Origin of the sequence: Comamonas sp. Z3, assembly GCF_008121565.1 — a bacterium.
Lineage (GTDB): Bacteria > Pseudomonadota > Gammaproteobacteria > Burkholderiales > Burkholderiaceae_C > Comamonas > Comamonas brasiliensis.
In genome coordinates this window covers 529,272-701,617 of record NZ_VOQU01000004.1, presented here as the reverse complement: position 1 = coordinate 701,617, position 172,346 = coordinate 529,272, and the positions used below count along the sequence as shown (strand labels likewise).

Below are 172,346 nucleotides of genomic sequence, written 5' to 3'. Positions count from 1 at the left end.
CCCATCCCGAACAGGACAGTGAAACGACTTTGCGCCGATGATAGTGCGGGTTCCCGTGTGAAAGTAGGTCATCGTCAGGCTCTTACAGTGAAAACCCCGTAGTCGCAAGATTACGGGGTTTTTTATTGGGTGCTTCAAAACGAGGAGCGCCTGTCGCATGCTGTCAAAGTATTGCAGCTTCAAAAATACCGGAAATCCATAAAAAGAGAGCGCTAGGCGCTCTCTTTTTTCATTCGGCGACGGGGATCTGGTGCGTATCAGTAGGGCGCTGCCTGGCCATGCACGAACACCCTCAGCTCGCCGTTCTGGAAGGGGACCCATTGCTCGTTTTGGGTCAGAGGGGCGGTGACGATGATGGCTACCTTGTCCTGGGGCGTGGTTTCGCGGGAGAAGTCCACGCTGAGATCTTCGTCGGACAGCTGTGCCTGGGTGAAGGGGTGGCGGCGCTCGACATAGCAGAGGTGGGTCGTGGCATGGGCCCAGAGCGCTTCGCCGTTGGAGAGCAGGAAGTTGAACGTGCCGTGCGGTGCGATCTTGGCGGCCAGCTCGCGCAGGGTGTGGGTCAGCTCTTCGATGCTGGGCACACCGGCATGGGACTTCCACAGCTCCTGCATGATCCAGCAGAAGGCCCGCTCGCTGTCCGTGTTGCCAATGGGCTGGAAGTGGGCGTGCAGCTTGGGGATGAAGTTCTTGAGGTCGCCGTTGTGCGCGAAGACCCAGTTGCGTCCCCAGAGCTCGCGCACGAAGGGGTGGCAGTTCTGCAGGCTGACCACGCCTTGGGTGGCCTTGCGGATATGGGCGATGACGTTGGTGCTCTTGATCGGGTATTCGCGGATGAGCTTGGCGATCTGGGAGTCGATGGCGCGTTCGTGATCGACGAAGTGGCGCAGGCCCTTGTCTTCGAAGAAGGCGATGCCCCAGCCGTCGGTGTGGTCGCCGGTATTGCCTGCACGCTGTGTGAAGCCTGAGAAGCTAAAGCGCACATCGGTGGGCGTGTTGCAGTTCATTCCAAGCAGCTGGCACATGGCTTCGTCATATCTTTCAAGCAAAAAAGCTTTATAGCCTAAGAATCTATGGATGATTTCGTCAATGATGGTGCTGTATGGCAGAGATCGTCAACCGCTGCCAAGCCTGCATGAAAAAAGCAGCCGAAGCTGCTTTGCGCAAGAGGGCTGCGACAGCCTATTCGCGGTCCAGCCAGAGCTTGCCGCCGGTGGCCCAGTCGTGACGCTTGATGTCGGTGATGATGATGTCCACCGATTCGGGCGAGCCGCCCAGCACTTCAACGCTGACGCGGGTGATTTCTTCGACCAGCTTGCGCTTTTGTTCGACGGTACGGCCTTCCATCATTTCGACATGGTAGGTGGGCATGTGCAGGTTTCCTTGCTGGCTTGAGGTTGAGAAAGGCCCATCATAAGGGCGTGCGGTTCGGGCTCGGTCCGGCCGGACTCAGCTCTGCTCCGACCAGAGCTTGCCACCGGTGGCCCAGTTGTGGCGAGGTACGTCGGTGATGATGATGTCCACGGACTCGGGGGCGCTACCCAGCACCTCGGTGGTCACGCGGGTGATTTCTTCGGCCAGCTTGCGCTTTTGTTCAACGCTGCGGCCTTCAAACAGTTCAATGCGATAGGTGGGCATCAAGGTCTCCTAGCTGTGGTGGAATGCCCGAGGTGCAAGGCGGTGAGCGCAGGATCAGGCAGGGGTGGAATCGTCGGCAACCGGCCGCGCACAGGCTGGGCAGATGCAGGCCTTGCCGCGTGCCTCGGCGGGCAGCCGCTCCAGCGCATCCCGGGAAACCGGGGTCTGCATGCACCAGCAGCTGTGCGGCGGCAGGCCGGCGCTGATGGCGCACTGGTTGGGCTGGCCGCACAGAGGGCAGCGGCTGGCGTCTACGAGAGGATCGATGGGCATGGCCGCAGTGTAGAAGCCATACCGCACCGGGAGTGGCGAGGTCAAGAAAAATGCACTCGATGTGCGGACATGGAGTGCATTTTGATAGCAGCTTGCACACTTGAATCAACGGATCCAGATAGGAAAAACTTTCAAATCCATTGATATCAAGCGCAAGCCACTCCTTATTCAGGAGCGGTCCGGGCTTACCCGGCCATAACCGGCCATCAAGCGCCGGCCTTGACCTTCAGACGCCAGGCGTGCAGCAGAGGCTCGGTGTAGCCGGAAGGCTGTTCCTTGCCCTTGAACACCAGGTCCAGAGCGGCTTGGTAGGCCGCGCCATCGGGATTGGCCACCAGGCTCTTGTAGGCGGCGTCGCCGGCATTTTGCTCGTCCACGATCTTGGCCATGCGGGCATAGCTGTCGCGCACCATGGCTTCGGTGACGATGCCGTGCTGCAGCCAGTTGGCGATGTGCTGGCTGGAGATGCGCAGCGTGGCGCGGTCTTCCATCAGGCCCACGTTGTGGATGTCGGGCACCTTGGAGCAGCCCACGCCCTGGTCGATCCAGCGCACCACATAGCCCAGGATGCCTTGCACGTTGTTGTCCACTTCCTGCTGCTTTTCCGCATCGCTCCAGTTGGGGTTGGTGGACACGGGCACTTGCAGGATGGCGTTCAGCAGCTCGTCGCACTCGGCGTCGGCGTTGGGGCTTTCCAGACCCTTTTGCACGTCGGCCACATTGATCTGGTGATAGTGCAGGGCGTGCAGGGTGGCGCCGGTGGGCGAGGGCACCCAGGCGGTGTTGGCACCAGCCTTGGGCTGGGCAATCTTCTGCTCCAGCATGGCCTTCATCAGGTCGGGCATGGCCCACATGCCCTTGCCGATCTGGGCGCGGCCGCGCAGGCCCATGTTCAGGCCGACCAGCACGTTGTTCTTTTCATAGGCGGGCAGCCAGGCGCAGGTCTTCATGTCGGCCTTGCGGACCATGGGGCCGGCATACATGGCAGTGTGCATTTCATCGCCGGTGCGGTCCAGGAAGCCGGTGTTGATGAAGGCAACGCGTGCCGGGGCGGCTGCAATGGCGGCCTTCAGATTGGTCGAGGTGCGGCGCTCTTCGTCCATGATGCCGAGCTTGACGGTGTTCTCGGGCAGGCCCAGAACCTGCTCCACGCGGCCGAACAGCTCGTTGGCAAAAGCAGCTTCGGCGGGGCCGTGCATCTTGGGCTTGACGATGTAGACGCTGCCGGTGCGGCTGTTCTTGATGCCGCCCACGCCGTTGCCCTTGATGTCGTGGATGGCGATGGCGGTGGTCACCAGCGCGTCCATGATGCCTTCGGGGATTTCCTTGTGCTCGGGGCCCCACAGTACGGCGGGGTTGGTCATCAGGTGGCCCACGTTGCGCACGAACATCAGCGAGCGGCCGTGCAGCTTCACGGGCTTGCCATCGGCGCCGGTGTATTCGCGGTCGGGGTTCAGACCACGGGTCACGACCTTGCCACCCTTTTCAAAGGACTCGGTCAGCGTGCCCTTCAAGATGCCCAGCCAGTTGGCGTAGCCGTTGACCTTGTCTTCGGCATCCACGGCGGCCACGGAGTCTTCCAGATCCAGAATAGTGGACAGGGCGGCTTCGACCACCACATCGGCCACGCCGGCAGCATCGGTGCTGCCGATGGGGGTGGACTTGTTGACGATGATGTCGATGTGGATGCCGTTGTTCTTGAGCAGCACCGACTTGGGAGCCGCAGCATCGCCCTGATAGCCGATGAACTTGGCTTCGTCCTTCAGGCCGGTCTTGCTGCCGTCCTTCAGGGACACGACCAGCTTGCCGCCTTCGACGGCGTAGCCGGTGGAATCCTTGTGCGAGCCCGAGGCCAGAGGCACGGCCTGATCCAGGAAGTTGCGTGCGAACTCGATGACCTTGGCGCCGCGCACGGGGTTGTAGCCCTTGCCCTTCTCAGCACCGCCAGCTTCGCTGATGGCGTCCGTGCCATACAGCGCGTCGTACAGCGAGCCCCAGCGGGCGTTGGCGGCGTTCAGGGCGTAGCGGGCGTTCAGGATGGGCACCACCAGCTGGGGGCCGGCCTGGATGGCCAGTTCGGCATCCACGTTTTCGGTCGTGGCCTTGGCGTCCTTGGGGGACTCGACCAGATAGCCGATGGTCGTCAGAAACTTGCGGTAGGCCACCATGTCGGTGATGGGGCCGGGGTTGGCCTTGTGCCAGGTATCGAGCTCCGTCTGCAGGCGATCGCGCTCGGCCAACAGGGCTGCGTTCTTGGGCGCCAGATCGGCCACGATGGCGTCGAAGCCCTTCCAGTAGGTGTCCTGGTCAACGCCCGTGCCAGGCAGCACTTGCGTGTTCACAAAGTTGTACAGCTCGGTGGCGACTTGCAGGCCGTGGACTTGGGTGCGATCAGTCATTGGAAACCTCTGGTTGATGTCTCTGGATTCAGGAGTCGTTGCCCATCACGGGCAGCATGTGGGGAGACTTTATTTGAATTCTTTGAGTACATAAATAGCCTAAATAGTTCAAAACTCATGATGTTTTTATATGGAGTCTGCGGGATTTATGCGTTTTATGCACCGCAGCCGCCAGCCTTCGTCAGTTCTGAGCGGTCTGTGCAACGACTTCAGCGACGGCCGCCTCGGCACGCGCCGAAAGCGCTGCGGGATCTCTCCTGAAGCGATAGCTGTGATCGCTCGCCTGGTCTGGCTCAGCAGTGGATTGGGCGGTTTTTTCGGGTGCCCTTTTTCATCTTGAAGTGAGTGCATGCCATCAAATGACAGGGTTTTGTCTGTCATAAGTGGATGTCCGCGCTCAGAAATGATTCGTTAAGCTTGAAACAAATTGAGCATCTTCCGATATCGGCCAGCCAATCTTTACCAAGGAGCTCCTGATGGCGAATCTGAACGAAAGCCTGCAAGACCTGATGACCCTGGATGGCGCCATGTGCGCTGCAGTGGTGGATTACAACAGCGGCATGCTGCTCGGCAGCATCGGCTCGGGCGTGGACCTGGAACTGGCCGCTGCGGGCAATACCGAGGTGGTGCGCGCCAAGATGAAGACCATGCAGTCCCTGGGCCTGAACGACAGCATCGAAGACATTCTCATCACCCTGGGCAAGCAGTATCACATCCTGCGCCCGGCCGAGAAGATCAACGGCATCTTCATCTACTACGTGCTGGACAACGGCCGCGCCAACCTGGCCCTGGCCAGGCGCAAGGTGTCGGACGTGGAGTCCAGGTTCGTGATGTGATTCAGCTGCTCTGAAGACGCGCAACGGGCCTGCGGGCCCGTTCTTGTTTTGCGGTCCGAGCCGGCCTGCTCAGGCGGCTATCAGCGGAGCGCGGAACTGGTAGCCCACCTTCTGCTGTGACTGCAGCGGCACGGCCACGGGGGTTGCCTTTTCGATGCGGCGGCGCAGCCGGTAGATGGTGGCGTGCAGGCTGTTGTCGGATTCGGCTGCGCTGGTATGGGCCAGCAGGCTGCGAATGTGGTCCCGGCTGACGGTGTCGCCCCGGGCCTGCAAAAAACACTCCATCAGTATCAGATCGGTGACTCCCAGTTCCACGCTCTGGCCGTCGGGCGCGGTCAGCAGGCTGCGGCGGCTGTCCAGCTTCCAGGCTGTGGCCGTGCGTGCCGTGGTCATGATGCGCCGGTGCACGGCGCGCACGGCCAGTTCCACTTGCTCGAAGGTCACGGGCTTGGTCAGATACATATCTGCACCGGCGTAGATGACCTCGGCAAACACCTCCGGTCCCAGGCGTCCCGAGACGATGAGCACGCCGGCCTGGGTGCGCTTGCGGATGATGCGCAGCAGCTCGGTGCCGGCCACGCCGGGCAGCATCAGATCCAGCACATAGAAGTCGAAGCGATAGGGCGCGTCGTCGGCCAGCAGGTCGCTGCTGTCGCCGTATGCCGTGACATTCACCCCCTGGCTGCGCAAGTGCTGAGCCAGGAATTCGCGGTAATCGGTGTCGTCGTCGACCAGGGCAAGAGTGGCAGGCAGCATGGGCGGCGGACCTTATTCGGCAAGACCTTGGGGAATGACCAGACGCATGACCGTGCCATGCGGACTGTGCGGCAGAGCTTGCACTGTACCCTGGTGCAACTGCAGGACCGAGCGCACGATGAACAGGCCCAGGCCGGCCCCATGGCGGCTGTGGCTGTGATGACCGCGCGCGCCTTTTTCGAACAGGTGTGCAAGCAGTTCCTCGGGGATGCCCGGGCCCTGGTCGATGACTTCCAGGATCAGCGCCAGCGGTTCGTCGGACTCGGAGATGCGCAGCTGCACCGGGCTGTCTGCGGGCGCATAGGCCAGGGCGTTGTTGAGCAGATTGCGAATCGTCAGCCGCATCAGAGCCGGGTGCAGCTGCACGGTGCGGGGCGTGGTCAGCCATTGCATCTCGATGCGCGGGCGCAGGTCGGCCGCAATATCGTGCAGCACCAGCTTGATCAGCGTGGGCAGATCGGTTTCGCTGGAGGCGCCGGCCTTGCCTCCGGCCGCCAAGATTGTGCCGGCGGCCAGGGTGTTGTCCAGCGTGCCCATCACCTGCTGCAGCACATGCTCGGCGCGCAGCAAAGCCCTGGTGGCCGGCGCGGCATCGGCCAGATGCAGGTCTTCTATGGCCTTGAGCGTGGCCTGCATGGCGGCCGAGGCATTGTTCAGCGGCTGGCGGATTTCGTGCGACAGCAGCTGCAGCATCTCGTTGTGCTCGCTCAGCATGGCCGTGCGCAAGTCCAGCAGGGTGCGCAGCCGGTCCAGCTCGCCGGCGTCCTGGCGGTGGCTGCGCAGCTGTTCGTGCAAGGCCTGCAACTGCTCGCGCTGGCGGGCCATGACTTCGCCGCGCGCATATTCGCGGTCGATGTCGCTGAGCTGCATCAGCACCTCATGCCGGCCCTGGGCATCGGCGGCTCCCGGCGTGAGCTGTATGCGGCGGTGGCGCTGCGCACCGAAGTCGCCGCTGCGGGTGTCGTCGTATTCCTGGCGCAGCCCCCGGGCGGCGGCGGCGAAGCGCTGGCCATGGGTGTGCCAGATGCTGGCGGGCAGCAGGCGCTGCAGCGGCTGGCCGACAGGGCTTGCGCCCTCGTCCACCTCCAGCCATTGGCACCAGGCGGGAGTGGCCATGAGCAGCACTCCCTCGGCATTCCAGAGCGCGCAGCCCTGGCCGGAGCGGCCCAGCAGATCGGCCAGTTGGGCGGCAGAAACGGGTGAAAAGCTCATGAAGGCAGGCGGCAGCGGATTTGTAAATGTGTTTTGCAAATCATAGGTTTAACGCCTGACGGTGCCCACAAGCTCATGGCGCTGGCGAATAAGCGATATTCCTGCCTCAGGGAAAACGGTAAATTTTGATATAAACATATATAAACATCAAAGATTCACTGGCAACTTGTGACTTCTAAGTAAGATATATCGCACTGAAGTCACATGCGGGACAGGCATGCGGCGTTGATTAATGACTTTTATAGTGATAGCAGTCAGCGCTCTTGTTTAAAGAACTTTCGATAAAAACATTTGAGAAATCAAGACTGCTTGTGCGGTATGTGCTCTTGTATTAATAGTGCACCCTACCGCAGCAGGAGACAACACGGAACAGACAGGAGCAGCGGTCATGGACAAACTCAAGGCATTTGAGTCTTTTGTATCGGTAGCGACCAGGGGCAGCTTGACGGCTGCCGCCAAGGCCGAAGGTGTGGCGCCCGCCATCATGGGGCGCCGTCTGGATGCTCTGGAAGAGCATCTGGGGGTCAAGCTCATGGTGCGCACCACGCGCCGCATATCGCTGACCCATGAAGGCAGTGCCTTCCTGGAAGATTGCCAGCGCCTGCTCTCCGATGTGTGCAATGCAGAGGCCAGTGTGTCGGCCGGCGGCGTCAAGGCCACGGGCCATCTGCGCATCACGGCGCCTGCCGGTTTCGGCCGCCGCCATGTGGCGCCGCTGGTGCCGCGTTTTCGCGACTTGCACCCCGATGTCACCATCTCGCTGAACCTCAGCGACCGCGTGGTCGACCTGGCGGGCGAGGGCTTCGATTGCGCGGTGCGCGTGGGCGATCTGCCGGACTCGGCCCTGGTCAGCGTGCGCATCGCCGACAACCGCCGCCTGTGCGTGGCCACGCCCGGCTATCTGGAGCGCCGCGGCACGCCCAAGCATCCCAGCGAACTGACCCAGCATGACTGCCTGACGCTGTCGTCCGACGCCTCGCAGACGCGGGGCTGGGCCTTCCGCATCCCGCATCCCGAAAGCGGCACCAGCGAGGTCGTGCACTTCAAGCCGGGCGGCCCGCTGGACTGCTCCGACGGTCAGGTGTTGCACGACTGGTGCCTGGGCGGCTGGGGCATTGCCTGGCGCAGTACCTGGGAGGTGGAGGCCGAGATCGCCGCCGGTCGCCTCGTGCCCGTGCTGGAAGAGTTTGCGGCGCCGCCCAACGGCATCTTCGTGGTCTTCCCCCAGCGCAAGCACATGCCGCTGCGCGTGCGCATGTGGATCGACTATCTCAAGCACCACTACAACCAGCCGGACTTCTTTCGTCTCGGCGTGGATCTCTGAGCGGGCCTGAAACGGTAGACAATGGACCGGCCGCCGTGGCCCGATCCGGGCCGCTGAACCCGTCCTTTTTGCTACGATGAAGCCATGACCTTTGAAGCTGTTCTTGCCAGCGCCCATCTGCTGGCGATCCTGACCCTGGTGGTGTTTCTGACCAGCCAGGCCGCCCTGTGCCGTGTGGAGTGGATGAATGTCGCGGTGGTGCAGCGTCTGGCCAGACTGGACATGATTTACGGCATTGCCGCCATCGTCCTGCTGCTGACCGGTATTGCGCGCCTGCTCTGGGGCGTCAAGGGCATGGGAGCCTATACGGCCTCGCCGCTGTTCCATCTCAAGATGACGCTGTTCGTCATCGCCTTTTTGCTCTCGCTCAAGCCCACGCTGACCTTCCGCCGCTGGAAGAGGACGCTGGATGCGAGCGGTCAGCTGCCGGCGCCCGATGAGATCAAGCAGACCCGCAAGTGGGTGATGTGGCAGGGCCATGTGGTGCCGGTGATCGCCGTGGTTGCCATCTTCTGGGCGCGCGGCATGTAGTCTGCGCCAGCCCCTGCAAAAGGCAAAGGCCGCTGCAAAGCGGCCTTTTTCACGTCTGCTGCATTCAGAATGTGCCGCGCAGCGTCAGCATCACATTGCGCGGATCGCCATAGTGGCTGCTGTTGACCAGGTTGCCGATCGAGGTGTAGTAGCGCTTGTCGAACATGTTGTTGAAGTTCAACGAGGCCTGCCACTGCCGGTTGATCTGATAGCGCACATAGCTGCTCCACACGGCACGCCCGGGCGCAGTGATGTCCACCGTGCCGATCTTGCGGTAGGAGGCGCTCTGGGTGTTCACGCCACCGCCTAGTGTGAAGGCACTCCAGGCGCCGGGCAGCTGGTAGGTGGTCCACAGGCGCAGCATGTGCTTGGGCGTGTAGGTATTGAAGTCCAGGCCCTGGTTGTTGATGTCGCGCTCGTAGGTGTTGCGGTTGAAGGTATAGCCGGCAAACAGGTTCCAGCCGCGGCTGAGTTCGCCGCTGATCTCGGCGTCCAAGCCCTGGCTGCGTACGCGGCCGTCGTCGCTGTAGCAGTAGTAACCGTCGCGGCAGTTCGGGCCCGAGGACAGATCTTCGGTGGCGCGGTTTTTCTGATCCACGCGATACAGGGCAAAGGCCGTGTTGGCACGGCCGCCCAGGATTTCGCCCTTGAGGCCGACCTCGTAGGTGGCGCCCTGGATGGGCTTGAGGTTCTGGCCCGCAGCGTTCAGCGACCACTGGGGATTGAAGATATTGGCATAGCTGGCGTAGGCCGACCAGCTGGGGTTGATTGCATAGATCAGGCCTGCAAACGGCATGAAGCGGTGGTTGTCCTGCAGGGTGGACGAAGGGGTGGCGGTGCCCAGTGTGGTGACGGTCGTGTCCCAGATGGTCTTGTAGGAGGCCGCACGACCTCCCACCACCAGCTTGAGCGGGTCGCTCAGTTGCAGGCGCAGCGCTCCATAGGCGCCCAGCTGGCGGGTGGTGGCCAGGCGGTTCTCGGTGTTGGCGTAGCGAATCTCGGCATCGCTGGGCTCGGCCCGGTAGGGGTTGGGCGCGAACACGTCGATGGGGGTGAACGGGGTCTTGGAGCTGTAGTCGGTGTTGAGGCGCGTGTGGTTGTAGCTGGCGCCGAGCACCAGCTCGTGCCGGCGGCCGAAAGCCGTGAATTCGCCGGTCAGGTTGGCATCGATGCCCGAGGCTTTCTGGCTGGCATCGGTGATATTGGCCACGGTGCCGCCCAGCCCGGTGGCCGGGTTGACGGCGCGCTGTGAGGAGGCGTACTTGAGATAGACATCTTCCTGCACCTGGATGGCCGAGACCTTGGCGCGCCAATGATCGTTGAACTGGTGCGTCAGGTCGGCATAAAGAGTGCGGGTGCTATTGTCCTGGCGGTTCCAGTTGGCGCCCAGGTAGGTGGAGCGCGGCAGGGCGATGTCGCGCCCGTCGCTGTAGCGCGGCAGGCCCGAGATGAAGGGCCTGCCCTTGAAGGACTCGTAGCTGGCGCCGATGCTGACCTTGGTCTGGGGCGAGAGGTCGTACTCCAGCGTGCCGTACAGCGTGTTGTTGCGGCGGTTCACGTAGTCGATGAAGGAATGCTCGTCCTCCATGTCCAGCACGACCCGGCCGCGCAGCGTGCCTTCGGCATTCAGCGCGCGGCTGCCATCGACTTGGGCCGCATAGCGATCCCAGGAGCCGGCCTTGGCCGTGACGCTGACGCCGCCCTCTTTCAGCGGGCGCTTGCGTGCCAGGTTGACGGCGCCGCTGGGATCGCCGCCGCCCTGCAGCAGCCCGGCCGAGCCGCGCAGAATCTCGGCACGGTCATAGATGGCGGTGCTGCCGCCGTAATTGCTGGAGCGCCCGTACAGGCGCTGCACATTGACCCCGTCGTACTGCAGGGTGGCGATGTCGAAGCCGCGCGAGTAGATGTATTTGCCGCCCTGCGGGCTTTGCAGCAGGGTGATGCCCGTGGTGCTGGCCAGGGCGTCGTAGACCGAGGTGGCGTTCTGCTCGTCCATGAGCTGGCGCGTGACCACGCTGATGGACTGCGGAATGTCCTTCATGGCCTGTTCGCCCTTGCCGATGGTGACGGCGCGGCTGGTGTAGGAGCCCGTCTGTTCCGTGGTGGCATGGCGTTCTGCCTGCGCGGTCACGCGCACTTCCGCCAGGGTCGCGCCACTGCCTTGCTGCGGCTCGGCGGCGGATGCCGGTTTGCCGGCTGGCGCTGCACGCAGACTCCAGTTGCCGCCGGCGGTGTGCACCAGCTCCAGCCCGCAGCCGGCCAGGGCGGCGCGCGCGGCCTGCTCCGCGGTGTAGCTGCCGAGCAGGGCAGGGGCCGTGTGGCCGCGCACCAGCTCGGCATCCAGGCTGAGTTGCTGGCCGCTATCGGCCGCGATGCGTGCGAGGGTACTGCCCAGGGGCTGGGCCGGCATATCGTAGTGGCGTTGTGCGGTCGGGGATGGGGTCTGGGCCTGGGCACTCATGGCGCAGGCCAGGGCCAGGGCGCTCAGGTGCAGGGAACGGTGGTGCAGCATGCATTGCTTTCGACAAGAGAAACCGGGCGCTCGATCAGGAGCTATCCATGGCTTGTCGAGCCGCGGAGAAAAAGTGTTCAATTTTTTGGCAAGCTGTAACGAGGCAACCGCTGTCTCGAAGGTTTGCTGCCGTTTGAGCGGCTTCGCCATCGGGCGATGCGGTTCAGGCTGGCACTACTCGATCATCACCAGTGCACCACCGGAGTAGCTGCGCAGCCGGATGGGCAGGGTCTCGGCGAGTGCCGCCAGGGCGCGGTCGGTGTCTTCCAGGGAATAGGTGCCGTAGACCTGAAGCGCGGCGGCATGCGCCGAGACCCGAATCCATCCGCGACGATAGGCGCGCAGTGCCTGCACGACCTCGCCCAGCGGCAGGTCATGTGCCTCCAGCATGCCCTGCTGCCAGGCCGCCATGCTGCTGGGCGCGCTGGCATCGGCCCAGATGCCCTGGGTATCGAAGCGGGCGCTATGCCCTTCGGCCAGCACTTGCTGCGCGCCGCCTGCGGTCGTGATGCGCACGCTGTGCTCCAGCATGCCGACGCTGCTGAACTGCGGATTCAGGCGTACGCTGAAACGCGTGCCCAGTGCGCGTATCTGTCCATGCATGGTTTGCACCACAAAAGCGGGTCCGCCCGGTGTCTGCGGTGCAGCTCTGGCCACCAGTGCCCCCTGACGCAGAATGACGCGCCGCTGGCCCGCGTCGAATGCCAGATCGGCGGCCGAGCGCGCATCCAGTGTCACCGTGCTGCCATCGGGCAGGGTGAATTCACGGCGCTGTCCGGTGTTGGTGCGCAGGCTGGCACTCCATTGTGCGAGAGGCGTCTGGCGGTCCAGCAACCAGCCGCAGCCGGCTGTTATGCCGCCCAGGGCAAGGGCACCGCGCAGGATCTGGCGGCGCCGGCGCGTGCCGGCCTCGGCGCTGGCCAGGGTCTGACCCAGCAGTTGGCCCACGTGCTCGGGGCCCGAGCTGCGCAAGGGCTGCAGCAGAGTCTGCAGCGGTGCCTGCAACTGCTGCCAGGCCGCCCTGTGGGCGGGGGCGGCTTCCAGCCATTGTTCAAAGCCCTGGCGTTGCTCCTGGTTCATCTGGCCCGAATGCAGGCAGACCAGCCACTCGATGGCGGCCTCGGTGGCCGGATTGAGCGACGGGCTCATGCCTGGCCTGCCCTGGCCGGTGCCAGACCGGCCTGCTGATGAAGCTGGGCGATCGCGATGCGGCGAAATGCTTCGGTCATATGACGGCGCACGGTGCTGTGCGAGATGTCCAGCTGCTCGGCAATGGCGTGATAGGTCAGGCCGTCGAGCTGGCTCAGCAAAAAGGTCTGGCGGGCCTTGAGGCTCAGGCCGTCGAGCGCATGGGCAATCGTGTCCAGCGTCTCCAGCAGCAGTGCCCGTTCCTCGGGTGAAGGGGCCAGCTCCGGCGGGCTCTCGCTCATGGCCTGCAGATGGGCCTGCTCCAGCTCACGCCGCCGCCACAGCGTGAACAGCAGGCGCTTGGCGATCGTGGTCAGAAAGGCGCGCGGTTCATCGATGGGCACCGGGTTGGGCGCTGCGACCACGCGCAAGAAGGTCTCGGAAGCCACATCCTGTGCCTCTGCCGTATTGCGCAGCCTGGCCTTCAGTCTTGACAGCAACCAGGCGTGATGGCCGGTAAACAGCTGTTGCGCCTGCTGCATGGGGTCGAGAGAGGGGCGGGGCGTGGGCATGGGCTGCATTCTAGTTTTAAATGAGAATGATTGCCATTTGATGGGCCGCTTGGTGTTGCTGGCAGGGCATGGGCAGGCAAGCCGCCTTGCACCTCCTGTCTGCTGCTGACGGCAGGGGCGATGCGGGGCGTGAACCGGCCCTGGAACAGGGGTGTGGCGCCAGCGATTCGGCAGGACTTGAATCCGGCACGTAAAATCCCGCGATGCTCTCCGTCAAACAGGAATTGCTCGCAGCCCTGGCTGCTGAGCTCGAAACACTCTCGCCCGGCGCCGGCGCACGCGCTGCGTTTGAAAACCCCAAAGTGGCAGCCCATGGCGACTTCGCCTGCACGGCGGCCATGCAGCTGGCCAAGCCTCTGAAGGCCAACCCCCGCGCCCTGGGCGAGCAGCTCAAGACCGCGCTGGAGGCTACTGCCGCCTTCCAGCAATGGGTGGATGCGATTGAAATTGCAGGCCCGGGCTTTCTCAATATCCGCCTCAAGCCTGCTGCCAAGCAGGAGGTGGTGCGCGAGGTGCTGGCGCAGGCCGAGAAGTTCGGCTACCAGGCCGATCGCGGTGAGAACATCCTCGTCGAGTTCGTTTCCGCCAACCCCACCGGCCCTCTGCATGTGGGCCATGGCCGCCAGGCAGCGATCGGCGATGCGATCAGCAACCTGTATTCCAGCCAGGGCTGGAAAGTTCACCGCGAGTTCTATTACAACGACGCGGGCGTGCAGATCGACACCCTGACCAAGAGCACCCAGCTGCGCGCCAAGGGCTTCAAGCCCGGTGACGAATGCTGGCCCACCGACAGCGACAACCCGCTGGCCAAGAATTTCTACAACGGTGACTACATTGCCGACATCGCCAAGGCCTTCCTGAACAAGGAAACCATCAAGGCCGATGACCGCGAGTTCACTGCCAATGGCGATGTCGAGGATTACGACAATATTCGCCAGTTCGCCGTGGCCTACCTGCGCAATGAACAGGACAAGGACCTGCAGGCGTTCAACCTGAAGTTCGACGAGTATTACCTGGAGTCCAGCCTCTATGAAAACGGTCATGTCGAGGCAACGGTCAACCGCCTGATCGCCAACGGCAAGACCTATGAGCAGGACGGCGCGCTGTGGCTCAGGTCCACCGACTACGGCGACGACAAAGACCGTGTGATGCGCAAGACCGACGGTGGCTACACCTACTTTGTCCCCGATGTGGCCTATCACATCCAGAAGTTCAAGCGCGGCTTCACCAAGGTGGTGAATATCCAGGGCACGGACCACCATGGCACCATTGCCCGCGTGCGCGCCGGCCTGCAGGCTGCCGATGTAGGCATCCCCGAGGGCTATCCCGACTACGTGCTGCACACCATGGTGCGCGTGGTGCGCAACGGCGAAGAGGTCAAGATCAGCAAGCGCGCCGGCTCCTACGTCACGCTGCGCGATCTGATCGAGTGGACCAGCAAGGACGCGGTGCGTTTCTTCCTGCTCTCGCGCAAGCCCGACACCGAGTACACCTTCGACGTGGATCTGGCCGTGGCCCAGAACAACGACAACCCCGTGTACTACGTGCAGTACGCCCATGCGCGTATCCAGTCCGTGCTGCGCGCCTGGCAGGAAGCCGGCGGCGCTGGCGTGCCCGCGCTCAAGGATGTGGATCTGTCCGCACTGGAAGGCCCGCAGGCCCAGGCCCTGATGCTGCTGCTGGCCAAGTACCCCGAGATGCTGACCGCGGCTGCCGAAGGCAACGCGCCGCACGACGTGACCTTCTACCTGCGCGATCTGGCCTCCAGCTATCACAGCTACTACGATGCCGAGCGCATTCTGGTGGACGACGAGAAGGTCAAGCTCGCACGTCTGGCCCTGGTCGCCGCCACGGCCCAGGTATTGCACAATGGTCTGGCGGTGCTGGGCGTGAGCGCGCCCGAGCGCATGTAATCCCGGTTTCCTGGCCATCGCTCCCCTGCCGGTTGTGCAGCGGGGGCGATGGATCTGAGAGCGGAACAATCGAAGCAGAAAGCGTTAAGCGACTGATATGAAGAACCAGCAACGCGGTGGAACCATCCTGGGGCTTATCTTTGGCATGGTCATCGGTCTGGCTGCGGCACTGGCCGTGGCCATCTATGTGACCAAGGTACCGGTGCCCTTCCTCAACAAGGGTGGCAACAACACTCAGCGCGATGCGGCTGAGGCCGAGCGCAACAAGAACTGGGACCCCAACGCACCGTTGCAAAGCCGCCAGCCCGCACCTGCGCCGGTGACACCGCCCGTCCCGCCCAGCGAAGTGACGGTGACGCCGCCCACGCCTGCCGTGCAGCCCACCGCAACCGGCGGAGTCACCACGCCGCCGGCACCATCCACGCCGGACAAGACGGCCAAGCCCGGATCGGGCGATCCGCTGGGCGATCTGGTCAAGGAGCGCTCCGCAGCGGCCGACAAGGCAGAAAAGGCGCGCGCCGACAAGGAAAAGGCGGCGGCCCAGGCAGCATCGTCCTCGGACTCGGCATTCAACTACTTTGTGCAGGCAGGCGCTTTCCGCGGCCAGAGCGAAGCGGAAGCGCAGCGTGCCAAGCTGGCCATGCTGGGCTGGGAGTCGCGCATCAGCGAGCGTGAGCAAAACGGCATCACCGTTTTCCGTGTGCGCGTGGGGCCGTTCAGCAAGCGTGACGACGCCGAGCAGCTCAAGGGCAAGCTCGACGGCGCGGGCGTGGACTCGACCCTGGTGCGTGCGGCGCGATAATCGGCCCTGCGAGGCGTTGTGCAGCCTCTCTCTGTGGAGCCCTCAGGCCGCGGCCCGAGGCGTCCCGGACAGCGGGTGCGAGATTTAGGACTTTGCTGAACTTTTTGGGGCCGTTGGGCTCTGATACTGCAGACCTGATACAGGAGTTTGTTTAGATGAAACGTCGCGAATTCTCTCTGGCTGCCTCGGCAGCTGCCGCCGGTGCCCTGACTCTGGGCACCTCCTCCAGCTGGGCCCAGGGTGCCGCGCCCAGGGAAGGCAAGGACTACATCAAGCTGGGCAAGCCCGCCAGCGTGAGCGCGCCGGCCGGCAAGGTCGAGGTGGTGGAGTTCTTCTGGTACAGCTGCCCGCATTGCAATGCCTTCGAGCCCCAGTTCGAAGCCTGGGCCAAGACCCAGCCCGCCGATGTGGTGGTGCGCCAGGTGCCCGTGGCCTTCAATGCCTCTTTCGTGCCACAGCAAAAGCTGTACTACGCCCTGGAAGGCATGAACCTGCTGCCCCAGCTGAATGCCAAGGTGTTCCGTACCATTCACGTGGACCGCAACCCGCTCAAGAACGATGAGGCCATCTTTGACTGGATCGGCAAGCAGGGCGTGGATCTGGCCAAGTTCAAGGAGGTCTACAACTCCTTCACCGTGGCCAATCAGGCGCGCAAGGCCACCCAGCTGCAAAACGAGTATGACGTGGAAGGCGTGCCCGCCATGGGCGTGGCCGGCCGCTACTACACGGATGGCACCAAGGCCGGCAATATGGACAATGTGCTGCGCGTGGTCAATGCGCTGATCGCCTCCAGCCGCAAGGCCTGACGCTTGATTTCAGGCGCCAACGACGTTTGATGCCCCGCAAGCCCGCCGTAGCGCGGGCTTTTTTGTGGGTGGTTTTTACGCAAGTTGCAAAAAGGGAATGACTACAATGGATGCAAGAAACGTGCCTTCCATGAAAAAAACACTCCTACCTCTTGCGCTGGCCTGCGCCCTGGCAGCAGCGACCGGCATGGTCCATGCCGAAAAGGCCGACAGCGCCAAGCCCATGAATATCGAGGCGGATGCGCTTCGTCACGACGAGCTGCAGCAGACCAGCGTCTTCACCGGCAATGTGGTGATGACCAAGGGCTCCATCGTGCTGCGCGGCGCCCAGCTTGATGTGCGTCAGGATGCCGAGGGCTATCAGTACGGGGTGATCAAGGCCGAACCCGGCAAGCGTGCCTTCTTCCGTCAGAAGCGCGACACCCTGGCCGGCCAGCCCGAAGAGTTCATCGAAGGCGAAGGCGAAGTCATCGAATACGACGGCAAGGCCGATATCGTCAAGTTCATCCGCCGTGGCGAGATGCGCCGCTACCGTGGTGGCCAGCTCAGCGACCAGGTCACGGGCTCCATCATCGTCTACAACAACATCACCGACGTCTATACCGTCGATGGTCAGAAGACCAGCGGCGGCCTGCCTAGCTCCTCCGTGGGCCAGGGCGGTCGCGTGCGCGCCATCATGGCGCCCAAGGACGGTACGCCGGGCGCACAGCCCAAGCTCGCCACACCTGCCACCCAGCTGCGCCCGAGCATGACGCTGGGCGGCGAGAAAGCCGACGAGAAGAAATGAGCGAGCCGACCTTCTCCAGCAGCCGCAGCGGCGAGTCCGACAGCCGCCTGGAGGCCAAGCATCTGGCCAAGTCCTATGGCAGCCGCAAGGTGGTCAAGGATGTATCGCTGTCCGTGCAAAAAGGCGAGGTGGTCGGTCTGCTCGGCCCCAACGGTGCGGGCAAGACCACATCGTTCTACATGATCGTGGGCTTGGTACGCAGCGATGGCGGCGAGATCTTCATCGACGGCCAGCCGGTGGGCGGCATGCCGATTCACCAGCGCTCGCGCCTGGGCCTGTCCTATCTGCCCCAGGAAGCCTCCATCTTTCGCAAGCTCAGCGTGGAAGACAATGTGCGCGCCGTGCTGGAGCTGCAAAAGGACGAGCAGGGCAAGGCGCTGACGCAGGGCGAGATCGAAAAGCGCCTCACGGGCCTGCTGCAGGAGCTGCGCGTCGAGCATCTGCGCCAGTCGCCGGCGCTGGCGCTGTCCGGCGGTGAACGCCGGCGCGTGGAAATCGCACGTGCCCTGGCCACGCAGCCGCGCTTCATCCTGCTTGACGAGCCGTTTGCCGGTATCGACCCGATTGCGGTGATCGAGATCCAGCGCATCATCGGCTTCCTCAAGGAGCGCGGCATCGGCGTGCTGATTACCGACCACAATGTGCGCGAGACGCTGGGCATCTGCGACCACGCTTTCATCATCAGCGACGGCCATGTGCTGGCCGAAGGCACGCCCGAGGAGATCGTGGAGAACGCCGATGTGCGCCGCGTCTATCTGGGCGAACATTTCAGAATGTGATGACCCCCACGCTCCCTCACTTTGTATGGTCGCTGCCCCCAGAAGGGGCCCTGGCCGTCTGCGCCGGGGTTTGCCCTGGGGCAGCCCGGCGGCAAACCCATAGCACTGCGCGCGTTTGCAATGATTGTCTGGGAGCCGCGCCTCGATGAAGCCAGGTCTCTCGCTACGCGTTTCGCAGCATTTATCACTGACGCCGCAGCTGCAGCAATCCATTCAGCTGCTGCAGCTCTCCACTCTGGAGCTGGCGCAGGAAGTCGAGCAGATGCTGGTCGACAACCCTTTTCTGGAGCGTGCGGGCGATGAGGCCGAAACTGCGGGAGATGCTCCTTTAGATGTAGCTAGTAGCGCCAGTGAATACAGTACTTCAGATAGTATTCATGCTGAAAAAGAAGCATCGCAAGCGCAATTAGCTACTGAAACAGTAGCGGAAGCACCGAGCCCCGAAACCCCGGAAACCCTGAACTGGGAGGCCGACGGCATGGACGGCCAGGACGGCGAATGGGGCGGCGAATCCAGCAGCGAGTGGGATACGCCCTCGGCCAGCAGCTCCACGCGCAACCGCGATGGCGATGACGAAACCGATGCCATCGATCTGGCGCGCGAGCACCAGAGCCTGACCGACTTTCTCCATCGTCAGGCGCTGAGCCTGCATCTGGGCGCGGCAGACACGGCGGCGCTGCGCTTTCTCATCGAGTCGCTCAGCGACGACGGCTATCTCGAGGATTCCCTGCAGGAGCTGGCGCAGAGCCTGGCCGGCGACGATCTGGAAGAGCGCGAGGAGCTGGAGCAGCACTTTGCCATTGCGCTGAAGCTGCTGCAAAGCCTGGAGCCGGTGGGCGTGGGCGCGCGCGATCTGGCCGAGTGCCTGCAGCTGCAGCTGCGCGACCTGATCCGCACGGCCGAGGACGAGGGCACGACCGAGGCGCATATGAACCGGCTGCTGCTGGCGCAGGCCATCTGCGCGCAGCCCATGGACTTGCTGGCGCGGCGCGATCTGCGCAAGCTCACCAGCCTGTGCGGCGCGCGCGAGGAACAGCTGCGCGAGGCCATGGCCCTGATCGCCAGGCTGGAGCCGCGTCCGGGGCGCCGCTTTGTCGACGTGGAGCGCCATATCGTGGTGCCCGATGTCATCGTGCGCCCGGTGCGGGCCGGCTCGGGCAGGGCAGACTTTTCCGTGCAGCTCAACCCCGAGGTCATGCCGCGTCTGCGCGTGCACGACATCTATGCCGGAGTGCTGCGTCGCCACAAGAACAGCGACGGTCATGCGGCGCTGCAGCAGCAGCTGCAGGAGGCGCGCTGGTTCATCAAGAACATCCAGCAGCGCTTCGACACCATCTTGCGTGTTTCCGAAGCCATCGTGGAGCGGCAGAAGAACTTCTTTGTGCATGGCGAGCTGGCCATGCGCCCGCTCGTACTGCGCGATATCGCCGACACGCTGGGCCTGCACGAGTCCACCATCAGCCGCGTGACCACGGCCAAGTACATGGCCACGCCCCAAGGTACTTTCGAGCTCAAGTATTTCTTCGGTTCGGGCCTGGGCACGGAAACCGGCGGCAGTGCCTCCAGCACGGCCGTACGTGCGCTGATCAAACAGTTTGTCGATGCCGAAGATGCCAGAAAGCCGCTGTCGGACGCCAAGCTGGCCGACATGCTCAGGGAGCAGGGCATTGAGTGTGCGCGCCGCACTGTCGCCAAATACCGCGAGCAGCTCAAGATACCGACGACCACGCTGCGCAAGGCGCTCTAAGACTTAGTGCGGCAGCAGCAGGCGGTTGTTGCGTGCCGGGTTGCGCCGGAGCGTAAGAGGCGCAGCATTCGGATCAGGGCTGACACTGCGCTTGCGGGCTGTGGCAGCAAAAGGCTGAGCGGGGCACAAGCCCGTGCTGATATGGTTCATGGCGGCAGCCAGCATGCCTTCCTGCGGGTCACCCAGTGCATGGTCTAAATCATCGGGCACGCTGCAACCGGGCACATAGCGCTGTGTTGGACCATTGCCCGGTGTAAAACCGTCGGCGTAGTCGCCAAAGCCTTTGGCGTTGATACCGGCAAACTCGATAGGGAAGTAACTGATGCCGCAGTTGTCCTTGGCCGTAAAACCATAAGGCTTGCCGCAGGTCGTGCCTCCAATCAGGATGACTTCCACATCCACACCGCGCAGGCCATTGATCAGTGCCTCACTGGCCGAGCACGTGCCCGATTGCGCTAGGACATACACCCGCTTCAGGTTGAGTGTGGGCAAGGGCTGAATATTGCTGCATTCGTTGTTGATGGGAAAGCAGGAGCTGCCATAAAACGGCGTCACCTGCGTTTCTGCGCTGCGGCGTGCGTTGTATTGCAGCGTCTCGAAAGTCTTGCCAGCCGTTTGCGTGCTGCCCGCAATCATGGTTGCCAGCTCTGCAGCGATGAACAGAAAACCACCGCCGTTGTAGCGCAGATCCAGCACTAAATCGCTCACGTTCTGGTTGCGCAGATTGGAAATGGCGGTGACCAGCTGACCTTCGGCGGGCAGCACATGGTCATTGAAGACGATGTAGCCAGCACGCGCACCGCTGTTTAGCGTGAGCACTCGCGATTGCGGCACCGGGGTGTTGGTGATATTGGTGCTGGTCAGACTTTGCACGGGCAGTTGTGCGCCGCCGCGCTGCAGGATGAAGTTGTGCGTGACGCCCAATATCTCAGGGAACAATCCGGCATTGAGCACATCCACCCCATCGGCATCGGGCGCATCGGCGGAGACGTCATCGATCGAGACCAGGGTGTCGCCACGCTTAAAACCCGCCACATCGGCTGGGCTGCCGGGCTCGATATAGGCGATGCGCAGGCCCCGTGGCGGTGTGGGGCTGGCCATTCGCCACTCGATGCCGTGACTGGGCGCAGTGGCGTTTTCGGAGACCGATTGCCATAGCTGCGTGGGATACATAAAGCTGAACTGGTCGCGCCGGGCACCGGATTCGGTAATGGCAGGCGTCAGCAGTGCATCAAAGTAATTGCTCAGGTCGGTGTAGTAGTAGCCGCTGCTGAAGCTGGCTGCGCCAGGGTCTACAGCTGGGACCTCTTCGCGCCACAGATAGGCTTCATCAAAGTAGGTGCGCAGCCAGCGCTTTTCCGTGTCCAGCGTAGCGTTGCGTAGCAGGGTATCGGCCAGGATGTTGTCGGGAGAGCATTGCTGGGCAAAGCTGCTGGATGTCTCGGCCGGGTTTGGGGGCGGGCCAGTGTTGTCTGGGTTGCTGCTGCCTGGGCTATCGGTAACAGGACTGTCATTCACGCCCCCGCCGCAACCTGCAAGCAGGCTCAGGCACACTACGCCACACAGGGCAACGCCACAGATTGAACTCGACATCGAAAGCTCCCTCGGCTGGATGTGGAATGCCAATCCCATCCGATATTTTAGAAACGGTGCCGCGAATTATTACCACCAAATGCCGAAAGTCACTATGCGCAGGTCAAGCCAAAAGGCGTGTCGTGATTTGTCTGCCGCTGTATCTGATTTCCGTGACCGGAGGTGGTTTATGGCTTGGATAGTCCTATCTATCCTCTCGAAGGATTGCGTTGGGCAACAAAAAAGCCGCTGTGCAATGCATCAGCGGCTTTTTTGATGGGGCGGCCTAGTTTGGTATCAGCCACCAGATAAACCAGACCAGCACGCCGATCATCAGTCCGAACTTGAGGATCTTGTAGAAGGTCGGATTCCAGTCGCGGAAGGCGCGGCGGTACTTGCCCGCATAGAACGAGATCTTGAACAGCTTGCTGATCATGCCGCGCGGATCGCCTTCGTTGTTGGGCGAGCTGGCGGCGGCCACCACGTTCTTGCCCAGCCAGTGATTGAGCCATTGCGCAAAGCCATTGGTCATGGGGCGTTCCACATCGCAGAACAGCACGATGCGGTTGCCTTCCGAGCGGTTCTCGGCCCAGTGCATATAGGTCTCGTCGAAGATCACGCCTTCGCCTTCGCGCCAGCTATAGGGCTTGCCGTCGACCTCGATCATGCAGCGGTCGTCATTGGGGGCCAGCACGGCCAGGTGATAGCGCAGCGAGCCCGCATAGGGGTCGCGGTGCAGATTGAGCTTGGCGCCGGGCGGCAGCTCGGCAAACATGGCGGCCTTGACGCTGGGAATCGATTTCACCAGGGCCGTGGTCTTGGGGCACAGCTCCATGGCCGAAGGGTGGGCATCGCCGTACCACTTGAGGTAGAAGCGCTTCCAGCCGGTCTTGAAGAAGGAGTTGAAGCCTGCGTCATCGTTGTTGGCGGCGGCCTTGATCTGCATGTTCTTTTGCAGATTGACGGCTTCCTCGCGGATTTCACGCCAGTTGGCCTGCAGCGGTGCCAGTTCGGGGAAGGTGCTGGTGGGCAGATAGGGCGTGCGCGGCACCTTGCTGAACATCAGCATGAAGACATTGAACGGCGCCGTGAACGTGGAGTGGTCAAACAATTGCTTGACCACCTTGTGGCGCACCTTGCCGCGCAGATGCATATACAGCCCGCAGCCAAAGAAGAGCAGCACCAGTGCCAGAACGATAATTTTTGCCATAAGGATCAATTTTACCGGGGGCACCCCGGCTGCCACCATGGGGGCAGGTCAAACAGAACCAGGGTAGGGGAATATCAAAAGCCATAGCTGCCGGCACTTGGCTGTCAGGCGCGGCAGCAGGTCCGAATCGATATTCAGGGCAGGGCCAGCACGGCGCAGTTGCACAGATCCGCGCTCTCGAAGGCCGTTTTGTCGCCGGCTTTGAGCCCGGGAACGGGGAACAGGCGCACCGTCAGCGGCTTGTTGAGGCGAAAAGCCATGGTGCCCGTATCGCGCATGACGGCGGCGATCTGCTCGGCGCTGCTGTCGCCCGGCACGGGCACGGTATCGAGGCCGATGCCGCAGACGCTGCTGTAGGTCAGCAGGGCGCGGATATCGAACTCCTCGTCGAGGCTGGCCTGGGCCAGTCCCTGGTCCTCGGTCACGGCCAGCATCAGGCCGCTGAAGCCGATCTGCGTCACGCCGCTGACCGATTTGAAGACGCGGGTCAGCAGGGCCGAGGCTTCCACCGTGCCGCTGGCACCGAAATATGGCACGCCCAACAGTTGGTAGACATCGGCCATGGAGGCGCAGGACTTGGACGGCGCGGCCGAGGTGTCCATGCCCGCGATGTGCCAGCCCTCGGCCAGCGTCACGCCGTCGGCGCAGCGCTGTATGGCGCCGGCGTGCTCGTTCAGGGTCTGGCTCAGGCGCTCGAAGGCGAGCCTGAACCACGCGGCGTGATCGAGTTGCAGGCGCTGCTGCTGCAGCGCCTTCAATTCAGCCACCATAAGGTCTGGCGTTTCCAGACCCAGCACCAGGGCGCCGTGGTGCTGGCCGCGGTGGTAGCTGGCCGGGAAATAGGGGATGCCGGGTGCGCAGTTGAAGTTGACCGTGAAGTTGAAGTTGCCTTCGCCGCGTGGCGTGGTGCGCGCGATTTGCTGGATGGCCTGCACGCTGTGGGCCAGCAAGCCGGTTTGCAGGAAGCCATGTTCATCCAGATCGATGTTCACACAGGCGTTGCACAGGTCGCCATAGGCGGCAATCAGCTGCGGCAGCAGGGCCACTTCCTGAGCATTGCGCGCTTCGCCCACGGCAAAGCGGATGCGGCGTTTGCCGGTGTTGATGGTCTTGAGCGTTTCGGCAATGTGCTGCAGGCCGGCGAGGGCGCTGTCGATGCGGCAGACGTCCAGGTATTCGCCGAACGGGTTGCTCACAATGCGGATGGACTGTACCTGGTAGCCCAGCGCCTCGATGGCATCGGCCACGGCATCGCATTGCTGCTTGGCCTGGGTCAGGCCGGCCTGCCACTGTGCCTTATCGGCGCTCAGGTTGACGAAGGCGGTGACGGTGCGCACGCGCACCAGCGGGTTGAAGCTGATATTCATAGCAGTATCCGTAGGCAGGAGAATGGCTGGCGGCCATTTTGCATCTGAAATCTGAATATGCCGATCACAGCAGGCGTGTGCCCAGTGGCACCTCCTTGTCGGGCACGCACAGGGCCACGGCTCCCGTGGCATCGTGAAAACCGGTCACAAGACATTCGCTCATCAAGGGCCCAATCTGCTTCTTCGGAAAGTTGACCACGGCCACCACCAGCCGCCCTATCAGCTCCTCGGGCTGGTAATGCTCGGTGATCTGCGCGCTGGACTTGCGCTGGCCCAGCTCGGGCCCCAGGTCCACCAGCAGCTTGTAGGCGGGTTTGCGGGCCTCGGCAAAGACCTCGGCCTGCAGCACGCGGCCCACGCGCAGTTCCACCTTCATAAAGTCGTTCCAGCTGATTTCTTCCATGTCGTCATTGCTCCTCGGTCTGGCATCATGCCTGGGGCCCTGGATGCATCTGTAGAGCAACGCTTGTCGTGCGCGGGCACCGGAAAAGGCCTAGCGCGTATGCTTATGCCCTGTAAAGCGCACAACAGGCTCCCGTGAGCGTCCGGCGCCTGCGCCGTTGCTGGCGCGCACTGATTTCTATGAACCAACTGCATTTGTTTCTGCCCTGCGCCGCCGGCGTCGAGGGCTTTCTGGCCGACGAGGTCCACGCCATCACCGGCGCCAGCGGGCAGGATCTGCTCGTGGGCCGGGGCGGCGTCATGCTGCGCGGCATGTGGCGCGATGCCATGCTGCTCAATCTGCACAGCCGCCTGGCTCAGCGCGTGCTGATCGAGCTGTCCCACACCATGTACCGCAGCGAGAACGATCTGTACCGCGCCGCCAGCGAGGTGGCCTGGGAGATCTGGTTCACGCCCAAGGAAACCTTCAAGATCGAAGTCACTGCCCAGCACAGCCCGCTGACCAGCCTGAACTTCGCGGCGCTCAAGGTCAAGGACGCGATCGCCGACCGTTTTCGCGCCAAGCGCAACGGCGTGCGCCCCAGCGTGGAGACCCATCACCCCGATGTGCGCGTGCATCTGCACCTGACGACCGACGGCGCGACCATCTATATCGACACCTCGGGCGAGGCACTGTTCAAGCGCGGCTGGCGCGAAGACAAGGGCGATGCCCCGCTCAAGGAAACCCTGGCCGCAGCCATGATTGCAGCCTCGGGCTGGAACCCGCATGGCGACGATCCCCAGCCGCTGTACGACCCCTGCTGCGGCAGCGGTACCCTGGTGATCGAGGCCGCCCAGATCGCGCGCAGGATTCCGGCCGGCATTCTGCGTCGCTTTGCGTTCGAGAAGCTGATCCCATTCCAGCGCCATGTCTGGGAAGCCATGCTGGACGAGGCCGAGGCTGCCATCCTGCCCGAGTCTCCCGTGGGCATTTACGGCTCGGACATCGCCTTCCGCATGGTGGACTTTGCCCAGCGCAATGCCGAGCGCGCCGGCGTTGCCGATTCGGTCAGCCTGCGCGGCGGTGATGCGCTGCAGCGCATGCCGCCCAGCGAGCAGCCCGGCATGATGATCCTGAACCCGCCCTATGGCGAGCGTATTGCCGCGGCTGGCGCCTCCGGCCGCAATGCCGCAGAGCGCATGGGCCAGGTCGAACGCGCAGGCCGCGAAACCGCGCAGACCGAGGACGGCGGCGAATTCTTCAACCAGCTGGCCAGCCACTGGAAGAGGAACTACAGCGGCTGGAGCGCCTGGATGCTGACGCCCGACCTCAAGCTGCCCAGCAAGATGCGCCTCAAGGAGTCGCGCCGCACACCCATGTGGAACGGCCCCATCGAGTGCCGTCTGTTCCGCTTCGACATGATCAAGGGATCGACCAAGCCGCGCAAAGCCGCTGATGGCGATGCTCCGGAAGGCCGAGCCCAATGAAGATCGCGCCTCTGCGCTGGCCGGACTGCAACGCCGGCTACGACGGCCCCTTGCCGCGTCCCATGATTCTGGACACCAATGTGGTGCTGGACATGCTGATCTTTGACGACCCGGACATCCCCGTCATCCGCGATCTGGTCGCCCGTGGCGAGGTGCGCTGGATTGCCGATGAGGCCCAGCGCATCGAGCTGGGGCGCGTGCTGCACTACAGCCAGATTGCACCGCGCGTCAGCTACTATGGCAAGACGCCCGAAGGCGTGATGGCGGCGTTTGATGAGGCCGTTGAATACGTGCCTGAAGCACCCAAGATCCGCTTTACCTGCACCGATCCCGATGACCAGCATTTCCTTGATCTGGCCAGCCTGCACAAGGCCTTGCTGGTCAGCAAGGACAGGGCCGTGCTCAAGCAGCGCAAGCGCGTGGCAACGCACTATGGTGCGACGGTGGGCAATGTGGTGGTGATGGAAGAGGAAATCGCTGCGCTTGAGGCGTAGTCAGTCGAAAAACCGCATGCCCGCATAAGGCCGCAAGCGGCATTGCGCCAGGCGGCTTTCCAGCGAGCCGACATGGACTTCGAGCTGGTGGCCGTCCGGGTCCAGAAAGTAGAAGGAATCGCCTTCGCTGCGGTTGCTCTTCCACTCCCGGACACCGCATGACCTGGCATGCTCCACAAAGTGCGCGAAGTCCTGCTGAGCAAGGGTGAATGCGTAGTGGGTGTAGTCAGCGCTGCGGGCCTGGCTTCGCTGTTTGTCTGACGACAGGCACAGCCACAGATCGCCGAGTGCCAGATAGGCACCTTGATCCCACTGAGCGCGCAGACGCAAGCCCAGCACGCGGACATAGAAGTCCACGCTGAGTGGCAGGTCCGCGACGGCCAGAGTGAGGTGGTTCAGTCCTGAAAGCATGATGGCAATGGGTGGGCATGGCACATGCCGTCCAGTGTGTCATTGCCTTGCATCAGCGCTGTCCCTGAATGGCGCAGTCCTCGCGGGTCAGCAGGAGCTGCGCACCGCCTGTGTTGCGCCCCGGGGCATCCAGAAGTCCAGGACGCCGCTTCTGCCGGCATCGGGCCCGCGAAGTCCGTCGCTGTCCGTCAAACCTTGCACTGCCCCATGGAATCCGCAGGCATTGCCGGCCGGAGCCAACGAGACACCGGGCCATGGTTGTGGCGGCCGAACCACCCATGGCTGGCCTGGATTTGTGCATGCGGATTAGGATTCATGCCGCAGGGACGACCTTGCCGGGCCATGCTATGCATGGCCTGTATTCCTGCCGGGACGGCCTGGCCATTCGATCTTCAAAGAGGTTTTCTATGGCTTGGGTTTATCTGCTGGTGGCTGGCGTTCTGGAAGTGGTCTGGGCCTTCACCATGAAGCAGTCCCATGGTTTCACCAACCTCAAATACAGCGCCATCACCATCGTGGCCATGATCGCCAGCTTTGGCCTGTTGTCGGTGGCCATGCGCAGTCTGCCTCTGGGGACGGCGTATACGATCTGGACCGGTATCGGCGCCGTGGGTGCATTCCTGGTGGGCGTCACGGTGCTGGGCGAGCAGCTCAGCGCCATGCGCGTGGGAGCGGCTGTCCTGATCGTCAGCGGTCTGGTGCTGATGAAGCTGTCGGCGGAATGAATGCCCGGGCTTCGTCCCGGCCGGCGCTGCAGTTCCTTGTGAATGACGACGGGGGACGAACGCGTGGGGTGAAGCGCATGGCGCGACAATAGCGGGATGACATCCTCCACGACGCCCCTGCATCCCGGCGCAGCTTCGGCCCGCAAGGCCCAGCCCAAACTGACCACGCTGGACAAGACCCGCATTGACGACACGCGCATCAAGATCGTGCGCCCGCTGCTGACTCCGGCACTGCTGGAAGAGTGGCTGCCCGTGACCGAAGAGGCGCAGCAGCTGGTCGAAACCAGCCGTGCAGCCATCTCGCGCGTGTTGCATGGCCAGGATGACCGGCTGGTGGTGGTGGTCGGACCCTGCTCCATTCACGATCACGATCAGGCCATGGATTACGCGCGCCAGCTCAAGGTCCAGGCCGATGCGCTCAAGGACGATCTGCTGATCGTGATGCGGGTCTACTTCGAGAAGCCGCGCACCACAGTGGGCTGGAAGGGCTATATCAACGATCCGTACCGCGACGGCAGCTTTGCCGTCAACGAAGGGCTGGAGCTGGCACGCCGCCTGCTTCTCGATGTGCTGGCGCTGGGTCTACCTGCCGGCACGGAATTCCTGGATCTGCTGTCGCCTCAGTTCATCAGCGACCTGGTCAGCTGGGGCGCGATTGGCGCGCGGACCACGGAGAGCCAGAGCCATCGCCAGCTGGCCAGCGGTCTGAGCTGCCCCGTGGGCTTCAAGAACGGCACCGATGGCGGCGTGAAGGTGGCCAGCGATGCCATTTTGGCCGCCCAGTCTTCGCATGCGTTCATGGGCATGACCAAGATGGGCCAGAGCGCGATCTTCGAGACACGTGGCAATCAGGACTGCCACATCATCCTGCGCGGCGGCAAGGCTCCCAACTACGACGCAGCCCATGTCCAGGCTGCGTGCGAAGTGCTGGAAAAAGCCGGTCTGCACCCGCAGGTGATGATCGATTTCTCGCATGCCAACAGCAGCAAGCAGCATCGCCGCCAGATCGATGTATCGGCGGATGTGGCCCGGCAGATTGCCGGGGGCGACACGCGCATCACCGGCGTGATGATCGAAAGCCATATTCACGAAGGCCGTCAGGACATCGTGGAGGGTGAAGAGCTGCAATACGGCGTTTCGCTCACCGATGCCTGCATCAGCATGGAGCAGACCACCCCGGTGCTGGAGCAACTGGCCGCCGCCGTGCGCGCGCGTCGCCTCAAGACGGCCTGAGGCCGAAAGGACGAGGCTGGATGAACAAGAGGCGCCGCGGCGCCTCTTGTTCTTTGTTCTTTTCAGGCACCCGGCCTTCCGGATCTTGGGCCGGCCGCCCATGCTTTCAGAGATCCAGTGTCAGCCTGAGCATGTCCTTGTGCTGCACGCCGCGCTCCCACAGCGGGGTGGTGTAGTTCTGCAAAAAGAAGTCGCGCTCGATGTCGGTGACGCGAAAACCCAGGCGTTGATAGAACAGCAGCTGGTCGCCAAAGCTGCCGGTTCCCACATCCAGCTGCTGCACGCCGCGTTCACGCATTTCGCGGATGGCTCGTAGCAGCAGGGCCGAGCCTATGCCCTTGCTCTGCCAAGCCGTGGACACGGCCATATTCATCAGCTCCCATCGGTGAAGGCCGTCGCCCTCGGGGATCAGCACGCATACGCCGATCAAGGCCCCGAGGCCGCTGGGCGTGAACTGTTCCGTCTGGCGCGCTGCAAAGCAGGTGGAGCCGGGCAGATAGCGCTTGACGCGCTCGCGCGAGGGATCGGCCAGCAGCAGCAGATGCCAGGGCGCTTCTGCGGGGTTCATGGTGGTGATATGCCAGGCGGCGGGCGTGCTCGGGCCGGTCGGCGTGGAGGTCATGCGCGCGCTCCGCTGCGGTGGAAGGCGGGCGCGGCATATTGGCCGGGCTGGATGTCGGCATTCATCCGATGGGACGCAAGCCCGCCCATCTGCTGCAAACCACAATCTCGCGCCATTTCCACTTTCCGACTGCGGGAGTTGTGAGCCCGCCACAAATATTGTCAACAGGCCATAGCGTAGCAGTCGGCGGGCAAATTCGGTGACGTACTGGTGAAAAGTACAGCGTACCGCGGCAATTTTGATGCAGGAATCTCGCGAATATTGATCTGCACAGGCCTTGCAACTGCGTGGGCAAGCACTTCGAGTCAATGCACTGGCGAGTCTGACGACCTTTGCACAGGACGGGCTTTGCAAAAATGCAGATAGTGGTTTATACTTAGCGCCAAGGGTTAACCCTTAAGGTTAAACCCGCGAACGACAGCACATGAGATGCGTGTTGTCCATCGCTTGAAGTGCATCTCTTGATTTCATAGAAAGTTCATCATGCGCCAAGCTATCAACTCCCTGATCGAATTCATCCAAGAAGCTCGCGAGTTCCATCTGGATCTGGCCAACCAGTAATCACGCACTGGTTCGAGAAACAGCCGCCGCTCCAGGCGGCTTTTTTTCGTCCTGAAGGAAGTGTTCAGGCCGCCAGCAGACCCTGTTTCTCTATGAAGGTCACCACCTCGTCCAGACCTTCCAGCGTCTTGAGGTTGGTCATCACAAAGGGCTTGAGACCCTTGGGCGTGGTGCGCTGCTTGATGGTGTCGCTGCGCATGATGTCCAGATTGGCGCCGACATGGGGAGCCAGGTCGGTCTTGTTGATGACGAAGAGATCGCTCTTGGTGATGCCGGGGCCGCCCTTGCGCGGAATCTTCTCGCCTGCTGCCACGTCGATCACGTAGATGGTCAGATCCGACAGCTCGGGGCTGAAGGTGGCAGCCAGGTTGTCGCCACCCGATTCGATGAAGACGATGTCGGCATCGGGGAAGTCCTTGAGCATGCGGTCAATGGCCTCCAGGTTGATGGAGGCGTCCTCGCGGATCGCCGTATGCGGGCAGCCGCCGGTTTCCACACCCATGATGCGCTCGGCGGACAGGGCGCCGCTGATGGTCAGCAGGCGCTGGTCCTCCTTGGTGTAGATGTCGTTGGTGATGGCGACCAGGTCCCATTTGCCGCGCATGGCCTTGCAGAGCATCTCCAGAATCGTGGTCTTGCCCGAGCCCACGGGCCCGCCTATGCCCACGCGCAGCGGAGGCAGCTTCTTGGTTCGGTTGGGGATATGGTGCAGTGCGGTCGACATGGTGAGTTCTTTCGGGAATGAGAGGGTTGCGATCAGCGGGTCTTGCCATAGGCACGCTCCACCTTGGCAATGCGCAGCTCGAAGTGCTGGTACCAGGTGGTGTGACCTTTTTCCTGGGCGATCTGGTGCTCGGCGTTGTGCTTCCATTCATGGATGGCCTGCTCGCTTTCCCAGTAAGACACGGTGATGCCGAAGCCCTGGGCATCGCGGCTGCTTTCGGCGCCCAGATAGCCGGCCTGCAGGCTGGCCAGCTGTGCCATGCGATCGGCCATCTCGCCATAGCCTTGGTCCGCCGGGCTGCGCAAGGAAGTGAAGATGGCGGCGTAGTACGGTGGCCGGGGCGTGGCGGCAAACAGTGCAGACATGGCGGATGGAGGTTCAGCTACGGAAAAGTCGAGAATACTGGTGTTCATGCTGGGCCGAGAGAATGGCCAGCATGGGCGAGAAAGCCTGTCTTGCGTTGTCCGGCAACGCCAGCGCGTATTCGACGGCGGCGGGAATCTCTGAAGTCAGTCGCGCCAGGATGCGCTGGCCGGCGCTCTGGCCCAGGGGAACGGCCTTGATGGCGGCCTGAACCATGTTCTCGGCCCAGCCAAAGGCATAGGCCAGCAGCGCATCACGCGGCGTGGCACCGGTGCATTGGGCCGCCAACGAGAAGGCGACCGGGTAGCTCGCATCCTGCGCGGCCAGCCAGTGGACGGAGGCCAGCGGGATGGTGTCATCGGCATAGCGGTTTTTCAGCCACTCGGTCAGCGAGCGCCCCATCTGCTCGGTCTGCAGGCGCAGCTCGCTGGTTTCACGTGTGACTCTGACCCACTGGTTGAGGCTGGCAATGCGCGCCAGATCCGCGCTTTTCCACGCCGGCATGGCCTGCGCAATCACCGCCATGTCGCCGCGCGACTGGGTCAGATGCAACTGCTGCACCAGCCAGCCGGCGGCCTCTGCCTCCGTTGTGACCAGTGCTGCATTGATGGCCGCTTCTAGCCCTTCCGAATAGGAAAAACCGCCGATGGGCAGCGCCGGCGAGGCCAGCCACATCAGCTGCAGAAAGCTCTGCGCGCCAAGAGCCAGCAGTGGTTCAGTGGGCGTGGTCATGCGAGTGTCCATGGCCATGATGATGGTGGCTGTGGCCGTCATTGGTCACATGGCCGCCATAGGCGCCCCCTTCGGGTTCAAAGGGCAAATCGGCTTCGACTACCGTCATATGCATGCTGCGCAGCATATCGGCCAGCACATGGTCGGGTTCGATCTTCAAATGGTCGGGCTGCAGCTCGATCGGCACATGGCGGTTGCCCAGATGGTAGGCCGCGCGCATCAGGTCAAACGGCGTGCCATGCTCGGCGCAGGCCGTGATGTGCAGCACTTTTTGCGGTGCAGCCAGCACGCGGATCAGGCTGCCGTCTTCGGCCACCAAGACATCGCCGCCGCGCACGGCCTGGCCGCGTGGCAAAAAGACGGCCAGCTCGCGACCCTGGCTGTCGGTGGCAGCAAAGCGGCTCTTCTGACGCACGTCCCAGTCCAGTTCCACGGACGCAGAGCGTTTGAGGATGACGGCGGAAAGGCCCTGGCCCTGGAGCAGCAGTTTGTTGGCAGTCAGCATGGTGAATTCACAATGAAATAAAAGGACAGAACCAGATTGGCGCGCATGTTGCATGTGCTGCGCATACCAGTGCTTTTGACGGTTCGAGCAAGATGACAACTCTTTTGGAAACTTCGGCAGAAATGGCAGCCCCGACCTCTTTGCATGATGCGCCAGCGGACTGGCAGGGCTGTGGCGCAGCCTATGTGGCGGTGTATGGCACGTTGCGCGCCGGTGGCATCAACGATATTTCCAGGCTCCAGCCGGGCATCGCCTGTGTCGGCAGGACCCAGCTGACCGGCACCTTGCATGACCTGGGCTGGTACCCGGGCCTGAGCCTGCAAGGCACGCAGGCCGTGCTGGCCGAGGTCTACCCCATGGACCATGCACTGGAGCAGGCCATGGACCGCATCGAAGGCCTGTGGCCCGAAGACCTGGGCGAATACGCCAAGCGCATTCTGACCCTGCCCGTGATGCTGACCCAGGGCGGTCAGCAGTTCATCACCTTGCTGGTGTACGAGGCCTTGCCCGCCACCGTGAGCGCTGCGCCGCAGCTCGCCGTCAGCGACTGGCTGGCCTGGCTTGAGGGCAAGGGCATGCAGCATCCGGATACGGAGTTTCAGCTCAACACCGCTCAGAACAGAAAGTAGCGCTGTGCCATGGGCAGGCTGACCGCGGGCTCGCAGGTCAGCAGATCGCCATTGGCGCGCACGGCATAGGTCTGGGCATCCACCTCCATATGCGGCGCCAGATCGTTGTGGATCATGTGCTGCTTCTTCACAGTGCGTATGCCCTTGACCGCCGACAGGGTCTTGTGCAACCCGAAGCGCTGGCCGATACCGGCGGCAAGCCCTGCCTGGGAGACAAAGGTCAGCGAAGTTCTGGCAACCGCCCCGCCAAAGCTTGCAAACATGGGGCGGTAATGCACGGGCTGAGGCGTGGGAATGGAGGCATTCGGATCGCCCATGGCCGCCATGGCGATGCTGCCGCCCTTGAGGATGCAGAACGGCTTGACGCCAAAGAAGGCCGGCTTCCAGATCACGATATCCGCCCACTTGCCCACTTCGATGCTGCCCACCTCGTGGCTGATGCCATGGGCAATCGCGGGGTTGATGGTGTATTTGGCGATATAGCGCTTGACACGGAAGTTGTCGTTGCGCGCGCCGTCGCCGCTCAGGGCGCCGCGCTGCAGCTTCATCTTGTGCGCGGTCTGCCAGGTGCGCAGTATGACCTCGCCCACGCGGCCCATGGCCTGGCTGTCGGAGCTGAACATGCTGATCGCGCCGATGTCGTGCAGGATGTCCTCTGCCGCAATCGTTTCCTTGCGGATGCGGCTTTCGGCAAAGGCCAGGTCTTCGGCAATGCCGGCGTCCAGGTGGTGGCAGACCATGAGCATGTCCACATGCTCGTCCAGCGTGTTGATGGTGTAGGGGCGCGTGGGGTTGGTGGAGCTGGGCAGCACATTGGCCTCGCCCACCACTTTCAGAATGTCGGGCGCATGGCCACCGCCCGCACCTTCGGTGTGGAAGGTGTGAATGGTGCGGCCCTTGAATGCGGCCACGGTGTCCTCCACAAAGCCGGACTCGTTGAGCGTGTCGGTGTGGATGGCGACCTGGGTGTCGGTGTCCTCGGCCACATCCAGGCAGTTGCTGATCGCTGCCGGCGTGCTGCCCCAGTCCTCGTGCAGCTTGAGGCCGATGGCGCCGGCACTGATCTGCTCGTGCAGGCCGCCGGGCAGGCTGGCATTGCCCTTGCCCAGAAAACCCAGATTCATGGGGAAAGCGTCGGCGGCCTGCAGCATGCGTTCCATATGCCAGGGGCCTGGCGTGCAGGTGGTGGCGAAGGTGCCGGTGGCCGGGCCGGTGCCGCCGCCGATCATGGTGGTCACGCCGCTGGTCAGTGCTTCCTCGATCTGCTGTGGGGCAATGAAATGGATATGGGTGTCGATGCCGCCTGCGGTGACGATATGGCCTTCGCAGGAGATGATCTCCGTGCCCGGGCCGATGATGATGTTCACACCTGGCTGGGTGTCGGGGTTGCCGGCCTTGCCTATGGCCACGATACGGCCGTCCCTGAGGCCGATGTCGGCCTTGACGATGCCCCAGTGGTCCAGGATCAGTGCGTTGGTCAGCACGGTATCGACCGCACCGCCTGCGTCGGGGCCGGTTCCCGTCCCGTCGCGTGTGCGCTGGCTTTGCGCCATGCCGTCGCGGATGGTCTTGCCGCCGCCGAACTTCACTTCCTCACCATAGCCGCCAGCGGCCAGGGTGTAGTCTTTTTCGACCTCGACGATGAGCTCGGTGTCCGCCAGGCGCAGGCGGTCGCCCACGGTGGGGCCAAAGGTTTCTGCGTAGGCTCGTCGGTCCATGGTGGCCATTGAGGATTCTCCGATTCAGGTGTTCAGCGCAGGGGCTGCTGCTGGGCTGTGGTTGGCAGGGCGGCGGGGCTTGTGCCGAGCAGGTCGCGCAATGTGCCCAGTGCCAGGGCCAGCAGCAGTGCAGCGCAGCAGCGGTAGGTAAAACGGCTCCAGTGCGCGGCAGCGCGGCGGAAAAGCCGGTCCACCAAGGCTGCGCAGACAAAGCTCCAGAGCAGGGACGAAGTCATGAATCCCGCGAAGAAGACCCCGTAATCGCTGGCGCCGGGCTGGGTCACTCCCACTGCCCCGAGGGCGCTGCCCATGGCGGCCCAGTAGGCCAGGTTCTGCGGGTTGGTCAGCGACAGGGCCATGCCGCGGCGCAGGGCCTGCTTCTGCGTTGCGGCGGCGGTGGCCGAGACATCGAGCCGGTGTTCGGTACGCCCGGCCTTCCAGCTGTCCCAGGACAGCCAGAGCAGGTAGGCGGCGCCCGCCAGACCAACCGGCCAGCGCAAGGCGTCGACCTGCATGACCAGACCAATGCCGGCCAGGCCCAGCAAGGCCCAGCTCGCATCGCCCACCAGGGAGCCCAACTGCACCGCCAGCGCAGGGCGATAGCCCCCGCGCACACCTTGGCGCACGGTTTCTGCAAACACCGCGCCGGGCGCAGCATTGAACACCAGGCCCAGCACAAAAGCAGAAGCAAACAGCATCAGCATGGCCGGTCAGTCCCTGATATTTGCGGGTAATGCACCCTGGACCAGACCGCGAAAGCCATAGATCTGACGCTCGCCGCCGATCTCGACCAGCTCCACCGTGCGCTGCTGCCCTGGTTCGAAGCGCACGGCCATGCCGCTGGCAATATTCAGGCGCATGCCGTGGGCGGCGGCGCGGTCGAAATCCAGACCTGCATTGGTTTCGGCGAAGTGGTAGTGCGAGCCGACCTGAATCGGCCTGTCGCTGGCATTTTTCACCACCAGCGTGAGCGTGCGGCGGCCGGGGTTGAGTGCATGGCTGCCCTCGTCAAGAATCAGTTCGCCGGGGATCATCTTTCGTCTCCTTGCGCAAAGGCCTTGTGCTGCGCTGTGCCGGGGTGTTTCATGTCACGCCAGTTTCGTCAGCATGAAAGCGCCGAGCGCGGCGGTGGCTGCACCGCCGAACCGGGCCACCCACTGGTGGCGCTGCATGAGGGCATGACCGAGCACCATGCCTGCGATATGCAGTGTGGCCGAGCCCAGTGCAATGCCCACCAGCGCGCCGACGGCAGCCAGGCCGCTGTCTCCGGCCAGCTCAAAGCCGTGTGCAGCGCCATGGAAGAAGGCAAACACGGCAGCCAGGGAGGCGGCGGCGGCCCAGGGCATTCGTTGCTGAACCAGCACCAGCAGGCCCAGCACCAGCACGGATGCGGCAATCATGGGCTCCACGCCCGGCACCCACAGGCCGGCAAAGCCGGCCACGGCACCTGCCACCAGCAGGGCCACAAAGGCCGCAGGTGCACGCCAGGCCGTGCGCAGGCCGGGCATGGTCAGCGCGCTCCAGGCGCCCACGGCCAGCATGGCGGCCAGATGGTCTGCGCCGGTAAACGGGTGGGCAAAGGCATGGCCCAGGCTGTCGAGAAAGTGGTGATGGCCGCCTGCATCGGAGCCCATATGGGCGAGAGCGGACAGGGGCAGTGCAGTCGCAGCGGCGGCTGTGGTGGCAAGGAGCTTAGTGAATTTCATAGCTGTTTGCGCTTGAAGGGTAAGGGTTTGATGGCTAAAGGCCTGAATTCTCGGAGCCGAGTCAGGCGATGGGTTCGTGCACGGTGACGAGCTTGGTGCCATCGGGGAAGGTGGCCTCGATCTGGATGTCGGGAATCATCTCGGGGATGCCTTCCATCACATCGGCGCGGGTCAGCACGCTGCGGCCTTCGCTCATGAGCTGGGCCACGGTCTTGCCGTCACGTGCACCTTCCATCACAAAGGCGCTGATCAGTGCCACGGCCTCGGGGTAGTTGAGCTTGAGGCCGCGGGCCATGCGCCGCTCGGCCAGCAGGGCCGCAGTGAAGATCAGCAGCTTGTCTTTTTCGCGCGGTGTCAGTTCCATCGTCTTCAATCCCTCAGTCAGCTCGCGCAGCCGGTGGCACCGGCAGAACGCGCGCTGGGAGTTTCATGCCCTCTTATGTAGCAAGTGCTATGCCAATGGCAAGCCCTTGTTGCTGGTGGATGGCGGCTGGGTTGCTGTGATATTGCACCTTGTTGGTGCATTTGGTTTGCGGATATGCACCATGGCGTTCCCTGGATGCCGTGGCGGGCACTTCTTGGTGCATTGCGGGGCGATGACGGTGCAGTGCGTGGCACGGACCTTGCTTTTCTGGTGCATGTATCAAGGACTATTGAACAGAAAAGGCATGCCGCTTTTGCAGGCTGCAGCAAGGCAGGGCTTGCTGACCTGGGGATGTGTCTCCCTGTGTACGGGCGCAGTGTGGGCAAGGACGGTTCAGGACGGTGACAAGACATTGCCCGAGGTGCAGGTGAGCGCCATGGTCAAGGGGCAGGCACTGGATGAGGCGCAGCGCGCGTTTTCCGTCACCGAGTTCAGGCGCGACGAAATTCGCGAGCAGCCCAGACAGGAAGTGGAGTCGCTGTGGAGTCTGGTGCCCGGCATGCATGTCAATCACTACCAGCTCAGCGGGGTGGCCAACGGGCTGGTGATGCGCGGCTTTGGCGGCGGCGGCCATGGCGGCGATGTGGCCGCCACACTGGATGGCATCCCGCTCAACGAAGCCATGTCGCATGCCGATGGCTATTTCGATCTCAATGTGGTGGTGCCGCTGGAGCTGGATCAGCTCAATGTCTATCGCGGTCCCGTGTCGGTGATGCAGGGCAATTACAACCGCGCCGGATTGCTGGAGCTGCGCACGCGGCGCAGCGGCAGCTATACGGAGCTCGAAGTCAGCGCCGGTTCGCACGGCATGTTCGATGCCCAGGCCGCACTCGGGCGTGGGCTGGAGGGGGGCGATCAGCTCAATCTGGCGGCCCAGCATTCGCGCGGAGATGGAAACCGGCCCAGTTCGGGCTTTGAGCGCAGCACCATCAGCGCTACCTGGAAGCACCAGGTGCATGAAAAGCTCGATATCTCGCTGTCCGGTCGCTGGCACGAGGCGCGTGGCGACTCGCCCGGCTATCTGACCGAAGCCCAATGGCGGCAGAATCCCCAGGGCAAGGACAGCCGTGTGGTGGGTGATGGTGCCGACAAGCACTTTGGCACGCTGCGCCTGGATGCGCAGTACGCACTGGATGCCGATACCCGGCTGCTGGGCTTTGTCTACGGCACGCAGCAGGATTTTGTGCGCTGGTTCACCCGCCCGCGCAGCGCCACCTGGATGCAGCGCGAGGAGCGCTACGACCGCAGCGTGCTGGGAGCGGGGCTGAATGTCAGCGGCAAGTCCCGCCTGGCGGCGCGCGAGCTGAACTGGATGCTGGGCCTGGAGCAGGTGCGCGAGTCCACCGACTATGGCTACTGGGATGGATTGCTCGACCGCCGGCGCACCGGCCCTGCATTGAATGATCGCAATACACGGCTCGACAACACGGCGATCTACGGCCAGGCGGGCTGGCAGCCGACGGCCTGGTTGCAGACCACGGCGGCCCTGCGCTGGGACCACTTTGACGGCCGCTGCCGTCTGCTGGGCGAGGAGGCCGGTGGCGATGAATGCAATCGCATGCTGGGCCGCAGCCATGCCAGCCCCAAGCTGGGAGCATTGGCGCAGCTCAATGCCCGCACGGCCGTGCGGGCCAGCTGGTCGCAAGGCTTTGCGCTGCCCAGCGACTTTGCCAAATACGCGCTGCGCAACAGCGACCTGCATGCCAATATCTTTCGTCAGAGCGAGCTGGGCGTGGAGTGGAAGCCATCGGGCCATTGGCTGATCGATGCATCGCTCTATCGCATCAGCTCCAGCCATGAAATACGCAACACAGCACCTGGCGAGTATGAAAACCTGGGAGCGACCGTACGCAGGGGCGCCGAGCTGCAGCTGCACTGGCTGCCCAGTCGCAACTGGCATGTGGAATGGGCTTATGGCCACAATCGCTCCGAAGTCACGCAGAACGCGAATGGCGCATTGCTGGGCCGGCGTGTGGTGGCCGTGCCCGAGTACACCAGCACCTTGCATGCACGTTGGATGCCGCGCAGCGATGTCACCGTGCATGGATTGCTGCGCCATGTGGGCCGCGCGCCCATCAACACCGGCAATACCGAATGGGCAGGCAGCTATCGCTGGCTGGACCTGGGCCTGCAATACCGCTTGCCCGCAAGCCTGGCGCGCAATGCCAGCCTGAGCCTGTGGCTGCGCAACGCCGCCAACACCCGCTATGCCAGTACCACCACCATGATTGCCGGCCAGCGTCTGGTCGCGCCCGGCGCGCCGCGCAGCGTGCAGCTGGGCCTGCAGTTTTCCTTGTGATTTTTCGGAGCTTCCATGTCTGTTTGCAGGACACGTCACCACATCATCGCCCGCATTCTGTGCACCACGGCCGCTGCCTGGCTGCTCTGCGCCCACCCGGCTTCTGCCCATAACGTCTGGCTGGAGCCCGATGCGCAGGGCGGCTATGTCATGCAGTTTGGCGGTCATGAAGGCCGGACAGAGGCCTTCGATCCGGCCAAGCTGCAGCGTGTACACGCCTATGACCTGCGCGGCCGTGAAGTGCCCAGCGCCGTGCAGAATATGCAGGGCGGCATACGCATCAAGCCCGATGCCAGGGCGGCGCTGATTGCTGTGGAACTCGATAACGGCTATTTCAGCAGTACGGGGAAAGAGGGCGCCATGCTGCCTTTGCCCATCGACCAGAACCCCGGTGCCGTGCGCGGCGTGCATGCACGCAAGTTCCACAAGACCGTGGTGCGCTGGGGGGCTGTCATGCAAAAGCCGCTGGGTCAGATGTTCGAGGTGGTGCCGCTGCAGGGGCAGTCTCCCCATGCCGGTCAGCCGTTCAGGCTGCAGGTGTTGCTGCATGGCAAGCCGCAGCCTGGCGTCAGACTGTCCTGGGGAGAGAACGGTTCTCCCACGATGACGGACGCGCAGGGTCAGGCGAGCATGACGCCAGCTGTCGGCAGCAATACGCTGCAGGCCATACTGCGTCAGCCTGTGCATGGCGATCCCAGGACCACCGAGAACAGCTACGAGTATCTGCTGCGCTTTGCCGTGCATTGATGAAGCCGCATTCCGTCAGTTCAAGATCCGTTTCACAGCCTGCTGCCATGACCGATTCCACGCCTGTTGCCCGCCGCACCCGAGAGCAGATTCTGCAAGCCATCCGCGATGCGGCGATTGCGGAGTTCAGCAGCCACGGCTTCAAGGGCGCATCCACGCAGGCGATTGCGGAAAGAGCCGGCCTGACCAAGCCCCAGCTGCATTACTACATCGAGAGCAAACAGGCCTTGTATGACGAGCTGCTCTATGCGCTGCTGGAGGCCTGGTCTGCGGCTTTTGCGTTCGATCCGGCACTCGACGATCCGGCGCAGATCATCGGCAACTATGTGCGGCGCAAGCTGGACTATGCGCTGGACAATCCGGCCCTGTCGCGCATCTTCACCAACGAGGTGCTGGGAGGGGGCTTGCGTCTGCATCAATACTGGCCTGTCGCGCTGAGTTCCACGGCGCAGAAGGTGGATCTGATCAACGCCTGGATCGCGCAGGGCCGCATGCGCAGCCTCGATGCACGCGTGCTGCTGATGCAGATCTGGGGCATGACCCAGCACTATGCGGACTATGCGGTGCAGGCCAGGGTCATGCTGGAGTGTGCCGACGACCAGCCGCTGGATCGCGAGCATATTGCCCGGGAGCTCACCACTTCCGTGCTGTTGAGCTGTGGTCTGGCACCAATTTGAAGACGGTCTGCGCAAGCCTGGTGCAGGTCGCCGGGCCGCAGGCGGCTAGCTCTCCCTGGCGTGTTCTGGCACACCGTTTGCTTAGATTTGACCAGTCGATCAAATCGGATGGTCAATCATGCCCAACACTGCCCCGGATACTCTGGAAACGCCCGTAGAACAAGGCTTTGAGCTGGTATTGCTGCGTCATGGATTGCGCTTGCCGGTGGAGCCCGCAGAGCGCATTACCGATGTGCTGCAACTGGCCGGTGTGGCCATAGAGACGGTGTGCGAGCAAGGCATTTGCGGCACTTGCGTCACGCGCTGGACGGCCGGTGATCCCGAACACCATGACCGCTGCCTGACCGATGAGGAGCGCAGCACGCATGTGGCTTTGTGCTGCGCACGCAATCGCGGCGCAGCTCTGACCCTGGATCTTTGAAGGGTCGACATGCGAGTGCTTGTGATCTTTTCCCATCCCGTGGAAACCAGCTATCAGGCCGCATTGCATGCCGAGGTGGTACAGCAGTTGCGCGGCGCCGGGCATGAGGTCGATGACTGCGACCTGTACGCGGAAGGCTTCAATCCCGTGATGTCCCGCGAGGAGCGCCTGGGCTATCACGAGGTGCCGCAGAACCGGCTGCCCGTGCAGCGCTATGTGGACCGCCTGCTGTGGGCCGAGGCAGTGGTCTTCTGCTTCCCGACCTGGTGTTTCGGTCTGCCGGCCATGCTCAAGGGGTTCTTCGATCGCGTGCTGATGCCCGGTGTGGCCTTCGACATCAGCGATCCGCAGCACGTCAAACCGGCGCTGACCCATCTCAAGCGCATTGCGGCGGTGGTGACTTATGGGCGTCCCCGCTGGACCGCGCTGTTCATGGGCGATCCTCCGCGCAAATGCATCACGCGCTATCTGCGCATTCTCACGGGCGGCAAGGCGCGTATCGACTATCACGCCTGCTACCACATGAACGTGGCCACGCCATCTCGGCTGCAGTCCTTCAAGGCCCATGTCGGCCGGGCCATGCGCCGCTTTGCCTAGGAGAGCTCTCCATGTCCTCACATCTGACTCTCTGCAATGCACGGCTGCCGCACTGGTTGCTCGCGGCCCTGGGACAGCGCAGCGAGATGCCGTTGTCGCGCCTGGAAATCGCCAACGGGCGCATTGCTGCCATAGCCGACGAAGCTCCTGGCCTGCCGCGCAGCTTTGGCTCCCAGGTATGGGATCTGCAAGGAGCGCTGGTGCTGCCGACCATGGTGGACGCACATCTGCATCTGGACAAGGCGTTCACGCTGGAGCGCATGGGACCCGTGAAGCCGGGCCTGCTGGCAGCGATAGAGGCGATGATGGAGGACAAGCAGAACTGGACGGCGGCCGATGTGCGCCGTCGTGCGGGCCAGGGCCTGCAATGGGCCTATGAAGCCGGTGTTTCGCATGCACGCAGCCATTGCGACTGGTGGGAGCCGGACTCGGTGCCCGTGGCCTGGGAAGTGCTGCGCGAGCTGGCGCAGGAATGGGCCGGGCGTGTGCTGCTCGAGCGCGTCAGCCTGATTCCCCTGCATCTGTATGAGGAGCGCGGTGTGGCGATGCGTCTGGCCAAGCAGGTGGCGCTCAGTGGCGCGGGGGCCTTGCTCGGCGGCTTTGTCCATTCCACCAACTGGAGCCCGCAGGCCTTGTGCAATCTGCTTGAGGCTGCGCAGCAGCACGGCCTGGACGTGGACCTGCATGTGGATGAGGAACTCAACCCCGCAGCCCAGGGACTGGCCACCACGGCCGCGCTGCTCAAGGAACTGCGCTTCGAAGGCCGTGTGGTCTGTGGCCATACCTGCGCGCTGGCGGCGCAACCGCTGGAGCAGGCGCTGCGCACGCTGGATGCCGTGGCCAGCACTCCCATCACCATGGTCAGCCTGCCGGTGACGAACCTGCTGCTGCAGGACGCGCAAACCGGTGTCACGCCGCGGCAGCGAGGCCTGACGCTGGTCAAGGAGGCCAGGGCGCGCGGCATACCGCTGATGATCTCCAGCGACAACGTGCAGGACCCCTTCTGCCCGCTGGGCAGTTTCGATCCGCTGGAGGCGCTCAGTACCGCAGTGGCGGCCGCGCAGCTGACTTCGGCCTTCGACGAGTGGAGCGACAGCGTCTGTCGCCGCGATTGGCTGGGTCATGGTGTCGGCCGTATGCCGCTGCAGCCAGGCTCGACAGCCGATCTGGTGATCCTTCCTCAGTCCGGCATCAGCGGCTTTCCATCCCGCAGCCACCGCCGTGTGGTGATGCGCGAGGGGCGCGTCAGCAACGGAGAGCCGCTGGCTGCCTGGTTCACAGCCTGCATTGAACGGAGCGTTGCATGAGCACAGATACCACAGGCATTGCCCAGCCCCTGGCACGTTATGCGGCCTGGCGGCGGGCGGGCGATCTGGTGTTCCTGTCGGGCGTGATCGCCGTGGACCCGGGGGCCAATCGCATCGTGCGTGGCTATGCCGACATTCCTGCTGAAGCGGCGGCGCTGATCGGGCGTACCGGTGAATTCAGCACCGATATCAAGGAGGGCCCCATCCTGGCACAGAGCTGGTGGGTGCTGGACCGCATTCGTCAGACGGTGGAGGCCGCCGGCGGCCAGATGTCGGATGTCTTCAAGCTGGTGCAGTACTTCCGCAATCTGGACCAGTTTCCGCAGTACAGCCGTGTACGCAAGCTGTTTTTTCCTGGCGAATCACCGGCTTCCACGGTGGTCGAGGTGACGGGCATGTTGCCCACGCCGGACATTCTGATCGAGGTGGAGGCCACGGCCTATCTGCCCTTGCGTTGACCCATTCATCACTCACCCCGGAGAACCCATGCTGCATGGATACACCCCTGCCGACCGCTTTCTGCCCTATCTGAGCTGGACCGAGGTTGCGGCCCTGCCGGACAAGGCCAATACCGTGATCGTGCTGCCTGTGGGCGCCATGGAGCAGCATGGCCCGCATCTGCCCTGCTCGGTGGACGCAACGATTGCGGCGGGCGTGGTCGGTGCCGCCATGGCGCAGCTGCCCGCTGCCGTGCCTGCATTCGCCATGGCCCCCATCGTCTATGGCAAGTCGGAGGAGCATCTGCACTTTCCCGGCACGGTGACCTTGAGCGGTGAAACCCTGCTGGCCACGATCAATGAAATCGGCGAGTCGGTATACCGCGCAGGCTTTCGCAAGCTGCTGTTTGTCAACGGTCACGGCGGCCAGCCACAGGTGCTGGAGATCGCGGCGCGCGAGCTGCGCCTGCGCCATGGCGACTTCATCGTGGTGCCGAGCTTTACCTGGCGCGTGCCGCATGTCGCAGGCCAGTATCTGTCGAACCTGGAGAAAAAGCTGGCCATGCATGCAGGTCATGCCGAGACCGCGCTGATGCTGGCGCTGGAGCCGCAGACCGTGCACATGGAGCGGGCGGTCATCAACTATCCGCCCGTGTTCCCCTCCAGCCTGCTGTCGCCCGACGGCCGTCCCGCCTGCGCCTGGACCGCACGGGACTTCGGACCCAGCGGCGTGATCGGTGATCCGACCCCCGCAACCGCCGAGCAGGGGCAGGAGATCCTGCAATCCCTGGCCCGCAGCTGGGCCGCCGCCATTGCCGAGCTGCACGAGCTGCAATGGGCCAGCCGCGACGAGGCCACCTGGGGCCGGGCCCAGCATCAGGGGCATGTGGAGCCTGCCCTGGCCTGACGCCTTTCCACGCCTTGCCTGTTTCAAACCTCCGGAGATCCGCCATGATGAAGACTGCCAAACTCCTCAAACCCCTGACCTGCGCGGCCATGCTGGCCTGCGGTCTGAGCGGCCTCGGCCATGCCGAGGAAAAATTCGTCTACATGACCAACTGGTATGCCCAGGCCGAGCATGGCGGCTTCTACCAGGCCGTGGCCACAGGGCTGTACAAAAGGCATGGCCTGGATGTCAGCATCAAGATGGGCGGCCCCCAGGTCAATATCACGCAGATGATGGCCGCCGGTCAGGCCGACTGTGTCATGGGCTCCAGCGATCTGCAGATGGTGCAGATGCGCGAGGGCGGTGTTCCCGTGACCACGGTGGCAGCGGTGTTCCAGAAGGATCCGCAGGTGCTGATCGCTCACGAGGACGTGAAGCGGTTCGAGGACCTCAAGGGCAAGACCATTCTGATCGCCGCCTCCGCGCAGCGCGGCTACTGGCCCTGGCTCAAGGCCAAATATGGTTTCACCGACTCCCAGACCCGGCCCTATACCTTCAATATCCAGCCGTTCCTGGTGGACAAGAACTCGGCCCAGCAAGGCTATCTGACTTCCGAGCCCTTTGCGATTCAGAAGGCCGGCGTCAAGGCGAACACGCTGATGTTCAGCGATCAGGGCTTCCCGGCCTATGCGACCACCATCTCCTGCATGGACAAGACGGTCAAGGAGCGCAGCAAGGCGGTGCAGGCCTTTGTCACCGCCTCCATGGAAGGCTGGAAGAGCTATCTGGCTGATCCCGCGCCGGCCAATGCCCTGATCAAGAAAGACAACCCCAACATGACCGACGAACAGCTGGCCTACAGCGTGGGCAAGCTCAAGGAAATGAATATGGTCGCCGGCGGAGATGCAGCCAAGCTGGGCATTGGCGTGATGACCGATGCGCGGGCCAAGGCCAGCTATGACTTCCTGGTCAGCGCCAAGCTGATCGATCCGGCCAAGGTCAAGCAGGCCGATGCCTACAACCTGAGCCTGATTCAGAACATCAAGGTCCTGCCCTGAGGGCATGGGCTGGCAGCAGCAGCGAAAGGCAACTATGAGCGGCTCTGATATTCCCGCAGCAGCAATTCCCGCAGCAGCAATTCCCGCAGTGGAGGTGCTGTCTGCAGAGAAAACCTATCCCGGTGGCACGCAGGCGCTGCTGCCCGTCGACCTGCGCATCGAAGAGGGGGAGTTCGTGACCTTGCTCGGCCCCTCGGGCTGCGGCAAGAGCACCTTGCTCAAGATGGTTGCGGGTCTGCTCGAGCCCAGCGACGGCAGACTGCTGCTCTGGCGCAAGCCGGTACCGCAGCTGCAGGCCGGCGGCAAGAAGATGGCGTTTGTCTTTCAGCAGCCCACGCTCATGCCCTGGTCCAGCGTGCATACCAATGTGCGGCTGCCGCTGGATCTGGCTGGTGTGCCGCGTGCAGAGGCCGATGCGCGCGTCGCGGAGGCACTGCAACTGGTGGGTCTGGCACGCTTTGCCAAGGCCCTGCCGCGCGAGTTGTCCGGAGGCATGCAGATGCGCGTCTCGATTGCCCGCGGCCTGGTGACCGAGCCCGATCTGCTGCTGATGGATGAGCCTTTCGGCGCGCTCGACGAGATCACGCGCCACAAGCTGGACGCGGAGTTGCTGGAGCTTTGGAGCAAGAAGAAGCTGACGGTGATCTTTGTCACCCACTCCCTCCACGAGGCCGTCTTTCTGTCCAGCCGGGTGGTGATGATGGCGGCCAGGCCGGGACGGGTGGTGGAGGAGTTTCGCATCGATGCCCCCTATCCTCGGCCTGCCGATTTCATGCTCGGCCCCGAGTTCGCCCGCCATGCGCAGCAGTTGCAATCGAGCCTGCTGCGCGCCAGTGCCATTGTGGAGGAGAGTCTGTCATGAGCGCCTTGCCCGCTTCCATTCCCGATGATGCGGCCAGGGCCGCCGACAGCAGGTCTGCCGCGACCGGCGCGCGTGCGGTGGCTGCCGCCAAGTCCGGCAAGGCGGCCACCCCCTGGCTGCTTCAGCCCAAGGTGCAGCGCGTGCTTTTGCCGGCGCTGGTGGGCCTTGTGCTGCTGCTGGTCTGGCAGGCCCTGGTGACGGGGCTGGAGTTGCCGCCTTATCTGGTGCCTTCGCCTCTGCTGATGCTGCAGACCCTGATGACGGACTGGGTGGCACTCGGCCTGTCCCTGTGGGTCACCGTCAAGATCACCTTGCTGGCCTTTGCCCTGGCCACCGTGGCGGGCGTCCTGATCAGCTTTGTATTCGTGCAGAGCAAGCTGATCGAGACGGCCTTGTTTCCCTATGCCGTGCTGCTGCAGGTGACGCCTATCGTGGCCGTGGCGCCGCTGATCATCATCTGGGTCAAGGACCCGGTGCTGTCCATGGTGATCTGTGCGGCGCTGGTGGCGCTGTTTCCCATCATCAGCAACACCACGCTGGGCCTGCGCAGTGTGGAGCCGGATCTGCTGGCCTACTTCAAGCTCAACCGGGCCACGCGCCTGCAGGTGCTGATGCGCTTGCGCATTCCCAGTGCCTTGCCCTATTTCTTCGGGGGGCTGCGCATCTCCAGCGGCCTGGCGTTGATAGGTGCCGTGGTGGCCGAGTTTGTTGCCGGAACCGGCGGGCAGGGGGCGGGTCTTGCCTACCAGATCCTGCAAGCGGGCTTTCAGCTCAACATCCCGCGCATGTTCGCCGCACTGCTGCTGATTTCGCTGACCGGCGTGGCGCTGTTCGTGCTCATGGCCTGGTGCACACGCCGGGCGCTGGGCGGCTGGCATGCCAGCGAATCCGGTAGCGACTAGCGCTTTACCCCTTTGCTCATTTCTGCTCCCGTCATGCCCGCACTGCGCGGCATATGGGCCGACTCACGCCTTGTTTTTTTGCGCCACGACCATGAACACCCATTCGATTGCCGAGAACAGCAGCCAGCTGGCCAGCGTCTTGCCTGCGCTGGACTGGATCACCGACTCCCTGAAAGTTTCGCGCCTGTCCCAGGATTTTTCCTGGTTCAGTCCGGTTCTGAAGCAGGCCCTGCAGGGCAAGCGCGGCGACATTGCGGTGCGTCCGCGCACCGAGGCCGAGATTGCCCAGGTCGTGGCCCATTGCGCGCGCCGGGGCGTTCCCATCACGCTGCGCGGCAGCGGCACCGGCAACTACGGCCAGAGCACGCCGCTGCACGGCGGCCTGATCCTGGATCTGAGCGGCTACAACAGCCTGTGCTGGGTGCGCGGCAGTGTGGGCCGGGCACAGGCCGGCATACGTCTGGCGGACTTTGACCAGCTGGCGCGCGAGCAGGGGCAGGAGCTGCGCTGGCTGCCGTCCACCTATCGCAGCGCCACCCTGGGCGGACTGTTCGGCGGAGGCTTCGGCGGTGCCGGCTCCATCACCTACGGGCCGCTCGCCTCTGCGGGCAATGTGCTGGCTGCGCGCGTGATGACGGTGGAGGCCGAGCCCCGCATTCTGGAACTGCGCGGTGCCGATGCCATGCGTCTGCACCATACCTATGGCACGACCGGCATCGTGCTCGAGCTCGAAGTGGCGCTGGCAGATGCTACGAACTGGACGGAATGCATTGCCACGTTCACGGGTTTTGACGAGGCGCTGGGCTTTGCGCAGCAGCTGGGCAATGCTCCTGGCATCCGCAAGAAGGAGCTGAGCCTGGTGGCGGCTCCGGTGCCGGCCTATTTCACCAGTCTGGCCGAGCATCTGCCCCCGGGCTGCCACGCGGTCATCGCGCTGGTGGCACCCGAAGCCGAGGAGGCCATGCAGCTATTGCTGGAGCGTCACGGCGGCACCCTCAGCTACTGCGAGCGCGGGCGCTGGTCTGCGCAGCCGGCTGCGGGCTACAAATCGCTGATCGAGTATTGCTGGAACCATACGACCCTGCATGCGCTGAAGCTGGACCGGGAGCTGACCTATCTGCAGACCGGCTACAACCCCGCAAGGTTTGGCGAGCAGCTCAAGGCCTTGCGCAGCGAGCTCGGTGACGAGGTCCTGTTCCATCTGGAGTTTCTGCGCACCAAGGAGGGACAGTTCAACTGCAGCGGGCTGGAGCTGGTGCGCTTCAGCTCGGCCGAGCGGCTCAACGCGATCATGGACATCTATCGCAAGCATGGCGTGCAGATCAACAATCCGCATGTCTACGTGGTGGAAGACGGCAAGGCCAACAACCAGCTCGATCCCGCGCTGTTGCAGACCAAGGCCGATTTCGACCCCCTGAATCTGCTCAATCCCGGAAAGCTGCGCAGCGCAGCGCTGCCGGCCTGCATCCCGACCGACTGAGGCGGTCATGCACTTCAATAGTGCCTGCGGCCCGGTGCGGTCTGCATCTGGTGCATGGGGCACTGCAATGGTGCTTGCTGACGGACGTTGCTGAGCGCAGGAAGACGCGTCCGGGCCGCATCTGACCCAAAAGAGGCAGCGGCGCCGATTCCGGCGGCTTTCAGGCCGTGCCGCGGGGGGGCTGGCACGGTAATTGCACTTCAGGTTCTGCGGTCAATGTGACCGAACAAAACCTCCTGGGAGTGCTGAAATGAATCGTCGCGGAACCCTCACAACACTGGCTGCATCCATGGCTCTGGGCCTGGGGTTGACTTCTCAGGTGCTGGCTGCAGACACCATCAAGGTCGGGGTGCTGCACAGCCTCTCGGGCACCATGGCGATCTCGGAGACCGTGCTCAAGGACACGGTGCTGATGGCCATCGACGACATCAACGCCAAGGGCGGCGTGATGGGCAAGAAGCTGGAGCCCGTGGTGGTGGACCCCGCCTCCAACTGGCCGCTGTTTGCCGAAAAAGCCAAACAGCTGATCACCCAGGACAAGGTGGCCGTGGTCTTCGGCTGCTGGACCAGCGTGTCGCGCAAATCCGTGCTGCCGGTGTTCGAGCAGAACAACGGTCTGCTGTTCTACCCCGTGCAGTACGAGGGCGAGGAACTCTCCAAGAACGTCTTCTACACCGGTGCCGCGCCCAACCAGCAGGCGATTCCCGCTGTCGAGTACCTGATGAGCAAGGAAGGCGGCGGTGCCAAGCGCTTTGTGCTGCTGGGCACGGACTATGTGTACCCACGCACCACCAACAAGATTCTGCGTGCCTTCCTCAAGTCCAAGGGCGTGAAGGATTCCGACATCATGGAAACCTACACTCCCTTCGGCCACAGCGACTACCAGACCATCGTGGCCGATGTGAAGAAGTTCTCCACCGGTGGCAAGACCGCCGTGATCTCGACCATCAACGGCGACTCCAACGTGCCCTTCTACAAGGAGCTGGGCAATGCCGGCCTCAAGGCCAAGGACGTGCCGGTGGTGGCCTTCAGCGTGGGTGAGGAAGAGCTGCGCGGCGTGGACACCAAGCCTCTGGTCGGTCACCTGGCGGCATGGAACTACTTCATGAGTGTGAAGAACCCGACCAACACGGCCTTCATCAAGCAGTGGGGCGATTACGCCAAGGCCAAGAACATCGCCGGCCACAAGGACAAGCCGCTGACCAACGACCCGATGGAAGCCACCTGGGTCGGCATCCACATGTGGAAGCAGGCCGTGGAAAAAGCCAAGAGCACGGATACCGACAAGGTGATTGCCGCCATGGCCGGCCAGACCTTTACAGCACCCAGCGGCTTCACCCTGAAGATGGACGAGAAGAATCACCATCTGCACAAGCCCGTGATGGTCGGCGAGATCAAGGCAGACGGCCAGTTCAGCGTGGTCTGGAAGACCAAGGGCCCGATCAAGGCCCAGCCCTGGAGCCCGTATATCGAAGGTAACGACAAGAAGAAGGACGAGCCCAACGGCAAGAGCTCCTGATTCGCTCCCTCGGACTGGAGAGGTCTGGTGGGCTCTCCAGTCCTGAAGAGATAGCTGCTTGCGCTTTATTGACAAGGGCTGCAGCGCTAGAAACCTGAAATTCCTATGAACATACTGCGCAAGTCATTGAGGCTGGCATTGGCCGCCGGGCTGGGCTCGTTGCTGAGCTTTGCCAGTCACGCACTGACGACCGAGCAGGCCTATGCCATGGCTGCGGCAGACGACTCCGAGCGGCGCGTGCTGGCGATCAATCAGGCCGTGCTGGCGCCGGATGCACAGACCGACGGCGGCCGCCTGTCGGCCTATCTGGGCGCGCTCGCCACCGATGAAGTGCGCGTGTCCCAGGGCAAGGTCTATGTGATGAGCGGCGACGCGGTCACCGACCCGGTGACCGGCCAGGCCGTCCAACTCCCGGCGGATGCCGAGGAGGTCGTCAGCAACAATTACCTGCGCTCGGTCATCGACACGGCGCAGGCCGCGCTGGCGTTGGGCAGCAGCGATGTGCAGGCGCGCCGCAAGGCTGCCGAGCAACTGGCCTCCGAGCCTGATGCCGGGCGGCTTCCGCTGATCGAAAAAGCGCTGGCCGCTGAACAGGACGGGCAGGTCAGAGCTCTGCTGGAGCGCAGCCAGGCTGCCAGCCTGCTGGGCAGCGACGCGGTGCAGCAGCGTCTGAAGGCGGTGGAGCAGCTGTCGCGCCAGCAGACGCCGGAGACGCAGCTGCTGTTGAACCAGCGCCTGTCCGAAGAGTCCGATCCCGGCGTGCAGAAAGCCATCAAGGCCGCGCTGGCCGGCATTGCCGAAGGCCTGGCCTGGGGCGACAGGCTGGGGGCGATTTTCAGCGGCATCAGCCTGGGCTCGGTGCTGTTGCTGGCGGCGCTGGGTCTGGCCATCACTTATGGCCTGATGGGCGTTATCAATATGGCGCACGGCGAGCTGATCATGATCGGTGCCTATGCGACCTATCTGGTGCAGGTCGCATTCCAGCGCTGGCTGCCCGAGTCCCTGTTCGGCTGGTATCTGGTGGTGGCCGTTCCCGTGGCCTTTCTGGCCTCGGCGTTGGTCGGTGCGGTGCTGGAGCGCGGCGTGATCCGCTTTCTCTACGGTCGCCCGCTGGAGACCCTGCTGGCCACCTTCGGCATCAGCCTGGTGCTGCAGCAAACCGTGCGCAGCCTTTTCGGGGCGCAGAACGTGGGTGTGGAAAACCCCGTCTGGATGAGCGGCGGGATTGCGCTGCTGCCCAATCTCACACTGCCCTGGAACCGCATCGCCATCATCGTCTTTGCGTTTGCCGTGCTGGCGGGCGTGGCCTTCATGATCGCCAGAACGCGGCTGGGCCTGTTCGTGCGCGGCGTGACGCAGAACCGCGCCATGGCCTCCTGTGTCGGCGTCAACACGGCACGCACCGACACCTATGCGTTTGCACTGGGCTCCGGTATCGCTGGTCTTGCCGGCTGCGCCCTGAGTCAGATCGGCAATGTGGGCCCGGATCTGGGGCAGAACTACATCGTGGACAGTTTCCTGGTGGTGGTGCTGGGCGGCGTGGGGCAGTTGGCTGGCACCGTCTACGCGGCTCTGGGCCTGGGCGTGCTCAGCAAGCTGCTGGAAGGCTGGACCGGGGCAGTGCTGGCCAAGATCGCCGTGCTGCTGTTCATCGTGGTCTTCATTCAAAAGCGTCCGCAAGGCATTTTTGCCCTGAAGGGCCGCAGTGCGGAAACATGAACTCCCTGAGTCGCTTCGCGCCCTCCCCCCTCAAGGGGGACGACAGCCTCGCTGCGGGGCGGCGCGGCCGGCGTAGGCCCTTGCTCGCTGTTCCTTGCGAAAGCTGGCTTTCTCAAACATTGCGTTCTGGACCGGAGCTATGAGCGTGTCAACTTCTTCATCCCCTGCATCCGCACCACCGCTGGTACTTCCTGCTCCCGAGTCCTTGCTCAGCGGCAAGGGCTGGACGGCATTTCTGCTGGCCCTGACCATGGTCTGCGCCGTGGCTCCCGCACTCAATCTGTGGGTGCCCGAGGACAGTGCGCTGCACCTGTCCGACTACATGCTGGGCCTGCTGGGCAAGTTCATGTGCTATGCCATCTGCGCGCTGGCGATTGACCTGATCTGGGGTTATACCGGCATCCTGAGCCTGGGCCACGGCCTGTTCTTCGCACTGGGCGGCTATGTGATGGGCATGTACCTGATGCGCGAGGCCGCAGGCCCCGATGCATTGCCTGCCTTCATGGGTTTTCTGGACTGGAAGGAGCTGCCCTGGCACTGGGCGCTGTCGGGCAGCTTTGCCGCCACCGTGCTGCTGGTGTTTCTGGTTCCGGGCCTGATCGGCGGGCTGTTCGGCTACTTCGCCTTTCGCTCGCGCATCAAGGGCGTGTATTTCTCCATCATCACCCAGGCCCTGACCTACGCCGCCATGCTGCTGTTCTTCCGCAACGAGACCGGTTTCGGCGGCAACAACGGCTTCACGGGCTTCAAGACCCTACTGGGTTTTTCCGTCAATTCGCAAGCCATGCATGTGCTGCTGTTCGCGCTGTCGGGGCTGGCGCTGCTGGGCTGCTTTCTGTTCTCGCGCTGGCTGGTGCGCAGCAAGTACGGCCGCGTGCTGCAGGCCGTGCGCGATGCCGAATCGCGCACCATGTTCTGCGGCTACAACCCGCTGCCCTACAAGCTGTCGATCTGGGTCATCTCGGCCATGATGTGCGGCCTGGCGGGCGCGCTCTATGTGCCCCAGGTGGGCATCATCAACCCCAGCGAGATGAGCGTGGGCAATTCCATCGAAATGGCGGTGTGGACGGCCGTGGGCGGACGTGCCTCGCTGGTCGGCCCCATCATCGGCGCGTTTGCCGTCAATGGCGGCAAGAGCTGGCTCACCGTGGCCGCACCCGAATACTGGCTGTACGTGCTGGGTGCGCTGTTCATCGTCGTGACGCTGTTCATGCCGGGAGGACTGATTCGCCTGCCGCAGCAGCTTCGTCAGTGGCGTGAGAAGCGCAAGGCCCAGGTCCGGGATCCGTTGAACCAGACTGCAGCCGCAGCTGCCAAAGCCGCTGCCGAGCCGGCTTCTGCCGATGCCCTCGAAGGAGTGCGCGCATGACCCCCGATCTGATGCAGGAAGGCGAGCAGCGCCTGGCTTCCTACCAGCAGCGCGAAGCCGCGCTGCGCACCGAATCCGGCGGCCGCAACGCCAGTCTGGCGCGCCCCGTGGTGGCCGGCGAAGTGGATGTGACCCACGGCCGCATCCTCTATCTCGAAGACGTGCATGTGAGCTTCGACGGCTTCAAGGCCATCAACGGTCTGAACCTCGATATCGCGCCCGGCGAACTGCGCTGCATCATCGGCCCCAATGGTGCGGGCAAGACCACGATGATGGACATCATCACCGGCAAGACCCGGCCCGACAGCGGCACGGTGTTCTTCGGCTCCACCATCGATCTGCTGCGCTACAAGGAACCCGAGATCGCCGCCATGGGCATTGGCCGCAAGTTCCAGAAGCCCACGGTGTTCGAGCAGCTCAGCGTGTTCGAGAACCTGGAGCTGGCGCTCAAGACCCACAAGGGCATTGCCTCCTCCATGCTGTTCAAGCTCAGCGGCGCGCAGAGGGATCGCATTGCCGAGGTACTGCACACCATTCATCTGGCAGGCAGCGTAACGCGCCAAGCCGGGCTGCTCAGTCACGGACAGAAGCAGTGGCTGGAGATCGGCATGCTGCTGGTGCAGGAGCCCAAGCTGCTGCTGCTCGACGAGCCTGTGGCCGGCATGACCGACGAGGAAACGGTGCGCACGGCCGAGCTGTTTCTGACGCTCAAGGGCAAGCATTCGCTGATGGTGGTGGAGCACGACATGAGCTTTATCGACACCATCAGCGAGAAGGTCACGGTGCTTTGCGATGGCTCGGTACTGGCCGAGGGAACGCTGGCCGAGGTGCAGGCTGACGAGCGCGTGATCGAGGTGTATCTTGGGAGGTAACCCCCTGAGGCACTTTGCCTGGGCGGCCCCGCGCCTTCCCCTCTCTCTACGCGCTTCGCGCTGAGGGAGGGGGACGACTGCTTCGGTGCGCGGCGGCGCTTCCTCGCTGTCTCTTTGATTGGGCAGCGCCAGTTTCAAACGTCATGCGCTCCGCAGATAGTCAAATTAGATAGCTGCTTGCGCTTTCTGTGTAAGCGTTAGAGGTTGAAAATGCTTAAAGTTCAGAACCTGCATCAGTACTACGGCGGCTCGCACATCCTGCGGGACGTGAATTTCACGGCCGAGATCGGCAAGGTCACGGTGCTGCTGGGCCGCAACGGCGTGGGCAAGACCACCTTGCTCAAAAGTCTGATGGGGCTGGTTCCCATCAGAAGCGGCGGCATTGAATGGCAGGGCCGCGATATCGCGCGCAGGACGCCCTATGAGCGCGCGCGCAGCGGCATCGGCTATGTGCCCCAGGGGCGCGAAATCTTCTCGCGCCTGTCGGTGGAAGACAATCTGCGTATGGGTCTGTCCTATTGTTCGGCAGGCACCCGGATTCCGGGCGAGCTGTACGAGCTGTTCCCCGTGCTGGGGCAGATGCTGCACCGCCGTGGCGGCGATCTCTCGGGCGGGCAGCAGCAGCAGCTGGCCATTGCGCGCGCGCTGGCGCCGCAGCCCAAGATCCTGATCCTGGATGAGCCCACCGAGGGCATACAGCCCAGCATCATCAAGGACATCGGCCGCGTGATCCGCATGCTGGCCAATCGCGGAGACATGGCCATCCTGCTGTGCGAGCAGTACTACGACTTCGCCGAGGAGCTGGCCGACCACTATGTGGTGATGGAGCGCGGCGAGGTGATCGCATCGGGCCCGGGCAGCGAGATGCAGGAGAAGAACGTGCGCTCGCTGGTGGCTATTTGAACAGCGGGCGAAGAAAAAAAGGTGCCGCAAGCGGCACCTCAAAGCCTCAGGCCATGCCCGGAGGACAACTCATTTCGTCAATATGCCGCGCCGTGCGCGGCCAGCACCGGATTGCCCTGTATGGCAGTGCTGGCACGGCCGTCCGCGCCCCGGGGGACTTCGCCCACCAGCGTGGTGCGGTAGAGCTGGCGATCGAACTCCAGCGCAAAAATATCCTGCGGTGCCACATGGGCCGTGGAGCGGTTGTCCCAGAAGGCCAGCGAACCGGGTTCCCACTTGAAGCGCACGGTGAACTCGCTGCTGACGGCGTGCTCCCAGAGCAGCTCCAGCAGCACGCGCGATTCGCGGGTGGAGAGTTCCACGATGGACTTGAGAAAGCCGGGGCTGATGTAGAGTACCTTCTCGCCGGTCTCGGGATGAATCGTGACCAGCGGGTGTTCGCTGATCAGGGTGTTGTCGCGCAGCAGATCCAGATATTCCTGCGATGCCGTGGCTCCCTGCGGGGCGCTGAAGCGGTGCTCACCACGCAGGCCCTGCAAAAAGGCCTGCAGCGGTTTGGAGAGCGCTTCGTAGGCAGCGGCCAGATTGGTCCATTGCGTGTCGCCGCCATAGGGCGGAATTGTCACGCCGCGCAGAATCGATGCGGCAGGCGGGTTGTGGGCTGCCGTCACATCGGCATGCCAGCCGGTCCAGGGGCGCTGTTCGGCCTGGCCGCTGTGGCGGTTGGCCTTGCGGTGCTTGGCAATCGAATACAGCTCGGGAAAGCCTTCGACATGACCGAAGACGGGGTGGCCGGGCGTCAGCTCGCCAAACTGGCGCGAAAAGGCAATCTGCTGCTCATGGCTGAGGTGCTGATCACGAAAGAAGATCACCTTCCAGCGCAGCAATGCCGAGCGGATGGTGTGCACTTCGGCGGCACTCAAGGCCTGCTTCAGATTGACGCCGCTGATCAGCGCGCCGATATGCGCCGACTGCGGCGTGATGCGGATATGCGGAGTGATGTTGCTTGCGGAGCTCAGGCGTTCGTCCAGATGCTGCAGCGGAGCGTGGGGAAGGGGCATGTTCATGGGATTTTTCCTGATGAGAGCGGTGCTTCAGCGGGCCTGGGCAATACGGGAGGCGCTGGGCGACAGCAGGCCGAGTGCGTTCAGCAGAGCATGGCTGCGCTCGACCTGTGCACTCAGGGCGCGGGCGGTTTCCTGCGGGCCGAGAAACACGGGCTCCCACTGGTTCAGCGTCACAAATTCCTTCCACTCCCGGGTTTCGGAAACCTTGCGCAGCGCATTCACCCAATACGCTTGTTGCGCGGTGCTGGCACCGGGCGCCGTCATCACGCCCTGAAACGAATCGCTGACATAGTCGATGCCCTGCTCCTTCCAGGTGGGCGACTGGGCGAACACGCCTTCAAGCCGCTTGTCGGCGGCAATCGCCAGCACGCGCACGCGGCCCGACTGCAGGTAGGGCAGCAGGTTCGGCGTGGTGGCCGAAACCACATCGAGATGGCCGCCGGCCAGTGCCACCATGGATTCGGCGGAGGACTTGTAGGGAACGATGCGCAGCTTCTGGATATTCACGCCGCCCTGCTGCAAGGGCTGGGCCACGCCCAGATGGATGTGATTGCCCAGCGTGGTGGCGATGCCGATGGAGTATTTCTCGGGGTCCTGGCGCAGCTGGGCGATCAGGTCCTGGGCATTGCGCAGCGGCGAATCCGCACGCACGACCACCGTGGTGAATTCGCGCAGCAAGGTCACCAGCGGCGTGCCTTTTTGCAGGTGTGCGGGCAGGGCGTTCTGCGCCAGGCTGTTGCCGTAGCTGGTGCTCAGCGTCATCAGCGTGTGGGCGTCGCCAGGGTGGCGGTGCAGGCTTTCCAGCGCGGCGATCGCATGCGCGCCGGACTTGTTGCTGACCACGAACTGCGGTGCATGGCCATCGCGTGCCAGCAGCTCGGTGAGCTTGCGGGCTGCCAGATCCAGCGCCGCGCCGGCCCCGCTGGGGACAATGAATTCCGTGGACTTGCTGGGCTTCCAGGCCTGTGCCGCTGCACCGCCGGATTGCGCGGCAGCAGGGCCAGTTGCCAGCGTGCAGCACAGCACCGCCATCGATGTCAGCCATGGGGCCAGAGTGCGATGCAGGCGGGAATGAGTTACGGTACTGGCCGACATGAATGCTCCTGAAATCAATCGCCATGCGCTTTGCGGGCTGGTGTGCTGAAGACTGTAGAAGCGCGCCAGCCTTGCAACAACGAATGAATTTTCATGAGTTAGTAAGCAAAAGAGCTGAGCTACCCGGGCCTGAGCGGCAGGCCTGCTTGAAGAGGCAAGAACGACAATGACCTGGCATGCGCAACTGGCGCTGAACTATTCCCTGCAGGCCGGCAAGACCTCGGTGCATTTCACGCACGATGGTCCGCTGCGCATCCTCAAAAGCCTGTATCCCGAGGGGCCGGCCATCTGCCACAACGTGCTGGTACACCCGCCGGGCGGGCTGGTGGGCGGTGATGTGCTGGACATAGATGTCCATGTCGCAGAAGGTGCGCATGCGCTGGTCACCACGCCCGGTGCCACGCGCTTTTACAAAAGCAACGGCAAGCAGGCCATGCAGCGCACCCGGCTGCGTCTGGACCCCGGCGCGAGGCTGGAGTGGCTGCCGCTGGAGGCGATCGCGTACAACGCCTGCGATGCCGTCAACCACCTGGAGTTCGAGCTTGCCGAAGACGCGCAGCTGCTGACCTGGGATGTGACGGCACTGGGCCTGCCGCTGGCCGCCCAGCCCTATGAGTCCGGCAGGTTCGAGCAGCACATCGAATGGCCGGGCCGTTTCCTGGAGCGCGGCGTGGTCAACGCGCAGGATGAGCTGCTGATCAACGGCGACCTGGGGCTGGCCGGGCATCGCTGCCTGGCAAGCCTGATTCTTGCCTGCGGCTCGCCGATTGCGCGCCATCGGCGCGAAGCCTTGCTGGAAGGCACGCAGGGGCTGCTTGCGGAGGCTGCCCCGGCAGTGTTGAGCGGAGTGACGGCTCCCAATGAAAACATGCTGATTCTGCGCAGTGCATCACCTGTGGTTGAGCCTGTGATGATGTTGTGGAAAACCGTGTGGAGTTCCTGGAGAAAAGAACTCTGGGGGCTGCAGGGAGGGACTCCCAGAATCTGGTCCATGTGATCGCTGTTGCGCGGGCCTCGGCGCCGTTTCAACGCACCAACTGTTTCCTGCATCGGGCCAGCTCGGCCTGGGCCCAGTTCAGGCGTTCGCGCAGCTGGGAGCAGGCCGCACCGGCGTTTTGCGGATCGCGTTCCGTGCAGTGCTCCTCGACCATGGATATCAGGGCGCGCGTGTGGCGGTTCTGCTCCAGGGTGCAGGCGCGCGTGCCCGCTTCGGCTCGCGTTCCGCCTTGCGAGCGTGTGCCGGGCGGCACGGCCGTCCAGCCCCGGTTGTACCAGGGCGAGAAGGAGGCTGAAGGCGTGATCTCTATGCCGCTCACGCGTCCCTCCAGGCCGGGAAATGTGGACAGCATGGCGGCGGCCACCAGGGCCGGGTCGCTCATGCGTCCCAGGGTGGTATCGCAGTCCATGACATCGGGATCCAGGCCCGGCGGCAGCAGTCTCAGCACGCCATAGATGCGGGTGGCGTCGGTCTCCAGCTCCTTGACGCTGCGCCCGTTCCGGCCCGGCACCAGGCCCATGCCGACCAGTTGGTACTGCGTGTCGCGCAGGGCGGTATCGGGGCCGGTGTGGATCTCGACCTCCCCCGAGGCCCGGCCCGCGAACATGAGCAGCCTGAAGGCATCCGTGGAGAACAGCGCCTGGATCTCCAGATGGCAACGGGCAGGCGCGGCGGGGCGCAGCACGCTTGACCAGTCCTTGGCAGCGTCGCGGTGGACCAGCATGGCGGTGCGCGGCAGCATCTCCACGGCTATCCGCTCCTTGCCCAGGCTTACGGTTGCCGGCACGCCGGCGTCAATCGAGCTGGCTGTAGGAAATTGCGCCAGTGCCTTGAAGCCATGCTGCATCGCGGACAGCCGGTCGCTGCTGACGATACCGCCTGTGGCGATCTCCAGTCGCCCGTTCTCGAAACGGTAGTGGCTGGGCACTTCGTCGGTTTCGGTGTAGCTGCCATGGCGGGTGGAGACCCGGTAGCGGATCTCGCGCCCGCCCATTTCCATGAAGGAACTCAGCGTCTCCAGCAAGGCCTGGCGTGTGGCGGCATCGTCCTGGCGCAGCGTGATCTCCACGCGTGTGGAGCCATAGCCCAGCAGTTTGCCGAACGCATGCTGCATGACGGCCTGGTTCGGAAAGGTGATGACCGCCCCCACCATGCCCGCCATGGCCGCCACGCCGCCCAGCAGCAGCGGCCAGGTCGAGCGCTCGTCAGCGCGAGCGCCAGTCATGGCGCTCCAGATGGCTTGAGCACCATGGCCCAGCCAATTGGTGAGAACGAAGGCGATGAGCGCCACAGCCGGTGCCCACACAAGAATCAGCAGTATTTGCAACAGGCCCATATGGGCATTGATTCTAGGCACAAGCCTATATGGCCTGGCGGCGGCCGCCGGCCAGGTGCTGCCCGCCCGGGACGCTACAGCGCCAGAACGATTCTGGACTCCGGCGTCCTGGCGCGCGAGCAGCAGCTCATCATCTTGGTGCAGGCCGTGCGCTCGGCACGGGTCAGCACCATGTCGCGATGATCGATATCGCCTTCGAGCACCGGCACCTCGCAGGAGCCGCACAGGCCTTCGCGGCAGTCGCACTCGATATCGATATTGGCGCTGCGCAGCGCATCGAGCAGGGTTTCATCGTTGCGCACCTGCAGCGTGATGCCGGATTCGCGCAACTCGACTTCAAAGCCGTGCTCCTGGTCCGGGTCCAGCGCGCCCAGGGTGCTGGAGAAATGCTCCACGCGCAGGCTGTCCTCGGGCCAGTGCTGGCTGGCCTGGGCAAGGCCGTCGAGCATGCGCTGCGGACCGCAGGCATAGATCTGTGCGCCGGGCCTGACCTGGGCCAGCAGCGCCTGGTAATCGGCTCGCTGGCCTTCTGCGCCCACATAGATCTGCAGACGCTCGCCATGCCGTGCCTGCAATGCAGTAAGCAGCGCCATGCGCTCGCGCTGACTGCAGCTGTAGTGAATTTCATAGGGAATGCCCAGGGCCTGGGCGCGCGCCGCCATGGCCGCAACCGGCGTGATGCCTATGCCGCCGGCGACGAGAATCAGCTGCTGCGCGCTTTCGTCGAGCTTGAAGTGGTTGCGCGGGCCGCGCATCTGCACCTTCATGCCGGCCTGCAGCGCCCCATGTATCCAGGCCGAACCGCCACGGCTGTGCTCCTCGCGCAGCACGGCGATCTCGTAGGTGTCCGCCTGCTGCGGATCACCGCATAGCGAGTACTGGCGCGAGATGCCCGTGTCGCCGCAGTGCAGGTCGATATGCGAGCCCGGGGTCCAGCGCGGCAGGTCGCGCCCGTCGGGCGCCTTGAGGCGCACGCGCAGCACGTCCTGCGCAATCAGCTCGGTGCTTTGCACCAGCATGCTGCGGCTGACGCCGCCCTGCGAGGATTCGCCGATGCGCACGGGCTGCTGCTCGGCCAGCACGGCGGGATTGCCGCGTTCGGGGTTGCGGCTCACGTCCCATTGCACCCACAGATGTTCGGGGCCGCGGAACGAGGTGTTGGGCACATAGGTGAAGCGTTGCTCGGCCAGCTGCATGTGAGGCAGGCGGCGCGTGAATTCCTCAAGGAAGATCTGCATTTCCATGCGCGCCAGATTCTTGCCCATGCACTGGTGGGAGCCGTAGCCGAAGGTCAGGTGATCGCTGGCATTGTCGCGGTGGATGTCGAACAGGTCGGCATCGACAAAATGCTGCTCGTCGTGGTTGGCCGAAGAGGTAACGATGAGCAGCTTGCTGCCGGCCGGAATGGCCTGGCCGCCGATCACCACATCCTTGGTGGCCAGGCGCCGCCAGGCGGCCACCGAGCCGTTGTGACGCAGGCATTCCTCCACGGCGTTGGGGATCAGCGAGGGATCGGCGCAGATTTCCTGCCAGACCTTGGGGTGCTGCAGCAGCAGCTTGACGGCATTGGCCGTGGCGTTGGCCGTGGTCTCGTGGGCGGCGACGAGGCCGGCCATCATCATGGAGTGCAGATAGGAATCGGTGACGACTTCGGGCAGCTCCTTTTGCTTGCGGATGCCGTATTGCATCCAGCCCTCGGCGTCGGGATCGGCACGCATCTTGTCGAGAATCCGGCCCGCGTGCTGCCAGAAGTTGCCCACGGCATGAGCCACGGCAAGCTGCTCCTCGGCCCGGGGTCGTCCCCAGGTGTTGACGGTGTGGGCAATGCTGTACTGGCGCAGCGTGTCCATATCGTCTGCGGGCACGCCCAGAAAATGCATGGCCACCGTCAGCGGTACTTCCCACAGCATCTGATCGACGAGATCGGCACGGCCGTCGTCGATGAAACGGTCCACATATTCGCGGGCCAGCCGGCGCACCATGGGCTCGTGGTGCTTGAGCTCCTCGGGCGTGAAGGGCTGCATCAGCGCGCGTCGGCGCGGCATGTGGGCGGGCTCGTCCTCGTTGACCAGGGTGCGGTTCAGCGCAAAGCCATAGCTGGCGAGCACGGCATTGGCCTCATCGCCTGTCGGCGTGATCTTCTCCAGTGCGATCGAGGGGCTGAAGGTCAGGTTGTCGCGGAAGATGGCCTTGATGTCGTCGAAGCGCGTGACCACCCAGTAGCCCAGCTGCGGGCTGTAGAACACCGGCTCCTGTTCGCGTGCCCAGCGCACATATTCGGGCGGGTCCTGCTGGTAGCCGTCGGCAAAGGGGTCGAAGCTGGCGGCCCCGTGGCTGATGGGGCAGCCCGTAGGGCCGCTCTGGCCGGTGGGCTTGCCGAACTGGCTGTGATCGATGGGGCAACGGCTGGGGGTGGAAATGGTCATGGCTATCTCATGGGGTGGCAGGTAGATGGGGCAACCATCTATAGGGCATGCAGAGACGGCCTGCCGCCAGCCTCTGCGTTTGCAAAGCTTGCGCTACGAAAATAGTTCCTGGTCGGCAAAACTGGCGCGCTCGCAAAAGAGAGACCGCGAGCAAGAGTCGCCTCGCAGCTGGGGCTGCCCCAGCGAGGGCTGCCCCAGCGAGGCTGTCGTCCCCCATTGGGGGAAGGCGCGACGCGACTCAGGGGGCAGTCTCAGTCCAGCGTGATGTTCAGATCCTTGATGAGCTTTTGCCAGCGTGCGCTTTCGCTGTGGATCAGTGTCTGGAACTGCTCGGGCGTGTTGCCCACCGGCTCCACGCCAAAGTCGATGAGCTTTTGCTTGACCGCAGGCTCGTTGATGGCGGCGACCACCTGCTTGTTCAGCGCGGTGACGACCGTGGCCGGTGTCTTGGCCGGGGCCACCATGCCGACCAGGGCCGCGGCCTGCACGCCGGGCAGGCCCAGCTCGGCAAAGGTGGGCACATCGGGCAGCTGGGGCAGGCGCGTGGCATTGGCCACGGCCAGGGGGCGCACCTTGCCGCCCTTGATGAAGCCGGCGCCGGCGGCCAGGTCCACCATCATCACGGGAATCTGACCGCCCGCCACATCGGCCAGCGCCGGAGCCGCACCGCGATAGGGTGCATGGGCGAGCTTGAGGCCGGCCTCGGACTTCAGCAGTTCCATGGCCAGATGATGGGGACTGCCCGCACCGGCGGAGCCGTAGTTCACACCCTCGGTGCTGGCCTTGGCGGCAGCAATGAACTCCTTGGCGGTCTTAGCCTTCTCGGCGGGGCCGGCCACCAGAATCATGGGAAAGCGACCCATGAGCGTGACGGGCATGAGGTCCTTGCCGGGGTTGTAGCTCAGGCTCTTGTAGAGCACGGGATTGAAGATCAGCGTGCCGTTGTCGGCAGACAGCACGGTATAGCCGTCGGCCGGTGCGCGCGCGGTCTCCGAGGCGCCGATGGCCGTGTTGCCGCCCGGGCGGTTGTCCACGACGATGGGTTGATGGGCCTGGGCGCCCCATGCCTGGCCTATGGTGCGGGCCAGGAAGTCCGAGCCGCCGCCCGCGGCGTAGGGCACGATCCAGCGCACGCTCTTGCTGGGGAACTTGTCCTGGGCCATGGCGGTGCCGGGGACTGCGGCCAGCCAGAGCATGCTGGTGGCAAGAACAGAGGCGGTGAAGAGGCGTTTTTTCATTGAGGGTGTCTCCTGGTCTGTGGTGTTGTTTGCCTGCGGGTTAACCAAGCTTCACTCCGCCTGCGATTCCGTTTTAATACAGAAATTGTTTTGCGTAATTTTTATACGCATTGCGTAAATTAAGCCCAAGGGATTTCCATGACTTGAGTCACGAATTTGAATCAGAATGCCGGTCCAAGCCCTGCCATCAATCGCTACAGACATGAAAAAAGACAAGAGGACTGCGGACGCCGTGCTGCCGACCACCGCTGCGCAAGCGCCGCGCGCCACAAAGCTGCGCCAGCCTGGTGCTGCCGCAGAAGCCGCGGACGGGCGCGAGCGTCGTCAGCGTGTGCAGGCCGCCGAGACCTGTCTGGCCGTGCTCAAGGCGCTGGCCGGCCTGGGCGGGCGTGCCAGCCTCACGGCCATCGGTGCTGCCGTCGATGAAAGCCCGGCCAAGGTGCATCGCTATCTGGCCAGTCTCATGGCCGAAGGCCTGGTGGAGCAGGACCGTGGCGGCACCCAGTACGCGCTCGGACGCGAGGCCATCCATATCGGCCTGGCCGCGATGCGCCAGAACGATCCGGTGCGCATGGCCGAGCCGGCCCTGCAGCAGCTGCGCGAGTCACTGCAGGTCACGAGCTTTGTGGCGGTGATGGGCAATATGGGGCCCACCATCGTGCGTTTCGAGGAGCCCAGCCTGCCCATTACCGTCAATGTGCGCGTGGGTTCGGTCATGTCCATGCTGTGGTCGGCCACGGGGCGCGCATTCTTTGCCTTCATGGAGCCGCAGCCCGAAGTCGAGGTGCTGCTGGCGCGTGAGCTGGATGCCGCCAGCCCGGAGCATCGCCGTCTGCTGCATGCCAGCAAGCCCCTGGAGCAACTGCGCAGCGAGATTCGCGCAGCCGGCTGTGCAGCGATCCGCGATCTGAATCTGCCCGGCATCAGTGCCGTGGCTGCGCCCTTGTTCGACTACAACGGCCATGTGGTGGCCGTGCTCTGCGCGCTGGGTGCCAGCGGCGGCTTCGACCCCGATCCGCAGGGCAGGATTGCCCAGGCCGTGTGCGAGCAGGCACGCGCCATCAGCGCTTCGCTGGGCTACCGAGCCTAGGCCTCGGTCAGCGTAGCCGGGGCGCCCAGGCGCCGGGAAAGCGCACGCGCCTGGGCCTGCAGCTTGCGGGCCGGCAGACCGGCGGGGTCCAGCGTCAGCGTGACGGAAGGGCCGATGGCGGCAATCGCCAGCACCAGCTGGCCGAAGCCGTCGAACACCGGCACCGCCAGTGCGCTCACGCCCGACAGCAACTGGTTCTCGACCACGCTCAGGTGGTTGCGGCGGATGGCTTGCAACTCCTGCGCAAACGCCGGCTCGTCCAGGCTATGGCCTTCGGCCTGCAGCAGCGGTGCGATGCGGGCCGGCTCGCCAAAGGCCGCAAAAATCTTGCCTGTGGCGGTATGGCGCAGCGAGGCCGGCGTGCCGTGGCGCATGGCCACATAGACGTGGGTCGGGCCTTCCTCGACGCGGATGATGGTCGGCCCCTGGCCGCTCCACATGGACACCGACACGGTGTAGCCCACCTCCTGCGCCAGAGCAGGCAGCTCGGCAATCGCCATGCGAACGGGGTCGGCCTGTTGCAGGCTGATCAGCCCCATCTGGATGGCCAGCGGACCCAGGCCGTAGTGGCCGCTGACGCGATCCTGCTCCATCAGCCCCAGCTTGCAAAAGCTCACCAGATAGGGGTGGGCCTTGGCGGCCGTCATCTCGGCCTCGCGCGCCAGATCCTTGAGCGCCATGCGCCGGCCCGTGCGCGCCAGCACCTTGAGCAGCTGGCCGCCTACCTCCACGCTCTGTATGCCGCGCGGTGCGCGTGTGGGCTCGTCGTCACAGGAGTCGAGTGGGAAGCGGGCGTCGGTCGAAGAGGTGTTGGCGTGAGGCATGACGGCATTGTGACGGGGGAACCGCGACTGAAAATCCTCCAGGGTTTTTCACTATGACAAATCAATTGTGCAATGTTGAATTTGTATCTAGCATTCAGAAATTCGATAAAGATGAATGCATTTGTTTAAAACAAAGAGACTGCAACGATGAGCACCAAGACCTTTGCCTCCGCCGCCGACCTCGAAGTCAAGAAGGTGAGCTTCGACAAGCTCTCCGAACATGCCTATGCCTATACGGCCGAGGGTGACCCCAACACCGGCATCATCATCGGCGACGATGCCGTGATGGTCATCGACACCCAGGCCACGCCCGTCATGGCCGAGGACGTGATCCGCCGCATCCGCGAGGTCACGGACAAGCCCATCAAATACGTCACGCTGTCGCATTACCACGCGGTGCGCGTGCTGGGTGCCTCGGCCTACGGCGCCGAGCACATCATTGCCAGCCAGGACACCTACGACCTCATCGTCGAGCGCGGCGAGCAGGACAAGGCCAGCGAGATCGGGCGCTTTCCGCGCCTGTTCCAGAACGTCGAGAGCGTGCCCGAGGGCATGACCTGGCCGACCATGACCTTCACCGGCAAGATGACGCTGTGGCTGGGCAAGCTCGAGGTGCAGATCCTGCAGCTGGGCCGTGGCCACACCAAGGGCGATACCGTGGTCTGGCTGCCACAGGAGAAGGTGCTGTTCAGCGGCGATCTGGTCGAGTTCGATGCCACGCCCTATGCCGGCGATGCCTATTTCCAGGACTGGCCGCAGACGCTGGATGCCATTGCCGCGCTCCAGCCCGAAAAGCTGGTGCCCGGCCGCGGTGCGGCACTGCAGAACGCGGCCGAAGTGCAGGCCGGCCTGGCGGGCACGCGCAATTTCATCAGCGACCTGTGGGCCGAGGTCAAGGCCGGCGCCGATGCGCGCCAGGACCTGCGCAAGGTCTACGAGGCAGCCTTTGCCAAGTTGCAGCCCAAATACGGCCATTGGGTGATCTTCAACCACTGCATGCCGTTCGACGTGACGCGCGCCTATGACGAGGCATCGGGCCATGCCGACCCGCGCATCTGGACCGCCGAGCGCGACCGCGAGATGTGGCTGGCGCTGGAAGGCTAGTCATCCCCGGGCCGCCCGGCTGGCAGTCTCCAGCACTTAGTGCGGCGGTCTACGGAAAATCTTTCAAAAATAGGAGCTGCTTTCGCTTTGAATACAAGGAATTCAAGTTGAAAAGATTTTGAATTCCCTGACTGACAAGCGGTAGTAGCTATCAAAAAAATAGAGTTTAGATCCGGCTGCGAAGAGCCGGAGGGGTGGCTTTTGCCCCAAAGAACAGATCCACGCTTTTCAAGGTTTGCGCACCGATGAACGCCATGTCCACCCCAGCCATTGCCCCTGAGGCCCTGCGCGGCAGCGCCGCCGACATTCAGTCCATCCAGATTCCCTATCGGCGACATGCGGACCAGGATGCCGATGCGCCGGCTCGCCACCCCGTGGTCGTCGTCGGCGCCGGGCCTGTGGGCCTGTCTCTGGCCATCGATCTGGCGCAGCGCGGCCAGCCGGTGGTGGTGCTCGACAACGACTGCAAGCTGTCCACAGGCTCGCGCGCCATCTGTTTTTCCAAGCGTACGCTGGAGATCTGGGATCGCCTGGGCGTGGGCCAGTCCATGGTGGACAAGGGCGTGTCCTGGAATCTGGGCAAGGTGTTTGCCAGGGATCGGTCGCTCTACCAGTTCGATCTGCTGCCCGAAGCCGGCCACGAGCGCCCGGCCTTCATCAATCTGCAGCAGTACTACGCCGAAGCCTATCTGGTCGAGCGCGCACTGCAGCTGCCGCTGATCGATCTGCGCTGGCACAACAAGGTCACGGCGCTGGCGCCGCGCGCCGATGGTGCGCTGCTGACAGTGGAAACGCCCGAGGGCGAGTATCGGATCGATGCCCAGTGGGTGCTGGCCTGCGACGGCTCGCGCTCGCCCTTGCGTGGCCTGCTGGGTCAGGAAAGCCATGGCCGCATCTTCCGCGACCGCTTTCTGATTGCCGATGTGAAGATGCATGCGGATTTCCCGACCGAGCGCTGGTTCTGGTTCGATCCGCCGTTTCATCCGGGTCAGAGCGTGCTGCTGCACCGCCAGCCCGACGATGTCTGGCGCATCGACTTCCAGCTGGGCTGGGAGGCCGATCCCGAGGAGGAGAAAAAGCCCGAGAACATCCTGCCGCGCATCCGCGCATTGCTGGGCAAGGATGCGGACTTCGAGCTCGAATGGGCCAGCGTCTACACCTTTGCCTGCCTGCGCATGGACCGCTTTGTCCACGGTCGCGTGGTCTTCGCGGGCGACAGCGCGCATGGCGTCTCGCCCTTTGGCGCACGCGGCGCCAACAGCGGCGTCCAGGATGCCGAAAACCTGGCCTGGAAGCTCGACCGCGTGCTGCGCGGCCAGGCCGATGCTGCGCTGATCTCGACCTACGGCGCCGAGCGCGAATACGCGGCCGACGAGAACATCCGCAACTCGACGCGCGCCACCGACTTCATCACGCCAAAGAGCGAGATCAGTCGTCTGTTTCGCGATGCGGCGCTGGAGCTGGCGCGCGAGCATGAGTTTGCGCGTCGCATCGTCAACAGCGGGCGTCTGTCGGTGCCGGCCACGCTGCATCATTCATCACTCAACACGCCGGACAGCGAGGTCTTCGAAGGCTCGCAACTGCCCGGCGCCGTGCTCAGCGATGCGCCCATGCGCCGCCCCGGCGACAGCCAGACCACATGGCTGCTGCGCGCCCTGGGCCCGGACTTCACGCTGCTGCATTTTGGCCCCACGCCGGCATGGGCACACGGACTTGGCGGCGTACTCAATCTCTCGATAGCCGCCGAGGGCGATGCAGGGGCCGCGCAAGCCGATCTGCTGGATGTGCAGGGTCTGGCCGCACAGCGTCTGGATGCGCGCACCGGCACCAGTTACCTGCTGCGCCCCGACCAGCATGTCTGCGCGCGCTGGCGTCGTCCCGACGAGGCTGCCGTGCGTGCTGCGTTGCTGCAAGCCAGCGGCGCCTTGCAATGAAATACCCCAGAGGATTCCCCTTTTTTAGGAGACTGCCATGCTGCTTTCCACCCACCCGAATCTGCAGGCCTGCGACGATTTCTATGAAGCCCTGATCGCCACGCATCAGGGCCTTGAAACCGCGCAAAGCCATGCCCTCAATGCCCGCCTGGTGCTGCTGCTGGCCAATCACATTGGCCATCAGAAGACCTTGCTGCATGCGCTCGAACTGGCCCGCGCCAGCGCAGGATTCGCTCCTGCCGGCGCGGACGCGGCCGAGCGCGGTGCCGTGACACCGGTTGCCCCGGTACACGCTGCCGTTTGAGAAGCAGCGCGCCGCCGCTCTGGCGGCAGCTGCGCCATCCCCTAAAGGCCCCGTCACCAAAATCTATTCCAGGGGCCATGAATCAAGGAGACAAGGATGATGCAACGCAAACAGTTTCTGGCCGCACTGGCCTGCTCGACGCTGGCCTGGGCTGCAGGGCCGGCCGCCATGGCCCAGGAAAAGCCTCTGGAGTGGGTCATCGGCTATGCCGCAGGCGGGGGCTCCGACGTGGTGGCCCGCGTGATTGCGGAATCCATGGGCCGCAATCTGGAGCGGCCCATCGTCATCAACAACAAGCCCGGTGCCGGCACCAATATCGCGGCCGAGTACAGCGCGCGCTCGCATGACTATGGCAACCTGATGTTCACGGCCGACTTCGCCACGCTGGCGGCCAACCCGTTTCTGTTCCGCAAGCTCAACTACAACGCCGAGAAAGACTTCAAGCCCGTGGGCATGCTGGTGCGCTTTCCCATGCTGCTGGTGGTCAACAACGATGTGCCGGTCAGCAATCTGACCGAGTTTGTCGCCTGGGCCAAGCAGCAGAAGGCTGGCGTGAGCTGGGGCTCGGCCGGACTGGGCAGCCCCCATCACCTGGTCGGTGAGTTGTTCCGCGAAGAAGTGGGCCTGGGCAATATGACCCATGTTCCCTATCGCGGTGCAGCGCCCGCAGTGCAGGATGTGATCGGCGGCCAGATTCCCGCCATGTGGGCCGACAGCGCAACCATTGTTCCCTTCCTCGGCGAGAAAAAGCTCAAGGCCATAGGCGTGGCCAGCCCGGCCCGCATCGATGTGCTGCCCAAGGTTGCCACCTTGCAGGAGCAAGGCCTCAAGGGCTTTGAAGGCTATGCCTGGCAGGGCATTGTCGTGCCCAAGGGCAGCTCGGCCGAGGTGGTCAAGAAGTTCAGCCAGTCGCTGCAGTTTGCACTGGCCGACACGCGCACCAAGGCTCGTCTGGCAGCCATGGGGGTCGAGCCCATGCCCGGCAGCTCCGAGCAGATGGAGAAATTCGTCAGCACCGAGCGCAGCAAATGGGGGCGCGTGATCACGACCAACAACATCAAGCTCGATTGAGATACGGACTCAATGAGTCGGAGCCTGGATGACGGACAGGCACGGGCGCTGCGGGATATGCGTTTTTGCAGATGCAGCGCCGTGCCAGCCGTGGCAGACTGCGGCCCATGTCCGAGCCCACTCTTCTCGTTGCCGACGATCACCCGCTGTTTCGCGCAGCGTTGATCCAGGTGCTGCACGACCGCTTCCCGCAATCCCGCATTGTGGAGGCGGCCAGCGCCCAGACCCTGGGCGCTGCGATGCAGGAGCACCCCGAGATCGAGCTGGTGCTGCTGGATCTGGCCATGCCCGGCGCACGGGGCTTTTCGTCGCTGCTGCATCTGCGTGGCGAATATGCGCAGGTGCCGGTGATCATCATCTCGTCCAACGACGATCCGCGCATCATCCGCCGCGCCCAGCAGTTCGGGGCGGCGGGCTTTATCTCCAAGTCTGCGGCTGCAGACGATATGAGTGCCGCGATTGACGACGTGCTCAACGGGGATATCAGCTTCCCGTCCATGGTGGCCGAGCGCTCCGAGGCCGATGCGGCCCTGGCCGCTCGTCTGGCCCAGCTCACGCCCCAGCAGTTTCGCGTGCTGCTGTGCATTGCCGACGGGCTGCTCAACAAGCAGATCGCGCACGAACTGGGTCTGGCCGAGAACACGGTCAAGGTCCATGTGACGGCGATCCTCAAGAAGCTCGAATGCTATTCACGCACTCAGGCGGCCGTGCTGGTCAAGAGCCTGGAAAACGATCACGAGGTTTGATTGCCCTGGTGCCTCAAGAGTCATCTGTCTTGATGGCTTGCTGCGCTTTGCTGGTCATGGATTGAGGCCTTCTTGACCTCATTTCTGTGCAGCTTGCAGCTGCATGCCGTCTTCGCAGTTCGATGGCTACAAGTGCGCGAAAAACTCCGGCGTCGCGTCCCAGCGATCGTGCATGCCATCGACATACGTGACGGGAATTCGCGAAAGCTCCTCCTCCGACAGCTCTTCCAGGCAACCGATATTGATGCCGTACATCTGGCCTATCGGCGTGTCGTGGCCCACACCAAAGACGCGGATGCCGCAGCGCCTGCAGAAGAAATGGTGGTTCTTTTGCGAGCCAAACACATAGAGGGTGAGTTCCTTCTCACCCGTAATAAGGCGGAAATTTTCGGGGCTGGCGATGGCGGGCCAGAACCGGCTGCGCCTGCAGATGGAGCAGTTGCAGCGATAGCTGGGCTGGCTCAGGTCCAGGCCGACTTCAACCTGAACCCGGCTGCAATGGCAGCTGGCACGATAGGACTTCAGCATCTGGCGACCCCCTGTGTTGAGACGGGCTGCCATCGTGATGTCAGCCTTGATCGAAGCTTAGATAGTTCAGATGCTCCTGGCTACGCCAGACCGCACACCATGCGTTGATATCGCTGCCGTGGGAGAAAAAGATCTCCCAGCGATGATCGACCTTGTCCTGAAAAACCCGTCTCGCCGCATTGATGAAGCGATGACAATGGACATGGAGCTGGCCTTCGGCATCTTGTGCATCGATCAGCCAGCGGAAATCCTCTTGCCAGTCGGCGTCGCACGATACGTCATGCACGGATTTCAGACGCAGCCTGCTGACCACATCGGGCCAATGAGCGAGATCGATCCGGCAGCGCACAGCCAGGCGGTCGTCAATGCCGCTGCCTCCGGCATAAAAGCCCAGCACATACTGCAAGTCTTCTGCTGCAGGCGCAAAGCCGATCAGATTGGCAATGAGCGACACGGGCTTTTCCACGCACATGTCTTTGCTGCTGTGTCGATGAGCCAGGCTGTCGTAGTCGCGCATGTCTTCTGCAACCGTCCAGGGAAGAGCAGGCATGCAGAGGCGAGTCTCCTCATGCAGCATGGGTTTGTCCTCCCAGGGAGGACAGAACGGCAGGAGCGATCAGCCTGTGCATGGGTTTGACGGGCAGCATGTAGAGGCGCCCCAGTGTGTTCTTGACATGCACAACGGTGGTGACGGTGATGATGGCTTCACGGGAGCTGATGTCGTTCTGGCGATGGATGCTGAGCACGACACTCAGGTGCTTGTCGTCGTCGCCGATCAGGGCTTCATCAAAGGTGTTCTCGAATACCGTGAAGATACCGACCCGATCGCCCAATCGGTAGCTGGCTGCTGTCTTGCCAGGCGTCAAGGCCGACAGGCTGCCCAGATCCTTGAGCCCCACCAGGCCGCCAGCCAGATTGCGCGCGCGCATACAGGCTTCTATCCAGCGCGGCGTTTTGCGCGCGGCGAGCAGGAAGTGGTCCAGCGCCGAAAGGGCGGTTGCGTCCGAGGCGATGCTCCAGGAGTCGTGAAAGCTGGCCCCGGCCAGTCGTTCGGCGATGCGGCTGCCGGGCGGAACAGCGGATTCAACGGGATGATGGTTCATGCGGTCTGGCCTGAGTGGCGTGAGCTGCGGGCCGGAAATACCGCAGAGGCTGCAGCAGCATATCGAAGAATCCGCCGCTCGGCTTGCGCAGCCACGGCGTGCAGAGGGGCGCTCTTCCTGAGTTCATAGCGAGAGTGCAATGCGCTGAAATCGCCGCCGCTGGAAACGACTTTGTTTCTCAGGTGCTGCCGCCTTCTCGTCCGCGCAAAAAGGTCTGGCTCATCAGCGCTCGCAGCGCCGGCGGTCTTACCGGTTTGGCGAGAAAGCCCCAGCCGCGTTCGGCTGCCTGGCGGCGCAGGGTGCTGTCACCTTCTGCGGTCAGCAGGATGACGGGAGGCTGCCGGCCCCAGCGTTCGCAGAGCTGGGCGTAGACATCGGGGCCGTAAAGCTGGCCCAGGTGCACATCGAGCAGCACCAGTTGCGGGGCATTGCCGGGCGCGGCATAGGCCAGGGCTTCGGGGGCGTTGGCGGCCAGCGGCACATCGCAGCCCCAGCGTTCCAGCAAGGCACAGGTGGCGTCGCGGGTGGCGGGATCGTCCTCCACATACCAGACAGTGCCGCCCTGCAGCGGGCTGTCCACGCGAGTGCTGGGAGAAGGCTCCTGGGAGACCGGTGTCAATGCTGCGGCCTGGCCCAGAGGAACCTTGACCCAGAAGACGCTTCCCTTGCCCAGGGTGGAGCGCAGGCCGATCTCATGGTCCAGCAATCTGCCCAGGCGCTCCACGATGGCCAGGCCCAGGCCGGTGCCGCGGTCGTCGGCATGGCCTTCGTCGAGGCGGCGGAACTCCTCGAAGATTTCCTTTTGCAGGCTCTGGGGAATGCCCGGCCCCTGGTCATGCACCTCGATACGCACCTGGTCGCCCTGGCGGCGACAGCCCACGACAATGCGGCCCTTGCGCGTGTAGCGGATGGCGTTGGAGACAAAGTTCTGCAGTATGCGACGCAGCAAGGCCTCATCGCTGCGCACGATCAGCCGGCTGGGCATGCAGTGCAGGCTCAGGCCCTCGTTCCCGGCCTGCAGCGCAAAATTGTTGTGCACCACTTCCAGCAAGGAACTGAGCGCGAAATCCCGCACACGGACTTCGAGCTGGCCCGATTCCATGCGCGAGATATCGAGCAGGCTGGTGAGGATGGCGTCCTGCGAGGCCAGGGCCTTGTCCACCCGCTGGGCCAGCTGGCGGCCCGCATCATCGTGCAGATAGGTGGGCAGCAGGCTGGTGAAGATGCGCGCCGCATTCAGCGGCTGCAGCAGGTCATGCACGGCCGAGGCAACAAAGCGGGTCTTGTAGCGATTGGCGCGCTCGGCTTCCTGTTTGGCCTTGGCCAGGTCCCGGGTGCGATCGGCAATGCGCTTTTCCAGCGTGTCGGCCAGATTGCGCAGCTCGCGCGCCGTGTTCTTGTAGCTGGTGATGTCGGCGTAGCTGGTGACAAAGCCGCCGTCGGGCAGGGGGTTGCCGCGGATCTCCAGCACCGTGCCGTCTCCCTTGGCGCTTTCGTGCAGATGGGGGCTGCCGCTGCGCAGGTGTTCCAGGCGGCGCTGTATGGCTTGCTCCACATTGCCCTTGCCCAGCAGGCCGCGCCTGGCGTTGTGGCGTATCAGGGCCTCGATGGGCTGGCCGACATGCATCAGCTCTGGCGGGTAGCGGAACAGCTCCACATAGCGCGAGTTCCAGGCCACCAGCCGCAGTTGCGGGTCCACCACCACCACGCCTTGCGGCAGATGCTGCAGGCTGCGCGAAAGTCCGGTATCGGCTTGCTTGGCGGCCTGGACAATGCCGTCCTGTGCGGTGCGCAGCTCCTGTGCATGCTGGTGCAGCACGGCCTCCAGTTCCTTGCGGCTGCGCTGTCTCAGGGCGGCCAGGCGCTGGCGCTGGCGGATATAGAGCACCAGCAGCGATGCGGCCAGCCACAGGCCGCCAGCGGCCACTGCCGCCCAGTGGCTGGCTGTCTGGCTATGGACGATGTCGTGCAGCAGGTGTAGCTGCCATTGGCTTTCGGGGAGCTCCATGCGCAGCCAGAGCATGGGGTCGACCAGTGGAGGCTGGCTGAAATGGGCCAGCATGCCGATGCCGGCAGGCTGGTGGCTGGTGCGGTAGCCGAGCGGCATCAGGGCCTGGCCCGCGTATTGGTGGGTTTCCCGCACCTCCCGCTCGTCGCTGGCGGACAGCGGCTCCAGCAGGCGGTAGCGCCATTCGTCGCGATTGGAAAGAAAGACCACGCCATGCTCGTCCGAGGCGAAGACGATGTCGGGCGACTGACTCCACTCGCCTTCGAGTTCCTGAAACAGGATCTTGATGGCGATGAGTCCAAGCACCGAGCCGTCTTCATCATGGATGGCCTGGGAAAGAAAGTAGCCGGGCAGCCCGGTGGTCATGCCTATGCCGTAGAAGCGGCCGCTGCCCTGGCTCAGCGCCTGGGTCACATAGGGGCGAAAGCTGTAGTCCTCGCCCACGTTGCTGTGCGAGTCGCGCCAGTTGCTGGCGGCCAGGGCCTTGCCGCTTTTGTCGATGAGAGTCAGCGTGGAGGCTCGGCTGGCGCCGTTGGCCTGCTCCAGCTTGTGGTTGAGCCTGTCTACCTCGGCGGCGCTGAGCGGGTGGCTGAGCGCGCTCTTGAGTTCGGCATCGAGTGCCAGCACCTCGGGCAGGGTGCGGTAGCGATCCACGCGCTGCACCATGGCCTGGGCATAGAGCGTGAGCTGGCGCTGCACGCTCTCGCTTTCATCATGCAAAGAGGTCTGCAGCGCGACGCGACTGGCCGCCCACATGCTCAGCAGCATGCCGCTGAGCACGATGACAAGGGTCAGAAAGAGTCGGTTTCGGGCAAGGTTTCGCGCAAGACGCATGACGAGGTTGGGTGATCAAGGAGCCCAGTGTGGCTGTGGAGCAGGTTCAGTGCGGATTCTGAGGCCTAGGGATTTCCCTAAGTTGGTGCATGCTCTCCCAGGGAGCGCGTACCGACCTAATACCAATGGGTTATCGGCACAAAAAGGGCGCAGGAGTACAAACGGCAGCAATTCGGCGCACCACGGTGGTGCGCCCGCAATTTTGGAGATGCAGCGTGCACACTCTGCCCACAGAATCCGCTCCGCGCGAGCACTTGCCGTTCTACCGTCAGCTCTACTTCCAGGTGGTGTTCGCCATCATCGTGGGCGTGCTGCTGGGGCACTTCGAACCCGCCTATGGCGAGGCTATGAAGCCCTTCGGCGATGCCTTCATCAAGCTCATCAAGATGATCATCGCGCCGGTGATCTTCCTGACCATCGTCACCGGCATTGCCAGCATGACGCACCTGAGCGCCGTGGGCCGTGTGTTCGGCAAGGCCATGGCGTACTTCCTGACCTTCTCCACACTGGCGCTGGTCGTGGGCCTGATCGTGGCCAATGTCATGCAGCCCGGTGCCGGCATGCACATCAACCCCGCCGATCTGGACCAGACGGCCGTCAAGGGCTATGTGGCGAAGTCGCACGAAATGACGCTGACCGGCTTCGTGATGGACATCATCCCCAAGACGCTGATCAGCCCGTTTGTGGGTGACAACATCCTGCAGGTGCTGCTGGTGGCGGTGCTGTTCGGCGTGTCCCTGGCCATGGTCGGCGAGGCCGGCAAGCCCGTGCTGAACTTCTTTGAAGCCCTGACCAAGCCCGTGTTCAAGCTGGTCAACATCGTGATGAAGTTCGCCCCCATCGGTGCGTTTGGCGCCATGGCCTTCACCATCGGCAAGTTCGGCCTGGGCTCGCTGGTCAACCTAGCCGAGCTGGTGCTGACCTTCTACATCACCTCGGCCCTGTTCGTGCTGGTGATCCTGGGGGCGGTGGCGCGCTTTTGCGGCTTCTCCGTGATCAAGCTGATCAAGTACCTCAAGGACGAGCTGCTGCTGGTGCTGGGTACATCGTCTTCCGAGTCGGCCCTGCCTTCGCTGATGCACAAGATGGAAAAGGCCGGCTGCAGCAAGTCCGTCGTCGGTCTGGTCGTGCCTACCGGCTACTCCTTCAACCTGGACGGCACCAATATCTACATGACGCTGGCTGCGCTGTTCATTGCCCAGGCGACCGATACCCATCTGACCCTGGGCCACCAGATCGCGCTGCTGCTGGTTGCCATGCTGTCGTCCAAGGGCGCGGCGGGCGTGACGGGTGCTGGCTTCATCACCCTGGCAGCGACCCTGGCCGTGGTGCCCGAGGTGCCCGTGGCCGGCATGGCACTGATTCTGGGTGTGGACCGCTTCATGTCCGAATGCCGTTCCCTGACCAACTTCATAGGTAACGCCGTCGCCACCGTGGTGGTTTCCAAGTGGGAAAACGCGCTGGATCACGAAAAGCTGGATGCGGCGCTGGCTGGCAAGGAAGCAAACGAGGCGGTGTCCGCTCACGCCTGAGCGAGCCCAGGCCCCATGAAAAAAGCCCCGACCATCAGGTCGGGGCTTTTTTCATGGGTTTCAGACTTCAGGCCCTGCCGGGGAAGGTGCTGGTAGCTATCGCTTTTATGGCATTCAAGCGGAGAGTGAGGTCGCTGTCAGCAAGTCATGGGCCGCCAGCACGCGCAAGGTGTCGCGCCCCAGGCGCTTGCTGCGGGGCAGAAAGCGCACCCAGCTCAGTTTGTTGACGGTGCGCTCCAGTACCTGGCGGGCCTCGGCGGGCAGTTGCTGCACAAACTGCTGCCAGGCCTTCCGGGCCGGCTCCAGCGCACCTGCCTGTTGCAGAAACAGCGCCGTGGACTGGGCGTAGTTGAGTGCATCGCGCGCTATGCAGACGGCTCGCGGCAAATGTGCGGCAGGGTCGTCTTCAAAGTCGATGAAGCCTATGACTCCGTCGGCGCAGACCACCATATTGCGCGCCACGGCCTGGCTCAGCACCTCGCCGCAGGCATGCGCCTGCTGTATGGCCTCCAGGCCTTTTAGCCAGAGCTCCAGTGTGGGCTGTGCGCCCCGAGCAATCGCTTCTTCGATGGCATTGCTCAGCGATGGAGCCTCTTCGCCCGGGCGCCCCAGGTGACGCATCACAAAGGCCTGATCGGTCGTAGCCAGCACCTGCGGCACGCGCAGCCCCTTGGCCTTGAAACTGCGCAGGCGGCGCACCTCGGTTTGCAGGGACTCGGTCCCGCCGGGGTTGGGCACGGGCTGCAGCACGGCGGCGCTGAACAGCCTGGCCAGCGTGCTCAGCAGCCAGTAGTTGAGGGCCGGGTTGCCCTTGTTGGCGTGCTTGACCCAAAGGGTTTCATGCGCGAGTTCATAGCGCATGATGCTGTGAGGCTGGTCCAGATGCTCGTGCAGAAATGCCTGGTAATCAATGGCGGTCTGCGCAGAGGGCATCTGCTCTGGGGCGGAAATATCCTGAGATGGCACGGCGTGGGGTCTGTCGGGCGCGGGGCTCTGGCTTCTCAGGTCCAGATGCCGTTGCGCTGGGGAAAAGCTTGCGATTGTGCCGCGTTGTCGGCACTGCCCGCAGCAGATGGGCGCAACACGGGCTCATGCAGAGGCTGAAAGCTCCGGGCCGTGGCCAGCGGCCAGTAGTTCTGGAAGACCTTGTGCTGGCGCTCCAGGCTCTTGAGCAGGCAGCCCGGCTCCACGCGCAGTATCAGATTGGACAGCAGGCTGACCTGGGTGTCGTCCAGCCGGCGCACGATGTGGTGGGCCGTGATCTCGTTGGGATGCCTGAGACCGGCGGCCTGCACCAGCTCCTGCAGCGCATGCAGGGTATTGCGATGAAAGTTGGCCACGCGTGTGGCCTTGTCGGGCACGACCAGCGCCTGCTGGCGCACGGCATCTTGCGTGGTGACGCCCGTGGGACAGGTGCCGGTGTGGCAGCTCTGGGCCTGGATGCAGCCCAGCGCCATCATGAAGCCGCGACCCGAGTTGCACCAGTCGGCCCCCAGGGCCATCATGCGCGCGATGTCGAAGGCCGTGATGACCTTGCCGGCCGCGCCGATCTTGATGCGCTGGCGCAGGTTCACGCCCAGCAAGGTGTTGTGCACCAGCAGCAGGCCTTCCTGCAGCGGCACGCCCACATGGTCGACGAATTCCACGGGAGCTGCACCCGTGCCGCCCTCGGCCCCGTCGACGACGATGAAGTCGGGCGTGATATTGGTTTCCAGCATGGCCTTGACCATGGCAAACCATTCCCAGGGATGACCGACACAGAACTTGAAGCCCGTGGGCTTGCCGCCTGAAAGACGACGCAGCCTGGCGATGAACTGCATCAGCTCCACAGGGGTGGAGAACGCGCTGTGGCTGGACGGTGAAATACAGTCCACGCCAATCGGTATGCCGCGTGCTGCTGCAATTTCGGGAGTGACCTTGGCGCCGGGAAGCATGCCGCCATGACCGGGCTTGGCGCCCTGGCTGAGCTTGATCTCTATCATCTTGACTTGCGGGTCGGTGGCGTTGGCAACGAATCTTTCTTCGCTGAACGTGCCGTCCGCATTGCGGCAGCCGAAGTAGCCCGAAGCCACCTCCCAGATCAGATCGCCGCCATGCATGCGGTGGTACTGGCTGATCGAGCCTTCGCCCGTATCGTGGATGAAGCCGCCCATCTTTGCGCCCTGGTTGAGCGCCTGGATGGCATTGCCCGAAAGCGCGCCAAAGCTCATGGCAGAGATATTGAAGACGCTGGCGTGATAGGGGCGGGTGCAGGGCTCCACCCCTTCGGCTGGTTGCTCCTGCGTGCCGCCAATCCAGAGACGAAAGTCATGCGAGCTGAGCTTGGTGGGTTGCAGGGAATGATTGACCCACTCATAGCCCTGCTGACTGACATCGAGCTGGGTGCCGAATGGCCGGTTGTCGACCTGGCCCTTGGCACGCTGATAGACCAGCGAGCGCTGGGCACGAGAGAAAGGCTGGGCCTCGGTATCGCCTTCGATGAAGTACTGGCGGATCTCGGGGCGTATGAATTCGAAGATGAAGCGCAAATGGCCCATGACGGGGTAGTTGCGCAAGATCGCATGCTGTTTCTGCAGCAGATCCCAGATGCCCAGCAGTACCAGCAGGGTCGACGCAATCAGCCACCCAAGTCCCTTGCCTGCCGTCGTCAGCATGTAGAGCGAGATAGCCAGCACGAGCGCAGAAATGAAGAGGGCGCCATAGCGCAGGGGCAGACTGTTGAAGAAGCGATGCACTGCAGATACTCCCATGGCAGGGGGTGTTGATGGCGGCCCGCTAAAATTCAGCCTGTACGGGGGCATCCGTCCTGGATGCTTTCTCCCCTTGATCCATCTCCCGGCCCTGCACTTCGATAGTTATGAAACGGTCCGGGCCATCATAAAAGCCTTTCCCTATGCAAGAACAAGCACCTAACTCCGCAGCAGAAGACGCGGCCCTCGCCGACATGCCCGAGGGCGCACTGAGCAATGATCAGCTCGAAGAGCTGGACGCGCTGCTCGACGAGCTGCGCACCCGTGGCGAGGAAATTCCCCAGTGGGAATTCTGTGACGGTTTCCTGACCGCTCTGGTCTGCACACGCCGCCCCATTGCCGCTGCCGAATACATGCCCATGCTGCTGGGCGATGGCGAAGCCCTGCAAGTGGCCGAAGGCCAGCCGCTGCCCAAGCTGGAAGCCTTCAAGGACGAGGCCCAGCAGGCACGCTTCATGGAGTTGTTCGAGCTGCGCCTGGCCGAAGTGCGCGAGCAGCTCGATGCCGACATCAAGTCGCTGGCCGATGACGCGGCCTTCCAGCCCGAGGCGCTGGACACGCGTGGCGCCATCGCCATCCTGCCCGAAGCCGAACAGGCCGAACTGGCCGGCGAAGAAGTGCCGTCGTTCTCGCAAGTGTGGGCACTGGGCTTTATGTTCGTGGTGGAAAACTGGGCCGACGAATGGGCGGCGCCCCGCGACAAGGACGCGGCCCAGTTGCTGGACGCGGCCATGGAGTTCATCGTCAACCTGACCGAAGACGACACGGACGAGCCGGCTCTGAACCTGTATGACGAAGCAGGCCCTGCCTCGACCAGCCAGGAGCGTGTGGATGCCTTTGGCGAAGCCATCTGGGCCGTGTATGACCTGTACCGTCTGTGGAAGAGCATGGGCCCACGCCAGGAAACCATCGTCAAGGGCGAGCAACCCGGCCGTAACGACCCTTGCCCCTGCGGTAGCGGCAAGAAGTTCAAGAAGTGCCACGGGGCTTGACCAGAGCGGCCCCCTGAGGCCCTTTGCAGGGCCGCAGCGTCCCCTGCAGTGCGGCCTTTGCTGGCTGCTTCCGGGTTTCGCTGCTGCGATGCAGAGGCTTTCTATAAAGCGTCTCGGTTGTGGCTCAAACATAAAGGCTGCGTGATATTTGCGCAGCCATTGGCGTGTAGTGTGAGTTAGTGGGATAGATGACGCATTTAGGTGAGCGCATACGCGCCCGGCGACAGGCGCTGGGTTTGAGTCAGGGTCGGCTGGCGCAGATGGCGGATGTCACTGCATCCGCCATTTCGCAGATCGAGTCGGGAGCCATTCGCACTCTCAAGAACGATACCCTGGCAAGACTGGCTATCGCCCTGCAGACCACGGCACTGGAGTTGATGGCCGGTCTGCATTCCGAAACCCTGTCTCTTCCAAATGATGAACAGCGCTTGCTCGACTGCTATAGAAAACTGCAGCCGCCGTTGCAGGACATCGCTCTCAAACTGATAAAAGCTCTGCAGTGATTCCCGAGTCGCTGTATTGAGCGATCTCTTTTGTTTCAAAAAGGCCTGTTAAATACAGGCCTTTTTGTTTTTTCATTTAAGAACAAGGGTTAACCCGATTATTAAATGTAGGATGATATCCAATAGCCTGTAGGAAATGAATGAAGATTGCGTAGATTGAACCGGAAGCCACACGTGAGGGATTCGTCGGAAAAATTACAGATGATCTCTTTAATCCTGTGAAGTGATTGTTTTTATTGGATTTTTTGGTGCGGGAGTGCTTGCTTACCTGACGGTTGAAATTGCTGAGAGCTATGCTGCATATTTGTTGATAGCTATTTCAAATATTTCAAGATGTTTCTTGCTTCGTAAGATGGACTCCGCGGTGGTCGAAAACAGCCACAGCGATCTACAAACCTGATTGTTGAAGGAGCTAGTCATGAAAGACCAAATCATCAAATTCTGGCGTGATGAAGAAGGTGCAACTGCGATTGAGTATGCGCTGATTGCTGGCCTGATTGCTGTTGGATTGGCGTTGGCGTTGACTAATCTGGGCAAGGAATTGTCAGACTTTTTCGGACGCATTGGAACAAAACTGAAGGGAATCACCATTGCATAAAGCAATGTGGGGATATCTTTTTATATTGTTCTTGGTTGCTTCTGGGATCTTCGATTTCAGACATAGGATGGTTCCCAACTGGTTGGTTTTCTGTGGTTTGATAACATCAATTTTCATTTTTGTTTTTGACCATGAAAATCAACCATTTGGGGTAAGTTGGCTCAATGGTTTGATTTCTTCGGTTTCAATATTTTTATTTTTCCTATTATTTTATTTTATGGGCCTCATGGGGGCGGGAGATGTGAAATTTTCTGCGGCTCTGGGGGCTTGGGTCGGCTGGGAGTTGCTGTTTTTGAGCTGGGCTTTGAGTTGTGCGTTTGCACTGGCTCATGGGCTGATTGTTCGAAGTGATCTGAGATATTTATTTTTCCCTGCAATAAAGTTGGAGGACGGTTCAACTGATAGGGGAAAGCGGTTTATCCCCTATGTGACTTATCTGTCGCTGGCAACAGTCATCGTGTTGGTGATGATCAAATAGCGTAAGCAGAAAGGAGGGGTATGTACTTGAGAAATCAAAAAGGTGCAGTGGCAATTGAATTTGCACTCCTCTTTCCTATTTTTTTCTTGATTTTCTATGCCATAGTTACTTATGGACTGATTTTTACTGCTCAGCAGACATTGACGTTGGCTGCCGCAGAAGGTGCCAGAGCCGCAGTGCGATATCCGGCTCAGGTTCCAGCCAACACCTCCTTAATCAGTGCGCGTAAGAGCGCCGCCTGTGCAATGACCAATGGTGCTTTGGAATGGTTGAGAAACATGGGTACCGGCTTGGGGGGAACCTCGTGCATTGACAGCCCGACGGGTGATGCGGCCGGTATCTATGTCTCATCAGGAGATTGCGTGGGGGGCTCAGTGGGGGCTGGAATTTCCTGCATCAATGTTCGTATTAACTACAACTATGCAGCTTCACCTTTGATTCCAAAGTTGTTGGGGCCTGTGCTGAGCTTGCCGACTCCAGACATATTGAGGGGCGGTGCAGTGGCTCAAGTAAGTTTGCTGGATTGATGAATTGAAAAGCTCTGTCAACGATGCAGGGTAATAAGAGGGGTGGTTATGGTGAATGTCGCAAAGATCGCGGTTGGGGTTCTGCTGGCGGTGGCATTGGCTCTGGGCATTTATGGGTGGATGCTCGCCAAAACACCGCCAGCATCAGACCCTCAGGCTCAAAACTCATCCAGCGACGTCAAGTCCAGTGCCAATGTGAGTGTGGTGATGGCAGCGCAGGCCATTCCAGCGGGGCAGGCGCTCAAGGTCGAGGATCTGCAGATCTCGCAGTTGCCGGCCCTACCCGATGGCGCCTACAGCGACATTCAGGCAGCTGTTGGCTCCGTACCTGCGGTGGACATACCCAAGGGCGCCCCCGTACTGCAAGGGCAAATGGTGACCGGACTGGCGCTCAAGTTGTCGGAGGGTGAGCGTGCAGTCGCGGTCAAGGTCGATGAAAGCATCGGCGCCGGCAATCGCATCAAGCCCGGCGACTTTGTTGATGTGTTCTTTGCGCTGCGCCGCGATGCCAATGAAATCGATCAGAGCCAGGCGCGTTTGCTGCTTTCGCGCAAGCGTGTGCTGGCCTATGGCGCGGCATCGGTGGAGGCGCTGACCTCGACGGACAAAGTCGATGGCAAGCAGGCCAATGGCTCCGACAGCGCGCGCACTGCTGTGCTTGCCGTGCCGGTGGCCGAGGTCAGTCAGTTGCTGCTGGGCGGCTCCAATGGCAGCCTGCTGCTGGCACTGCGCAACCCCACGGATATGACCGAGCCGGATAGGGAGAAGTTTGCTCCGCTGCCTGGAGTATTGGCCGTCGCCATGACCAAGGGATCTGTTGCCGCTCCGTTGGAAGGTGCTGACGCAGCGCAGGCCGGTGTGGCCATGAGCAGCCTGGCCGGCTCCGCAGGCACTTCGGCAGCGCGCACGACTGCGGCCAGGCCCATGACCGCTGGTGTCGCCAAGCCTGCCGTGCCGCGCACGCGCACCGCATCTGCAGATTCTTCCCTGCCCGTTGAATTCGTGCGTGGAGCCAACTCCCAAACCGTGCGGTACTGAGCTATGAATAACAAGACCTTTTGGATCTCGCCCCGCACCCCGTCAATGAAGCCGCTGTATCTGCTTTGCGGCCTATCCTTGGGTGCCGTCACTGTCCCGGCCCTTGCGCAGCAAGTGCCCAATGCAGGCGAAAGCAGAGCGCAGCAAGCGACAGCAGCCAGAGAAATCAAGCTCGTGATGGGCGCGCAGCATGAGCTGGACCTGCCCGGCGGTGTGGAGCGCATTGCCATCGGCGACGACACGATCGCCGCTGTGCATATCAAGCGTGCGGGCAAGGGGGCTGCTGCCAAGATCTTGCTGAGCCCGCTCAAGCCCGGCAACACATCGTTCATGGTCTGGCCACGCGGTGAAGCGCAGGCGCAGAGCTATATGCTCAATGTGCAGCAACGCGTGGAACTGCGCACGGCCAAGGCCTCCAGCCTGATAGAGCAGCAGTTTGCCGGTGAGCTGGCGAACGCGCAGTCCGCCGACAAGGCCAAGACCGTCGATCTCTCCAGCGTCCAGCTCAAGAGCAATGTGGTGCAGGTCGATGTCAAGGTGGTCGAGTTCAACAAGACCCAGATGAAAAAGGTCGGCCTCAATCTATTCAGCACGTCCCCCAATAGCTCGGGCTTCAGCTTTGGCATTTTTGGACGTGGTTCTTATGGCATCAGCGGGGGGAGTTCCACGACGGGCGCAACCGCCAATCCCTTGACTCAGGCCTTCAACTTGCTGATGCAATTCGACAAGGCCGGAATCGGTGTCAATATCGGCATGCTCGAAGGCAATAATCTGGCGCGGGTGCTGGCGGCTCCGACCCTGGTGGCCTTGTCCGGCCAAAGCGCCAACTTTCTGTCGGGCGGAGAAGTGCCGGTTCCCGTGCCTGCGGGCACGGGCATGGTGGCCATTCAGTACAAGCCCTACGGCATTGGCTTGACGGTCTCCCCTACGGTGTTGTCCAACGATCGCATCGTGCTCAAGGTGGCGCCGGAAGCCAGTGAACTGGACTACGCCAACACCATTGTCCTGAACAGTGCGACCGTCCCCTCGATTACCACGCGTCGTGCAGATACCACGGTGGAGCTTGGCGACGGCGAAAGCTTTGTGATTGGCGGCCTGGTCAGCCGCAACACCACATCAGGCACCGACAAAGTTCCTTTGCTGGGCGATATCCCGATTCTGGGCGTGCTGTTCAAGCGTCAGGAGTTTCAGCAAAAGGAGAGCGAGCTGGCGATTGTGGTGACGCCGCGCCTTGTCAAACCGCTGGCCCGCGATGTGAATGTGGAGCCGTTGCTGCCCGGGCGCACCGAGCAGCGTGATCCTGCGGTGTGGGGTCCATGGGTGGCGGGTGGTCTCTCGTCCAGCGTGGCGCCGGGCTTCTCGCGCTGAGTGCCAGAGTCGAGACATGAATATGCGCATGGACTCATCCCAGCTCAATACCACGCAGCCAGGGGCTGTGCGTGGCAATGCACGCGTGGTGCTGGTGACGCAGTCTTCGTCACACGCTTTCTGGCTGGCGAGTGCTTTGGGCAGCGATGCGGAAGTGATACCGGTGGCGGGCGATCTGGCAACGCTTCACGCTGCGATTTCGGCGCCAGGGCTTGGCGTGGTGGTGGTGGATTTCTCGGCTCCCATGACGGAGGCTGCCATCGCCCTGGTCAGCGACCTGCGCGCCAGTTTCCCCGGGGTGGTGATCATGGGATCCGGCTCTGCTGCCGAGCCCGCTTCCATGCGTGCGGCCCTGCGCTGTGGCGTGGCTGAATTCATTGACTGGGATGCGACCGAAGCCGAGGCCAATGCGGCCATCAGGCATCAGCTGCATGCACGCAATCTGCAGCCTGCCGCAGTGGCACTTGCGCCAGAGACCAAAGGTTTTGCCCTGCCTTTGTTGGGGGCCCGTGTCGGTATGGGAGTAACCACGCTGGCGGTGCATCTGGCCGCGATGTTTCAGGAAATGCATGGCCATGGCGTGGGCAGCGTCAAAAACAAAAAGCAGCCAGTTCGGCCCTTCGGCGCTAGCCAGTTACCGCAGGAGGAGGCTGCGAATGCAGCTTTGCTGGATCTGGGTTTGCCAGCGCGCGATGGTTTGCTGTATCTGGGCATCGCGGGTGACTTCAACTTTGTGGATGCGGTTCAGAACACGCGCCGTCTGGATGCGACGCTGATCAACTCGGCGTTTGCCAAGCACTCCACGGGCACGGTGACCCTGGCCTGGCCATCCGATCTGGGCATGCTGCGCGATGTCAGCCCCGCAGCTGCAGCGGGCGTGGTCAGCACGCTCAAGAGCCTGCTTGGGGTGCAGGTGATCGATATGGGCGGCATGGTGCAGGCGGATTTTCTGGCGCCTTTGCTTCGCGAAAGCGGTCAGGGATGGGTGGTCTGCGATCAGTCTTTGGGCGGCATAGTGTCCACCGCACAGCTGCTCAAGGAGCTGGACGCCAAGGGTGTGGAGCGCAGCACCCTCAAGCTGGTTCTCAACCGCTTCAATCCCCAAGCCGGCCTGCCCGCCAAAGAGGTCGCGCAGCGCCTTGGCCTGGAGCTGCTGCACGTGATTCCGGACCGGTCCACGGCTTTGCTCAGTGCTGCCAGCTGCGGTCAGCTGTTGTCGCAAGCGCAGCGCGGCGATCCCTATGTAACCTGCATCAGAAGCATGGTACGTGTATTGCAGGGTGAAGCAATGATGGCTGACAAGGCTGTGGCGGTACCAGTGGCGGGCGTTCTGGGTCAATGGGCCAAGCGATTGAGGAGAGGCGAATGAGCATGGACATTGTTTTCGCCGAAAAAAGCAGTCATTTTTCGGACTCCAAGCAGCTGCTGCTGATCAAGAACGTCGCACACGAGCATTTGCTCACGCGTGTGGAGGAACTGGGTGCGGTGTTTGCCAAATGGTCCGCCAGCCGTGTGCGCCAGTTTGTGCACCAGGAGCTGGAGCAGTTTGTGCGCCAGCAGCGCTTTCCCGTCAACGACGAGGAAGTGCAATGGATTGCGCAGGCCCTGAACAAGGAGCTGTCGGGGCTGGGGCCGCTGGATGACCTGATGGCTGACCCAGAGGTTGAGGACATTCTGATCAACGGCTATCAGCGTGTCTTTGTCTCGCGAAAGGGCATTTTGCAGCAGGAGGCGCTGCACTTCACCGACAACGCCCATGTGCTGCGCATCGTGCGCCGCATCATCTCCCCGCTGGGCCGGCGCCTTGATGAATCCACGCCCATGGTCGATGCGCGCTTGCCGGACGGCGGCCGTATCAATGTGGTGATAGAGCCGCTGTCGCTGGACGGGCCGGCGGTTTCGATACGCAAGTTTCGCAATGATCCGCTGCGGGTTCAGGATCTGGTCGATTTCGGCACCATGGACGAAGGCATGGCGCGCCTGCTGGAGCTGGCGGTGCGTGAGCGCTGCAATATTCTCATCAGCGGCGGCACCAGCTGCGGCAAGACCTCCATGCTCAATGCGATTGCGGGCTTCATCCCCGGCAATGAGCGGGTGGTGACGATTGAAGATACGGCCGAGCTGACGCTGCCTCATCCGCATGTGGTGCGCATGGAAAGCCGTCCTGGCGGCTTTGAGGGGGCGGGAGTGGTCTCCATTCGGGACCTACTGCGCAACAGCTTGCGCATGCGCCCGGATCGCATTGTGGTGGGCGAGGTGCGCGGCGCGGAAGTGCTGGAGATGCTACAGGCCATGAATACCGGTCACGACGGCTCCATGGCCACGATTCACGCCAGCTCTCCTCGGGAGTGTCTGCACCGCATGGAGATGCTTGCGGGCTTTGCGGGCTTTCAGGGCAGCGAGGTCAGCCTGCGCCGCCAGATTGCCAATGCACTCGATTTCATCGTGCAGATAAGCCGCCTGCCCAATGGCAAGCGGCGCATCACATCGATCACCGAAGTCACGGGCATCATCGATAGCGTGATTGCCACCCAGGAGCTCTATCGGCACGAGTTGCTGCCGCAACCCGACGGTGAGGATCTGGAGCGGTGGACCACGCTGGGCATGGTGCCGCATACGCCCAAGCTGGCGCGCTATCGCGCGGTGCTGCAGCATGCGGGAAATAATGGTGGCAACCTTGCGGGGCTGCGTCATGGCTAGCCATGCATTCTTACTCATGAGTCTGGCGCTGCTGATCGCTGCAGCCGCCATGGCGCTGTGGATGCTTGTCGGGCGGCAGCAGAAGACGCACCGTATGACCAGGCATCTGGAGCAGAGCTTGGAAAAAAGTGCGGCGGCAGCGGCCGGATTTACCGCCAAGGATGCAGCGGCATCCGCTTTTGATAACTCTGTGGCAGATGCGCTGCTGGGCAAAGAGAAGAAGGCAGGCTGGCCGGTTCCCGCGATTTTGCTGGGTACGGCCAGCGCCCGGCTTTTCTATGGTGGTCTGGCATTGATTGTCGCGGCGTTTCTGGCCATAGCCTTTGGCGCTGGCTGGCTCGCCGGTGGCGCAGTGCTGGTGGTGCTGGGGATTGGCTTCTTCTTTCTGCTCTATGCGCGTGCGCTTAAGTACCGCGCTAGGCTCACGCAGCAACTGCCTGGCTTTCTTGATAACACGGTGCGCTTGGTGACGATTGGCAACTCCGTTCAGGCTGCCTTCCAGATGGCAGCGGCAACCACCAAAGACCCTTTGCAGTCGGTCATGGAAAAAGCCGCCAGTCTGGCCCGTGCAGGCATGGATCTGGAGAATGCGGTGGCTCATGTGGCCAGGCAGACTAGGTTGGACGAGCTGCATTTGCTGGCAGCCATCTTGCGCATCAGTGTGCGCTATGGCGGTCGGGTCGATCTGCTGCTGGAGCGTGTGGCCCACTTCATGCGTGACCGCGAACAGGCCGAGCAGGACTTGTCTGCCATGACGGCAGAAACGCGCATGTCGGCCTGGGTTCTGAGTCTGCTGCCGGTAGCGGTGTGCTGTCTGATCATTGCAGTCAACGCTGGCTATTTTCTGAATATGTGGAATGACGCCAGTGGCCGCAACATCATCTGGGTTGCGGCTGCGTTGCAGGTCTTTGGTGTGCTGCTGCTCTACCGCATGGCCAAGCTCGACGAGGGGGCCGACTGATGGAGACATCCCGTGTTTTGCTGATGCTGAGCATTGCGCTGCTTGCTGTGGCTGCGTTGATCGGTGCTGCTGTGATTGCCTATGCGCATCAGCGCCGAGAGCGCAGCAGCCGGGTGGTCCAGGATGCACTGAGCCGCAGCGGTGCTGCTGCGGCGAATGCGGCGACAGTGCCTTCCAGGCCCGCAGATCTGCTGCGTTCGCTCAATGGCGATGGCGAGCTGCCTGCACACTGGCTCAATACCTCGTTTGGCAAGGCATTGGTTGCGCAGGAAGACCGCATTTTGCTGAGCAAATGCGGCTGGAGATCGACTCGTGCGCAGCTGCAATATCTGATAGCGCGCTGCGTGGTTTCCATCATGTTCGCGCTGCTTGCGTTCTTTGTTTTTTCGGGCAGCAAGCAATTTCTGCTTTATTTGTTTGCCGCCTTCACCATCGGCTTTTTGCTTCCCAAATGGGTGTTGCGCAGCGTGGCTCGCCGCCGCAGGGCCAGCGTTGCCCGCGAGCTGCCCTTGCTCGTCGATTTGCTGGGCTTGCTGCAAGGCACGGGCATGAGTCTGGATCAGACCCTGCAGGTCATTGGCTCTGACTTCGGCAATGTCATGCCCGTACTCGCGAAGGAAATACAGCTGGCCAGCCAGCAGTACAGCCGGGGCAGCACACGCGAGCGCTCCTTTGGGCGCATGAGCGAGATCTATCAGAACGAGAACCTGGCCAATCTGACATCACTGATGATTCAGATTGACAGATACGGCGGAGCCGTGCAGGAGCCGCTGCGCATTTTTGGCGAGCGGCTGCGTGAGCAGCGCAAGGCCAAGATGAAGGAGATGATAGGAAAGATCTCAGTCAAGATGACAGGCGTCATGGTCGTGACGCTGCTGCCGGCCCTGATCATCATTACAGCCGGACCGGGATTCCTGGCCGTGATCCGGGCATTGGGAGGGATGACAATATGAGAAACAACAAGCAATACATGATATTGCCTTTGGCGGTTGCTACGATGGCCATGCTGTCGGGCTGCTCCAGCATGGGCAATCTGCTGGGGCAGAGCCAGCCCGTGCTGTCGCCCGCGGCCAAGGCTGCGGCAGACAGGCCGCTGGAGAAGGAGGCGGTGGTCGACACGCAGGATACCTACCTCTCTCTGGTCAAGCAGATGCAGTCCAAGTCGCTCTGGTATGCCTCCATCGCGCACCTGGATGCACTGGACAAGCAATGGGGCGCTTCCAGCGATTCGCGGCTGCTGCGCGCCGATGCCTTGCGTCAGGTGGGGCAGCTCAGTGCGGCCATCCCCATCTACCAGGGCCTGCTGGGCAGTGCCAAGGATGGGGCCGCACGCTACGGCCTGGGCCGTGTGGCAGCAGAGCAGGGCGACTTTCGCAGTGCCGCACAGCAGATGGAGCAGGCGCGCATGAGCAACCCTGTGGATTCGCGCCTGTTGACCGATCTGGGCTATGCCTATCTGCGTGCGCATGATCTGAACGCAGCGCGCATTCCGCTGATGCAGGCGGCGCAGCTCAACCCCGAGGATGCACAGGCCAATGTCAATCTGAGCCTGTTCATGATGGTCAGCGGCCAGAGCGCGCAGGCTGAAGAATTCATGCGCCAGCGCAAGCTGGACGCACAGACCCAGCAACTGGTCAAGGAGCAGGCGGGAGAGTGGTTGAGGACAGCAAGCCTGGCAGCAGCAAAGCCTGCCGCAGCTGCGACCGGAAAGGTCATCAACCTCTCCCGTCCGGAAGTGAAGACCGCCCCCGAGGCCGTCGCCAGCTCCGGGAAATCCGCCGAAGTGCCGGAGCCTGCTGCAGTGCAGGAGGTACCCGCCGCAAAAAAGCCCGTACCGGAGCCTGAAGCAGCAAAGGCTCCGTTAGCGGTAGTCAAGGCTGCGGAGTCTGTGCCATCTCGTACCGCTCCGTTGCCGCTGCCCCAAACTCAGCCCTTGGTGGCGCGGAGTGTGGAGCGGGCGCCCAGCGGTGGTCAGTGGATGGTCTCTGGCGGCAGCTTTGATGCAGGAAGGCCGCGTCACCCCGGTCAGGGGGCGAGCCAGTTTGTGCCGGCCGCTCCGCAGACCTATGCCTATGCGCCGCCTGTGCCTGTGCAGGCAATAGCTGCTCCTGTCGATGTAGCGGCTAGCGCTCCATTGGAAATGATTTCAGAGTCAAAGCTGCCTGAATTAGCCGTAGATAAAGCGCAGCAAGCTCCTGTATCAATAGCAAAAGTGGCACCGCCGCTGGGGGCGGCCGTGGCGACGGCTTCTCGGTCCGCGAAGCAGGAGACGCCCAAGCCTGCACAGCCTCTGCTTACCGAGGCGATGCCCGCAAAACTGCAGCAGACGCCGCCGGCACCGGCTTCGCAAGCCGAGCCTGTGGTGCAGCCCGTGATCGCGCGCCAGCCTGTGCGCCCGACAAGATCGATGCCGGAGGCTGCGGTGGTGATGGCTGCGGCACATCCTGCCGCCGTTCGCCAGGCCGTTGAATCCGGTGGCAAACAGGCGGTGCAAGCCATGCTGCCCCAGCGCGCGGCGGCGGGCGGCTTGTTTTTCGAGACACCCGATGAAGATGCCGGCAGCAAGCCTGCAGCTTCTGCCAAGAAGAGTGCGCCCGAGCGTGCCTGGCCCTGAACCTTCAAGGAGTCCCCATGAATACGCAGACAGCATTCACCCAACGGGCGCGCGCATTCACCCTGGCGTTGATGGCACTGGGAACTGCCTCGGTCGCCATGGCGCAGGCCGGCAGCAGTACCGGCTCCGGCACGGGCGTGACCAATATGAGTGCGCCCCGAAGTGCGGCAGCGATGCCCGCAGCACCTGCACAGGCAGCAGTGACGCAGACTCCGGCTCCCGGCAATGCCACCCTGACACCGCCCGCAAGCAATCGGGTGGGCGACGCCACCAGCTATCTGCTGGCATTGCAGGCCAGCGGCCAGTACGCATCGCGCAATGCCTATCCCGTGACAAGCGATGTGGCCCAGCGTACCTATCAGCGCTATCTCGAGAGTTTTACCTACAAGATTCCGGAGAGCTCTGAAACGCAGGTGGGTAGTACAACCAGCGGCAGTCGCTAGCCGTCAACAGAGGCTCTCTGCATGCAGTCTTTTGCCAAAGGTCTGGCCCCTGCTCCCATGCGTCGCCAGTCGGGCTCGGTGGCGACGCTGGGAGCACTATGGCTGATGATTGCCGTGATCTGCCTGGCAACCATCGATATCGGCAATGTGTTCTGGCAGAAGCGCGAGCTGCAGAAGATGGCGGATCTGGCGGCGCTGGCCGGGGCCAGTGGCACGCCTCGCAGCGGAGCATGTCAGTCGGTGGCGGCAGATAGCATTCCAAGAAACGGGGGCATTGCATCGGAATTGGTGAGCACTGCGGAGGGGCGTTGGGAAGTCAGAACCGGATTGACGTCAGAGCAGTATTTCGTCGCAGGGCAGGGGCCGTTGAATGCCTGCAAGGTGCAAGTGGCCAGAGTGGTCCCCTACTTGTTTCTCTTCGGATCGGACTTGAATGCGGGGGGGCGACAAGTAACGGCTTCTGCAACGGCTTTTCGCGCACCACGTCTCGCGCGACTTTCTGTGCGGTCTACCTTGCTAGATCTGGATACCACAAAGTCGGATTTGTTGGACGCCGTGATTGGAGGAATGCTGGGAGGCAGCATCAAGCTGGGTGCCGTTGGTTGGAAGGGCATCGCGGGTGCCGATATCAATCTGCTCAAATTTCTGGATGCGTTGAAAATTCGTGGTTCACTGAATGTGGGCAGCTACGATGAAGTCGTTAACGCGAAAGTCTCTCTCGGCAATTTCATGCTGGCCATGGCCGATGTCTTGCCGCAGCAAGGAAATGCCGCGGCGATAACGGCCTTGAAAGTATTGGCCGCCGGAGTCGGGCAGATCCAATTGGCATTGGCAGATGTTTTGAAACTGGGAACGGGACTGGGAACGGAGGCATTGCGTACGGACCTGAACGTGCTGGACATGGTCACCTTACTGGCCCAGTTTGCCAATAGCAAAAGTGCGGCGAAAGTCGGCGTCAATCTGGATCTGGGACTGGTTCATACTGGTGTGAATCTCAAGGTCATAGAGCCGGCGCAGAGTGCGATTGGAGATCCTGACAGAGATGTCATCCAGGCCAAGACATCCCAAATAGACCTCGTGGTTGGATTGGGCCTGAACTTGGTGCTGGTGGGGGTGAATCTTTCCCTGGATGTGAAGCTGGCCCAGGGTGGTGCCCGTGTCACGGGTTACCAGTGCAGCAGTGCTGGAAAGTCTTTGACTGTCCTTGGGCAGACCGGAGTGGGAACCGTTGCACTGAAGGGTGAGGCGACTCTGCTGCTTTCGTTGATCAAAATTCCAGTCGTGATCTCACTACCCTTGCTGTCGCAGCCCCAACAGTTGCTGTTCAATAGTCCGCCGCCGCCTAGGCTGGATAAGCCTGCAGTCTGGTTGAGCATGGTGCAAACCAATTTGGTGGGAGCCTTGTTCACTGCGCTGGAAAGTCAGCTCGGTCCACTTGGTACGCTGCTGGCGGCAGTTCTGTCTCCACTGACGTATGCGCTCGACTTGATACTGAACTTGCTGTTGAGCCTTTTGGGTTTGAGCCTTGCGCAAACAGATATCGGGGCTCAACTCAATTGTGACACCAATGTGGAGTTGGTTTACTGACCGGGCATCAGCCGTCTTGCCAAGTCTTGTAGAGCTAGACAGGTGGTGACCTCGCGGATTTTCTGGCGAGAGCCATGGAGTGCAAGTCTCTGAGCATGGGATGTATCCGCGGTGCTCCACCCCACCCACACCGTTCCCACAGGCTTTTCGGCAGAGCCTCCGCTCGGGCCGGCAACCCCCGTCACGGCAATGCTGACCTGGGCGCGTGAGTGACGCATGGCGCCCTCGGCCATGGCGCGCACGACTTCTTCGCTGACGGCGCCGTGCTTGGCGATCAGCTCGGCGGGCACGCCCAGCATCTCGGTCTTGGCCTCGTTGGAGTAGGTCACGAAACCACGCTCGAACCATTGGCTGGAGCCCGCGAGATCGGTGCAGGCAGCGGCAATCATGCCGCCGGTGCAGCTTTCGGCGGTGGCCAGCATCCAGCCTTTTTCGGTCAGCCTGGCGGCCAGTTGCTGCACCAGTTCTTCGATGCTGCTTGCTTGTGTGCTCATCGTCTCCTCCATGGCTTGCACCGTCAGAAGAAATGTCGCCAAAGGGCGACCACCAACAGGGTGCAGAAAGCGGCTACCAGGTCATCCCACATGATTCCCCAGCCGCCGCGCAGGCCGAAGCCTTTGAACAGGCGGTCCGCCCATTTGACGGGCTGGGGCTTGACGGCATCGAAAAAGCGGAACATCGCAAAGCAGGTCAGCTGCCCCCAGAAGCCCATGGGCATGCACAGCCACAGAACAATCCACATGGCGACCACTTCGTCCCAGACGATATGGCCGGGGTCGGCCACGCGCATATGCTTTGCGGTGACGGTGCAGGCCCACCAGCCTACGGGAATGCTGGCGGCAATCAGCCAGCCGATCTGTGCCGGGCTCAGCCACAGTGCCAGCACCAGATAGGCCAGCCAGGCCCACAGGCTGCCCACCGTGCCGGGCGCGACGCGGGGCAGGCCGGAGCCAAAGCCCAGAGCAATCAGATGGGCCGGGTGTTGCAGCATGAACTTCACGCTGGGGTGGGCGATTCCCGCCGCACTCATGCTGGGGCGTGCTTTGTTATTGATAGCTGCTTGCGCAATACCCACATGCGCTGCGGCGCTGTTTGATGAATCGTCCGTCATAGCGTGATGATAAGCGCAGGCTTATTGCAGGCCGGTGATGGGCTGGTTTTCGGGAAAGCGGATCTGGTGCGTGGCCTGGAACTGGGCCGTGCTGCGGGCGGCCAGATTCTGCTCCCAGGCAACCATGCCGTTTTGCGCATTCCAGCTGGTGGTGGCGGGCTGCGGGTTGTACTGCGACTGCACCTTGATCTGCTCATTGCGCGAAACAGGAGCCGAGTCCAGCACCTGGAGCGCAATGGGCTGGTTGTGGCGGTTTTCCACGGCATAGTTGCGCACGATGCTGCGCTCGGTCTTGCTGCCGGCCCAGCCGCCGCTGCCGGTATGGCTTTGCGCAGGCAGGCGGCGCACCACCACGTTGTCATCGCGGCCAAAAGACAGTCCTTGCGCCAGCGCCTGGGCGTTGCCAAAGTCCAGTCTGCCATTGCCAACCAGTGCCTCGTCGCGCAGCAGCGCCACCGGGCCTGCCGGCCAGATGCCTGGCGGAGCCTGCAGCGTGGCAATCAGATAGGCCGCCTCTTCCATGGCCGGCGCGGTGCGGGTCAGCAAGCTGGTGGCCAGATTTTCCTGACCTAGCGACAGCGTGATGCGCTCGGCGCTGGAGGGCACGCTGATCTTGTACGGCACGATGAATTGCGTGCTGTAGGCCGTGTTGATGCTGGAGACATCGAGCACCGGCAAGTCCGGTGCCGCTGCCTCTTCGCGCATCGCCCTGGCTCCGCCGCGCGCCATCATGGCGACGGGGGCGGGTGCCGGTGCGGCGGGGGGCAGTGGCTGAGCGATATCCACCGTCCAGGGGCGTGGCATGACTCCCTGGGTGCTGCGGCCGGGCTGGCCGGTGGACAGGCGCAGGCGCACATTGCTCCAGTCTTCGCCACTGGCCTGCACGACCAGGGCCTGGCGCTCCAGCTGCACCTGCTGTCTGGCGGTGTTCAGCTGTGCACGGTAGCTGGGCTGCCAGCTGGGGCCGCGCACCTGATAGCTCAGGCGCACATTGGCCGCGCGTGCGCTGGCCAGCTGCACGCTGACTTTCATGACCTGAGACTGCTCGGAGCCCGTGCGGTCGCGCTCCTGGCGCAGAGGCTGCAGCTGTGCCAGCAGGTCCTGTTTCTGGCGCTGAATCTGGTGGGCCCGCAGGCTGTTGTCGCGGCTGGTCTGGCGCAGTACCTGGCTGGTGCCTGCGATCTGCGCGGGGCTGATTCTGGCTTCGTCGCCAGGCTTGCTCATGCCCTGCAGAAAGTCGCCCACCAGCCTGGCGGCGCTTTCTTCGGCCTCGATGTTCGCGAGCTGATCCTCAAGGCTGCGAATCTGCTGATCCAGCGGGCTGGTGCATTCCTTGGCAGCCATCTGCCTGGACTGCATCAGGGTCTTGATCTCTCCCACGCGCACGCCTTCGTCGCCGCTGATCTGCAGGCTTTGCGTGTCCACGCTGGCGGGCAGGCATTCAAAGCTGAGCAGGCGGGTCTGGGCTTCGATGCGTGCCTCGCGCTGTACGGCAGCGATGCCGGGATAGAGCGTGACTTCGGTGATGGGCGCGCGATTGCCCGAGACACTGAGGCTGCCGGCGTCGGCCAGGGCGAGCCCGGGCAAAGCAGCTGCGACACAGACCATGGACACAGGCAGAAGACGGTTTGAACGCATTGGCAGCTCTTGTGGGCAGTGGACAGGGACATGACTTGTGCAAAACGGACTCAGGTAAGACGACTGCCTCAGCAGGCCGGCCCCTGATGCATTCCTGTTTGCGTAAGTCCTAAGGGTTTGAGCTTAACCCAGGCGGTTTCCTATCCCTTTGCTGGCGCCTCTTGCGTCCGGACCGCGCTCCTTGCGTTCATCCGCCGAAGTGGTCGAAGGACTTCCAGCGGTTTTGCAGCAGCGCACCGTCCGCACCGATCACGCGCAGGCCTGGCTCGGCATCGATACGGCCTATGCGATGCACCGGCGTGCCGCTGGCAGCGCCTGCTGCCAGCACGTCGGCATGCCGGGCGGCGGGGGCGGTAAAGCACAGCTCGTAGTCATCGCCGCCGGCCAGCGTGCATTGCTGCTGCAGTCTTGCATCCAGTTGCCATGCACTGCCTGACGCGTAGGCGGCAGCTGCCATCAGGGGCGTGACGCAGCGGCTGTCTACCGTGGCGCCGACGCTTGACAGCTCCAGAATATGGCCGAGATCGCCGAGCAGGCCGTCGCTGACATCCAGCGCGCTGCTGGCAAGGCCGCGCAGCGCCAGGCCCAGGGCCACACGCGGCGTCGGTGCTTCCAGCCGCTGGCGGGCCTGCAGCAGCAGCTCGGCAGGCAATTGCACGCGGCCCAGCATGGCCTCCAGTGCCAGGCGAGCATCGCCCAGAGTGCCGCTGACCCAGATCTCATCCCCGGCCCTGGCGCCGCTGCGCAGCAAGGCCTGGCCGGCAGGGACTTCGCCGAACACGGTGATGCAGATATTGAGCGGGCCGCCCGTGGTGTCGCCTCCGATGAGTTCGCAGTCATGGGCATCGGCCAGGGTCAGCAGGCCGGCCGCAAATTCGCTGATCCAGTCTTCGTCGGCACCGGGCAGGGACAGGGCCAGCGTGAACGCCAGAGGCCTGGCACCGCTGGCGGCCAGATCGCTGAGGTTCACGGCCAGAGCCTTGTGGCCCAGCAGGCGCGGGTTCACATCGGCAAAGAAGTGGCGGCCCTCGACCAGCATGTCGCTGGAGATGGCCAGCTGCATGCCGGGGGCCGGGGCCAGCAGCGCGCAATCGTCGCCCACGCCAAGGGCGGCGCGACGCACGGGGCGCTGGAAATAGCGGCGGATCAGATCGAATTCACCCATGAGGTCTCTGGCCGCCCGCAATGCTGCGGCCTGGTGGGCCGCTGGTCAGCGGCGGTTGAAGGTCAAGGCCAGAAAAAGCTCAGCGGCCTGCGCCAGAAGCGCTGGCGTATGGCCTTGTAGATGCGCGAGCGGTCCACGCCGCTGACGTTGTGGGCACGCAGTGCGACGCGGAAGGCCAGGTAAAAGCTCACCCCCACGTTCAGCGCCGCATTGAAGGGCAGCATGGCCACGGCCCACCACAGCAGGTCGTCATGCAGCACCTCCCAGCCCAGCGATGCCACGGCCACGCCGATCTGGCCCGTGGACAGGGTGACGTGGCGCACTTCCAGTCCCAGACCGAAAAAGGCCGCAAATGCAGGCACCAGCCCCAGCATGAAACCCAGCGAGATATTGGATGCCAGGCTGGAGACATTCTTGCGCAGGAAGCGCGCCCAGCGATCTGCGCGAGCCGTGCCCAGAAAGCGGGTGATGCCAGGGTTGTAGCGAATCACCGAGTCGATATTGCGCAGCACAAACCAGTTTTCGGCACCGCCGGCAATCAGGCTGCTGACAAACAGCAGCACGCCGGTAAAGGCGGCGAAGAGCACGGACGGCCCCAGCAGGCTCAGCGAGTCCAGCACCTGGCGCGCATGCGGGGTGCTGAGCGCCTGATGACCGACCAGATAGGCATAGCCCAGCGACAGCAGCAGTGCCCCGGGGAAGACGATGAGCACGTTGCCCAGAATGGCGGCCACCTGGGAGCGCACCAGATGGGCGACTTCGTCGACGAACTCCAGGATGGAGTCATCGCTTTGAATGTCCTTGAGCTTGGCCGCCATGGCCGGCGCCGTCATGGCCGGCTGCTTGGTGGCCACCGTGAAATGCAGCATCTGGATCAGCACAAAGCTGATGGCGTAGTTGAAGCCCGCAGCCAGTCCCGCCCAGAAGACCGACAGGCCCAGCGCATACAGCGCAAACTTGGCCAGCGTGGTGAAGGCCATCACCAGGCCGCCGCCCGCGGCCTTGGCCACCATCTTGCGGTACTCACTGCCGTCACGGGTGATGTAGTGCTCGCCGGTTTCGGCGCTGCGCTCGGCCACCTTGGCGGCCAGCAGGGATGAGTTGGTGGACATCAGCGCGCGCACGCTGCGCCGCTCTATGCCCACGGCCACCAGGTTGGACAGCAGCTCTGACGTCTCGTAGGCGCGGTCTTCGGCCAGCAGGCAATCGAGCAGGCGGCGAATGCGCAGAATGCGCGCACGCACCTGGCGCAGGCGGAAGATCAGTCCGACGGAAATGCCTTCGGCCTCGACATAGGAGTACACCGACGATACGGCGGCGCGGCAAGCCTCAAGCCGCTCGCGCAACTGCGCTGCAGCGGCGTCGCGCCTGTCGGTGGTGCGCAGCGGCAGCATGACTTCCACGCGCAGGTTTTCCACATCGTGGATCAGCGCATGAAACGGCTTTTCCTCGCGTGCCTGCTCGCTCATGCGCAGACGCAGCTCGGGGGCAAACCCCGTGGAGAGAATCTGGCCCGCGCAATAGGTGATGGCGTCCAGCAGATTGCGCTCCCAGAAGCTCACGCCTTCGTCCTGCTGCTGCGGGGTCAGCAAGGTGGTGATGCGGGCCATGAGCTGGCTGTCCAGCGCATGCAGCCAGCGGGCGTCGAAGCGGTCGGGAAAGACCAGCATGAACAGCTCGGAGGCGTCCTCGGTCTCGGGCGTGCTGGGCAGCAGCTTGTAGCGCAGGCGCTCGGCCACTTCGCTGGCCATGGCAGTGCGCGGGGCAAAGCCGAAATCGGCCAGCAGGGCGGTGATGTCCACCGTCTCCATCAGCGTCTGGCTCCAGCGGCGCAGCCGGGCCAGGGCTTCGGGGTCGGCCTCGAAGGCCTCCACGACCTGTTTCACGCGCTGCACGGCGCCTTCGACAGAGGGCTCGGCCGCGCGAATCCATTCAGCCAGATAAATCAGCCACAAATGGCGTTGTGCAAGGCCTGCATCGGGGTCCAGGGAGGCCAGCAGGCCGGGCAGATCAAGAGTGCTTTTCTTCATGCAAATGTGGGGCAGGCCTCAGTGCAGAACGCGCTTCTCGGGCATGGGCATGGGGTCGCCGGACTCGTTCATCTGCAATACGAAGAGCGGAATCTCGCATTCGAAGGTCTCGCCCTCGTGATTCACGCAGAGATAGCTTCCCCGCATGGTGCCCGTGGGCGTACGCAGCTGGCAGCCGCTGCTGTACTCGAAGGACTCACCAGGCTGCAGCAACGGCTGCCGGCCCACCACGCCCAGGCCTTTGACCTCTTCGACATGGCCCAGCTCGTTGGTGATGATCCAGTGCCGCGCAATCAGCTGCGCCGGCACCTCACCCGTGTTGGTGACGGTAATGGTGTAGGAAAACACATAGACGCCGGCGGCCGGGGCGGATTGCTCGGGCAGGTAGGCGGGCTGGACTTGGACCAGAAACTCATTCATCGGCATGAGCTAATGGTAACTGCGACAATGGCAATCCATGAGCCCCACCTACCGTATTGCCCCCTCCATCCTGTCAGCCGACTTCGCCCGTCTGGGTGAAGAAGTGCGTAATGTCATTGCGGCCGGCGCCGACTGGATCCACTTTGACGTGATGGACAACCATTACGTGCCGAATCTGACCTTCGGCCCCATGATCTGTCAGGCTTTGAAGCCTCATTCGGTGACACCCGATGGCAAGCCTGTGCCCATCGACGTGCATCTGATGGTGCAGCCCGTGGACGATCTCGCCACGGCCTTTGCCAAGGCAGGTGCGGACTACATCAGCTTCCACCCCGATGCGTCGCAGCATGTGCACCGCAGCATCCAGAACATCAAAAGCCATGGCTGCAAGGCCGGTCTGGTGTTCAACCCTGCCACGCCGCTGGACGTGCTGGACTGGGTGATCGAGGACATCGACCTGATCCTCTTGATGAGCGTGAACCCCGGCTTCGGCGGCCAGAGCTTTATTGATAGCACGCTGCGTAAGGTGGAAGCCGCTCGCAAGCGTATCGAAGCCAGTGGCAAGGATATCCGCCTGGAAGTGGATGGCGGCATCAAGGAAGCCAATATCCGCGCCGTGGCCGATGCCGGTGCCGATACCTTTGTGGCTGGCAGCGCCATCTTCGGCAAGCCGGATTACAAGGCGGTCATCGACACCATGCGCAAGAATCTGGCCTGACTCCCGCTTAAGGCGCTGCGACCCGCAGCTCCTTCGCACCGAGGCGGCGAGGCCGCCCAGGCCTGGTTTCCTGCCCTGACTTTGGCTGCGCTCGATACACGAGCGCGGTTTTTGGAGTCGGGGTATGAAAGTTTTAGTGTTTTTGGCTGCAAGCCCAATATTGAAAAGCGCATGCAGCTATTGAATTGATAGTTGTATGAAGCTGAATCTGCCTGCTCCCGCAGCCGCCCTGGAACTGGATGCCGTCATGGTCGACCTCGATGGCACCATGGTGAACACGCTGGGTGACTTTGCCGAAGCGCTCAACCGCATGCTGACCGATCTGCAATTGCCGGCCATCAAGCCGCAGATCATCGAGAACATGGTGGGAAAGGGCAGCGAGCATCTGATCCGCTCCGTGCTGGCGCATGTGCAGGCGCCGGACATCGATGCCCTGTATCCCCGGGCCTGGCAGCGTTATGAGCACCATTACCTGGCCATCAACGGCCAGTTTGCCGATGTCTATCCGGGCGTGGCCGAAGGTCTGCAGGCACTCCAGTCCCTGGGGCTGCGCATGGCCTGTCTGACCAACAAGCCTTTGTCCTTTGCCCAGCCCCTGCTGGCCGCCAAGGGGCTGGACGGCTTCTTCGACTGCGTGTTCGGCGGCGACTCCTTCGCGCGCAAAAAGCCCGACCCCATGCCGCTGGTCGAGACCTGCAAGGCTCTGGGCAGCGAACCTGCGCGCACGCTGATGGTGGGTGACTCCAGCAACGATGCCCAGGCCGCCCATGCCGCAGGCTGCCCCGTGGTGCTGATGACCTATGGCTACAACCACGGCGAGCCCATCACGGCGGTCGAGGCCAGGGCCCACCTGGATTCCCTGGCGCAACTTGCAGTGTGATGCTGTCTGTTGGTCTGCATATCTGGCAAGAAAGAGTGCGGATAAGCATATTTGCTAGAGTCATTGGCTTTGTTTGAACCAATGCCGGCTCGTGCATCGCCTTGCAGCCGGCAGAGAACGAAGGGGGACTCACGCCACATGCACGGACTGCACCTGACTGCCGACCTTTACCAATGCGCAGGCTGCGAGCGCTACATGCTCGATGCCGATGCCATCGCCGGGCTTTGCCGCGAACAGACTGCGGCCTCGGGGCTGACCCTGGTGGATGACACCTGGGTGAAGTTCCCGCCCTATGAAGGCCAGCCCGGCGGGGTGACGGGTACGGTGCTGCTGGCGGAGTCCCATCTGGCCATACATACCTGGCCCGAGACGGGCAGTGTCACCATCGACGTCTATGTGTGCAATTTTTCCGCCGACAACTCGGGCAAGGCCCGCAGGCTGATGGAAGGCGTGATCGACGCTTTCGCGCCCCGAAAGGTGTTGCGCCAGCAATTGATGCGCGGCGACATCGGCATGGCGCAGCCGGCCGACCACGACGTGGACCCTGCACCCGGGCCCGAATCCGGCTGGGCCATGGAGCAGCTCACGCCCCATGCGCGCTTTGGTTACCGCGCCACGGCGCTGCAGACGCAGCAGACCCCGTATCAGAAGCTGGATCTATTGCAGACGCCGCAGTTCGGCAAGGTGCTGCGTCTGGATGATTGCTTCATGACCTCCGAGGGCGAGGAGTTTTTCTATCACGAGGCGCTGGTGCATCCGGCCGCCATGGCCCACCCCGCGCCGCGCAAGGCCTTGATTCTGGGAGGCGGCGATGGCGGGGCCGCGGAGGAGCTGCTCAAGCATCCGAGCATCGAGCGCGTGGTGCTGGCCGAGCTGGACGAGGCCGTGGTGCAGTTCTCGCGTCAGCATCTGCAAGCCGTGCATCGCGGCGCGCTCGATGATGTCCGTGTCGAGGTCTGCATAGGCGACGGTCTGGCCCTGATGGAGGCAACCGATGAGCGCTTCGATCTGGCGCTGATGGATCTGACCGATCCAGACACCCCGGCCAGCGCTCTGTATGCGCCTGACTCGCTGGCATGCATGAAGCGTGTGCTGGCGCCGGGTGGCGCGCTGGTGCTGCATCTGGGCAGTCCCGTCTTCCACGGCCCGCAGGTGGCTGAACTGGTGCGCAGCCTGCGTCAGCAGTTTGCCGTGGTGCGCTGCTACGGCCTCTACATTCCGCTTTACGGTGCTTACTGGGGGCTGGCCGTGGCCTCCGATGAGCTCGATCCGCTGGAGCCGAAGGCGCAGCAGCTGGCCGAACGCCTCAGGCAGCGCAAGGTGCGGGATCTGCAGTATTACAACGAACAGGTGCACGGTGCGCTGTTTGCGCTGCCCAACTATTACCGCGAGCTGCTCAAGTGAGTCAGCCGGCCTCGCCCAGCAGCGCTTTCTTGAGCTGCTGATCGGCGGGCCTGGGGCCCAGCCAGATGCCCAGCAGGGCGTTGAAGAATTCGGGCTCCTTGAAGGCCTCGCCCTGTGGCTGGCCCTTGACGGTCACGATGGTGCCCTGGCCGGGCAGCCAGTCCACCATGAAGGTCTCGCCTGCAAGCAGCTTTTTGTGCTGGGTGAAGATCTCGCTCATGCGCATCACCCCTGGAATCAGCTTGGAGAAGGCTGCCCGCTCCATATTGTCTTCCATGCCGCGTGAGAACAGCTTGCCCAGCTCGGCCGAGTCGATATCGCGCAGCATGGTCACGCTGATGCGCTTGGGACCGGGCAGGGCCGCAATTTCCTGCAGGCTGCGCGCCGGCTTTTCCAGATACAGACCGGCGGTATAGACCTTGAAAACGGCCTTGTAGCGGGTGCCCGCGCCGTTGAGCTCCAGCTTCGTGCCCTGGGACTGCAAGCTGGGTGCGTAGTTCACACCATGCAGCTTGACGGGTTCAGTCGGGCGCTCCTGAGCATGGAGGGCAAAGCTGGCAAGCGCTGCAGCCAGCAGCAAAGCCTGTGGCCAACGTAAGCTGGGCATGAATGTCTCCTCGTGTTGGTTGTTCCTGGCCGCTCTGCAGGTGGCCTTGAATTGCGAACGGTCGTGCATATTTGTGTCTGCCAGATTTCATCGCAATAAGGACTGTCCCCAGCATGGAAGTCATTGCATGGCATAGAAGCGCCATTGTTTGCGCGTCGGCGCTATGCGCTACACTGTCCGCATCATGTTCATTCATCGCACGTTCAATGCAGGTTGTGGAGACCGGGGAGCCTGGCCCTGGCGTAAGCCTGCACATCTGAACTGCTGAAGCACCCGGCACGAGCCCGGCGTGCACCCCGCGGCCCCATGCGTTGCATACTTCGGGCCAATTGGAATGAACCGGCGCATCCTCTCTTCAAACGCGTCATCTGCTTCGCAATCAAACTTGTGCAGATGCACCATGCGCCATGACTCCCGGAGCTTCTCCCGTGATCACGGAACTGGAATTCAAATCGCTTGCGGCCCAAGGCTATAACCGCATCCCGCTGCTGATCGAGGCCTTTGCCGACCTCGAAACTCCGCTGTCCCTCTATCTCAAGCTTGCCCATGCCAATGGCGACGGCAAGTACAGCTTTCTGCTGGAATCCGTCGTCGGCGGCGAGCGCTTCGGCCGCTACAGCTTCATCGGCCTGCCAGCACGCAGCTTTGTGCGCGCCTCGGGCTTCGGTGACCAGGCCAGGACCGAGGTCGTGACCGATGGCAAGGTGGTGGAGACTGCCGGCGGCAATCCGCTGGACTTCATCGCGGCCTATCAGCAGCGCTTCAAGGTGGCCGTCACGCCGGGCATGCCGCGTTTTTGCGGCGGTCTGGCCGGCTATTTCGGCTATGACGCCGTGCGCTATATCGAGAAAAAGCTGGAGAACAGCTGTCCGCCCGACAGCCTGGGCACGCCCGACATCATGCTGCTGCAGTGCGAAGAGGTCGCCGTCATCGACAACCTCTCGGGCAAGCTCTACCTCATCGTCTACGCCAACCCCGGCGAGGCCGAAGCCTATACCCGCGCCAAGAAGCGCCTGCGCCAGCTCAAGGACCAGCTGCGCTATTCGGTCAGCGCGCCGCAGATCCGTGCCGGCGAGAGCTATCCCGCAGAGCGCAGCTTCGACAAGCAGGACTATCTGGACGCCGTGCAAAAGGCCAAGGAGCTGATTGCGGCGGGCGACTTCATGCAGGTGCAGGTAGGCCAGCGCATTCACAAGCGTTTCACGGCCTCGCCGCTGTCGCTGTACCGCGCGCTGCGCTCGCTCAACCCCAGCCCCTATATGTACTTCTACCATTTCGGAGATTTCCATGTGGTGGGGGCCAGCCCGGAGATTCTGGTGCGCCAGGAGCGCACGCCCGACGGCCAGAAGGTCACGATTCGCCCCCTGGCCGGCACCCGTCCGCGCGGCAATACGGTGGAGGCCGACAAGGCCACCGAGCAGGAACTGATCGCCGACCCCAAGGAGCGTGCCGAGCATGTGATGCTGATCGATCTGGCACGCAACGATATCGGCCGCATTGCCAGGACCGGCAGCGTCAAGGTGACCGAGGCCTTTGCCGTGGAGCGCTACAGCCATGTCATGCATATCGTGAGCAATGTGGAAGGCATCTTGCAGGATGGCATGGACAATATGGATGTCTTCAAGGCCACCTTCCCCGCCGGCACATTGACGGGGGCTCCCAAGGTGCATGCCATGGAAGTCATCGACCGGCTCGAACCCAGCAAGCGCGGCATCTACGGCGGTGCCTGCGGCTATCTGAGCTTTGCCGGCGACATGGATCTGGCGATTGCGATCCGTACCGGCGTCATCAAGGACAACGTGCTCTATGTGCAGGCCGCTGCCGGCGTGGTGGCCGACTCCGTGCCCGAGCTGGAATGGAGAGAGACCGAGCACAAGGCCCGCGCCCTGCTGCGCGCCGCAGAACTGGTTGAGGAAGGTCTGGAATGAAAAACGACTACTCCCTGAGGCGCTGCGCACCTTCTCCCTTGAAGGGGGACGACGGCCTTTGCTGGGGCAGCCCACGCTGCGGGGCGGCCCTTGCTGGCCCTCTCCTGCAAGGCGATGCAACAGTTTCAAGTGCAGTGACTGACCTGCCACGCGATGGAGAAATGCAATGAATCGTTCCATTGAGAAGGTGCAGCACTGCACCACCATGGAAGATGTGCGCCGCAACGTGAATGCGCTCGACGATGTGCTGGTGCCGCTGCTGGTCACGCGCATCGGCTATATGCAGCAGGCAGCGCGCATCAAGGGTGATGCAAGCCAGGTGCGCGATGAGGCGCGCATCGAAGCCATCGTCAGCCGCGTGCGTGAGCGCACGGCGCAGGAGGGCGGCCAGCCCGATGTGATGGAGACCGTCTATCGTGCGCTGATGGAAGCCTGCATCGACTACGAACACCAGGAATTTGCGCGTCTGCGTGAACCCAAGAAATCAGGGGAGTAAGACCATGAAACTGCTGATGGTCGATAACTACGACAGCTTTACCTACAACATCGTCCAGTACTTTGGCGAGCTGGGCGCGCAGGTGACCGTGGTGCGCAATGACGAAACCACGGTGGCCGAAGTCGAGGCGCTGATCGCGCGCGAAGGCATCGAGCGGTTGGTGATCTCGCCCGGCCCCTGCTCGCCCAACGAGGCGGGCATCTCGGTGGCGGCGATCAAGCATTTCGCGGGCAAGCTGCCGATTCTGGGTGTCTGCCTGGGGCACCAGAGCATTGGCGCGGCCTTTGGCGGCGACATCATCCGGGCTGGCCAGCAGATGCATGGCAAGACCAGCGTGATCAGCACCGACCAGATGGGCGTGTTTGCCGACCTGCCCAGACAGTTCACGGTCAACCGCTATCACTCTCTGGTCATAGACCGGAACACGCTGCCCGAGTGCCTTGAAATCACGGCGACCAGCGAAGATGGTGAAATCCAGGGGGTGCGCCATCGCGAACTGGCCATCGAGGGCGTGCAGTTCCACCCCGAGAGCATTCTGACCGAGCATGGCCATGCCATGCTGAAGAACTTTCTCGAGCAGAAATAACCGCTGATTTATTGATAGCTGCCAGCGCTTGTCACTGCTTGATTTCAGAATAAAAACAATAGGAAATCAAGTTTTGGTATGCGCAAGCAGCTCCTAAAAGCATAGTGAGGTATTGCAATGATCACTCCCCAGGAAGCGCTGCAGCGAACCATCGAGCATCGTGAAATCTTCCATGACGAAATGCTGCATCTGATGCGCATGATCATGCGCGGCGAGCTCTCGCCGGTGATGACGGCCTCCATCATCACCGGCCTGCGCGTGAAGAAGGAAACCATTGGCGAGATCTCGGCTGCGGCCGAGGTGATGCGCGAGTTCTCCAACAAGGTGAACGTGCACGACAAGAGGAATCTGGTCGATATCGTCGGCACCGGCGGCGATGGCGCCAACACTTTCAACATCTCCACCTGCTCTATCTTTGTGATTGCGGCGGCGGGCGGCAAGGTGAGCAAGCATGGCGGGCGCAGCGTCAGCAGCAAGTCGGGCAGCGCCGATGCCATGGAGGCGCTGGGCGTCAACATCAACCTCAACCCGTCACGAATAGCCGATTGCATACGCGATGTGGGCATAGGCTTCATGTTTGCGCCCAACCATCATCCGGCCATGAAGAACGTGGCCCCCGTGCGCAAGGAACTGGGCGTGCGCACCATCTTCAACATCCTGGGCCCGCTTACCAACCCGGCATCCGCGCCCAATATCCTGATGGGCGTGTTCCACGAAGACCTGGTCGGCATTCAGGTGCGTGCCCTGCAGCGCCTGGGCGCCGAGCATGCGCTGGTCGTCTACGGCCGCGATGGTCTGGATGAGATCAGCCTGGGCGCGGGCACGCTGGTCGGCGAGCTCAAGGACGGCGTGGTGCGCGAATATGAAGTCCATCCCGAGGACTTTGGCCTGCGCATGGCGGGTACGCGCTCGCTCAAGGTCGAGAACCCCGAAGAGTCCAAGGCCATGCTGATGGGCGTGCTGCAGGGGGACCAAGGCCCGGCACGCGATATCGTCTGTCTCAACTCCGGCGCTGCCCTGTATGCGGCCAATGTGGCCGGCTCGATCGAAGAGGGCCTAGAGCGTGCGCAGAAGGCCATCGATAGCGGCGCGGCACTGGCCAAGCTCCAGGAGCTGGTGGCCTATTCGCAAAAGCTCGGCCAGGCAGCAGCATGAGCCTGCTGGATGCGCCCATCTGGAGCGATGCCGGCACCTGGGTCGTGCTGGGCGTCTGCCTGCTGTTCATCGTGGTGGGCATAGGCATGCACCGCGTCATCATGAAGGTATTGCGCGTCCCGGCAGATGCCGCCACCAACAAGGAAAACCATGTCTGACATTCTGAAGAAAATCTGCGACGTCAAGGTCCAGGAAGTTGCCGCTGCCAAGAAGGCCGTGCCGTTTGCCGAGATGCGCCGCGATGCGGAAAGCCGTGTCTCCACGCGCGATTTCGTAGGCGCCATCCGTGCCAAGATCGCCAAGGGACAGGCCGGCGTGATCGCCGAAGTCAAGAAGGCCAGCCCCAGCAAGGGCGTGATTCGGGCCGATTTCGATCCTGCCGATATCGCCCAGAGCTATATGGTGGGCGACGGCAAGATCAGTGCTGCCTGCCTGTCGGTGCTGACCGATCGCCAGTTCTTCCAGGGGCAACCAGACTATCTCAAGCAGGCCCGCGCGAGCACGCTGCTGCCGGTGCTGCGCAAGGACTTCATGGTTGACCCCTATCAGATCTACGAATCGCGGGTGATGGGCGCCGACTGCGTGCTCTTGATCGCCGCCTGCCTGGACGATGCGCAGATGACCGAGATGGAGCAGATTGCGCACAGTCTGGACATGGATGTGCTGGTGGAAGTGCATGACGCCGAGGAACTGCAGCGTGCACTCAAGCTCAAGACGCCGCTGGTGGGCATCAACAACCGCAATCTGCGCAGCTTCGAGGTCGATATCCAGACCACGATTGTGCTCAAGAAGGATGTGCCCGCCGATCGCCTGCTGGTGACCGAGTCCGGCATCCTGAGCCGGGACGACGTGAAGACCCTGCGTGAGGCAGGCGTTGATGCCTTCCTGGTGGGAGAGGCCTTTATGCGTGCCCGCGAGCCGGGTGAGGCCCTGGCCCAGCTGTTTCAGTAAGCGGCAGGCGGCTGCGCAGGTTCAGCGCAGCACCTGCACGTCGGCATCCAGAAAATAGCCGGCGCCGCGCTTGGTCTTGAGCAGCGTGGGCGAGCGACCCGACGTTTCGACCTTGCGGCGCAGGCGCAGCATCTGTACGTCGATGGCACGGTCGAAGACCGTGTCTTCGGCCTGCGTCATGTCCATGATCTGTTCACGGCTCATGATTTGCTTGGGGCGCTTGAGCAGGGCCAGCAGCAGTGCGAACTCGCTCTTTGTGAGCCCCACTTCGTGCCCGGTGGCGCTGATCAGGCTGCGCGTGCGCAGGCGCAACTCCCAGCCGGCAAACCTGAAACCCTGGGGGTTGAGGCTGAAGGCCGGGCGGGCACAGGAGAAGAAGGCCTGCGCGGCAGAGACTGGCAAGTGACTGGCAGAAGACGTGTGCATGAAAACTCCCTGTGAGCCCGAGCTGCCGAGCGGTCAGCTGTGTTGGAGTCGATTTTTTGCAAAATGTCAGAATGTGTCACTCACTGAAATCAGGTATTTTGGGTCCCCGATAGCAGCCAAGCCTGCAGGAACTCCTTCGGGACGGTCGTGGAAGTTGAGAAAATCAAGGCATGAACCTCACCAGCCAGAGCACAGTTGCTAACACCGCAGCGCCTACCCAGTTGACGAGTGCAGATCCGCAGGACTGGCCAGTCTCGTCAGGTTGGCAAACCGTTGTCGACACCTTTTTTGCGGGAAATACCGGCCAGAAGCTGCTGCAGTTCCTGCAGCAAAGGCTGGATGCCGGTGCGGTGATCTTTCCCCCCAAGCCTCTGAGGGCGCTGGAGCTGACCGCATCGCAGGATGTGCGGGTCGTGATCCTAGGGCAGGACCCCTATCACGGCCGCGGGCAGGCCGAGGGGCTGGCATTCTCGGTCGCCCCGGGGGTGCGTGTTCCGCCCTCGCTGCAGAACATCTTCAAGGAAATGCAGCGCGAACTGGGGACGCCGTTTCCGGCTTTTCCCCAGCCCGGCGGCAGTCTGGTGGGCTGGGCCCAGCACGGCGTACTGCTGCTCAACACCAGTCTGACGGTGGAAGAGGGGCAGGCCGCAAGCCATGCCAAAAAGGGCTGGGAAGAGCTGACCGACGCCATCATTCGCCAAGTGGCCGAGCAGGGGCGGCCCACGGTCTTCATGCTCTGGGGCTCGCACGCCCAGTCCAAGCGGGTGTTCATTCCCCAGGATAGAGGCCATCTGGTGCTGATGAGCAACCACCCTTCGCCGCTATCGGCCCTGAGGCCGCCCGTGCCCTTTATCGGTAACGGACACTTCGGCAAGGCCAGGGAATTCAGGCTCAGGCACGGCTATTGAGAGGCTCGCTCAGCGGGGGGCTCAGCGTTTTTCCCGGATACCCAGCCAGACACCCATCAGGCCGCTGAGCGTCACCACCGCCATGCCGATCAGCGATGTGCTGTCGGGAAGCTGTCCAAAAAACAGCCAGCCCATCAGCATGGCGAAGCCGATCTGGCTGTAGAGAAACGGGGCGACAGTCGCAGGCGTGGCGTGGGTGTATGCCTGCAGCAGCATCAGGTGGCCGATGCCGCTGCAAAGCCCCATCACGGCCGCTGCCGCGTAGATCTGCCAGTGATCGATGGGCTGCCATACCAGGCCGACCAGCGGCGTGGTCAGCAGTATCGGCAGCCAGGTGGAGTAAAGCTGGGTGGTCGGAGGCGAGTCCAGGCGCGACAGACGGCTTCCCAGTACCTGGTAGGTGGTGCCGGATATCAGCAGACCCACGGGCCACAGGGCGGCCAGACCCAGGGCCTGGCCGTCATTTTCCGGCCGCACAATGGCAATCACGGCCAGCAGACCGATCACCAGCAGTGACCAGCGTGCAGGGCTGACCTGTTCCTTGAAGAAGAGTGCCGATGCGACCACGATGAACAGCGGGGCTGCAGACCAGATGGCCGTGAAATTGGCCAGGGGCATGTTCTGTATGCAGAAAAAGGCGCAGACCGTGGTCAACAGCCCTGAGATCGCGCGCAGCAGCTGAAACTTCAGGTTCCGGGTTTTCAGTGCCGACAGGCCATGCCGGGGCAAAACCAGCAAGCTGGTGACAAAGGCCTGGGCCATGAAGCGCAGCCACAGCACCATGAGCACCGGCAGCAGCTTGCCGCTGAACTTGGTGGCGCTATCCAGAACTGCAAACAGCGCACAGGCGAATATGGTGAGCAGAACACCGCGAATGGCAGACTGCGCTGACGTGGAAAGTGTGGGAGAGAGCCAGCGGGGTAGCATGTCCGTTGCGATTTGCGACAAAGAAGCGAGAAATTCTAGGGGGGTGAGGCGTCCGGCCTGCGTTGCGGCGCCCAAAAAAATGCCCGCACTGTCTCGGGTGCGGGCAGGGGGGGCGGTGGGGGCTTACCAGGGAATGGCGTTACGAATACGCGCAATTTTCTCGGCCTGCTCGGGCGAGGACTCTTTGGCGGTGCGAAGCGCCTGCCGGATGAAGACAAACAGCAGCAGCAGGAAACCGGTGCCCACGGCCGCACCAATGGCCAGCATGGGCTTCTTGGGCTTGATGGAGCGCTCGGGCAGGGTTGGCATCTGGATCACGTCGTCGTTGTCCAGACCGCCGAGGCGACGCTCCATGTCCAGAATCCCCTTCTGGCGGTTGCTGTTGGCGGTCAGCAGTTCGCCATAGAGGCGGCTGGTGGCTTCGGTGACACTTTTGCCGGAGGAGAGATTGGCGGAAGTTTCATGCTCAAGCTTGAGCGACTCCTCCAGGCGTGTCTTCTCGGAAGCCAGTTGCACTTCGAGCTGCTTTTTTTCCAGACCGCGTGGCTTGCTCAGGGGAAACAGGGTGTCCAGCAGTGCCTGGTTGAGCTTTTGAGCCGCTTCGGGCGACTTGGCCTGTGTTGCAATATTCAGCAGCTTGTCCTGCTTGCCGACATTGACCGTGATGCGCTTGCTGAGCTTTTTATAGATCTCTTCCTTGGTCAGGCCATCGTCCAGGCCCGCCACGGGAGCAATCTGGTGCAGCACGTCTGCGGACATGGCCAGGCTGGCGGCCATGGGGCGGTAAAGCTGGAGCCGGCACGCTCCACCTGAACCGATGCGCTGCTTTCGTAGGTCTTGGGGATCACCAGACCGATGCCGTAGGCTGCGATGCCCGCCAGCAGCGGACCGAAAATCAGAATCTTCCAGTTTTCCGCGAGAGTGACCAACAGATCCAGCAGATCCAACTCTTCATCTTGTGGGGTTTGAACTTCCATTGATTTTTTTAAATGACTAAATAAATAAGCACTTTGACAAAACGATGAAATCTACCACTAAGAAAAGATTGGACCCAGTGTTTCTGTAACGCCTTATGCCAGGATCCGTCGCAGCGGCTCCAATATGTTGCAGATCAGCGCTGGCGCTCCAGCAGCATGGAGTCGCCATAGCTGAAGAAGCGGTAGTGCTGGGCAATCGCATGCTGGTACATGGCCATGATGTGCTCGTAGCCCGCAAAGGCGCTGACCAGCATCATCAGCGTGCTTTTGGGCAGATGGAAGTTGGTGATCAGCATGTCCACCACCTGGTACTGAAAGCCCGGGGTGATGAAGATGCTGGTGTCGCCGGTGATATTGCCGTACTTGGCCCAGGACTCCAGCGTGCGCACCGTGGTGGTTCCCACGGCAATGATGCGACCGCCGCGCTGGCGGCAGCGCTCCATGGCGGCCAATGTGGGCAGGGGAATGTCGTACCACTCGCTGTGCATGGTGTGGTCGGCAAGGTTTTCGGTCTTCACGGGCTGGAAGGTACCGGCACCCACATGCAGGGTGACGCTGGCGCGCTCCACGCCCTTGGCTTGCAGGGCGGCGAGCACCGTCTCATCGAAATGCAGGGCTGCGGTGGGTGCGGCCACGGCGCCGGGGTGGGCAGCGAACACGGTCTGGTAGCGCTCGCTGTCTTCCTTTTCATCAGGATCATGCTCGGCGTTCTGCTGGCGCTCGATATAGGGTGGCAGCGGCAGGTGGCCGAACTGCTCCAGCAATTCATAGGGCGACTCGCCCTGGCTGCCCTTGAAGGAAAGATGGAACAGCGGCCCGTTCTCGTCCGGCCAGCGGCCCAGCAGCGTGGCTTCGAAACCGCCATTCCTGAGGCCGCCGCAAAGATGGATCTTGGCACCGGGCAAGGGCTTCTTGCTCACGCGCATGTGGGCCACGACTTCGTTGTTCTGCAGCACGCGCTCGACCAGCAGTTCGATCTTGCCGCCGCTGGCTTTTTCGCCGAAGACGCGTGCCTTGATGACCTTGGTGTCGTTGAAGACCAGCAGGTCGCCGGGCTGCAGCAGATCGGGCAGTTCGCGGAAGATGCGGTCGGTGGCGGGAAGGCTGCGGCCATCAAGCAGGCGCGAGGCGCTGCGAACGGCGGTGGGATGCTGGGCAATCAGGGATTCGGGCAGGTCGAAGTCGAAATCGCTGAGTGTGAATTCACGGGTGCTGGAAGACATGCGGTGCTTGAGGGCCGTACGAGGCCCGTTCCAAGTTCAATCAAACAAGTGGGCGATTGTCGCAAATCGCCATTAGGGCTGCCGGCTTCAGGGCTGAGCAGCAGCTGGGTTCCAGAGCTCGTTGAGATTCCTGAAGGGCCAGTCGGCAGGGTCTTCGCGCCCGACAATGCTGTCGTTGGCATGTGGGCAGGCCAGGTCGAGAATCTCGGGCGTGATGCGGCGCTGCTGGCTGAGGCAGTAAAAGCGCCGTACCTTCGGAGTCAGCAGGCAGTTCGGCGAGACATCCAGCACCACGGCAAGATGCTGAGACTGCAGCCGCACCAGCGAGCCCAGCGGGTAGATGCCCACTGTCTGGACAAACTGCTCGAAGATGGCCTTGTCGAAGTGGTGGGGCGCCCATTGCGCCATGCGCTGCAGCGCGATGGCCGGGTGCCAGCCCTGCTTGTAGGGGCGATCCGAGGTGATCGCGTCATAGACATCGCAGACGGCCGTCATGCGCGCCATCAGACTGATGTCGTCCTGCTTCAGGCCGTCGGGATAGCCCGTGCCGTCGACTTTTTCGTGGTGATGCAGGCAGGCATCGGTGACGGCATCATCCAGACCCTGAGGCAGCAGGAGTTCGTAGCCCCAGCGAGGGTGGGACCTCATGATGACCCATTCCTCGGCATCCAGCGCCCCTGGCTTGTTGAGCACGTCCAGAGGCACTTTGCTCTTGCCGATGTCGTGCAGCAGGCCCGCGACGCCCGCCAGATGCACCTGGTGTTCGTCCAGGCCCATGCGGCGCGCCAGACCTATCATCAGGGCGCATACCGCGATGCTGTGCATATAGGAGTAGTTGTCCGCAGTTTTCAGGCGCGCCAGGCTGATCAGAGCATGGGGGTTGCGCTTGATCGACTCCGCCATCTCGTCGACCAGTTGGCCTGAGGCTGGCAGGTCCAGCGGACGGCCCAGGCGAACGTCCCTGAACATGGTCTTCAGCACATCGCGCGCCTGCCCGATGATCTGGCGGGCCTGCTGCAACTCCACGCTGGTTCTGGTGAGCCGTGCAGGCGAGCTCGGCGCCGCTTCATCGTCTGGCGCCTCGCAGACCTCGGCCGGCGTGATGTCGGGAGCGATGTCGGCGCCTCTGCCGGTGTCTATCCACACCTGGCGGATGGTGGTGGCAAGCAGGCGTTCCAGGTCCCTGGGCTGTTCGAGCAGGAGGCTGGCACGCAAAAAGGGATGTTCCATCCACGAGCCACAGAACTCGTGCACGAACATTCCTGGGCGGAGGTGCTCGACATCAACTCGCTTCAACATGGAATTCTACTGAAACACAAAGTAACAAGCTGGGAATGGTAGCGATTTTGCATTTCTTGCGCTGGCGGGCAGTTGTTTGCAAACCTGAATATGCTGTATATAAATACATTGCTTTCCCTGTTACGGGGAGTGTAGCCAAGGAGTCCTATTTGTCTGTGTCAAAAAAGCCTGTTGCCGAGCCTAAGTCTGCTGCCAAGCGCGCTGGCACTCGCGCTGGCACTCGTGAAAAAAAGGCGGGCACGGATCGGGATGCCGCTCCCAAAAAGACCCTCAGCCCTGCGCAGCAGGCCCTATTGAAGATGGGGCTGACACGCGATATCGACCTGGCTCTGCACCTGCCGCTGCGCTATGAGGACGAAACCCGCATCGTGCCGCTGAAGAACGCGCGCGATGGCGAGACGGTGCAGATCGAAGCCACGGTCACGCACAGCGAGGTGCAACTGCGTCCGCGACGCATGCTCAAGGTCACCGTGGATGATGGCAGCAGCACCTGTGTGCTGACCTTCTTCAGTTTCTACCCGTCGCAGCAAAAGACCATGGCGCCGGGCGCGCGCCTGCGCATCCGCGGCGAAGTCAAGGGCGGTTTCTGGGGACGGCAGATGATGCACCCCGCGTTCCGGGTGGCAGGCGGAGAGCTGCCCACGGCGCTGACTCCGGTCTATCCCGCCAGCGCAAGCCTGCCCCAGGCCTATCTGCGCCGGGCCATTGCTTCGGCGCTGCTGCGTGCCGACCTGTCCGAGACCTTGCCTCCGGAGCAGTCGCCTCCCATTGCGCAGTTCTATGGTCAGGATGGGCTTCAGCCCGCATATGACTTGCGCAATGCGCTCACTTTTCTGCATCACCCAACGCCCGATGTGGCACTGGTCACGCTGGAGGACCATTCCCATCCTGCCTGGCAAAGGCTCAAGGCCGAAGAGCTGCTGGCCCAGCAACTGTCCCAGTACGAGGCCAAGCGCGAGCGCGCCCGCTTGCGCGCGCCCGTGCTCAGGCCGCAGGCCGGGATGGCGGATCTGACCCAGCAGTTTCTAGCGCAGCTGCCGTTTGGCCTGACGGGGGCGCAGCAGCGCGTGGTGGGCGAGATTCGGGCCGATATGGAGCGCCGCATTCCCATGCACCGTTTGCTGCAGGGCGATGTGGGCTCTGGCAAGACGGTGGTGGCGGCCTTGTCTGCCGTGGCCTGTATCGAGGCCGGCTGGCAGTGCGCATTGATGGCGCCCACCGAGATTCTGGCCGAGCAGCATTTTGGCAAGCTGGTCGGCTGGCTGGAGCCGATTCTGGCGCCGCTGGGCAAAAAGGTCGCCTGGCTGGCGGGTGCCCAGAAAAAGAAGGAGCGTGCCGCGATGCTGGCGCTGGTGGAAAGCGGCGAGGCGGCGCTGGTCGTGGGCACCCATGCCGTGATTCAGGAGCAGGTCCAGTTCAAGAACCTGGCCCTGGCCGTGATCGACGAGCAGCATCGCTTTGGCGTGGCCCAGCGTCTGGCGCTGCGGCAAAAGCTCGCAGCCACGGGCATGGAGCCGCATTTGCTGATGATGAGCGCCACGCCGATTCCGCGCACGCTGGCCATGAGCTATTACGCCGACCTCGATGTCTCCACCATCGACGAGCTGCCGCCCGGGCGCACGCCCATCGTCACCAAGCTGATCTCGGACAGCCGCAAGGATGAGGTGATCGAGCGCATCGGCGCCCAGGTCGCCAGCGGGCGCCAGGTCTACTGGGTCTGCCCGCTGATCGAGGAGAGCGAAGCGCTGGATCTGTCGAATGCCACGGCGACCCACGAATATTTGAGCGAAACGCTGCCCGGGGTCATGGTGGGCCTGCTGCACTCGCGCATGCCCACGGCCGAGAAAAAGGCTGTGATGGAGCTGTTTTCGGCCGGCGTCATGGGTGTGCTGGTGTCCACCACCGTGATTGAAGTCGGTGTGGACGTGCCCAATGCCTCGCTGATGGTCATCGAGCACTCGGAGCGCTTCGGCCTGTCTCAGCTGCACCAGCTGCGCGGCCGCGTGGGGCGCGGCGCCGCGGCTTCGGCCTGCGTGCTGCTGTATTCGGTCAATGACAACGGGCGCCTGTCCGATACCGGCAAGGAGCGCCTGCGGGCCATGGCCGAGACGAATGACGGTTTCGAGATCGCGAGGCGGGATCTGGAGATTCGCGGTCCGGGCGAGTTCCTCGGCGCGCGGCAGTCCGGCGCTCCCATGTTGCGCTTTGCCGATCTGGAGCAGGATGTGCTGCTGCTGGACTGGGCGCGCGAGTTGGCACCGCTTATGCTTGAGCAATTTCCTGCACTGGCGGCACGCCATGTCAGCCGCTGGCTGGGTGGCAAGGCCGAGTATCTGAAGGCCTGAAGTACTGAAAATTGCGTTTGTAGACGTAAATAGTTACGTTTTTGCAGGAATATATGTAATCTTTTGCCTTGGTAATATGTGATTGAATGCAAAAACAGGATGAATCAATGCTGTTATTGATGATCCGAAAGATCCACTCTCTATGACTCTTACCGAATTGAAGTACATCGTGGCCGTTGCGCGGGAGAAGCACTTTGGCCGCGCAGCCGAAGCCTGCTATGTGTCCCAGCCTACGCTGTCCGTGGCGATCAAGAAGCTGGAGGAAGAGCTGGATGTCAAGATTTTCGAGCGCAGTGCCGGCGAAGTCTCGGTCACCTCGCTGGGCGAGGAGATCGTGCGCCAGGCGCAAAGCGTGCTGGAGCAGGCCAACGAGATCAAGGAAATCGCCAAGCGCGGCAAGGACCCGCTGTCCGGCGTTCTGACCCTGGGCGTGATCTACACCATCGGCCCCTATCTGCTTCCCGATCTGGTGCGCAACTCCATCAATATGACGCCGCAGATGCCGCTGATGCTGCAGGAGAACTTCACAGTCAAGCTGCTGGAGATGCTGCGCACCGGCGAGATCGACTGCGCCATCATGGCCGAGCCCTTCCCGGATACCGGCCTGGCACTGGCGCCGCTTTACGACGAGCCCTTCATGGCCGCCGTGCCCAGCACCCACCCGCTGGCGCAGAAGAAGAGCCTGTCCACCACGGATCTCAAGAACGAGACCATGCTGCTGCTGGGCGCGGGTCACTGCTTCCGCGACCATGTGCTCGAGGTCTGCCCCGAATTCGCGCGCTATGCCAGCAACTCCGAGGGCATTCGCCGCACCTTCGAAGGCTCCTCGCTGGAAACCATCAAATACATGGTGGCCGCCGGCATGGGCGTGACCCTGGTGCCGCGACTGTCCGTGCCCGAGGATGCGCTGGCTCCCATTGAGCGCCGTCGCCGCGCCGATGAGCCTCATATCCGCTATCTTCCGATTCATGAGGAAGACGGCATTGCGCCGCCCACCCGCCGTGTGGTGCTGGCCTGGCGGCGCAGCTTCACGCGCTACGAGGCGATTGCCGCATTGCGCAATGCCGTCTACGCCTGCCCGCTGCCGGGAGTGCAGCGTCTGTCGCAGTAAGCGTGGCTTCAGCGGCGCTAAGAGGGTGGGAGTCCGGATTCGTTAAACCCGAAAGGTGAGTGCATGACCAAGCAAGGCAAGGACAAATCGCAGAAAACAAAGTCGGACGGCGCGCCGCAGGTGCCCGCCGGCATCCACATCGGCATCAGCGACGAGGACCGCGCCGCCATCGCCAAGGGGCTGTCGGCGCTGCTCGCCGACACCTATACGCTGTACCTGACCACGCACAACTTCCACTGGAATGTCACCGGACCCATGTTCAACACGCTGCACACCATGTTCATGGCGCAGTACACCGAGCTGTGGAATGCCGTCGATCCCGTGGCAGAGCGCATCCGCGCACTGGGCCACCATGCGCCTGGCTCCTATGCCCAGTTCGGCAAGCTCACCAGCCTGCCCGACGCACCGGCCCAGCCGCCCAAGGCCCTGGAGATGGTGCGCATCCTGGTGCAGGGTCACGAGGCCGTGGCGCGCACGGCTCGCCAGCTGTTTCCCCGTGCCGACAAGGCCGGCGACGAGCCTACGGCCGATCTGCTGACCCAGCGTCTGGCCGTGCACGAGCAGACGGCCTGGATGCTGCGCTCCCTGCTCGAAGAGTGAGCCGCGCCGCGGCAGTTGCCCGGCCCGGCCATACTTTCAGTTTCGCTTAAGCCCTGGCGGGTTAGCCTCTGGAGGCCCGTCAGGGCTTTCGCTTTTTGATGCAGAAAGGAACGTGCGTGCTTGCTGTGGTGGAACCCTTGGTCTTGCTGGTGCAGTGGGTGGACGGACATGCCATCTGGATGTTGCTGCTGCTGTTGCTGGCTGCGGCCTGCATGCTGCGCTGGCGTGCACAGGGCCGGGCCGCGTGGCTGTGGCAGGATCGCCGCGCGGATCCCAGGCCTGGCGGCAACTGGCTGCTGGCGGTGGCAGGGCTGGCTGCCATTGCTCTGGCCCTGCTGATCATCGGCGTGCAGCAGTCACAGTCCCTTCAGCCGCAGCAGGGGCTGATGGCCCTGGACCTGAAGCTGCAGAACGCGGTGAGCGCAGGCCTGCCGCCCAGTCTGCAGCCCCTGGTGCGGGGCTGGACCATGCTCGGGGATTTGCGCGTCATGGGGCTGCTGGGCCTGGTCGTGGGCCTGTGGCTGCTGTGGCGACGCCAGGGCCTGCAACTGCTGGGCTGGGTGGTCGCCGTGGCCGGCACGGGACTGTGGGTGCGCTTCCTCAAGGCAACCATGCAGCGCGAGCGTCCGCTGGACGGTCTGGTGCATGAGGCCGGCTTCAGCTTTCCCAGCGGTCATAGCGCAGGCACGGCCGCGATTTTCGGCATGCTGGCCTGGTTGGTCGCTCGTCGACTGCCGCCGCGCTGGCGGGCCTGGGTCTTTGCGGCGGCAGTGCTGCTGGCCCTGAGCACGGGCTTGAGCCGCGTGTTGCTGTCCGTGCACCATGCCAGCGATGTGCTGGCGGGTCTGTGCCTGGGTCTGGGCTGGACGGCTCTGGTGCTCTGGCTGACAGACCGTGTCGAGCATGGGGGTGGCGCCCTGCGGGCGGTGCAGGCCGAGGCACAATTGCCCCTGCGCTGACCGCGGCCTGGGGGCCCGGTCGTGATCTCCTGCCTTCCGGAACTCCTCTCATGTCCGCCTCCATTCCTGCTTCGCCGCGCTCCAAGCTGTCGCTGTATCTGGATCTGATCCGCTTCAACCGCCCCGCAGGCTGGCTTGTGCTGGTCTGGCCCACGCTGGTGGCACTGTGGGTGGCCGGTCAGGGCTTTCCGGGCTGGCATCTGCTGGTGGTCTTTGTGCTGGGCACGGTGCTGATGCGCAGCGCGGGCTGCACCATCAACGATATTGCCGACCGCGACTTCGACAGGCATGTGAAACGCACCACCCGGCGTCCCATCACCAGCGGCCAGATTTCGGTCAGGGAAGCGGCCATGGTCGGCCTGGTGCTCACGCTGGTGGCCTTCGGCCTGGTGCTGTCGACGCGCTGGGAGGCCGTGGCCTGGTCGGTGCCTGCCGTGTTGTTCACGATTCTCTATCCGTTCACCAAGCGCTTTTTTGCCATGCCGCAGGCCTTTCTGGGCATTGCCTTCAATTTCGGCATCGTGATTGCGTTTGCGGCGGTGACGGGCGAAGTCAATGCCACGGCCTGGACGCTGTGGCTGGCCAATATGTTTCTGGTGCTGGCCTATGACACGGAATACGCCATGGTGGACCGCGATGACGATCTCAAGATCGGCATGAAGACCTCGGCCATCACCCTGGGCCGTTTCGATGTCACAGCCATCATGCTGTTCTTTGTCCTGTGCTGGGGCCTGATCGCCTGGGTGCTGGCTCCCTATCAGCTGGGCTGGCCCTTCTGGCTGGGCATGGGCGTCGCAGCGGCCCAGATCGTCTGGCATTTCAGCCTGATCAAGAACCGCACGCGCGAAGGCTGCTTTGTCGCCTTCAGCAAGAGTCACTGGATTGGCGCTGCCATCTTTGCGGGCGTGGCGCTAGGGTATGCGTTGAAATAGTCCTGTTTTGATAGCTTGAATCGCTTGTTTGGCAAGCGATAGATGCCTGAATGACTCAAAAAAACCGGCCGAGGCCGGTTTTTTATTTGCCGAACTCGGCGGCCAGTTCCTGTGCGCGGATCTGGGCCTTGCGCATGGCTTCGATGAAATGCTCGGGCAGCTTCTGCTCCTGCATATGCGTGATGGCTGCATAGGTGGTGCCGCCTTTGCTGGTCACGCGCTGGCGCAGCACTTCGGCGCTCTCGCTGGAGCGTGCCGCCAGTTCCGATCCACCCGCAAACGTGGCCACGGCCAGCTTGTAGCTTTGCTCGGCGCTGAGGCCCATGTCGACGCCGGCCTGGGTCATGGCTTCGAGGAACAGGAATACATAGGCCGGGCCGGAGCCGGAGATGGCCGTCACGGCATCCAGATGCGCTTCCTGGTCCACCCAGCTGAGTTCGCCGGTGCTGCCGATCACGGTCTCGATCAGGGCCTTGCCCTGGGCATCGACCTCGGGGCGGGCGAACAGGCCCGTCATCCCCTTGCCGACCAGGGCCGGGGTATTGGGCATGGCACGCACGATGCGGCGGGTGCCGGTCCAGGCCGCAATGCTGTCGGTGGTGATGCCGGCAGCTACGCTCAGGTGCAGGGCGTTGCGGGTGTGGGCGGCAACGGGAGCGGCCGCCTCCTTGAAGCTCTGGGGCTTGACGGCCCAGACCACCAGCTGGGCGCTTTGCAGGGCCTCGGTGGCGGCGGGCAGGGCGTCGATGCCGAAGCTGGTCTTGATCGCAGCACGCGTGGCTTCAAAAGGCTCGACCACGGTGATGCTGCTGGCCGGAACGCCCTGGCGGATCAGGCCGCCGATGATGGCGCTGGCCATATTGCCGCCGCCGATAAAGGCGATGGGAGGGAAGACGGAGGTCGAGTGGTCGGTCTGGCTCATGATGGTTCGATTCGCTTTGCAATGCAGCAAGTGGGCAAGCCTGTATTCGGATTCCAGGTGCAAAGCGGCACTATAAACCTGTGCCGCAGTGGCCGGGCTCCTCGCTCAGGGCGATCAACTGGGTGACTTCGGCGGGATTGAAGTTGTTGTCGCTGACCAGCAGCAGCACGCGCCGGCCATCGGGCAGCGGCGGCCCCCAAGTCATGCCCTCCAGGTTGTCCACGGAGCGCAGGCCGGCATCGGCCAGATCCAGCAGCAATTCCTTGTTTGCAGGCCGGTAGCTGCCTGGCTGCAGCTGGGCTTGGCCCAGCGTGTCACTGCTGGCGTCGGCACGGGTGCTGATGCGGTAGATGCGGGCACCGAAGCGCAGCGGCGGCGCAAAGGAGCGCTCCAACACCAGCAGATGCTCTGCGTCGTCGGCCAGCACGGCGCTGACGCCGTTGATGGCGCCGCGTTGCAGCCAGATGTCGGCAGGCATGGCATCGGGCTGGTAGGCCAGCTGGCGTCGGGGCTGTTGCGTGCCCATGTCATAGGCGGTGATGCGCACCGGGCCGCCCGCTCGGCCGGGTGCGGGCAGGGGGCCGTCTTGTCTGAGCGCCGCTTCCATGGCCAGCCAGAGCGTCTCGCCATCCTGACTCAGCGCCAGACCTTCGAGCGTGAGGTTGCTGCGTGGCCCCTCGGACTTGCGGGTCGGCTGGCGCAGCTCGGGCGGCAGCGGCCACTCACGCTGCCAGCGCCCGTCCGTGCCCGATTGCAGCAGCTGCGGGCCGAATCCGCGTGCGAAGTCGCCCTCGCTGCTCCAGATCAGGGACTGCCCTCCCGGCAGCACGCGCAGGGCTTCCGCGTCGGGCGTCGCGATGCCGGGCAGGGGCTGGCGGCGGCTGGCATAGGGGGCCTGGGAGGGGCTGAGCAGCGGCCGCGCATCGTGCAGCCTGACCTGATGCAGGCCGCGGGCGTCGTAGTCGATACGGGCCGTGTAAAAGCGCGCCGGCCCATGGGCTAAGCGGTCGTCGCTGACCAGGAAATACAGATGGCTGCCCGCGTCGTAGTCGATCGAGGACAGGCCGCCCACGGTCGTGCCGGCAAACAGCTGCTCGTGCGGCCAGCGGATCTCGCCGAGCAGAGACCAGGGCCGGGCCTGGGGCGTGCTGCAGATGCGGTGGGGTGCGAGCGACGCCGTCGTGCAGGCGGCAAGGCTGGCGCAGATCAACAAGAGGCCCCAAAGCCAGCGCGGTCGTGGATTGTTCACATTTGTGCCTTGTACTTTTCGCCGATCGCTTTCTAAGATGCCCAGCGGTACGGTTCCATGCCGCGTGGTGCGGCACGGACAACGCTCATCGGAAATAGGGAGCAATCATGGCATCCAATGTCAAAAAATGGTCGGCGGAGTTTCTGGGTACTTTCTGGTTGACCTTTGGCGGTTGCGGCAGCGCGGTGCTGGCAGCTGCCTTTCCCGAAGTGGGTATCGGCCTGCTGGGCGTGTCTTTTGCCTTCGGTCTGACGGTGCTGACGGGGGCCTATGCCTTCGGTCCGGTCTCAGGCGGCCACTTCAATCCGGCGGTCTCCGTCGGTCTGGCAGTGGCCGGGCGCTTTCGCTTTGCCGAGCTGCCCGGCTACATCATTGCCCAGGTCCTGGGCGCCATCGTGGCGGCAGCCCTGCTGTACTTCATTGCCAGCGGAAAGGCTGGTGCCCATGTGACCGATCTGGCCACCAATGGCTATGGCGAGCATTCTCCGGGCAAGTTCAATATGGCGGCGGCGCTGGTGACCGAAGTCGTGCTGACCGCCGTGTTTCTGCTGGTAATCCTGGGCTCCACCACCAAGAAGGCCGCCGTGGGCTTTGCGGGCATGAGCATCGGCCTGTGCCTGACGCTGATCCACCTGATCTCCATTCCCGTGACCAATACCTCGGTCAACCCTGCCCGCAGCACCGGCCCGGCGCTGTTCGGTCCTGCCATTGCGCTGGAGCAGCTATGGCTGTTCTGGCTGGCTCCCATCGTGGGCGCCATCATCGGCGCCGTGATCCACAAGGCGCTGCTGGGTGACGAAGACTGAGCGCTGCGACTGTTGTGCCCCAGTGGAAAAGGGATGCCTTGGCATCCCTTTTCTGATGGTTCTTTGAGGGGCGGGCGCTTGCCAGCCAGCGGCTTTACTGCGCCGTGGTCTGGCGCACGGCCTGTTCCCAGCGCTGCATCAGCTCGTCGGCGCGGTCCTTGCCCAGCGTGGGCAGGAAGCGGCGCTCGGCCTTCCACAAGGCCGACAGCTCCTCGGTGCTCTGATAGACGCCGCTGGACAGGCCGGCCAGATAGGCCGCACCCAGAGCCGTGGTTTCCACGCAGGCCGGGCGCACCACGGGAATGCCAAGCAGGTCGGCCTGGAACTGCATCAGCAGATTGTTCACACAGGCGCCGCCGTCCACACGCAGCTCGCTGACCGGCGTGCCGCCCGTGGCCACGGCGTCACGGCTCATGGCGCCGAGCAGGGCCGCACTTTGGTAGGCAATGGATTCCAGGGCCGCACGCGCGATATGGGCCATTGTCGTGCCGCGTGTCAGTCCGGTGATGGTGCCGCGCGCATCGGGTTTCCAGTAGGGGGCGCCCAGGCCGGTAAAGGCCGGCACCAGCATCACGCCGCCGCTGTCGGGCACGCTTTCGGCCAGTTGCTGCACCTGGCCGCTGTGCTCGATGGCCTGCAGTCCGTCGCGCAGCCACTGCACCACCGCTCCGCCGACAAAGACGCTGCCTTCCAGCGCAAACTGGGGCTGGCTGCTCGCCTGGGCGGCCGATGTGGTCAGCAGACCGTTGCTAGAGGTCTGGAAACTGCTGCCCGTATGCATGAGCATGAAGCAACCCGTGCCGTAGGTGTTCTTGGCCATGCCTGCGTCGAAGCAGGCCTGGCCGAACAGCGCGCTTTGCTGGTCGCCGGCCACGCCGCCGATATTGATGGAGCCGCCCAGCACCTCGTCCGCCGTCTGGCCGAAATCGGCGGCCGAGGGCAGGACTTCGGGCATCAGGCCCGCAGGAATGTCGAGCAGGGCCAGCAGATCGGTATCCCACTGGTTGCTGTGCACATTGAAGAGCATGGTGCGGCTGGCGTTGCTCACATCGGTGACATGGCGCTTGCCGCCCGTCAGCTGCCAGATCAGCCAGCAATCCACCGTGCCGAAGGCCAGCTCGCCGGCTTGCGCTGCGGCGCGTGCGCCGGGCACATGGTCCAGCAGCCACTTGAGCTTGGTGCCTGAAAAATAGGCGTCGATGCGCAGGCCGGTTTTCTGCAGAATGGTGTCGCTATGACCGGCTTCGCGCAGCTGCACGCAGGTGGGTTCGGCGCGGCGGTCCTGCCAGACGATGCCGTGGTGGATGGGAGCGCCGGTCTTGCGGCTCCAGACGATGGTGGTCTCGCGCTGGTTGGTAATGCCCACCGAGCGGATATCGGTGGCCTTGAGGCCCGCCTTGGCCAGCGCCTCCTTGGCGGTGGTCAGCTGGGTGCGCCAGATCTCGCGCGGGTCATGCTCCACCCAGCCCGGCTGCGGGTAGATCTGCGGCAGCTCCAGCTGGGCCGATGCCACGATGCGGCCTTGCGTGTCGAAGACGATGGAGCGGGAGCTGGAGGTGCCCTGGTCCAGGGCGAGCAGATAGGTTGTCATGGGTTGTCCGTGATTCAGAGGGGGAGCACAAAGCGCGCCATTTCGGCCTGTTCGCTCCAGCCCTGGCGGGAATAGAAGCCGCGCACATAGGAAGGGCGCTCGCGGTTGTTGACCAGCCAGATGCGCAGGCAGTGGCGCTCGCGCGCAGCCTGCGTGGCCGCATCCAGCAGCTGCTGGCCCAGGCCGGCACCGCGTGCTGCTTCGGCGACAAACAGCTCGCTGACATAGGCCTCCCAGCCCTGCTGCACGGCGACCGGCAGCCAGTGCACGGCGCAGTAGCCGTGAATGCGGTGCTGGCCATCTTGCGCCACCAGCATCAGGGAGCGCTCCGGCCCGGCCTGCAGCTCGTCCAGCAGTGCCTGCACGGCCTCGGTGTTCTGGGCGGCGGAATGGGTTTCATAGGCCTTGAACCAGCCTATGTCGTGCAGCAGCCCGGCAATGCCTGCTGCATCCCCGGGGAGCGCGGAGCGGATCAGATAGGGGGCTGCGTTCATTGGGCGATGGTGCATTGCACCTCGGCATCGCGCAACAGGGCATCGAAGGGGGCGGAGGGCGGCACGTCGGTGAACAGGCGGTCGATCTGGTTCAGGCGGGCCAGCTCCACCATGGCCTGGCGGCTGAACTTGCTGTGGTCGGCCGCCAGCCAGACTTCGCGCGACTGGCCGATGATGGTCTGGGCCACCTTGACCTCGCGCAGATCGAAGTCGCGCAGGCTGCCGTCCGATTCGATGGCCGAGATGCCGATCACCGCAATGTCCACCTTGAACTGGCGCATGAAGTCCACGGCAGCCTCGCCCACGATGCCGCGGTCGCGGGTGCGCACCACGCCGCCCGCGACGATGACCTCGCAATCGGCATTGCTGCTGAGGATGGCGGCGACATTGAGATTGTTGGTGATGACGCGCAGCCCCTTGTGATGCAGCAGGGCCTGGGCCACTGCCTCGGTGGTGGTGCCGATGTTGAGAATCAGCGAGCAGCCGTTGGGAATGGCCTCGGCAATGGCACGCGCAATGCGCATCTTGCCTTCGGCATGCAATACCTGGCGCTGGGTATGGGCCAGATTCTCCACGGTGGCGCTGGGTACGCGCACGCCGCCATGAAAGCGCACCAGCAAGCCGGCATCGGCCAGCTTCTGGATGTCGCGGCGCACGGTCTGCAGCGTGACCCCGAGGATTTCGGCCAGTTGCTCTACCGAGGTGGATTGGCGGGCGCGGACTTCTTCGACAAGCTGCAACTGGCGTGGATTGCTGTTCATGACTGGTGACTGGTTATATAGGTGCTATTGGCGCATGGACGCGCTGCAGGCCAATAGCTCTACAGGCGAGAGCGCCAGCCGCAGCGGGCAGTGCAGGGATTGTGAGCGAATCCAAACGAACCTCTAATAGGGTGATTTTCTATGGAATTGCCCGGTAAAAAACAAAAATGAATCCACGCCGAGTCTGAAGTCTGACAGCAAGCTGCGGTGATATGTCATCGTGGCGAGTTGTTGCAGCAGTAACAATGGGTGAGGCAAGAAGCATGCAGTTCATGCATGGAGAGTGTGCAAGCGCGCCGATAGCCGGTGTCGCGGTCCGGTCTGAGTGGCGGCTTACCAGCGGCTTTGGCTTGAATCGCGCTAAAACGAATCGATATTTTCGGGTTGTCACCCACGGAAAGCGAAAAAGAGCGAAAATATTCGATCTGAAATTTGTTCTTTGCTGTGTGCCTCCCATCCATGATCGGGAGCGGCACGGCGATCACCGCAGAAGTCGTTCCATGAACCAGTCCACTCAACCCTTGGCTACAACGCGTGCACAACTGCTGGAGCGCCTGGCGCAGACCGAAAGCTTCGATCTGGCCATCGTGGGCGGCGGTGCCACGGGGCTGGGCGTGGCGGTGGATGCAGCGGCACGCGGCTTCAAGGTCGTGCTGCTGGAGTCGCTGGACTTTGCCAAGGGTACTTCCTCGCGCGCCACCAAGCTGGTGCATGGCGGCGTGCGCTACCTTGCGCAGGGCAATATCTCCCTGGTGCGCGAAGCACTGCATGAGCGCACGACCCTGTTGCACAACGCACCGCATCTGGCCCAGCCCCTGGCCTTTGTGATGCCCTCGTACAAGCTGCTGGACACGCCGTTCTACGGCATCGGCCTCAAGATGTATGACGCTTTGGCCGGCAAGGCCGGCCTGGGGGCTACCGAATTCCTCTCCAGCGCCAAGACCGTGAAATACCTGCCGACCGTGCAGCAAAAAGGTCTCAAGGGCGGGGTCAAGTACTGGGATGGCCAGTTTGACGATGCGCGCCTGGCGCTGGCGCTGGCGCGTACCGCGGCGGCCAAGGGTGCTTTGCTGATCAACTACTGCCCGGCAGAAAAGCTGATCTATGAAAACGACCAGATTGCCGGACTGATCTGCCGCGATGCGGAATCGGGCCGCAACTTCACAGTGCGCGCCAAGTGCGTGGTCAATGCCACGGGGCCCTGGGTGGATCTGTTCCGCCAGCAGGATGCCGAGGCCCAGGGCAAGCCCGTCAAGCCCATGGTTGCGCCCAGCCAGGGCGTGCACGTGGTGGTGGACCGCGAGTTCCTGCCCACGGATCATGCGCTGCTGATCCCCAAGACGGCCGATGGCCGTGTGCTGTTTGCCGTGCCATGGCTGGGCAAGGTGATTCTGGGAACCACCGACACGCCGCGTCATGATCTGGCGCGCGAGCCCCTGCCCTTCCCCGAAGAGCTGGATTTCATTCTCGGCGAGGCCGGCAAGTATCTGAACCGCCAGCCAACGCTGGCCGATGTGCGCAGCATGTGGGTGGGTCTGCGCCCCCTGGTCAAGCCGCAGGATGATGATGGCGAGAACACCAAGAAGATCAGCCGCGAGCACACGGTGATGGCCAGCAAGACGGGTCTGGTGACCGTTACCGGCGGCAAATGGACCACCTACCGTGCCATGTCCGAGGATGTGCTGGCCGAATGCTTCCAGATCGGTCGTCTGCCCAGCCGCCCTGCAGGGGTGACCGTGAACCTGCCGTTGGTCGGTGCGCCGGCTGAGGCGGCCGTCACGCACAGCATGAATCAGAGCCAGGGACTGCACTCCTACGGCACGGATGCTGCCGCCGTGGCGGCGTTGCCGGGCGCGCAGAACTGGCTGATGGACGGTCTTTCCGAGGCCATGGTGCGCTTTGCCGCCCGCTTCGAGTACGCACGTACCGTCGAGGACATGCTGGCGCGCCGCAGTCGCCTGCTCTTTCTCGATGCCCGCAAGGCGGCCGAGATCGCGCCCCGCGTGGCGGCCATCCTGACCGAGGAGCTGGGGCAGGATGTGCATCTCAACGATTTCCTGGCTCTGACCCGCCAATATCTGCCCGCTCAGGGCTGATCTGTGCGGCCGCTCTGCGGAGCGTGGCGTGCGGGCAACAGGCTGTGGTCCGCAGGCCTTGCGAAAATGTGAGCTGTCAGCGCTTTCCATCTGTTGATTTCAGATGAATTATTGTTTGAAATCAATGCTCTAAGAGCGCTATGCGCTATTATTTTGGTTGCAAGTGCGAAAGGCCTGTCTGCCAGGCTTGGCGCCAGTGAAATCAGTGCGGGTATTGCGGGCTAAACGCTTGACGCACAAAGGATTTCCTGCGACAATCTCATGCTTCACGTGTAAAAGCGTGGAACTTTCTGCCCAGCGGGAAGCCCTTCGGAATGGTCCGAGGGGTGGACGACGGGCCCAAGACTGACCGGCTGCTTGAACGGCCCTTGAGAAGACTCTGGGGCTGTCGAGCGTTGCTGGAGCAAGTTGGGAATATTGAAATGATCCAAACAGAATCTCGGTTAGAGGTTGCCGACAACACCGGCGCGAAGTCTGTTCAGTGCATTAAGGTGCTGGGCGGTTCTCATCGTCGCTACGCAAGTGTTGGCGACATCATCAAGGTGAGCGTCAAGGAAGCAGCTCCTCGTGGTCGCGTCAAAAAAGGCGAGATCTACAGTGCTGTGGTTGTGCGCACCGCCAAGGGCATCCGTCGTGCAGACGGTTCGCTCGTGAAGTTCGACGGCAATGCCGCCGTGCTGCTGAACGCCAAGCTGGAGCCTATCGGCACCCGCATCTTTGGCCCCGTGACTCGTGAACTGCGTACCGAAAAGTTCATGAAGATCGTGTCGCTGGCCCCTGAAGTTCTCTAAAGGAATAGCACCATGAACAAGATTCGCAAGGGCGACGAAGTTATCGTGCTGACCGGCCGTGACAAGGGCAAGCGTGGCGTGGTTTCTCTGCGCAAGGATGACTCCCACGTGATCGTGGACGGTATCAACCTGGTCAAGAAGCACACCAAGCCTAACCCCATGAAGGGCACCACCGGCGGTATCGTGGAAAAGGCTATGCCTATCCACCAATCCAACGTGGCTATCTTCAATGCAGCGACCGGCAAGGCCGATCGCGTGGGCATCAAGGTGAACGCCGACGGCACACGTGTTCGCGTGTTCAAGTCCAATGGCGCTGAAATCGCCGCCTAAGGAGCAACACATGGCACGACTGCAAAAACTCTATCGCGAAAAGATCGCGGCTGAACTGAAAGAAAAGTTCGGCTACACCTCCGCTATGGAAGTGCCCCGTCTGACCAAGATCACTCTGAACATGGGTGTGAGCGAAGCCGTGGCCGACAAGAAGGTGATGGACAACGCCGTGGCTGACCTGACCAAGATTGCTGGTCAGAAGCCTGTGGTGACCAAGGCCAAGAAGGCTATCGCTGGTTTCAAGATCCGCGAAGGCCAAGCTATCGGCTGCATGGTGACCCTGCGTGGCGTTCAGATGTACGAATTCCTGGACCGTTTCGTGACCGTGGCTCTGCCCCGCGTGCGTGACTTCCGTGGTATCTCGGGTCGCTCGTTCGATGGTCGCGGCAACTACAACGTTGGCGTCAAAGAACAAATCATCTTCCCCGAAATCGAGTACGACAAGGTGGACGCTCTGCGTGGTCTGAACATCAGCATCACGACAACAGCGAAGAACGACGAAGAGTGCAAGGCACTGCTCGCCGCTTTCAAATTCCCCTTCAAGAACTGAGGTGGCGCATGGCTAAAGTAGCAATGATTCAGCGCGAACTGAAGCGCGAAAAGCTGGCAGCCAAGTATGCTGCCAAGTATGCAGAACTGAAGGCAATCGCCGGCGACGTGAAGCGTTCCGACGAAGAGCGCGACGCCGCTCGCCTGGGTCTGCAGAAGCTGCCCCGTAACTCGAACCCCACTCGCCAGCGTAACCGTTGCGAGATCACTGGCCGTCCTCGCGGTACCTTCCGCCAATTCGGTCTGGGTCGCGCCAAGGTGCGTGAATTGGCCTTTGCTGGCGACATCCCCGGTGTCACCAAGGCCAGCTGGTAAGCAAGCAGGAGAGATTAAACATGAGCATGAGTGATCCCATCGCTGACTTGCTGACCCGCATCCGCAATGCACAACTGGTCTCCAAGGCCACTGTGTCGGCTCCTTCCTCCAAGGTCAAGGTTGCCATCGCACAAGTGCTGAAGGAAGAAGGCTATATCGACGGCTTCGAAGTGAAGTCCGAAGGTGGCAAGTCCGAACTCGAAATTACCCTGAAGTACTACGCCGGTCGCCCTGTGATCGAACGTATCGAACGTGTGAGCCGTCCCGGCCTGCGCGTCTACAAGGGTCGTCACGCAATCCCTCAGGTCCAGAACGGCCTGGGTGTGGCCATCGTCACTACTCCCAAGGGCGTGATGACCGATCGCAAAGCACGTGCTGCCGGTATCGGCGGTGAAGTGCTGTGCTATGTGGCCTAACGGACATTAAGGAGAAATACTGAAATGTCTCGCGTAGCAAAAGCTATTGTGACCATCCCCGCTGGTGTGGATGTGTCCATCAACGCTGAATCCATCAAGGTCAAGGGCAAGGGCGGCGATCTGTCCCTGGCTCTGAACCGTCTGGTGGCCATCGGCAACAACGACGGCAAGCTGTCCTTTGCTCCCGCCAACGATTCCCGTGAAGCTGACGCTCTGGCCGGTACTTTCCGCCAGCTGGTCAACAACATGGTCAAGGGCGTGACTGAAGGCTTCGAGAAGAAGCTGACGCTGATTGGCGTGGGCTACAAGGCCGCTGCACAAGGTTCCAAGCTGAACCTGGCTGTGGGCTTCTCGCACCCCGTCAACTTCGAGATGCCTGCCGGCATCACTGTGGCTACCCCCACTCCGACTGAAATCGTGATCAAGGGTGCTGACCGTCAAGTGGTCGGTCAATTGGCTGCTGAGATCCGTGCCGTTCGTCCTCCCGAGCCTTACAAGGGCAAGGGCATTCGCTATGCGAATGAGAAGGTCGTGATCAAAGAGACCAAGAAGAAGTAAGGAGCTGCATGATGTTGAACAAGAAAGAGCAGCGTCTGCGCCGTGCCCGTCAGACTCGCATCCGCATTGCCCAGCAAGGCGTTGCACGTCTGAGCGTGAACCGCACCAACCTCCATATCTACGCCTCCGTGGTTTCGGAAGACGGCACTACCGTGCTGGCTTCGGCCTCCACTGCAGAAGTCGAAGTGCGTTCGCAACTCGGCGCCGCTGGCAAGGGTGGCAACGTGGCCGCCGCCACGCTGATCGGCAAGCGCATTGCTGAGAAGGCTAAGGCTGCTGGCGTTGAGAAAGTGGCTTTCGACCGCGCCGGTTTTGCATACCACGGCCGCGTGAAGGCTTTGGCAGAAGCCGCTCGCGAAGCGGGCCTGCAGTTCTAAGCGGAGCGGATACAAATGGCTAAATTTTCCCCCAAAGTGCAAGACGAAGGTCGTGACGACGGTCTGCGCGAAAAAATGATCGCGGTCAACCGCGTCACCAAGGTTGTGAAGGGTGGTCGTATTCTCGGCTTCGCTGCACTGACCGTGGTTGGCGACGGTGACGGTCGCGTTGGCATGGGTAAGGGCAAGTCCAAGGAAGTGCCTGCTGCCGTGCAAAAAGCGATGGAAGAATGCCGTCGCAACCTGATGAAGGTTGCACTGAAGAGCGGCACCATTCACCACTCGGTGAAGGGCCATCACGGCGCTGCCAAGGTCGAACTGCACCCAGCTCCCAAGGGTACCGGCATCATCGCTGGCGGCCCCATGCGCGCTGTTTTTGAAGTGGTGGGTATCACCGACATCGTGGCCAAGAGCCACGGTTCGTCGAACCCCTACAACATGGTTCGCGCAACTTTCGACGCTTTGAAGAACTCCACGACCCCTGCGAACGTGGCAGCAAAGCGCGGCAAGTCGGTCGAAGACATCTTCACCGCCTGATCGGAGTCCAGCACATGACAACACAACAAACTGTCAAGATTCAGCTGGTTCGTAGCCCCATCGGCACCAAAGAGTCGCACCGTGCGACTGTGCGTGGCCTGGGTCTGCGCAAGCTGAACAGCGTCAGCGAACTGCAGGACACTCCTGAAGTGCGCGGCATGATTAACAAGATCGCCTACTTGGTGAAGGTTCTCTGAAAGGATTGATGATGGAACTCAATAGCATCAAGCCTGCAGACGGCGCCAAGCACGCCAAGCGTCGCGTGGGTCGCGGTATCGGTTCTGGTCTGGGTAAGACCGCCGGTCGTGGTCACAAGGGTCAGAAGTCGCGTTCGGGTGGCTACCACAAGGTGGGCTTCGAAGGCGGTCAAATGCCTCTGCAGCGTCGCCTGCCCAAGCGTGGCTTCAAGTCGCATCTGCTGAAGTTCAATGCAGAAGTGACCCTGTCCGAGCTGGATAAGCTCGGCCTGGCCGAAGTCGATCTGGCTGCTCTGAAGCAAGCCGGTCTGGTTGGTTCTATCGCTAAGGTCGTGAAGATCATCAAGAGCGGTGAACTGACTAAGGCTGTCAAGCTCAACGGTATCGGCGCTACCGCCGGTGCCAAGGCTGCCATCGAAGCTGCCGGTGGCAGCATCGCCTGATTAAAGTTCTGAAAGAAGACATCCGTGGCTACTAGCGCAGCTCAAATTGCAAAGACTGGAAAATTCGGCGACCTGCGTCGTCGTCTGGTTTTTCTGTTGCTTGCGCTGGTCGTATACCGCATCGGGGCGCATATCCCCGTTCCGGGCATCGATCCAGCGCAGCTGCAGCAGCTGTTCTCTGGCCAGCAGGGCGGCATTCTCAATCTGTTCAACATGTTCTCGGGTGGAGCGCTCTCGCGCTTCACAGTGTTCGCACTGGGGATCATGCCGTACATCTCGGCATCGATCATCATGCAGCTCATGACCTACGTGGTCCCGACATTCGAGCAGATGAAAAAGGAAGGTGAAGCGGGGCGTCGCAAGATTACCCAGTACACCCGCTACGGCACTCTGGGCCTGGCGCTGTTTCAGTCCTTGGGAATTGCTGTTGCTCTGGAAAGCTCCGCAGGCTTGGTTCTGAACCCTGGTTTTGGCTTCCGCATGACTGCGGTCGTCAGTCTCACGGCCGGCACCTTGTTCCTGATGTGGCTCGGTGAACAGATCACTGAACGTGGTCTGGGCAACGGTATCTCGATACTGATTTTTGGCGGTATCGCCGCAGGCCTGCCGAGCTCTATCGGCGGTCTGCTGGAGCTGGTGCGCACCGGTGCCATGAGCATTCTGGCGGCAATCTTCATTGTTCTCGTTGTGGCAGCCGTGACGTATTTCGTCGTGTATGTCGAACGAGGTCAACGCAAGATCTTGGTGAATTACGCACGCCGACAAGTCGGCAACAAGGTGTACGGTGGTCAGTCTTCGCACTTGCCACTGAAGCTGAACATGGCAGGTGTGATTCCTCCCATCTTCGCTTCGTCGATCATCTTGCTGCCCGCTACGGTGGTGAATTGGTTCAGTGCAGGAGAATCCATGCGCTGGCTGAAGGATATTGCGAGCACGTTGACCCCTGGTCAGCCAATCTATGTCATCCTTTATGCTGCCGCGATCATTTTCTTCTGCTTCTTCTATACGGCCCTGGTTTTCAACAGCCGGGAAACTGCCGACAACCTGAAGAAGAGTGGCGCTTTCATCCCCGGGATTCGTCCTGGCGAACAGACAGCCCGCTACATTGACAAGATTCTGGTTCGCCTGACCCTGGCTGGCGCGATCTACATTACCTTCGTGTGCTTGCTGCCCGAATTCCTGATCCTGAAGTACAACGTTCCGTTCTACTTCGGTGGTACATCGTTGCTGATCATTGTGGTCGTGACAATGGACTTCATGGCGCAAGTGCAGAACTACGTGATGTCGCAGCAATACGAGTCGCTCCTGAAAAAAGCGAACTTTAAGGCTGGTATTTGATGACAAGGCTGCCCAAGGGGGCAGCCTGCCAAAAGTTAGTAGACGCCCATCGATCTATCGCGGGCATTGTTTCCCGGTCGATAGGCCGATAGTGGATGGAAAGTTTTAGGAGAAAAGAATGAGAGTTTCGGCTTCGGTCAAGAAAATCTGCCGTAACTGCAAGATCATCCGCCGCAAAGGTGTTGTGCGCGTGATCTGCACTGACCAGCGCCACAAGCAGCGCCAAGGTTGATTGAAAGCATTAGAGGACTAATATGGCACGTATTGCTGGCATTAACATCCCGCCGCACAAGCATGCTGAAATCGGCCTGACTGCCATCTTTGGCATCGGTCGCACTACAGCTCGCAAAATCTGCGAAGCATGCGGTATCGAGTATTCCAAGAAGGTCAAGGACCTGACGGACGCTGATCTGGAAAAGATCCGTGACTTCCTGAATCCCATGACTCTGGAAGGTGATCTGCGTCGCGAAACCACCATGAACATCAAGCGTTTGATGGACATCGGTTGCTACCGCGGTTTCCGTCATCGTCGCGGCCTGCCCATGCGCGGTCAACGTACCCGCACGAACGCCCGTACTCGCAAGGGTCCGCGCAAGGGTGCAGCGGCTCTGAAGAAATAAGAGATTGAAAGATCATTATGGCTAAGTCTCCCGCAAACAACGCAGCTGCTCGCGTTCGCAAGAAGGTCCGTAAGAATATTTCTGACGGTATCGCGCACGTGCACGCTTCGTTCAACAACACGATCATCACCATCACCGACCGTCAAGGCAACGCTCTGTCGTGGGCTTCGTCGGGTGGCCAGGGCTTCAAGGGTTCGCGTAAGTCGACTCCCTTTGCTGCTCAGGTTGCTTCGGAAGTGGCCGGTCGTGCTGCTATCGAACAGGGCATCAAGAACCTGGAAGTCGAAATCAAGGGTCCCGGTCCTGGCCGTGAATCCTCGGTTCGCGCCCTGGGTGCTCTGGGTATCCGCATCACTTCCATTTCGGACGTGACACCGGTTCCCCACAACGGCTGCCGCCCTCAAAAGCGTCGTCGTATCTAATTTTTTTATCAAGCCCACCGCCGCCCAGGTGCATTTGCATCGCGGGCGGCTCCCGTGTTTGCGCACGGTAGATGACACAAAGGAAATCAAGTGGCACGCTATATTGGCCCCAAGGCAAAACTCTCCCGCCGCGAAGGCACCGATCTGTTCCTGAAGAGCGCTCGTCGCTCCATCGCAGACAAGGCTAAGTTCGACACCAAGCCTGGTCAGCATGGCCGCACTTCCGGTCAGCGCACTTCGGACTACGGTCTGCAACTGCGCGAAAAGCAGAAGGTCAAGCGCATGTACGGCGTGCTGGAGAAGCAATTCCGCCGCTACTTCGAAGCAGCTGACCGCAAGCGTGGCAACACTGGTGCCAACCTGCTGTCCCTGCTGGAATCGCGTCTGGACAACGTTGTGTACCGCATGGGCTTCGGCTCCACTCGTGCTGAGGCACGTCAGCTGGTGTCGCACAAGGCTATCACCGTGAACGGCCAGTCCGTGAACATTCCTTCCTACTCCGTGAAGGAAGGCGACGTGGTTGCCCTGCGTGAAAAGTCCAAGAAGCAAGCTCGCGTGGTCGAGGCTCTGCAACTGGCTGCTCAAGTGGGCTTCCCCGCATGGGTGGAAGTGTCTGCTGACAAGGCAGAAGGTACTTTCAAGAAGTCTCCTGACCGCGATGAATTCGCAGCTGACATCAACGAATCCCTGATCGTTGAGTTGTACTCGCGTTAATCTTTAGCAGCGACATTTCTGTAACCGTCCCCACGGCGCGAGGCATCGCGCCGTGGGTGCTTCACCAGCCTTACCGGTGTAACGAGCCGAGGGTATTGAGAGGAAGTCTGCATGCAAACGAATTTGCTGAAGCCCAAGACAATCAATGTCGAGCAACTTGGTCACAACCGTGCCAAGGTTGTTCTGGAGCCGTTTGAGCGTGGCTACGGTCATACGCTGGGCAATGCCCTGCGCCGTGTTCTGCTCTCCTCCATGGTGGGTTACGCAGCGACGGAAGTGACGATTGCTGGAGTGCTGCATGAGTACTCCTCCATCGACGGTGTCCAGGAAGATGTGACGAACATCCTGCTGAACCTCAAGGGTGTGGTGTTCAAGCTGCACAATCGTGACGAAGTCACCCTGAGCCTGCGCAAGGATGGCGAAGGTGTTGTCACTGCCCGTGACATTCAGACCCCCCACGACGTAGAAATCGTCAACCCTGATCATGTGATCGCCCATCTGTCGCAAGGCGGCAAGCTGGACATGCAGATCAAGGTGGAAAAGGGCCGCGGCTATGTGCCCGGCAACGTGCGCCGCTACGGTGACGAATCGACCAAGTCGATCGGCCGTATCGTGCTCGACGCTTCGTTCTCGCCCGTCAAGCGCGTGAGCTACGCTGTCGAATCCGCACGTGTGGAACAGCGTACCGATCTGGACAAGCTGGTTCTGGAAATCGAAACCAACGGTGCCATCACCGCTGAAGACGCAGTGCGCGCATCCGCCAAGATCCTGGTGGAGCAGCTGGCAGTGTTTGCCCAGCTCGACGGTGGCGATATCGCCAGCGTGTTCGACGCTCCTGCCGGTGGCCGCGGTGCTGCCACCTCGTTCGATCCCATCCTGCTGCGTCCCGTGGACGAGCTCGAGCTCACCGTACGTTCTGCCAACTGCCTCAAGGCAGAGAACATTTACTACATCGGTGACCTCATCCAGCGTACCGAAAACGAGCTGCTCAAGACTCCCAACCTGGGTCGTAAGTCGCTCAACGAGATCAAGGAAGTTCTGGCTTCCCGCGGTCTGACGCTGGGCATGAAGCTCGAGAACTGGCCACCAGCTGGCCTGGAAAAGCGTTAATCGCTACAATAGAGGACTTTGCTGAAATCGATCGGTTTTGGCAAAGTCCAAGTGCCTCGGGCAGTACCTGATACGGCTGCCTGATTTAATTTAGAAAAGATCTCCGGATAAAAACGGGGAGCAAAGGAAAAGCACCATGCGTCACGGCAACGGCCTCCGCAAACTGAACCGCACTTCTGCACACCGCAAGGCAATGCTGCAGAACATGATGAACTCGCTGATCGAGCACGAAGCCATCAAGACCACGGTCCCCAAGGCCAAGGAACTGCGTCGCGTCATCGAGCCCATGATCACTCTGGCCAAGGTTGACACCGTGGCTAACCGCCGTCTGGCTTTTGACCGTCTGCGCGACCGCGACAGCGTGACCAAGCTGTTCAACGTGCTGGGTCCCCGCAACGCTCAGCGTCCTGGCGGCTACACACGTATCCTGAAGATGGGCTTCCGCGTGGGCGACAACGCTCCCATGGCCTATGTGGAACTGGTTGAGCGCGCTGAAGAAGCCGCTGCAGCAGCTGAATAAGCCCGAGCGGGCTGAAAAGCCTGCTATAATTTGGAAATACCGCGCGATGGAGCAGTCTGGTAGCTCGTTGGGCTCATAACCCAAAGGTCGGAGGTTCAAATCCTTCTCGCGCAACCAAATTGAAAAAGGTCACGACAATGTCGTGACCTTTTTTTTGTCCATTTTCTCCATGGGCCAGAAGGCTGCACCCGCCTCAACTCGTCATGCCCCTGACTGTGTGCCTGAGCGACGGCGCAGGTGCTCGCGTACGCGGTCGGCGATCACCTGGGCGATTTCCGGGCTCAGCACCTCGCTGATATGCAGCACTTCGGTGTAGTGCAGATAGAGCAGACCGCGCAAGGTCCGGAATGCCGTCTCATGTGTGGCCCCGCAGATGCTGGCATCGTTGGCCAGCACACGCTCCACGGCTCCAGGCTCAAGCAGCCGGATCTTGCAGATAGCTGCCTGATGCAGGATCTCCAGGTCTATTTCCTCAAGGCGGTTTTCCCATTCATCGGGCAAGAATCGGTTCGCTGGCATATAGGGTGGCTCTCCTGCTCAATCCATGGACATCTCAGACCCGGATGCTGGCATACCCTGGGCCAGGCCGTCGGTTTTGCTTCTACAAGTCTTGATGCTTATCAAATGCCGACAAGGTGAACGTCGGCCTGGGGACAAGGCCGTGCGGCACTGCATCATGATGCCAGTCTGCGACCTGAGCACCAATGCCCGTCCGTGTCTCCTGAATTTCTCCGAGCTGAGGTATGGTGTCTCGATGCGCTACAGGTAAAGAAAAGGACTTGTATGTTCGAGAAAATCGTCTCGATGTTCCGCTACTTCAAAGCAGCCGTGCCGTTTCGGCTGGTGCCTGCACTGATTGCCACCCTGGTGCTGATCGGTCTGCTGCTGACACCGGTGCCGGCCGGGCTGGATACCAAGGCATGGCAACTGGTGGCCATCTTTCTGACGACCATCGTGGCGATCATTCTCAAGGTCATGCCCATAGGTGTGATGGCTCTGATGGCGATTGTCATCGTGTCGCTGTCCCAGGTCACTTCCAGCTCATCCAAGGGCGCGATCACGGATGCGCTGAGCAGCTTTGCAAACCCCCTGATCTGGCTGATCGTGGTGGCGGTTCTGATCTCGCGCGGCCTCAAGAAGACGGGGCTCGGCAACCGCATCGGTCTGCTGTTCATTGCGCTGCTGGGCAAGCGCACCATAGGCATAGGTTACGGACTTGCGATCTGCGAGCTGGTGCTGGCCCCATTCACGCCCAGCAACACGGCGCGTGGCGGCGGCATCGTGCATCCGATCATGAAGTCCATTGCCAACGCCTTCGAGTCGGACCCGGCCAAGGGAACCCAGGGCAAGGTCGGGACCTATCTGGCACTGGTCAACTACCACTCCAACCCGATCACCTCGGCCATGTTCCTGACCGCGACGGCGCCCAATCCTCTGGTTGTGGACCTGGTGGCCAAGGCCACGGGCCAGTCCCTGCACCTGAGCTGGACAAGCTGGGCGCTGTACATGCTGCTGCCAGGCCTGCTGTGTCTGCTGCTGATGCCGCTGGCGGTCTATCTGCTGTCGCCTCCCGAGCTCAAGGCCACGCCCAATGCCGTGGAGTACGCTCGTGCCGAGATGACCCGCATGGGGCCGCTGTCGGGCAAGGAGCGTGTCATGCTGGGAACCTTCGGCATGATGCTGCTGCTATGGGCCAATGTGCCGCAGATGCTGTTCGGTCCGGCCTTCACGCTGGACCCGACCGTGGTGGCGTTTCTCGGCCTGTTCGCCCTGATCATCACAGGCACCATCGACTGGGATGATGTGCTGTCCGAGAAAAGTGCCTGGGACACCCTGATCTGGTTCGGTGCCCTGGTGATGCTGGCCGAGCAGCTCAACAGACTGGGGGTGGTCGCCTGGTTTGCCGAGGGCCTGAAGAATGCCATCGTCGCCAGCGGCCTGGACTGGCTGCCTGTGGCTGCCATTCTGGTGGGCGTCTTCGTCTTCTCGCACTATCTGTTTGCCAGCACCACCGCCCATATCAGCGCCATGATGCTGGCCTTTCTGACCGTGGGTGCGCAACTGATCCCCGCCGACTACGTCGTGCCCTTCATGCTGATGATGACGGCCGGCTCGGCCATCATGATGACGCTGACGCACTACGCGACCGGAACATCGCCCATCATCTTCGGCAGTGGCTATGTGACTCTGGGCGTCTGGTGGCGCGTAGGTGCTGCCATGTGCGTGCTGGAGCTGCTGATCTTCGCTGTCGTCGGCGCTGCCTGGTGGAAGTTGCTGGGGCTGTGGTGACCTACGTCCTCAGGTCGCCGTATGTAGGGGCTCGCCCAGCGACAGCATGAGCCGGTTGGCCCAGTTGAAGAAAGCCGTGCCGTGAAGCGCATCGGAGATGGCGGCGTCGTCGAGCCCGGCGGCGCGCAGCGCATCGATATGACTGGATTCCAGCGCGGGCGGCGTCTGCGTCAAGGCCACGGCGGCGGCGACGATGGCATTCCAGCGCGGACCCAGATCGCTGCCCGGGCCTTCATCGAGCAGGCGCTGCACATCGGCGGCGCGTTGCGAGAAATGTGTGGCAAAGCGCGCATGTACCGAAGCGCAGTAGATGCAGCCATTGGTGCGTGAGGTTGCAGCAGCTGCCAGCTCGCGCTCGGCACGCGCAAGCCCCGCGTCGGGGTTGTAGAAGATGTCCTTGTCGGTGCGCGTGCGTGCTCCCAGCGTGTCGGGGTCGCGCGCCAGCAGCCGGAAATAGGGTGAACGCGCGCGCGCCGCATCCACCAGTCCCGCATGGTGGCGCTCGCTCAGCTCGCTCTCCTGCAGCGGAGCTATCCATGGCTGCCAGTCTAGCTGTTCCTGGGTGAAGACCTGGGGGGAGGTGTTGTGCGTGGTGGTCATGGCTGGGCTTGCAGGGCGAGGGTGGGAGATGCCGTGGTGACTGCAGCTCGTGCGCCAAGCACGCGCAGCCCCGCCACGAGGCGGATCTGGAAGGACAGGAAAGAGGCGAGCTGGGACAGGATGACGATATCGGTCTCGCTCCAGCCGGCCTGCTGCAGCGCCAGCAAGGTCTGGGCACTCGCATCGCGTGGGTGGTAGGCCAGCAGATGGGCATGGGCCAGCGCGGCGCTCAGGCGTGGGCCCAGCAAAGCCGCATGCGCCGGGTCCACGGCGTAGCTGGGGCCGCTCTGGTCCTCGCGGCTCAAGGGGCCGGGCGGATAGATCCCGTAGGGGCCGTGCGGGCCGCTGCCGGCCTGCAGGCTGGCAGCGCGCCCGCGCACCACTTCCGAGCTCACGGCATCGGCCAGATCGGCATCCTCGGCCGCCAGGGCGCGTGTGTAGAAGGCCGTGCTGCGAGGCTCGCCATGCAGGCCTGCCGTGAAGGCGGCCAGCGTCAGGCGCTCGCGCAGGGAGACGGTTCCTGCAACGGGCTCGGCGGGGGTGAACAGCGCGGCAAAGCTTTGCTGGGCCTGGGTGCGAGCCTCGCTGCGGTGGCGGCGCACCTGATCCAGTGTGCTGCCGGCAGCGATATCGGCGAGATGGTCGATCACATCTTCGGGAAAGCGGGTCTGTGCGGTATTGCTCATCGTCATGCGGTTTGAAGCAGTTCGGTCCGGACTTGGGGTTGGAAAGCGCCGGTGGGGGCCTCGCTGCGGCGCCAGCCCAGAGCCGGCGCGACGACGGCTGCCGTCAGCTCGATGGAGCGCAGAATGGCCTGGTGCGGCGGGTCGATGGAGTGGACCTGGAACACGATGTCGCTGGCTTGCGCCAGCGCCGTGTCGGCGCGCAGCGAGGCGATCACCTCCTCGGGTGTGCCCACATGCACGTCATAGGCTTCAATGAGCTGCTGCAGCGGCGCCTGCGGATCGACGCGCGTTGCCCATTGCGTGGACGCGGATGAGGTCAGGGCCGCATGACGCTGGGCCGAACGGCGCAGGCCGGCCTCGGCCCATTGCAGTGCCTGGGCGCGCTTGTCGGACACGAGCAGGGTGCGCGATGCCAGGATGCGTGGCGCGCGTCCTGCGGGCAGGGCCGCGAGATAGGCCTCGATGATGGGGTTCTGTATCTCGGACAGCGTGGCCCGGGGGCGGCCTTCGGGTCGGGGCTGGGTGCGCGAGAGCATCAAGCCGTCCCCGTTGGCGCCGGCGCGTGCCCCGCCCTCGACCGAGAACGTGGCCTGCCAGACGCGTTCCAGCAACTGCGGGGCTGCGGGGTACAGGCGCACGCCGCCTGCCAGCTCGCGCCCGGCCCAGGCATCCCTCAGCACGGCGAAGTTGCGCGCAAAGACTGCGCCGCGCTCGCTGCCTGTGACACCGAAGGCCTCGAAGGACTCCGCCGTGCCGCCCGTGCCCAGGCCCACTTCGAGGCGGCCGTCCGACAGCAGGTCCAGCACGGCCGCATCCTCGGCCACGCGCAGCGCGTTTTCCAGCGGCAGCGTGACCACGCCCGTGCCCAGGCGTATGCGCCGCGTGCGGGCCGCGACATGCGAGAGAAAGACAAAGGGCGAGGGCAGGCCGCCCTCGCTTGCGTGGAAATGATGCTGGGCGATCCAGGCCGAGTCGAAGCCCTGGGCTTCGGCATGGGCGATCTGCTCGGTGACAAGGCGGTAGCGTTCGCCGGCCGGTACTTCATCGAGCAGGCGGCTGAAGAAGCCCAGGCGCGGTGCCGGGCGCACGCGAGCAAGAGTGTCAGGCGGGGTGGGGGACAAAATCAATGCTCCTTTTGCCGGGAATGGCGTCCATAAGTTCGCGCGTGTAGTCGCTGGTGGGGCGCAGGAACACGTCTTCGACGCGGCCCGCGTCCACCACCTTGCCTGCGCGCAGCACCGACACCGTGTCGGCGATCTGGCGCACCACGGCAAGGTCGTGCGAGATGAAGAGATAGCTCAGGCCCAGGTCCTGTTGCAGCTGTGCGAGCAGGGCGAGGATCTGGGCCTGCACGGTCACGTCCAGGGCCGAAACGGCCTCGTCCAGCACCACCACCTCCGGTTGCAGCACCAGGGCGCGTGCAATCGCCACGCGCTGGCGCTGGCCGCCCGAGAGCGCATGCGGGCGCCGTTCGAGCACGGCGGCCGGCAGGCCCACGCGCTCGAGCATGTCAAGCACGCGCTGGCGGCGTTCCTGGGGCTGCAGCGGCTCGAAGTTGAGCAGCGGCTCCTCGATGATGTCGAAGACACGCTGGCGCGGGTCCAGCGAGCTGAACGGGTTCTGGTAGACCAGCTGGACCTTGCGCCGCAGCTGGCGCAGGGCCTCGCCGCGCAGGCCTGTGAGTTCGGCGCCGGCGATGCGGATGCGTCCCGATGTAGGGCGCCCCAGGCCCACGATGTCGCGTATGGTCGTGGTCTTGCCCGAGCCCGACTCGCCGACGATGGCATGCGTGGAGCCACGGCGCAGGCGCAGCGACACGCCGTCCACGGCGCGGAAAACGCCGCGCCCCTGGCCGGGGGTATGGAAGTCGTGGATCAGGTCCTCGACCTCGATGGCCCAGTCTTGGGCAGCGGCCGCCGCCGATGGCGCAGTGCGACGAGGCGCGGGCGTGAGAGAGGGAGCGTTGGACAGCAAGCGGCGCGTATAGGCGCTTTGCGGATTGCGCAGAAGCTCCAGTGTCGGGCCTTGTTCCTGGATGCGCCCGTCCTGCATGACGATGAGGCGATGCGCGCGGTCGGCCGCCACGCCCAGGTCGTGGGTGACCAGCAGCACAGCGGTGCCGGTTTCGCGGCGCAGCTCGTCGATCAGATCCAGGATGCGCCGCTGCACAGTGACATCCAGCGCGCTGGTGGGTTCGTCGGCGATGATCAGCGCAGGCCGCAGCGCGATGGCGATGGCGATCAGCACGCGCTGGCGCATGCCGCCCGACAGCTCGTGCGGATACTGACGCGCCCGCAGGGCGGGCTGGGACAGGCCCACGCGTGTCAGCAGGTCGATCACGCGCGCCTCGATGGCGGAGCGGCCGTGCAGGCCGTGAATGCGCAGGATTTCGCCGACTTGGTCGCCCACGGTGCGCACGGGGTTGAGCGAGGTGGTCGGATCCTGGGGCACCAGGCTGAGCACGCGGCCACGAATGCTGTTCCAACGCGCAGCACTCCAGTCCGAGACCTCGGTGCCCTGCAGCCGGATGCTGCCTTGCTCGCGGCGCCCGTTGTCGGCGAGCAGGCCGATCACGGCCTGGGCCGTGGTGGTCTTTCCCGAGCCCGATTCGCCGACCAGGGCCACGACCTCGCCGGGTGCCACGGAAAACGACAGGCCGTGGACCACGCGCTGCTCCTGGCCGCTGTGGTCGCGGTAGGCGATGACCAGGTCCTGGACCTCAAGCAGCGGGGCTGTGGTTGCAGCAGGGATTGCCGTGGCGGGGCGGTCTTGCAGCAGGGCGCTCATGCCGGCCTCCGTGCGAAGGAGGCGCCGATGCGGTTGGCCGCCAGCACCACTGCCACCACGACCAGGCCCGGAGCCGTGGTCAGCCACCAGGCGGTAGCGATGTAGTTGCGCCCTTCGGCGATCAGCAGACCCCATTCGGGCGTGGGCGGCGGCGCGCCGTAGCCCAGAAAGCCCAGTGTGGAAATCGACAGGATGGCCGAGCCGAACTGCAGTGCGGCCAGGGCCACCACCGAGGTCAGCGAATTGGGCAGCACATGGCGCCACAGCACGGCGGCAAAGCGTCCGCCGCTGCCGAAGGCCGCCTCCACATAGTCGGAGCGCCGCACGCGTACCACTTCGGAGCGCACCAGGCGCGCGAAGCCGGCCACGGATGCCACCCCCACGGCGATGGCCGCATTGATGGTGCCAAAGCCCAGCAGGATGATGATGGTCAGCGACAGCAGCAGCGAGGGAACGGCCAGCAGCACGTCGACGAGGCGCATCAGCGCATCATCGACGCGGCCGCCCGCGGCACCGGCCAGCAGGCCGATCAGCGTGCCCGCCACCAGGCCCACGGCCACGGCCAGGAAAGCGCCCGACAAGGAGTGCACCGAGCCATGCACCACGCGGGCCCAGAGATCACGCCCCAGCGCATCCGTGCCAAGCCAGTGCGCGAGACCGGGCTCCAGCAACTGCTGGCCGGCCTGGCCGACGACGGGGTTCTGATGGGCAAACCAGCCCGGAACCAGGGCCCACAGCGCGGCGGCGGCAATCACCAGCCAGGCAAGGGCCAGCGTGGGCGGCAGGCGCCTGAGCCTTTGCAGGTCGATCAGGATGGGGCGCAGGCTTTTTACGGCCGGTGCCGGTGCCGGCGGGGGCGTCAGCCTGGGCGCTGCGGTCGAGGTGACGCCGGATGCCAGCGGCTCGGGAATGGCGGTCGAGACGGCGGTGTTCATGCCCGGTTCTCCACAGAATGACGCAAACGGGGATCGAGCAGCGGGTAGAGCAGGTCCACGGCGAGGTTGATGAGCACGAAGGCGGCGGCCGAGACCACGACCACGGCCTGGAGCACAGCCGTGTCCTGGTTGCCCACGGCCTGCTGGGTCAGCGTGCCCAGGCCGTTGAGACCGAACACGGCCTCGGTGACCACGGCACCGGCGAGCAGCTCGCCGAACAGCACGCCGGCAATCGTCAAGGTCGGCAGCAAGGCATTGCGCGCCACATGGTGCAGCAGTACCCAGGCGCGAGAAGCACCCTTGGCGCGCGCCACGGCCACAAAGGGCTGGGCCAGCACGGTGTCGATATTGCGCAGCAGGATCTGGGCCAGTGGCGCCGAAATGGGGACGGCCAGCGTAAGCGTGGGAAGGACCAGGCCTTCCCAGGGGCCGGGATTGATGACGGGAATCCATCCCAGACGGAAGGACAGGATCTGGATCAGCATGATGCCCAGCCAGAAAACCGGCACGGAGACGAAGACCGAGGGCAGGGCTTGCAGGGCATTTCGCAGCCAGGCCAGCGGCGCGAGGCTGGCTGCGGCCGCCAGAGCGATGGCCAGCAGCGCTGCCGTGGAAAAGCCCAGGGCCGCCAGGCGCAGCGTGGGCGGCAGACTGGTGGCCAGGCCCTGGCTCACGGGCACGCCGGCCTGCAGCGAGTAGCCGAAATGGCCCGTGAGGAACTGAGCCAGCGTGTGCAGGTATTGCTGCCAGACGGGCTGGTCGGCGCCATAGGCGGCGCGGATGTCAGCGATCTCCTGCGGGCCCAGTCCCAGCTCGGGGTTCAGGAACTTGATCAGCACGGCGTCGCCCGGCAGCAGCTGCAGCAGGATGAAAGAGGCCGTGAAGGCCGCCCACAGCACCAGGGCGGCCTGTGCGATGCGGCCAAGCAGATAGCGGCGTGGCATGGGTGCGCCTCCTTGATCGGTGCGCACTCAGCGCTTGGCCAGCCAGGTGCTGTAAAAGCTGGGACGGCCCACGGCCTCGAAGCCCACCTCACGCACCCAGGTTGCACCCGCGAAGGCCTGGGGCTCCTCGAAGATCGGGATCACATAGGCCTGGTCGATCAGGTAGTTCTGCACCTCGCCGGTCAGCGCGAGGCGCCGGTTGGCATCGGTCTCGGCCGCGATGGCATCGAACAGGCGGTTGAGCTTGCCGTCCTCGAAGGACTTGACCTTCTGGCTCACACCGCCTTTTTGCAGCAGCACGTTGCGGTTGCTCGGGTAGTAATTGCTCTTGATCACGTCGGGATCGGCGCGGCCCACCATGCCCGGCAGCACGCCGGTCTTGTCGGGGTCCAGCGTGTCCACCGTGCGGCTGCCCGAGTCTCCGGCCAGCACATTGAGCTTGATGCCCAGCCTGGCCCATTGCTGGGCCACCAGCTGCAGTGTTTCCTTGTTCTGTGGCTGGGGCAGGGATTCGTAGGTCGAGAGCACGAAGTCCTGGCCGTTCTTCTGGCGCAGGCCGTTGGCGCCCAGGCTCCAGCCGGCCTCGTCGAGCAATTGCCTGGCCCTGGCCTCGTCAAAGACCAGCTTGGCCGACAGGTCCACATAGCCGGCTGCCGTGGAGGCGATCACCGAACGAGCCTGCGGGTAGCGCGGCGAGAACAGGGTTTCGACGATCTCCTTGGTATTGGTGCCATGCAACAGGGCCTGGCGCACCTTGAGATCGGCCACCAGGGCGTTGTCGGGACGGATGGCGATGCTGTTGTTCACGCCGCGCGTGGAAGGCGCGTAGATGCTGAACTTCTGCTGCTCCACGCGCTTTTCGTCGTAGGCCTGGACCTGGCGGATGAAGCCGGCCTGGCCGGCCAGCAGCGCGCCTATGCGCACGCTGTCCTCGGGCGTGACGATGAACTTGACTTCATCCAGGCGTGCGCGGCCCTGGTGGGCCAGCTTGGCCGGGCCCCAGCTGTAGTCCTTGCGCGCCTTGAGCACCAGTTCCTTGCCCAGGGTCTCGCTGGCCACCACGAAGGGGCCCGAACCTATGATGCGCATGGCATCGCCAAGCTCCTCGAATGGACGATCCAGCGTGGCGGGCGAGACCAGGCCCGAGCCGATCACCGAAGTGCCCTGGAGAAAGCCCGGCGAGGGTTTCTTGAAGAAGAACTTCACGGTCAGCGGATCGACGACTTCGCTGCGTTCGTAATTGTTGATGACCTCGGAAACCGGCTGCTTGAGCGCCTTGTTGCCCAGACCGTAGGTGTCGAAGTTGCGCGCCACGGCGGCCGCGTCCAGCGGCGATCCGTCCGAGAAGCTCACGCCGGAGCGCAGCTTGAAGCTGTACTCGGTGGCATCGGCGTTCACGGTCCAGGATTCGGCGATCCAGGGCTGGATCTCCAGTGTCTCGGGGTCCTGGTAGGTCAGCTTGTCCGTGATCTGGTTGAGCACGCCACCGTTGGGATAAAAGCCGCCGGCAGGCGGATAGAGATTGGTGTGTGCCTGCTGCTCGAGGTAGACCAGGGTGCCGCCCAGGACCGGTTCCGCCGAGGCGCCGGCCTGGGCCGTGCCGGATTGCCTGGAGCAGCCGGCCAGCAGCAAGCTGCCCGTCAGTACCGCCACGGCGGCCCATAGGGAGCGGCGTCGGGCCGGCCTGTTCACCGGCTGTTTTATCGATGGATCCGTCTGCGAAGGGAAAAACACGTTCATACCTCGTCGCCACATGGCGTTGAAAACTCAGGTTCCGGACGCATCGCGCAGCGACCGACCGGATTCATGGTTCTCATGCTATCGACGCCAAATATTCGTGTTCATATATTGAGTAGCATCGTTATTCGAAAAACAACTAAGCGGTGCGAGGCCGCATATTTGCAAAGCGCATAAGCGCAGACGAATTCCTTTGTTGGCCCGGCAGGCCGCTCTCACAACAATGGCCTGGCATTCCCTTATCGAAAGCCCGCTCATGAGTCATCTCAACGAATATCTTTCCGAAAAACGCGCAGCCGTGCTGGCACGCAGCGCCGCCATTGCGGCGGGCACGGCCCAGGCCGCCAGACTCAAGGCCAGCGTGCGTGCAGAGGGGCGCAGCGGCGTGCGCCGTCTGCGCATCCGCGAACACCAGGTCATCAGCGACAGCCCGCCCGATTTCGCGGGTTACAACCTCGGCCCTAGCTCGCCCGAGCTGCAGTTGGGCGTGCTGGGCACCTGCGTGACCCATATCTTTCTGATCCAGGCGGCCGAGCGCCAGGTGCCGCTGGAGAGCCTCGAAGTCGAGGTCACGGGCGTCATCGACCCGCGCGGCGGCAGGCCCGGCCATGAGGCGACGCCGATCTGGCCACACGACATCGGCTATACCGTGCATATCGATTCGCCGGCCAGCCGCGCCGAGATCGATGCGCTGTTCGAGGCCGTGGAGCGAACCTGCCCCATCCTCAACCTGCTGCGCAACCCCCAGTCCATCCGCGCCGAAGTGCGCCATACCGACTCCAGCGCGCCCGAGCGCCTGGCGGCCTGAGAACCTTTTGGAAAGACTTTTGCATGAGCCTGCCACTCGACCATATCGTCATCGCGGTCCAGGACCTGGAGCGCACGATTGCCAACTATCAGTCCCTGGGTTTCAACGTGCTGCGCGGCGGCGAGCACCCGGGCCGCTCCACGCACAACGCCCTGGTGGTCTTTGCCGACGGCGTCTATTTCGAACTCATTGCCTGGCGTGCGCCCGCGCCCGAGGAGCGCTGGTGGCAGCAGTTGCAGCAGCACGGCGAGGGGCTGGTCGACTTTGCGTTGCTGCCCTCCGAGACCGGCGCCGTGGTGGCTGCGGCCCAGGCGCGCGGCCTGGGCTATGAAGCGCCTTATGAGGGCGGACGTCTGCGTCCCGACGGAGAGCAGCTGCGCTGGCGCAATGCACGCCCTCCAAGCCAGGATCTGCCGTTTCTGTGCGGCGACCTGACGCCGCGTGTCTTGCGCGTGCCCGAAGGCCAGGCCCGCGTGCATCCCAATGGCGTGACCGGCGTGGCGCGCCTGGAAGTGGCGGTGCAGGATCTGCAGGCCAGCCTGGCGCGCTGGCGGGCACTTCTCGGCGATGCAGTGAGCGTCGGCCCGCTGCGGGTATCGGCCGACGGCAGCACGCAGCAGGTATCGCTGGGTCTGGGCGCCACCGAACTGGTGCTGGCTGCAGCCGTCCGGGCTGCGGGCCCTCTGGCCCAAAGATTGGCCACGCGCGGCGAAGGCCCTTATGCGGTCGTGCTGTCGGTGCCGCGGCAGGCGACAGCAGGGGCACTGGACGAAGTTGCCACCCACGGGGTGCGCATTGAACTGGCACTGCATTCCGGCAGCGAGCTGGAAACCGCCGCCGCCTAGGCCCAATAAGGGGGCGCTAGAATAGCGCCCCCGCTGACACCCATGCCCACTTCGGTGGGCGTTTTCGTTGCGGCCGCGTGAGCCTTTGCGGGCCGGTGCGGTGCAGCGCCGCCTTTCATGACCAAAGCTCTCACGCCTGCCACTCTGGGCATCGATTTCGGAACCTCCAACTCTGCTGCCGCCTATCGCCTGCCTGGCAGGGTAGCCAGTCTGCTGCCGCTGGAAGGCGCTGCCACCGGCATGCCCACGGCACTGTTCTTCAATACCGAAGAGCACAGCACGCATTTCGGCCGCGATGCCATGCAGCAGTATCTGGCGGGCGAGGAAGGGCGTCTGATGCGCTCCCTCAAAAGCCTGCTGGGCAGCAGCCTGTTGCTGGAAAAGACCGCGGTGCACGAGCAGCTCGTCAGCTACCAGGACATCATCGCGATCTTTCTCAAGCGCGTGGCCGATCAGGCACGCTGGGCGCTGGATGGACGTCTGCCGGAGCGTGTGGTGCTGGGGCGTCCCGTGCATTTTGTCGACGAGCACCCGGCGCGAGACCGCCAGGCGCAGGATGCCCTGGCCGCTGCGGCGCGCGCCGCCGGCCTGGGTGAAGTCAGCTTTCAGCTGGAGCCGATTGCGGCGGCACTGGACTACGAGCAGCGCCTGGGTGAGGAACAGCTGGTGCTGGTGGTCGATATCGGCGGCGGCACATCGGACTTCACGGTGGTGCGTCTCGGTCCGCAACAGGCTGGGCATGCCGATCGTACCCAGGACATTCTGGCCACCACCGGCGTGCATATCGGAGGCACGGATTTCGACCATCGTCTCAATGTGGCCCAGGTCATGCCGTTGCTGGGCTACAAGCACATCGGCCCCAGCGGGCGCGAGGTGCCCAGCAGCGTGTTCTTCGATCTCTCCACCTGGCATCTGATCCAGTGGCTGTACACGGCCAAGGCCCTGGCTTCGGCGCGCGGTCTCAAGAGCGATTACAGCGATCAGCAACTGCACCAGCGCCTGATGAAGGTGCTGGATTGGCGTGAAGGCCATAGGCTGGCCGATGCGGTGGAGCAGGCCAAGATTGCGGCTTCGCAAAGCCATGCTGCCTCGGCCATTGCCCTGGACTGGCTGGAGCAAGACCTGCCTGCGGCCATCTCCCCGGAGGTTCTGCAGGAGCAGTTGCAGGCCTTGCTGCTGCAGGTGGTCGAATGTGCGCAGGACTGTGTGCGCCAGGCCGGCGTGGCGGCACCAGACGCCATCTATCTGACCGGCGGCTCGTCGGCCCTGCGTACCCTGCGCGATGCGCTGCGCGTCGCTTTCCCCGATGTGCCGCAGGTCGAAGGCGACCTGTTTGGTGGCGTGGCAACCGGTCTGGCCTATGCCTGAGCCTGAAGCCCCCTGAGCCGCGACGCCGAGGGACGCACCAGCGCTGCGGGGCAGCCCTGCCAGGCGTCTCAGGTTTGTACCGCGCCCGGTTGACGTACTTATTCCTCTTCGGCGGCCCGCTTGAGTTCCAGCGCCCGGTCATAGAGCGTGTTGCGACTGGCCCCAGTGATTTCGGCGGCCAGCTTCACGGCCGTCTTGGTCGGCAACTCGGCCAGCAGCAGCTTGAGCACGCGCTCGGCCTCGCCCGACTCTTGCTGCACCGCCACGGGGTGCAGCACGATGGCGAACTCGCCCTTGACACGCTGCGGCGAGGCCTGCAGCCAGGCTGCCAGCTCGTGGGCCGGCATGCTGGCGATGTCTTCAAACTGCTTGGTGATTTCTCGCGCCAGCGTGACGCGACGCTCGCCCAGCAGGGCCAGGGCTTGGGCCAGCTCGATGATCCGGTGCGGGGCTTCCAGCAGCACGGTGCAACGCGGCTGGTCGGCCAGCTTTTGCACGGCGGCCAGTCGTTCAGCATTCTTGGTGGGCAGGAAGCCGGCAAACACAAAACCGTTTTCGCCCTGTGCTGGCGTGACGGCACCCGCCACGCTGATGGCCGATGTCACGCTGCTGGCTCCGGGCAGCGGAATGCTGCGCAGACCCACGGCCTGCAGCGCCGCGCACAGGCGCGCGCCCGGGTCGCTGACGCCGGGCGTGCCTGCATCGCTGACATAGGCGATGCGCTGGCCTTGCTGCAGACGCCCGATCACCTGCTGGGCGGCTTCTGCCTCGTTGTGCTGATGCACGGCCAGCAACTGGCTGCCGGGTCGGTCCAGCCCATAGCTGCGCAGCAGGCCCTGGGTGTGGCGCGTGTCTTCGCAGGCTATGCAGTCCACGATCTGCAGCACATGCAGCGAGCGCAGGCTGATGTCGGCCAGATTGCCAATCGGCGTCGCCACCACATACAGGGCTCCCTGCGGATAATGCTGGGAAGCGGCCGCGTCATGTGCGGCAGTCAGTGCAGAGGCGAAAGAGGTAGTCAATGGATCTCCTTGGAAAGCGGCCCAAGCCGGCGCAAAGCACAACCGCACGCGGGCAGCAGGCCGAGGATGCCGCGTTGGCCCATTTGCAGGCGCGGGGCCTGAAGCTTGTCGAGCGCAATTATCGGACGCCGGGCCGTGGTGGTGGCGAAATCGACCTGATCCTGCGTGACCGCGACGGGTCTTTGGTGTTCGTCGAAGTCCGCAGCCGCAACACCGAGCGCTTCGGCGGTGCCGGCGGCAGCATCGGCCGCCTCAAGCAGCAGCGCATTGTGCTGGCCGCCAGACACTATCTGATGAGGCTTGCGGCAGCGCCGCCATGCCGCTTTGATGTGGTGCTGGTCGACAGCTCCGGGAACCAGATGCGCATCGAGTGGCTCCAAGCGGCATTCGAGGCACTTTAGTCGCCGCGTCATGGTTGTGCGCAACACTGATGCGCAAATAACGGTTTGCTACCAAAGAGATAACAGGTGGCGGGTATCATCGGGCCTCCATGCTAGAGCAACGAATTCAACAGCATTTCATCGACAGTGCCGACCTGAAGTACCAGGCCGCCCAGGCGCTGAGCCAACCTATTGCTTCCGCCGTACAGGCCATGCTGGCCTGCGTGACGGGCGGCGGCAAGGTGCTGGCCTGCGGTACGGGCGTCTCGGCCAGCGATGCCCAGTTATTTGCCTCCCTGTGCGTGACAGGGTTCGAACGCGATCGTCCCGAGCTGGCGGCCGTGGCCCTGACTTCCGATGGCGGCCTGCTGGGCAGCGTGGGAGCCACGGGCTCCGGCGGCAATGCCAGCCAGTATCTGGCGCGCCAGGTGCGAGCGCTGGGGCAGCCCGGTGACCTGCTGCTGCTCATGTCGGTGACCGGCAACGACATGGCCGTGCAGGAAGCCCTGGAGGCCGCCCACGAGCGCGACATGATGGCCGTGGTGCTGACAGGCCGCACCGGCGGCAATCTGGCCACCACCGTGCGCGAGACCGATGTACTGATCTGCGTGCCCCACGACCGTGCGGCGCGCGTGCGTGAAACCCATACCTTGATCCTGCACTGTCTGGCCGACGGTGTGGACTCTCAACTGCTTGGTGACCAGGAGATGCCTTTATGAAGTTGAAGTGGACCCGTGTTGCATGTGCGGCCCTGACCGTTGCCGCTCTGGGTGGTGCCTTGAGCGGTTGCGTGGCTCTGGTGGGCGGCGGTGCCGCCGTGGCAGGCATGTCGGCAGTGGACAGGCGCACTACCGGCACACAGGTTGAGGACCAGGGCATAGAACTGCGTGCCGGCAATCGCATCAGCGAGGTGATGGGCGAGAAGGCCCGCGTCAGCGCCACCAGCTACAACCGTGTGGTGCTGCTGACCGGTCAGGCCGGCAATGCGACGGACAAGGCAACCATAGAGAAGCTGGTACGCGAGCAGGCGACCGTGCGCGAGGTCTACAACGAGATCGAGGTCGTGCCTTTCACGGCAACACTGGGCCAGCGCTCTCAGGACTCTCTGATCACGACCAAGGTCAAGGCCAGCCTGGTCAATGCCAAGGACATTTCATCGTCGGCCATCAAGGTCGTCACCGAGAACAACGTGGTCTATCTGATGGGCATAGTCACGCCGCGCGAATCCAAGCGTGCAGCCGAGATCGCTCGTGGCGTCAACGATGTGAGCAAGGTTGTGCGCCTGTTCGAAGTCATCTCCGAAGAGGAACTGGCCGCGTCGACATCCAGGGCTGCACCGGTGGTCGAAGACCGCTCCAGCATGAACTGAAGCGGATCTACAGGCATGAAAAAAGCCGGACCCAGGTCCGGCTTTTTTCATGGGCCGGCGCTTAGCGCAGGCGCTGGATCAGGCTGGAGGTATCCCAGCGATTGCCGCCCATGGCCTGCACATCGGCATAGAACTGGTCCACCAGCGCGGTGACGGGCAGGCGTGCGCCATTGCGCTGGGCCTCGGCCAGAACCAGTCCCAGATCCTTGCGCATCCAGTCCACGGCAAAGCCGAAGTCGAACTTGCCCACGGCCATGGTCTTGCCGCGATTGTCCATCTGCCAGCTCTGGGCGGCGCCCTTGCCGATCACGTCGAGGACCTTCTCCACATCCAGGTCGGCACGCAGACCAAAGGCAATGGCTTCGGACAGTCCCTGGACCAGGCCCGCAATGCAGATCTGATTGACCATCTTGGTCAGCTGGCCGTTGCCGCATGCACCCATATAGGTAAAGGCGCGCGAGAAGGCGTCAGCCACCGGGGCAACCTGGTCGAATACCTCCTGATCGCCGCCGCACATGACGGTGAGCTGGCCGTTGACCGCACCGGCCTGACCGCCCGATACCGGGGCGTCCATGAAGTGCAGGCCGCGCTGGCGGGCCTGTGCATACAGCTCGCGTGCCACCTGCGCCGAGGCTGTGGTGTGATCTACAAAGATGGCCCCAGGCTCCATGCCGGCGAAAGCACCGTCGTCTCCCAGCGCAATCGAGCGCAGGTCGTCATCGTTGCCCACGCAGCAAAAGACCATGCGTGCGCCCTTGACGGCTTCGCGGGGCGTGGCCCCACGGCGGCCGCCGACAAATTCCTCGACCCAGGCTTCGGCCTTGGCAGCGGTGCGGTTGTAGACCGTGACCTGATGGCCTGCGGCAGCCAGATGCCCGGCCATGGGGGAACCCATGACACCCAGACCCAGAAAGGCCACGGGCGTGGAAGTGCAGGGTGCGTAGCTGCGGGAGGCGATGGTGGCTGTGCTCATGAAATCCTCTAAGACTTGGTACGGAACAGTTCGATCATGGTAGCGCCGCAGTGCATGGCCGTGGCGGAGCGCAGGGTCCTGGCCGGCCCTGCCGCACCCCAGCAAAGCCAGCGCTCCACCTGTGGGAGGAGATGCCGGCGCCTTGGGGTTAGACGATGGTCAGATGCTCGGTGCCGGCTGCCAGGTCCAGAGTCCGGGCGCGCTGGCTGTTGAGCTTGATCTGCAGACGCAGGTCGTTGACCGAGTCTGCATTGCGCAGCGCATCTTCGTAGGTGATGAGATTGGATTCGAACAGGTCGAACAGCGCCTGATCGAAGGTCTGCATGCCGATATTGCGGCTTTTCTTCATGATCTCCTTGATCTCGACGACCTCGCCCTTGAAGATCAGGTCGGCAATCAGCGGAGAGTTGAGCATCACCTCGATGGCGGCGACACGGCCCTTGCTGTCCTGCTTGGGAATCAGACGCTGGGAGATGATGGCCCGCAGGTTCAGCGACACATCCATCAGCAGCTGTGGACGGCGTTCTTCGGGAAAGAAGTTGACGATGCGGTCCAGCGCCTGGTTGGCACTGTTGGCATGCAGCGTGGCCAGGCACAGGTGACCGGTTTCCGAGAACGCAATCGCGTGCTCCATGGTTTCACGGTCGCGGATTTCGCCCATCAAGATCACATCGGGAGCCTGGCGCAGCGTATTCTTGAGCGCCGCTTCCCAGCTTTCGGTATCCAGTCCCACCTCGCGTTGCGTGACCACGCAGTTCTTGTGCGGGTGCACGAATTCCACGGGGTCTTCCACCGTGATGATGTGGCCGAAGGAGTTCTCGTTGCGCCAGTCCACCATGGCGGCCAGCGTGGTGGATTTGCCGGAGCCCGTCGCGCCGACCAGAATGCACAGGCCGCGCTTGGTCATGGTGACCTCCTTGAGCACCTGTGGCACGCCCAGGCCGTCAATCGTGGGCAGGGTGGTGGGAATGGTACGCAGCACCATGCCGACCTTGCCCTGCTGCATGAAGGCATTGACGCGGAAGCGCCCCACGCCGGCCGGCGAGATGGCGAAGTTGCACTCCTTGGTGTGCTCGAAGTCCGCCACCTGCTTGTCGTTCATGATGGAGCGCGCCAGGGCCAGCGTATGCAGCTGGCTCAGCGGCTGTGGCGAGACCTTGGTGACCTTGCCGTCAATCTTGATGGCGGGCGGGAACTCCGCCGTGATGAACAGGTCGCTGCCGTTGCGGCTGACCATGAGCTTGAGCAGATCGTTGATGAATTTACTGGCCTGATCGCGTTCCATGATCACTCCTTGTCCGGTGGCCAACAGCAAGGGCCACTCTAAAAACTGGCGCGGCCCGGAAGAGAAACACCGAGCAAGGGCCGCCCCGCCGCGAAGGTGTTGTCCCCCTCAGGGGGAAGCGGCAACGCCGCTCAGGGGGAACCTTATCCAGGGAAGTTCTCGGGAATCTTCGCCTTGCTGCGCGCTTCGGCCGGGCTGATGAGGTTGCGGCGCACCAGATCGGTCAGGTTCTGGTCCAGGGTCTGCATGCCCATGTTCTGGCTGGTCTGGATGGTGGAGTACATCTGCGCCACCTTGGCCTCGCGGATCAGATTGCGGATGGCAGGCGTGCCCAGCATGATCTCGTGCGCGGCCACACGGCCCTGGCCGTCCTTGGTCTTGCACAGCGTCTGCGAGATCACTGCCTGCAGCGACTCGGAGAGCATGGCGCGCACCATTTCCTTTTCCTCGGCCGGGAACACGTCGATGATACGGTCGATGGTCTTGGCGGCCGACGAGGTGTGCAGCGTGCCGAACACCAGGTGACCGGTTTCGGCCGCCGTCATGGCCAGACGGATGGTTTCCAGGTCCCGCATTTCGCCGACCAGGATCGCGTCCGGATCTTCACGCAGCGCGGATTTCAGGGCTGCCGCGAACGACAGCGTCATGGGGCCGACTTCGCGCTGGTTGATCAGGCATTTCTTGGACTCGTGCACGAATTCGATGGGGTCTTCCACCGTCAGGATGTGGCCGTACTCGGTCTCGTTGAGATAGTTGACCATGGCCGCCAGCGTGGTGGACTTGCCCGAGCCCGTGGGGCCCGTCACCAGCACCAGGCCGCGCGGCTTCAGTGCCAGGTCGGAGAAGATCTTGGGGGCGTTGAGCTGCTCCAGCGTCAGGATCTTGCTGGGAATGGTACGGAACACGGCCGCCGCGCCGCGGTTCTGGTTGAAGGCGTTGACACGAAACCGCGCCAGGCCTTCAATTTCGAACGAAAAGTCCACTTCCAGAAACTCTTCGTACTGTTTGCGCTGGGCATCGCTCATGATGTCGTAGACCATGGCGTGCACGGTCTTGTGGTCCAGCGGATCGATGTTGATGCGACGCACATCGCCGTGGACGCGAATCATGGGGGGCAGGCCTGCCGACAAATGCAAGTCCGAAGCCTTGTTCTTGACACTGAATGCCAGCAATTGCGTGATATCCACGGAGATCCCTCTCTGGTTTGGTACTCTGGCGCCAATTATGACGACGATTGAAAACAATCTGGGGCAGATTCATGCCCGCATTGCAGCCGCTTGCGCCAGTGCAAGCCGGCCCGTGACATCGGTGCAACTGCTGGCCGTTTCCAAGACCTTCGGCGCGGATGCGGTGCGCGAGGCAATGCTGGCCGGCCAGCGCAGCTTTGGCGAGAACTATATCCAGGAGGCCGTGGAGAAGATTGCCGCCGTGCGCGCCATGCAGTTGGCCGGCGCCGAGGCGCTGCAATGGCATTGCATAGGCCCCATCCAGAGCAACAAGACGCGGCTGGTGGCCGAGAATTTCGACTGGGCCCAGACCGTGGACCGGCTCAAGATCGCCGAGCGTCTTTCGGCCCAGCGTCCCCAGGGCATGGCACGGCTCAATGTCTGCATTCAGGTCAATGTGGATGGCGGCGCCACCAAGTCCGGCGTCCTGGCCGAGCAAGCGCTGGAGCTGGCCGAAGCCATGGTGAAACTGCCCAATCTGCAGCTGCGCGGCATCATGAGCATTCCCGACGACACTCCTGATTTCGAAGCGCAATGCGCAGTCCATAAAAGGGCAGCATTCATTTTTGATGCCATAAAGTCCAGCGGGCTCGCGGGGCTGGAGCATTTCGACACGCTGTCCATGGGCATGACCGGCGATCTGGAAGCCGCCGTGGCGGCAGGCAGCACCATGGTGCGAGTGGGCAGCGGAGTGTTTGGACGGCGTACTTACAGTACACCAACCCCCTGAGCCGCTACGCGGCTTCCCCCTGGCCGGGCGCCCCTCTCTCTGCGCGCTGCGCGCTATGGGAGGGGGACGACAGCTTCGCGGCGAGGCGGCCCTTGCTTGCTGTCTCTGGTGGGGGGCCACGCCCGCTGCAAGCCCAGTGACAGAGTCGAAGACCCGTCCTCATTTTTACGGCCGTTTCATCTGGCACTCCGTGGGTAGATCAAGCTGCTGGGCGGAATAGACGGCGTCGGTTCTGAAACCGTAGTTCGTGCCTTCCCAGCCGGTCTTGACCAGCTTGCCATCTACTGGGGCGATGGTGTTGACGACCTGGGGCAGCAGCAACTGATGGTCCTTGCCGCGCATCTTGACGGGGCCGAATACGGTGTCCATGGACATGTCCTCCATGGCTTTGGCAATTTTCACGGGCTCGGTGGACTGGGCCTTGGCCATGGCAGCGGCCAGCATGCGCGGCACCAGGTCCATGCGCGGGGCCAGAAAGTCCTGGTTCATCCTGGCCTTGTACTCCCTGGCCCGGGCGTCGGCCTGGGCGCGGTCGGCCATGCCGGGGTGCCATTCCGCGACCCAGGTCACCTGGCCTATCTTTGCCTGGGAAATCGAGGTAACGGTGCCCGGGAAGCCGCCTGCGCTGTGGTTGAAGTAGCGCAGGTTGTAGCCCGAGTCGCCGGCCGACTTGAGCAGCAGGGCCAGATCCTGGCCCCAGTTGCCGGTGATGACCGAATCGGTGCCGACCTCCTTGATCTTGGCCACATAGGGCGCAAAGTCCTTGATGCGACCCATGGGGTGCAGGGTCTCGCCCACGAACTGGATATCCGGTCTTGTCTTGGCAACCATGCTGCGGCCGAAGCTGGCCCATTGCTTGCCATGGGCATAGTCCTGGTTGAGCAGAAAGACTTTGCGGATCTCGGGCTGGGTCTTGATGTAGTTGGCGATGGCCTGCATGCGCATGGCCGTGTTGGCGTCGAACATGAAATGCCAGAAGCTGCAGGACTTGCCGGTCAGCTCGGGATCGATGGAGCTGTGGTTGAGTATCAGCACCTCCTTGCCCGGATTGCGCTGGTTGTAGCGCGCCGCCGCCTGCACCAGCGCCGTGACCACCGATGAGCCCGAGCCCCCCGTCACCACCACGCGTGCGCCCTGGTCTATGGCGGCCTGCAGCGCGCTCTGGCTTTCCTGGGCCGAGAGCTTGCTGTCGAACTGCAGCAGCTGGAACTTGGCTCCGTTGTAGAGGCCGCCCTTGGCATTCACGTCATCGACGGCATAGAGCACATGGTTGCGCATGACTTCCCCCACATTGGCAAACGGGCCGGAGAGAGGGTCGATGAACGCGATCTTGAACGGCTCTGCCGTCTGGGCGGATACGGTGCAGGCACAAAGGCCGGCGGCCAGCGCAAGGGCTGAGAAGCGAACTGACATGGTTTTGTCTCCAGGAGTTGGAATGGCGCCTTGGCCTTCGAGGCTCTCAGCTGGCGCTGTTGGTGGTGGACGAAGCGCTCTTGCGGCGCCTGGGGGGCGAAGAGGTCTGCGCTGCCGGCGCCGGTGCGGCCCTGGCCGCACGCTTTCGCGCAGGGGCCGCCGCAGTGCGCAGGCCCAGCACGCGCGAGGCCAGATCGGTGAGCTCGACCACCATCTCGGCCGGGCCCAGCTTGCCGCCAGGCTGATACCAGTTGTAGAGAAATCCGGGCAGGCTGCAGGCCGCCTGGGCGGTGATGCGGGTGTCGCGGAAATCGAAATGCCCGCTGGCGCGGCCTTCGTCGAGCAGGGCGCAGAACTGCTTGTAGAACTGCTGGGCCACATTGCGCGAGGCCTTGAGATAGGCGGGGCTGAAGGCCTGCGGCTCGCGGTAGGGGAAGAAGCCCGCCGGGTAGTGCGCAATGGTGGCGGCAATCAGTCGCTGAAGGCCGTCGATGGCCTTTTCATGCGCGGGGCGCGGGTCGTCGACCGCAAAGTCGAGCACCGTGAAGCAGGCCTCGGTCGGTGCCCAGCAAAGGGTTTCAAAGATCTCCTGCTTGTTGCGAAAGTAGTAGTAGACAAACGGCTTGGTCACGCCGAGCGCCTGCACGATCTGCTCGATGGTGGTGTTGGCATAGCCATAGCGGTCGAACAGGGCTTCGGCGGCCTTGAGAATGCGCTCGCGCTTCTCGTCGGAGCCAGCGGTGGGCAGGCGCTGGCGGCCGCGCGGCGCCACGGGCGCAGCCGGCTTTTTCTCGGTCTTTCTGGTTGTGGCGGGCATGAGGGTTTGCGTGTGTCGCATTCGTTATACCAATGGGTAGCATTGTTCTACCGGCAGGTATACATTGACAAGACGCCGAGCAGCAGATTGCCATAAGGCAATCCCTGAGAAAGTGGCGCCGCTGTTCGGTCTATACGAGACACCCAGGAGACAACCATGGCTGAATCCGAAATCCTCATTCCCCTGCATGAGGCCTTGCGCCGCAATGCGCGCCAGCATCCCGAGCGCGATGCCTATATCTGGTACGGACAGCACATCAGCTGGCGCCAGGTGGATGAGGCCAGCGATGCCGTGGCCGCGCATCTGCAGCAGCTGGGCGTGAAGCCCGGCGAGCCCGTCGCCCTGTTCATGAACAACTGCCCGCAGTACATCGTTGCGCACTACGCGGTGCAGAAGATCGGAGCCATCGTCTGCCCCTGCGGGCCGCTGAACAAGGAGCACGAGCTCGAATACCAGCTCAATGATCTGCAGGCGCGGATCATCATCGCGGCCGATGTGCTGCTGCCCGTGGTCGACAAGGTGCGCGGCAGCACCGCGCTGCAGCATGTGCTGGCCGTGCGCTACGGTGACTGGCTGCCCGCCAGAGCCACGCTGCCCCTGCCTGCCGAGCTGCAGGCCCCCGTGCAGCCGCTGCCCGCCGATGTGACCTCCTTCTGGGATCTCATGCACAGCGGTGCCAGGCCTGCGCCAGTCGACGTGGGCATGGACGAGGTGGCGCTGATGACCTATACCTCGGGGACCACGGGCCTGCCCAAGGGGGCCATGCTGAGTTTTGGCGCGGCCGCCTACAAGACGGCCGGCGCGTCCCGGGTGACCGGCGTCAGCGCCGAGGATGTATTGCTGGCTGTGGCCCCGCTCTATCACATCGCCGGCATGTCCATGGGGGTGAACATGCCCGTGCATTCGGGGGCGACCTGCGTGCTGCTGCATCGCTTCGATCCGCTGGCCGTGGCGCAGGCGCTGGAGCGCTACCGCGTCAGCTGGTGGTACAGCATCGCGCCCATGAATGTGGCGCTGATGCAGGTGCCCGGCGTGGAGAAGATGGATTTCAGCGCGCTGCGCCGCAACACCGTCACCAGCTTCGGCATCACCTATACCGAGGATCTGGCGCAGCAATGGCGCAGGTTCGCGCCCAATGCCATCTCCAGCGAGGCGGCCTACGGCCTGTCCGAAACCCACACCATGGATACCTTCATGCCGGGCGATGCCATCCGCTGGGGCACGCATGGCAAACCTGCGCCGGGCAACGAGATCCGGGTGATAGATCCGGAGACCGGCGCGCCGCTGGCGGCAGGCGAGGTGGGCGAGATCATCATTCGCGGCCCGGGCAACTTCAAGGGCTACTGGAACAAGCCCGAGGCCACGGCCAAGACGCTCAAGGACGGCTGGGTGCATACCGGCGATATGGGCAAATTCGATGCGGACGGCTATCTGACCTTCATCGGCCGCTTCAAGGAAATGATCAAGGTCTCGGGCTACAGCGTCTTCCCCGAAGAGGTGGAGACGATTCTGATCAAGCATCCGGCCATCGCCCAGGCTGCCGTGATCGGTGTTGCCGATGCCCAGAAAGGCGAGGTCGTGCGCGCCTTCATCGTGCGCAAGCCGGGGCAAAGCCTGGAGGCGGACGGGCTGCTGGCCTGGAGCAAGGAAAACATGGCCAGCTACAAGGCTCCGCGCGAGGTGCGCTTCATCGATGCGCTACCGGCCACGGGCGCAGGAAAGGTGCTGCGCCGTTTGCTGCGAGATATCCCCTGAATTTTTTGCATCAAAAGTGGTTGTGACCATTGATTGGTGAGCGCTAAAAGCTACTAAAACGAGAGTCCTATGTTCAAGAAAGTCCTGATCGCCAACCGCGGTGAAATCGCCCTGCGCATCATCCGAGCGCTGCAGGAGCTGGGCATTGCCAGCCTGGCGGTGTACGCCGCCGATGATGCGGCGGCCGCGCATGTGCGGGCCGCTGACGAGGCGCAGGCACTGGGCGCCAGCGGACCGGCTGCCTATCTCGATGGTGCGCAGCTGCTGCGGATTGCGCAGCAGCACGGTTGCGATGCGCTGCACCCGGGCTATGGCTTTCTCAGCGAGAACGCAGACTTTGCGCGCGCCTGTGCGGCAGCGGGCCTGCGCTTTATCGGCCCGACGCCAGAGCAGCTGGCGCTTCTCGGCGACAAGGCCAGGGCCCGTGCGCTGGCGCAGCAATGCGGCGTGCCCCTGATGCCCGGCAGCCCCGAGGCCGTGACGCTGGAGCAGGCCCAACAGTTCTTTGCGCGCCAGCAGGCCGACGGGGCCAGCGGCATCATGATCAAGGCCATTGGCGGTGGCGGCGGGCGCGGCATGCGTGCGGTCACCGAGGCTGCAGAAGTGGCGGCCGCCTACCAGCGCTGCCGCAGCGAGGCCCAGGCAGCGTTCGGCGTGGACGGCGTCTATGTCGAGCGGCTGATGAGCGGCGCGCGCCATATCGAGATTCAGCTGCTGGGCGACGGCAGCGAATGGCCGATGGCGCTGGGCGAGCGCGAATGCACGCTGCAGCGGCGCTTTCAGAAGCTGGTGGAGATTGCACCCAGCCCCAGCCTGACGCAGCCGCTGCGCGAGCGCATCACCGAGGACGCGCTGCGCATGGCAGCCAGGCTGCGCTACGAAAGTCTGGGCACGTTCGAGTTTCTGGTCGATCTGCAGTCCGAGTCCCTGCCCTATGTGTTCATCGAGGCCAACCCGCGTCTGCAGGTGGAGCACACGATTACCGAAGAGGTCTTTGGCGTCGATCTGGTGCAGGCCCAGATCCGCATTGCGGCGGGCGAGCACTTTGCCGACCTGGGCCTGAATGTGAATGCCCCGCCCAGGCCGCGAGGCTATGCCATGCAGTGGCGCATCAATGCCGAAACCCTGGATGCCCAGGGCCACTCCCGCCCCGGCGGCGGCCGCATTGCCGAGCTGCACTGGCCGCAAGGGCCGGGCATACGCCTGGACGGTCATGCGCAGCAGGGGGCCAGTCCGTCGCCGCACTACGACACCTTGCTGGCCAAGCTCGTCGTGCACAGCCACGCGCCGCGTTTCGAGGATGTGCTGCGCCGCTCCCGGCGCGCGCTGGCCGACTGCCGCATTGCGGGCCTGGCCACCAATCTGCCGCTGCTGCAGGCCCTGGCCCAGCGGCCCGAGATGCTGGAGCAGACCGTGCACACGCGCTGGCTCGAAGAGGTCCTGCCGCAGCTGGTGGAGGCTGCAGAAAAGATAGCTTCAAGCGCAAGTCATTCAAAGAATTCAGATACTTTTGAGTCTGAAAACAATGTATACCAAGCGCATCAAGCTCCTGAAAATGCTGTGCTGGCTCCCATGCCCGCCAGGGTCGTGCAGTGGTCTGTGGCGGTGGGCGAGACGGTGGCCAAGGGCGCCGAGCTGGGTATTCTCGAAGCCATGAAGATGCAGCATGTGTTGTTCGCGCAGGCTGCGGGCCGGGTCCAGGTGCTGTTGGCGGAGGCCGGCAGCTATGTGGCGCAGGACCAGGCCTTGCTGGTGCTCGCGCCCGTTCAGGGCGATGCGGCGCATGCCGAGGTGGCGGCGCAGCGGCAGGACCCGGGCCACATCCGGGCCGATCTGCAGCGCGTCAAGGATCGCCATGCCTTCACGCTCGATGCCGCGCGGCCCGAGGCCATGGCCAGGCGCCACGGCCAGGGCAGCCGCAGCGCGCGCGAAAACATTGCCGATCTCTGTGATGAAGGCAGCTTCATCGAGTACGGGGCGCTGGCGATTGCTGCGCAGACACGCAGGCGCAGCCTCGACGATCTGGTGGCCAACACGCCGGCCGACGGCATGGTGACGGGCATGGGCTCCATCAATGCAGCCCAGTTCGGCGCGGAACGGTCGCGCGCCGTGGTCATGTCCTATGACGCCACGGTGCTGGCCGGCACCCAGGGGGCGCGCAATCACGCCAAGACCGACCGCATGCTGGGCATCGCGCTGCAGCAGAAGCTGCCCGTGGTGCTGTTTGCCGAAGGCGGCGGCGGCCGGCCCGGCGATACCGATACCCCCGTGGTTGCGGGCCTGCATGTGCATACCTTCGCGGCCTATGCGGCGCTTTCGGGTCAGGTGCCCGTGGTGGGCATCACCCACGGCCGCTGCTTTGCAGGCAATGCCGCGCTGCTGGGTTGCAGCGATGTGATCATCGCCACGCGCAGCAGCAATATCGGCATGGGCGGACCGGCCATGATCGAGGGCGGCGGCCTGGGTGTCTTCCGGCCCGAGGAAGTTGGCCCCGCCAGCGTGCAGCATGCGAATGGCGTGATCGACATCCTGGTCGACGACGAGGCCCAGGCCGTGGCGGCGGCCAGGCACTATCTGTCCTTCTTCCAGGGGCGCATCGACCAATGGTCCGAGCCCGACCAGCGTCTGCTGCGCCACGTCGTGCCCGAGAATCGCCTGCGTGCCTACGACACCCGCGCCGCCATGGCCGGGCTGGTGGACGAGGGCAGCCTGCTGATGCTGAGAGTCGGCTTCGGCGTCGGCATCCACACGGCGCTGGCGCGCATCGAGGGCCGGCCCGTGGGGCTGATGGCCAACAACCCGGGCCATCTGGGCGGTGCCATCGATGCCGATGCGGCGGACAAGGCGGCGCGCTTCATGCAGCTGTGCAATGCCCACGGCATCGCCATCGTCAGCCTGGTCGACACGCCCGGCTTCATGGTGGGGCCGGAGATCGAGAAAACCGCCCAGGTGCGCCATGTCAGCCGGCTGTTCGTCATGGCGGCCAAGCTGCGCGTCCCGTACTTCAGCGTGGTGCTGCGCAAGGGCTACGGCCTGGGCGCCATGGGCATGACGGCGGGCAGCTTCCATGCGCCCATCTTCAATGTGGCCTGGCCCACGGGCGAGTTCGGCGCCATGGGTCTGGAAGGGGCAGTGCGGCTGGGCTTTCGCAAGGAGCTCGAAGCCCTGCCCGAGGGCGCGCAGCGCGAGTCGCTGTTCGAGAAGCTGCTGGCCCAGCAATACGCACATGGCGAGGCCATGCACATGGCAGCCACGCTGGAAGTCGATGCCGTCATCGACCCCGCGGAGACCCGCGCCTGGCTGGTGCGCGGCCTGGCCGGTGCGCGCCTGCGCGAGGAAGGCAGCCGCTTTGTGGACACATGGTAAACGCTGATGGGGGCATCGAAATTTCAACGTTTAATCGGTTGCAATCTCCGACCCATAAAGCGCTTTCAGCTCATGTTTTTGATATGAACTGCATACGCAAAACCATATTCCGGCTCATGCTAAGCTGAATGTCTTGCACCAGCGCCCCGGCGGCCCAACGGCTGCTCCGGGGTGTTTTTGATTGCCCAGTATTTGCGATTGGAGATATCCCATGCCCGGACTTTTGCCCGACGTCGATCCCGATGGCCTGCTTGAATTCTCGGTGGTCTACACCGACCGAGCGCTCAACCACATGTCCAAGAAGTTCGTGGGTGTGATGCAGGACATCCTGGGCATGCTCAAGGATGTCTATCACGCCAACACGGCCGTGCTGATTCCTGGCAGCGGCACTTTCGGCATGGAAGCCGTGGCGCGCCAGTTCGCCAACCGCGAGCGGGTGCTGATCGTGCGCAACGGCTGGTTCAGCTACCGCTGGACGCAGATCTTCGATGCCGATGCAGGCCTGGGCGGCGGCTCCGTGGTCTGCAAGGCGCGCAAGCAGGGCGAGGGCAGCCAGGATCCCTGGGCGCCATGCCCGGCGGAGGATGTGGCCGAGACCATTCGCGTGGAGCGCCCCAAGGTGGTGTTTGCCCCGCATGTGGAAACGGCCAGCGGCATCATGCTGCCCGACGAATACCTGCGCACCGTCGCCGATGCCGCGCACGAGGTCGGCGCGCTGTTCGTGCTGGATTGCGTCGCCTCGGGCGCCATGTGGGTCGATATGGAGAAAACCGGCGTGGACGTGCTGATCTCGGCGCCGCAAAAGGGCTGGAGCAGCTCGCCTTGCTGCGCCATGGTCATGCTCTCGGCGCGTGCCCGCGAGGCCATAGAGCACACGCAAAGCTCCAGCTTCTCCTGCGATCTGAAGAAGTGGATGCAGATTGCCGAGGGTTACGAAAAAGGCCAGCATGCCTATCACACCACCATGCCCACGGATGCGCTGCTGCGCCTGCGTGACGTGATGCTGGAGACGCGCGAGTACGGCTTTGCCAAGGTGCGCGAAGAACAGATGGAGCTGGGGCGCAAGGTGCGCGAGCTGCTGCAGTCGCGCGGCTTTCCCAGCGTGGCGGCCGAGGGCTACAAGGCTCCAGGCGTGGTTGTCAGCTACACCACGGATGCGGAAATCCAGAGCGGGCGCGCCTTTCTCAAGGTCGGCCTGCAGACCGCCTCGGGCGTGCCGCTGCAATGCGATGAAGGCCCGGACTTCAAGACCTTCCGCATCGGCCTGTTCGGCCTGGACAAATGGCATGACTCGGATCGCTCCGTGGCGCATCTGTCCAAGGCGCTGGACGATATCGGCATTGCCCTGATCTGAGTCAATGCAGCCGGCAGCATGGCTGCCGTGACATTTTTCCGGCCCGACTTCGCACTAAAGTCGGGTTTTGTTCATTCAGCGCATCCGATATGAAAAACGCAATCACCGTGATCGGGCTTGTATGGGCCATGGGTGCTGGCGCAGCGGTTCATGCTGCGCCGGTCACCACTGCCAGCGGGCTGGTCTATGAAAGCCAGGTCGAAGGCACGGGCCCCAGCCCCAAGGCGACGGACACCGTCAAGGTGCACTACCGCGGCTACTTCCCCGATACCGGCAAGGAGTTCGACAGCTCCTATGCCCGCAAGCAGCCCATCGAGTTCCCGCTCAATGGCGTGATCCCCTGCTGGACCGAGGGCGTGCAGAAGATGAAGGTCGGCGGCAAGGCCAAGTTCACCTGCCCGCCAGCCATTGCCTACGGCACACGCGGCGCGGGTCGAGCCGTGCCGCCCAATGCCACGCTGAACTTCGACGTGGAGCTGCTGGGCATCCAGGGCCGCTGATCAAGGCCTGTCTATCTCCAGCCGCCTGGCCAGGCGCTGCAGATTGGCGCGATCGAGCTGCAGCTCGCGCGCTGCGGCGGCCCAGCTGCCCCGGTGGCGGGCCAGGCTGGCGCTGACCAGTTGGCGCTCATAGGCGCTGACGGCGGCGCGCAGGCCGGCCTCGGGCGCCGCTGCCGGTGTGGCCGGGTCGCTGGCGGCCGCAGTCTGTCCGGGGGCAGGCGCCTCGGTCCGCTCCCAGAGATCGGCAAGCCCCAGCGTCACGATGCGCAGCCGGGCGCCGGCGCGGCTGGCGCTGCCGTCATGGCGGCTCAGGGCCCTGAGCACGGCACGGCTGATGCAGTGTTCAAGCTCGCGCACATTGCCGGGCCAGCTGCGATTGAGCAAGGCTGCCTGTGCGGCTGCATCGAGGCGCAGGCCTCCCAGCCTGAGCCTGGAGCGGTTCTCCTCGAGGAAATAGCCCGCCAGCTGCAGCACATCGCTGTCGCGCTCGCGCAGCGGCGGCACATTGAGCGGATAGACGTTGAGGCGGTGATAGAAGTCCGCGCGCATGCGCCCGGCGCCGACTTCCGCAGCCAGGTCGCGGTTGGTGGCGGCGATCACGCGTACATCCACATGATGCTCCCGGTCCGAACCCAGGCGCTGCAGCTGGCCGCTTTGCAGCACGCGCAGCAGCTTGGCCTGCACGGGCAGCGATAGTTCGCCGACCTCGTCCAGAAACAGCGTGCCCTGATGCGCCTGCTCGAACTTGCCGCTGCGCTCGCTCAGCGCTCCCGTGAAGGCCCCGCGCACATGGCCGAACAGCTCGCTCTCGACCAGGTTGTCGGGCAGGGCCGCGCAGTTGATGCTGATCATGGGCTTGCCGGCCCGGCCCGACTGCGCATGCACGGCCTGGGCCACCAGCTCCTTGCCGGTGCCGGTTTCGCCGGTGATGAGCACGCAAAGATCGCTGGCGGCGACCAGGGCAATGTCTTTCTGCAACTGGCGCATGACAGGGCTTGCGCCCTGCAGTCCGCGTTCCGGCGGTGTGGCGGGGCTGCCCGAGCCGGCGGCGCCGCGCGCGAGCTGGGACAGCTGGTGCACGCGCTCGGCCGTGGCCACGGTGGCCGCAGCCAGATTGCTGAAGGCCTGCAGCATGGCCAGGGCCGCAGGGTCGGCAAAGCGGCGCGGCTCCAGTGCGTCCAGCGTCAGCAGGCCCCAGGGCAGGCCGCCCAGCTGCAGCACGCAGCCCATGCAGTCATGCACATGCAGCTCGCTGATGGCCTGGCCCTTGTGCGCTACCAGCCCGTCATAGGGGTCGGGCAGGGGGCTGTCGGGCTCGAAGCGCATGGCCTGGCCGGCCGCCAGCAGCTGGGCAAAGCGCGGATGCTCGGCGAGGCGAAAGCGTCGGCCCAGCGTGTCCGGCATCAGGCCGTCGATCGCCATGGGGCGCAGCCATTCGCCTTCCAGCTTCAGCAGGGCGACGGCATCGGCGGGCAGCAGATTGCGCAGCGCGGCCAGCAGACGGCGCAGGCGTTCGCGCTCGGGCAGGTCCTGGGCCAGATCGGCGATCAGCGGGCTGACAGCGTTGAGAATATGGGAAGTTGTCATAACGACAGCGTTAGGTGTCAAAAAGACAGCAATTGAGCAATGTCATATTGACGCATACTTCTGCAAGCCATTGTTTTGCAGTGGTATTGAGGCTGGCACGCCGCTTGCACTCACTGGTACAAGCCTTGCAGCTGGCAAGGCAGCAACCAGGAGATTTGCATGCTTACCGAACGTCAACGCGAGATCGTCAAGGCCACCGTGCCGCTGCTGGAAACCGGCGGCGAGGCGCTGATCACGCATTTCTACCAGACCATGCTGGGCGAATACCCCGAGGTGCGCCCGCTGTTCAACCAGGCGCACCAGCAAAGCGGCGCCCAGCCGCGTGCTCTGGCGCACAGCGTGCTGATGTATGCCAAGAACATCGACCGCCTGGAAAACCTGGGCAATCTGCCCGCCCAGATCATCAACAAGCATGTGGCACTGCAGGTGCAGGCCGAGCATTACCCCATCGTGGGGGGCTGTCTGCTGCGCGCCATTCGCGAAGTGCTGGGCGCCGAGATTGCCACGGACGAGGTGATCGCTGCCTGGGCGGCGGCCTATCAACAGCTGGCCGACATCCTGATCGCGGCCGAGCGCAGCGTGTACGAGCAGACGGCGGCGGCCGAAGGCGGCTGGCGCGGTGCGCGCGCCTTCAAGCTGGTGCAAAAGCAGGTCGAATCGGCCGAGATCACCTCGTTCTATCTGGAGCCTGCGGACGGCGGCGCGGTGATCACCCATCAGCCCGGTCAGTACATCGGCTTGCGCGTGGTGGTCGACGGCCTGGAGCAGCGCCGCAACTATTCGCTGTCGGCAGCTGCGAACGGCAGGAGCTATCGCATCAGCGTCAAGCGCGAGGCCGGAGGCAAGGTCTCCAGCCATCTGCACGACCAGCTGCACGTGGGCGATACGCTGGAGCTGTTTCCGCCGGCCGGCCATTTCACCCTGCAGGCCGGCGCCAGGCCTCTGGTGCTGATCAGCGGCGGCGTGGGCATCACGCCCACGCTGCCCATGCTGCAGGCCGCGCTGCCCACGGGTCGCGAGATCACCTTTATCCACTGCGCGCGCGATCGCGGCGTGCATGCCTTCCGCGAGAAGATCGATGCGCTGGCCAGCCGCCACGAGCAGCTCACGCGCCGCTATTGCTACGACCAGGCGGATGCCGGCGACGAGGTCGATGCCCAGGGCCTGCTGAGCACCGACCGACTGGCCCAGTGGCTGCCCGCGTCGCGCGATGCCGATGTCTACTTCCTGGGGCCGCGCGGCTTCATGCGCAGCGTCAAGCAGTCGCTGCGCGAGCTGGGCGTGCCCGACGCCCAGGTGCACTACGAGTTCTTCGGCCCGGCAGAAGCCCTGGCTTGATTGAGTGAATGCTCATTAAAAAAGAGCTGTTAGCGCATGTATTACTTGGTTTCATCGCTGAAAGCATTTGAAGCCCTTGTAAATAAAGCGCAAACAGCTCTTTTTATTGGAGCACGGCCCGAGTCGGTGTCGGCAGGCCAGGGGCATGACACCCCGCAGCGAGGCCGTGGAAGGCGGGGGCCGCCCGGGCGCGCAAGCGCCTCAGGGGGTCAACGGTAATACGCTTCGACCGTGCCCTTGAGCTTGATCAGCAGGGGCTTGCCCTTGCGGTCCAGGGTCTTGCCGGCGGGCACCTTGACCCAGCCTTCGCTGACGCAGTATTCCTCGACGTCGAAGCGATCCTTGCCGTTGAAGCGGATGCCGATATCGTGCTCGAACACGGCGGCCACATGGTGGGGGCTGCGAGGGTCAACGGACAGATGGTCGGGCAGTTCGGGGCGGGTGGCTTCGGTCATGATTTCTCGAGAGTCAGGGAATACAGGAGCGCTATTTTCGGTGCAATTGCAAAAGCCTGCCGCCTGTCGCTGCAATGGCGCAGCGCAGGCCATGCGCGGCCATCGGGGCCGCAGGCATAGGCGAGCCGGCCCGACTCGCCTATGCTTGCGCCATGCTCACCGAAGAACAACGCCTGTCCCTGCAGCGCGCCAAGCGGCTGCCGCTGATTTTGCTGCTGCTGGTGACGGCCGGCTTCATCGCCACGGCGCTGGCGGGCTCGCGCTGGGGACTGGAGGGCCAGGCCGTGCCGCTGTGGCTGGTGTGCCTGCGGGCCATCTGCGAGGCCGCCATGGTGGGGGCGCTGGCCGACTGGTTTGCGGTCTCGGCGCTGTTTCGCCACATTCCGCTGCCGCTGGTGGGGCGGCACACGGCCATCATCCCGCGCAACAAGGATCGCATAGGGAACAACCTGGCCACTTTCGTGCGCGACAAGTTTCTGGACGCGCCTTCGCTGGTGGCGCTGATCGAGCGCAACAATCCGGCCCAGGCGCTGGCCGACTGGCTGACGGCTCCCGCCAACAGCCAACTGCTGGGCAGGCAGGTGGCGCGGCTGGCACTGGCCGCGCTGGAGATGGTGCAGGACAAGCAGGTCGAGAAGTTTCTGACCCAGTCGCTCAAGGCCGTAATGCAGCATGTGGATCTGTCGCGTGCGGCGGCATCGCTGCTGTCGGGGCTGACGGCGGGCGGGCGCCACCAGGAGGTGCTGGACGATGTGCTGGCGCGCATCAGCCGCGTGCTGCGCCAGGAGCAGACCCATGTGATGATCGCGCAGACCATCGTGGTCTGGCTCAAGCGAGAGCACCCGATCAAGGAAAAAATGCTGCCCACGGACTGGCTCAGCGACAAGGGCGCCAGCGTGATTGCCAGCGCTCTGGACAGCCTGCTGCAGGACGTGGCCCAGAACCCCGGCCACCGTTTGCGCCAGGCTTTCGACAACTCGATACAGCGTCTGATCGACGGGCTGCAGAACGATCCCGTCTACGCCGAGCGTGTGGAAAAGCTGCGCAACTATCTGCTGCATGACGAGAAGCTGGCCGTCTACCTGCGCGAGCTATGGACCGGCTGGCGCGCACGGCTGGAGCGCGATCTGGCCGACGAGAATTCGGCCATGGCGCGCCGCGCCGCCGTGATGGGGCGCTGGCTGGGCCAGGCGCTGGCGCATGACGAGGCACTGCGCAGCTCCATGAACGAGCGCCTCAAGCGCTGGGCGACGACGCTGGCGCCCGATGTCTCGCAGTTCATCGCCCGCCATATTGCCGACACGGTGCAGCGCTGGGATGCCGGGCAGCTGGCCACGCTGATCGAGGCGCATATCGGCAAGGACCTGCAGTACATACGCATCAACGGCACGCTGGTGGGCGGGGCCATCGGCTTGCTGCTGTTTCTGATCTCGCATGCCGCTGCCCTGTGGCGCAGCATGCTGGCCTGGCTGGGCTAAAGCCTTTTCACGACCAGACCGCGCATGCCGCTGCCGGGCGATGCTGGTTTGAGGTCATGCCAAAGTACTTAACAGTAAAAATTCTTTGGAAGGCCTGTTAGTTGTGGTTACAATGAGAATTATTCGCAACAAGAAGACCTTGATGCAATCTTTGACTCAGCCAGGCATGCCCATCGAATGGCCGCATGCCGCCATGCCCCGCCGCATGGTGTAGCCAGGACGATCTCTGCGCAGATCGTGATTGCCTTCTTCATCACTCCAACAGCGCGAATGCTTCGCTGACCGGTACCTGCTTTCCGTGGCCCTGGCCATGGGGCGCAGCCTTGCCTGGTCGATGTGCCTTTTTTTCCGAACTCATCATGCAAATTCATGCAGCCGCTGCTGCAGGCTTCGCCACGGCCTGCGCCTCTTCATCTTCCCGTCCTCTGATCACCGTCCGCCGGTCGCTGCGCCCCATGCTGGGCATGGCGCTGGCGGCTGCCGGCCTGCTGACCCATGGGCTGACGGCGGCGCAGGAAAAATCGCTGGAGACGGTGGTGGTGACGGCCTCGGGCTTCGAGCAGGAGATCAAGGATGCGCCGGCATCGATTTCCGTCATCACGCGCGAAGAGCTGGAAAAAGGCAGCTACAACAATCTGCATGATGCGCTGCGCGATGTGCCCGGCGTGAATCTGGTGCCTTCGGACAACAATTCCAACGACATCAGCCTGCGCGGCATGGGCGTGAACTACACCCTGATCCTGGTGGACGGCAAGCGCACCAATACCCGCGAAACGCAGGCCAACGGCTCCACCGGCACCGACCAGAGCTGGGTGCCGCCGCTGGAGGCGATCGAGCGCATCGAGGTGGTGCGCGGCCCCATGTCCTCGCTCTACGGCTCGGACGCCATGGGCGGCGTGATCAACATCATCACGCGCAAGGTGGCCAAAGAGTGGATGGGCTCCATTCGCACCGAAGCCACGCTGCAGGAGCGCTCGTCCTCGGGCAATATCTACCAGAGCAATTTCTATCTGTCCGGCCCCGTACAGACCGATCTGCTGGGCCTGAGCATCTACGGCAACTACAACAAGCGCGGCGAGGACAACATCCTCAACGGCTACAACGACTACGACAACCGCGCGCTCAACGTCAAGCTGGCGCTGACGCCCAACAAGGACCACGACATCATTGCCGAGCTGGGCACGGGCAAGCAGCACTACACCTCGACGCCGGGCAAGACGCTGGCGGCCACGGCTGCACTCAGCGACCGCCAATTCGAGCGCGACAACTTCTCGCTGCAGCACAAGGGACGCTGGGGCTGGGCATCTTCGGACACCTATCTGCAGCAGGAGAAGACGCGCAATCTGTCGCGCGACATGACCATCAAGAACACGGTCTTCAACAGCAGCTGGGTGGCGCCGCTGGGGGCCAGCCATCTGATGACCACGGGCGTGAGCTACAACGAGCAGGACCTGACGGACACCACCACCAACACCTTGCCCAATGCCAGCCGCACCCACATCAACCGCAGCCAGTGGGCCGTGTTTGCCGAGGACGAATGGCGTCTGCTCAAGGACTTCGCACTGACCGGCGGCCTGCGCTACGACCATGACAGCCAGGCCGGCGGCCAGGTCAGC

General features: G+C 63.2%; 172 protein-coding genes, 1 tRNA gene and 1 pseudogene (1 of these 174 only partly in view). 103 read left to right on the top strand and 71 right to left on the bottom strand.

Annotated features, from left to right (window positions below; translation table 11 throughout):
• Positions 1–257: 257 nt before the first annotated feature.
• From FSY59_RS15385 to FSY59_RS15365, 5 genes are all read right to left on the bottom strand, one after another.
• Entirely contained in the window at positions 258–1,025 is a 768-nt protein-coding gene (locus FSY59_RS15385; protein WP_029158550.1) for a class II glutamine amidotransferase, read from the bottom strand.
• A 157-nt stretch (positions 1,026–1,182) separates the two neighbouring features.
• A complete protein-coding gene (locus FSY59_RS15380) occupies positions 1,183–1,371 on the bottom strand; it encodes a 4-oxalocrotonate tautomerase (protein ID WP_003060524.1) in 189 nt (62 codons plus the stop codon).
• Between the two features lie 78 nt (positions 1,372–1,449).
• The gene (locus FSY59_RS15375) at positions 1,450–1,638 is read right to left on the bottom strand and encodes a 4-oxalocrotonate tautomerase (RefSeq protein ID WP_003060526.1); all 189 of its coding nucleotides are present in this window, start codon (positions 1,636–1,638) and stop codon (positions 1,450–1,452) included.
• A gap of 54 nt (positions 1,639–1,692) precedes the next feature.
• Positions 1,693–1,911: a cysteine-rich CWC family protein gene (locus tag FSY59_RS15370; RefSeq protein ID WP_029158549.1), complete on the bottom strand. Its 219-nt coding sequence runs from the start codon at positions 1,909–1,911 to the stop codon at positions 1,693–1,695.
• A 206-nt stretch (positions 1,912–2,117) separates the two neighbouring features.
• The gene (locus FSY59_RS15365) at positions 2,118–4,310 is read right to left on the bottom strand and encodes a malate synthase G (RefSeq protein WP_003060528.1); all 2,193 of its coding nucleotides are present in this window, start codon (positions 4,308–4,310) and stop codon (positions 2,118–2,120) included.
• Between the two features lie 476 nt (positions 4,311–4,786).
• Between FSY59_RS15365 and FSY59_RS15360 the strand changes: the two genes are divergently transcribed.
• Positions 4,787–5,146 (top strand): hypothetical protein, encoded by a 360-nt coding sequence (locus FSY59_RS15360; protein ID WP_003060530.1) that lies wholly within the window; start codon positions 4,787–4,789, stop codon positions 5,144–5,146.
• 69 nt (positions 5,147–5,215) lie between these two features.
• Here FSY59_RS15360 and FSY59_RS15355 read toward each other — a convergent pair whose 3' ends face one another.
• Positions 5,216–5,902, bottom strand: coding sequence for a response regulator transcription factor (locus FSY59_RS15355; protein ID WP_003060532.1), 687 nt, complete (start codon positions 5,900–5,902; stop codon positions 5,216–5,218).
• A 12-nt stretch (positions 5,903–5,914) separates the two neighbouring features.
• Positions 5,915–7,114 carry a sensor histidine kinase KdpD gene (locus tag FSY59_RS15350; RefSeq protein WP_148729247.1) on the bottom strand — a complete coding sequence of 400 codons (1,200 nt, stop codon included), beginning with the start codon at positions 7,112–7,114 and terminating at the stop codon, positions 5,915–5,917.
• A 388-nt stretch (positions 7,115–7,502) separates the two neighbouring features.
• On the opposite strand from FSY59_RS15350, the gene FSY59_RS15345 reads away from it, so the two are divergent.
• A complete protein-coding gene (locus FSY59_RS15345; RefSeq protein ID WP_003060536.1) occupies positions 7,503–8,438 on the top strand; it encodes a LysR family transcriptional regulator in 936 nt (311 codons plus the stop codon).
• An 84-nt stretch (positions 8,439–8,522) separates the two neighbouring features.
• Entirely contained in the window at positions 8,523–8,969 is a 447-nt protein-coding gene (locus FSY59_RS15340) for a DUF2214 family protein (protein ID WP_003060538.1), read from the top strand.
• A 64-nt stretch (positions 8,970–9,033) separates the two neighbouring features.
• Here FSY59_RS15340 and FSY59_RS15335 read toward each other — a convergent pair whose 3' ends face one another.
• The 3 genes from FSY59_RS15335 to FSY59_RS15325 all read right to left on the bottom strand — a co-directional run bounded on the left by FSY59_RS15335 (position 9,034) and on the right by FSY59_RS15325 (position 13,190).
• Positions 9,034–11,481, bottom strand: coding sequence for a TonB-dependent siderophore receptor (locus FSY59_RS15335; protein ID WP_255439486.1), 2,448 nt, complete (start codon positions 11,479–11,481; stop codon positions 9,034–9,036).
• A gap of 174 nt (positions 11,482–11,655) precedes the next feature.
• A complete protein-coding gene (locus tag FSY59_RS15330; RefSeq protein ID WP_148729246.1) occupies positions 11,656–12,630 on the bottom strand; it encodes a FecR domain-containing protein in 975 nt (324 codons plus the stop codon).
• A complete protein-coding gene (locus FSY59_RS15325; protein ID WP_148729245.1) occupies positions 12,627–13,190 on the bottom strand; it encodes a sigma-70 family RNA polymerase sigma factor in 564 nt (187 codons plus the stop codon). The genes FSY59_RS15330 and FSY59_RS15325 overlap by 4 nt, the downstream gene beginning before the upstream one ends.
• Positions 13,191–13,384: 194 nt before the next feature.
• Between FSY59_RS15325 and argS the strand changes: the two genes are divergently transcribed.
• The 6 genes from argS (at position 13,385) to FSY59_RS15295 (ending at position 20,015) form a co-directional block, all read left to right on the top strand.
• Positions 13,385–15,094, top strand: a complete 1,710-nt coding sequence (gene argS / locus FSY59_RS15320) for an arginine--tRNA ligase (protein ID WP_019043171.1) — start codon at positions 13,385–13,387, stop codon at positions 15,092–15,094.
• 97 nt (positions 15,095–15,191) lie between these two features.
• Entirely contained in the window at positions 15,192–15,896 is a 705-nt protein-coding gene (locus tag FSY59_RS15315; RefSeq protein ID WP_003060555.1) for an SPOR domain-containing protein, read from the top strand.
• A 155-nt stretch (positions 15,897–16,051) separates the two neighbouring features.
• Positions 16,052–16,702 (top strand): thiol:disulfide interchange protein DsbA/DsbL, encoded by a 651-nt coding sequence (locus FSY59_RS15310; protein WP_003060558.1) that lies wholly within the window; start codon positions 16,052–16,054, stop codon positions 16,700–16,702.
• Between the two features lie 130 nt (positions 16,703–16,832).
• Positions 16,833–17,489 carry a lipopolysaccharide transport periplasmic protein LptA gene (gene lptA / locus FSY59_RS15305; protein ID WP_148729244.1) on the top strand — a complete coding sequence of 219 codons (657 nt, stop codon included), beginning with the start codon at positions 16,833–16,835 and terminating at the stop codon, positions 17,487–17,489.
• On the top strand, positions 17,486–18,268 hold the full coding sequence (lptB, locus tag FSY59_RS15300; RefSeq protein WP_003060565.1) for an LPS export ABC transporter ATP-binding protein: 783 nt from the start codon (positions 17,486–17,488) through the stop codon (positions 18,266–18,268). The genes lptA and lptB overlap by 4 nt, the downstream gene beginning before the upstream one ends.
• A 145-nt stretch (positions 18,269–18,413) precedes the next feature.
• The gene (locus FSY59_RS15295; RefSeq protein ID WP_148729243.1) at positions 18,414–20,015 is read left to right on the top strand and encodes an RNA polymerase factor sigma-54; all 1,602 of its coding nucleotides are present in this window, start codon (positions 18,414–18,416) and stop codon (positions 20,013–20,015) included.
• A gap of 3 nt (positions 20,016–20,018) precedes the next feature.
• Here FSY59_RS15295 and FSY59_RS15290 read toward each other — a convergent pair whose 3' ends face one another.
• From FSY59_RS15290 to FSY59_RS15275, 4 genes are all read right to left on the bottom strand, one after another.
• Positions 20,019–21,533 carry a S41 family peptidase gene (locus FSY59_RS15290; RefSeq protein WP_255439484.1) on the bottom strand — a complete coding sequence of 505 codons (1,515 nt, stop codon included), beginning with the start codon at positions 21,531–21,533 and terminating at the stop codon, positions 20,019–20,021.
• A gap of 340 nt (positions 21,534–21,873) precedes the next feature.
• Entirely contained in the window at positions 21,874–22,797 is a 924-nt protein-coding gene (locus FSY59_RS15285) for an aspartyl/asparaginyl beta-hydroxylase domain-containing protein (RefSeq protein WP_087084401.1), read from the bottom strand.
• 134 nt (positions 22,798–22,931) lie between these two features.
• Positions 22,932–24,164 carry a DUF711 family protein gene (locus tag FSY59_RS15280; RefSeq protein ID WP_148729241.1) on the bottom strand — a complete coding sequence of 411 codons (1,233 nt, stop codon included), beginning with the start codon at positions 24,162–24,164 and terminating at the stop codon, positions 22,932–22,934.
• 64 nt (positions 24,165–24,228) lie between these two features.
• Positions 24,229–24,567, bottom strand: coding sequence for a tRNA-binding protein (locus FSY59_RS15275; protein ID WP_003060580.1), 339 nt, complete (start codon positions 24,565–24,567; stop codon positions 24,229–24,231).
• A 179-nt stretch (positions 24,568–24,746) separates the two neighbouring features.
• On the opposite strand from FSY59_RS15275, the gene FSY59_RS15270 reads away from it, so the two are divergent.
• Complete coding sequence (locus FSY59_RS15270; RefSeq protein ID WP_003060586.1) at positions 24,747–26,033, top strand: class I SAM-dependent RNA methyltransferase; 1,287 nt, start codon at positions 24,747–24,749, stop codon at positions 26,031–26,033.
• Entirely contained in the window at positions 26,030–26,527 is a 498-nt protein-coding gene (locus tag FSY59_RS15265; RefSeq protein ID WP_003060589.1) for a putative toxin-antitoxin system toxin component, PIN family, read from the top strand. Before FSY59_RS15270 ends, FSY59_RS15265 begins: the two co-directional genes overlap by 4 nt.
• On the opposite strand, the gene fos is transcribed toward FSY59_RS15265, so the two are convergent.
• Positions 26,528–26,938, bottom strand: coding sequence for a fosfomycin resistance glutathione transferase (fos, locus tag FSY59_RS15260; protein WP_003060592.1), 411 nt, complete (start codon positions 26,936–26,938; stop codon positions 26,528–26,530).
• A 407-nt stretch (positions 26,939–27,345) separates the two neighbouring features.
• On the opposite strand from fos, the gene FSY59_RS15255 reads away from it, so the two are divergent.
• Both FSY59_RS15255 and FSY59_RS15250 read left to right on the top strand, forming a co-directional pair.
• Positions 27,346–27,663, top strand: a complete 318-nt coding sequence (locus FSY59_RS15255) for a multidrug efflux SMR transporter (RefSeq protein WP_003060594.1) — start codon at positions 27,346–27,348, stop codon at positions 27,661–27,663.
• Between the two features lie 96 nt (positions 27,664–27,759).
• Positions 27,760–28,896 (top strand): 3-deoxy-7-phosphoheptulonate synthase, encoded by a 1,137-nt coding sequence (locus tag FSY59_RS15250; RefSeq protein WP_003060596.1) that lies wholly within the window; start codon positions 27,760–27,762, stop codon positions 28,894–28,896.
• Between the two features lie 106 nt (positions 28,897–29,002).
• Here the strand turns inward: FSY59_RS15250 and FSY59_RS15245 are convergent, their stop codons facing one another.
• The 5 genes and pseudogenes from FSY59_RS15245 to ureE all read right to left on the bottom strand — a co-directional run.
• The gene (locus FSY59_RS15245) at positions 29,003–29,518 is read right to left on the bottom strand and encodes an N-acetyltransferase (RefSeq protein ID WP_003060599.1); all 516 of its coding nucleotides are present in this window, start codon (positions 29,516–29,518) and stop codon (positions 29,003–29,005) included.
• Between the two features lie 625 nt (positions 29,519–30,143).
• A complete protein-coding gene (ureG, locus tag FSY59_RS15240) occupies positions 30,144–30,803 on the bottom strand; it encodes an urease accessory protein UreG (protein WP_003060601.1) in 660 nt (219 codons plus the stop codon).
• 32 nt (positions 30,804–30,835) lie between these two features.
• Complete coding sequence (locus FSY59_RS15235; protein ID WP_043375666.1) at positions 30,836–31,168, bottom strand: antibiotic biosynthesis monooxygenase; 333 nt, start codon at positions 31,166–31,168, stop codon at positions 30,836–30,838.
• 13 nt (positions 31,169–31,181) lie between these two features.
• The gene (locus FSY59_RS15230; RefSeq protein ID WP_187427923.1) at positions 31,182–31,898 is read right to left on the bottom strand and encodes an urease accessory protein UreF; all 717 of its coding nucleotides are present in this window, start codon (positions 31,896–31,898) and stop codon (positions 31,182–31,184) included.
• Positions 31,885–32,403 (bottom strand): annotated as a pseudogene (gene ureE / locus FSY59_RS15225) (urease accessory protein UreE); the annotation flags it as partial. The gene FSY59_RS15230 and the pseudogene ureE, both read right to left, overlap by 14 nt.
• 122 nt (positions 32,404–32,525) lie before the next feature.
• Here ureE and FSY59_RS15220 point away from each other — a divergent pair.
• A complete protein-coding gene (locus FSY59_RS15220; RefSeq protein WP_148729239.1) occupies positions 32,526–33,032 on the top strand; it encodes a gamma-glutamylcyclotransferase in 507 nt (168 codons plus the stop codon).
• On the opposite strand, the gene ureC is transcribed toward FSY59_RS15220, so the two are convergent.
• The 5 genes from ureC to FSY59_RS15195 all read right to left on the bottom strand — a co-directional run bounded on the left by ureC (position 33,017) and on the right by FSY59_RS15195 (position 36,820).
• Positions 33,017–34,759 carry an urease subunit alpha gene (ureC, locus tag FSY59_RS15215; protein ID WP_003060610.1) on the bottom strand — a complete coding sequence of 581 codons (1,743 nt, stop codon included), beginning with the start codon at positions 34,757–34,759 and terminating at the stop codon, positions 33,017–33,019. The genes FSY59_RS15220 and ureC overlap by 16 nt on opposite strands.
• 23 nt (positions 34,760–34,782) lie before the next feature.
• On the bottom strand, positions 34,783–35,454 hold the full coding sequence (locus FSY59_RS15210) for a LysE family transporter (RefSeq protein WP_003060612.1): 672 nt from the start codon (positions 35,452–35,454) through the stop codon (positions 34,783–34,785).
• A gap of 6 nt (positions 35,455–35,460) precedes the next feature.
• Positions 35,461–35,784 carry an urease subunit beta gene (locus FSY59_RS15205; protein WP_003060614.1) on the bottom strand — a complete coding sequence of 108 codons (324 nt, stop codon included), beginning with the start codon at positions 35,782–35,784 and terminating at the stop codon, positions 35,461–35,463.
• A gap of 54 nt (positions 35,785–35,838) precedes the next feature.
• Positions 35,839–36,456 (bottom strand): HupE/UreJ family protein, encoded by a 618-nt coding sequence (locus tag FSY59_RS15200; RefSeq protein ID WP_003060615.1) that lies wholly within the window; start codon positions 36,454–36,456, stop codon positions 35,839–35,841.
• Positions 36,457–36,517: 61 nt separating this feature from the next.
• Positions 36,518–36,820: an urease subunit gamma gene (locus FSY59_RS15195; RefSeq protein WP_003060617.1), complete on the bottom strand. Its 303-nt coding sequence runs from the start codon at positions 36,818–36,820 to the stop codon at positions 36,518–36,520.
• A 304-nt stretch (positions 36,821–37,124) separates the two neighbouring features.
• On the opposite strand from FSY59_RS15195, the gene FSY59_RS15190 reads away from it, so the two are divergent.
• From FSY59_RS15190 to urtE, 17 genes are all read left to right on the top strand, one after another.
• On the top strand, positions 37,125–39,179 hold the full coding sequence (locus FSY59_RS15190) for a TonB-dependent receptor (protein WP_255439480.1): 2,055 nt from the start codon (positions 37,125–37,127) through the stop codon (positions 39,177–39,179).
• A 15-nt stretch (positions 39,180–39,194) separates the two neighbouring features.
• Positions 39,195–39,926: a DUF4198 domain-containing protein gene (locus FSY59_RS15185; protein WP_148729238.1), complete on the top strand. Its 732-nt coding sequence runs from the start codon at positions 39,195–39,197 to the stop codon at positions 39,924–39,926.
• 47 nt (positions 39,927–39,973) lie between these two features.
• Positions 39,974–40,603 carry a TetR family transcriptional regulator C-terminal domain-containing protein gene (locus tag FSY59_RS15180; RefSeq protein ID WP_003060623.1) on the top strand — a complete coding sequence of 210 codons (630 nt, stop codon included), beginning with the start codon at positions 39,974–39,976 and terminating at the stop codon, positions 40,601–40,603.
• Positions 40,604–40,721: 118 nt separating this feature from the next.
• Complete coding sequence (locus FSY59_RS15175) at positions 40,722–41,024, top strand: 2Fe-2S iron-sulfur cluster binding domain-containing protein (RefSeq protein ID WP_148729237.1); 303 nt, start codon at positions 40,722–40,724, stop codon at positions 41,022–41,024.
• 9 nt (positions 41,025–41,033) lie between these two features.
• On the top strand, positions 41,034–41,621 hold the full coding sequence (locus tag FSY59_RS15170; protein ID WP_003060627.1) for an NAD(P)H-dependent oxidoreductase: 588 nt from the start codon (positions 41,034–41,036) through the stop codon (positions 41,619–41,621).
• A gap of 11 nt (positions 41,622–41,632) precedes the next feature.
• Positions 41,633–42,928: an amidohydrolase family protein gene (locus FSY59_RS15165; RefSeq protein ID WP_148729236.1), complete on the top strand. Its 1,296-nt coding sequence runs from the start codon at positions 41,633–41,635 to the stop codon at positions 42,926–42,928.
• Complete coding sequence (locus FSY59_RS15160; RefSeq protein WP_003080988.1) at positions 42,925–43,386, top strand: RidA family protein; 462 nt, start codon at positions 42,925–42,927, stop codon at positions 43,384–43,386. The genes FSY59_RS15165 and FSY59_RS15160 overlap by 4 nt, the downstream gene beginning before the upstream one ends.
• A gap of 28 nt (positions 43,387–43,414) precedes the next feature.
• Positions 43,415–44,272, top strand: a complete 858-nt coding sequence (locus FSY59_RS15155; protein WP_148729235.1) for a creatininase family protein — start codon at positions 43,415–43,417, stop codon at positions 44,270–44,272.
• A gap of 44 nt (positions 44,273–44,316) precedes the next feature.
• Positions 44,317–45,309, top strand: coding sequence for an ABC transporter substrate-binding protein (locus FSY59_RS15150; RefSeq protein ID WP_003060636.1), 993 nt, complete (start codon positions 44,317–44,319; stop codon positions 45,307–45,309).
• Positions 45,310–45,343: 34 nt separating this feature from the next.
• Positions 45,344–46,171: an ABC transporter ATP-binding protein gene (locus FSY59_RS15145; RefSeq protein WP_148729234.1), complete on the top strand. Its 828-nt coding sequence runs from the start codon at positions 45,344–45,346 to the stop codon at positions 46,169–46,171.
• The gene (locus FSY59_RS15140; RefSeq protein WP_003060640.1) at positions 46,168–47,073 is read left to right on the top strand and encodes an ABC transporter permease; all 906 of its coding nucleotides are present in this window, start codon (positions 46,168–46,170) and stop codon (positions 47,071–47,073) included. Before FSY59_RS15145 ends, FSY59_RS15140 begins: the two co-directional genes overlap by 4 nt.
• Positions 47,074–47,164: 91 nt before the next feature.
• Positions 47,165–48,553, top strand: a complete 1,389-nt coding sequence (locus tag FSY59_RS15135; protein ID WP_043377039.1) for an FAD-binding oxidoreductase — start codon at positions 47,165–47,167, stop codon at positions 48,551–48,553.
• A 250-nt stretch (positions 48,554–48,803) separates the two neighbouring features.
• Positions 48,804–50,072, top strand: a complete 1,269-nt coding sequence (gene urtA, locus FSY59_RS15130) for an urea ABC transporter substrate-binding protein (protein WP_003060644.1) — start codon at positions 48,804–48,806, stop codon at positions 50,070–50,072.
• 105 nt (positions 50,073–50,177) lie between these two features.
• Positions 50,178–51,791: an urea ABC transporter permease subunit UrtB gene (gene urtB / locus FSY59_RS15125; protein ID WP_148729233.1), complete on the top strand. Its 1,614-nt coding sequence runs from the start codon at positions 50,178–50,180 to the stop codon at positions 51,789–51,791.
• Positions 51,792–51,930: 139 nt separating this feature from the next.
• The gene (gene urtC / locus FSY59_RS15120) at positions 51,931–53,160 is read left to right on the top strand and encodes an urea ABC transporter permease subunit UrtC (protein WP_051962263.1); all 1,230 of its coding nucleotides are present in this window, start codon (positions 51,931–51,933) and stop codon (positions 53,158–53,160) included.
• Positions 53,157–54,032 (top strand): urea ABC transporter ATP-binding protein UrtD, encoded by an 876-nt coding sequence (urtD, locus tag FSY59_RS15115; protein WP_043375636.1) that lies wholly within the window; start codon positions 53,157–53,159, stop codon positions 54,030–54,032. Before urtC ends, urtD begins: the two co-directional genes overlap by 4 nt.
• A 210-nt stretch (positions 54,033–54,242) precedes the next feature.
• Positions 54,243–54,935, top strand: coding sequence for an urea ABC transporter ATP-binding subunit UrtE (gene urtE / locus FSY59_RS15110; RefSeq protein WP_003060654.1), 693 nt, complete (start codon positions 54,243–54,245; stop codon positions 54,933–54,935).
• Between the two features lie 77 nt (positions 54,936–55,012).
• On the opposite strand, the gene FSY59_RS15105 is transcribed toward urtE, so the two are convergent.
• Positions 55,013–56,002 (bottom strand): TauD/TfdA family dioxygenase, encoded by a 990-nt coding sequence (locus tag FSY59_RS15105; RefSeq protein ID WP_148729232.1) that lies wholly within the window; start codon positions 56,000–56,002, stop codon positions 55,013–55,015.
• 27 nt (positions 56,003–56,029) lie between these two features.
• Positions 56,030–57,097, bottom strand: coding sequence for a tripartite tricarboxylate transporter substrate binding protein (locus tag FSY59_RS15100; RefSeq protein ID WP_003060658.1), 1,068 nt, complete (start codon positions 57,095–57,097; stop codon positions 56,030–56,032).
• Between the two features lie 166 nt (positions 57,098–57,263).
• Between FSY59_RS15100 and FSY59_RS15095 the strand changes: the two genes are divergently transcribed.
• Entirely contained in the window at positions 57,264–58,094 is an 831-nt protein-coding gene (locus tag FSY59_RS15095) for an urease accessory protein UreD (protein ID WP_003060660.1), read from the top strand.
• A 28-nt stretch (positions 58,095–58,122) separates the two neighbouring features.
• Here the strand turns inward: FSY59_RS15095 and FSY59_RS15090 are convergent, their stop codons facing one another.
• From FSY59_RS15090 to FSY59_RS15080, 3 genes are all read right to left on the bottom strand, one after another.
• Complete coding sequence (locus tag FSY59_RS15090) at positions 58,123–59,430, bottom strand: hypothetical protein (protein ID WP_148729231.1); 1,308 nt, start codon at positions 59,428–59,430, stop codon at positions 58,123–58,125.
• 74 nt (positions 59,431–59,504) lie between these two features.
• A complete protein-coding gene (locus FSY59_RS15085; protein ID WP_003060664.1) occupies positions 59,505–61,856 on the bottom strand; it encodes a cytochrome P450/oxidoreductase in 2,352 nt (783 codons plus the stop codon).
• A 251-nt stretch (positions 61,857–62,107) separates the two neighbouring features.
• Positions 62,108–63,094, bottom strand: a complete 987-nt coding sequence (locus FSY59_RS15080) for a tripartite tricarboxylate transporter substrate binding protein (RefSeq protein WP_003060666.1) — start codon at positions 63,092–63,094, stop codon at positions 62,108–62,110.
• Positions 63,095–63,296: 202 nt separating this feature from the next.
• Between FSY59_RS15080 and FSY59_RS15075 the strand changes: the two genes are divergently transcribed.
• Positions 63,297–64,184, top strand: coding sequence for an IclR family transcriptional regulator (locus tag FSY59_RS15075; protein ID WP_080731614.1), 888 nt, complete (start codon positions 63,297–63,299; stop codon positions 64,182–64,184).
• Here FSY59_RS15075 and FSY59_RS15070 read toward each other — a convergent pair.
• Complete coding sequence (locus FSY59_RS15070; protein ID WP_050872480.1) at positions 64,181–65,008, bottom strand: IclR family transcriptional regulator; 828 nt, start codon at positions 65,006–65,008, stop codon at positions 64,181–64,183. The two genes, FSY59_RS15075 and FSY59_RS15070, sit on opposite strands and share 4 nt — an antisense overlap.
• A 147-nt stretch (positions 65,009–65,155) precedes the next feature.
• On the opposite strand from FSY59_RS15070, the gene FSY59_RS15065 reads away from it, so the two are divergent.
• The 5 genes from FSY59_RS15065 (at position 65,156) to FSY59_RS15045 (ending at position 70,167) form a co-directional block, all read left to right on the top strand.
• Complete coding sequence (locus FSY59_RS15065; RefSeq protein ID WP_043375621.1) at positions 65,156–66,112, top strand: MBL fold metallo-hydrolase; 957 nt, start codon at positions 65,156–65,158, stop codon at positions 66,110–66,112.
• A 254-nt stretch (positions 66,113–66,366) separates the two neighbouring features.
• The gene (locus tag FSY59_RS15060) at positions 66,367–68,046 is read left to right on the top strand and encodes an FAD-dependent oxidoreductase (protein WP_029158540.1); all 1,680 of its coding nucleotides are present in this window, start codon (positions 66,367–66,369) and stop codon (positions 68,044–68,046) included.
• Between the two features lie 37 nt (positions 68,047–68,083).
• On the top strand, positions 68,084–68,350 hold the full coding sequence (locus FSY59_RS15055; protein WP_003060675.1) for a DUF2783 domain-containing protein: 267 nt from the start codon (positions 68,084–68,086) through the stop codon (positions 68,348–68,350).
• A 96-nt stretch (positions 68,351–68,446) separates the two neighbouring features.
• Entirely contained in the window at positions 68,447–69,421 is a 975-nt protein-coding gene (locus tag FSY59_RS15050) for a tripartite tricarboxylate transporter substrate binding protein (protein ID WP_003060677.1), read from the top strand.
• A 107-nt stretch (positions 69,422–69,528) separates the two neighbouring features.
• Complete coding sequence (locus tag FSY59_RS15045; RefSeq protein WP_003060679.1) at positions 69,529–70,167, top strand: response regulator transcription factor; 639 nt, start codon at positions 69,529–69,531, stop codon at positions 70,165–70,167.
• Between the two features lie 126 nt (positions 70,168–70,293).
• Here FSY59_RS15045 and FSY59_RS15040 read toward each other — a convergent pair whose 3' ends face one another.
• From FSY59_RS15040 to FSY59_RS15025, 4 genes are all read right to left on the bottom strand, one after another.
• On the bottom strand, positions 70,294–70,695 hold the full coding sequence (locus FSY59_RS15040) for a GFA family protein (RefSeq protein ID WP_148729230.1): 402 nt from the start codon (positions 70,693–70,695) through the stop codon (positions 70,294–70,296).
• Positions 70,696–70,735: 40 nt separating this feature from the next.
• Positions 70,736–71,245, bottom strand: coding sequence for a hypothetical protein (locus tag FSY59_RS15035; protein ID WP_255439478.1), 510 nt, complete (start codon positions 71,243–71,245; stop codon positions 70,736–70,738).
• Between the two features lie 16 nt (positions 71,246–71,261).
• Positions 71,262–71,798, bottom strand: coding sequence for a DUF2867 domain-containing protein (locus FSY59_RS15030; protein ID WP_003060686.1), 537 nt, complete (start codon positions 71,796–71,798; stop codon positions 71,262–71,264).
• A 178-nt stretch (positions 71,799–71,976) separates the two neighbouring features.
• Entirely contained in the window at positions 71,977–74,640 is a 2,664-nt protein-coding gene (locus tag FSY59_RS15025; protein ID WP_019043158.1) for a PAS-domain containing protein, read from the bottom strand.
• 215 nt (positions 74,641–74,855) lie between these two features.
• Here FSY59_RS15025 and FSY59_RS15020 point away from each other — a divergent pair, with 215 nt between their 5' ends.
• Positions 74,856–76,172 (top strand): dicarboxylate/amino acid:cation symporter, encoded by a 1,317-nt coding sequence (locus FSY59_RS15020; protein ID WP_003060690.1) that lies wholly within the window; start codon positions 74,856–74,858, stop codon positions 76,170–76,172.
• A 114-nt stretch (positions 76,173–76,286) separates the two neighbouring features.
• Here FSY59_RS15020 and FSY59_RS15015 read toward each other — a convergent pair whose 3' ends face one another.
• Together FSY59_RS15015 and FSY59_RS15010 are read right to left on the bottom strand one after the other, a co-directional pair.
• Entirely contained in the window at positions 76,287–77,105 is an 819-nt protein-coding gene (locus tag FSY59_RS15015) for an RIO1 family regulatory kinase/ATPase (RefSeq protein ID WP_148729228.1), read from the bottom strand.
• Positions 77,106–77,173: 68 nt separating this feature from the next.
• The gene (locus tag FSY59_RS15010; RefSeq protein ID WP_003060694.1) at positions 77,174–78,922 is read right to left on the bottom strand and encodes an FMN-binding glutamate synthase family protein; all 1,749 of its coding nucleotides are present in this window, start codon (positions 78,920–78,922) and stop codon (positions 77,174–77,176) included.
• A 194-nt stretch (positions 78,923–79,116) separates the two neighbouring features.
• Here FSY59_RS15010 and FSY59_RS15005 point away from each other — a divergent pair, with 194 nt between their 5' ends.
• The 14 genes from FSY59_RS15005 to FSY59_RS14940 all read left to right on the top strand — a co-directional run bounded on the left by FSY59_RS15005 (position 79,117) and on the right by FSY59_RS14940 (position 92,731).
• Entirely contained in the window at positions 79,117–79,914 is a 798-nt protein-coding gene (locus FSY59_RS15005; protein ID WP_148729260.1) for a YecA family protein, read from the top strand.
• A 188-nt stretch (positions 79,915–80,102) separates the two neighbouring features.
• Entirely contained in the window at positions 80,103–80,417 is a 315-nt protein-coding gene (locus FSY59_RS15000) for a helix-turn-helix domain-containing protein (protein WP_003060697.1), read from the top strand.
• A gap of 418 nt (positions 80,418–80,835) precedes the next feature.
• Positions 80,836–81,015: a Flp family type IVb pilin gene (locus FSY59_RS14995; protein WP_034373917.1), complete on the top strand. Its 180-nt coding sequence runs from the start codon at positions 80,836–80,838 to the stop codon at positions 81,013–81,015.
• A 4-nt stretch (positions 81,016–81,019) separates the two neighbouring features.
• The gene (locus tag FSY59_RS14990; RefSeq protein WP_050872491.1) at positions 81,020–81,493 is read left to right on the top strand and encodes a prepilin peptidase; all 474 of its coding nucleotides are present in this window, start codon (positions 81,020–81,022) and stop codon (positions 81,491–81,493) included.
• A 20-nt stretch (positions 81,494–81,513) separates the two neighbouring features.
• Positions 81,514–82,020, top strand: a complete 507-nt coding sequence (locus FSY59_RS14985) for a TadE/TadG family type IV pilus assembly protein (RefSeq protein ID WP_080990225.1) — start codon at positions 81,514–81,516, stop codon at positions 82,018–82,020.
• Positions 82,021–82,068: 48 nt separating this feature from the next.
• Positions 82,069–83,058, top strand: a complete 990-nt coding sequence (gene cpaB, locus FSY59_RS14980) for a Flp pilus assembly protein CpaB (RefSeq protein WP_148729227.1) — start codon at positions 82,069–82,071, stop codon at positions 83,056–83,058.
• A gap of 3 nt (positions 83,059–83,061) precedes the next feature.
• Entirely contained in the window at positions 83,062–84,426 is a 1,365-nt protein-coding gene (locus FSY59_RS14975) for a type II and III secretion system protein family protein (protein ID WP_148729226.1), read from the top strand.
• 28 nt (positions 84,427–84,454) lie between these two features.
• A complete protein-coding gene (locus tag FSY59_RS14970; RefSeq protein WP_255439477.1) occupies positions 84,455–85,795 on the top strand; it encodes a histidine kinase in 1,341 nt (446 codons plus the stop codon).
• Positions 85,792–87,126: a CpaF family protein gene (locus FSY59_RS14965; protein WP_034373907.1), complete on the top strand. Its 1,335-nt coding sequence runs from the start codon at positions 85,792–85,794 to the stop codon at positions 87,124–87,126. The genes FSY59_RS14970 and FSY59_RS14965 overlap by 4 nt, the downstream gene beginning before the upstream one ends.
• A 16-nt stretch (positions 87,127–87,142) precedes the next feature.
• Positions 87,143–88,087 carry a type II secretion system F family protein gene (locus FSY59_RS14960; protein ID WP_255439476.1) on the top strand — a complete coding sequence of 315 codons (945 nt, stop codon included), beginning with the start codon at positions 87,143–87,145 and terminating at the stop codon, positions 88,085–88,087.
• Positions 88,087–89,040: a type II secretion system F family protein gene (locus tag FSY59_RS14955; RefSeq protein ID WP_148729224.1), complete on the top strand. Its 954-nt coding sequence runs from the start codon at positions 88,087–88,089 to the stop codon at positions 89,038–89,040. The genes FSY59_RS14960 and FSY59_RS14955 overlap by 1 nt, the downstream gene beginning before the upstream one ends.
• Positions 89,037–90,701, top strand: a complete 1,665-nt coding sequence (locus FSY59_RS14950; RefSeq protein ID WP_148729223.1) for a tetratricopeptide repeat protein — start codon at positions 89,037–89,039, stop codon at positions 90,699–90,701. Before FSY59_RS14955 ends, FSY59_RS14950 begins: the two co-directional genes overlap by 4 nt.
• 17 nt (positions 90,702–90,718) lie before the next feature.
• A complete protein-coding gene (locus tag FSY59_RS14945) occupies positions 90,719–91,144 on the top strand; it encodes a DUF3613 domain-containing protein (protein WP_050872505.1) in 426 nt (141 codons plus the stop codon).
• Positions 91,145–91,165: 21 nt separating this feature from the next.
• The gene (locus tag FSY59_RS14940; RefSeq protein WP_050872507.1) at positions 91,166–92,731 is read left to right on the top strand and encodes a pilus assembly protein TadG-related protein; all 1,566 of its coding nucleotides are present in this window, start codon (positions 91,166–91,168) and stop codon (positions 92,729–92,731) included.
• On the opposite strand, the gene FSY59_RS14935 is transcribed toward FSY59_RS14940, so the two are convergent.
• The 6 genes from FSY59_RS14935 to apaG all read right to left on the bottom strand — a co-directional run bounded on the left by FSY59_RS14935 (position 92,725) and on the right by apaG (position 99,101).
• Complete coding sequence (locus FSY59_RS14935) at positions 92,725–93,225, bottom strand: CinA family protein (RefSeq protein WP_148729222.1); 501 nt, start codon at positions 93,223–93,225, stop codon at positions 92,725–92,727. The two genes, FSY59_RS14940 and FSY59_RS14935, sit on opposite strands and share 7 nt — an antisense overlap.
• A gap of 23 nt (positions 93,226–93,248) precedes the next feature.
• Positions 93,249–93,842 (bottom strand): phosphatidylglycerophosphatase A, encoded by a 594-nt coding sequence (locus FSY59_RS14930; RefSeq protein WP_148729221.1) that lies wholly within the window; start codon positions 93,840–93,842, stop codon positions 93,249–93,251.
• Positions 93,843–93,863: 21 nt separating this feature from the next.
• A complete protein-coding gene (locus FSY59_RS14925) occupies positions 93,864–95,480 on the bottom strand; it encodes a mucoidy inhibitor MuiA family protein (RefSeq protein ID WP_148729220.1) in 1,617 nt (538 codons plus the stop codon).
• A 187-nt stretch (positions 95,481–95,667) separates the two neighbouring features.
• Entirely contained in the window at positions 95,668–96,645 is a 978-nt protein-coding gene (gene thiL / locus FSY59_RS14920; protein WP_148729219.1) for a thiamine-phosphate kinase, read from the bottom strand.
• Between the two features lie 62 nt (positions 96,646–96,707).
• Positions 96,708–98,675: a site-specific recombinase gene (locus FSY59_RS14915; RefSeq protein ID WP_043375583.1), complete on the bottom strand. Its 1,968-nt coding sequence runs from the start codon at positions 98,673–98,675 to the stop codon at positions 96,708–96,710.
• 18 nt (positions 98,676–98,693) lie between these two features.
• Positions 98,694–99,101 (bottom strand): Co2+/Mg2+ efflux protein ApaG, encoded by a 408-nt coding sequence (apaG, locus tag FSY59_RS14910; protein ID WP_019043152.1) that lies wholly within the window; start codon positions 99,099–99,101, stop codon positions 98,694–98,696.
• Between the two features lie 31 nt (positions 99,102–99,132).
• On the opposite strand from apaG, the gene rpe reads away from it, so the two are divergent.
• The 3 genes from rpe (at position 99,133) to speE (ending at position 102,097) form a co-directional block, all read left to right on the top strand.
• The gene (gene rpe / locus FSY59_RS14905) at positions 99,133–99,813 is read left to right on the top strand and encodes a ribulose-phosphate 3-epimerase (RefSeq protein ID WP_050872514.1); all 681 of its coding nucleotides are present in this window, start codon (positions 99,133–99,135) and stop codon (positions 99,811–99,813) included.
• A gap of 196 nt (positions 99,814–100,009) precedes the next feature.
• On the top strand, positions 100,010–100,693 hold the full coding sequence (gph, locus tag FSY59_RS14900) for a phosphoglycolate phosphatase (RefSeq protein WP_050872516.1): 684 nt from the start codon (positions 100,010–100,012) through the stop codon (positions 100,691–100,693).
• Positions 100,694–100,831: 138 nt separating this feature from the next.
• The gene (gene speE / locus FSY59_RS14895) at positions 100,832–102,097 is read left to right on the top strand and encodes a polyamine aminopropyltransferase (protein WP_148729218.1); all 1,266 of its coding nucleotides are present in this window, start codon (positions 100,832–100,834) and stop codon (positions 102,095–102,097) included.
• 1 nt (position 102,098) lies between these two features.
• Here speE and FSY59_RS14890 read toward each other — a convergent pair whose 3' ends face one another.
• Complete coding sequence (locus FSY59_RS14890) at positions 102,099–102,704, bottom strand: chalcone isomerase family protein (RefSeq protein ID WP_148729217.1); 606 nt, start codon at positions 102,702–102,704, stop codon at positions 102,099–102,101.
• A gap of 428 nt (positions 102,705–103,132) precedes the next feature.
• Between FSY59_RS14890 and trpE the strand changes: the two genes are divergently transcribed.
• The 6 genes from trpE (at position 103,133) to trpC (ending at position 107,820) form a co-directional block, all read left to right on the top strand.
• Positions 103,133–104,632, top strand: coding sequence for an anthranilate synthase component I (gene trpE / locus FSY59_RS14885; protein ID WP_012840114.1), 1,500 nt, complete (start codon positions 103,133–103,135; stop codon positions 104,630–104,632).
• 166 nt (positions 104,633–104,798) lie between these two features.
• A complete protein-coding gene (locus tag FSY59_RS14880; RefSeq protein ID WP_003060763.1) occupies positions 104,799–105,128 on the top strand; it encodes a chorismate mutase in 330 nt (109 codons plus the stop codon).
• Positions 105,129–105,132: 4 nt separating this feature from the next.
• Positions 105,133–105,714 (top strand): aminodeoxychorismate/anthranilate synthase component II, encoded by a 582-nt coding sequence (locus FSY59_RS14875; RefSeq protein ID WP_050872520.1) that lies wholly within the window; start codon positions 105,133–105,135, stop codon positions 105,712–105,714.
• Positions 105,715–105,825: 111 nt separating this feature from the next.
• Complete coding sequence (gene trpD / locus FSY59_RS14870; protein ID WP_144244974.1) at positions 105,826–106,869, top strand: anthranilate phosphoribosyltransferase; 1,044 nt, start codon at positions 105,826–105,828, stop codon at positions 106,867–106,869.
• Positions 106,866–107,027, top strand: a complete 162-nt coding sequence (locus FSY59_RS27375; RefSeq protein ID WP_003050438.1) for a hypothetical protein — start codon at positions 106,866–106,868, stop codon at positions 107,025–107,027. The genes trpD and FSY59_RS27375 overlap by 4 nt, the downstream gene beginning before the upstream one ends.
• A complete protein-coding gene (gene trpC, locus FSY59_RS14865; RefSeq protein WP_003050441.1) occupies positions 107,020–107,820 on the top strand; it encodes an indole-3-glycerol phosphate synthase TrpC in 801 nt (266 codons plus the stop codon). Before FSY59_RS27375 ends, trpC begins: the two co-directional genes overlap by 8 nt.
• Before the next feature lie 21 nt (positions 107,821–107,841).
• Here trpC and FSY59_RS14860 read toward each other — a convergent pair whose 3' ends face one another.
• Complete coding sequence (locus FSY59_RS14860; protein ID WP_003050444.1) at positions 107,842–108,246, bottom strand: winged helix-turn-helix domain-containing protein; 405 nt, start codon at positions 108,244–108,246, stop codon at positions 107,842–107,844.
• A 170-nt stretch (positions 108,247–108,416) separates the two neighbouring features.
• On the opposite strand from FSY59_RS14860, the gene FSY59_RS14855 reads away from it, so the two are divergent.
• Entirely contained in the window at positions 108,417–109,154 is a 738-nt protein-coding gene (locus tag FSY59_RS14855) for a uracil-DNA glycosylase (RefSeq protein WP_003050446.1), read from the top strand.
• Positions 109,155–109,175: 21 nt separating this feature from the next.
• Here the strand turns inward: FSY59_RS14855 and FSY59_RS14850 are convergent, their stop codons facing one another.
• From FSY59_RS14850 to FSY59_RS14835, 5 genes are all read right to left on the bottom strand, one after another.
• Positions 109,176–110,102 (bottom strand): DMT family transporter, encoded by a 927-nt coding sequence (locus FSY59_RS14850; RefSeq protein WP_255439473.1) that lies wholly within the window; start codon positions 110,100–110,102, stop codon positions 109,176–109,178.
• Between the two features lie 102 nt (positions 110,103–110,204).
• Entirely contained in the window at positions 110,205–110,840 is a 636-nt protein-coding gene (locus FSY59_RS14845) for a lipopolysaccharide biosynthesis protein (RefSeq protein WP_255439472.1), read from the bottom strand.
• Positions 110,783–111,058: a Wzz/FepE/Etk N-terminal domain-containing protein gene (locus FSY59_RS27690; protein ID WP_255439470.1), complete on the bottom strand. Its 276-nt coding sequence runs from the start codon at positions 111,056–111,058 to the stop codon at positions 110,783–110,785. The genes FSY59_RS14845 and FSY59_RS27690 overlap by 58 nt, the downstream gene beginning before the upstream one ends.
• A gap of 134 nt (positions 111,059–111,192) precedes the next feature.
• The gene (queA, locus tag FSY59_RS14840) at positions 111,193–112,281 is read right to left on the bottom strand and encodes a tRNA preQ1(34) S-adenosylmethionine ribosyltransferase-isomerase QueA (RefSeq protein ID WP_148729216.1); all 1,089 of its coding nucleotides are present in this window, start codon (positions 112,279–112,281) and stop codon (positions 111,193–111,195) included.
• An 87-nt stretch (positions 112,282–112,368) separates the two neighbouring features.
• Positions 112,369–113,580 (bottom strand): HD-GYP domain-containing protein, encoded by a 1,212-nt coding sequence (locus FSY59_RS14835; RefSeq protein ID WP_034399661.1) that lies wholly within the window; start codon positions 113,578–113,580, stop codon positions 112,369–112,371.
• Between the two features lie 149 nt (positions 113,581–113,729).
• Between FSY59_RS14835 and recG the strand changes: the two genes are divergently transcribed.
• The 5 genes from recG to ubiA all read left to right on the top strand — a co-directional run bounded on the left by recG (position 113,730) and on the right by ubiA (position 119,527).
• The gene (recG, locus tag FSY59_RS14830; RefSeq protein WP_003050461.1) at positions 113,730–115,925 is read left to right on the top strand and encodes an ATP-dependent DNA helicase RecG; all 2,196 of its coding nucleotides are present in this window, start codon (positions 113,730–113,732) and stop codon (positions 115,923–115,925) included.
• Between the two features lie 142 nt (positions 115,926–116,067).
• Entirely contained in the window at positions 116,068–117,036 is a 969-nt protein-coding gene (locus FSY59_RS14825) for a LysR substrate-binding domain-containing protein (protein WP_003050465.1), read from the top strand.
• A gap of 63 nt (positions 117,037–117,099) precedes the next feature.
• On the top strand, positions 117,100–117,636 hold the full coding sequence (locus tag FSY59_RS14820) for a Dps family protein (RefSeq protein WP_003050469.1): 537 nt from the start codon (positions 117,100–117,102) through the stop codon (positions 117,634–117,636).
• Between the two features lie 116 nt (positions 117,637–117,752).
• A complete protein-coding gene (locus FSY59_RS14815) occupies positions 117,753–118,595 on the top strand; it encodes a phosphatase PAP2 family protein (RefSeq protein WP_255439468.1) in 843 nt (280 codons plus the stop codon).
• Positions 118,596–118,645: 50 nt separating this feature from the next.
• Complete coding sequence (ubiA, locus tag FSY59_RS14810) at positions 118,646–119,527, top strand: 4-hydroxybenzoate octaprenyltransferase (RefSeq protein WP_043375522.1); 882 nt, start codon at positions 118,646–118,648, stop codon at positions 119,525–119,527.
• An 82-nt stretch (positions 119,528–119,609) separates the two neighbouring features.
• Here the strand turns inward: ubiA and proC are convergent, their stop codons facing one another.
• Together proC and FSY59_RS14800 are read right to left on the bottom strand one after the other, a co-directional pair.
• Entirely contained in the window at positions 119,610–120,449 is an 840-nt protein-coding gene (proC, locus tag FSY59_RS14805) for a pyrroline-5-carboxylate reductase (RefSeq protein ID WP_003050478.1), read from the bottom strand.
• 70 nt (positions 120,450–120,519) lie between these two features.
• On the bottom strand, positions 120,520–121,698 hold the full coding sequence (locus tag FSY59_RS14800) for an esterase-like activity of phytase family protein (protein WP_043375520.1): 1,179 nt from the start codon (positions 121,696–121,698) through the stop codon (positions 120,520–120,522).
• A gap of 107 nt (positions 121,699–121,805) precedes the next feature.
• Between FSY59_RS14800 and aqpZ the strand changes: the two genes are divergently transcribed.
• Complete coding sequence (aqpZ, locus tag FSY59_RS14795) at positions 121,806–122,504, top strand: aquaporin Z (RefSeq protein ID WP_003050485.1); 699 nt, start codon at positions 121,806–121,808, stop codon at positions 122,502–122,504.
• Positions 122,505–122,598: 94 nt separating this feature from the next.
• Here aqpZ and glpK read toward each other — a convergent pair whose 3' ends face one another.
• Genes glpK through FSY59_RS14780 form a run of 3 tightly spaced genes read right to left on the bottom strand, consistent with a single transcriptional unit; the run spans position 122,599 to position 125,350 of the window.
• Positions 122,599–124,095 (bottom strand): glycerol kinase GlpK, encoded by a 1,497-nt coding sequence (glpK, locus tag FSY59_RS14790; RefSeq protein ID WP_003050488.1) that lies wholly within the window; start codon positions 124,093–124,095, stop codon positions 122,599–122,601.
• 14 nt (positions 124,096–124,109) lie between these two features.
• Complete coding sequence (locus FSY59_RS14785) at positions 124,110–124,589, bottom strand: GNAT family N-acetyltransferase (protein ID WP_043375515.1); 480 nt, start codon at positions 124,587–124,589, stop codon at positions 124,110–124,112.
• Positions 124,586–125,350 carry a DeoR/GlpR family DNA-binding transcription regulator gene (locus tag FSY59_RS14780; protein ID WP_003050492.1) on the bottom strand — a complete coding sequence of 255 codons (765 nt, stop codon included), beginning with the start codon at positions 125,348–125,350 and terminating at the stop codon, positions 124,586–124,588. Before FSY59_RS14780 ends, FSY59_RS14785 begins: the two co-directional genes overlap by 4 nt.
• A gap of 500 nt (positions 125,351–125,850) precedes the next feature.
• Here FSY59_RS14780 and FSY59_RS14775 point away from each other — a divergent pair, with 500 nt between their 5' ends.
• The 19 genes from FSY59_RS14775 (at position 125,851) to FSY59_RS14685 (ending at position 136,800) form a co-directional block, all read left to right on the top strand.
• Positions 125,851–127,446, top strand: a complete 1,596-nt coding sequence (locus tag FSY59_RS14775) for a glycerol-3-phosphate dehydrogenase/oxidase (RefSeq protein WP_003050494.1) — start codon at positions 125,851–125,853, stop codon at positions 127,444–127,446.
• A gap of 422 nt (positions 127,447–127,868) precedes the next feature.
• Complete coding sequence (rplN, locus tag FSY59_RS14770) at positions 127,869–128,237, top strand: 50S ribosomal protein L14 (protein ID WP_003050500.1); 369 nt, start codon at positions 127,869–127,871, stop codon at positions 128,235–128,237.
• A 12-nt stretch (positions 128,238–128,249) separates the two neighbouring features.
• Positions 128,250–128,567, top strand: a complete 318-nt coding sequence (rplX, locus tag FSY59_RS14765; protein ID WP_003050504.1) for a 50S ribosomal protein L24 — start codon at positions 128,250–128,252, stop codon at positions 128,565–128,567.
• A 10-nt stretch (positions 128,568–128,577) separates the two neighbouring features.
• Positions 128,578–129,117 (top strand): 50S ribosomal protein L5, encoded by a 540-nt coding sequence (gene rplE, locus FSY59_RS14760; RefSeq protein WP_003050507.1) that lies wholly within the window; start codon positions 128,578–128,580, stop codon positions 129,115–129,117.
• An 8-nt stretch (positions 129,118–129,125) separates the two neighbouring features.
• Positions 129,126–129,431: a 30S ribosomal protein S14 gene (gene rpsN / locus FSY59_RS14755; protein ID WP_003050509.1), complete on the top strand. Its 306-nt coding sequence runs from the start codon at positions 129,126–129,128 to the stop codon at positions 129,429–129,431.
• 20 nt (positions 129,432–129,451) lie between these two features.
• A complete protein-coding gene (gene rpsH / locus FSY59_RS14750; RefSeq protein ID WP_003050510.1) occupies positions 129,452–129,847 on the top strand; it encodes a 30S ribosomal protein S8 in 396 nt (131 codons plus the stop codon).
• Between the two features lie 24 nt (positions 129,848–129,871).
• The gene (gene rplF / locus FSY59_RS14745; protein WP_003050512.1) at positions 129,872–130,405 is read left to right on the top strand and encodes a 50S ribosomal protein L6; all 534 of its coding nucleotides are present in this window, start codon (positions 129,872–129,874) and stop codon (positions 130,403–130,405) included.
• A gap of 11 nt (positions 130,406–130,416) precedes the next feature.
• Positions 130,417–130,782 (top strand): 50S ribosomal protein L18, encoded by a 366-nt coding sequence (rplR, locus tag FSY59_RS14740; protein ID WP_003050513.1) that lies wholly within the window; start codon positions 130,417–130,419, stop codon positions 130,780–130,782.
• Between the two features lie 15 nt (positions 130,783–130,797).
• Positions 130,798–131,319, top strand: coding sequence for a 30S ribosomal protein S5 (gene rpsE / locus FSY59_RS14735; protein WP_003050515.1), 522 nt, complete (start codon positions 130,798–130,800; stop codon positions 131,317–131,319).
• Positions 131,320–131,333: 14 nt separating this feature from the next.
• Complete coding sequence (gene rpmD / locus FSY59_RS14730; RefSeq protein WP_003050517.1) at positions 131,334–131,516, top strand: 50S ribosomal protein L30; 183 nt, start codon at positions 131,334–131,336, stop codon at positions 131,514–131,516.
• An 11-nt stretch (positions 131,517–131,527) separates the two neighbouring features.
• On the top strand, positions 131,528–131,959 hold the full coding sequence (gene rplO / locus FSY59_RS14725; RefSeq protein ID WP_003050519.1) for a 50S ribosomal protein L15: 432 nt from the start codon (positions 131,528–131,530) through the stop codon (positions 131,957–131,959).
• 24 nt (positions 131,960–131,983) lie between these two features.
• Complete coding sequence (gene secY, locus FSY59_RS14720; protein ID WP_003050520.1) at positions 131,984–133,297, top strand: preprotein translocase subunit SecY; 1,314 nt, start codon at positions 131,984–131,986, stop codon at positions 133,295–133,297.
• A gap of 118 nt (positions 133,298–133,415) precedes the next feature.
• Positions 133,416–133,529 (top strand): 50S ribosomal protein L36, encoded by a 114-nt coding sequence (gene rpmJ, locus FSY59_RS14715; protein ID WP_003050535.1) that lies wholly within the window; start codon positions 133,416–133,418, stop codon positions 133,527–133,529.
• Positions 133,530–133,551: 22 nt separating this feature from the next.
• A complete protein-coding gene (rpsM, locus tag FSY59_RS14710) occupies positions 133,552–133,917 on the top strand; it encodes a 30S ribosomal protein S13 (protein WP_003050537.1) in 366 nt (121 codons plus the stop codon).
• Between the two features lie 17 nt (positions 133,918–133,934).
• Positions 133,935–134,339: a 30S ribosomal protein S11 gene (rpsK, locus tag FSY59_RS14705; protein WP_003050538.1), complete on the top strand. Its 405-nt coding sequence runs from the start codon at positions 133,935–133,937 to the stop codon at positions 134,337–134,339.
• Positions 134,340–134,429: 90 nt separating this feature from the next.
• Positions 134,430–135,053, top strand: coding sequence for a 30S ribosomal protein S4 (gene rpsD, locus FSY59_RS14700; protein WP_003050540.1), 624 nt, complete (start codon positions 134,430–134,432; stop codon positions 135,051–135,053).
• A gap of 111 nt (positions 135,054–135,164) precedes the next feature.
• Complete coding sequence (rpoA, locus tag FSY59_RS14695; protein WP_003050542.1) at positions 135,165–136,163, top strand: DNA-directed RNA polymerase subunit alpha; 999 nt, start codon at positions 135,165–135,167, stop codon at positions 136,161–136,163.
• A 136-nt stretch (positions 136,164–136,299) separates the two neighbouring features.
• On the top strand, positions 136,300–136,683 hold the full coding sequence (rplQ, locus tag FSY59_RS14690; protein ID WP_003050544.1) for a 50S ribosomal protein L17: 384 nt from the start codon (positions 136,300–136,302) through the stop codon (positions 136,681–136,683).
• A 40-nt stretch (positions 136,684–136,723) separates the two neighbouring features.
• Positions 136,724–136,800 (top strand) — tRNA-Met (locus tag FSY59_RS14685).
• An 84-nt stretch (positions 136,801–136,884) separates the two neighbouring features.
• Here FSY59_RS14685 and FSY59_RS14680 read toward each other — a convergent pair.
• Positions 136,885–137,202: a hypothetical protein gene (locus FSY59_RS14680; protein ID WP_003050546.1), complete on the bottom strand. Its 318-nt coding sequence runs from the start codon at positions 137,200–137,202 to the stop codon at positions 136,885–136,887.
• Positions 137,203–137,466: 264 nt separating this feature from the next.
• Here FSY59_RS14680 and FSY59_RS14675 point away from each other — a divergent pair, with 264 nt between their 5' ends.
• Positions 137,467–138,972, top strand: a complete 1,506-nt coding sequence (locus tag FSY59_RS14675; protein WP_003050548.1) for a DASS family sodium-coupled anion symporter — start codon at positions 137,467–137,469, stop codon at positions 138,970–138,972.
• A gap of 9 nt (positions 138,973–138,981) precedes the next feature.
• Here FSY59_RS14675 and FSY59_RS14670 read toward each other — a convergent pair whose 3' ends face one another.
• From FSY59_RS14670 to FSY59_RS14640, 7 genes are read right to left on the bottom strand one after another with little or no spacing between them, the layout of a single operon-like run.
• Entirely contained in the window at positions 138,982–139,572 is a 591-nt protein-coding gene (locus FSY59_RS14670) for an alkylhydroperoxidase domain protein (protein WP_003050550.1), read from the bottom strand.
• Positions 139,569–140,264 (bottom strand): CMD domain protein, encoded by a 696-nt coding sequence (locus FSY59_RS14665; protein WP_043375507.1) that lies wholly within the window; start codon positions 140,262–140,264, stop codon positions 139,569–139,571. Before FSY59_RS14665 ends, FSY59_RS14670 begins: the two co-directional genes overlap by 4 nt.
• On the bottom strand, positions 140,261–141,379 hold the full coding sequence (locus FSY59_RS14660; protein WP_148729214.1) for a putative FMN-dependent luciferase-like monooxygenase: 1,119 nt from the start codon (positions 141,377–141,379) through the stop codon (positions 140,261–140,263). The genes FSY59_RS14665 and FSY59_RS14660 overlap by 4 nt, the downstream gene beginning before the upstream one ends.
• Entirely contained in the window at positions 141,360–143,045 is a 1,686-nt protein-coding gene (locus FSY59_RS14655; RefSeq protein WP_148729213.1) for an ABC transporter ATP-binding protein, read from the bottom strand. The genes FSY59_RS14660 and FSY59_RS14655 overlap by 20 nt, the downstream gene beginning before the upstream one ends.
• Positions 143,042–143,980, bottom strand: coding sequence for an ABC transporter permease (locus FSY59_RS14650; protein WP_148729212.1), 939 nt, complete (start codon positions 143,978–143,980; stop codon positions 143,042–143,044). Before FSY59_RS14650 ends, FSY59_RS14655 begins: the two co-directional genes overlap by 4 nt.
• Positions 143,977–144,924, bottom strand: a complete 948-nt coding sequence (locus tag FSY59_RS14645; RefSeq protein ID WP_148729211.1) for an ABC transporter permease — start codon at positions 144,922–144,924, stop codon at positions 143,977–143,979. Before FSY59_RS14645 ends, FSY59_RS14650 begins: the two co-directional genes overlap by 4 nt.
• Positions 144,925–144,951: 27 nt before the next feature.
• Positions 144,952–146,664 carry a TIGR04028 family ABC transporter substrate-binding protein gene (locus FSY59_RS14640; RefSeq protein WP_187427922.1) on the bottom strand — a complete coding sequence of 571 codons (1,713 nt, stop codon included), beginning with the start codon at positions 146,662–146,664 and terminating at the stop codon, positions 144,952–144,954.
• A gap of 220 nt (positions 146,665–146,884) precedes the next feature.
• Here FSY59_RS14640 and FSY59_RS14635 point away from each other — a divergent pair, with 220 nt between their 5' ends.
• From FSY59_RS14635 to FSY59_RS14625, 3 genes are all read left to right on the top strand, one after another.
• The gene (locus FSY59_RS14635) at positions 146,885–147,469 is read left to right on the top strand and encodes an OsmC family protein (RefSeq protein WP_003050563.1); all 585 of its coding nucleotides are present in this window, start codon (positions 146,885–146,887) and stop codon (positions 147,467–147,469) included.
• Positions 147,470–147,492: 23 nt separating this feature from the next.
• On the top strand, positions 147,493–148,314 hold the full coding sequence (locus FSY59_RS14630; RefSeq protein WP_148729210.1) for a VOC family protein: 822 nt from the start codon (positions 147,493–147,495) through the stop codon (positions 148,312–148,314).
• A gap of 117 nt (positions 148,315–148,431) precedes the next feature.
• A complete protein-coding gene (locus tag FSY59_RS14625) occupies positions 148,432–149,682 on the top strand; it encodes an Hsp70 family protein (RefSeq protein ID WP_148729209.1) in 1,251 nt (416 codons plus the stop codon).
• 98 nt (positions 149,683–149,780) lie between these two features.
• Here the strand turns inward: FSY59_RS14625 and rsmI are convergent, their stop codons facing one another.
• On the bottom strand, positions 149,781–150,704 hold the full coding sequence (gene rsmI, locus FSY59_RS14620; RefSeq protein WP_148729208.1) for a 16S rRNA (cytidine(1402)-2'-O)-methyltransferase: 924 nt from the start codon (positions 150,702–150,704) through the stop codon (positions 149,781–149,783).
• Between rsmI and FSY59_RS14615 the strand changes: the two genes are divergently transcribed.
• From FSY59_RS14615 to FSY59_RS14605, 3 genes are all read left to right on the top strand, one after another.
• A complete protein-coding gene (locus FSY59_RS14615) occupies positions 150,704–151,105 on the top strand; it encodes a YraN family protein (protein WP_148729207.1) in 402 nt (133 codons plus the stop codon). The genes rsmI and FSY59_RS14615 overlap by 1 nt on opposite strands.
• An 89-nt stretch (positions 151,106–151,194) precedes the next feature.
• Positions 151,195–151,803 (top strand): SIS domain-containing protein, encoded by a 609-nt coding sequence (locus FSY59_RS14610; RefSeq protein ID WP_003050573.1) that lies wholly within the window; start codon positions 151,195–151,197, stop codon positions 151,801–151,803.
• Positions 151,800–152,453, top strand: a complete 654-nt coding sequence (locus FSY59_RS14605) for a BON domain-containing protein (RefSeq protein ID WP_003050576.1) — start codon at positions 151,800–151,802, stop codon at positions 152,451–152,453. Before FSY59_RS14610 ends, FSY59_RS14605 begins: the two co-directional genes overlap by 4 nt.
• A gap of 61 nt (positions 152,454–152,514) precedes the next feature.
• On the opposite strand, the gene FSY59_RS14600 is transcribed toward FSY59_RS14605, so the two are convergent.
• From FSY59_RS14600 to FSY59_RS14590, 3 genes are all read right to left on the bottom strand, one after another.
• Positions 152,515–153,426 (bottom strand): NAD(P)-dependent oxidoreductase, encoded by a 912-nt coding sequence (locus FSY59_RS14600; RefSeq protein WP_003050579.1) that lies wholly within the window; start codon positions 153,424–153,426, stop codon positions 152,515–152,517.
• Between the two features lie 148 nt (positions 153,427–153,574).
• Positions 153,575–154,711: a PilT/PilU family type 4a pilus ATPase gene (locus FSY59_RS14595; RefSeq protein ID WP_003050582.1), complete on the bottom strand. Its 1,137-nt coding sequence runs from the start codon at positions 154,709–154,711 to the stop codon at positions 153,575–153,577.
• Between the two features lie 143 nt (positions 154,712–154,854).
• Positions 154,855–155,898 carry a type IV pilus twitching motility protein PilT gene (locus tag FSY59_RS14590; RefSeq protein ID WP_003050584.1) on the bottom strand — a complete coding sequence of 348 codons (1,044 nt, stop codon included), beginning with the start codon at positions 155,896–155,898 and terminating at the stop codon, positions 154,855–154,857.
• Positions 155,899–155,935: 37 nt separating this feature from the next.
• Between FSY59_RS14590 and FSY59_RS14585 the strand changes: the two genes are divergently transcribed.
• Positions 155,936–156,667 (top strand): YggS family pyridoxal phosphate-dependent enzyme, encoded by a 732-nt coding sequence (locus tag FSY59_RS14585; protein WP_148729206.1) that lies wholly within the window; start codon positions 155,936–155,938, stop codon positions 156,665–156,667.
• Between the two features lie 165 nt (positions 156,668–156,832).
• On the opposite strand, the gene FSY59_RS14580 is transcribed toward FSY59_RS14585, so the two are convergent.
• Complete coding sequence (locus tag FSY59_RS14580; RefSeq protein WP_148729205.1) at positions 156,833–158,080, bottom strand: branched-chain amino acid ABC transporter substrate-binding protein; 1,248 nt, start codon at positions 158,078–158,080, stop codon at positions 156,833–156,835.
• A 46-nt stretch (positions 158,081–158,126) separates the two neighbouring features.
• Complete coding sequence (locus tag FSY59_RS14575; RefSeq protein WP_019043137.1) at positions 158,127–158,897, bottom strand: TetR/AcrR family transcriptional regulator; 771 nt, start codon at positions 158,895–158,897, stop codon at positions 158,127–158,129.
• A gap of 156 nt (positions 158,898–159,053) precedes the next feature.
• Between FSY59_RS14575 and FSY59_RS14570 the strand changes: the two genes are divergently transcribed.
• From FSY59_RS14570 to FSY59_RS14555, 4 genes are all read left to right on the top strand, one after another.
• Entirely contained in the window at positions 159,054–160,652 is a 1,599-nt protein-coding gene (locus tag FSY59_RS14570) for an AMP-binding protein (RefSeq protein ID WP_003050597.1), read from the top strand.
• Positions 160,653–160,721: 69 nt separating this feature from the next.
• Positions 160,722–164,018: a carboxyl transferase domain-containing protein gene (locus FSY59_RS14565; RefSeq protein ID WP_148729204.1), complete on the top strand. Its 3,297-nt coding sequence runs from the start codon at positions 160,722–160,724 to the stop codon at positions 164,016–164,018.
• A 211-nt stretch (positions 164,019–164,229) separates the two neighbouring features.
• Entirely contained in the window at positions 164,230–165,372 is a 1,143-nt protein-coding gene (locus tag FSY59_RS14560; RefSeq protein WP_003050602.1) for an aminotransferase class V-fold PLP-dependent enzyme, read from the top strand.
• An 89-nt stretch (positions 165,373–165,461) separates the two neighbouring features.
• A complete protein-coding gene (locus FSY59_RS14555) occupies positions 165,462–165,872 on the top strand; it encodes an FKBP-type peptidyl-prolyl cis-trans isomerase (RefSeq protein WP_003050606.1) in 411 nt (136 codons plus the stop codon).
• On the opposite strand, the gene norR is transcribed toward FSY59_RS14555, so the two are convergent.
• Positions 165,873–167,459: a nitric oxide reductase transcriptional regulator NorR gene (gene norR, locus FSY59_RS14550; RefSeq protein ID WP_148729203.1), complete on the bottom strand. Its 1,587-nt coding sequence runs from the start codon at positions 167,457–167,459 to the stop codon at positions 165,873–165,875.
• A 159-nt stretch (positions 167,460–167,618) separates the two neighbouring features.
• On the opposite strand from norR, the gene hmpA reads away from it, so the two are divergent.
• Positions 167,619–168,797: an NO-inducible flavohemoprotein gene (gene hmpA, locus FSY59_RS14545; RefSeq protein WP_148729202.1), complete on the top strand. Its 1,179-nt coding sequence runs from the start codon at positions 167,619–167,621 to the stop codon at positions 168,795–168,797.
• A 209-nt stretch (positions 168,798–169,006) separates the two neighbouring features.
• On the opposite strand, the gene FSY59_RS14540 is transcribed toward hmpA, so the two are convergent.
• The gene (locus tag FSY59_RS14540; RefSeq protein ID WP_003050615.1) at positions 169,007–169,252 is read right to left on the bottom strand and encodes a DUF3297 family protein; all 246 of its coding nucleotides are present in this window, start codon (positions 169,250–169,252) and stop codon (positions 169,007–169,009) included.
• A gap of 152 nt (positions 169,253–169,404) precedes the next feature.
• On the opposite strand from FSY59_RS14540, the gene FSY59_RS14535 reads away from it, so the two are divergent.
• Positions 169,405–170,730 (top strand): DUF445 domain-containing protein, encoded by a 1,326-nt coding sequence (locus FSY59_RS14535; protein ID WP_043376982.1) that lies wholly within the window; start codon positions 169,405–169,407, stop codon positions 170,728–170,730.
• A gap of 359 nt (positions 170,731–171,089) precedes the next feature.
• Positions 171,090–172,346, top strand: partial view of a ligand-gated channel protein gene (locus tag FSY59_RS14530; protein ID WP_148729201.1) — the 5' portion only. It continues 765 nt past the right edge of the window; the window shows 1,257 of its 2,022 coding nt (coding positions 1–1,257); the start codon lies at positions 171,090–171,092; the stop codon falls past the right edge of the window.

Bases quoted from the DNA above. Each gene is read 5' to 3' on its own strand.
- FSY59_RS15105 (WP_148729232.1), bottom strand. From the start codon at position 56,002: ATGAACATGCCCCTTCCCCACGCTCCGCTGCAGCATCTGGACGAACGC.
- FSY59_RS14975 (WP_148729226.1), top strand. From the start codon at position 83,062: ATGAATAACAAGACCTTTTGGATCTCGCCCCGCACCCCGTCAATGAAG.
- argS (WP_019043171.1), top strand. From the start codon at position 13,385: ATGCTCTCCGTCAAACAGGAATTGCTCGCAGCCCTGGCTGCTGAGCTC.
- proC (WP_003050478.1), bottom strand. From the start codon at position 120,449: ATGAGCCAGACCGACCACTCGACCTCCGTCTTCCCTCCCATCGCCTTT.
- urtB (WP_148729233.1), top strand. From the start codon at position 50,178: ATGAACATACTGCGCAAGTCATTGAGGCTGGCATTGGCCGCCGGGCTG.
- FSY59_RS15050 (WP_003060677.1), top strand. From the start codon at position 68,447: ATGATGCAACGCAAACAGTTTCTGGCCGCACTGGCCTGCTCGACGCTG.
- FSY59_RS15230 (WP_187427923.1), bottom strand. From the start codon at position 31,898: ATGACCACGCCCACTGAACCACTGCTGGCTCTTGGCGCGCAGAGCTTT.
- FSY59_RS14935 (WP_148729222.1), bottom strand. From the start codon at position 93,225: ATGAGCACACAAGCAAGCAGCATCGAAGAACTGGTGCAGCAACTGGCC.
- FSY59_RS15145 (WP_148729234.1), top strand. From the start codon at position 45,344: ATGAGCGGCTCTGATATTCCCGCAGCAGCAATTCCCGCAGCAGCAATT.
- gph (WP_050872516.1), top strand. From the start codon at position 100,010: ATGAAGCTGAATCTGCCTGCTCCCGCAGCCGCCCTGGAACTGGATGCC.
- FSY59_RS14985 (WP_080990225.1), top strand. From the start codon at position 81,514: ATGTACTTGAGAAATCAAAAAGGTGCAGTGGCAATTGAATTTGCACTC.
- ubiA (WP_043375522.1), top strand. From the start codon at position 118,646: ATGTCCGCCTCCATTCCTGCTTCGCCGCGCTCCAAGCTGTCGCTGTAT.
- FSY59_RS14650 (WP_148729212.1), bottom strand. From the start codon at position 143,980: ATGAACACCGCCGTCTCGACCGCCATTCCCGAGCCGCTGGCATCCGGC.
- FSY59_RS15270 (WP_003060586.1), top strand. From the start codon at position 24,747: ATGAACCAACTGCATTTGTTTCTGCCCTGCGCCGCCGGCGTCGAGGGC.
- FSY59_RS15185 (WP_148729238.1), top strand. From the start codon at position 39,195: ATGTCTGTTTGCAGGACACGTCACCACATCATCGCCCGCATTCTGTGC.
- FSY59_RS14820 (WP_003050469.1), top strand. From the start codon at position 117,100: ATGACCAAGCAAGGCAAGGACAAATCGCAGAAAACAAAGTCGGACGGC.
- FSY59_RS14960 (WP_255439476.1), top strand. From the start codon at position 87,143: ATGAGTCTGGCGCTGCTGATCGCTGCAGCCGCCATGGCGCTGTGGATG.
- rplE (WP_003050507.1), top strand. From the start codon at position 128,578: ATGGCACGACTGCAAAAACTCTATCGCGAAAAGATCGCGGCTGAACTG.
- trpC (WP_003050441.1), top strand. From the start codon at position 107,020: ATGTCTGACATTCTGAAGAAAATCTGCGACGTCAAGGTCCAGGAAGTT.
- FSY59_RS14580 (WP_148729205.1), bottom strand. From the start codon at position 158,080: ATGTCAGTTCGCTTCTCAGCCCTTGCGCTGGCCGCCGGCCTTTGTGCC.
- apaG (WP_019043152.1), bottom strand. From the start codon at position 99,101: ATGCCGATGAATGAGTTTCTGGTCCAAGTCCAGCCCGCCTACCTGCCC.
- speE (WP_148729218.1), top strand. From the start codon at position 100,832: ATGCACGGACTGCACCTGACTGCCGACCTTTACCAATGCGCAGGCTGC.
- FSY59_RS14835 (WP_034399661.1), bottom strand. From the start codon at position 113,580: ATGTTGAAGCGAGTTGATGTCGAGCACCTCCGCCCAGGAATGTTCGTG.
- cpaB (WP_148729227.1), top strand. From the start codon at position 82,069: ATGGTGAATGTCGCAAAGATCGCGGTTGGGGTTCTGCTGGCGGTGGCA.
- FSY59_RS15060 (WP_029158540.1), top strand. From the start codon at position 66,367: ATGTCCACCCCAGCCATTGCCCCTGAGGCCCTGCGCGGCAGCGCCGCC.
- FSY59_RS15235 (WP_043375666.1), bottom strand. From the start codon at position 31,168: ATGTCTGCACTGTTTGCCGCCACGCCCCGGCCACCGTACTACGCCGCC.
- rplQ (WP_003050544.1), top strand. From the start codon at position 136,300: ATGCGTCACGGCAACGGCCTCCGCAAACTGAACCGCACTTCTGCACAC.
- FSY59_RS15040 (WP_148729230.1), bottom strand. From the start codon at position 70,695: ATGCTGAAGTCCTATCGTGCCAGCTGCCATTGCAGCCGGGTTCAGGTT.
- FSY59_RS14635 (WP_003050563.1), top strand. From the start codon at position 146,885: ATGGCCTGGCATTCCCTTATCGAAAGCCCGCTCATGAGTCATCTCAAC.
- FSY59_RS15355 (WP_003060532.1), bottom strand. From the start codon at position 5,902: ATGCTGCCTGCCACTCTTGCCCTGGTCGACGACGACACCGATTACCGC.
- FSY59_RS15045 (WP_003060679.1), top strand. From the start codon at position 69,529: ATGTCCGAGCCCACTCTTCTCGTTGCCGACGATCACCCGCTGTTTCGC.
- FSY59_RS15170 (WP_003060627.1), top strand. From the start codon at position 41,034: ATGCGAGTGCTTGTGATCTTTTCCCATCCCGTGGAAACCAGCTATCAG.
- FSY59_RS14780 (WP_003050492.1), bottom strand. From the start codon at position 125,350: ATGAACAGCAATCCACGCCAGTTGCAGCTTGTCGAAGAAGTCCGCGCC.
- FSY59_RS15140 (WP_003060640.1), top strand. From the start codon at position 46,168: ATGAGCGCCTTGCCCGCTTCCATTCCCGATGATGCGGCCAGGGCCGCC.
- FSY59_RS14645 (WP_148729211.1), bottom strand. From the start codon at position 144,924: ATGCCACGCCGCTATCTGCTTGGCCGCATCGCACAGGCCGCCCTGGTG.
- ureG (WP_003060601.1), bottom strand. From the start codon at position 30,803: ATGTCGACCGCACTGCACCATATCCCCAACCGAACCAAGAAGCTGCCT.
- queA (WP_148729216.1), bottom strand. From the start codon at position 112,281: ATGTCTTCCAGCACCCGTGAATTCACACTCAGCGATTTCGACTTCGAC.
- ureC (WP_003060610.1), bottom strand. From the start codon at position 34,759: ATGGCCACCATGGACCGACGAGCCTACGCAGAAACCTTTGGCCCCACC.
- thiL (WP_148729219.1), bottom strand. From the start codon at position 96,645: ATGGGTGAATTCGATCTGATCCGCCGCTATTTCCAGCGCCCCGTGCGT.
- FSY59_RS15080 (WP_003060666.1), bottom strand. From the start codon at position 63,094: ATGAAAAAACGCCTCTTCACCGCCTCTGTTCTTGCCACCAGCATGCTC.
- FSY59_RS15380 (WP_003060524.1), bottom strand. From the start codon at position 1,371: ATGCCCACCTACCATGTCGAAATGATGGAAGGCCGTACCGTCGAACAA.
- FSY59_RS15265 (WP_003060589.1), top strand. From the start codon at position 26,030: ATGAAGATCGCGCCTCTGCGCTGGCCGGACTGCAACGCCGGCTACGAC.
- FSY59_RS14560 (WP_003050602.1), top strand. From the start codon at position 164,230: ATGCCCGGACTTTTGCCCGACGTCGATCCCGATGGCCTGCTTGAATTC.
- FSY59_RS15335 (WP_255439486.1), bottom strand. From the start codon at position 11,481: ATGCTGCACCACCGTTCCCTGCACCTGAGCGCCCTGGCCCTGGCCTGC.
- glpK (WP_003050488.1), bottom strand. From the start codon at position 124,095: ATGACAACCTATCTGCTCGCCCTGGACCAGGGCACCTCCAGCTCCCGC.
- urtD (WP_043375636.1), top strand. From the start codon at position 53,157: ATGACCCCCGATCTGATGCAGGAAGGCGAGCAGCGCCTGGCTTCCTAC.
- FSY59_RS14930 (WP_148729221.1), bottom strand. From the start codon at position 93,842: ATGACGGACGATTCATCAAACAGCGCCGCAGCGCATGTGGGTATTGCG.
- rpe (WP_050872514.1), top strand. From the start codon at position 99,133: ATGAGCCCCACCTACCGTATTGCCCCCTCCATCCTGTCAGCCGACTTC.
- rpsH (WP_003050510.1), top strand. From the start codon at position 129,452: ATGAGCATGAGTGATCCCATCGCTGACTTGCTGACCCGCATCCGCAAT.
- rpmD (WP_003050517.1), top strand. From the start codon at position 131,334: ATGACAACACAACAAACTGTCAAGATTCAGCTGGTTCGTAGCCCCATC.
- FSY59_RS14540 (WP_003050615.1), bottom strand. From the start codon at position 169,252: ATGACCGAAGCCACCCGCCCCGAACTGCCCGACCATCTGTCCGTTGAC.
- FSY59_RS15340 (WP_003060538.1), top strand. From the start codon at position 8,523: ATGACCTTTGAAGCTGTTCTTGCCAGCGCCCATCTGCTGGCGATCCTG.
- FSY59_RS15055 (WP_003060675.1), top strand. From the start codon at position 68,084: ATGCTGCTTTCCACCCACCCGAATCTGCAGGCCTGCGACGATTTCTAT.
- FSY59_RS15195 (WP_003060617.1), bottom strand. From the start codon at position 36,820: ATGGAACTGACACCGCGCGAAAAAGACAAGCTGCTGATCTTCACTGCG.
- FSY59_RS14915 (WP_043375583.1), bottom strand. From the start codon at position 98,675: ATGAAGAAAAGCACTCTTGATCTGCCCGGCCTGCTGGCCTCCCTGGAC.
- FSY59_RS15090 (WP_148729231.1), bottom strand. From the start codon at position 59,430: ATGGGCCTGTTGCAAATACTGCTGATTCTTGTGTGGGCACCGGCTGTG.
- FSY59_RS14585 (WP_148729206.1), top strand. From the start codon at position 155,936: ATGACGACGATTGAAAACAATCTGGGGCAGATTCATGCCCGCATTGCA.
- FSY59_RS15075 (WP_080731614.1), top strand. From the start codon at position 63,297: ATGAAAAAAGACAAGAGGACTGCGGACGCCGTGCTGCCGACCACCGCT.
- FSY59_RS14675 (WP_003050548.1), top strand. From the start codon at position 137,467: ATGTTCGAGAAAATCGTCTCGATGTTCCGCTACTTCAAAGCAGCCGTG.
- rpoA (WP_003050542.1), top strand. From the start codon at position 135,165: ATGCAAACGAATTTGCTGAAGCCCAAGACAATCAATGTCGAGCAACTT.
- FSY59_RS15135 (WP_043377039.1), top strand. From the start codon at position 47,165: ATGAACACCCATTCGATTGCCGAGAACAGCAGCCAGCTGGCCAGCGTC.
- FSY59_RS14860 (WP_003050444.1), bottom strand. From the start codon at position 108,246: ATGCACACGTCTTCTGCCAGTCACTTGCCAGTCTCTGCCGCGCAGGCC.
- FSY59_RS15155 (WP_148729235.1), top strand. From the start codon at position 43,415: ATGCTGCATGGATACACCCCTGCCGACCGCTTTCTGCCCTATCTGAGC.
- FSY59_RS14555 (WP_003050606.1), top strand. From the start codon at position 165,462: ATGAAAAACGCAATCACCGTGATCGGGCTTGTATGGGCCATGGGTGCT.
- FSY59_RS14825 (WP_003050465.1), top strand. From the start codon at position 116,068: ATGACTCTTACCGAATTGAAGTACATCGTGGCCGTTGCGCGGGAGAAG.
- rplF (WP_003050512.1), top strand. From the start codon at position 129,872: ATGTCTCGCGTAGCAAAAGCTATTGTGACCATCCCCGCTGGTGTGGAT.
- rplO (WP_003050519.1), top strand. From the start codon at position 131,528: ATGGAACTCAATAGCATCAAGCCTGCAGACGGCGCCAAGCACGCCAAG.
- FSY59_RS15370 (WP_029158549.1), bottom strand. From the start codon at position 1,911: ATGCCCATCGATCCTCTCGTAGACGCCAGCCGCTGCCCTCTGTGCGGC.
- FSY59_RS15010 (WP_003060694.1), bottom strand. From the start codon at position 78,922: ATGGGAGTATCTGCAGTGCATCGCTTCTTCAACAGTCTGCCCCTGCGC.
- FSY59_RS14945 (WP_050872505.1), top strand. From the start codon at position 90,719: ATGAATACGCAGACAGCATTCACCCAACGGGCGCGCGCATTCACCCTG.
- FSY59_RS15190 (WP_255439480.1), top strand. From the start codon at position 37,125: ATGCCGCTTTTGCAGGCTGCAGCAAGGCAGGGCTTGCTGACCTGGGGA.
- FSY59_RS15030 (WP_003060686.1), bottom strand. From the start codon at position 71,798: ATGAACCATCATCCCGTTGAATCCGCTGTTCCGCCCGGCAGCCGCATC.
- FSY59_RS15025 (WP_019043158.1), bottom strand. From the start codon at position 74,640: ATGCGTCTTGCGCGAAACCTTGCCCGAAACCGACTCTTTCTGACCCTT.
- FSY59_RS14595 (WP_003050582.1), bottom strand. From the start codon at position 154,711: ATGGAACGCGATCAGGCCAGTAAATTCATCAACGATCTGCTCAAGCTC.
- rpmJ (WP_003050535.1), top strand. From the start codon at position 133,416: ATGAGAGTTTCGGCTTCGGTCAAGAAAATCTGCCGTAACTGCAAGATC.
- FSY59_RS14950 (WP_148729223.1), top strand. From the start codon at position 89,037: ATGAGAAACAACAAGCAATACATGATATTGCCTTTGGCGGTTGCTACG.
- FSY59_RS15175 (WP_148729237.1), top strand. From the start codon at position 40,722: ATGCCCAACACTGCCCCGGATACTCTGGAAACGCCCGTAGAACAAGGC.
- FSY59_RS15360 (WP_003060530.1), top strand. From the start codon at position 4,787: ATGGCGAATCTGAACGAAAGCCTGCAAGACCTGATGACCCTGGATGGC.
- urtA (WP_003060644.1), top strand. From the start codon at position 48,804: ATGAATCGTCGCGGAACCCTCACAACACTGGCTGCATCCATGGCTCTG.
- FSY59_RS15180 (WP_003060623.1), top strand. From the start codon at position 39,974: ATGACCGATTCCACGCCTGTTGCCCGCCGCACCCGAGAGCAGATTCTG.
- FSY59_RS15295 (WP_148729243.1), top strand. From the start codon at position 18,414: ATGAAGCCAGGTCTCTCGCTACGCGTTTCGCAGCATTTATCACTGACG.
- FSY59_RS15350 (WP_148729247.1), bottom strand. From the start codon at position 7,114: ATGAGCTTTTCACCCGTTTCTGCCGCCCAACTGGCCGATCTGCTGGGC.
- FSY59_RS15315 (WP_003060555.1), top strand. From the start codon at position 15,192: ATGAAGAACCAGCAACGCGGTGGAACCATCCTGGGGCTTATCTTTGGC.
- FSY59_RS15255 (WP_003060594.1), top strand. From the start codon at position 27,346: ATGGCTTGGGTTTATCTGCTGGTGGCTGGCGTTCTGGAAGTGGTCTGG.
- FSY59_RS14630 (WP_148729210.1), top strand. From the start codon at position 147,493: ATGAGCCTGCCACTCGACCATATCGTCATCGCGGTCCAGGACCTGGAG.
- FSY59_RS14845 (WP_255439472.1), bottom strand. From the start codon at position 110,840: ATGTCCGCAGACGTGCTGCACCAGATTGCTCCCGTGGCGGGCCTGGAC.
- FSY59_RS14640 (WP_187427922.1), bottom strand. From the start codon at position 146,664: ATGAACGTGTTTTTCCCTTCGCAGACGGATCCATCGATAAAACAGCCG.
- lptB (WP_003060565.1), top strand. From the start codon at position 17,486: ATGAGCGAGCCGACCTTCTCCAGCAGCCGCAGCGGCGAGTCCGACAGC.
- FSY59_RS15160 (WP_003080988.1), top strand. From the start codon at position 42,925: ATGAGCACAGATACCACAGGCATTGCCCAGCCCCTGGCACGTTATGCG.
- FSY59_RS14965 (WP_034373907.1), top strand. From the start codon at position 85,792: ATGAGCATGGACATTGTTTTCGCCGAAAAAAGCAGTCATTTTTCGGAC.
- hmpA (WP_148729202.1), top strand. From the start codon at position 167,619: ATGCTTACCGAACGTCAACGCGAGATCGTCAAGGCCACCGTGCCGCTG.
- FSY59_RS14665 (WP_043375507.1), bottom strand. From the start codon at position 140,264: ATGACGATGAGCAATACCGCACAGACCCGCTTTCCCGAAGATGTGATC.
- FSY59_RS14970 (WP_255439477.1), top strand. From the start codon at position 84,455: ATGGACTCATCCCAGCTCAATACCACGCAGCCAGGGGCTGTGCGTGGC.
- FSY59_RS15285 (WP_087084401.1), bottom strand. From the start codon at position 22,797: ATGGCAAAAATTATCGTTCTGGCACTGGTGCTGCTCTTCTTTGGCTGC.
- rplX (WP_003050504.1), top strand. From the start codon at position 128,250: ATGAACAAGATTCGCAAGGGCGACGAAGTTATCGTGCTGACCGGCCGT.
- FSY59_RS27690 (WP_255439470.1), bottom strand. From the start codon at position 111,058: ATGGAAGTTCAAACCCCACAAGATGAAGAGTTGGATCTGCTGGATCTG.
- FSY59_RS15095 (WP_003060660.1), top strand. From the start codon at position 57,264: ATGACCTGGCATGCGCAACTGGCGCTGAACTATTCCCTGCAGGCCGGC.
- fos (WP_003060592.1), bottom strand. From the start codon at position 26,938: ATGCTTTCAGGACTGAACCACCTCACTCTGGCCGTCGCGGACCTGCCA.
- FSY59_RS14615 (WP_148729207.1), top strand. From the start codon at position 150,704: ATGGATCTCCTTGGAAAGCGGCCCAAGCCGGCGCAAAGCACAACCGCA.
- urtC (WP_051962263.1), top strand. From the start codon at position 51,931: ATGAGCGTGTCAACTTCTTCATCCCCTGCATCCGCACCACCGCTGGTA.
- FSY59_RS14670 (WP_003050550.1), bottom strand. From the start codon at position 139,572: ATGACCACCACGCACAACACCTCCCCCCAGGTCTTCACCCAGGAACAG.
- FSY59_RS15220 (WP_148729239.1), top strand. From the start codon at position 32,526: ATGGCAGCCCCGACCTCTTTGCATGATGCGCCAGCGGACTGGCAGGGC.
- FSY59_RS14680 (WP_003050546.1), bottom strand. From the start codon at position 137,202: ATGCCAGCGAACCGATTCTTGCCCGATGAATGGGAAAACCGCCTTGAG.
- FSY59_RS15210 (WP_003060612.1), bottom strand. From the start codon at position 35,454: ATGCTGATGCTGTTTGCTTCTGCTTTTGTGCTGGGCCTGGTGTTCAAT.
- FSY59_RS14890 (WP_148729217.1), bottom strand. From the start codon at position 102,704: ATGCCCAGCTTACGTTGGCCACAGGCTTTGCTGCTGGCTGCAGCGCTT.
- rpsN (WP_003050509.1), top strand. From the start codon at position 129,126: ATGGCTAAAGTAGCAATGATTCAGCGCGAACTGAAGCGCGAAAAGCTG.
- FSY59_RS15250 (WP_003060596.1), top strand. From the start codon at position 27,760: ATGACATCCTCCACGACGCCCCTGCATCCCGGCGCAGCTTCGGCCCGC.
- FSY59_RS14785 (WP_043375515.1), bottom strand. From the start codon at position 124,589: ATGAACGCAGCCCCCTATCTGATCCGCTCCGCGCTCCCCGGGGATGCA.
- FSY59_RS15280 (WP_148729241.1), bottom strand. From the start codon at position 24,164: ATGAATATCAGCTTCAACCCGCTGGTGCGCGTGCGCACCGTCACCGCC.
- FSY59_RS14575 (WP_019043137.1), bottom strand. From the start codon at position 158,897: ATGCCCGCCACAACCAGAAAGACCGAGAAAAAGCCGGCTGCGCCCGTG.
- FSY59_RS14775 (WP_003050494.1), top strand. From the start codon at position 125,851: ATGAACCAGTCCACTCAACCCTTGGCTACAACGCGTGCACAACTGCTG.
- FSY59_RS15000 (WP_003060697.1), top strand. From the start codon at position 80,103: ATGACGCATTTAGGTGAGCGCATACGCGCCCGGCGACAGGCGCTGGGT.
- FSY59_RS14605 (WP_003050576.1), top strand. From the start codon at position 151,800: ATGAAGTTGAAGTGGACCCGTGTTGCATGTGCGGCCCTGACCGTTGCC.
- FSY59_RS15205 (WP_003060614.1), bottom strand. From the start codon at position 35,784: ATGATCCCCGGCGAACTGATTCTTGACGAGGGCAGCCATGCACTCAAC.
- FSY59_RS15375 (WP_003060526.1), bottom strand. From the start codon at position 1,638: ATGCCCACCTATCGCATTGAACTGTTTGAAGGCCGCAGCGTTGAACAA.
- FSY59_RS15100 (WP_003060658.1), bottom strand. From the start codon at position 57,097: ATGTCGGCCAGTACCGTAACTCATTCCCGCCTGCATCGCACTCTGGCC.
- FSY59_RS15165 (WP_148729236.1), top strand. From the start codon at position 41,633: ATGTCCTCACATCTGACTCTCTGCAATGCACGGCTGCCGCACTGGTTG.
- FSY59_RS15070 (WP_050872480.1), bottom strand. From the start codon at position 65,008: ATGCCTCACGCCAACACCTCTTCGACCGACGCCCGCTTCCCACTCGAC.
- aqpZ (WP_003050485.1), top strand. From the start codon at position 121,806: ATGGCATCCAATGTCAAAAAATGGTCGGCGGAGTTTCTGGGTACTTTC.
- FSY59_RS14875 (WP_050872520.1), top strand. From the start codon at position 105,133: ATGAAACTGCTGATGGTCGATAACTACGACAGCTTTACCTACAACATC.
- FSY59_RS15005 (WP_148729260.1), top strand. From the start codon at position 79,117: ATGCCCGAGGGCGCACTGAGCAATGATCAGCTCGAAGAGCTGGACGCG.
- FSY59_RS15035 (WP_255439478.1), bottom strand. From the start codon at position 71,245: ATGCCTGCTCTTCCCTGGACGGTTGCAGAAGACATGCGCGACTACGAC.
- FSY59_RS14535 (WP_043376982.1), top strand. From the start codon at position 169,405: ATGCTCACCGAAGAACAACGCCTGTCCCTGCAGCGCGCCAAGCGGCTG.
- FSY59_RS14990 (WP_050872491.1), top strand. From the start codon at position 81,020: ATGTGGGGATATCTTTTTATATTGTTCTTGGTTGCTTCTGGGATCTTC.
- FSY59_RS15325 (WP_148729245.1), bottom strand. From the start codon at position 13,190: ATGCAGCCCATGCCCACGCCCCGCCCCTCTCTCGACCCCATGCAGCAG.
- FSY59_RS15365 (WP_003060528.1), bottom strand. From the start codon at position 4,310: ATGACTGATCGCACCCAAGTCCACGGCCTGCAAGTCGCCACCGAGCTG.
- FSY59_RS14565 (WP_148729204.1), top strand. From the start codon at position 160,722: ATGTTCAAGAAAGTCCTGATCGCCAACCGCGGTGAAATCGCCCTGCGC.
- FSY59_RS15310 (WP_003060558.1), top strand. From the start codon at position 16,052: ATGAAACGTCGCGAATTCTCTCTGGCTGCCTCGGCAGCTGCCGCCGGT.
- lptA (WP_148729244.1), top strand. From the start codon at position 16,833: ATGAAAAAAACACTCCTACCTCTTGCGCTGGCCTGCGCCCTGGCAGCA.
- FSY59_RS15385 (WP_029158550.1), bottom strand. From the start codon at position 1,025: ATGTGCCAGCTGCTTGGAATGAACTGCAACACGCCCACCGATGTGCGC.
- rplN (WP_003050500.1), top strand. From the start codon at position 127,869: ATGATCCAAACAGAATCTCGGTTAGAGGTTGCCGACAACACCGGCGCG.
- FSY59_RS14570 (WP_003050597.1), top strand. From the start codon at position 159,054: ATGGCTGAATCCGAAATCCTCATTCCCCTGCATGAGGCCTTGCGCCGC.
- FSY59_RS15330 (WP_148729246.1), bottom strand. From the start codon at position 12,630: ATGAGCCCGTCGCTCAATCCGGCCACCGAGGCCGCCATCGAGTGGCTG.
- FSY59_RS14625 (WP_148729209.1), top strand. From the start codon at position 148,432: ATGACCAAAGCTCTCACGCCTGCCACTCTGGGCATCGATTTCGGAACC.
- FSY59_RS14655 (WP_148729213.1), bottom strand. From the start codon at position 143,045: ATGAGCGCCCTGCTGCAAGACCGCCCCGCCACGGCAATCCCTGCTGCA.
- FSY59_RS15085 (WP_003060664.1), bottom strand. From the start codon at position 61,856: ATGACCATTTCCACCCCCAGCCGTTGCCCCATCGATCACAGCCAGTTC.
- FSY59_RS15150 (WP_003060636.1), top strand. From the start codon at position 44,317: ATGATGAAGACTGCCAAACTCCTCAAACCCCTGACCTGCGCGGCCATG.
- rplR (WP_003050513.1), top strand. From the start codon at position 130,417: ATGTTGAACAAGAAAGAGCAGCGTCTGCGCCGTGCCCGTCAGACTCGC.
- FSY59_RS15015 (WP_148729228.1), bottom strand. From the start codon at position 77,105: ATGCCCTCTGCGCAGACCGCCATTGATTACCAGGCATTTCTGCACGAG.
- FSY59_RS15245 (WP_003060599.1), bottom strand. From the start codon at position 29,518: ATGACCTCCACGCCGACCGGCCCGAGCACGCCCGCCGCCTGGCATATC.
- FSY59_RS14940 (WP_050872507.1), top strand. From the start codon at position 91,166: ATGCAGTCTTTTGCCAAAGGTCTGGCCCCTGCTCCCATGCGTCGCCAG.
- FSY59_RS14955 (WP_148729224.1), top strand. From the start codon at position 88,087: ATGGAGACATCCCGTGTTTTGCTGATGCTGAGCATTGCGCTGCTTGCT.
- FSY59_RS14995 (WP_034373917.1), top strand. From the start codon at position 80,836: ATGAAAGACCAAATCATCAAATTCTGGCGTGATGAAGAAGGTGCAACT.
- FSY59_RS15275 (WP_003060580.1), bottom strand. From the start codon at position 24,567: ATGGAAGAAATCAGCTGGAACGACTTTATGAAGGTGGAACTGCGCGTG.
- FSY59_RS15200 (WP_003060615.1), bottom strand. From the start codon at position 36,456: ATGAAATTCACTAAGCTCCTTGCCACCACAGCCGCCGCTGCGACTGCA.
- FSY59_RS14880 (WP_003060763.1), top strand. From the start codon at position 104,799: ATGAATCGTTCCATTGAGAAGGTGCAGCACTGCACCACCATGGAAGAT.
- FSY59_RS14925 (WP_148729220.1), bottom strand. From the start codon at position 95,480: ATGCGTTCAAACCGTCTTCTGCCTGTGTCCATGGTCTGTGTCGCAGCT.
- rpsE (WP_003050515.1), top strand. From the start codon at position 130,798: ATGGCTAAATTTTCCCCCAAAGTGCAAGACGAAGGTCGTGACGACGGT.
- FSY59_RS14610 (WP_003050573.1), top strand. From the start codon at position 151,195: ATGCTAGAGCAACGAATTCAACAGCATTTCATCGACAGTGCCGACCTG.
- FSY59_RS15065 (WP_043375621.1), top strand. From the start codon at position 65,156: ATGAGCACCAAGACCTTTGCCTCCGCCGCCGACCTCGAAGTCAAGAAG.
- norR (WP_148729203.1), bottom strand. From the start codon at position 167,459: ATGACAACTTCCCATATTCTCAACGCTGTCAGCCCGCTGATCGCCGAT.
- rpsK (WP_003050538.1), top strand. From the start codon at position 133,935: ATGGCTAAGTCTCCCGCAAACAACGCAGCTGCTCGCGTTCGCAAGAAG.
- FSY59_RS15345 (WP_003060536.1), top strand. From the start codon at position 7,503: ATGGACAAACTCAAGGCATTTGAGTCTTTTGTATCGGTAGCGACCAGG.
- rpsM (WP_003050537.1), top strand. From the start codon at position 133,552: ATGGCACGTATTGCTGGCATTAACATCCCGCCGCACAAGCATGCTGAA.
- FSY59_RS14600 (WP_003050579.1), bottom strand. From the start codon at position 153,426: ATGAGCACAGCCACCATCGCCTCCCGCAGCTACGCACCCTGCACTTCC.
- FSY59_RS27375 (WP_003050438.1), top strand. From the start codon at position 106,866: ATGAGCCTGCTGGATGCGCCCATCTGGAGCGATGCCGGCACCTGGGTC.
- FSY59_RS14855 (WP_003050446.1), top strand. From the start codon at position 108,417: ATGAACCTCACCAGCCAGAGCACAGTTGCTAACACCGCAGCGCCTACC.
- urtE (WP_003060654.1), top strand. From the start codon at position 54,243: ATGCTTAAAGTTCAGAACCTGCATCAGTACTACGGCGGCTCGCACATC.